The organism is Paenibacillus sp. M2, assembly GCF_046713495.1.
Classification (GTDB): domain Bacteria; phylum Bacillota; class Bacilli; order Paenibacillales; family Paenibacillaceae; genus Paenibacillus; species Paenibacillus amylolyticus_B.
Window position 1 is genome coordinate 5872522 of the sequence record NZ_CP169648.1, and the last position, 230686, is coordinate 6103207.

The following is a 230686-nucleotide window of genomic DNA, read 5'->3' on the forward strand; positions in this document are numbered from 1 at the left end:
CCGTATTCCCTCTAAAATAAATGCTCCCATCCCGTGTCATCCACAGGACGTCATGCCGATCGTAATGTCGGTTTAACCAGCCCACGGCTTCGGCACTTCCCAGAATGCATACCGTCTTGGCAATGATCTCGCATTGCGAAGCATGCTGTCCCATAACGGTACACTGCAATACGTCCGTATCTGCCGACTCCATCGTCCGGGGGTCAATGAGGTGGTGTGCAAAGCTTCCATCCGTATTCTGCCATTGTCTGCGGGAAATACCCGAAGTGGCAACAGCTCCTCGCTGTAAGCGAACCGTACCTGACGCATCCCCCTGGCCTTGCAAAGGGTCTGCTACTTTAAAGGTCCACTGGGGATAGTCCGGTGTACCCCATACCTGAATATCTCCACCCGCGTTAATTAAACCCGCCGGGATATGCAATGTTCGCTGCAACCAGTCCGCAATGCGCTCCACCGCCCATCCCTTAACGATCCCTCCCAGATCCAACTCAGCTCCAGGGTCCAGATGAACCATCCGGCTACCTTCCCGCTGAATCCATCCCGGACGACTGTGATCATGCCGATCCTCCATCATTCCTGAACTGTCAGTTGTTCTTGTTCGCAAAATGCGTTGAAGCAGCGGACGTTGCAGTTGTCGTTGTTGCACCTTCTCGAAGCTTATATCATATCCCGAAGCCTGAAGAGCCTGCGAGATACCCGGTTGGAAAATTCCTTCAGTCAGACCAATATATCCATAGGCCAGACTCAGCACTTCATCCATCGCAGCGGAGATGGGTATCCATCCGGTTGCATGATTCAGACGATTCAGTTCACTGTCTGCCACAAATCGGCTGAAGCGCTGCTCCTGCGTCTCAAACCAATTCTTGACCACGGTGGTTGCATGTTCAGCTTCTTCCCGCCCAGCGGACAGTTGCACTTCAACATCTGTGTTCATCGCACGGAATTGAAATCGGAGCGGACGAGCGACTTGCTCCGTGCGGCTCATGATGCACCTGTACGTGACTGATAGTTGCCACTGCTGTATCCGGGGTCTGTACCCTGGTTATTTTGCCCGATACGCTGAGAATCTGAATAATTATCCTTGTTACTCACGCTCTGATCTGGCCGAGCTGCTTGTGTGCTATCGGTTGTTCCATTATATTGACTATCATTATTGTCATTGTCCTGCGTGTTCCAGTTGTTGCTGTCCGTTGTACTGCTGATCCATTCGTCCATCACATCATCATGCGTATCCACCTGGCTTGAAGCAGTAACACTTGTATCTGTGCCATTTGCTGCTGCATAGGCCACATCAAAGGCATCCGAAGTTCTTACATATTGAAAGAGTGCAGCCACAGTCAACGTTGCTGCCGCTGAAGCTTGCCATTTTCTCCATTGATTCCGTTTTCTTCTGGTCATCGCTCTTCCCTGCTTTCTTTAGGGTGTGTCTCAAGACACGCCCTAGCGAAGTTCATAGATGTATGATAAGCGCGCTGGCTTAAAAATAGATGAATGAACCGTTAAGAGAGGCTAAAAAGACCCCGAACAGGTGAGTTTCCTGTCCCGAGTCCCTATATAAGATCGCATTATCATTTCATATCGATATCAATTATTCCATTTAGATTTGAAAATAGAACGTGCCATCCGGTTGCTGCTCTTGCTTCACTACTTCGCGCCGAATTAACTCCTGCAAATGAGCCAACGTCTCACTCATGGCAAACCTTAGTTGATGGGTACCAAGCCGATTGCCAAACATGTGTACACAGATGTCATACGCATTCGCTGATGACTCCTGAATTCGCTCTGCCAGCTTCTGAAGTCGTTCTTCATGGTGTACGAGCAGTTGGACGGTCCGTTCGTTAAATGTGGAAAAAGGATTCCGATGTCCCGGATACGCATGCTTGACGTTCAGCTCCCCAAGACGTTCCAATCCTTCCATATAAGACAATAATGGCTGAGGGTCACTGCCGGGTTGCAGACTGATATTCGGTGAAATCTGTGGCAAAACGGCATCTCCGCACAGAATCTCCATCGACTCCGGCGCATAAAAGGATAAATGGCCTGGGGCATGCCCACCCGTCTCCACAGCAACCCAACGTTTCCCGCCCATATCGATCCACTCACCGTCTTCAATGGGAGTCACCTTCGGAAGTGGTGTGATCTGCGAAGTAAATGCCTTCATATGTTCATGTATCTGCTCAGTCTTGTCTTCCGGCATACCGTGACAACCATAATAATCAGGTAAGATTGTATTAATGCGCGAATCAGATCCCCACATATAATCAGCCTCTTGGCGAGAACGTGTGGACATGCGAACGGGTGCACCCGTCATCTGTTGTATCCATCCCGACAACCCAAGGTGGTCCGGGTGATGGTGGGTCAGCACAATTTGATGAATATCGCTAAAGGTCAGGCCGAGATCTGCCAGCGCTTCTTCCCACTCCTGTTCCGTCTGCGAATTACGCGGTCCCGGATCTATGATAGTGATCGTTCCATCCGGTTCAGACAACACATAACTGTTCACCCATCTTAAGGGAAACGACATGCTGATCTTGACCCGGTGTATGCCCTCTGTCATGGGCATCTCTTCTGTGCGCTTCATGTTATCCCCCTTCCAGACTGTCCCTGTTCACTCCACAGGACGACGACCCACAAAAATCATGCGTGGAGAAGTCTGCTCGTCATATTTCTCTTCATCATAGCCGCCATGTACCTGGTCTACCCGGAGTCCGGCGGCACTTAACATCTGACTCAGTTGATCCCGTGTGTACAACTTCACACGCTCCTGATATACCCGCGGTTCATGTCCGGATGCGGTATCCGTAATACGAATTTCCTTTTGCACAAACCCATCCTCAATCTTGCGGAACTCCTCAATCCGCTGTCCTTCATCCTCTCGGACGGAGTGCGGCACCAGATGACGAGTCACATAAGCCGTATTCATAAAATCAATAATATAGCTGCCACCCGGGCGAAGCATGCGATGAATGGCACGTAATACTTTCAGTTGTTCTCCGTCCTCCAGGAAATAACCAAACGATGTAAACAGATTGACTACGGCATCAAAGCCACCTTTCAGTGGGAGTTCACGCATGTCCGCAAGACACCACGATACTCGGTGTTCAGTGTCCATTAGACGCGCTTCGCGTAAAAGCACATCGGACAGATCAACTCCGGTCACTCGCAATCCTGCATCAGCAAGTGCCATGGAGTGCCGTCCCATACCGCAGCATAGATCTAATACTTCAGCATTAGGCTCAAGCTTCAACCAATTGATCATTTTATGTACTTCCTGATGGGCACCCTGCACATCCCGGTGCTTGTATACGAGAAGGTAATCTTCTCCAAAACTCTTTTCATACCATTCCGTCATCCAATCTCGCCCTCCACTTGGTCACTGGCTCTCTATCTGTAGTACGCTATGTACAAGCCTGATCATTTCCCCTAGCTTTAATGTATTGTACCGTCTTTATTCTGCAAACTCAAAAAATCCCAGTGATTTTCCGACATTGAACAGCCAAAATGCACACGATATAATGTTAGACATATGCCTGCAAATCGGTTAATTATAAGCAACAGGAGGTGTTCTTATGATTCACATCGGACTTACCGGATGGGGGGATCAGGAAGATCTCTATCCAAACCGTACCAAAGCCAAAGACAAGCTCAGTCTATACGGACAATACTTCTCCACCGTGGAGGTGGATAGTTCCTTCTACGCCGTTCAACCCCGGGATCGAATGGCACGGTGGGCTGCAGAGACGCCCGAATCCTTTGCTTTTATCATCAAAGCCTATCAGGGAATGACCGGACATCTGCGAGGCAAACCCTACTTCACCAGCACGTCGGAGATGTATAAGGCTTTTCGGGAATCACTGGAACCCGTCATTGAAGCTGGCAAGATGCAGGCAGCCTTGTTTCAATATCCACCTTGGTTTGAGTGCAATAAGGACAACGTCAAAGAGCTTCGTGAAGTGAAACTCAGAATGGAAGGTATTCCATGTGCACTCGAATTCCGTCATCGCAGCTGGTATGAAGATGGCATGCGCGAGCGGACGCTTTCGTTCATGAAGGAGCAAGGCTGGATTCATAGTGTCTGTGACGAACCTCAGGCGGGTTTAGGTTCCATTCCTATCGTGCCAGAGGCCACGGATTCGGAGATGACACTGGTTCGCATGCACGGACGCAACGTGTCAGGCTGGCATCAGAATGGTGCGCCCAATTGGCGCGAGACCCGTTACCTGTACCGTTACAACAAGGAAGAGTTGTTGGAGTGGAGAGATTATCTGGAGCAATTGCAGGAGCAGAGCAAGGATGTCTATGTTATTTTCAACAACAACTCCGGTGGCGATGCAGCGGCGAATGCCCAGATGATGATGGACCTGCTGGACCAGCCGGTGAAGCCTTTTCCTGACCGTACTGAACCAGAACAGGAAGAAGGACCGGAGCAGCTGGAGTTATTTTAATGTATGCTAAAAACAGAGTTATTCATATTATTAGGTGAAGGTAAGTGTATTTATCATTGTTATCATGCTATCAAATTCGGGATTGGAATAACACTAAAAAGCGGCAAGCCTGAGGGCATTGCCGCTTTCTTTAGCTGGTAATCTACCTAATAGAAGGCTATCCACATACATTCGTTTCGTTGCGTCAATTATCAACGCTGCGCGGCTGTAACCGAAGAATCGATATGCGCCTCACGGAGCTGCTGATTCATTTTATGCACTTCAATGCCAGCCAAGAGCACAATGCCAATTCCATGGGTATCGTTCAGATTCCACCCCAGATCATCGCGATAATACAAGGCTGTAAACGAGTACCCGGAACCGCGACATACCCCGTATATATTACCTTTATAGTCAATCGACAAACGTGTCATGCCTTCCCATCCTTTGCGTACTGCCTCCAGATAAGGCTCCGGTTGTTCTAACCAACCTTCCCGAATTCCACGGGCATAGGCGTAGATGAACATTGAAGTACAGGAGGTTTCTTCATACGAATCCGGCCGGTTTAGCACCTGATGCCAAAGTCCATTTTCCCCTTGCAGCGCCAGATAACCTTGACTTAGATCACGATAGAAACGTAACAGTTCCGGCCGTTTCACATGATCATGTGGCAGGATGGATAACAATTCGGTTAATGAAAAGAGCACCCAGCCGTTCCCGCGTCCCCACGGAATGCCTGTCGCCCGACCACGCACAAAATCATACACATGGGACATGATCTGTTGTTCGGGAAGGTAGAGATACTTACGGAACATCAGGAACTGATTGATCGCATCATCCCAGTACGCCCTATCTCCTGTCAACTGACCATAACGCATCAGAAAAGGTGTACTCATGTACAAGTCATCACACCACATCGTCTCTTGACGCATCTCCCCACTGCCGCGAACCCGGTAAAAGGCGCCATCCTCCAGACGTTCCTGCTCATCCGTAATGTAGCCCGCAATCCGATCCGCGGTATCTCTTCCCCCACGAATATCGCCCAACTCCATCGCAGCAAGCAGTGTAGAGCCAAACGAACCACAATCATCCAGACTGTCTATCGCAGACAGTTGATTATTGATTCCTGCCGCACCATACCCTTCCCGATCCCATAAGCCGTAGCGATCAAATGAAGTGCTCAGTTCAATATGTTGCCGCACATACTGAATGTAATCATCCCGCCCCAATTCCTGTCCCATCTGGAGAAGTCCAAGCAGGGTAACGCCAAGCGGATAATTCCACTTTCCGTAATGTGTATTCTCCAGATAGGGACGAACATGCGTATCGGGAAGATCTGCACGCCAATACACACCTTGTGCGCCATCATCAAATACGGTATCTGTTCGCACGATGTCGGCGTGCGATGGTTCAGCACCGGGAGCAAACACACCTGTGTACAGCCAGGGATCAGAGCACCCCGCAACCGGATGAGGAGGTTTCAATCTCCAGCCTGTGGAACCCGAACGCTCGGCATCTTCCAACTGGAATCCCCATGAACCGCCAACTGCCTGAATTTCACCTTTCGCGACCAAATCAGATGAACCGTAACGGCGCGGGAGTTCAACGTGAAAATTACCACTACCTCCAGCAGAGTATACTTCCGTGCCATCCACATACAGAGTCAAAGCTCCATCATGACGGCCTTGTAAAATAACTGACGTTGATCCTGGCAAGGTTACATTCAGTTTGGACCACGCATAGGCAACAGCCCGTTGTTCGGTACCAAAGATGCGGGCAAAAGAACCCATGCTCTGCTCCTCAACTGTCCAGTCCCTTCGCGGATACCAGGAAAGGCCAGTTTCTTCTTCTGTCATGCCGTCACGAGGAAGAGATAATACAGGTTCATCGACGGGTTCCGAATATAACCAGCCCTCCTGTCCTTGACGATCTGCCCCAGGAGTGAGGAAGTGCAGCGGGAAATTTTTGAAAGAGGCTGTTCCGTAGATACCGCCGAATCCCACTTCTGTTTTGACAAAACATAGCAACACATCATTCCAGCCATAGTTAACGGAAATTGGAATCTGGGTTCTTCGCTCAGGAAATAACTCCTGCAACAACTCGGACTTGAATACCTCTTCGCCGTTCACGTAGATCGTCACCGGACTATAACAGTTCAGGCCTGTATTTAACGTTGTATTCTGCTCGCTCCATAACTTGCCCCATACATACACGTACTGCCCTGCATGCGCCTCTGCACATTTCTCATTCAGATTCAGGTCGTAGCGATAGTCCCCAAGTCTACGAAAACCACCCTGATGATAAGCTCTGAACAAAAAGGAATGTTTCGGATGATCACCAATATAACGCTGAGCCACCGTTGTCAATATATCCGGAATTGAATCGTACACCTTGCCTGCAATCGCCTCGTTCTCATGAAAATAACGAATGATCGTCAGCTCCCTTCCTTATACCTTGATTCGTTCGCTTAACCGCAATGTCTCTCCGCCCTGCACTTCAACAACCTGTTGATCTGCCGTGAACCAAACCGGGATGGCAGACGGATTATGGATGATGGATCGATCGGCTGAACACTCCAATCGTTGCACCGCTTTCCAATAGGCAATCACTTCGATGTTCGTCGCGTACCAGATATCGTCCCTGCCGCCAATCTGCTCACCAAACTGTTCGATGATCTCCCAGTTGTCGTTGTCATTGAACTCATAACTGTGGCCCCAGACGTAGAGTAACAGTGGCGTACCTGTTTTGGAATGTTGGATAAAACGTTCAGCATGCCCCGCCAGATCATGGTTATGATGACACGTCGGATGCCATTCAAGCGGCCGATCTGGCAATGTGTATCTGCCGTGTGATTCAACGGTACGGGCATAATCAATGCCAAGCCACTCCAGCTTTGTACTTAACGCACGGTCGTACCCTCCGTTGGGATAAGCCATGCCTCGTACCGGATAACCGACGAGCTGCTCCAATGCTTTTCGGTCTTCGATAATCTCTTCGGTCAATAGTTCATTCGGAACATAAGGCAGCGTAGGGTGAGTAACCGTATGAACGGCCACTTCATGACCCGCATACAGTTCAGCAACTTCCCCCGCCTCAATGCGGCCTGGATTACCCAGGGTACCGGAGTTCAGATTAAAGGTTCCCCGTAGACCATACCGATTACAGATCTCCACCAGTCTGCGATCATGCACCACTCCGTCGTCATAACTGAGCGTTAACGCTTTCATCACACCACCTGGATAGCGGTCAAACTGAATACGATGTCCCATCCCTTACTTCCACTCCTTTATCCTAATTCTTCAACAGGTACATGACCTGCATCCTGTAATCGATGATGTTCCGAATCAAAATACGTACCTTCCAGCAGACCGATCAATGTGTTGGTAATCCGCACTTCAATGTCGTTGTCTCCCGGACGCAACCAGGAGGCCTCTCCCTTCCAGCGATACGGAGACCAGCATCTCACACCCAGACTATGTCCGTTCACCCGCACTTCTACCACATCCTGCACACGCCAATCGCTAAATTCCAGTTCAAACGAGGTAATATCTTCCCCTGGCTCATCCAGCCAGAACGTGCGTTTATAACTCATTTCCCCGGCAAAATAGGGATACAGCGGCTGCGGTTCAGGTCCGATACGAAGGGCCGTGTCCGACTCCCGTACAAGCGAAGTCATGCCTTCATGATGGAACTCCACGCCGAATCTTCCCTGTAGATACAGGGGATCCACGATGCCATCCTCATCTTTCGTTACCTGCACACTCACCGTCATTTCGTTAAGACCGCTGTGCAGCAGCTCTGTAATATCACAAGCGATATTATTGTGGTCGGTTATTTCAATTGGATCGAATTGTTCCTTTTCAAGCAGATGCCCATTAATCTCCATCGACCAAGTGCCCGAGATCGCCGCTCTGTCCATGAATAAAAGGCATGCAAGCAATGCCGTTCTCAGCTCAAATGTGGTCGTATAACGGCACTCGATCGGGTAAGCGACGGATGCCTTTTTCGGTGTGCCAAACACCTGATTAAACTGGACTGGCAGATGCTGCTGCTCCGATAATTCTGCCGCCTGATCAATAAACGGTTTTACAGCTACATGCTGGCTTTCCAGAATCACACCATTAGCATTGGAAGCCTGAAGATGGAATTGTCCCATTCGCAAAATGTTAGGCTGCACCGTTTCCAGTCGCCATGGCCCTTCCGAAGGGACCATGATCTTACGGGCCTGATTAGCTCCTGCCGATACAGCCGTTACGAACCCCGAACCGGTTTTGTCTGTTACATCCACCTTCGTTGTTAATGCCTCTTCCTTCGCAGGTTGTAAAGTAAGACGAACAGCATGTGCTTCATAAGGCGCCAGCGTAAGTGAAATACAACATTCCCCGCCACTGCTCGTATACGGTAATGTCTGAAGCTGTCCTGTCTCCAGATCAAGTCGTTCTGCCACCAGACAAGCACCCTCTGTCTGCTCCGTTCCATCCCACAGCTGTCTGGCGACCAGCTTCAATTGACCCTTCAGGTCCTGACCCTCCTGATTGGTCAAAAAAACCATGTGCTCTCCAGCCGACAATTGACGGGTGTGCATCAACAGGGAGGCGCTCTCCTCCTCCATAATCCAGCAGATGGGTTCGGGCAACACCTGATCGAGCAGGAGAGAGATCAGCTCCAGCGAAAAGTCATCTCCCTGCCCCGTTCCTGCGGGTAGAAAATAAGCATTCCCCTCACCTTGATGCCACATGGTTTCACGGTTATCGTGACCCGTGTCCCCTCCACGGCCCCAGTACACCTCTTGCGGCTGCTCGCCCGCACCAAAGAACTGGGTAGCTTCATCTCCCTCCGGACTTCCCGGCTGAATCGCAATATGTGGAGGCATCCCAACAGAAATGACGGTCCCTCCCTGATGAACGAATCGCTTCACCTGTTCCCAGGCCGCGGCCTCCAGATTCAGCATCGGTGGCAGAATCAGTACGTCATAACGGGCAACGCCGATCTGAATGATGCCATCCGTTAAGTCAGCTTCCGCCAACAACTCGGGATCAAGGTGATCATAGTCACGTCTGTTTTCGAGCAGATGGGTAGTAATCCGCATCCAGTCCTTCGTTAGACGATTCAGTTGCACCCGTTCTGCTTCGTCTTCGCCGCTATACTCAAATCCATGCAGCGGATTACCCATCAGACTCCAGAATGTCGTCGTTGGGTCAAGCACGGCAATACGAATATCTGCTGCTCCGGTGCTCATGAGATAGCTCAAACGTCCGGTATAATCCCCCAACTGCCGGAAATGCTTCCAGTAGGGATTCTGTAAAAATTGAGATGGCGGTGCATCATGCTTTGCCAGCCCACCAATCGTATAGAAAAAGGCGTGAAAGTTATAAAAATTGGTGCCCATGGCGGCCATGCGATCAATCATCCACTTGGCATCCTGTAGCGTCATGGACCAGCCTACACTGTGAAAACATTCAATCAGATTGCGGCTTCGGCCCAATTGCCGGGCAAGCGAACTGACCATCTTGGGATTGTCACGCATCTTTTGGCCATATCGTTCCAGAATCCACGATAAGGATCGTCCAATTTTCTCATGGGCCGAATCACCACCTGGCATATGGCTGAACAACTGGGTGGTCATCCGTACGCCAGGCACCTCAGCCGCATACTGGATTCCTGCTTCCTCACACCAGTCATGCACCTGTTTGTGATAGGACTCCCTGAGAAGCAGGTGCAGTGACTGGTAATAGTCATACCGAATCCGATGCGCGTCCGGAACATCACCATATAACAGCGCCGGTAGCGAATCGATCAGACTATAACCACAACGCTCGCTGAAATAACGGGGAAGCTGTGGTGACCAGGGGATACGACCCAGCGGTGCAATCTCATCCGAGAACATGCCTTTGATTACGCTTTCAAATTGATTTCCAACCGCTGACTTATAACGCTCATGTGTCAGTTCAATAAAACGGCTCATCGCTTCCTTGTGACAAGGATCAACAAAGTTGCCGTAATATTTGAAATCGTCGATCTCCATTTCTTGAAATATAATCAACTCCCAATCACCCGGGGGAACATCCCACAACAAGCGGAACGCTGTTTGGTAGGTGAAGAACCGCTTGCGGTTATACGATGTGAGTCCTGTCTCCTGATACACCTGGTCCGTCTGGATATTGCCGATTTTGCTGCGCAAGTCAATGGATTCATGCCACAACCGTTTGCCCTGTGCATCCTTGGGAATCGCCTTGGCAACCAAGACTCGTCCCCATGGCAACTCCAGTTCCACAGCTTCTCCGCCCTGAACCACCAGCTGGTGATGTATGAGCTGTCGCTGCTTCGCTTCAGGGAAATCAAGGGTCACTTCCCCGCCAGCCATCCCGCTTGGATATGGATATTCGTCATATAACCATACCTGCATGCCGTGAGCGGCCGCCGCTTCCACTGCAATCCGCACCTTATCAAACCATGCTTCGGAGAGATAGGGAATCTGTAGTCCTTGACGTGGACAGATAAAGAATCCACCTACTCCTTGCACGGCCATCTCAGCCACCTGCCGCTTAATCTGTTCTTCTTCCATATCCCCGTTCCAGAACCAAAAGGGATGGACCCTGTACTGCGCCTCGGGATTTTCAAATGCATCCCCGTTCCACATGTTGCCTTCCTCCCTGCATGTTCAAGAGTGGTCGTTAAACTTTACTAATAACGTTCATTTAAGTTCAAATAGGTTTGTTTCGCTTTGATTATACATCAAAAACCATATTCAGGAAGTCATAATTTCCAGAAAGTTGGATGATTTTTTTGTTCACGGATCAAGCCATTACAGCGATAAAAAAAGCCCGACTGTCCCCGTTACCCTGAAAGCACGGCTGCCGGGCTTTTGCTTATAAGACTACTTCAGTGCAGCGTACAGTTCATTGACTTCTTTCACATAATCGTCTCCGCCGTTGTTCTTCCACAGGGTAACAGCATCTTCGAATCCTTTCTCATCAATCTGACCTACGATATATTTGATCCGTGCATCGTTAATGATATTGTCCAGCTGCGGTCCTTTCTGAGCATAAACATCAGAGATCAGCGGTTCACCAGGATTGGCGATGACAATCTCTTCGTTGGCCTTCTGCACCTGTGCAACCTTTTCACGGACAGGTGTCTGTTGTACGCGAAGCGTTTTGTCCTCGGGAACAAACATCAAAATCTGATTCAAGCCCTGCAGATCGCGGAGAGCAAGCTTGTCAGTGGATGGAATGATATAGTTTTCTTTTTTCTCATACTGCTTGCCTTCCAGTCCATTCCCAAGCAGCGCCTGCAATTCTGGCTCATTGAGTTGATCCAGAAAGCTTAGCACCTTCTTCAGTTCCTCTTCCGTTTTGACACTGCCTTTGGAGATGGCAATCATTCCGGAATATCCGGACGTTGGCATATCCCGCAGCCCCTTCGGACCTTCCATGGCTTGCAGCACATCCACACGTCCTGTCGCATTCGGGTCTTTATCCAGTATTTTCTGGTCCATGCGCTGGGCATTATCTGCCACATCGACCATGACACCCGCTTGCCCATTCACAAATGGGTCAGGCAGTTTCGTTGCATCCATCACGGCAAAGTCTTTGTTCACCAGACCCTCGCTGTAGATCTGACGGAAAAATTTCAGTGCTTCCATGTATTCTGGTGTCTCATGCGCCGGAATCAGACCTCCGCTGCCATCATCTCCCCATTTGTTGGGGGCACCGAACCATACCTGCATGTTATCCCACGGGCCCGTGAATTTGCTGGCTACCAGACCGTACGTATCATCCTTTCCGTTACCGTCCGGGTCATCCTTCGTGAACGCTTTCAATACATTGTAAAATTCATCAATCGTCTTTGGCTCTTCCAGCCCCAGACTCTCCAGCCAGTCCTTACGGATAGTCACCCCATTACGTCCCAGAGGGCGAGCCCGATAAATCCCATACGTTTTGCCATCGATAGAGGCATTATTGGTGATGATTTCATTCATTTGGCTCAGGTTCGGATAGTCCTTCAGATAAGGACCCAGTTCCCAGAACGCTCCGGTTCGTGCCGCATTAATGAAACTTGGAGACTTCCCTAACACCACCATAATCTGAGGCAGCTTTCCCGAGGCCAGTGTAATGTTGAATTTGTCTTCATACGAGCTGCTTGGCACCCACTGCAAGTTCACGTCCACCTTGGTCAGTTCTTCAAGCTTCTGTATGACCGGGCTATTGTCCGGCGGATTCTCCGCTTCAAAGTTCGGTAGCATAATCGTGAGCTGATCGGTGCCACCCGCAGCGGTTCCTGAATCTGCTTTGTCCGTGGAGCATGCGCCCAGAATTGTACTAAGTACCAGTGACGCAGAAAGTAGCAGTGCCCCTTTTTTGAATCCGGTTTTTTGTCCCATACGTTCTCCCCCTTGGCTTTAGCCTTTGATTGAACCTAACATGACACCTTTGGCAAAATGCTTCTGCAAAAACGGATACACCAGCAAAATTGGAATGGTACCTACAACGATCACCGCCATTTTGATCGACTGCTCTGGTGGCTGAACAAAATTGGGGTCCATGTTTGCCATATCTCCGACACTGGCTTGTGAGAGTAACACGATCTGTCTCAGCATGACTTGCAGTGGCCATTTGTCACTGTCGGAAATGTACAGCAGTGCCGAGAAAAAGTTGTTCCAGTGGCCTACGGCGTAGAACAAGGCAAACGTGGCAATGACCGGCTTCGATAAAGGCAGAACGATTCGCCACAGCACCCCGAGATCCGAACAGCCGTCGATGCGGGCCGCTTCCTCCAGCCCGGGCGGCATTTGCTGAAAAAAGTTTTTGACAACTATTAAGTTAAAAGCGCTGATCGCGCCAGGAAGCATAAGGGCCCAGTAGGAATCAAGCAGTCCCAGTCCACGAATGACGAGATACGTTGGAATCATGCCACCGCCAAATAACATCGAGAAAATTACCATGTTCATCATGGCGTTGCGACCCCAAAAGTCACTTCTGGATAGTGGATAAGCCATCGTTAGTGTGAAAAACAGATTGACCAGTGTACCTGCCACCGTGATGAAAATGGAAACACCAATGCTGCGAAAGATCGTGGACGATGAAAAAATATACTCATACGCGCTGAAGGAAAACACCTTCGGAATGAGGAAAAAACTGCGTTCGGTAATCTCGGCTTCCGTTGCGAAAGAATTCCCTATAATATACAGGAACGGAAGGACGGTTAATATGCCCAGAATCCCCAGCATGACGTAATTGAAGATATCAAATACCTTGCCGGCAGGGCTGTTGTATAGACGGCTGTTCATGGGCGCTCCTCCTTAATAAATTCCGGGATGGCCGAATTTTTTCGCAAGTTTATTACTGCCAAGCACCAGGATAATCCCCACCACAGACTTGAATAGCCCAACAGCGGTACTGTAACTGAATGCACCTTGCGTAATCCCTACCGTGTACACATACGTATCAAATACGTCCGCTACATCCCGGTTGAGGGAGTTGGTCATCAGATAGATCTGCTCAAATCCGGTATCGAGGAAGTTCCCCAGTCTGAGAATGAGTAAAATCACTATGGTCGTACGAATGGCTGGAAGCGTGATATGCCACATCCGCCGTAATCGTCCGGCGCCATCCACAATGGAGGCTTCATATTGTTCCGTATCGACACCTGCGAGGGCTGCCAAGAAAATGATTGTGCCCCAACCCATCTCCTTCCACATCATCTGAACAATAATCAGCGGACGGAACGAACCCGGACTGGAGAGTACATCGATAGGCTTGCCTGTAATCCAGGCGATCAGGTCGTATAACACCCCGCCCTGCGGGGTCAGAAACACGTACGTGATACTGGCGATAATCACCATGGATACAAAATGGGGTACATAGACCAGCGTTTGAATCGTTCTTTTGAAGAAAGCGACCCGAATTTCATTTAATAATAAAGCTATAATGATCGGTGCCGGGAAAAAGAAGATAAGATCATACAGAGCAAGAACCAGCGTATTGCGTAATAGTCGAAAGAAGTCTGGATTGGAGAAAAAGTTCGTAAAGTTCTCCAGCCCCACCCAGTTGCTCTCCCGAATGCCAAGGAAAGGCTGGTAATCCTGAAAGGCAATGATGATCCCCCACATGGGCAAGTATTTAAAGATGACAAAGTACAAAAAGCCGGGAAGCACAAGTACATATAACCATTTGTTTCGTTTAATCTGCCTTTTCCAATTGGACTCCTGTTTTAATGGCCTTGTGGCCATATCCGCTTGAGCAGTTGCAGCGCCGTTGGTATTCCAGTCCGTCTTCCCGTTCATCATGTCTCCCCTCCCTCAACGATGTAAGCGTTATCAATTAACCTGATACTCAGACTATACAGCCGATCTTTTTCCAGCAACCTTCATTTTTTGCATACCTCCGGCACACTGGCTGGAAAGCCCGCTATAACGCCATTTTCACAAGAAACTGAACATAACGTAGCAGGTAGAATTGCACATTTTTGCGGGTTTATCTTTCTTTGTATCAGGGTGAAAAAACAAAAAAACGACATCCGCTAAAGCCGGATGCCGGTCAGAAATGACAGACGATAAACGGTTATTGTCCAAACCATTGATCGCGATATTGACTCGGCGTAACTCCCTCCTGTTTCTTGAAAATCCGATTAAAATAACTATGCTGATATCCCACAGCCGCCGCAACATCATTGATTTTCATCGTTGTCTCCCGTAACAATTGCTTCGCCGCCTCCATTCTCACACGTGTCAGATAATCAATAAAATTGATGCCCGATACCTGTTTGAATGCCTTGCTCAGTGCATAGGGTGTCATCTGCTCCGCGTCAGCACAGTTTTCCAGCGAAATGTCGCTGCGGTAATGTGTATCGATGTACAACATCGTTCGTTCCACCACCAGTTTCAGCGGTTCCTGCGATCGTACCTCAACCTCTTGTATATAAGGTATGAATACCTCATTTATCATCCACTGTCTCATTTGTACAGGTTCACGAATACCTGATAAACGTTCATACATGTTGCAACCACCAAACAGCTTATAAGGTGTGACCCCCGTTTGCAACATCATGTGCTGAATACTGCCGAGTAATTGCAGCATCATCTGCTGCACCTGAAATTCGGTACTCCCCGTCCGCGTAATCTCACTCATGAATTGTTCCAGCACACGTTCAGCTTCGTCCTGCTTGCCCAGCCTAATCGCCTGTAGCAACTCACGTTCCAGTCCAAGCGGATAGGAAGCTGCTTCGTTTCTGCGGAAATACGCCTCATCCTCCAGATCGAGTATCTGACTTCCTTCCTCCACACTGCGATATGCCACGGCCTGTTCCATCTCCACGAATCGTCCAGGCAATTCCTGAAGTGAAGCTGCCGGGCGGCTGACCATCAAGGTCACCTTCATTTTGAGTGTTCGTCCAATGACCTCCACTAGCTCCTGTCCCCATAACATCGCTTGTGACTTCACAGGTTCGTCCTGAGGAGCAATCACAAGCATGGCGGAAGACAGGTCATGAAAGTTCATGACACTGATCTGCCTGAAATAATTTTTCGCCACTTCCTGAGTAATATTCACTGCTGCAAAGGTAACTAATCCCGTGTCCTGGCTTCCAAATCTGCCTTGCAGCTGCTCGTACCCCGTAAAATACATCTGCACCAGCAAATACTGCTGGCCCTCCAGCTCAAATCCGAGATGACGCATGCGCTGCTGGAGATCCTGCTCGTTATAGGCATATAGATGTCCCTGCACAAGTTGTAAGACAAAGCTGTCGCGCAGATGAGGAAGTTGCTCCTGCAACTGGCGATGTGCCGTTACACTGCGGGAGGTCAGTTCGTTCCACTGTTGCTCCAGCAGCTCAAACTCGTCCAGCTTCTCATCCGTTGGTGTAGTTTCGTTTCTACCAGGCGTAAGCAGGTGCAGCATCCGTGCTACAGGCGAATAGATGCGGCGGGAAGCAAACCAGGATAACAACAATCCCAGGATGAGACTGCCTGCACTCGCAATGACGATGATCTTGGATACCAGCTTGACGGGCGAAGTGACTGAGGTCAAAGGTGCTGCGGAGACGTACGTCCAGTCCGAATCAATCCGACTCAACGAGCCATACGAGACAGAATAGGTCTGATCCTCATATCGGAACAAGAATGAGCGGCTATCGGCATGCAGGGCCACTTCTTTTTTTAGCTGCTGTTCAAAAGCAGAAGTCTCCCCCGCCGTTCCCGGATTCCCGGTAACCAGTGTGTTGCCTTCCTGATCCATAAGGAACGTTAAACCTTCATCATATGGAGTAAGCGTTTTCAATAAACTGGCGACTTTCTCGTTATCCAACGTAATAATCAGTGCACCAAACGGATTCATGCTCTCCCCCGGAATCTTATGTACAAGAACCAGTGCATTACCTGCATCCATATGCAGTAGACTGTCGTTGGTCGAAGGTTCGGTATCTCTGTTGAGGCTGGAAACCCAGTCTGTCCAGTACACGTGGTTCCCCATGAAAAGGTATCGATCATATGCTTGTACTTTGGCTTCATCGTTCAATTCGGTATAATCCCGATTAAACAAGATTGGCTTCGGCTCCTGCAAATACAGCTGAGCTGACTTGATCAGCGGATGGGAACCTTGTAATACGTATAAGGTAGTCACAATCTCCTGCGTTTCATTGAAATAATACACAAAATCCAGTGTACGTAGTGCATTGCCAAACCTCGGTTCAAAAGCCCAATGGGATAAGTTCATCTCCAGATAAGCCAGCTGGTCGTCCACATTGCGTGCCCGGTTCTCGATCTGGTTCTGATGCATCTGATTGAACTCGGTTTCCATCCGGCCAACAACCTGTTGATACATGACGATACCTGTGATTAGTCCGGGAATGCTGGCAATGAGTAAAATAAGCATCAGGCTGTTTCGATAAAATCGTCCTTTATGCCTTCCTGCCTTCAAATCGGATAAACGCTTGAATCTGCCAAATATTCGATCGCTCCTAGTCGGTTCCATCGCTGCTCACCTGCCTGCTTGCATCGGGTCTGACTGTCATGGAAATTTCCTCAACTCCCCTGAGAATATATGGATGAAATCCTTTTCTTGTATTATACGCACAATCTTCAGGTGAATGAAACGATCTGTAACCGATCATTTTTTTAACCAATGTTTTATTAACATGACAAAATGGATTACAATGAGATAAAGCAAACATGAAGGAGGCCTTTTTAATGAAAGAACAGACTTATTTTGAACAAAATAGAGAAAAACACCTGGCAGAACTGAATGAATGGTTGTCCATTCCGAGTATTTCCGCCATTTCAGCGCATAAAGAGGATGTTAATCGTGCAGCACAATGGGCAGCAGATGCTCTCACACGTGCAGGTATGGAGAACGTAGAGGTCATTCAAACGGCTGGACATCCGATTGTCTATGCAGATCACCTGCATGCACCCGGCAAACCGACGGCTCTGATCTATGGACACTATGATGTACAACCTGTAGACCCCCTTAACCTGTGGGACACGCCACCTTTCGAACCTACCATTCGTGATGGCAAGCTGTATGCCCGTGGTGCAACGGATGACAAAGGACAGATCTTCCTACATATCAAGGCAGTTGAAGCCATTCTCGCCGAAAACAAAGAACTTCCAGTTAACATCAAGTTTTGCATCGAAGGCGAAGAGGAAATCTCCAGCCCGAACCTGCCCATCTATCTGAATGACAATACGGACAAGCTACGTGCAGACATGGTACTGATCTCGGATACGTCCCTGCTTGAAAAAGGAAAACCTGCGATCTCCACTGGCCTGCGTGGCCTATGTTCGCTTCACGTGGATCTGAACACAGCCAATACCGACTTGCACTCCGGTTCATTTGGTGGTGGAGTACCCAACGCACTGCACGCACTCGTATCCTTGCTCGCTTCGTTGCATGATGAGCAAGGCCGCGTGAGTGTAGATGGTTTCTACGACGGCGTACTGCCACTGTCTCCTGAGATGAGAGAAGAATTTGTGAAACAGGGCTTCAATGAAGAACAACTTCGTCAAGACCTTGGACTGGAGCAATTGTACGGCGAAGAAGGTTACTCGTTCGTGGAACGTGTAGGCGCTCGTCCAACATTGGAACTGAACGGCGTATGGGGCGGTTTCCAAGGCGAAGGTAGCAAAACGGTTATTCCGAAGGAAGCTCATGCCAAAATCACCTGCCGCCTCGTGGCGGATCAAGATCCACAACATGTATTGGATCGTATCGAAGCACATCTGCGCGCTCACGTTCAACCGGGTGCAACGCTGCATGTGAAACAGATCGAGAAAGCTTTTGCTTTCAACACCGATCCTTCCAATCCAATCCTGCAAAAAGCGGCAGATGCGTATGAGCACGTGTATGGCGTTCGTGCCCTCTTTACCAAAGATGGCGGCTCCATTCCGATTGTTGAGAAGCTCTCACGTGTACTCGAAATCCCTGCTGTCATGATGGGCTTTGGCTTGCCGGATGAGAATCTGCATGCTCCGAACGAGCACTTCAACCTGGAGAACTTTGATAAAGGGTTGTTGACGATTGTTCAGTTTTTGAAGAGTTTATAATAGTTGGGGCTCATCGTTCTAAAATAACTGCTGGGGCAAGGTGCTGAGTGGACGTTCCGGTGCCGAATCGTTCTTTAGATCGCTGTTATCCCTGGATTTCCTTGATTCCCTTTCTAAAGGGAGAAATCCGGGGATAAAGGCGAACGCTCCGCTTCTCCAGAATCGATTTCGTCCCCTTCACTACGTTGCAGCTTTCGCAGACTGATTTTAGGATTGATCCTAACTTTTTATATGGGTTAGTGTAATAGGGATAATAAAAGGACGGCTTTCGGGTCGTTCTTTTTTGATTTGATTTCGTTTTTTTATTTGTTTTCTTGTGTTTTTGTTGCTTTGCTACTTTGGGGCTTTGGGGCTTTGGGGCTTTGGGGCTTTGGGGCTTTGGGGCTTTGGCGAAGATGTAGTTTTTTTTTCAATGGCTACTTTTTATGAATGGAGACGATGGAGACTTAATTTAAATGGTTTAGTGGTTTAGTGTATTAGTGATAACAATATGGTGACTTATAGGCCGTTTCTTTGAATTTTTTTTGTATCGATCATTCGTACAACTTGCTTTATTATGGCTTCTTTAAAGGTATGGGTTTAACTTTGAAGGTTAGTGATCACAAAACAATGGGCTACTGAACAGTTATTCGATTTTTTCTTTTTTTTCTCGATAACTTCGTTATCGTTGTTACTATGACTGATTTTATAGACGCAGTCTCGGTTTTAATGGTTTAGTGTATGGGAGATAACTTACGCGACGGCTTATCGGCCGTTTTTTTTAATTGATTTGGTCTCCTTCACTGGGTTTCAGGCTTTTACCGTGGCTGCTTTATTGTGACTGGTTTTAGACGACTGCTAACTTTTAAGGGGTTGTGATAGAGAAACACAAGTGGCCTTTTGGGATGTTGGTTTGGAACGATTGATATCTAGAATATACCCTTCTGGAGCATGTTGCGGATGGTGTAACGAAGATGTTGATAGCTCAGGGGGATATCTGATAGTAGGATCTTTCGGGATTCCTGCGTTATGACTTGCTTATGTTCCGCGAATTTGGCGTGGGGCTATAGCTATGAAGTGTTACCTACTGTTACTCCCAAGCAAGCTAATCCAAAATGATGAGGTGATTATTGTGTCTGCTTCTCACCTAACCAAACATGCGCTGGCTCACTCGCTTAAATCACTGATGGAGCATACTCCACTGAACAAGATTACGGTCAAACATCTGGTGGATCATTGCGGCGTGAACCGGCAAACCTTTTATTATCATTTTCAGGATATTTATGCGCTGCTTGGGTGGATCTATCAGACTGAAGCGGTGGAGAGTCTTATGGAGTACCGAAGCTACAGCACATGGACGGACGGATTCTATAAAATCTTTTGCTACATCGAGAACAACAAAACGTTCTGCTGCAACACACTCAACTCGCTCGGGCGTACCCACTTGGATTCATACCTCTATGAAGTAACCCATGATCTGATCATGGGTGTTATTGATGAACTAGCCTGCGGGATTAAAGTCCGTGGTGAAGACAAAGAGTTTGTCGCCAACTTCTATACCTTGGCTTTCACTGGGCTGATCATTCAATGGATGAGGGGCAACATGCAAGAACCGCCAAAACAGATTATTGAAAAGCTCAGTGAGCTGATCGAAGGCAATGTCCTGAGGGCACTGCACAGGTATGAGAATAAGCTGCCATCCAATTAAGGATGGGCGGCTTTTTTCGCATGTGGTCTAAGCCTGATTTTTAGACACTTTTCCAAAAGTGACCAAAAATCAGACACTCCCGTTCTTTTGATCATACCTTACGGAACCTGCAAGCTTTACATTAGGGATGTGATTACAGTAACTTTTGGAGGCGAATGATCGTGAAGAAAGAACATGGTAATAAACAGGTCTATTTTGTAGGCGGCGGCATTGCATCTTTGGCGGGTGCAGCTTATCTGGTCAGAGATTGTGGCTTTCCTGGAGAACACATTCACATTATCGAAGAAATGCCGATTCTCGGTGGCAGCAATGACGGCGCTGGTAATCCCGATCAAGGATATATCATCCGTGGTGGACGGATGCTCAATGATGAGGCCTATGAGAATCTCTGGGAGTTGCTGGCTTCCATCCCTTCCATCGACCGTCCGGGCATATCTGTGCGACAGGAGATTACTGAATTTGACGATGCCAATCCCACACATTCCAATGCGCGGCTCATCAACCGTGACGGCAAGGTCGAAGATGTGCTCTCCATGGGGTTTGATATGGCCGATCGTCTGGCAATGGGCAAGCTGATTATTACTCCTGAAGACACGCTGGGGAAATTGCGAATCAACGACTGGTTTGGCCCTCACTTTTTCAAAACAAACTTCTGGTATATGTGGGCGACCACCTTTGCCTTCCAACCTTGGCACAGCGCCGTGGAATTCAAAAGATACATGCTTCGCTTTTTTCACGAATTCCCAAGAATTCAAACGCTGGAAGGTGTCACCCGCACACCGTTCAACCAATATGACTCGATAATCCTGCCATTGCATAACTACCTGGAGCCGTTTGGCGTAGATTTCACGCTGAAATGTACGGTTACCGATCTGGATTTCAAAGACGGTGACGGCATTACGGTAAGTCGGATGCATGTGCTCAGGGGAGGTGAAGAGGAAGTCATTGACATCCTCGAAGGTGATCTCGTCATTGTCACAAACGGTTCAATGACCGAAGGGGCTGATATCGGCTCCAAGACTTCCGCACCGAAACTGAATGGCAAGGGCAGCTCATGGAAGCTGTGGGAGAACATTGCCGCCAAGAAACCGTTGCTGGGCAACCCTTCTTCTTTTAATGATCATGTGGATGAGTCCAAATGGGAATCGTTTACGGTTACCTTCCAGGATTCGGTTTTCTTTGACTTGATGGAGAAATTCACACGCAACAGGGCAGGTACCGGTGCTCTGGTTACGTTCAAGGATTCCAGCTGGTTCATGTCTGTCGTTCTGGCCTTCCAACCACATTTCCGCGGTCAGCCCGAGCATGTCAACGTGTTCTGGGGTTACGGATTGTATCCGGATAACGTAGGTGACTATGTGAAGAAAAAAATGAGCGATTGTACCGGGGAAGAAATTATGCAGGAGTTGATCGGCCATCTTCATTTTCAGGAACATCAAGAGGCGATCATGGCTACCGCCAACTGTATTCCTTGCATGATGCCTTACATCACTGCCCAATTCATGCCTAGACTGAACAGCGACAGACCGAAAGTTGTGCCTAAAGGCTCCACCAACCTGGCCTTTATTAGCCAATTCTGCGAGATTCCCGATGACGTTGTATTCACGGAAGAATATTCGGTCCGGGCAGCACGGATCGCCGTCTACACTCTGCTTGGAGAGAACCGTCCGATTGAGCCGATCAACCAGTATCAGTATGATGTTCGGACGCTGTTCAGCAGTTTTGTGACTTCGTTTAGATAATTGCTTATATAGTGGATTCGGATATAGTATGAAGGAATGGTTGGATTGATCGGTGGATGGGAATAGATCTTTGGAGATATCTGTAGGATTCGGTGAGTAACTTTGTGCTCTTTAGGAAGCTTAGTTATCTTAATTGTATTGATGTGCCAAGTTAGTATGTTATGAGTTACTACATGCGTTAGCTTCAGAAGCTTGCATCCCCGTTGAACGAGTCAATGAGTGAGTATGGTTGTTGCTGAACTGAGGAGTCGTTGTATAAAAAATAGAGAGAGTTCCGTCAGCGATGACAGGACTCTCTTTCGTTTAATCGTTTACTATCTAAGCCCGACACATAGCCTTCATCGGATTGCCAACTGTCGTCTAAAGAACCTCACAAGCCTTAGTACTCGAAATTTCGCTAAATTGCATTAAATAGCGTGTCTGAGATTCGTTACATTTTCTATGACTGCAAAATCATTGGAATAAGGCTTCACAGATTCGTTAGCGCTACGCGACCTACATAGAAAATACTTATGAGAATGGAATCGCAGTGATATGTTATTGTCGATATCCTAGTCCATTCTTTCTTGAAACTTAACTTATAACTCTCCCTAGTTACTCATGTATACTCTTGTGGTTGTTCTTGGTGTTTATTTTCATTTTTTCGTCGTCACTCATCGCTTATGAGAGCCACATATTATACTCTTCCTACTCACGCCGCTTATCACAGCCTAAATATCACACTTCGCTTATGTGCGGAAAGTCGTAAATTTCAGTATGTGCACAAGCTTGGATAAATGTGCTATTTCCTTCTGGACTCCAGAGGTGTCCGTGCCTGCCATTGCCTGATTCGCTCGCAAGGTTCTGCGGGTGTTCAGCATACCTTCGATCAGTTTCATGACGGTGTTACGACCACGATGGTCGACAATCATATACTTTTTGCGTGCATCGAGCTCTACCCATACGATGTTGCTGAATGATGTGAACAGATGCTTGCGGTACTGCTCCATATCGGTTTCATTGTAATGCTCGCCATAAAAGGCATAGTATCCGTGTATGTGCAACTTCTCCGCCAACACTGTGATGAACGGATCATGTTCGAGCATAGCGTTACGTTCCATGTTTCACGCCTCCGTTATGCGTGATCCGCAGATCCCGTCTTTTTGAGATCTATTTTAACATATTGCGCAAGGTGTTGCTTCTCTTGCCTCTCCGCAAACATGTCCAAGTTACAACTTACTCGCCGACCCGTCTGCCCTTCACCCACACACCCTCAATATCCAGCTCCGCATTTAGCAAAACGATATCTGCCTGTTTTCCCTGAGCCAGGGAACCTGTCCGGTGATCAATGCCCAGCAGGCGTGCCGGGGTCAGACTTGCTGCACGTGATGCAGCGTTCAGACTCAAGCCCACTTCCTGTACCAGGTATCGGAAACCGCGAATCATTGTCAGTGTGCTTCCGGCCAGTGCGCCGCCATCCTTCAGTCTGGCCTCACCGTGCTTCACGATGACGGGCAGGTCGCCGATCTTGTATTCGCCGTCATCCAATCCCGCAGCAGACATGGCATCTGTGATCAACACAAGCTGATGGTCATGTTGCTTCAGCTGAGCGAGGATGGAGATCGCCGCAGGGTGTACGTGAATACCATCGGCAATGACCTCGGCACTGATGCGCGGATCACTTAGCACGGCTCCGGCAGCTCCCGGTAGCCGATGATGCAGCGGTGTCATGGCATTAAACGTATGCACCGCATGATGAAGTCCGGCTTCCACTGCACGTTCGACCTCTTCATAGGTCGCATCCGTGTGGCCGAGTGCCGCTGTAATCCGCTGTTCACGCAGCCATGAGATGACTTCCAGTGCGCCTTCACGTTCCGGTGCCAACGTAACTTGACGGATTAGACCGGGATATTGCTTCTCCCATGCTTCAAGCCAGGATACATCAGGCAGAATGATATGTTCCGGATTTTGCGCACCAGGCCATTTCGGACTGAAAAACGGACCTTCCAGATGTACGCCCTCAAGCTGTGCATACGGCATCTCACCGGAACGATAACGAGCTACTTCAGCAAGTACGCTGTCCAGCCGCTTTTTCGGAGCGGTCATGGAAGTCGCAAGCATCGCTGTTGTTCCCTGCGTACTATGAAAAGAAGTGATCTTGTCCAATACCTCCGGGCTTGCGTCCATAAAGTCTTCTCCGTTCCCACCATGCACATGGATATCAATGAATCCAGGCACAATGAGGCCGCGTTCCGGTACAGGCATGGACACTGCCTCTCTCCGAATCTGTTCGGGCAGACCTTCTGGTACTCCAGCATAGAGGATTTTCCCATCCCTCCAGGCTAATACACCGTCTTCCAACATCTCATTGGAAAGGAGTAACCTGCCCCGAAGAAGAGACACATGTTGTTCACGCTGGCTCCCAGGTTTATGGCTATTTGCTCCGGTCATCTCACCAGCCTCCCTGCTGCACGGTCCAGCAATACCACCACATTTGGATGACATTGCAAAAGCGATGCAGGACAGGCCGTTGTGATTGGGCCCATGAACGCTTCGCGAATAATCTCGGCTTTTTCCTCGCCACGGGCAATGAGCAGAATCTGTTTGGCTTTCAAAATGGTACCAACACCCATTGTAATCGCCTGAGCCGGAACTTCATCGATGCTGTCAAAGAAGCGCGCGTTTGCCTTTCGCGTTTCGTCTTTCAGATCCACAACATGTGTCCGCCCAGTCAGCTCCGTTCCCGGTTCATTGAAGCCAATATGACCATTATGTCCGATGCCCAGCAGTTGAAGGTCTACCGGTCCACGATCGTCCAGCCGTTGTTCATAGGAATTACATTCCTGTTCCAGATCTGCAGCCTGACCATCAGGCACTTGCGTTCTAGCAATATCTATATCGATATGATTGAATAATTGTTCGTTCATAAAACTGCGGTAACTTTCACGATGTTCTGTTGGAAGTCCGACATATTCATCGAGATTAAATGAAGAAGCCTGTGAGAAGCTAACCAGCCCCTTCTGGTATAACGTGATAAGCTGTTTATATATGCCTACAGGAGAACTTCCTGTCGCAAGCCCCAATACAGCCCGTGGTTTCGTCTGCAACAAGCTGGCAATGAGGCCAGCACCTGTGGCGTTCAAATCTTCTTCATTTTCAAAAATGCGTATATTCATCTTCATCTGTCAGGCACCTCCGTTGTGTTGTACGCGATAGGACTGCACGTTGTGATAGGATTGTTCCAGTCTCGGGATAAAACGGTCGAAGTCGGCACTTACCATGCCTGTGAACAAAATATCGACCACATGCAGCAGTGCAATACGTGAAGCCATATCTCCACGCCTCATGCCTTCTTCCAGAGAGGACGTAAACAGTGGGATATTGGATACAGTTGCAAGCGTGTTACTACCATAGGAAGTCAGTGAAATCGTAGAAGCTCCGGCCTGTTTGGCACAATGCAGGGCATCGATGGTTTCTGGTGTTTCTCCTGAATAGGATACGGCCATCGCCACATCTCCCTCTGCGAGCGAAGATGCGGATGTAATCTGCATGTGTGAGTCGGAGAAAGCCGTACAGCTTTTGCCGATCCGCACCAGTTTCTGATAGAAATCCTGTGTAACAATCGACGAGGTTGCCACACCATACAGATCGATGCGGCGAGCCTGGCACAATAATTGCACTGCTTGCTCCAATCTGCCCAAATCCAGCAAACGGGTGGTATCTGCAATCGACGCGAGGTGGTTGGCTTCGATAGCTTCAACAATTTTGGATAGGGAATTGCCCGCTACAATATCCTGATACGCCGTTTCATCAGATGCATGGGACAATTCTGCGGCGAGTTTCATTTTGAAGTCGGGAAAACCTTTGAAATGAAACGACTTGCAAAAGCGGGTTACCGTCGCCGCACTTGTGCCACTCTGCTCTGCCAGATGACTAATCGTCCAGCCGGGAATGTCCGATGGAGATTGCATAATGACTTCGGCGATACGTCGCTCCTGAGACGGAAGGTTATTCAGTTCTTGCTGCAACGCACGTAATATGGCTGCCATGAGGACCTCGCTTTATGAAAATTATTTTTATTTATTTTTAATAAATTAAGAAAATCATTTTTATAACTTTATTCTAATCAAGTCGATCCTGCAAATCAAGAGCAATTTCTCACGACTTTCGCAATGATACTGAACGTGTATAGACACTCACCTGCTTGATACACATAGTGAGTAACCTTTATATTGAGAATTGAGATATGATCATATTAAAAAGGAGCCATTCAATGAATCGAAGACAACGGAAAAAATTTATTCCTTCCATCTGGATTATTGCTACCAAACAAACAGAAGGACATGCCTATTATGCCCTCTATGCCATCGACTGGAAACGCGGAGGTAGGCTCAGTTGGGAAGGCTGGAATCACTTTGAAGACCTGCTGCAATTTCATATTCCGATCAAACGAAAAGCTGGAGGACGGAAATCTTCTTCTCAATCTGCGGCCAAAATAGCAAAAAGAGCGCTCCATCTTCAACTAAACGAAGCAGAGTTCGAGGAACTGGAGCAGCTCTTTTATCAGCCATTTTCGAAGAAAAGATGGAGGATGTTCATTCAAACGAATAGGAATCTATAAGTGATAAAGTGATATGAAATCGATTATTTCATTTTTTCACGCTAAAACAAAAAAGCCTCTTCCCTTCTTTAGATAAAGAAATAGGAAAGACTTTCGCGGTATTAAAATTCAATTCGTTTTCATTCAATTTCCATTTAACTCAAATCTCAAGTTAAGTTAACTCGTTCTAATTCATGTCATCATATCGTTTTAGGAACTTGCTGACTAAGCCGGGTACAGTCATTTGATGAACCGATTGATTCTCAATCTCCTCCGCCAGATCGTCATCTGTGAGAGAAACGAAGAACGTAATGTCTGCTTTGGTTTGTCCATATCGAGCAAAAACGTCATCCGCTGTCTCATTCACAACTTTGGCGATGATTCGAATGATCTCATCCTTATACGCCTGAACTTCCTCAGTTGCATACAACAATCGGCTGATATGGTTAAAGTGCGTATCCTCGCCATACTGATATTCGGAGCAGCCCCATCGGTAATAGATCTCGTCCTCCTCACTGTCGCACAGCCCTTGCTCTTTCATTCTCGAAATGTGCGCTGCCAGGGATTCCTCGGTATTCACCGCCATAAACAGCGTTACCCAATCACTGTCCGTTCCAAATGCACAAGCATATACTTTCTCATGTTGCACCTTAGCCAGCGTCTGTTCCAGATCGGGTAGAAAACCCGCTCTAAATTGTTTTGCAAATTCACTTAAGAAACGGTCCATTTAGCTCGTCCTTTCATTGTTAAAGTAAGTTAAGATTCATTTGGTTGGTACTATAAAGTCTCTCAATAACTACAAGGTACCACATAATTACAATTAACGCGCTTACTTCCTACATCCTTAAATAACTATGCTATAATAAAAACACGACTATCCAAGCGAGGTGATGCTGATGAAATGGGAAGAGATCACTGAATTACACCCAGATCGTTTTGTACTTGTGGAAGCAATCAAGGCAAGCTCCAGCAACCATGTACGTCAACTAGAGGATATCGCTGTTATTCAAAACTATGATAATCCTCAAGAAGCTTGGAGCGGTTATAAAGAACTTCACAAGCTCCATCCGACACGCGAGTTATACGTATTTCATACGAGCAGAAACGATGTTGAGGTAGTAGAGGAATTTTTCTCAGGAGTGCGGCAACGAACATGAAATTACAACTACAGCAAGGCTTACCTATCGTATCCTTGACCATAAGACATAATGAACAATCTATCATTTTGCATAATATTTTATTTGATACCGGCTGTGCAGCAACTGTATTTGATACCGAAGCATTAGCTGCAGTAGGTATACAGCTTGATTTTATTAATGGACGAGCTAAGCGAATGTATGGGGTAGGTGGAACGAGCGAAATTTGCTATGAACAACATATTCCCAATCTTTATATTGAACATATTGCTTTAACTGATTTTCCAATTCAACTTGGTTCAATTCAGGAGCCTTATGGCTTTGACGGAATTATTGGCATTGATTTTATGATGAGAGCCTCATGCAAAGTCGACTTTGAATTAATGAATGTTCAGTTTTCAGAATAAGCTATGTAATGATAACCTTTCGGATGGTTGTCATTACATGGCTTATTTTTGTATTAGATGAATGACTTCATGCCGTAACAACGAATGATCTGATTTTAATAAACTGTAAAATTAGCAGCAAAAAGCCTTGCCCCATTCTTCATCACAAAGAATAGAGAAAGGCTTTCATGCTGCTACTTCATCCTAACTGCAATTCGCAACTAAATCTTCAGCTCTCCAAGCTTAATCAGCTCGACAACTGCCTGCCAACGACCCTTAACATTGAGTTTCTGCATCACATTGGAGATGTGGTTTGAAGTACGTCGGGATGCATCACTTTTAAATACTTCATAACTCAAAATAGTCCAAATAAAACTGTTTGATCTTAGTTTCAAGTTCATCTTCCACAAGTGATTTTACGAATTTTTTTCTTAAAATTTCTTTGTTAATTGAGTTGCTGAGTAGTTTCTTAATCTCATTTTCATTAAGGTATGGAAACCACTCTAAGTTAAACTTTTGATTATAAAAATTTTCTTCTTGAAATAATAAATCATAAAAATCATTAAATCCGATAAATTCGGAGAAGAGTCCTTTATTAATTAACTCAACTTTCGCAGCTCAAATTTCCAAACAAACCCTTGATATAACTGGGTAAACCAGAGATCCATTCTTGTAGTTGACAAAAAACAGATGCCTTGGTCTTTTTGGTTTTCGCCTGAGACATTTCGAGAAAGAAACTCATGAGTTGCTGAAGCGCAGACTGGTAGTCCAGATCGCGAACCTCATTGGCAAAGAGAAAAAAGAGTCCTCCCAGTGTACGGTCATCACTGGTTTCACGCCGTTCATAATCCATCGCCAAATAACGGCTAAATACAACCGTCGTATGGCTAATTAGCCCGTCAAAGGAACGTCCTTGAAATTCGGTTCCCAGTTTCAAATAGCTCTTTGTGACTTTAAAAAAGGTCTCAATACTCCAACGCATGCCGTAGATTCGTACTATTTCAGCCGAATCCAGCGTGACGTCTGTGCTTAAAATGGCAAGCCATTCCCGTCTTTTATTTCGGTTCCGCACAAATACAAGTTTCACGGGCAGATTGAATGAAGTATGCACAACCACAGAACCTTTGATGTCATTTGTACTCGACTTGGGCAGGCTTTGAAACACGTCACTCAGCGTCATTCGCTGTCCCTGTACGAGATATCGTTGCTTCATTTCCTTGATCATTCCGATCACAGGCAGACCTCGATCTGTAAGCTCCCGAAGTAATGGAGCTTGCGTAAACCAGCTGTCCATGAGCACGTAATCCGCCGTGAAGCCAGCTTTTAAAGTCCGATTAAGCAAGTCTACAACCGCATTCAGGCTTACGTGAAAAAGACTCCATTCGGCGTTTGTATCCATGGCTACGCTTCGAGAGTTGGGAAGTCATTTCGCAAAGAAGATTCGACAGTTTGGCGGAAGACAGCATCACAAAATCGAGCGGTGCAAAGCTAAAACCATCCGACCAACCGAGCGTGAGCATGCCCATGGTTTCACTCCATCTCGGAGTAACTAAACCTATACAAATTATCACTGGGCAGACTATTGCTAATGCAGAGAACAAGCATAGGGTAATAAGGGTTACCATGTTCTTAAATCTTTCGCGTAGACTGTAAGCTAAAACAACCATTGATAATATAAGCGAATATATACTGGCAAACGATAAAAAAGAATTGTTTTCGATTTTTAAAATTACACTCATTATTCCCCACATAATCATTGCGCCTGCAAGAACTGAGAGAAATACTCTGCTAAAAAACCTCATCTAGTCGTCCCTCCTAAAAGATGCTCAACTTTCTTATTAAAGTACCACAGTCCTTATGAAAGGCCGACTTATTCGTCCTAGTACACTATAGGTTCGCATTTATATTGTTATTAGTTTTTACTTCTACTTCCTCCTCAGAAAGAATTTCTCCTTCTACACATGCTATCGTTGTTCCAATGAATTTACCGTTCTCATCAATCGCCTCACCATAATAGGCAGCGGCAAGTATTTTATTTACCTTTATTATCTCGTCAGAAACTGTATAGTAAATTTCGTCAATCGTAATGTCTAAATCAACTACAACATAACATGGATTATCACTTATATATTTCCAGAAAATTTTCCACTTGACGTTCATGCATCTCTAAAGTTGATTTCTCATCAAAATAATCTGGAAGGTAATGCTCAAGGTCATACAAATACGCTCGCTCATCTAGAGATGTCACCTGGCGCAGTGTTAGATTCAGATTTGATCGTATTATGTACTTATATGTTCCATTCTTTACTTGATCCTTATATCGTTTCAAAATTTGACCAACTAAAATTCTACATCTAGCTGGTTCAAACTCTTCCCACTCCTTGAAAGCTGCTAAAGATATTCTCTTGTGCATATTTTTAATTGACTTCAACTTTGATAAACCAAAAGACAAATCATCTATAACATCTATTAACACTGATTCTAAGGTATCAATTTTGGATACCCCATCCCTCATTTCTTTTGCAATTATTTCAATTAAGTCAAATTCTTTAATAGCTGTGTTTTTATCCATTGCTTCGTCAATCAATTTTCTCATTCTTTTGATAACATAAATATCAGGTGTCAAATAAACCATTTTAAACATTTCCTCTCTTAAGAAATTCTTTATTTCTTATATTGTCATTTCAAACTCATATAATAAGCAATTTATTTAAGTAAGTACCCTGTTTAATTCATGCGCTATTCATGCAACTGGAAATTTATGTAGTCCGCAGACTTAAGAAAGTTATATAATACAATAAGCAATCTATTTCACATAACAGAGGAGAATTACGATGAAGGACAAGTTAAAGGGTTTGGTCATTGGTATTCTAATTGGATCAACAATTACAGGAGCAACAGCTTTTGCAGCAAGCGGAACACCAATTAAAGCAGTAATCCAGAAAGTCAGTCTTTATGTAGATGGAAGTAAGAAGTCCACAACGGATGCAATAACGTACAAAAACACTACATATGTACCAGTTAGAGCTATGAGTAATGCTATTGGTGAGAAGGTTTCGTTAAAAGAGGGCAATCTTTATATTGGAGAACAAGGAGTTGCAATGGTTAGCTTAGAGAAAGCTATCACATTGCTCTACGAAAAGGCAAAGGAAGAAGCTGATGAATATGACCTTAAGTTCATGAATGATGGTATTATGGAGGGCAAGTTTTATTTATTTCGAGCGTTTCAGGAGACTCCAAACAATATAATTCCATATGGTGATTTTCTTGTAGATATATATACGGGAGATGTCTATGCGTGGGATGAGTTCGATAACACTATGGTAGAACTTTAGGGTGGATCTCTCCACCCTGTCTCTTTAAAACTTGTCTTTTATATGATGCCGCATTGGTGTTATAATTTGGAAGATAAACATTTGGAGGTGTGGTTTACATGGACGAGAAAGAATTTATCAGTTACATGACAGGAAAAACATTCATAAAGATATTCACTAAAAACGAAAATGAACTCATAATTGAGTATTATTCTGATTTTAATGATTATAAAGAACACAACCCCGAATCAAATGTAAGTGAAGCCGATTATAATGACTTCTTTACCAAGAATACTATACAAAAAATAATGATTAGCAATAGCGCATTTGCACTACGGTTTTTGCCATCTACAAAATTAGTTTCAATCTCATTAAACTTTAAGGGTACTTCATACTCAGTTGAACTTGATGAGGGAAGATTGTCTGAATTTCTAAGTCTCAGTCTAAGTTCACTTAACACTAAAGAATTATGGTTTGAAAAATTTTCGAATGTATACATTTATAATATGAAAAATAGGGAATTACTGTTCAATCATTTTGTTAAAGTAGAACAACAGACGGCATAATGCCGTCTAATTTTCTATAGTGATAAATGAGTTGTTCAATTATTCGAGATTTAGCCTCTCCCTTTAAAATCTTCATAGTACACCTGTCTCATCTTCTCGGCATATCTTCCCGCCTCGTGAACATCATCGAATGCGCCCAATATCTTGTTCTTTCCTTCTATTTGTAACTGAACAACCCACATCTTGTAGGATTTATTCCAACAAACATTCCTGTATCCTGATTTATTATTTGAGTTTCTACCACTTCTATTTTTTGAATTTTCTTCGCTGCTAGTTTTTCTTAAATTTGATTTAATATTGTTCAGAGTATTATTGTCTATGTGATCAATAATATCTTTACTAATCTCACTGTCGTGCACTAATTTATGTAAATAAAGCAATTTACATGATATCGCTTTTCATCTCGTCTTCCTAAATACAGTGAGGCTCTTGCATAATGTTGTTCTTGTGCCAAGCAACATACCACTTAACATCATACGAATTTACCTTTTGGAAATCATCTAACGATATGTATGTTTCGAATTTCTCACCTTTTCTTGTTTCCATAAATATAACCACTCTATCATCTGCTAAGATTTCATACTTGTTTTTGATTAAAAATCTTCCTTCCAATTTTCTAAGTGAATTATGTATTTGATTCATCTTCTTAAAGTATAGACTAGTAGCCCGTCTTTGCTCCTTACTGACTACACGTTCTTTTCCAGATTTCAATGAATCCTAGTCAAACTTTAAATACATATAGTAATGTGCTCCATTTGGTTCTCTTTTGTATGACTTTGCGCCTGCCTTTCGGAGTTTAGTGATAATGTTCTGTTGCTATTTGAATACAACAAAAAACCCGCCATTTAATTGGTGGGTTTTATTGTTGTCTATATTTGAAATCTACATTTTATCAAAAATTGTCTTTTGCGCTAAATATTATATTCGATGTTTAATTCTGCGTCATTATCTTCTGGCATCAATATAAAATCCAAAGATATAAATTCACAATCCTTGTGTAAATATTCTGATAATTTTTCTTGTAGTTTTATCGATCCAGAAAGTTGATTGAGTGCAACATTTATCAATTCTTTAAATTTATATTCATTATTTTCTTTCAGAAATTCATTTGCTATTGCAAGGATTATGGTTACTTCAATCGAATTCGGCAACGATATTTTTTTGATTTTGTAACTCAGCTTTTTATACTGCTTAAAAGTAAGTTCTCTTGTGTTTGCGTCCCAATTTCCACTCAAATCCTCAAAGAAAAGTTCTAGTAGCATTGCCTCAATAGAACATTTAGCTAATAAATCCTTATACTTGTCAATCGTTGCTAAGTAATTGGGAAGCTTCAAATCCTCGGCAACCAATTCATGATAGAATACATAAAGAGCATACATGTTTAGCTTGTCAAATTCTTTCGAATTCGGAAGCAAATTTTCATATAGTTCCAGTAGTGGACGCAAATCGAACTTCAAAACTTTTTCCTTGTTTTGTAGCATGGATGTAAAAGCAATGACGAATCCTTCTAGCTTTTTTGTGGCATGTTCAGGCTTAAAGTTCGTAGTTTTGCCTAGCCAATACTGGGGAGATAAGTTCATTTTCACCACACCTGGTAATTCATCATGCCAATTATATTCCTCTTTTTCTAAAAGTGGCTGAGCATTAACAACGTTAGTCAAAACGTGTAAAGTCAATCTCATTAGGCCCCTGTATGTTAAAAATGGATTTGAATCTTCAAGAAAAACCTCGCCTGATGTCACTGTTGGCATTTTGGCTTCTTTTTTCATAGACTTTAACGCATGAACAAAACTAGAACGCTGACCATAGGTATTACCTAGAGCGACTTTTAAATCAAGTTTTTTGATAGCGTATTTTGATTCGGAAGCTTCTGACTGAAAAAAACTGTCATTTGTATTCTGAAGAATAAAATTGATAAACCTCGCCTGACTCTTTAAGTTTGCCGATTTAACCAAAATATTTCGAATTTCTTCAGATAATTCTTCGTTACCAACTGATGTAAGTAAAACATCTAATTTTAATCTAATATTTTGATCATAATCATCCCAAGTTGGGACAAAACCATCGAAATTTTGTGATAAGGATTCTAGACAGTATACTAGTTGTGAATATGCAAGATCTACATTTGTATTTAAATGCAACAATGAATGGTATATATTTCGATAACATGCCATTACACCAGAATAGATTTCACGAGGTAAACCAATCAATTTCTCAGTCGACAAAATAAAATCTTCAACTGACACCACACTTATATTATTTTCTGTATTGAAAAAATGAGAAATCAATGAAAGAGGACTGTTGCTTAAGGAGTCGTCCTTTGGAGAGTTATTGCAGTATTTCTTTATTACATCTGGGTCTCTTGTGAAAATAGATTTAAATTTAATGCTGCAGTAGAAGATAAATTGATCAACTATTTCCTCATCACCGACAGCAACCAAGACTCCGCCCTTTGGTATTCTGTTTTCATAGGTAAACAAATATACTTGTACTTGATCGTTAGCACCTGTAAAAGCAGGCTCCAGTCTACCAACTTTAGTTTCAATGATTGAATGGTGTCTTAAATTAGAGTAAAGCACAACAGTTCTCTTCGTAATATGTAGTTCACTGTCATTAAAAAACTTTCCTGAGCTGATTTGAAGCAATTTATTTCACTCCCATTCCTTATAATAATAGGCAAAGCACGAAAACGCCTTGGCTTCCTCTGATTGTTTATGGAGTAATGGCATACAACTTCGACATTGTTTCTTTAATGTTCTTCCTCCATATGGCCCTCTCTTCGGTTATGTACTTTAATGACACGTTCTTGTTGTTAATTCTATTATTTACATATCCAGTAGCAACGGCAGCAAGGAAAGATGAAGATAAAATTGCTAATATAAAGGCTCCAATGCTCACTCCAACACCTCCATAGATTTTATGAAACTACTCTTTCATAGAAACCATTTAATTAATAGCATGTCTTTTGTGAATTCTTTTAATTTTGTTGTTTGATGTATTTGCCTGCGGCATGGTCAAATACTCGTGCCAATAGCTCTGCTTTTTTACTCCGGTTTCGACTAAGCACCGAATCGTCAACGATAAATACACTATACGCACGCGTTGCGACCAAGTGAGCGATTCGAAATAGCGTACAATCTGAAGACTTAATGTCTGCAAAAATCGGCGCCAGGCAAAGGAAGATTAATTCAAGAATCGATAGACAACATCTTTTCCTGGCAGGTCGGATCCGCGGTCACTTTCCAGAAGGCGAAACCAGTACTTTCCTTGGAAAACCAAAAAAACACGATTTGAAAAATGGCTAAGCTGGAAAGAGCAAATGATTTGGAAATGCCTGCATTCCGCAAGGCTTTTCCGATGTGAAGTGTAGCAAAAAGTTTAGAAAAACGAGACTGTTCAGACTGGGAATGTTGTTGTAATATAGGGTTACACACTTTTCTTTTTGGCATGGGTGGTCGTACTTCCATGATACCAAACAAGCAAGGTGTTTTTGTCAATACGAGTGAATTTTATTGAATTCTTCTTACGCACTCAATGGTTTAAGCCATTTTTCTAGGTGCGAAAGTTGAGTTATTTACTATCAAAATAATTCATTAAGTTCTTTTAGTTCACTTTGCGTCAACTTATCAACGTTAACAATCGTGTTCACTTTCACTCCAAAATCGATGAATTTTAATCCAAGTTGTTCAGTGTAATCGTAAGTGACATATTCAATCCTTCTCTTATAATGCTCAATAAACGGGTTTTCCTCTAAAAAGTTTATTAACTGCTTGGAGTTTGGAACCCCTTCATAAAATTCTTTAAAAACCTGAGTTGAATGTACAGCTTCTTTATGCATTAAATGTTTGCGTGGAGGTCTTCTTAACATATATCCTGAAAATCCTATATCATCAATCGCATAAACTCCATTAATTTTTAATTTTTCACCTTGTGCTGTATTTGTAACGACTATTCTAAAAACATTGTTTACAGAATTAATACCAAGTTTATTCTTTATTGCCTCCAAATTTTCTTCTAATTCATAATAATCTACAATTCTATTCAATTGATTTACTGCATCGTGTATTTCGTCTAAGTTTCTTATATACTCCCGATATGAAGTCGGATCGTTCAAGTGCTTGGCTTCAACAAAAAAAAGATCATTATCCAAGGTGAATACAACATCGCATTCATAATCTTTTTTTTCTAAGTGGATAAATTGTATACCAGCTCTTTGAATAGTTGTTCTAACTTGCTCTTCAAATAGCTCTCCCTTTACATTTATCTCAACTTTTTTGCTTTTTAAATTGGATAGCAACGCACGAGAGGGATCTGTAACTGAAGCTATGGAAGGAAGAACAATATATTCTTCTCCAACCTTTATTAGAGGGCAGTCAAACAAATCCTTTGAATTATTGTCAAATATCAATACATCAAAAATTTTCTCAGCATTCTTGTGTGACAGTCCCCATTCGACGAATAAATAAATCCATTTTCTCTTTGTTTTCGATACGCAAACATCACTTATGGAAATGTCGGTATACCTTGATTTTAATTTTCGCTTTTTTAAATATCTTTCGCATTCAACAGCAACAATGCTATAGGCTCTAACAAATTCAGCAATGGATATATCTAGGAACTTCAATGATAAATTTCTCGTAGAGAAATATTCTTCTATAAAATCACAAGTCATTCGTTCATTATAAGAAATAAATCCATTTGGCGGGAGTTTTCGCGTTTTTGAAATTGTTGAATTATTTCCGAACATTTGCATCTGTGTATAACCATGTCTAGCCTGCTTAGCATTACGCACATCTAAAAATTTCATATGAGAAATTTGCTTTCCCATTGTCTTGTCACTCTTCGAAGTTGCTTCGATAATATCTTCCTGTTTAATATCTACCTCAAAGTAACTCCAAGCTTCACGTAACATATCAAGAATTTCTCTATTGCCAGAACTTCTTACATGAGAGAATGCGAGCTTCGTCATTTCAAAATCAATTTTTAATTCAGAATTTTCCAATGAAAATTTTTTATACTTCAAAAGATACTGTAAAACGTTCCCTGCAGATTCAGCTACATTCTCAAAATAATCAGCTCTATTATTATTTAGTTCCGATTTATACTTTAATAGATTAATATCATTAGATAAAAATAACTCTAGTCCAATCAAATATGCAGCTACATGTATATCATTAGGAATTTGCTGTTCAATTGGAATGACATATTCATCATTCAACTTTTTGTATAAACTGTTTAGGATCGTGACTTCTGACTGAAACGCTCTAAGCTTTTTGACATCATCAATATCCAATATTAAACTATCTAATGTTTTTATTGCTTTATCATACAGTTTTTCATTTTTTGGTTTCCCCGAACCAAAATAGTCTACACAAAATCCTGTCATTTTTATAATCTTCAACACTTCATCCAAATTATAATTCTGGTATGTATCAAGAATTAGGTTATTGAGGATCTCTGCAGATTTAAGTTCTTCTGCTTCATACATAAACATAATTATTTTCCTCCACTATCTTAGTTTTATAATTCTCACTATCTAAGTTGTGCAATATAAGAAATTTCATCTTTCTTTAAATTTCTTTATTATTCTCTATAAAAGTGTACCACTTTTTGAGTATAAGCAGATTCGTAATTTTATGTTTATTTTAAGAATATTGTTATCGTTAATCAATCCAAGAGATTAAATACATCCAACATTGTAAACTTGGTCTGAAACTTTACAATGCAGGCACGATTATAGATATTGTTTTTTACAGAGAATTAAAAACCAAATTAATTCAATATTAGTAGAATATAAAAAACGTTCATCGTGCTATGTGTCATTCGTATTCTGATTTTGGATGGTTATCACTGTAGCATTACAGGTTCAAAATTGTTTGTGCCGATTGAGAGAGTATGGCATATGTATATAAGTCACACTTACTCGTGAATTGTATAAAAAATAAAAGTAAGATAGCTATGGCAAAAGAATTTTCTCAAGAAATAAGATAGAAACATAAGATTACGACTCCCATTTTTTTTATTACTGTATATCCAAGGGTTACTGGAGATGCTCTACTATACAGAAGAGATACAAATCTGGCTGGTTATTTAAACTCAAGAGTAATTTTATTTTCCCCCTGAATCTGACTATGAAGGATTTCAAAAATACAACTTTTGAAAATGAACAACCACATAAAAGCCTTTCCCCATTCTTCATGACAAAGAATAGAGAAAGGCTTTCATGCTGCTACTTAATCCTAACTGTAATTCGCAACTAAATCTTCAGTTCTCCAAGCTTGATCAGCTCGACAACTGCCTGCGAACGACCCTTAACATTGAGTTTCTGCATCACATTCGAAATATGGTTACGCACCGTTTTCTCGCTGATGAATAACTGCCCTGCGATGTCACGCGTTGTTTTGTCTTGAACCAGTAATTCGAATACTTCGCGTTCACGGTGGGTCAACAAAAATTTGCTTTTATGATCGATACCCTTCAATGTTCACCCCTCCTTGCTCGGGTTGTGTTGGTGTAACAAGGTTAAGGGGATACAGTCAACTCATCTTATGTCAGGTCAAGGGCGTTGGTTCAGTTTTATAAGAAAAATGGGCAGTAAACATGTGATTCATTGTCCAAAGAGAACGTATGCAATTGTCTATGTATTCGATCATGTAAAACAAACATGCCTCTGCAGCGGATGTTACCATCTGCGCAAAGGCACACTTGTTCATGTCTTAAAAAACTACCGATTCATTCGGTTCATCATGCCGCCATCATTGTGATTACGGTTCATCAGGCCATCGTCAAGGATACCATCGCGGTGATTCATACCTGTACCGTTCGTTGGGAAAATGCGCTCCACCATCGATTGGAACGTATCGATCATGCCACTGACTGGCTTACCATTACGAATATCTGTGGCATAGTTCTCGACATGCTCCACAAATTCCGGATTGGCTGATACATATACATTCTCGATGTTTGGTGCAAACTGTTTGATTTTGGCTGAAATCTTACCCTTAATCTCAGCTGATGTGTTATCGTCCGTGCTATCTACACGTTGTCCTTCACTTTTCATACCATAATGCCCATCGTCCGTCCCACGTGCTTTGCCGCTGTTTGTCAGACCACGCATCATACCAACGGCGCCTGTGCCCATGGTTCCATAGATGCTGCGGTCATTCCCCATATGGCTGCGATCCGTTGCTGAATTCGTGTTCAGTCCTGGAGCAATTCCGCTAGTGCTGTACGGAGACATTGTGCCCGTACCACCATTCACACGCATACCACCCATATCGTGATTCATGTTGCCCCCACGCATGGTATCACTGGCATGATTACGCATTGTTCCAGACAGCATGCTCGTACGACCATTGGACTTGCTTTCCAACTTGCCTGCATGACCATCTGCCAAACGAACCGCCACATAAGCATTACGATCCGTTAACATGACACGGGCGGATTTAACTTCCTTCATCTCCGTGATACGTTTTGCCAGCTCTTCACTGGATTTCAGGTCAGTCACATTATGCATGCGATAACTTTTCGCACGGATGCCATCCATTCCATTTGTTTCCACACCATAACGGTTAATGCCGTTGGCTTGCTGACGAACACTTTGCGTATGCATATTGTTGGTGTCCCGATTCGTGCCACAACCTGTCAAACCGGCCATTACAAAGATTGCAGTAGATAATGATAACGTAATAGCTGTTGCCTTTTTGACTGCTGGCATGTACTCATCCTCCAATGTATGTTGGTTTTGGTCACAAAGATAGGATGCGCTTCTGTACGTACCGATATGCTGAAAGGATATGGTACCTTTCCCTGTAGATTCAGGTGTTTCTTCGCTATATAAAATAAAAAACAGTGCTGCGTTCACAGCACTGCCTCCAAATAATACTTGCATCTCGACACAATAATATCACTTATCTTCCGCCCCGCTCATTTCCCGTCTGTTGATGAGGAAGTTGTTGCGTCATGTGCAGAACTCGACGACTCTTTCGAAGAAGTTGTGGATGCTTTAATTGTATCCGGGAATTTCTCTGCTTCCGTTAGACTTGTCGCATCCATGCCATATGCCCATCGACCATCCGGCGTAATGACCCAAATCTGATCCGGTTTGGATGGTACCGTAAGCCCCCGATACACATCTCGAACTTGTTGGCCATTTACCGTCTGTTCAACAGACAGGGTGAATCGTGGAACAGTACCTTTCAGCTCGGAAGCTTTGCGCACATCATCTGCTGTTGACAGGTTTTTGATTTTACCGATAAGGGATATGGCGTCTGTGGAATCAATCGTTTTTCCATTCAGTGTCCAGGCCTGCTCTGCCGCATCGTTCTCCGATGTTGATGTTAACATCCAGGTAGCTGCTTCACCTTCCCACTCCAGAGATCCAACATTTGTCTCATCCATGTTGAATGGTGTAGTATCCAACAAATCACGACGAGACAAAGCTATGTTGGTAATCGCCTCTGTCTGTACGGCAACCACGGGACCCTCATCTACGCGCACATATCGTGCGTCATCTGCTGGAAGCTGGCCACCAATAGTCAATTTGATCTCCCGATTATCTTTGAGTTTGATATCCATACGTGTAGCATCTGTTCCTAATCCATACTTATTCAGATCCGTTGGCGCTTCTTCCACCACTAGTTCCTGATTCGCACCACTCAGAGCATCTAACCAACTGTTAACACTGTAACCGTTCAGAGGATAGGCTTTTGGCTCAACCATCTGCCATACACCATTTTCAAGCGTCAGGGTCGAAGTTGCTGCTGTACCGGCTGTCTCCTCCGTTGTGTCATGTATTGTAATAGATTGGATATCCCCGGATTGAATACCGAGCAACTTGGCTTGCGCCGCTTCTTCTTCTCGAAAATAATTTTGACTGGCCGCGTACACCCATCCTACAATCAGTACGATGACCACCAGAATTGTTGGAACCCATTTTCTCATACTCGTCTGCGCCTCCACCATAAGAGTACACCAATGATAACAAAGAGGAGTGGGAATGCTACAATAGCCACGAAGAAAATCGTTCTGGCCTGTTCGCCATTCAGGTATGCCATCTCATACCCGGCTTGTACCCTTGGGCGAATCGTCAATCCATTTTCTTTCTCACTCAAATAGTTTACCGTATTCAAAATAAAGTCACGATTGCCACCATTCGCAATTTCCGAATCCTGCATGAAAATGGACGAGCCCATAATAACCGCCTTCGGTTTGCCATCCGTCGTATCGGCTGCATATCCTAATTCAACGGGTCCCTGAATGTCCTCTTCGGCATCATTGGTTGTTTCATTCTGCAATAAGCCGCCGATATTTGTCTCCCCATAACTTTCATTCGAAGAATGCATTAACGGTGAAAGGGTATATTTATCCTGTTCTTTGCTGGTCAACGCAATCGACAACGACAACATCGGATACAATTGGCTCTCAGCGAGTTTGTCCGTAATTGCATGTGTACCGTACTCCGGCACCACCCAGAGTGGGCCCATCGTACTGGCTTGCTGATTATCCACCATGACCGCATGCTCATCAACGACGCCATAGTCAGCCATGAGGGCATCGATGTTTTTCCAACTGGATTTCATATCTTCCACAAATCCGAGGGATAATAACAGCTTGCCTCCATTACTCAGATATGTGCGAATGGCTTTCATTTCGGTATCACTGAGATCACGTTGTGGGCCAATAATGGCGAGTACATCTGCATCTTCCGGAACCTTCCCTGCTTGATTCAGCTGCAACTCTTCCGTCTGCACATTATTTTGTTCCAAGGAGGATTGCAGCGTAGTCATCTGAGCGAGACTCAGCTCTTCATGTCCAGTCAAAAAGACCATTTTGTGCATCTCCGTGGATGACATATTCATGAGCGCCTGCGTAAGTTTTTCCTCACCTGTGAACTGATATGATCCGTCATTTCCGTCACCTGTCGCGGTGAACAAACTGGCGATATCAATCACTTTGTGTTGATCTCCCTGCTCCAGCACAATGGAGCTGCCTGTTATGCCATATTTGGATGCAAGCGCAGGTTCCTGCGTCAGATTATATTGTTTTATTTTCAACTTGCTGTTACGTTTCGTGTATTCCTCGACCATATCCGTGACCTCACGGTTCAGGACGGTGTTATTGGCATTTTCGACGGTTAACACCAGAATGTTGACGTCATCCTTCACATTTTTGATCGCAGTAAGGGACTGGTCAGATAACGTGTATTGTTTGTTCGAGGTCAGATCCAGCTGGAAGCCGCCAAGTGAATTCAGGAACAGTGTTAGCAAAATAAAGATGCCAATCACCGCTACGGACAACACGGTACTGTTGGTATGACTTAACCATTTTTTCATCTTCTCACCTCCACCGCTTCCGTTCCACAATTTGAATGCTTAACAGCAGAAACACACCCGAAAGGGTGACATAATACAAGATATCCGGCCCACTAAGTACACCTTTCATGAAGCTGTCGAACCGGTTAGTCAGGGCAAACGGGTCCAGCCACTGTTGCAAAGCAGAACCTGTATTACCTGCGAATGAATCAAGCATCCACAAAACGAGCAAAATAATAAAACCCGCCACCGCAGACACCATCTGATGTTGGGATAATGTAGATGCGAACAGTCCAATCGCCATCATGCTTCCGCCCAGGAAAAATAACCCCAGCGCAGACATCCATACCGTCGTCATATCCAATGTCCCATAGAACGACATGATGAATGGGTATACCAGACTACACAGGATGAGCACAACCAGAATGGCCAGAGAAGCAAGATATTTGCCAAAAATAATTTCTGTTACACGTGCAGGAGAAGTCAGCAACAATTCATCTGTTCCCTGTCTGAATTCCTCTGCAACCAGTCGCATCGTTAACAATGGCACAACAAACAGCAGCATGGACAACGTATCGCCCAACACGAGACGGTAATCGACAATACTCGGCTGGTAATATACAAAGCTTGAATAGAACAGCAGACTGGTCATCAGTACATATACGGCAAAAGCAAAATAGGACGTTGGTGACAGAAAATAAGCTTGCAGCTCTTTGTTGCATACCGCCATCATTCGTCTCATTTGGAGTCCTCCCTTTTGCTGGAATGGGACGAAGCATCCGTTGATGTACTCGTTGATGTTCCCGATATACTCGACAGGTCGTTGTCCGAAGTTACGTCCTCCTGATCTATCTCTGCCCCAGTAACCTTATCCACATCTGCCGAATTTGCGTCTGTGTCTGTTGCCTCGGTTGTGGTCAGCTTCAGGAAGATTTGCTCCAGACTCAGGTTCTCCTTCTTCATCTCCAGTATCGGTAATCCTGCACCTGACAAAAGGTAGAACAGCTCCTCCCGGAAATCTTCCGAGTTTTCTCCAGTAAGCAGCATTTTAACCGTTTCTGCTGAATCTGAATTAAGTGCAGTATCTTTGGCGGTATTCGCATCCGACGCTTGAATGACTTCACTCCGCACCTTCTCCCATGGTGTCAGCACATTATGTAATTGCTCCGCAGTGGCCTTCACTTCAATCGACACCTTGAATTGATCCCCCATTGCTGATCCGAAATGCTGAGGTGAACCATCCAGCACGAGCTGCCCCTGATTGATGATCAACATTCGATTACAGAGTGTGCTCACTTCAGGCAAAATATGCGTACTGAGCAGCACCGTATGGTTCTCCCCCAGTTCTCGTATTAAATCCCGGATCTCGATAATCTGATTTGGATCAAGCCCCGATGTTGGCTCATCCAGAACCAGCAGATCTGGCTTGTGAATAATGGCTCCTGCCAGCCCAAGGCGTTGTTTGTATCCTTTGGATAACCCACGTACCATTTGTCTTTCCCGACCCTGAAGTCCCAGTCTGCTAACCATCTCACTGACCCGCAGCTTAACCTCACGTGCCGGGACATCTCGCAAATTGGCTACGAATTTAAGATAGGACTGCACCGTCATATCCGGATACAGTGGCGGCGTTTCAGGCAGATACCCAATCTTGGAACGAACACGCTGGCCCTGTTCATGCACCGATACCCCATCCACCATAATGGAACCCGCGGTTGGATGCACATAGCCTGTAATCATACGCATCGTTGTTGTTTTTCCGGCACCATTGGGTCCGAGAAAGCCAACAATCTCACCACGTTCCATGGTGAAATCCAGTTGATGTACGCCGCGTTGCCCTTCGTAAACTTTGCTGACCTGTTTCACTTCGAGCACATCATTCATCCTTTCCCGTTAAAATACCCGTGCACCATCGTTCGTTATATAAATTCAACTGAAAATATTTACACTTGCACTCCGATGGCAGAATAACCTTCCGATCACTGTTATCCCCAGATTTTTTTGATTCCTTCATTTCAGAAGGAAAAATCCGCTGATAAAGGTGAACGCTTCGCTTCTTCAAGTTATTTCTGCCCTCTCCGTTATCGTGTAAATGTTACGTTGAACTTATGTAATAGATGATAGACACGGGAAGTTCCTTGTATCTTACGTGAGGTATCCTAGCCTCAGCTTAATGACACTTAAAAGACAGCTTAAAAATATTTGTCCAAAATGTGAACATTCTGGTCAACACCCACACCCTGCGCTTAAAGCCAACGTAACATAGAGTACAGGAGAATGTGCTCCTGACCAAAAGTCAGAGGGTGAATCGTGTGAAAGTATTATTCACGTTTTATGTTCCGAGCGGTGGCGTGGATACGTTAAATCGACTGCGCACCGCTGTTCTGAAACGCCATGGCATTGAAGCGCACCTATTGTATCTCAACACAGGCTCGGGATTGCAGAACAACAGTGATACGCCCATTTTCACCGCGTCCAGTGACGAGGATATCCATCATATCATTCATACTCATCATTATGATGCCATCATTGCCACTTCAGACATCGCTATGCCCGGCCGCTTGAGAGGACTTGGTTTTACCGGACGAATTATTTTTGAAGCGCAGGGACTTGGAACACGCGATCAGGCTCTGGAAACGATACAGATGGGTGTCCCTTACCTTCAAGCCCATTGTGATGCTGCCGTTATACCTCCCACAGACCACCTGCTAGATATGTTCATTCATATCTGTCCTTGGCTTCATCGGTTTGTTATTCCCAATATGCTGGATACCGACACCTTCGCACCAATCTTGGTGGATACCCCACCCTATCCGGTGCTGGCTTGGGTAGGAAGACTTGAACACAATAAAAACTGGCGTGAATATTTAATCATATCGAGTGAAATCGTCAAAAAAAATCCGGAAGCCAGACTATGGTTATTCCACGATCCAACTTTGGCTAATCCAGAAGATGAGGTCATGTTCCGGCACATGCTGGCAGAATACGGGCTTGAGGATCGGATTGGGATCTTCATCAATGTTCCTCATTCTCAGATGCCTGCATATTATTCCATGATTGCCGCTTCAGGGGGCATCATGTTATCCACTTCCCTGCTTGAAGGATTCGGTTATGCCGTCGCTGAAGCCATTAGCTGTGGCTGCCCTGTGCTCAGCACAGATTCAGATGGAGTGCGCTCATTTATCACACATAATAAGACTGGAAAGTTTTATCCAATTGGAGATGTAAAGGCGGCCGTAGCCGAAGCAAGAGACCTCATGAAGAACAAGAAACTGCGGGAATATATTCGCATTCAGGGCAGACAGCATATGAGCTTGTCTTTCTCACCCGATCGATATGCCATTTCTTTCCGTGAAATGATGACAGCACTGCGAATTTTCCATTGAGCATAACAAAAAGGCAGTTCAGCAAGATTCTCTGAACTGCCTTACTCTGTTTTTATTAAAAGTCTTAGTGTCCCATCATCATCGCGGGATCAGGCTTGTCGCCATTTTGAAGTTCTTCTTCCGGCATCGGCTTAGGTTTGCGCAGAATCAGACTGAGCAAACATCCGAACAATGCAATGCAAGCGGCCAGGAAGAACGTATCATTGAAACCAGCCACCAAACCATGAACGATAGCGGTCGGCTCTGTACTCGTTGTATTGTCTGCGATTCTTGAAGTAAGGAAGCCTGTAAGCCCTGCAACCGCAAAGGACACGACCACTTGCTGTGCAGCAGCCGTGAGCGGTGTCACCCGTCCAACCAACTTACGCGGTGCAGCATTTAATACATGCGTATTGAGCGGCATCATGGACAGGCCCATACCCAGACCCATCATGACCAGAGCTGTTATAATCAGGCCAAGACCTGTCTCTGCCGTAATGGAGGACAGAATAAACAATGCTCCCGAGATAATACCCAGACCCACGAAGGCCAAAGGTCTAGCACCGATTTTATCAAACAACCGACCACCAAGCGGCATACCTACTCCGGAAGCCAACGCCTGTGGCAGTAGAATCAATCCTGTTTCCAGTGCAGTGTATCCTTTGATCTGCTGCAAATAAAGCGGGATCAGGATCATCGCACCGAACAGCGCCACTTGTGACACCCATGCAAGAATAATTCCCCGTGAGAAATCAGATGATTTGAATACCCGGAGTTCAAGCAAAGGATTTTGATGACGAAGCTCCACAATAATGAACAAAATGAGCGCTACACCACCCACAATGACACCCGTCAAAGTTGTTGCAGACGTCCAGCTCGTTCCGCCCTCACTCACACCGTAAGCGAGCATCGAGAACGCAATTGGCGCCAGAATCATGCCGAGCAGATCCAGTGCAGGTGTGCGTCCACGATCTGTATCAGGCAAAAATTTGATACATAGAATGAAAGCTGCAATACCTATTGGCAAGTTAATCAGGAAGATCCAGTGCCAGCTCAGTGATTCAATAAACCACCCGGACAACACCGGACCCAATGCAGGGGCAAGCAGCATCGGAATTCCCAGCATCCCCATGATGGAACCTCTTCGCTCAGGAGGAGCCAGACGAAAGACCATGGCCATACCAATAGGAGCAACCATGCCTCCACCAAGGCCTTGAATGATACGGTAAATGATCAATTGCTCAGGTGATTGAGCGATCGAGCATAATACAGAACCCAAGGTAAACATGGCAATCGTGAACAGAAATACTCTTTTGGCACCAAAACGGTCCGTTAACCAGCCTGCCAGTGGAATAACTGCAGACAAAGCCAAGGTGTAACCCGTAACCGTCCATTGAATGGTCTTCAGGTCGGTCTCGAAATATTGAACCAGATTCGGAATGGCCACGTTCACCACCGTGCTGTCCAATATAACCATGATCATACCGACGATAATAGCCAGGAGTGGCAGTATAATCGTTTTGATTGAAAACTCTGCGGGCTCCTGGGATACTGCTGTTTGTTCTTTCACGTTCTCCACACTCTTTTCCAGCCAGGAGATCGCAGGTTTAGCGATGCGTCTCACTCGGCCTATATTGACGACCAATTTCAAACTATTGTTTTAAATCGTCGTTTTAAACTTTCGTTTAATACTGATCTAATTCTAATGAAAATACCTTTGCTGTCAAGCTATTTTTTCAGATAATTCTCTATGGATGCACCACAAAAAAATGGAACAGGCACCTTCCCTGCTCCACACGTTGGTTAATCATGATTATGCAATGATGTCCATATCAATCTGCAAGCTTCATCATCTGATATTCTGACAGTATGCCCAATGTCTGACCGTGAATACTTCTGCAATATATTCGAATAACCAGATGATTTGGTGAAGAACTGTTGCTGATGATCCTCAGTTCATAAGGCTCGGATGACACATCCAGATTATGAATGACCTGATTACCGCCCGCTCCCCCCGAATTTGACGTTAGGTGAAAAAGGTGTCGGTACAGTTCTCCGTGCATGCTGGCTCCACCAACAAATACATCCGTCCCTTCCTCGCCGCCCACATAGGCCAACTCCACATCCATGTACTTGACGGGAACAAATGTCTGTAACAGATTCTCATGAATCTCAAGTAAATATACCGCCACTGTAGATCCCTCCTTCGGAGCACATGAACCTTCCTGTACATAGGATATGCTTCCTCTCGTCCATTGCCATTTGCATTCACCCATTTTCGACCAATTGCACGGAAATGCCCGACCTTCCGGTCCTCTTTTTTCATAGAATAAAAGGATAGAAGCTCGGCCGGTGCAGGCCGTGACAAGGAGGTAGCTATGAAAGTTCTGCTCGTTACGTATTGGGAGCTTACACATATGGGAGGCATATGGACATATGTTAAACAACTGGCCGACAGGCTGATCGCACTTGGTGTAGAGGTTGATATCATGGGCACAAATGGCGCCAATAACGAAGTATATGTTCGTAATCTGAACCGCGCTTTCTCCAAGGATAAGGTGTGGCCCATGCTGCAAGCCAAACTCAATCCGACTGATCTACCACAATTCACTGCCGATCCTCTTCTCGCTTATTATGAACTGAATAGATATGCCTTCGAGATGGCAGCCGCTTATCTGGGTGTGGACCACTACGACGTTATTCATGCGCAAGATCCAGTAGCTGCCGTAGCCATAAAACGCATCTTGAACCGCAATATCCCACTGGTTACAAGCTATCATGGCGCTCTTGCACGCGAAGCCTTTTACGATGCACAAAATTCCAACCCACAGCTTACTCTCCCTTCATATTTGCAATCCAAGCGTGGACGTTATTTTCTCTCATTGGAAGAGCGAAGTGCAACACAGTCCGAGCTCATTCTCGTGTCAAGCCACTGGATCAAGAGTACGCTTACAGAACTTGCCGTTCCTGAATCAAAGTTCAGACAGATTCCCTATGCTGTAGATCTCCCAGCCTACCGTGCCTCAGCAGCTGTGAAGTTCCGCCAGCGACCACCTGCGGGCAAGAAAGTCATTGCCTTTACCGGACGACTTGAATACATCAAGGGCGTTCATGTGTTAATCAAGGCCTTAGCCAGTCTGAAAAATAAACGTTCCGATTGGGTCTGCTGGATCGCAGGAGAAGGCAATCTAACCGATGAATTGCGGTCACAGGCCTCTTCAACGGGGATTGGAACCGATGTTGTGTTCTGGGGCAAGCTGGACAATATTCCTTCCTTCCTGCGCCATGCAGATATCTATGTCCAGCCCAGTCTACAGGACACCCAGCCGTTCTCCGTTACCGAAGCGCAACTGGCGGGTGTACCTGTTATCGTCAGTGGTACAGCCGGCATGCCTGAAATGGTTGAACCTGGACGTACGGGATGGGTTGTTCCTCCGCAGGATGTCGACTCACTCCGTGAACTGTTGGATGCACTACTTGAGGATAATCTTACCCGGAGAACAGTGGGTGCGGCGGCGAAAGCCTGGGCTGAACAACATCGTTCACTGGAAGTGATGGGATTGCGTACATTTCAAGTCTACCAAGAAGCCATCTACAGAGGAGGACATACGATATGACGTTACTTGTACCGAGTGATCTGTACAATCGCTGGTTTTCGACTCCAGTTTCCACACCTCACATCGACGTGGATTACGCTGTAATGAACGAATTGATGAAGAAGCTGCCTAAAGGATATGTATTTCCCGATCCTGCATCCATGGCGATCATGAATTCAAAAGATTGAGTTGTCCAATGATATGCCGTCTTTATATAACATGCCGAAATATCAAACAAGGGGTGTCCCATCTGTCATATGAATGACTGAGGACACCCCTTGTTCGCTTCAAATGTGTTCTAACGGACCGAGAACACGCTATTACAGATCTCTCTAATCTGTCGCCAACTTGGAATACATATTCAGATCACTGAACGTTTCGCCTACCCTCTCGTATGCTCTGAGGGTGCCTTCGCATGTGAAATTGAGCTTTTGTAATAGCTTGATCGAATTCACATTACCGGGATCAACCTTTGCTTCGATTCGATTCAGCTTCATAGTCGAGAATGCATGAGCTAATAAAGAAGAGATCGCTTCCGCAGCATATCCTTTCCCCCAGTGTGATCTGGCAATGTCATACCCGATTTCTGCTTTAAGATTGTCAAAATCCAGTGAATTATAACCACATGAACCTATGATTTCGTTGGACTCTTGCGCAAGGATAGAGAACCGAATGGCCTTATTTTCCTGAGAAAGATCATCCAGAAGATTAATCATGGCTATAGCTTGATTTTCATCCGTAAAATGAGTGATATTCATAAATCTAGTTACATCTGGATCAGACCAAATCTTAAACAAACTGGCCGAATCCGCTACGTCCATTTTTCGCAAATATAACCGTTCTGTGTGTAACTCTGTAATCAATACTCTTACCTCCATTAGTTTATTAATAGTTGGGTTTAAGATATTGATATCTGCGCATAGTCCAGTCCCTTCCGTGTATGAATCATTTCATTATACAGAGACTTCAGCAATCGTTCACCCTTTCTGTCCACGAATCTGTCCATAGAGCAAAAAAAGAGCTTACCACTTATAACACTTAAAAAGTGTTTCATAAGGGTGCTCTCCTGTCCATTTAACATCTATTCCAATCAGCCATTTTTACCAAAAACATTTACTTCCAGTACCCGCCAACCTGAAGCAAATTGAGCAAAATAGGTCTATGCTTCTCTTGAACTTTTTCCATCTCGGCAACCAGTGCCTTGAAATGGCGTTTGGTCCCCATTGACTCATGCAATCGGTAACACATCAGAGGTTCATTGTAGTAGAACAGCTCATACATCGGAAACAGCCTCATCCACATTTCATAGTCATGGGTGTAGCGAAAATCAGTGTCGAACAGTCCAAACCGCTCAAATGCTTCCATCTCTAACATGACAGTACAGCCGTTGATCGGACAACCTTCCAGTAGTACCTGCAACATCTCCAGACGACTTCCCACTTCCGGCTGTACCGTATCCAACCATTCACTCTTCTCATTCACATAATGGTAGGCACCATGGCAGAATGAAGCCTTGACCTCACGCATAAACTTCAGTTGTTTCTCCACCCGATCCAGCAGCATCACATCATCTGAGCTGAGCCAGACAAAGTAATCCCCTGTTGCATGTTTGATGCCCTCATTTAATGCGGTCGCGGTTCCACCGTTTTCTTTGTGAATATAGCGGATAGAATCCATGAATGGCTCTAGCCGCTCCACATGCTCGGTTGACCCATCATCCACTACGATGACCTCGATATGCGGATACGTCTGGTGAATGGCACTGTGAACAGCCTGCTCGATATAAGCACAATTATAAAAAGGAATGACGATCGATACTTTTGGCTCCATTCGGGCCTTCCCCTCCTCTTACTGTCTTAGGTAAAATGCTGCGCAAAGAGGGCGTTAATCAGCCATCTTTTGGCTTTCATAACTGCCCTCCCTACGCTACCCGCCAAGCGTCGCTATTCGCTGCAACAGCGGTTCCCGATATCTGGACCATACCATGGATGCCTCTTTGCCAATGACATCCGCATGACGTACCGATCCCATTCCCCCATGCCACCGATAGGCAGTAAGCGGTTCGTTCAGGTATGGGAACCGATGACCGTTCAGTACAATACGCATCCAGAGATCCAGATCATGCGTGTAGGGCAGAAGTTCATCGAACAGCCCTACTCCGCTAAAGAGATCCTTGCGAATCATGACCGTGCAGCCATTCACCGGATTGCCGTTAACAAACCGTCGTAGTATATCCATATCCGACATCGGTTCAGGCCCACCATGCATTCTGGTAACGGCCGAATGCTCGTTGATATAGTGAAAATTTGTATGTGAGACCAGCACATTCTCACGCTGCATAAACTCCAGCTGATAACGAATTTTATCCGGATACAGATAATCATCCGAACTGAGCCAAGCTACATAATCACCTGAGGCATGGCGGATGCCGTGATTAAGTGCCGAAGCCGTCCCGCCATTGCTTTTGCCAAGCACATGAATATAAGGAAGATAGGGTTGAAGCAACTCTGCATGCCGGGTTGAACCGTCATTCACAACAACGATTTCCACATCGGGATACGTCTGGTTCAGCGCACTCTGAATCGCCTGAGGCACATAAGGACAGTTATAGAATGGAATGACAATGGATACTCTCGGATTCAACTTGTCGTCCTCCCTTGCTGGGCACGAACATCACTCAGGATATCCTGAAGTGATGTGGCGAATGGAATCATCGGCTGCCAGCCAAGCTTGCGCAGCAGTGATAATTCCTCCTGTTTCCCCGAACCGTCCGGACCAGATGATGCCCCATCCCAGCGAACAGGGACTTCCGCTTCTGTCATGGACAAGAGCAGATCTGCAATTTCACCTAGACTGCGCTCGACGCCAGACACCACCGGGTATACTGTACCGCTGGACCCCTGTATCAGGAGGGTTGCATACGCTCTGACTGCATCCCGCACATCGAGAAAGTCACGGGTATTGTCCCGTCCGGACAGACGGAATGCCTCCGTTTTGCCCGCCTGCTCACAGGCAACAACATGGCGCGCAAGCAGGGAACAGATGCCTGTAGAAGGACCCGCACCAATCAGATTGCCCGGCTCCGCCAGCATGATCTGTTGTCCGAAGAGCGACATCCACGACAAGGACACCATCTCTTCCAGCGCTTTACTGAGACTGTATGGATGCGGAGGCTGGGGAATCCGGCCAGGTTCCGGCGTATATTTTAACCTTGATCCTACAATAACGGTTCGTGCTGTCGGACAACTGCGAAGCGCATCCAGCAGATACAGCACGGCCATCACATTGGTCTCCAGGACCAGTAGCGGATCAGACCACGAATCAGGCACTGAATTTTTGCCAGCGAGATGCAGCACATAGTCGGGCTGCACCTCGCCGATCAGATGACGCACTTGCTGTTTATCGTTCAGATCACAGACATGGACTTGTGCACCTTTACCAAATGAATACACATCCGGCCTCCGGACTACCGCCGCAACCACTGCACCAACTTCCCGAAAATAAGATACGGCATGTCGCCCGGTAAAACCGGAGGCGCCTGTAATTAGCACTTTCTTGCCTCTCAGCTCTGCTCCATCCATAATGCCAACTCCTTCAGCATTGTAGAATAATCCGGCAGGTCTGTCTTCACATCCTCGCGAGTGGACACCAGCGTACGGTCTTGCACTACACTGTCATCACGCACAATCGTCACATCCTGCTTATCCCAGGTCTGCTTGAACAATACAAGCAGATCATGCTTGCTGACAGGTGCCGGATGAGCTAGGTGGATCAGACCACTAACCGAGGAGGCCAGGTAATGGTCTACCCATTTGGCCAGCTCAAGTGTGGTCACACCGTTCCAGAATACGCGGGTATACCCCCCGACTTCACCTGTGCTGGACATAAACCATTGCATCAGACCAATGCCGCCCTGCCGAATCTCGGGTCCAATGATGGATGTACGGATCGTCAGATGACCTTCATCCTGAACTTCGCCAAGTGCTTTGGTGATGGCGTAAGCTGAAGTCCCATCCGTAACATCATCTTCCCGGTATGCTCCCCGTTCCCCGCTGAACACACAGTCCGTGCTGATATGAATCAGGCGTGCACCAATCGTATCAGCAACCCGCCGCAGACGATGTGGCAGGAATCCGTTAATATGATATGCAGTAATTTTGTCCTCATCTGCGAAGTTGTTCAACACACCTACAGCATTAATAATCACATCCGGGTGCACAGCTTCTACCAATCGATCAACCATGAAGCTGTCGTTCACATCCAGGAGCAGACCATTGGGGTCCGTTACATCCCGAGATGTGTAGAAGACGCTGTGTACACCTTGACGGCGGAAATAGTCGACCAAAATATGGCCGGCCATTCCGTTTCCACCAAGTATCAGCAGTTTCATGACAAGAATCCTCCGCGTTTCAGAATTTCACGAATCTCCTCTTTGGTCATGAGTTGGTGTTCAGAACTGAAACTGTTAAAGGAGACCGGGGGACAATTGGTATAATGTTCACGCAGACCCGGTATACCCAGGGTAGGCAGAATAACCAGGTACTGCTCATCGTAGACAACGGTGGTCATGCTCTCGAATTCACTCATCAATATTTCATGGATTTTCTCCCCTGGACGAATGCCTCGTTCCACAATGCTCACATTCTCCACACCGGAATCCTCAATCAGCACTTCCGCGAGATCAACGATTTTGCAGGTAGGCATCGTCATGACAAAGATCTCTCCGCCGACACTTTCCACCGAGGCTTTGAACAGCAGGGTAATTGCATCCTTTAGCGTGAGAAAGAACCGAGTCATGCTCATATCCGTGATGGAGACCTGGCCTTTCTGACGAATCTGATTCTTGAACAGATGTACCACACTGCCGTTTGTTCCCAGTACATTCCCACCCCGTACCGTAACAAACTTGGTATCGCTGTGTAACAAGTTTGCATATACAATTAATTTCTCGCCGATCGCTTTTGTCATGCCATAGAAGTTGGACGGATTGGCAGCCTTGTCTGTCGAGATATAGATCACTTTTTCCACCTTGTTCTCAATAGCAGCCTCAATTACGTTTTGTGTACCAATTACATTGGTTTTGAGTGCTTCGTATGGTTGGTCTTCACACACCGGAACATGCTTGAGCGCAGCCAGATGAAATACATAGTCCACATGCTGGCAAGCCGCCGTCAAGGCGTCCTTGTCACGAATATCTCCAATCCGGAAATGAAGACGTGGGTCTTCAAATTCACGACTCATGGCCACTTGGCTGGACTCGTTCCGGGAATATACAATAATTTCTTTGGGCTGCTGGGGCAGTAGTTGAGCCACAAGTTCATAACCCCATGATCCCGTACCGCCAGTCACGAGTATACGCTTATTTTCAAACATGCATTTTCCCTCCAAGCAGAAATTTAACCACTTTACTGGATACATCTGTGGCTTTGTAACCTTGCGGGCAATCCCAGTCGCTAGACATCTTTGTCATGACTCTCACGCAATCAGCGATGCGCGCGGCATCCAGACCGGAGACTACATTGCTGCCGCAATCGACCGTTTCCGGCCGCTCGGTAGTTCGACGCATCGTTACGGTCGGCACGCCCATAATGCAACACTCCTCCTGCACGGTACCGCTATCCGTAAGTGCACAGCGTGCATGACGTTCAAGCATTACAAAGTCGAAGAATCCAAACGGCTCGTGAAACTCCACCAGCGGGTTCATCTCCAGTTTCAGATGCTCCGCAATCCGGATCGCGGTACGCGGATGAATACTGCAGATCACACGCAACCCGTGTTCCTCTGCGACCTGGTTCAGTCCTTTCATAATCTCCAGCAAATGAGGGGCATGATCCACATTCTCGGCTCGATGCGCAGTAACCAGGAAGTATTGCCCGGACTTCAGCTTGAGCTTTTTGAGTATTTTGCTGGAACTTACTTGCGCGTCGTAGTGCTGCATTACTTCATAGATGGGATTGCCCGTGAGCACGATGCGCCTGCTTGGTACCCCTTCACTGACCAAATGTTTCTTGCTCTGTTCCGTGTAAGGCATATTAACGGTGGAAATGGCATCAATAACCTTACGATTTTTCTCCTCAGGCACATCCAGGTCGAAGCAACGATTACCTGCTTCCATATGAATAACAGGAACACCCATGCGCTCAGCCAATATTGCACATAATGCGCTATTGGTATCACCAAGCAACAGCAATTTATCGGGTTTCTCCTGCAATATCAGATCTTCCATCTGCGTAAACATCGAGGATAACTGTCGTCCCAGAGTGGCCGCTTCATCCTGAAGAACGTAATCCGGTGCGCGCAGGCCCATTTCCTTGAAAAAGAGACCGCTGAGACTTTCCGTGAAGTTCTGTCCCGTATGCACCAGAATATGTTTGGACGCGTACTGGTCCAGCTTGGAGATGATCAGGCTGAGCCGTATGATCTCAGGTCTCGTACCCAGCACCGTCATGATCTTCATCGTAATCCCTGCCTTCATCTTGTATTGGAACCCTTGCGCCCTGCTCGGCTACGTCCCGCTTTGGCAGATTTGCGTCTGCGACTAGCCGATTTCCCCATATGCGGACGTGGTCCCTTCGTTGTACGAGTTTTCCTCTTACGTCTGCCAGTTCCGGAAGCACGCTTCAGCCCCTCACGGTCTCGGCGAGAATGAGGTGCAAGTGGCTTGCGACGACGTTTCCGCGTTTTGCCCCTCTGTTGAACCGGCTTTGCAGCCGGGCCAGTACCTGAGGCAACAGGAGCATCGTGCCCCAATGCGATTGGAGGTAATGAGGAATGTGGTAACGCCTGTATGACGGTCAGTGGGAATAATAGTGCTCGAACCGTAGTCGGCTCCAGGACCAGTACAGTGCGTAGTCCTCCCTCCCCATGGGTATACACAGGTCCATTCGGAGGTTGGATATAAGCAAACCATCCGGGAAAACGCAATAACCACTGTGTCACCATCGTATGCAGTTTCGTTCGGTAGGTTTCAACGCCGTAGAGCCTTTCCGCTTCTGTCCGATTACGCCACCCCGTATTTGAGGCCAGCTCTGCATCATTCAGCAAGGTTGTTGCCAAAGTGACAAGCGCTTCGGTATCACCCGGCGGGGCCAAAAATGCATCACTGCCTACGGATTCCATTAATTCCTTCAGTCCACCCTGAGCGAAAGCGATGACCGGTTTGGCAAAATAGAGCCCCTCCAGTGCGGTCATGCCAAATCCTTCTTTGACCATGCTTGGGATGACCAGGATATCCATCGCGGTATATGCCAGAGATACGTTCTCTTCAAATGTGGTGAAGGTAAACCGGCGTGAATACCCGGATTTTTTCACCCGTGATACACACTCGTCGTAATACTTTTTATCCGATGCTGCCCCGATGATCCAGAAGCGACAGCGCGAATGTGTTTCACAGATTCTCAAAGCCATATCCACAAAAGGTTTCAACCCTTTGGCATCATATATAAATGAAGAAATATAACCGATACAGGTCTGCGATGATTTGAAACCGAGCTCTTTACGCTTGCGTTCGCGCAGATGAACCCAGCGGTCCGGTGCTGGTAGCGCGGGTTCCCAAGTTGGGGATATGATGGTCACTTTGTCACCCATGCCGGCTTCTTGGAATGGGGCTACCGCTGTCTCGGATATACCGATAATCCAATCCGCGTAACGGCCAATCATCTGGATTGCCTCGGTTGTATGTTCATTCGTATGAATGATCTCGGTAATCTTCCAGATAATCGGAATCTGAAGCGACTTCGCCGCTACTGCCGGCATCACATTGACACAGGTATTCGTTAACACGAGATCGGGAGCAGTCTCTCGTATTAGAGAGACCACTTCCTGATATGCTGGTGTATGGCGAAGCTGCTCTGCATCATCTGCAATGCCCAGGTAAGGTGTGTACACACCGTGAAGCATCGGCAGAGTGCATATTTTGACCTGAATGCCGAATCTCCGCGCAAGCCCCGCAAGCTTCCCCTCCTGAGGGACTACGAGCACACATTCAAAGATCGCACCGATCTCTCTCATAAAATGAAGCAGCAGCTTCTCGGCGCCTGTAATGCTGCGAGTATTGCACACATGTGAAAATAACATCATCTTTGGTTTCGTTGCCATGGCCGCACGGACCCTGTAAACGGGTATCGGATACAGGGTACTGTGCACACCTCCTCCCGGCCAGAATTAAGGGAATATGATGGTTAACATTTCATTAATTCTTTTGCCATACGTGTGGTCTTTCAGTGTACGTTCAAGTCCACGAAGTGCAATCTCACGGCGTTCCTTTTCATGAGTAAGATAATATTCCACTTTGTCGAGTAACTCCTGCGGCGAGGAATATGTCTCAATCTCCACACCCGGTTTGTAGAAACGCGCAATGTCATCCCGGGCGTCGGTCAGCTGTAGCGTCGTGGACGCGGCAATTTCAAACGTTCTCGGGTTCGGTGAAGCTGGCGGGATTTTGAGGTGATTATTATTGACGGAATCATCTTCGTGGGATCGATGCAGGTTGATGACAATTTTGGTGCCATTGTACACATCATTGGTCTCCGGCGGACTCATCCAGCGCCCGAGCTCAATCTTCTCTCCATAGGCAGTATAGTCAGGCAGACGGTCCCACCAGATTCCGTTAAATACCGTATTGTGTGACATCAACTGAGGCATGATTGGATTGAAGAAGTATACCCGGTTCCAATAGGCCGAGCCGATAAAGCTGACATCCCGTTTTAACGGGGAAGGTGTTGTAATCGGAAAGTAATGATTAGTGAATGCGGCAAAAGGGAGGTAGTGAACTGACGCGCAGCCGATTTGTCGATATAGATCAATACAGTTCAGTTCTAACGTGAAGACATGGTCAAAATGTGTCACAATATCCAGCGTCATATCTGTATAATACGGGTCATCCGTGAGCCAGATCGCCGTCTGAATGCCTGCTTGGCGAATCGCATCGATATGCTCGATGGGGATATCCATTCCATCCAGCACAAGCACAAGATCAGGACGCGTCTGCAGCGCAATTTCAGAAACCGGTTGACGCGGATCAGAGAGGGTTACTTGAGCTACCATACCCTGTAGCGTGGCCATAATGGCCTCATCCAACGGGGAGTAAGGGAAGCCTTTACCCGAGGATACATACAGCACGTGAAGCTGTCGGAAAGGCAACGGTTCCTGTGCACAATTCACAATATAGTTGGCGCGACCGCGCAGATATCCTTCTTCCTTACCTGCGTCATATCCGGCATGTTGCCCATTTTTGCGTGCTTGATCAGCCAGGCTCAGTACGGGTGCATGAACCTTTTTGGTTTTACGGTGTTTGAGAGACATACCGCCACTCCTTTATTTTTTGGGATAGGGTTCTTGTTAATGCTGCACTTCAGACTGGGATTACAAATGTTCCAGCAACTGACCGATCCGGCGAGTGAATGTATGCTGGTTCATCGTGGTGAGAAGTCCACGCCACGCCATCGCCTGTCGTTCTTCTTCATGCTTCAGATAATAGTGGATCTTGCGCTGAAGTTCTGCTGCGTTGGTGAACGTCTCGATGTCATATCCCGGCTTATAATAACGGGGTAAATCTGCACGTGCATCCGTAATCTGCATTGTGCCACATGCGCTAATCTCATACGTGCGTGGATTAATCGAGTGACCTTCAAGATGATGTGTGTTGCGATTGTCTTCCCCATTCTCGCAAGTCCGGTGAATGTTAATGACAATCTTGGCGCCATTGTAATAATCCACTGTCTCTCCAGGAGCAATCCATCCTTCGTGGATGAAACGGCCTAGTACATCAAAGCGTGCCAACCGATTCCACTGGCTACCCGCAATGAATACCTTTTTGTCCGCAAGAAAAGGGGCCAGCTCATCAAACAAGGCAATCCGGTTCCAGAATCCGGTACCGATAAAACAAATGTCGTGCTGATGCTGCGGTGCCGCGCGCCGCGGTTGAAACATGCCTGGATTCACCGCGAGTGGCATATAGATGACCTGGTTCGCTCCATGTGCCAGATAGAAGGGCACCGCGGCCTCTTCATGCGTGAACACGACATCATAGTGCTGGCAAAGGGACGTTGTATCTTCGGTGAAATACGGATCATCCACAAACCACACGGCAGTTCGGATACCGAGTGCACGTATGCCATTCACCTGCTCCACATGATCTGCGGGAAATACATGCAGACCATTCATGACGAGCACAACATCGGGCCGATGCTGACTGGCTTCCTGCAACATCGCTGCTGGCGATCCAACAACGCATTCACGTACAGATTGCTGCAGAGCCAAGGTGACACCTTCATCGATGGCATCGAATCCTTGCGGGATATATAACACTTTCATGTCCCGCAGGGTCGGTTCAAACATCTGCACCCGCTCCATCATGGCCTGACAGCCGCCGAATCTGCGGCCTTCTGCATATCCGCCGCGGTAAGCCGTTTCCGCTTCGGTCAGCGGACGGTGCTTTCGTTTTGCCACATTCTTCACCCTGTCTTCCTTCAGGAGATCTCACTTCCAGACTCTCCCCGAGATTGGTCTTCCCTCTAAAGGATATGCCTCGGGGTCAGATGCATCATGGACGGGTGTCCTGCAAGGCGCAAAATTGGCGCTTGCCCTCCACATCCGCCTGTACGGGCATGTCCGCTTTTGCGGCGATGCAAATAGCCCGGAGGGATCTGCCCCCCTGGCTATTTGTTAGAGGATGTTCAAAAAGTCCGCTTTTGATTACGAAGGATGCCTATCGGCATCACCAGCATCGAATATGAAATTCAGCCGAAATGTCCGTTGCTCACGTAGTCTTCTCTACGCTCCGCTACTCCATTTCAGCTTCATCCCATCTTCTCGGTACTGAAAACCGGTCTTTTTGAACCGGCACTATAAGACAGATATCATTCCATGCAGAAATAATCCTGTCTACTCGGTTACTGTGCTTTGTACGCCAGCTGATGTCCGTCCTCGAATCCCTTGGCGAAACCCGCGTTGAATCCCTCGTTGTACGCCTCGTTGTATCCCTGGCTGTAAGCACCGTCCGGGTTCGGATCGGTAGGGGTAGCCGGGACGACTGGTTGTACGGCCTTTGGACTCCGGTGCCGCCGTACCGCACGTTTCTTTTTTTTGAGCCACGCACTGCGTCCTTTAAGTGGACGTTTGTGAAGAACACGTTTGGCTCTGAGCGCACGCAGCTTGCGAATTTTGCGCAGACGGGCTCCACGGATTAACAAAGCTCTTTTGGTTCTCAGTCTTATTTTCTTCTTCTTTAACATGTCAACATTCCTCCTGTATGTCCCGAACGATACGAATTGCACACCCGGGGTCTTTGAGCCACGGCAAGCCAGGCTCCCCATGCTGGATTCGGGCCAGCCTGATTCCCGTAACCATACGAGACATTTCTGCCTGATAGCGACTCAGCAAACGAATGTTCTCGGCCAGACTGCGGGCGGATACTTCCGAATGAGCGGTTACACTGGCTACACTGTCCAGAATGCGTGCCAGCGCCTGCTGACTGTGTGCAATGGATTCAATGAGCGCCAGTTTGGCTTCCTGCTCACGCCGCATCAGACTCATTTTCCCATGTCTCCCAGATCCATGCCGCCAAACATGCCACCGTCCATACCGCCGCCATCTTCGCTATCGTTCTGCACCATCACCGCTTTGAGATTGTTGCACAGTCCGGTCTCCATCCGGGTTAATCCTTCCAGCAATTCCACCAGCTGATCATGCATTTTGAGCGGCTCGCCTACCTGATCCCCATGCGTCAGAAAGGTATCCCCATTCAAATGATTCAGCGTCCAGTTCCGTACCTTCTCGGCCTCAATCGCTTTTGCCTCCAGGATCAGGGCAATATTCCACTGCATTTTGGCTGCTGCGTCCAGCATCAGAATGAGACTCTGTTCTCTACTCATGTTCCTTCACCCGCCTTCCGGGCTTATTCTTCTTCTTGAACCGCGATCTCCCGCATGACTTGGGTCAGCGTTTCGGCTACAGCCTCTTCCAGATCTGCAAGGCCCCCCAAGTAAGAGATAATGCTTTTGTTGATTTGCCCAGAGCTATCCAGCAGACCGTCAACGCCATCCAACTCCGGTTCGATATCTGGCAAATGATTGATGATTTCAGACATGCGTACAGCGACTTGGCGTTTGGCATCCAGCACACGTGCGATCTGCTGGTGAGAGTGTGCAATATGTGTGATAATTTCATCGATTTTGCTCTGCATGATCCTCCTCCTTACCGTCACGGCCTGCTTCACCCATAGAAAAACCCGGCCTATCAGCATTTGCCTGTTACAGCATATGCCGGGCCGGGATCGTCAGTTACTACAGCTTGCGCCTATATCGTCAGATGACATAACTCCAGTCGGAAGAATATCGACTGAGGAATTGGCGAGTACGTTCCTGCTTTGGACGTACAAACACCTCTTCCGGGGTTCCTTCCTCCACAACGGAACCTCCATCCATGAAAACAACCCGATTGGCCACCTCACGGGCAAACCCCATTTCATGGGTGACTACAATCATGGTGATCCCCTCCTGAGCAATGGAGCGGATGACAGACAACACCTCACCCACAAGCTCGGGGTCCAGCGCTGATGTCGGTTCATCAAACAAAATCACTTCGGGATTCAGTGCCAGTGCTCTGGCGATGCCCACTCGTTGCTGTTGCCCACCAGACAACATACTTGGATACTCATTGATTTTGGCAGACAGTCCGACTTGTTCAAGCACACGCAAGGCACGAGTACGGGCATCAGCTTTGGACATTTTCTGGGCAATAATTAAACCTTCCGTGACGTTATCCAGCACAGTCTTGTGTTTGAACAGATTATAATGCTGGAACACCATCGCCGTTTTTCGTCTCAACTGCACAATGTCATGTTTGCGTGCATGCTTGCAATCGACGCTTAATCCACTGATCTGAACCTCGCCCTCATCGGCACGTTCCAGAAAATTGACGCAGCGCAGCAGCGTTGTTTTACCTGATCCGCTCGGTCCAAGGATCGCAACGACATCGCCCTGTTCAACAGTCAGATCAATTCCCTTCAATACTTCCTGCTTGCCAAATGTTTTGTGTATGTTCGTTAATGTAATCATGACACGCCTCCTTTGCTGTACACGGCAACCCGACGCTCAAGCAAAGCGGTGATCCGCTCGGCAATGATGGTCAGCCCCCAGTAGATAAACGCGGCGGCGATAAAGGCCTCCAAAAATTTCAGACTGACGGATGCCACCACATCCGCTTTACCGAGGATGTCCATCTGAGATACGGTAAAAGCGAGTGTTGATCCATGCAGGAACCCGACAAACATGCTGCACAAATTAGGCAAGACCGCCCCGATCGCTTGAGGGATGATGATGCGCCTCAAAGCCTGGAATGTGCTCATACCCACAGCGTGAGCGGCTTCCATCTGGCCGATATCCACAGCTAGAATGCCAGAACGGATAATCTCGGACATATAGGCACCCGCGGTGAGCGAGAAGGCAATCAGTACAAATACGAGAATTGGGATCGATGAGGATTGGAAAGCCCAAGCGTAACGTTCCGCCAGCTTATCGATAATCATCGGAATGCCGTAATAGATGAGGAACAGATGCATCAGCATCGGTGTTCCACGCAGGAATGAAACGTAGAAGTCAGCAATGCGGTGAATCCACCGCACACGATAGATACGAATCAGAGCCGTAGCCAGACCGATTCCGAAGCCTGCAATCAACGGCACAATCGTAATGACGAGTGTCAGTGGCAATGCCTTCAGGATTTGAAAAAAAGAGGTATAGATAAACTGGAGATCAATCGACATATGCTCACCCCGCTATTCGTTTCAGTGAGAGTTCAAAAAGTCTGGTTTTCATCTTCGATGCTGATGATGCCGCCAGGCATGATTCGTAATCAAAAGCGGACTTTTTGAACAACCTCTTTCAGGCGTTTGGCTCGAATTGCCGGTTTGTGTAGAACCCTCTTGCGTTCATGACGCTGGAGTCTGCGTTCTGCATAGGCAAATCCTTTTTCAAGCACAATAACAATGACATAATAGACCACAGACAGACTGATATACACTTCAAGTGCATGCGATGTAGCCGAAATTAACGTCTGCCCTCTGCCCACCATATCCATGACACCAATGGAGAAGGCCAAAGAAGTATCCTTTAATGAACCGATTAACGTATTGGCCATGTTCGGAAAAGCAACAATCAGTGCCTGCGGAACAACAATCCGCCGAAAAGACTGGAATGTGGTCATGCCCGCAGCATAGGCAGCTTCCGTCTGACCTTTATCCACACTGCGCACCGCTCCGCGAAAGATCTCGGCAAAGGATGCCGCGTCACTAAGTGCATAGGTCACAATGACAAATAACAACGGGTCGGTTCTCGACAGGTCGATGCCAATGGGTTTGAGCAGCTCGGGAAGTCCGTAATATACCAGGAACAATTTGATCAGGATCGGTGTGCCCCGCATGAATGAGACGTACAGGGTAGCCAACTGGCTTAGTACCGGAATCCGATACAGCCGGGGAACGGTCAGAAGCACGCCGCCCACCAGTCCGAGCACGATGGAGCCACCCAGTACAATCAGTGTTATATGCAAATATCGTAGCAGTTCCGGGATGAAATCCAGAACCAATGACAGATCAAATGATTTTCCCATTACCGCTGCACACCTTTCTCAGACTACTCTTCAACCGTATAGTCAGCTCCAAGCCACTCTGTGCTCAGTTTGCCTAATGTTCCATCTTCTTTGACCGCTTTGAGGGCTTCGTCCACTTTGGTTTTGAGCTCCTGCTCATCTTTGTTCAGAATGAAGTACACTTTGGAATTGGAGAGGGCATCTCCTACCGTTTTCAGCTGAGCATCAATCGCCTTATTCTGATAATCAATGGCAAACTGCGTGCTGATGGTGGCATCCACCCGGCCTGTTTTGATCTGGGTAATGGTATCCTCACCTGCTCCGGAATAAACGATATCAATCCCGTTGCCGTTCGCTGCATTCCATTTCTCAGCAAGTACAGCCGCATTACTTGTAGCACCAACAATCAGTTTTTTCCCTTTGAGATCCTCAATCGATTTTACTTCCTCATTTTTCTGACTTACGACAATTTTATTTGGAAAAATATTATAGGCTTCATCATTAAACAGGAACTTGGCCTGTCTCTCATCATTCACTTCCATCTGGTGAGCGATCAGGTCAATTTTTTTCGTTTCCAGACTCAGCAGCAGGTTTTTGAAATCCATGGTGCTGAATTCGAATTCGTACTCAGGCAAACGTTTGTCGATCTCCCGGATCAGTTCCACATCATAACCTGTTAACTTGCCATTCTCATCAATGAAGCAGACATTCGGGAACTGTGTACCTGTTCCTACAATGATCTTTTTCACTTTGGTGTCGCCTGCTGCCGAAGCAGATTCTGAATCATTGCTTGCAGTTCCTGTGCTGCATCCAGCCAGTACCGCCAGCATTGTAATGAACAGCAGTGCTGTCCGGAATTTTTGAATCCCCCGTTTTTTAACCATTCTCAATCTCCTCCACAGGCTGTTATCACAGCGAATATGATGTGCACTCCCATTCCTCTTCCCATTACCAAACCATTCTTACTTGTATAGTCGGAATTAGGTTGAACAAAGAATATCATTACAAGTCATCTTGGGGCAATAACTAAACTAATAGGACATCCTGATATGGTTATAGGACTTCTCTATAGTACAAGAAAAAGCCATCCCCCATATCCATTGGCGGATGGCTTCTTCCTGTATGTCTCTCACTGATTATACCATTTTGGCGGTGCATCACTTGGTGTGTACACTACTCATCTATCTGCGACTCGCCCATTTAATTTTACGTGCAACTTCCACTCGCTGTAATTGTAAGAGACCGATCCGTTCCTCGAACTTCTTGCGTTCGTCCATGGAATGAGCGGCATGAATCTGGTGGCACAGACCTGTCAGTTTGCTGTTGATGTAATCAAACCGTGTCCATAGTTCCTCTTCAGGTGTGCGTTGCTGCTCCGTCGCCGTCTGAAATATTTTGAGTTGGCGGATAAGGGATTGTTGCCATTCCTGATCCTGAATTTGGATGGCAAAATGCAAAAGATCCAGATAGTCATCAATTTGCAACGAAACGCCGTAATCAGATTTAGTGTTCATCGTCGTCTCTCCTTATTTCAGTACTTGGCTGGAATCCATTACTTCTATCTTACAGGAACAAGCCCACTGAAAGCGAGTACTGAACGATTAAATTTCGGGAAAATTTTTATTTTTTTATGTTAAAACAGCTTTACATTTCCATTAAGACCAATTTGGCAGGATATTGATATTGGTACATATGAAATTGGTAATAAAAAACCCGCGTTAAGAAATAAAGTTGTTTCCTCAAAACGGGTTTTTCATCATTTTATATATAATATAAACACATATCAAATTAGTCATTTTTCCCATCTCGCTGCTGTCTGGTCATCAGTAACATGAGAAATGAGATGATGATAATGGAAACAGTCCACGCCCAGGCCATGGTCTGATTGCCCGAATCCACAGCGACATAGATTGCCGTAGGTACCGTTTGTGTTTTGCCCGGAATATTGCCTGCAATCATCAGTGTGGCTCCGAATTCCCCGAGTGCCCGGGCAAAGCCCAGGATGAAGGCGGTCATCAAGGCTCTGCCTGCGAGCGGCAAGGAAATGTAACGAAAAACCTGCCACTCATTCGCCCCAATCGAACGTCCCGCATCTTCCAGATCCCGATCCACACCGCTGAATCCTGATTTCATGGTCTGATACACGAGTGGAAAAGCAACCACCACCGAAGCAATCACCGCAGCCCACCAGGTGAAAATAACCGGTGCGGAGAATATGGCTTCAATCCATTGTCCAAACAGACTTTTACGTCCCAGTATGACAAGCAACAGAAATCCAACCACCGTCGGAGGCAGTACTAGCGGTAGCATAAATGCCGTTTCCAGCAACGTCTTCCCCCGAAATAAAGTACGCGACATCTTCCAGGCTATCGCGATTCCCAGCACAGTGGCCACCACGCTGGATAACAGCGCAACCTGAAGCGACAGGCGCACCGGTGACCAGAATACGGACCAGTCTATGGCGTTCACATTCATTCGGGAATCGTGAAGCCGTATTTCGCGAAGATATCCAGTACTTCAGGAGTTTGCAAATACGCATAGAATTGTTCGGCCTCTGTACGGTGTTTTGTTCCTTCAATAATGCCTATCGGATAATTGGCGGGTGTGTAGCTGTTCTTGTCCACCTCAAACGCAATGTTCACCTGATCCGAAGTAAGAGCATCCGTTTTATATACAAATCCTGCATCTGCATTGCCTGTCTCTACATATTGGAGAACCTGTCTAACATCTTTCCCCTGCACAAGTTTGCTCTCCAGTTGATCCCACAGTTTGGCATTCGTCAAAGCTTCCTTCGCATAGGTTCCCGCAGGCACACTTTCCGGAATGCCAATAGCTACCGTCTTAATGGAGTCATTTGTGAGATCCTTTTCGCTGGTTACGGTATGGGTCCCATCTGCTGGCACAATTGCCACCAGTGAATTCTGTAGCAAATTCTTTTGGTCGTCCGAGGCAATCAGGTTTTCATCTACTAACGCATTCATATTTTTTGTTGCCGCCGATACAAAGACATCAGCCGGGGCACCCTGTTCAATCTGCTGTTGCAAGGCACCCGAGGCGCCAAAGTTAAAGTTAAGTTCTATATAAGGATTAGCTAGCTCATAATTGCTTTCAATCTCTTTCATCGCATCGGTCAGACTGGCCGCCGCAGAGATCGTCAGATCTACCGTTTCCTGCGGATCGGTATTTCCTGCTGATGAACTTTCACCTGATGCCGCTGGCGTTGAGGTCGTTTGTTCTGCACCTGTGGATGTATCCGTAGTGCCCGTGCTTGTGCCGCAACCAGCCAATACAAGAGACAGTCCCAGTGACATACTTCCCAACACATATCCGATTCTCTTTCTCATTCATTTCTCCCCCAACGTTATATTTAGATATAACTAGTTATAATTGATTATATCTAATTATACACAAGACAAAAAAAATGGGAAGGTGATTAAGATCACATTTGATTTTTGTTATCTGTCCTATGCGTTTATTACGTGTTCTCAAGTTTATGGCATCCCTCAATTAATGGTATAGTACAAGAAACATTCCATTACGATGAATGATCGGATCATTACCTTTGAAGGAGGATCTTCACTTATGACGGAGGAGCAATCCTACACAACCGAAGAAATATCCAAGCTGCTCAAAATATCGAAACTAACGGTCTATGACCTGATCAAAAAAGGAGACCTCGTCGCATACCGTGTGGGTAAACAAATGCGAATTGATGCAACCGATCTGGAGGCATATAAACGTCGCTCCAAGCAACTTCAGTCCTCAGGTCAACGTATCCCGACCTCTGCATCAGGGACCCAGCCAGGTCATGGTGATTCTCAGGGAACTTCCTTACAATCAACTACTCCGGTTGGGTCTGCGCATGCGAATACTCCAGCGAGTTCTGCTCATGCAATGCCTGCTGTACCACGGCATCTGGTCATAACAGGTCAGGATGTCAGTCTGGATATTCTAATGCGCCATATGGAAAAACAAACTCGGGACATTCGTCCGCTACGCTCGTTCATGGGTAGTCTGGATGGGCTTATCTCGATGTATCACGGTGAGTCCGATCTGGTCAGCACCCATCTGCTCGACGGAGATACCGGTGAGTATAATCTGCCGTATATTCGCAAAATTCTGACGGGGCGGTCCTATGTTGTGGTAAACCTGCTGTCACGTCCTGCCGGATTGTATGTACAGCGTGGCAATCCACAGAACATACAGAATTGGACCGATCTGAGCAAGCCTGATCTTCGACTCGCTAACCGGGAGATAGGTTCTGGCGCGCGAGTATTGCTGGATGAGCAACTTCGGCTGCATGGAATTCCTGCCGCAGGTCTGATCGGATATCAAGTCGAAGAAACCAGTCACATGGGCGTGGCTGCCAAAGTCAGTTCAGGTGAAGCTGATGTCGGAGTTGGCATTGAAAAGGCTGCACGACTTGTGGGTCAGGTTGATTTTGTCCCGCTCACTCAGGAGCGCTATGATCTGGTCATGCTGAGGAAGCAAGGTAATGAAGCTTGGACAGAATCTGTACTGCGAATTCTCCAATCGCCGGAGTTCAGGCAGGAACTGCAATCATTCGAGGGATATGATGTATCCAGGACAGGTGAGATTTTGTACGAAGCATAGGTATACGAAATGTAGACAATAACAGCCTATACTCAACGTGTATTCAACATCACATCATGCATATATAAAACGCCTTGCATTCGCTGCAAGGCGTTTTTGGTGTTTCTTTCTATATAACGCATGATATGGATGAATGAATTTCTTAATGTGGCAAATCAATCTCCAGGATGAATACACCGTACGCGGGCATGTTGATCTCATTCTGAAGTGTTGTACCCGACAGTAACTCTGTGGCCTCCTTCTTAAGCTGGATGGCCACTTGGTGATCCGAGTAGTTGAGTAAAAATACATAAGCTTTATCCTTACCGGAACGGATACCAAGCTCAACTTCGGACGGTACCTCTACCAGGTCACCCACAGGTGAAGTTAGCCCTATTTCATCTAGTAGAGCATCAACGACCCGTTCATTGTAAGCCGCTCCATAATACCATACTTGCCCCTGACCTACCGTACGTTTGGTCAAAGCAGGACTACCTGCATAATATTCGGATGTATACTCAGCCATGACCTGCACGTCAGCATGCTCCACATGAAGAACTTCGTTAAATCCGGCCGTTGACGTTCCCTCCTGAAGCCGCTCACTCGCCCCATTCCAATGCAGTTTGGCTGCTGGTATGGTTCCTTTGATTAAGGTAAAGTCCTCTACGGTTACACCACACAACTCAGCGACAGCCCCAGGGAACGGTCTCATATAACAATGCCCCTTGAGATCCTTATATCCGGTGCGCGCACCGAAAAACAGAGTGCCTCCTTGACTGACATAGGCTTGGAGAAGTTCTGCTGTCTCGTCTGTCATAATGGCCGGGTGAGCATAGATGATCACCTTATATTCGGATAAATCCTCCAGTGTTGTCGTTGGTTGCAGTGTAACCATATCAGTCGGAATATGACGATACTGGAGCTGCTTATACCAGGAGCGTACACTCTGTTGCTGAAGCGGACCGTGCCACTCGTCCAACTCCCCGTCCCAGATGTTATCGTAATCCTGTAGGATCGCAACATCGGCTTGATATGTAGTGCCCGCAATAACACGCCCGATCTTGGCAAACTCTTCCCCTACTTGTGCAACCTCGCGTACCCTTCTGTTGGGCTGATTATGGTAATCATTGATGCCATGCCAGTACATCTCGGTGCCAAATGTTGCCGTCCGCCAGCGGAAGTAGACGAGCAGATCCGTACCATGCAGAACGGATTGATACGACCATAATCGGATCTGTCCCGGTCTTGGCGTACCCATGCCTATACTGTCAACCCAGCCTCCTGGCCCAGACTGTTGTTCCATGACGCAGAAGTTCGGTGACATGTTGCGTACGTTCGACAGTTTCATGCTCCAGGCCCGATCTTGTAATGAGTTATCGTCTGTCCCTGGGAAGATCGTGGCAAACTGCGGATACGAATCATAAGAGAAGAAATCCAATAAATCCTCTGTCATTTCATGATTATCCAAGTGTCCAAACGTACCGTTTGTTGTGATCCAATGCTTCGGATCCAGTTCCCGAATGATGTCCACCTGAAGCTTGGCAAATGAAATGGTATTAGCTGAGATGAATCTCTTTTCATCTAGTGCCAAATGAGGATTTGGCGATTGGCTGACCATATTTCGGGTAAGGTGAACTTGCTCCCAGTCGGTATAGGTCTGACTCCAGAAAACGGTTCCCCAAGCCTGGTTCAGATTCTCCAACGATTCATAACGATTCTTAAGCCATTCACGGAAGGCGACATGGTCCGCCTCAGCATAGAAAACATCCATATGACAATTGAATTCGTTATCGATCTGCCATCCAATAAGAGCCGGATGTTCTTTATAGGCAATCACCATATTGCGCACGATTTTTTCACATTGCTGTCTGTAGATTGGGCTGCTGTAATTGGTATGACGCCGCATACCGTGTTGATACAATACGCCGTCCTTATTCGCGTTTAATACTTCAGGATATTTTGAGGTTAACCACGCTGGTGGAGTTGCTGTCGGTGTTCCCAAAATAACGCTCAAGCCGAATTGATGTGCCAGATCCAGTGCCTTCTGGAAAAAACTAAAATCAAACTGGTCCTCTTCCGGTTCAAAGATGGCCCATGCGAATTCAGCCATCCGAATAACTGTGATATTCATCTCTTGCATTCTGCGGAAATCGTCCTCCCACAACTGTTCCGACCAATGCTCAGGGTAATAACAGACCCCCAGTTTCAATTCATCCATTTGGATTGATTTTGCCACCTTTAATTGCCCCCTTAACCTGCCATATTGCCTCCATTCTATTGGAACCTTCACATATAATAAATGACAAGATTATGCGACTTATAATAAAATATTGTCATTGTCCGAGATTCAAATAACACTAGACTGAATTGATTTCAGTTCACTACATAAAAATATTGCGTTCAAATGGAGGATGCACGTGAAAGAACACATCTTTCTCCCCAAGCCGGTTTTCCCCAGACATGTATGTTTTCCCGATTTTATTGGAGGGTACAGTGACTTTCCGAAACATTATGTGAATCGGGAATATCGAACCAAAGAAATTAATTTGGATCAATGCTACAATTTGCACATTGTCCTGGACGGTAAAGGATTCCTGGATACGGGAACCACTCGTTATGAGTTAACACAAGGGCAAGGATTCCTCTACGGTCCCGGTCTCAGACAAACCTACTACTCCGATTTGGATGATCCTTGGAGTATTCGTTGGATTCACTTCTACGGCGTTCGTCTCGAAGAACTGTTAAATGGAAAAGGCGTTGACGAGCCATGGCTGTTTCAATGTTCCAACTTCCCGGTGGTTACCGCGCTCATGGATCGAATACTGGAGCTCGGAAGAGGCTATCAAGTGGAGGACGAGCACAGTGTGGCAGCTACTCTATATGAGCTTCTGACCCGATTGCAATCCGCAGCGAGCCAAATCAATGTTTCGTTAAATCACACTTCAGAGCGAATTCGTGAAGCAGGGAATTATATTCGCTCCCATAGTAACGAGCACATTACACTAGACCACGCCGCCGGGATTGCCGGATACAGTACAACATACTTTAGCCGCAAGTTCAGTCAGACGTTTGGAATCTCTTTCCCGGAATTCCTTTTGGAATCCAGGTTACTACATGCTAAACAGCTGCTCGCAACAACCAACCTTTCCATTAAACAAATTACGCTGGAAACGGGATTCTCTCAGTCAAGCTACTTCATCCGATGTTTTAAAACCCAGGAAAACGTAACACCTATGCAATTTCGAATGATGCACAATCATTCGTTATAGGCACAACGTTACTTCCTCATGCTGACGCAAAAGAAGACTCTGCATACAACATGCAGAGTCTTCTTCGGTCATTTTTCACAAATGTTCATTTGTATCTTCGTCCTCGTCAGCCTTATATTCCAAAATATCTCCAGGCTGACAATCCAGTGCTTTACAGATGGCATCCAGAGTGGATAAACGGATCGCTTTTGCTTTTCCCGTTTTTAATATGGAAATATTGGCGAGCGTGATTTCAACTCTCTCGGCAAGCTCGGTAACTGACATTTTCCTCTTTGCCAACATCACATCAATATTAATTATAATGGCCATATATTCACCTCAGACCACTAGGTCATTTTCTGATTTGATATCAATCGCTTCCTGTAACAATCTTTGGAGTACAGCAGAAAACACTGCGATGACCAATGAAGCAAAAACAGGAACCATTCCCATTAGAATGAGGCCTGGGGCATCATCTTTCTCTGCTACAACATAAACGAATGGCAACATCACAAAATAGAGACTACTGATTACAATAGCACAATATTTTATTGTTTTTAAGGATTTCACTGATATTAGAGAGAACGCTTCATTTTTGTCGATGTAGCTCAGCAGACGGAATGCCTGGTACAGTGCTACGATAAACGGAATAACCGACACATACATAATAATTACTATAGGGTATAGTGCACCTGCATAATTCGGATTCACCGGATTGTTCGCTAACCAGGGTATCCCGAATATACATAAGGCAAGAATGGGAACACCAATAAGCAACACGGCCAATTTTAAAAAGATGGTTGTACCTCGCTTCACAAAAAGCACCTCACTTGTTTTAAGTGATATGAATTTATCATAATATTTATCGTTTTACAATAAATTTTTATTGTAAAACAGACTTCATTCATTCTTTTCCCCACTAAGGAAGAAAGATTAAAAGATCGTCCCCCTCTTTGCTTCAGTGATTCTTGGACACAAAAAAAGTCCAAAGATAGCCACTGAATGTGGTTATCTTTGAACTCACTCACGTCCGCCAGAACAGCCCAGCCTCATCCCGTTCCACCTGCTCGAACACATTCTCAAAATCGGAACAAGGTGTAATAACATCTACCGGATTCCAGCTGCTCTGTTCATCTCTGGCAAACACCTTCCACTGATTTTCTTCCCAGTAAAATCGGGCAATATGCATCTTCTCCCATTGATACCGTTCCTCGGCGGGTCTTTCTTCGGTCAGGATCAATTCATTATCATTCATCTCATATGTCAACTTCACCATCGTTCGCAGTGGCGCAGGAACCTTCTCGTGAATATAGCCATTCATCACCGACTGAATTCTTCGTAACGTAAACGAGTCCAACATGAAGATGCACACCCTTTCAGCAAAGTACACCCCTTGATCATGTTACCAGCTGGATTTTGTTACACCAGGAATCTGTCCTTGATGTGCCAATTCACGGAACTTAATCCGAGATACCTTGAACTTGCGTAGATAACCCCGCGGGCGGCCTGTCACTTCACAACGGTTCTTCAAACGAGTCGGAGATGCATTCCGCGGCAATTTCTGCAATGCCTCGTAATCCCCTTTTTCCTTCAATTCCCGGCGCAGGTCCGCATATTTTGCCACGATCGCCTGACGTTGCTTCTCACGGACCACTTTTGATTTTTTAGCCATGAAATCCAGCTCCTTTATCCCTTGAATTTATATTTATAAATTGAACTAAAGAATATTTACACTGCACACTCCGATAACAGAACAACCTTCCGATCGCTGTTATCCCCAGATTTTTTAATTCCTTTTATAAAGGGGAAATCCGGGGATAGCGTATGCTTCCGATGTAGCTTTCTTGCAGAAAGCTTGTAGGCGAACGCTCCGCTTCTTCAGGTCCTTTCTGTCCTCTCTGACTTATACAGCTTCCACAGGCCATGGCAGTGGATTTTCGAAATGGCCCCAGTCGCCCAGCATTTCTTCATCACTAAGCAGGCACTGGTCCAGCTCATCTTCAATGCTCGCACGTTCCATGTCGATTCCGATCATGACAAGCTCCGTCTGGCGATCTCCCCACTGGGCATCCCATTTCTCCAGAACATCCGGTTCGTTACGTAAAATCTCTTCTTTGTCCGCTTCTGGCAACGCCGCGACCCAATGTCCTGCAGGACCAAATTGAATGGATGGTCCTGCCTGACTCAGGCTTGCAGCAACATCCCCTTCAGCCGCAAGCCATACTAAACCTTTGGCACGTACCACTTCTTCCGGCCAGTAACTCATGAATTCAGCCAGACGGGAAGGATGGAACGGCTTTCTCCGGCGATAGACAAAGGAAGCAATGCCATATTCCTCCGTTTCCGGTGTATGCGACTCTTTCTCCAGCTCCTGAATCCATCCAGCGGACATGCTCACCTTTTCAAAATCAAAGCGGCCTGTATTCAGAATCTCAGACGAATTCACCTGTCCATTCTCAGTCCGAATAATTTTGGCATTAGGCTGTAGCTTCCGGATGATACCTTCGAGCTTGTTCAGCTCGGTGTCATCGACCAGATCACATTTGTTCAGCAGTAGCACATCACAGGTTTCGATCTGATCAATCAACAAGTCTACGACGTCACGGGTGTCCTCATCTCCGGTCGCCTGATTACGATCCAGAAGACTCTGTCCTGATCCAAAATCATGCCAGAATCGATTGGCATCCACCACCGTTACCAGACAATCCAATCGGGCCAGGCGAGTTAGATCAATACCCGACTCCTCATCGGCGTATGTAAAGGTCTGTGCAACTGGAACAGGTTCACTGATGCCAGTGGATTCGATCAAAATATAGTCATACTTGCCTTCGTTCACCAGCTTCTCAATCTCCTGCATCAGATCATCCCGCAAGGTGCAGCAGATACAGCCATTCGATAACTCCACCAACTTCTCTTCGGTTCGAGACAAGGTTGCCTCCCCCTTGACCAGCGCTGCATCAATATTGACCTCACTCATGTCGTTGACGATTACGGCAACCTTAAGCCCTTGTCTGTTGTTCAATACGTGATTTAAAACGGTTGTTTTCCCTGAACCGAGGTAACCACTTAGTACGGTTACCGGAATTTGCTTTTGTGTCATAGATCTCGACTCCTTATATGTGCAGTCTGCGTAACCCAGACTTTAATAGTAATTATTACGATTAACAACATTGACTATAATCCTGTTGCACGGTCGTTGTCAAACTATTTTTACGAAATAGTCCAGAAAAATGGATAAGAAAAACATCTATCGACGTACTTTCACAGAAGGCAGACCGCGTTCAATTGTAGTTTTTCTTGCGATAATCGAATTGTCCTGCTCCGCTGAAAACTTATAAATGCTAGATATAAAAAAGACTTATGATCCGTCTCCTTCAGCTTCGTATCCTGACGATACGTCCCGGAAAATTCAGTTCATGAGCCTTTACTTTACTATTCAGCTTGCTACCACAGATCTGGCCTTATTTCCCGCTTCCATCCGTTGCCTGAATACCAACACCAGAACCATCGCTGCAATAGAGAGCAACGTGCAGATCATAAACATGGTCGAATACGAACTCACCTGTACAATAAGCCCCATCGCCAGTCCGCCCATAGAGAATCCAAGGTCATACGAGGACATGAAGATTCCCATGAGTACATATCTGGAATCCGCAGGCAGCACAAAAGACAGGTATGTGGTTAATGTCGGGTACAACAGTGCCAGGGCAAAGCCGCTGAACACCGCGGAGAGATACACCAATGGCCCGATGATCTCCATTAAGCTAAGCAACTGGGTCCCCAGTGCAGCACACAGCATTAACCCTGCCATCAGCCAGGTATTCCAGCTACCGTCGGACGGAATTTTTTTACGTAAAATAAACCTGCACAGGATCACAACCAATCCCTGTATCGTCAGAAATACCCCTGCACTCGCCAGTCCAGTGGATACCATATACAGAGGAAGAAAGGTCGCTGTCGCCCCAAAGACGCAGGACGCAAACAACATCACCACACTGCTGATCAGCAGTGGCGTACTGCGCCAGATGCCGCCAAATGAACGAAACATGTCTCCCAAGGTGTACGATTTATTCTGCACGGTACTCCGTGGCAGATCCACATTATATCCAATCAGAAGTGGCAGCGCCGCCAGTCCGATCATCAGCAGCGTAAACGCCAGATCACTGGCATTTTCCCAGATTTGTATGGCGATGATCGGAATGACCAGAGAAGGAACCATCGTAAACAGGGTGTACATGGACAGCCCTTGTGCCCGGTCTTTGTCCTCCAGCTTTTCCACAATGCCTGCCTGCATCGTCATGGAGAAAAAGGCCGTAGCCACCCCTTGCAGAGCTCGCAACCACAGATACGTCTCCACACCAAAAACAACAAACAGCAGCAACGTCCCGGCGTGTAAAAGCAATAGCCATTGCATCACACGAAGCGGCCCATGCTTACCCAGCAGCTGTGCTGCAAAAGGTCTCAAGAGCATACAGGTGAACATATATGCCCCCATCATCAGACCAATCTCAGCCTGATTCAATCCCGCGGCTTCGCTTCTCAAAGGCAGAATAATCGTCAAAGCTGAATTTGCCGCAAAAAATAAAAAGGCCAGCATATAAAACCGGATAAACGAAAAGGATACCGGATTTAATTTTCCATTGGATGTTGCCGTCATTGAAGACTTCAAACGTTCGTCACCACTTTCTCTTCTGGCAGTCAATTCATAGATGTACCTGTCACGGGTCTACGCCGTTCATAGGCAAAAACGATCATTACCGCTCCTAGGATAGCACAGATCATGTACATAAATGAATAGGAAGAGAAGTCAGCGACGGGTCCCATAATCACACCACCCAGAGAAATACCCAGATCCGCCATCGCAATAAATAGGCCGATCAGAACGTTCCGGTTCAGCTTAGGCAACACAAAAGATAAATAGGTCGTGAGTGTCGGATACAGGATCGCCTGACCGATTCCCATGAATACAGCCCCCACATAGAAAAAGACCACGCCTCCTGTCACAGCATAACTGACACATAGCGCAGCTACGGCGAGCAGACACATGGTGCCCATCATGAAAGGAGAATGCCAACTGCCATCAGACGGAATCCTTTTCCTAAGCATGATTCGAGCCAGCACCACCGTCCCGGCCTGAAGCATCAGATACACACCCGCATTCCCATTTGGTACTTGACTCGCATACAGCGGGATAAAGGTGGTAATCGCACCAAATACAACGGAAGCGGCGAGCATTAACACACTGCATCGAAACAGAAACGGATTCTTCACCAACTGACCAAAGGATTCCCACATACTCACGTTCTGCTTCGAAAGATTCTCAGCAGGTTGCTCCTTGCTTGGTTCCATTTTGGCGGTATATCCGAAGACGCCGGTACAGACGGCAATGCCGATCAGAACAATTGTAAAATAATCCATACCACCCGTCTGCCAGATTCCTAACGCAATAACAGGCCCCACGATCCCCGGTATATAACTGAATAGCGAATAATACGAGATCCCCTGTGACCGATCTTTCTCCGGAAGTGCATCAATAATGCCAATCTGCAAAGCCATAGAAAAGAACGCTGTCGATACACCCTGCAAAATACGAGCAACCAAATAACCTCCGAGTCCCGTAAAGGTATATAAAATCAGCGCAAATCCATTGATGATCAGAATCAGACGCAATATTTTGATCGGACCATGCTTTTGAATAATCCGACCTGCCCATGGTCTGAAAAACATCGTTGTGAACATATAAGCGCCCATGATCAGTCCAATCGTTGTACCACTCGCACCCAAGGACTCCCCTTGTAATGGGATGATCACGTTAAGAATGGCATTGGCACTGAAATACAGAAGAACCAGTATGTACAAGCGCAGAAAAGGCCAAGACATCGCTCCACTCACAATGGGTGTTCCCCCTAAAATGGTATTAAATGCTTCAATAATAGCTTCGCATAGTCTGACTGAACATCCTTTAGCTGCTCAATAGGAACGGTCTCTTCAATCTGACCCTCTCTGAAAATGATCACCCTGTCACAGATATAGGCTGCCGCCTGTATATCATGTGTGATAAAGACATAGCTCAGCTTGTAGATTTCCTTAAGCTCTTTCAACAATTGCAGTACCTGAATCTGAACAGACACGTCCAGTGAGCTGATCGCTTCATCAAACACAATGCATTTGGGAGCGGTGGAGATGGCCCTGGCTATGCACACTCTCTGAGCCTCCCCGCCGGATAGTTCATGCGGATATTTGGATTTATAGGAAGGGTCCAGTCCAACTTGATTCAGCAACAGATCCACCTTCTCTGAGTTACCCTGATCCTTTCGCAGCTTTTGCTGCGCTTGCATCGGTTCCATAATGGCAGCTTCCACATTAAGAAATGGATTGATCGAAGACGTATAATTTTGAAAAACGGCGCTAAGGTTACCTATTCGTACACGTCGATCCTGTACGTCTTTACCATCGAGCGAGATCGTTCCACGATCCGGCCGTTCAATGCCGAGAATCAGACGGCCCAATGTGGATTTACCGCTTCCGCTTTCACCGATGATGCCCAGACATTCGCCATACTGGCATTCAAAGGTAACCTGTTTCAATACTTGTTTTTTGTGCTTGGAGAACAGTCCGCCCTGGTTATATGATTTTTCGATACCTTCCACCTTTAGCATCTATGCGTCCCCCTGCATCAACGCCTTGAAATGATTGCTCAGCTCCAATCGGGTAGAGACCAGATACTGCGTATAGGCATGCTTCGGCTCTGTCAAAACAGAATGCATGCTACCGCGCTCGACGATCTTGCCGTCTTTCATGACCATCACGTCATCGGCAATCTTCTGCACGACGCCGAGATCATGGGAGATGAACATCATGGAACAGCCCATGCGTTCGCGTAATTGAATCAATTGCTCCACTACTTCATATTGGGAGATCGTATCCAGCGCCGTTGTTGGCTCATCCGCAATAATCAGATCGGGCTCAAGCACCAATGCCAGTGCAATCATGATTCGCTGCAGCATCCCACCGGACAGTTGATGTGGGTATTGATTCAGAATCTCGCGCGGATGTCTGAGCATGACACTTTCCATGGCATTGATGATTTTCCGCTCAATCTCGCGGGTGTTCCAGCCAAAATGCTGCTGAAGCGTCTCCCGAATATGGACACCAATGACACAGGAGGGATCAAATGCACTCATGCCATTCTGCAAAATCATACATAGATGCTTGCCCCGCTTACGCCGCATCTCCGGTTCCGAAAGCTGGTTAAGGTCTTCTCCCTGAAATAACATCGTGCCCGTTTGGCGAATCCATGGCTTGTTCAGTCGCATGATAGCCCTGCACGTGACGGACTTGCCGCTACCACTTTCCCCCACGATGGCCATACAGCTTCCCTTTTTGACTTTAAATGAACTGTTATGAATGATCACTTTGTCTGTATTGGTGTCCCATACTTTCAAATGTTCAACCTCGACTATATTCATAAGCGGCCTTTCTCACCTCACTTTCGTAAGACATGTCAGACTTACCTTGAGAGGTCATCAATTTGGGGTCCAAAGCCACTTGAAGGGCATCCGATAGAAAATTAAAAGCAGACACGACCACCACAATGGCCAGGCCCGGTGCCAACATCAATTCAGGTCTGGAGAACATGACTTCCCTCGCCTCATTGAGCATCATCCCCCACTCCGCATGCGGAGCCTGAATACCAAGCCCCAGGAAGGAAAGACCGGAGATCTGCAACATCATCGAACACATGGAACCACTCGCAATGACGGCAATATCGGCAAAGGTAACCGGAACAATATGTTTGGTTATAATTCTCAGATTAGGTGTGCCGGAGGCTTTGGCGAATTTTACATAATCCATATCGGAGAATTGCATCACAGATGTTCGAATAACGCGGGCAAACCAGGCCCATTTCATCCACACAAAGGCAATCAAAATGTTCTCCAGTCCTGCACCCAAAATGCCAACCACCGCCAGTGTCATCACGTATCCGGGAAAAGACAGCATAATATCACAGACTCTCATGATCCATGCATCCACTTTCCCCTTGAAGTAACCCGCGATGAATCCAACAATAGCCCCGATCAGAACAGATAGACTGAGCGCAACCAGAACCCATAACACACTTGGACGGATGCCATAGATAAGCCGGGATAATACACATCTGCCCAGATGATCATTGCCTAATAGATACTCCCAGGAAGAGGAGGCATAACGAAGCTTCATATTCACTTGTCCAGGATCATGCGGCGCAATAAGCGGAGCCAATATGCCCGCCATAAGCGTGACAATAATCACCACCAAAGAGGTGATAGCAAGTTTGTCTTTACTCCAATTTTTCAGTATACGCATCAGAATTCCTTTCTCAAACGGGGATTCATCGCCGCATTAATGATGTCGGATAACGTATTAAACAAGACAAAGGTGACAGCCAACATCAGAACATACGCCTGAATAATCGGAAAATCCCTGCTTAAAATGGATTTCACGCTGAGTCTCCCTAACCCCGGCCAGGCAAACACATTTTCGATGACTACCGTACTGCCCAGCACGATCGGGATCGCCATACAAAAGATGGAAACGGCCACCTGTAATGAATTTCTCAGAATATGCAGGGTTACTTTCTTCTCGCTCAGACCACTGGCCCGTGCATATAACACATAGTCCTCATTCATATTACTCAACATGGAACTTCGAACCGTTCGGAAGTAAATGCCCGTATAACTCACCGTGATTACGATCACCGGTAGAATGTAGCTTCGAAACGAGTCCATGCCACTGGTAGGTAACAGGTCCAGCTTGACGGAAAAATACCAGATCATCATGCCTGCAAGCCAGTAGGATGGCATGGCGGTGAGGAAAAATGATACGCCTCTGACCGATCGATCCAGCAACTTGCCTTCTCTCATGGCACAGATCACACCGAGCAGAATGGACAGCGCAATAATGAATACTGATGAGACAAGTGTTAACTTCAATGTGTTCATAAAAGCAGGCCCCATCAATGACCACACGGGTTCACCAGATACATAAGAGTTGCCAAAGTCCAACTGCACAACAGCCATGATCCAGTTCACATACTGGATCATAAACGGCTGATCGAACCCCAAAGCCTGGTTGGTCTGGGCAATTAATTCCTCTGTAATCTGCGGAACTTCCTGTGCCTGTAACACAACAACCGCCGGGTCCAAGGGAGATAGATTAATCAGGACAAACGTTATAAATGAAATGATAATCAGTAAAGGGATGGTTAACAGAATCCTTTTGACGATATAAATTCCCATATCCATCTCCGCTCTATTTAAATTGAACTAAACAATATTTACACTACACTCCGATGACAGAACAACCTTCCGATCGCTGTTATCCCCAGATTTTTTTGATTCCTTTATATAGGGAAAATCCGGGGATAAAGGCGAACGCTCCGCTTCTTCAGGTTCTTTCTGTCCTCTCCGTTTTGTGTAAATGTTTAGTTCAATTTATATATTTAAAATTCATTTTTTCAAAAGGTAGTTCATATTGGGTCTGTTTGAATGAGATTCCATCAAGATTCTCAGGAGCGACAACGGTGACACGCCCGTTGGTAATCGGAATGAACACAGCTTCATCATGGACGATCTTCATAATGTCGGCATACAGGGATTGGCGTGAAGCCTCATCCGTGGAAACCATGACCGCATCAATTTTCTGATATAGTTCATCTGCTTCGGCAATTCCGCTTGTCGTATGCTTGTATGCTGAATCTGACGTAAAGGCAGCAATGGTACTCTGTGGATCATAGGCCAGTCCCCAGGTTTGATTGAACAGCAAATCATATTCCCCGGTTGCTCTCCGATTCGCGATGGAAGTAGACTCTTCGCCCACGATATCAAGCTGAACACCCAATTCTTTCATCGAATACTGAATCAATTCGGCCTGTATTTTCTGTGAAGACGAATTGCTGTCATAGTATAATTTCATGGCTAAAGGCTGACCGTTCTTCTTTCTCACCACTTCACCATCTGTCAATGTCCAGCCAGCTTGGTCCAGAAGCTTTTTAGCCATTTCCGGATCATACTCCCGTTTCTTCAGGTCCACCTTGGCGTAATTGACATTGGCTGAAAATAGCGTGTCCGCTACCGTCTGCGTTCCGTTGAAAATATCTTTACTGATCGTTTCACGATCAATGCCAACCCATAGCGCTTCCCGCACTGCCGTTTCCTGAACCGGACTATCCTCGCGACTGCTATTGGCTACGATCATACTCGTATTCATCGCTTCACTTCGGACCACTTGATAATCCCCGGATTCAGCCAGTTGGTCCATGGCCTCGACATCGATACTATCTGCTCCCCGGTCATCGGTGAACACAAAGTTGATCTCTCCCTTTTGCAATGCCAGGAATGTTGTTTCACCTGCCGGAAGAACCTTGGATGTGATCTTCTTGATAGCAGGTGCACCACCCCAATAGTCTTCATTGGCTTCAAATGTGGCATTCTCTTCGACTTTATGAGCAGTAAGCTTGTAGGGTCCTGTACCGTGGAAACCGCTTACCCCGTCTTTGGTTCCGTCATCTTTGAAATCCTTGGGGGATATGAAGACGTAAGGTCTTGTCATGGACAGTTCCACCAGTGCCGGATAATAGGCTTCCGACAGCGTCAGCTCCATCGTGTGCTCATCGATAACTTTTACACTCGTGATTTTGGTAGAAAGCTTGATCCAAGCATGTTTTTCGGCATTCGCCTGTACTGCATCGATATTTTGTTTAACCGCCTCTGCGTTGAACGGCTCTCCATCATGGAATTTCACATCTTGTCGCAGATGAAAGGTATAGGTCTTGCCATCCTCGGAGATATCCCATGATTCAGCCAGCAATGGCTTGATTCCGTCAGGTGTGTTTTCCACCAGCGACTCATATACCATTCCTTGCGCAGGCATGGAACCTGTATACAGATGTGGGTTCATATCATTAATATCTTTAGAAGAAGCATAGATAAGTTCTGTTTGTACCTGGCTATTGGCAGGCTCCGTTTGGGCGCTCTCTTTCTCTTTTGGGCTCTGTCCGCATCCGGCGAGCAGCGCAATGGCAGACACCAGCAATAGTATGGATGTAAAAGTAAGAGCCTTTTTCACAACATTTCCTCCTGATTAGTAAGCAAAACTAAAAATTTACACTTGCCACTTCGATGACAGAACAACCTTCCGATCGCTGTTATCCCCGAATTTCTTAAATCTATCTCCTAAAGGTAGTATTTCGGTGATAAAGGCGAGCGCTTCGCTTCTTCAGGTTTTTTCTGTCCTCTCCGTTATTGTGTAAAACTAAATTCAACTTACTTAAATTAATATAACTAGACCCAACTACTCGAAAGTCCGGTGCAGATCATGCGGATATCCTCTTCAAAGGATTGGATGACAAAGGCTTCGGACAAGCGCTGATTCGGGTGTGCGTCAGCTACTTCCTGAATCTTCGCCTCATACCTGGCGATAAAATGATCCATGGTTGGACAGCTTACATCCAGATGTCTTGCTATGCCCTGAATGATTTTGATGCGGTAGTAATCTTCCTTGGGCATACGGGGGATGTCCAGTTCCCCTTCGCGGTTCATGAACGTTTTACGGAATGGGACTGCTGAAAAATCAAAATATTTGCCTTTCGAATCGGGTTCCGAGAATGGATCAATCAATAATGAGGTGTATCGTATGTATAATAAATACTCTTGATGAATGACCTGCAGCTGATTGAAATTCTCGATATCCTGGCGTGATATACTCTCTAATCGAACCGGATAGTTGTCATCCGTCATGAATTGAAGCAGGTTGACTCCCTGAATATCAAGTCGTTCCGTAATATTCATAATCTCCTGCCACTGTGCCCGCATCTCCCGAATCAAAACTTGTGTTATCGGACCTTCGGGATACATCTTGTATACATATTTCTGAATATCCGATGCTCCAAAGATGGCTTCTAATGAGAAGTCATTCATGAACAAGGGTGGATGCACGTACAACGAAATATTTCTCGTTTCCGCCTCCAGTGGGGATCGCATCACTTCCAGCGCAATACCCAAACGCTCATACACTTGGCATAGCTTACTGACCTGTTCAGATGGGTAACGAGTGGAACCGATATAGACCTTTTTCTTAACCCCTGTAGTAATCACATGATTCGACGGCTGTTCGTGCATCCAACGGGTATCTCCAAGGTAGGTAGAGAAACTGATCACTTCCGGCTCTGATTTCCGCTCTCTCATATAATGGGTCACAAGTCGATTCGACCCAAACGTTGGAGAAACCAAAATGATACATTTCAGTTGTTTGATGAATTCATTTTTCATTTGTTCCAATACATCGATATAAGCATCCGTTGTTACAGCCAAAATGAGTGTTCCCCACTCACCATCAATGGTGTCATATCCCTTGAACACATGATCAACGAAACATTCACCTGCGAGCGATTGATGTTTCTCATTTTGAATGCTGACCTGAATACGTTGATTGCTCTCTTCAAAGGCTGAAAAAATCGATGCTGAACGAACCGATTGTCTCCCCGCAATGCCTATACAGCAGTTGAGATGATCTTTGAGTGTTACCGCAAGCTGAATGGATGCAGGCCCGGTTCCGAGTATCAGAATTCGCTGAAGATTGCTCATATAAGCCTCCTTTATTTAAAGTTCACCTGGACTCCACCTGAATTGACTTGGATGGCTATGCTTTCTGGTACAACGCAATATCGAACACATCATCCGGGCGCAGGATCTGGTCTACCAGCTTCCACTTGTTACTGTCCGTCGCTCTCATCGGATAATTAAATAAGGACTTTAACTGGTCACCATATCTCATGGCTACAACCACCTGTGCATTTGTCAGGGCATGCAGTTGATCAAGCAGTTCATATTTAGGGGCCACGGTAGAGCTGAAAATGATATGTGTTGCTTCCTTGGTAAACTCCAGATTTTCCAGCAATGTTGACTCCAAACGAATCTTCAAACCCGTGCCCAGTGTCTCCACCACTTTTCGCCCGAGTGTAATGGATTCTTCATCAATATCGATCCCGACGACTTCTGCACCTGATCGCTTGGCGATGAGTAATGGTGTCATGGGGAAGGAACCGGAGCCTACCAGCAATACTTTGGAATCAGAGGTAACATGGAAGCTGCCGAATTCTTTATCGATACACTCTTCAATGTTTTTGAAATAATCGGCAATCTGCACATCCCCGTTGTCTAGGGCGTGTCTGGAAGCTCCGAAGGAAGCAGATTTTGCCGAATTTTCGTTCCAAGCAAGGAAGTTTTCCGCAGGCGTGCCGGGGCACGTCAAGGGAAAGTGACGCAGCAGGGGGCGAAAAGGCGGTAAAAGATGCACTTCAGCGAGTTTCGAGACACGCCCTAACTTCAATGCACGATATTTCTCCATGATCGCCACACACTGGGCGGATTTATTTCTTAACTGCCATACAAGCGAATCCAGTTCTTCCAGCTCCGAATGCTCCAACTGTTCCCAGGCTGCCTTATTCTCCTGATTGGTCACAAAGCGGGAGTAGTCATTGATCACAGCTTCCAGCTCCGAACTATGCTGAATCGTATGATCATACTTGCTCGCGAGCTTATCGAATTTCTCTTCAAATTCACTCAAACATGTCTGAAAATGAACCAATGTGATCATTTCTTTTCCCCCAATACGTTGTCTCGATCATGTCATGTACCTCATGCGTTTATAAAGCTCCATTCTGCTGGAGCATCTATGAAGGCTTTGCCTTGAGCCACGATGCCAACCGATCCCTCAATCGTAATACTCCCAAGTTCTGCGCCATCCCACTGGGCTACCACTTTGATCGCACCACCAGGCTGCTTGATGTACTGCGTAATCTGCCTTTGCTGGCTCCATGCGAGATACGCTCCTACGGAGGCTGTACCCGAACCACACCCTCTCTCCCAGATCAGACTATCCAGCTCCGGAACATAGATGAGTGGGGCCATTTCTTCCAAGTGTGATTGATATAACAAGATACCGATCAGCTTATCTCCCAGAGTTAATCCCAGTAATCTTGCAAGGGTCTGTGCCCTCTTCTTCATCGTATCGTCGAAGTCATCGACTTCAATCACGATATGGATGAACTCAGCGTACCGGATGATCACCATATCGAGTTCGATGCCTTCGTACCGGATTGTTCGCTGCTCAATCTGCTTCGGAACCGGCATGGTTACCTGGCAGTTGTATTCATGCTGCTGCTTCTTCACATAGCACATGATCAATTGATCGGTTCCGGAAACCTCCAGCATGATATCCATAGACTCCTGTTGAGCCAGTCCTGCTTCAGATGCGTGGTGTGCTGCAAGTGCCATACAGGCATTGCCACAGAACTCTCCTCCGGCCATTTCCAGACGGGCCACAGCTTCCGGTCTCCTCGTTGGTTCAATGAATCCCACTTGTTCAGCGTAAACGTTATCATATGACATTAGGCGCGTAGCAATATGGTTGTAGTTCTCGGCTGCATGATCCGTTTTAACCAGAATCGTCATGTTTTGAGTGGGACTGAACTTGATAAAATCGATCTCCTGTTTCATCGCAGCGACTACTCCTGTTCTTCTTTTTTATCTAATAGTAATTATTACGATTAAAGGTCGAGAAAAATATAGCACATCCTTTTAGGGAGCGTCAACAAATATTTCCATTAAAAAAATAAAAATTTCAAAATACCTTTAGCTGCCCTCCATATAAGAAAACCCAAACAGAGCTGACGCTTCTGCGCCAGCTCTAGCCATAACTATACCGTCTGATAAGATTCAGCGAATCGTCGTTCCTACCCGCTCTCACTTAAAAAAGGGAATACGAAAAACGGCTGCCGTCGAACGGAACCGTTTCGATCTGGATATGATCCAGTGATTCACTATACTCATCACTCTTGATGTGCTTGCACATTGTGCAGTGCTTGCACATTGTGCAGTGCTTTCTCAGCCAGTGCAGCCAGAAGATGTGCTCCCAGCGGCAGAGCCTGTTCATCCACATCAAAGCCAGGGTGATGCCATTCATGTGGGCCAGAGGTGCCCAGGAAGAGGAACAGGCCGGGAACTTCTTTTTGATAAAAAGAGAAGTCCTCACCTGCTGGAGAAGGTAGCGGTCTAACACTATTCAATCCAATCTCACTTGCAACTTGCTCCGCCGCAGATGCGAGAGACTCATCGTTGACCACGGCAGGTGGTCCCTGAATCCAGCGAACCGTAGCCCGTGTGCCATAGGCTGCGGCCACACCGGCGACTACCTGATTGAAACGTTCGCGAATCCGTGCACGCACTTTCTCATCAAAGGTACGCACTGTGCCATCAAGGATCGCTTCATCGGGAATAACGTTCCAGGCTGTGCCGCTATGAAGCTTGGTGACGCTGATTACAGCACTCTCCTGTGCTCCCACATTGCGGCTTACGATGGCCTGTAATGCCGTAACAATATGTGCGGCAACCACGATTGGATCAATGCCGGCTTCAGGCACGGCTGCATGGGTGCCTACACCTTCCACTTTGACAACAAAACCGTCTGCTGCTGCCATCAATGCGCCTTCCCGAATACCCACCGTACCTACCTGGAGATCAGGCTTGTTATGCAAACCAAATACCGCCCGAACATCGGACAATGCACCACTCTGGATCACTTGGCGTGCACCCGTTGCTTTTTCCTCCGACGGCTGGAATATCAACCGTACTTTTCCCGGCAAACTGGACTCGCGCTGTTTCAGTAATCGTGCAGCACCGATCAGAATTGCCGTGTGTGCGTCATGTCCGCAAGCGTGCATCTTTCCATCTACCTGGGAGGCAAATTCCAGCTTTGTCTCTTCCTGAATGGGCAGCGCATCAATATCTGCTCTTAGGGCAACAACAGGTCCGTCCCCTTGGCCTACTTCAGCGACAAGCCCTGTCCGCAGCACATATTCGTCTGCAATACGGACACCTTCCTCTTCCAGCCAGCTGCGAATGGCAGCTGTTGTCTCCTTTTCCTCGCCGGACAATTCCGGGTTACGATGCATGTGTCGCCGAATGGTGATTAAACGTTCCGCGAATTCTTCCGCCCGTTCACCATGAAGTTCATGCTCGGGGCCCTGTACTTGTTGCTCAGCCTGCTGTTTAGGCTGTTCCAGATCACTTTTCATCACACGGCCTCCCATTCGTATATATTCACTGCTATATTCACTGTCTACTTCCGATTGCTGCTTCTTCCTTGGATTCCAGTGCAAATTCGCTTAGTCCCTGCTCTGCCAGAATCTCACGCAATAATTCAAATGAACGAATGCGCTTGGTAAAATCCCGTGTAGCTGTAGTCACAATGAACTCTTCCACAGCAAACTCCTGCTGGAACTTCAGCAGTGCCTGACCTACGCTTTCCTTCGTCCCCCGGGTCACACTTGGCTCCAAAATTTCGATCCGATAGGTTTCGTTTGATTGACGACCGAATTCTTCCGCCTGTTCCACAGAACCGACAGTGAGTACTTTCCCACTCTCCAGATGGATCTTCACCAGCATATGCTCGCTCGCAAGTCCTTCCGCTTCCTCCTCACTCTCGGCCACAATTAACGATATGGCTAGTGCAGCGTAGGGCTCCCGTCCCTGGGAACGATCAAATTGTTCACGATACACACGGATCGATTGAAGCGCTACCTCTATATTACTGTTAATGAACAGTGAAAAGACATATGGAAGTCCCAGTTCCGCAGCCATGCCTGCACTATCAACACTGGCTCCAAGTACGTACAGTTCTGCTGGAATATCGGACAGAGGCGAAGCGCTGAGACCTGCAAGTGGATGTGATGAATCTTCAAGCGGCTCATTGTGGATGTATCGTTTCACCTGAACAATTTTCTCTTGAAGAGATGCTGATTCCTGAATACCTTCCTGCAACGCTTGTGTCGAACGGGGTAAACCACCTGGCGCACGACCGATTCCCAGGTCAACTCTTCCTGGTCCGAGCGCTGCAAGGATATTGAAATTCTCGGCGACTTTGTATGGGCTGTAATGCTGGAGCATTACTCCGCCGGACCCCAGCCGAATCCGCTTTGTATGCGCAAGCAAGTGGGAGATGAGTACCTCCGGGGAGGAACCCGCAACATGCCCTGAATCATGGTGCTCCGACACCCAGAATCGATGGAATCCCAGCTGCTCTGCTCGCTGTGCCAGCTCAATCGTATGCCGAAAAGCATCCACCGCCGTCTCCCCTTCATAGATGGGAGTCTGATCCAAAATGCCAACACGAATACTCATATCCTTCTCCTCCTTGATTGTGCTGAACCGCTATTCTTGAATCACTATTAAGTTGAACTAGAGATGTTACACTTTATCACTCCGATTGCAGTACCATCTTCCGATCACTCTTATCCCCAGATTTTCTTTACTCCCTTGGTTCAAGGGAAAAATCTGTTGATAAATGCGCACGCTTCGCTTCTTCAGATTGGTTCTGCACTCTCCGTTTTGGTGTAAAAATCAGATTCAACGTTAGATGCTCTATAACTGCCGCAACAGTTCCCCGAAGGGCTCTGCCAATGGCGAATATTCTTCCTTTAACGTGACAACGCTGATCTGCAGTGATACACCTGCCACCTCATGTACCTGAATGGGGAACAGTTCCTGATTCTGCACTTCCTTCTTCACCGTGAGTCCCGGGAGAAAAGCAATGCCTGCCCCTTGCATAACCAGTTTCTTCGCCGTCTCCGAATTATCGACATGGTATGTAATATTCGGCGGATGTTCCAGCGAGTCGAAAGCCCGGTGAATGCGAAGCCAGTCCAATGAACCACATTCAAAAAAGACCAGTTGCTCATTCCGAATGGCTTCCATGCTGACATGCCCGCTCTCAATGAATGGATGCCCTTTATACACATAGAGCTGGATTGGATCTTCATAAAAAGCAACCGTACGGATCGCAGGATGCATGACCTTGCGCACAAAAGCAAGATCAATCTCCTGACCCAGCAGTTTGGCAATCAGCTGATCCGTCGTTGCTGTCGTCAATTTGATGTTAATCTCGGGGTAAGCATCCTTGATCTTGGGTAGAAAATCGGGAATGACATAATTGGATACCGATACTGTACTCCCCAGTCGAAGCGCATCCGGTGTTGTCCGGCGTTGCTGAATCTTCTGCTTGCCCTTCTGAATCACTTGCAGCACTTGCTGCGCATATGGCAGGAATTTCCGACCTTCTTCTGTTAGCACGATTTGCTTGCCAAGCCGATCAAACAACTTGCAGCCCAGCTCCCTTTCCAGTGACTGAATGCGAGCTGTGACCGAAGGTTGGGACAAGAAGAGTACTTCGGCAGCCTTATTGAAGCTTCCATAATGATTGATATATACAAATGCTTCAATATTCTCGATATTCATGAGTGCCTCCGTATCCACGTCCGCAGACGTTTGATCTTATATTGATTTATCCAATATACTTACTTGGTTTTACGATATCGTAATCCCATCCTTTTCCAGTGTCAATAACAATTCATCCAGTGAGCGATCCAGACGTGTAGTAATATCTGCCGAGAGTACGAATTGTCCATCATCCAGTCGTTCAATTCCCTGATCCACAGCATACACACCACCCAGGATATGTCTTCCACCAAGGGCCGCCAGTACAGGCTTCAATGCATAATCAATGGCCAGCAGATGAGCAACAGAGCCACCGATAACGAGTGGGAGTATCAACTTGCCCCGTAACCCTTCTTGCGGAATCAGATCCAGGAACAGTTTAAGCACTCCCGAGTACGATGCCTTGTATACGGGTGTAGCTACAATGACTGCATCCGCGGCTTCAACGACAGCAAGTGCATCCCGAATGAATGAGCTGTCGAACCGGGCTTGCACCAGATCCTCAGCGGGCAGATCCACAACGTGAATAACTTCGACGGTGATGCCTGCCTCCGTTAATTTTTGGCTGCTGTAATCCGTCAGACCTGTCAAACGCGAACGCTTGGAGGGTGATCCGGCAATAATGACAACATGTGACATGAATATCTCCTCCTCAAGCGTAAACGGCTGTCGCCGTCCTCTGGTGGCACAGCTACCGTTTCGCAGTGAAATATAAAAATGGATAGGGTGAAACTTATAAATTCTTATATTTTGGAATAGCGGTCAAGCCGCTCCTTTTACTTTGGGGTCCAGCCGATCGCGAATATCGTCTCCAATCAGATTAACCGCCAGTACAAACAAAGTGATCGCCAGACCCGGGAACGTACAGATCCACCAGGCAACCGTCAGATAACCTCTCCCTTGGGAGAGCAATGCACCCCAATCCGGTATTTCCTTCAACACCCCAAGTCCCAGAAAACTGAGTCCGGAGCCCGTTAGAATTGATGTCCCTACGCCCAGCGTAGCCATGACCAGCAACGGTGACAACGAATGCGGCAGTACATGTTTCCAGAAAATACGCGTATTGGAACCGCCCAATGAACGTGCCGCTGTAATGAAAGGCAGTCCTTTAACTGATATGACCTGCCCACGCATCACCCGTGCGTAGCCCGGAATGGAGGAAACCGCAACAGCCAGTGCAATGTTTATCAGTCCTGGCCCGAGAGCAGCTGCAACAGACAATGCCAGGAGCACGCCGGGTACAGCCATCAGAATATCGACAGCTCGCATCGTGATGGTATCAACAACGCCTCCGGCATAACCGGAGATAATACCAAGCGCACTGCCAACAATGCCTCCCACAAGCACCGAGGCAAATCCAATGAGCAGCGAATCCCTGCTTCCATGCACAACCACACTGAAGATATCCCTGCCAAAATAGTCCGTCCCGAACAGATGCGCAGCAGAAGGAGCCTGCAGGATAACATCCGTCATCATCTGAGTTGGATCATAGGGCGCAATCCAGCCCGGTACAATCGCACATGCCACGGTAAACACCACCACCAGCAATGCTGCATAAAAGAATAATCGGGATACCGCGAATGAGACGCGATAGCGCCAAGGGCGGCGATTCCACAGACGGATACGTCCTACACTGCCCGCCCATGCTTTTTTGTCACCAGCCAAAGGTTTCATGCTCATGAGCAACAACTCCTCCTTTTATACTCTGCGTCAGGACACTTCTGACTGTTCCATCCATGATTATGTGCGGACTGCACGCCGAACCCGTGGATCAATGTACGAATACGAGATATCCACCAGCAGGTTCAAGACAACGTAGATGATAGATGTAAAGAAAACCACACCTTGCACCACGGGAAGATCCTTGGCCATTAGCGCATCGGCAATAATTCGACCGATTCCTTGTCTGGAGAAGACAGTTTCCACCACAACGGTTCCCGCAAGCAGATCACCGATCAGCATGCCGATTACCGTTACTGCAGGAATAAGTGCATTACGCAGTGCATGACCATACATGATCGCACGTTCCGAAAGTCCTTTGGCCCGTAACGCCACGATAAACGGTTCATTGATCACTTCCAGCATGCTGTTCCGTACCATCCGTACGATAAATCCTGCACCCACGAGACCCAGTGTGGCAGCCGGAAGAACCAGTGAGCTGAATCCGTCGGAACCCATCGCCGGGAACCAGCCAAGCTGTACCGAGAATAACAGGATGAGCAGAATCCCCGTCCAGAAGGTTGGCATGGAAATGCCGAACAGTCCAACGAGCCGGGCGACGAAATCAATCACGCCATTGCGATGAATCGCAGACAGTACACCAAGTGTTATTCCAATCGTGATGGCAATGAGTGAACTGAGTGCGGTCAGTGCCAGTGTCGCTGGAAAATGTTCTAGTATTTTTGGCAATACCGGATCCGAATTGATCATGGATTTACCGAAATCCCCACGCAGCATATCACCGAAATAGTTCGCAAACTGGATATAAAACGGTTGATCCAGTCCTAGCTGAACCCGCAGATTCTCGATCATCTCCGGGGTAGCCGAGGATGGGTCCAACATGAGCAGCACCGGATCACCCGGCAGAAGATACATGATGCAGTACACCAGCACCGAAGCTCCGAATATAACCAGAAGCGATGTTGCGAGTCGTGACAGTATCGTTTGAACCATACCGGGATATCTCCTTCCTGAATCTGGATTGGCCGTTCCTATAGTGCGTGTTCAAAAAGACCAGTTTTCAGTACCGAGAAGATGGAATGAAGCTAGAAATGGAGTAGCGGAGCGTAGGAAACAACGTAAGCAACTAAAATGTTTCCAAAGGAAACATACTTCGTAAGCCTCCCGCTTATTTCGGCTGAATTTCATATTCGATGCTGATTATGCCATTAGGCATGACTCGTAATCAAAAGTGGACTTTTGAACAACCTCTGTTAGGGCTGAATGCGGACGTCGTTAAAGAGTGGATACCCCAATGAATCAAACTTGATACCTTCGACCTTTTTGGATGCTGCGACGGTATACGGGAATACATAGATCGGCAGAATTACCGCTTGCTCAATCAGGTAATGCTGGATTTGATTGTAGATCTGAACACGTTTATCGGGATCTGTCTCAACCGCTCCCTGCTCTAACAGTTCATCGATCTTTGGATCAGACAAACCGGACAATGTCGGACGCTCGCCCTCTGCACTCGTATGATAGAAAGCGTACAAGGCATTAGGATCAGAATTGACCTGACTGTTACCATAGAGATCATAATCCCAGTTCTGATAGATGACTGTTGCGATATCTTTTGTAATCTCGACTTCAACGGCAATGCCAACCTGTTTCAACTGTTGTTGGATAATGGCAGCAATGTCATTGCGTTTCTCCCGATTGGGCGAACCATCGACATAACGCAGGGTCATTTTCTGGCCGTCTTTGGCACGAATACCGTCAGCGCCTTTCACCCAGCCTTGTTCATCAAGCAGCTGATTGGCTTTGTTGATGTCCGGGTTAATGCTACCTTCCAGCGATGCATCATAACCCAGGATTCCAGGAGACAGTGCGGACCACGCACGTTCGTAGTTGCCCAGATATAATGTTTTGACAATCGATTCCACATCTACAGCGGATTGTACTGCCTGCCTTACTTTCACATCATCCCAAGGCGCTTTGCGTAGATTGAAAAAGAGTGTGTACGGCAGTCCAACTGTGTTGGCCTGTAACAATTGCTGGTTCGGATCGTTTTTTAACACAGCGATATTCTGCGGTGGAACCGTCTCGGCAGCGAGTACCTGACTACTCTGTACACTTCCGATGCGCGTTGCTTCTTCCGGTACAATCTTGAATGTGATCGTGTCCACATGTGGCGCAGCTTTATTTTCAACCGTCTCAGGTCCCCAGTTGTAATCCTTGTTCTTGGCAACGACGATGTCCGCATTTTCATCCCATTTTACAAAGGTGTACGGACCTGTGCCCACCGGATTTTTACCCAACTGGTCGCCATATTTTTTGGCAGCTGTAGGGGATACGATCCCCAGAAGTGCCTGGCTCAAATTGCCGAGAAAGGCTTGCGATGGTGATTCCAGATTTACCTTGATCGTATATTCATCAATAACCTCGGAGGAGCTGTAGGGTCTAATCAGGGCAAGGGAATTGGCAGCTTTGGTGGCCGGATCAATCACCCGGTCCAGATTGTATTTCACGGCTTCCGCATTAAACGGTGTGCCATCGTGGAACTTCACGCCTTCACGCAACTTGAACGTATAACTCTTGCCGTCCTCGGATACGCTCCATTCCGTGGCAAGCCAAGGTTTGATGGAACCATCAGGCAGCTGCACGACCAGATTGTCGTAGATCGTCCGGATGGCACGCACCGTTACGGCAAGCCCACTGCGATGAGGGTCCAGCGTATCCGGTGAAGTTGCAAGTGCAAAACTCAGGTTGCCTCCTTCGACTTGCCCGGTCTGCCCCCCGCCTGATGCCTGTGCCGTACTGTTCGTGCTGCCTCCCGCTGCTCCGCAACCGGATAATACCATTACCAATACTGCTGCCAATGCCATATATTTCATCCATGAGATAGACCTGTTCATATCGCTTCCCCCTCTGTGTATACAGGTGTCATTAAATTGATGTTTATACCAATACTTGATATATCCTATGAGTTAAGTCGGTTTTAAATTAGTACGAAACGTAGTGTACATTGAATAGGGTTCATCTCAGTTATGCCAAATCAGATACAACCTGCTTCTTCGCAGCCGTATAACGGTTAACCGGAATTTTCACCCCAAGGTTACCTCGCAATGTATCGTGTTCATAGTCCGTACGATACAGGCCGCGCTCTTGCAGAATCGGAACAACCAGTTCTACAAAATCAGACAATCCACTTGGCAGTTCGGAAGCAATAATGAAGCCATCTGCCGCTTCCGTCTCGAACCATTCCTGAATTTTGTCAGCGACCTGCTCTGGTGTGCCCAGAAATTTGCTGCGTGGTGTTGCTGCCCGCAGAGCCACTTCACGCAAAGTCAATCCTTGCTCCTTGGCATCCTTCTTAATCTTGTCCGTGCCACTTCGGAAACTGTTGCTTCCAATTCCGTTCAGCTCCGGGAACGGTTCATCCAGCGGATATTGGGAGAAATCATGATGTTCGAAGAAACGGCCCAGGTAATCCAATGCTTTGTCAATCGTGACCAGGCTTGCGATTTCCTGATATTTCTGTTCAGCTTCCTCTTCTGTCCGTCCAACAATAGGATTGATACCTGGCAGAATGACAATATCCTGTGAAGAACGTCCATAGGAAGCGGCCCGTGTTTTGACATCCTTATAGAATGCCTGAGCATCTTCAATCGTATCGTGTCCGGTAAAGACAGCATCCGCTTCTTGCGCAGCCAGGTTTTTGCCATCTTCCGAAGAACCCGCCTGGAATATCACCGGCTGTCCTTGCCGTGAACGCGCAATGTTGAGCGGACCTTGTACGGAGAAGAATTCTCCTTCATGATTAAGGGTGTGCAGCTTGGATGGGTCGAAGAATACACCGCTCTCTTTGTCTCTTACAAAGGCATCATCTTCCCACGAGTCCCATAACCCTTTGGTTACCTGCAGATATTCTGTAGCAATGCGGTAACGTTCCGGATGCGTAGGGTGGTTGCTCTTACTGTAGTTTTTCGCTGTACCTTCCAGCGGAGAGGTCACGACGTTCCAGCCTGCACGGCCATCACTGATCTGATCCAGGGAACCGAACTGTCTGGCTACGGTGAACGGATCACTATAGGATGTCGAGAGGGTACCCACCAGTCCAATGCGTGAAGTAACGGCAGCCAAAGCGGAGAGGATACTGATTGGTTCGAAGCGATTCAGGAAATGCGGAATGGATTTCTCGGTAATATACAGACCGTCTGCGATAAAAACAAGATCGAACTTGCCTTCCTCCGCTTTCAGTGCCTGACGTTTGTAGAATCCAAAGTTAACGCTGGCATCCGAAAGAACCTCCGGGTGTCTCCATGTGGTGTTGCTTCCTCCAACCCCATGAATAATGGCTCCAAATTTCAAACTGCGTTTCGCTGTCATATGCACTCCGCCTTCCTTGGATTAGAATCTTTAAAAGAATGATCAAGGGCCAACTGAACTGATTACGTATGCGAAATAACTTAAAAGTTAACTATTCCTATGAGTTTGGTTTGTTTTAATTTCACAAATCTTATCACTGCCCCGTAAAAGGGTCAACAGCGTGACTAATAGATTTTTTCTATATGAACATTGGAGATGTAAATAAGACCATTTACATCCCAAGTGAGCCTTAACTTATGAACGTTCCAGCTGCTGTACAAATGCGATCTTGCATCATGCAGCAGCCGGAACGGCTTGCTTCAAAGGTATATATCAACTCCCGTTAGACTGCTGCCGCTTCGTCCGCTCGTGCCAGAAGTTCAGCCAGCTTCTCCAGATCAGGTTCCAACAAGGCTTCAAACTTGCCGTCCCCTCCCACTTCAATAACGGGTACATGCCGAATGCCATATTTTGCTTCAAGCACATCACGCAGCACGTCATTACCCTGCACTTCAATGTTCTCAAAAGGCTGGTTTCGCTCTGTCAAAAATGCTTTCACTTCCCCGCAGAAATGACAGCCTGTTTTGCTCCACAGCACGACTTTTTTGGTTGATGATGACATCGACATACCTCCTGATTGTTTTTAAGATCAAGATCTGGACGATTGAATATGAACGCCCTAGACCTTCAATTCCCATCTGTTAAATAAGAATTATGGCTCTAAATGTACTCCCGTGCCCTTCCTGCGTCAATGGATCTGCTAATAGAATAAACCTATAACCAAATAGAAAGATTAAATTATAAATTTGAAAGATGGCTCATTTTACAGGAATGAATCGCTATTGGCCCCTCCTAACCTGGTTAAAAGCTTGTTTTGCTAAATCAGTGTAGAACTCGATCTGATCCGGACTTCGATCTATGGCCCACCTCAGGGTATCAAAAGCTTTCAATAACAACACATACCTGGCTTGATTCAGTACACGCTCTTGCTCTTGTGTACTTGTCCCATATCCTTCTAAAAACGCTTTCAATTCTTCCTTGTCAGGACCCTCACCCCTTAGCTGGCATTGCATGAGTTGAGTGATATCGCCATACGGCGTGACGGTGACCTCCGCATTTCCCCAGTCCAGAAGGGTAATTTCTCCTGTCAAACTTACGATTGTATTCTTCAAAGAGAGATCGCCGTGGCATAAGCCAAAGCGGAAATTTTGCATGTTCAGTTGTTCGAATAATTGCCTTACGACCTGTGATTCCTTCATCGTCATCACACCAAGCTCGATCAGCGGGTCCTGCTCCGTCAGACTATTGATATTGTATTGCACATATCCTTGCCAACTTCCATCTGATCCTGCATGAGGGGGAGAGTAAAATTTGTTTTGTACGGGATCGTGCATTTCCCTTCCGAAACCTGCCACCGGGATGGATTGCATACGTTGTGTGTATTCACCGAGTTTCCTCCAAATCACGGACGGGGGCACTGTCGTATCCAATCCGTTATCCCCTTCCTCAACCGTTTGAATCATATAGGCATGTTCAGCGTTGACCCCAACGGATAATGTCTGTGGCCCAGGAATACCGGCACTTGTTGCTCGTTCGATGCACCATTTTTCTTTCAAAAAGGTGGGATATGTATCTGGATTATTCATCCGTACAATCACTTTATGACTTGCCGTTTCCACCAGGCAGACCTGATTAACAAAACCTTTACCCACGATATGATGTGAGCATGTTACTTTTTCCAGCAAAAAATCACTGGCAATCTGTTCGGCTTGGTTAACTATAGAATTCTTCACCGTGCATCCTCCCTCAATCGCTATACTTTAAGTGGTCTATATAAGTTGAACTAATCATTTATAAGATAACGGAGAGGACAGAAAAAACCTGAAAAAGCGAAGCCACAAGCTTTCTGCAAGAAAGCTGCCTCGGAAGCATACGCTACCCCCGGATTTCCCCTTGAGAACGGGGAATCGAAAAAATCTGGGGATAACAGCGATTGGAAGGTTATTCTGTCATCGTAGTGTCAGTATAAATAATCTTTAGTTCAACTTATATAGCTACCAACTCATATGTAATATTCGGATGCGGAATGAATCAGAGCGATTACACAGGGTACCGCCACATTTTCCATTCCGCATCATGCTGCTGATTCGTATAACTAGATCGCCTGACATTACAGATCTGGGTTCAAGAGCTGAGGTGGGGCGATAATGGGCCAGCCTTCTTCCATCGAATTCAGTTGGTCCGCAGACACGCTGATAATATGCCCGGAATGTACACCCCAACGTTCTGCCGCATAGACCGAAACAAATCGTCTTCGCTTGTCTCCGCTGATCTGATATCGAATCTCGGGTGCATCCACTGCGGCAACAATACTTCCTTCTGCCCAGCCATTGTGAGAACCATGAACCGCTGTCGTATGCACCTGTTGTGATTCCCTCGGCCATCCATGCACGTCCCCCGCTGATATCAGTGCTTCTCCGGCAGGAATGGCGAGCAGATCCGGCTTGGCAACCTGAACAGGAGATATTCCACGCGGTACAGGGATGTTCAGCTTACGCCGCCGACCGCCAGTTAAAGTATAGACATCTCCTTTGGCATCGGACAGGAACGAACCTTCCGGGTAGAAGTCATAACTGTGTCTGAACTGTAATGCTGGATCTTGGCTGCCCTGCGTTGAGATTCGCTGACGCGGATCCATTGGGGTTGTGTCACCATCCTCTTGTTGACCGGATGGGGTACCAGAGGTTTGTTGTCTAGCCAAGCGGGAGGTTTCGGCAACCAGCGCATGGGGATCTCCCCACTTTTGACTATAAAACTGCTCGTTATCCTTATTCACTACAGCAAAGTCTTGCTCACCCAAGGCTTTCATACTGACACTTCCGAAGTGGTGGATAAAGGCATCCCCGGCTACCGCAAGCTGGTATCCTGCCAGCTTCACCCGGATGATCCAATCGTCATCTTCGAAATTGCCCACCGCGTATCCTTCGTCCAGATAACCTACCCGTTCCAGCAGCTCCCGTGAGAACAGCCAGCAGAACCCGACCAGGCGATTGGTTATTCGATGTTTGTCTGCATCCGGACGATTATGTGTGGCGGCAAAAGACCACATCTCTTCTACCTCACGGTACGGAACCTCAATCTGCTGATCCCCGCCAATATAGTTGGTCACCGGACCCACCACACCAATCTTCGGATCACTGGCAAGACAAGTCATCATGTTATCCAGCCAGCCCGGAGTAACGAGCGTATCGTTGTTCAGTACAATGATATGTCGTCCTCTCGCCATCATCAGCCCATGATTGACACCTCCGGCAAACCCCCTGTTCTGATCCAGGGCAGCAACCCTCACCATACCGCCTTTGCGGAGCATGGCCTCAGCAGTACCATCCTTGGAGGCATTATCCACAACAATGATTTCGTAGGGGGCAGGGGTATGCTTTTCGATACTGGACACACATTGCAGCACATACTCCCGCTGATTGTACGTGGGAATAATGATGCTAACTCCTTCAAAAACAAGACCAAATGAACTCTGTCCCTGGTGGACACCTTCGTCATATCCTCTACGATAACCCTGTTTGTAAAGCCTGGCTCTGGCTGTGCGACTGCTTTTACCATTACGTCTGGATCTCCGCCGCGTTGAGCGACGACCTGCTGCATGCAGGACGGCCTTGGCAGATCGCGAGGCATCGCGCTGTGTGGCAGGGCGGGCCGCTTTTTTTCCGCTGCTTATGCTGCCATTCCGGTTATTTTCACTGTGGCTGTTGTCACTACGAGTGCTGATATTTGGTGTGATGTTGTGATGACTGTGACCCTTTCGACGGACGTTTCGAGCCTTAACCTTGTCGCTGCGGCTATGACGTTCTTCCCCGCGCTGTTGATCGGGTGTGCTCATGTTGCTCCCTCCATTTCCACTTGTCCGTGAGGCCAACACGCACATGTCCAGCCCCCGGACGGTCCACTAGAGTTGAAGCTCTCCTGTTACCAGTTTGTCAGCCAAATGTCCAAAATCCAGAGCGACCTTGCCGAGTTCACCTGCAATTCGCCGACACAGAATGACCGCCGGAATTCCCGCTGCCACCAATGCGATATCAAAAGCATGTTCTGCGGTTTGCTGCATCACCCTCTGAATATCCATAACTCCCGCCACAGAACCAATGATACCTGTGACATGAATTCCCCGGTTATGCAGCAATGCCGCAAGCTCTGGTGCCTGGCTGCCTATGAGCAGAACCCGCCGTCCTTGCAGCAAGGGCAACACCAGGCCGGACTGATGCAGACTGTAATTGATCGTGGAACTGGTCAATTTCAGCTGGGACCAGTCGATCCCGAAGTGGCGCAATACCGGAAATAACAGCCCCTGGAATGTCGGCGCCCGCGAGATCGGCACGCCAACCCAGTCGGCGGCCTGTATGGCTTCCGCAAGCATCGCGCGGATGTCTGGCGTTGAGCATGGCACCCCCGCATAGGGCAGAAACGGTGCCAGCTCCTGCACTTCCTGGCCTGGCAGCACCGTATCGGCTGCCAGCGTGAGCAGTTCGCCATCTCCGAGGCGAACGACAGACAAGGGGCGCTGTGCATCCAGCGCCGCCGTGATGTGTCCAGCCATCTCATGAGGGCTGGACAGCCGGGCCAGGCTGGGCGCATATTGGCGGAATCCCGCCGCGATCAGATCTGCCGCAGCCACGGCTGGCAGAATGTGATCCGGCGGGATGTGCTGCGCCACCAGCGCCTCCCCGCCGGCGAATACGCCGTCGCGGTAGCCCTCGGCGTAGCCGCCGGGCACGGCCTCCGCCTGCACTGCGTGCTCCGCGGGCGGAGGCGGCAAGCCCTTGGCGCTGCCCGCATTCGCGCCGGCAGCGCCTCCCCGCCCCGCGGGGGCGACACCCTTCGGGTGTGTCGCCTGGCGCGGGGCGGGGCCAGCACCGCTGGCAGGCATCGCCCGTGGCGTGCTGGCTTGCGGTGCTGGCATGGGCGCACGGCGCATCGCCGTGCGCTGCTTGGCGCGGGCAGCGGCACGCCGGCCCCGCGCTGTTGCAGGCCTGCGCCCAGCAGTGGCCTGGCGCAGGCCGGCTTTGCCTTTGCGGGTGCGGCTGGCTCTTGCCGCTCTGCTCGCACTCGCAGAGCCAGCTTTGCCTGCTCTGCCAACAACACTGCCTGTGCTGCTCGCTTTCCTTGCAGCAGCCTTATGCGCTGCGCCTGCAGATGTACCCGCTTTGGTCAGGGTACTGCGTTTCCCTGACTTCACACCTCTGACTCCAGCAGACCCTGTACCTGCTGCTACCGAAGTGCCACTGCCCATAAATACGGCCGGGTGGATGCCCCGGGGCTTACCCGACACGGAGGCCCTAGCGGCCCCGGTGCGTGTCACTACTCTCACGCCATTCCCTCCTTTGGCATGCACGAGGATTGTCGCTGCGCAAAGCGCCGGAGCATCCTTCCAGCTCCGGCGCAGAGTGTTCTGCTCCCATGGGGCACCGCACAGCGGCAGCATCAGTCGCATATATTTTAGGGCAATTGTCCTTTCATGCGGACAGCTGCTTCCTGGAGCGATTCAAATGTACCTGCATCACTCCAGTATTTCTGCAAAATGTCGTATTCCAGCCCGCCAGCAGACGCATAGTGATTATTCACATCCGTAATTTCAAGTTCTCCACGCGCAGACGGCGCAATGTTGCGAATCAGGTTAAATACATGATCGTCATACATGTATATGCCCGTCACACAATAAGAGGTTTTCGGCTGGCTTGGCTTCTCCTCAATGTACGAGATTCGCTCTGGATGCTTTGGATCAAAAACAGGCACCCCGTAACGTCGTGCATCATCCACCTCTTTGAGCAGAACTCGCGCTGTACCCGCAGGTTGCTGCATGTAACGGTCCACATAAGGCTTCAGATCATCGCTGAAGAGATTATCTCCGAGAAGCACAACGAATTTTTCGCCAGGAAGAATAAAAGTGGTCGCCAGATCCAACGCTTCCGCAATCCCGCCTGCCTTTTCCTGAATGCGATACGTCAACTTCACCCCATGATCCGCTCCGCCACCAAGATACTCTGTATATAACCCGGCGGAATGTTTGTTGATCACAATCAATAGTTCATCAATGCCTGCCTGGCGGAGTCTGTCGATGCCATACATAATCATCGGATGTTTACCGACTGGAAGCAGATGTTTGTTAATGAGCCGGGTCAGCGGATACAGTCTAGTTCCTGTTCCGCCGGCAAGAATTACACCTTTCATTCCACGTTCCCTCCTTCATCGGATATGTCCATATATTCAAGCGGATCGACATGCCATTTGTTCATAAAAATCGAACGATTACGCTCAAGCAGCTGTTTCCACGCTACCGGATCTGTCTTCTGGAAGCTGGCACTTCCCTGATGATGCACAAGAACATCTCCACATACCAGCAGGCGATATCCCTGCAATCTTGCTCTATAACAATAATCGTCATCCTCATAGTGTCCCGGAGAATATGCCTCGTCAAGCAGTCCAACCGATTCCACGACATCTCGTTTCATCAGCATGCACAGACCGACGATCCGGCGTACTTCCCTCCACCTTGAAGAATCCGCAACATTATTGGAATTGGCCAACTCCTGAAAATGTTCCATATCCCGAAACTGCAGTTTAATCTGCTGGATGCCGCTTGCATAATTCGTAACAGGACCCGTGATTCCAATACTTGCGTCACTGTACAGAGCCGTTCGCAGGTTCTCCAGCCAACGGGGCGTGACCGTAACATCATTGTTCAACAGCAGCAGCTCATCCCCGCAAGCGGCACGAAGTCCAGCGTTACACGCTGCCGGAAACCCCCGATTGTCCGGGAACCTGACAAATCGAATTCGCTCCAGCGCACAATATTCAGCCGTTCCATCGGTCGAACCGTTATCTACCACGATAATTTCATATGACGCAGGATCGCCCGAGTATTGACGTATGGCATCAATGCAGGGCCTGATCAGATCCAGACCATTGTAAGTTGGGATAATCATACTCGTCAGTGTCATTAGGCGTTCCTCCTGTAAGCCACTTCTACACGGGAGAGTGTATGTGCCTGGGCTGGATTCCAACCTGTACCCAGCAATGTAGCCAGTGCCTCCAGATGATCTCCGATGATCAATTTGGCGACATCATTCCCACTTCCCGTGTTACCAGGACGCAACCGATTGGAACGAATAACATCCACCTGACTTGGTGCAGAGACGTTCATTCCATGCTGAATAGCTAGACTTTGTGCCTTAGGTGGAACGGCCAGTGATGCTGGCTTCACGGTCTCAATCATACGACGAGATAATGCATGAGGCACGGCTGTCATGGAGTTGGAACCAAGATCTGCCCTGCCTAATGTTCGGTTCAGATATGCTTTGATCCGGCTTACCTCATCCTGCCCTGCAAACGCAGGGAGCAAAGACGTCAGATTATTCAACGCTACATCCTGTCCGCGATCAACTGCATACAGAAATGGTGCAAGCTCTTCAGCCGAGACGACCATATCTCCATCCACAAAGAGTACCGACTCCGCGTCCGTCATCTTGGCTCCAAGTGCACGCCCAACATCATGTCCTGCCCGATCCGGTTCGTAGACTACTGTAAGTCCAGGCTGCTTCAGTACCTGTTTCAAACTGTCATCTGTCGTTCCATTCAGTACTACAATAATATCCGTCAGAGGCAATCGCTTTAGTTGCACTAGCACCTGCCCCAGTGTGTGTTCCTCATTACAGGCACAGACAACGGCAGCAGCCGAATGACGAAGAGGTAGCGGCACGATCTGGAATGAATGTCCCGAGGCCTGAGCATAACCTTGCATAAATGCCTTACCTGCTTTCAGGACTAGCTCGAAGTTGCTTAGCTCCGCAACGTTCGCCGCGTGTGCATTCCATACGAGACGTGCGTGTTTTTCTGATACTGTGTTGTTCGTCTTTGCCTCGCTTCCTGCAACTTGCCCCGCTTTCCACATCAAGTGCAGATCTACTTGGCCAGACTTTGATCGGCTTCTTCTTGTTTTTTTAATATCTACATGTTTTTTGTTCCTAAGACGCTTGTTCGTTCCTGTTCTTCCTGCTGTCGTTTGTCTATTTGTTGACCGCCTGCGGCGGACAACCCCTGAACGTCCCTTCATTTCCTCACCTCCAGCATGCTGCATCATCCGATGCGACATGCTTACCTCGCCAGGTTGCGAACACGTTGCAGATCGGTATAACCTCCCCGGGGACCGAGCGTATCCGTTATCCACTTGATCGCTGCCATATGATCATTGAGTACCACTTGACTTAGCAGATCAGGTCCGCTTCGCTTTTTGATTCGTACTGCATTCATTCTACCCACAGGTACGTGATGAACAGCGCGTACCTGAAGTCCGCCGATCACTGCCTTCGCTTGTGCGAGTGGCGGAACTTCCAGTGAGGATATCCCCATGACCTCAAGTCCTGCTCGGCTTATTGCATGTGGAATAGCTGTCATGGATGCTCCCCGGAGATCGGATCTTTCGAGTATGCTGTTCAACATGTGTTTGGCCTCCACTACCGGATGAACGGGATGATGAGTGACTGGCCCATGGTAGTCGTTAAGCGCTACATCCGTTCCCTTCAGCACAGCCTTCACGTAAGGTGCAAGGTGCTCTGCGGGAATTGCGATATCTGCATCAGTAAATAACAATACCTGACCGCGCGCCTCCGCTGCACCTACTTTTCGTCCTCCATCATGCCCCAGCGCTTCGGCATACGTGAGCACGCGTGCTCCAGCCCGTTTGGCTGCATTAGCCGTACCGTCTGTTGAACCATTCACAACGACAAGCACTTCAGCATCACGGCATATCCGCAGCGCTTCACGTACAACTGCACCAATCCTTTTCTCCTCATTCATGGCAGGGATAATGACCGAGAGCATCGGTCGCTGAGAAACATCTCTGTGTAAAGGAGCATCACTCATGCCATTTTCCGTTCCATTCTCTACTCCATCCTTGGCCTGTGACATCAGCTGTTTGGATGGAATAACGAACGTATAGGCCTTTGTACCCTTTTTTTGTCCAGACTTCCATCTTCGTTTCTTCAGCACTGTTTTTCTTCGTGTCACATTGGATCGGGTTGCATAACGTGCTTTGGTACGGTTTTTGCGCAACAGTTTCACCTCCCGCATTCGATCATCGGCATGCCAAGGGAGTACACGTTATTCTATGTATTCGTGGAGCAGTGGAAACGGCGTTTGTCCTTGCACGAAGCAGGTTCTCCCTGTGAACACGAGGGTACAGGCCTTGCTTTTAGACAAAATACGTCAAATTATGTGAAAAACGCTACCTCTCCCCTACTTCAGACACAATTTTAACAAAAATCTAAATTTGTATCTTTTCCAAAGTTTTACATTGTGATAATATACGTTCCAAGCAGTTTTATTTACAAAAATAACCTTGTGGTGAACATAAGTTCCCCTACTTTTTTTAAATCAATTTATTGACCTTAGGTTGATTAGATGATGACCTCATTCACAGAACCTGTTAAGCAGATACATTTTACTCTTGAGAGGAGTGATGCCGTTCAGAACACACTGCCTTTGTCATTTACGCAAACCCGGATTGAACACCCCAGTTTTCCGTACGTATCTTCTACCTGCGCAATTGGACAACCCCCGGCTTTCTGAAAGAGGAACACAATAGACGATTAAACCTTCGGGCTGAACTGAATAAACGGTTATCCTTTTTGTTTGGTGTCGTGCTTAACACTTCCCGAGCTAAGGCCAAGCCGATTTTGTTCCAATCGTTTCTTGTCTTATTCCACGCTTCAGGTTCAGCCCCACGCTCCGCGCTGCCCAAGTTGCAGACGGAATTCCAACCGAGACTGGCATAAACATTTTCCAACCAAAAAAATAAGTTTAAGAATGGGAGAGTTTACTATGAAATTCGCCAAAGTTATGCCAACAATTCTTGGAGGAGCTCTTTTGCTCGCTTCCGTATCCTCTGCTGCTGCAGCTCCAGTGTCTGATCAATCCATTCCACTTCAGGCCCCTTATGCCTCTGAGGAGGGTATTCCATTGAACAGTGGAACAGATGACACCATCTTTAATTACCTTGGACAGCAGGAACAATTCCTGAATTCCGATGTGAAATCCCAGCTCAAAATTGTCAAAAGAAACACAGATACATCTGGCGTAAGACACTTCCGCCTGAAACAGTATATTAAAGGTATCCCGGTTTATGGTGCAGAACAGACGGTCCACCTGGACAAAACCGGAGCCGTGAGCTCCGCACTTGGCGATCTTCCACCGATTGAAGAGCAGGCCATTCCGAATGATGGTGTAGCCGAGATCAGCGGAGAAGACGCGATCCGTATTGCAACCGAAGAAGCAACCTCCCGGATTGGAGAGCTTGGCGCCGCGGAAATCACGCCTCAAGCTGAATTGAACATCTACCATCATGAAGAAGATGGTCAGACGTATCTGGTTTACATTACGGAAGTAAACGTACTGGAACCTGCCCCTCTACGGACCAAATATTTCATTAACGCAGTGGATGGCAGTATCGTATCCCAGTTTGACCTCATTAACTTTGCCACTGGAACAGGTACAGGTGTGCTTGGAGATACCAAAACCCTGACAACCACCCAATCCGGCAGCACCTTCCAACTGAAAGACACCACTCGCGGCAATGGCATCCAAACGTACACGGCAAACAATGGCTCCTCACTGCCTGGTAGCTTGCTCACAGATTCGGATAATGTATGGACTGATCGTGCAGGTGTAGATGCTCACGCTCATGCGGCTGCTACGTATGATTTCTACAAAAACAAATTCAACCGTAACGGTATTAATGGTAACGGATTGTTGATCAGATCAACCGTTCACTACGGCTCCAACTACAATAACGCCTTCTGGAACGGGGCACAGATTGTCTTTGGTGACGGAGACGGAACGACGTTCCGATCCCTGTCTGGTGACCTCGATGTTGTGGGTCATGAATTGACGCATGGTGTCATTGAGTACACAGCCAATCTGGAATATCGTAATGAACCAGGTGCACTCAACGAAGCCTTTGCCGATATTTTTGGTAATACGATCCAAAGCAAAAACTGGCTGCTCGGGGATGATATCTACACACCTAACATTCCAGGAGATGCGCTGCGCTCCCTCTCCAACCCCACATTGTATGGTCAACCTGACAAATACAGCGATCGCTACACAGGCACACAGGACAACGGCGGTGTCCATACCAACAGTGGTATCATCAACAAAGCTTACTACCTTGCTGCTCAAGGCGGAACACATAATGGTGTGACTGTCACCGGAATCGGCCGGGATAAAGCGATCCAGATTTTCTACAGCACACTGGTGAACTACCTGACACCAACGTCCAAATTTGCCGCTGCCAAAACAGCTACCATTCAAGCAGCCAAAGATCTGTACGGAGCAACTTCCGCTGAAGCTACTGCTATTACCAAAGCGTATCAAGCTGTAGGCCTGTAAAATCTAATTTTAATGTGGTTGAACTTATAATGTACTCATCATAATGGTAACAAAACGTTCAGACACCCCTCACCGTCCGAACGGATTAAGCTTAGATCAACCAAAAGCGGTGTCCCGGACAACTCTGGACACCGCTTTTATCATTTATTTATTACGGATTCAATCCTGCACTATCCTTGCGAAGGTCCCGCAGCAATCCATGATAACAACCCGTACGTATGCTTGCAATCTGCTGTACGTGACACTTCAAGTACCGCTTCATCCTCACTCTGCGAGAGCAAGGAAATCTGGAATCCCCGATCATTGCTCATGCCCACAATCACATAATGTTCTGAAGCAAATGATTCTTCAAAAACAACGGTTACCTCTGTGCATACTTCACTCTCCGGCAGTACAAAAGCTTCCATCCCGAATTGTTGTACAACTGGTTGTTTGCTTACGCTGCGAACGGGCTGGAAGGCCAGATGTTTGGCTTGAACTGCCCCTGATTGCAACTGGCTGCTGCCCACGGCATCATCACAGAGATGCTCCTGTTTAATCGATTGTTCACTTAACATAAACTCCGTAGTTCCAGCGAACTCCTGTGACTGTTCAAGCTGTGGTTGCTGAGCCTGTTCTGCCGGCTCTGTCGTGAACAAAGCTGCCGGTAGTTCGCCAAGCTGATCTGTTTGGGATACCAGCTCTTGTTGTTGCTCCAGACCAGTACTCGGTAATGCCTCGACGATTACCTGCTGTGATTGCTGTACACCTTCATTTTCTGGTTGAAGCAATCCCTCTTGTCTTTTGATCGCTGCCAGTTGCTCCAACGTTTCTCCACTGAACTGACGAATCGCATTCCATATCTCTTCGCTCAAATGTGCTGGACCTACAATCCCCGCATTCAAGTGATTAGAGGTAATACTCTGCTCACTAAGTTTGCTGCCGTTCACGCTGCCATCGGCCAATTTGGCACTGGTGACGGACCCATTTTGCAGATGAACCCCGCTTACTGATTCCTCTTCCAGATGAGTTGTGCGAATACTGCGTTCTTGAATATGATCAGCAAGAATGGTTCCCTCCTGAATATGACGAGTTTGCACACTTTTGTCTGCTATGTGGATAGCCGATACCGCACCTTCAAGCAATTTATTACCATTTACACTGCCGTCAGCCATTTTGGCACTTGTTATGGAACCATTGTGCAGGTGAATCGAACTTACCGATTCCGCTTTGAGGTGGGAGATCCCAATGCTTCGCTCTTGAATATGGTCAGCATGTATGGCTCTCTCTTGGATATGACGGGATTGCACACTTCCATTGGCAATATGGACATCCAACACCGCATCGTCAAGCAGTTTGTCGCTGCTCACACTGCCATCCGCCAGTTTGGCACTCGTTACGGATTCACTTTGCAGATGAACCGCACTTATTGCTTCCTCCTCCAGATGGGACGTACCAATGCTATGCTCCTGAATATGATCAGCAAGGATCGCTCCTGACTGGATATGGCGAGTTTGCACACTTTCCGACGCGATATGGCTCCCCAATACAGTATCTTCGAGCAATTTGCTGCCGCTAATGCTACTGTCAGCCAATTTGGCACTTGTTACGGACCCATTTTGCAGATGAACCGCACTTACCGCTTCCTCTTCCAGATGGGCTGTGCCTATGCTTCGCTCCTGAATATGACCAGCATGAATAGCTCCTGCCTGAATATGCCCGGATTGCACACTTTCCGATGCGATATGAATCCCGGATACCGTACCTTCGAGTAACTTGCTGCCAGTTATACTGCCATCCGCCAGTTTGGCACTCGTTACAGCTCCATTTTGCAAATGAATGGCACTTACAGACTCCTCTTCCAAATGTGCTGTGCCGATGCTCCGCTCTTGAATATGATCAGCATGAATGGCTCCTGCTTGAATCTTACTGGATTGCACACTATCGTCTGCAATGTGGATATCTGATACTGCTCCTTCAAGCAACTTGCTGCCGTTTACACTGCCGTCGGCCAACTTGGTACTTGTTACAGACCCATTTTGCAGATGGATGGCACTTACTGCTTCCTGTTCCAAGTGAAGCATGCCGATGCTGTGCTCCTGAATATGGTCAGCAAGGATTACTCCTGACTGGATATGGCGGGATTGCACACTTTCAGAAGCGATATGGATTCCCGACACCGCATCTTCGATCAACTTGCTGCCGGTTACACTGCCGTCAGCCAGTTTGGCACTGATGACAGACCCATTTTGCAGGTGAATCGCACTTACGGCTTCCTCCTCCAGATGGGTTGTGCCGATGCTCCGCTCCTGAATATGGTCAGCATGAATGGCCCCAGCCTGGATATGCCCGGGTTGCACACTTTCTGACGCAATATGAATCCCCGATACGGTTCCTTCAAGCAATTTGCTGCCGTTTATACTGCCATCCGCCAGTTTGGCACTTGTTACAGATCCATTTTGCAAATGAACTGCACTTACAGACTCCTCATCCAGATGAACTGCGCCAATACTACACTCTTGAATATGATCAGCAAGGATTGCGCCTTCTTGGATATGACGGGTTTGCACACTTTCATTGGCAAGGTGAGTAGCCGATACGGTTCCTGCAGCTAATTTGCTGCCATCCACACTACCCGTTGCTAGTTTGGAGCGTGTTACAGATTCATCCTGCAAAATAATCGTACTTACCGCTTCTTCTTCCAGATGAGATGTTCCGATGCTGCGTTCATGGATATGATGAGGAAGAATTTCACCATCTTGAATATGACGGGAATGCACAGCTCCTTGCTGCAGGTGAACAGCACTTGTCGACTCTGCCTGAAGATGCAAACCACTGATCAAACCTGGCTGAAGGTGAGCCGCTGTAATGGATAAAGGTGCCAGATGGTCTGTTTCGACAGATCCGGGTGCCAAGTGATGCGATGTGACCACCTGTTCAGCAATATGCTCCTCATGAATGATGTCTGCCTTCAGATGCTGTGAGCTCACTACTTGAGTCCCCAAATGGTCAGATTTCACGCTGCCTTCAGCCAGATGGACGGATTGTACAACGGATGGCTGCAAGTGCTCGCTACCTACAGCAGCCTGTTGCAGTTCTGTCCCGGATACCGAGTCTGCTGTCAAATGGTCCGCACTTATGGAGCCATGCCGAAGTTTGTTGCCGGTAATACTGCCATCAGCAAATAATTCCGGTGAGCGTATTTCTTCCGACAAATGTTCCAGTGAAACGGAATGCTGCTTCAGGTGATACCCACGAATGGTTCCTGCTGGAATATGTTTGGCGTTAATGCTCTCTGCCATAATCTTGGAAGAAGTCACGCTGCCGTCTGCCAGTTTAGCTGACGTGACAGCAAAATCCGCCAGTTTATCTGTTGCAACACTCTCTGGCGAGAGCTTGGGGGAGGTAACCGCATGATCTGTTAGATGAGGCGGAAAAATGGACCCGCCCGCCAGCTGGGCTGAAGTTACACTATCAAGAGCCAATTTGTCAGTTGTGACCGCAGCCCGTGCAATCGCAGCCGTTTCAACACTGCCCGGCTGGAGATGAGGTACACCTACCGCATGTTCTGTCAGGTGTTCCGATTTCACTGCATAAGGTCTCAGCGCCTCGGAACCCACGCTGCCTGGAGCCAGATGTGTACCCGTGACTCCACCACTCGCAAGATGCGAGGATATAACACTTCCCGGGGCAAGCGCTCTGCTACTTACCGATGCCGTTCCAAGCTTTTCTGTTGTCACACTTCCATCCGCGAGTTTAACGTCTGTAACGGCCGCATCCTGTAATTCATACGTACCCACGGCCGACTCTGCAAGATGCCGCTCACACACCACATCGTCTGCAAGAGCGTCTCCGGACACACTTCCGGCAGATAGATGAGTTGCCTCGATGCTTCCACTTGCAATGTGAATGGAGTGAATTGCGGAATTGTCCACATGTACCGGTGTGATTCCCCGATTCGCAATGTGTTCCGCACGAATGGACCCTTTGGCAAGATGTTTACCCTGTACGGCTTCATCCGCAATTTTGGAAGAAATGACGCTCTGATCAGAAATCTTGGATGCCGTAATGGATTGCTCCAGCAATTTTGCTGTTCCCACAGACTGGTCTGCCAGTTTGCTGCTGGTTACTGCACCTTCCATCAAATGCTCACTGCCCACTTCTCCATTGCCTATCTGCTCCTTGCCAACGGAATGAGCGCGAATCTGATTTGATCCGATTGAACCGTCCAGGAGATGTCTTCCACTTAGTGAACCCTCAGCTAAATGTCTTGTTTGTATGGATCCATCCTCTATCTGGTCACTTCCAATACTGCCACTTAATAGTTGTGAACGACCGATAGACCCTTCAGCCAGATGTGTCTGTTTAACAGCACCTGCCTGAATATGGTGAGACTCGATGGATAGTTCGTCGATTTTGCTGCCTGTGACAGCGGCTTCCCGAATTTTGGATGTAGTCACTGCATCGTCAGCCAGTTTGGAGGTATTCACAGCTCCACCCGTGAGATGTCTTGTATCCACCCCGCTAATCGCAATCTTGTCTCCAGTTACGGCATGATTCTTGATTAATTCTTCCGTTACCAGCATGCGGCTGAGATGTCTTGTGCCGATGGAGCCGTCGGCAATTTTGGCCGAATCGATGACCTGGTTGCCAAGCTTCTGAGAAGTAATACTGCCATCTCTGATTTTCTCACCGGCAATAGAAGCATTTCGTATTTTATGACCAGACACAGAGCCGTCAATCAGGTGCTCCTCAGATACAGAGGCTTCCGCAAGTTTCGCCGAAACAATGGCCCCGTCAGCAATGTGAATGCTGGTCACCGCATAATCCTGCAATGCTTCACTGCCAACCGCATCCGGTTTCAGCTTGGAGGCATCCACAGAGAAAGGAGCCAACTTGCTCTCCGTAACAGCAAATTCACTCAAGTCGTCCGTGTAGATGTAGTGTCCGGTATGACCCGGCATCTGGTTTTGGTTCAGGATCTGCAGCCGGTCCTTGCTTGTTATCTCCTGTTTGTTGATGTCCTGCTCTTCTTCCAGAGCAAGCGGAGCCAAGCTGCTAACCTGAATCTGCTTTTCCGAGCTATCTTGTGTCTCAACTTCCTTGCTATCAGACTCTACGGGTTCCGTCTTGATTTTGGCTTCGATCTCTAGCTCTTCCAGCTCGTTTGTTGAAGAAGGTAACTCCGTTGATTCAAATAGGAATTCTTCCGACTCCTGAACAGCCCTCGAATCCCTTTTATTCGTATTCAAGCGTTCTTCCCTATTCACAGTGAAACCTGAGTTCATCTTGTCTGCCCGGCGATCAGTCAGTTCCAATTCCTTGAATTTCGGGCTCACATGCCGCAGTTTCGGCGTTGGAACCTTCTTTTTGCCATTTTTACTCATGCAGCTTGCTCCTTCCTCTAACGTTCGTCTCCGGCATCATATGCTTCCATATGGGCATCTGCCACTTCATTTATGACTTTTGCGGATTCCAAAGCACGAATGTACAGGCGTCAAGACAGGAAGGTTCGATGATCTTCGTGGAAATAGGCGTGTCAGGGCAGCAGAGGAAAGGCGGCTGTCCACGCCCCCGTCCCAGTCATGTCATAGGATATTATGTTTAGGTCGTGTCTGAAAACTCGCTGAAGTGCATCTTTCACCGTCTTTTCGCCCCCTGCTGTGTCATTTTCCCTTGACGTGCCCCGGCACGCCTGCGGAAAACTTCCTTGCCTGGAACAAAGATTTGGCAAACCTGCTTCCTTCGGAGTTTTAGACACGCCCTGAGCAAGCACTAGTGCTTGGCGATGCATCTTACACACCGGTCTGCGTTATCGCGATGTCTGAGCCATGCGGTGACAGGCCGGCATTCCATGAATGGACGATCCATGGTCGCGATAACATCGAAGGAGGAACGGTCATGCTCCAAGAAACGATCGGCATTATGTTCGATTCACGCATGTACCGGGGGATACCGGCCGGAAGGACCGGTCAGGAATCACTCGCGAATTATGAACAGGCAGCGGCCAGTTATGGATTAACTCCCTGCTTTTTGAGGCTGGAAGATATCGATTCGGATCAAAAAACATGTCTTGCCTATGTAAAAAAAGAAGGCAGATATGTTCGCGAGCGCATGCCACTGCCCTCCGTCATTCATAACCGCTCACTCCAGCTTCGCCGGACGGAACAGCATCAGATTACCAAGCTGATGTTGCAGGGTATTCAGGTATTCAACGTTCGCAACCGGTACCGTAAAGATCACATTCATGACATGCTTCATCAGGACCTCGCCTTGCGAGAACACCTGCCCCATGCAGTTAAAGCTACGCCAGAGTCTCTGGCCTATATGATGGAACAATATGATGACCTCGTCATCAAACCATGCAGCGGCAGCATCGGTCATGGTATTATGCGAGTCTTTGAGCGAGATGGACAGTGGAAACTAACCTGTGAGACGAAGGCTGCACGCAAAGGGTGGGCTACCTTCCGATTGAGCAAAGGACAGCTTCCTTCCGCTACCCTAAGGCGGATCTTTCGCCATGCCTACCTCATTGAAGAGCGTATCCCGCTGGTACGTTATGAGGGCAGACCGGTAGATTTACGGGTATCTGTACAACGTGGCGGCGATGGTCTTTGGGGAATAACAGGCATGTTTGCCAAAGCGGCTCCTGCCCATACGTTTGTCAGCAATATCGCCCAGGGCGGTAAAGTCATGAAGCTCGCAGAGGCCCTTGGATTAGGAGAATCTGGCTTTGACTTGGCTCGACTGGAATACAGAATCGGACTCGTTGCACTTCGAATTGCCCAGAATCTGGCGGCCAGTCTGCCACATCTGGCTGATCTGGGTCTTGATCTCGGGATAACGCGCAGCGGCCAGATCTACTTTATTGAATGCAATGGACGGGATCAGCGTTACGGTTTCCGCAAGGCGGGAATGTCGGAACACTGGAAGGCAACGTACAGCAAACCAATGGCTTATGGGCGTCTGCTGCTGGAACAGAATTCGAGGATTCCGAGACAACCGCAGACATACGATAGGAGACTATATTGATTTCGTGTGCATTCTGTGTCAATATTATGCAGAACGGCCGGTCTTGCCGGCCTTGAAGTTCGCATTAACCCTAAGGGGGATATTCATGGCAAAAACGCTGTTGCGATTAATGACCGAGCTTTCTTCGCGCAAATGGATCTCCCGGACCGTGGGAGCCTTCTCCAAAAGCCGGGGAAGTAAGGCATTTATCCCTTATTTTGTCCGGACCTACGACATCCCTGTTCAAGAGGCCGAGAAAGATTGGAAAGAATACCGTTCACTGAACGATTTCTTTACCCGCAAATTAAAGCCGGGCATGCGCCCGTTGGAACTTTCAGAGCATGCACTGATCAGCCCGGTAGATGCCAAGATTACGGCAGCCGGTCCAATATCTGCAGGGACACTCCTGAATGTTAAGGGACAAAATTATACACTTGCTGAATTATTAAACCATTCTCCCCATCTGGAGAAGTACAAGCATGGGTACGGGTTCGTCCTCTATCTCAGCCCTCGCGACTATCACCGCATTCATGCACCTGTCAGCGGCCGCAAAATAGAGAGCGAACACATCAAGGGCAAAGTTTATCCCGTGAATGACTTTGGCCTGACCCATATGAGATCCGTGCTTAGTCGAAACGAACGGCTCATTACGTATATCGCACACGATTACGGTGAAGTGGCGGTTGTCAAAGTAGGTGCAATGAACGTGAGTAGCATACAGTATGCTGATACGGACACAAGTACCTGGGCACAAGGCGATGATCTGGCCTATTTTGAATTCGGTTCCACGGTTGTTCTGCTGACGCAGAGTGGTACATTCGAACCAAACCCCGGCTTACAGCCAGGCGATTCGGTCAAAATGGGCGCATTGCTTGGTCGTTTGAAACCGAAGAACTAATGAGTCCATACGCAAATAAAGAGGATGGCGCAGCACCTGTAACCAGGTATTGCGCCATCCTCTTTATGAATTCATATTCATCCATATATACATGCAATACGAAGCTTCGCTCCGTCGTTATTGGTCTGCTGAGTTCTCCTCAAAACCACACATCTTGCAAGTCCTCTGCCGGTTTGAAGCGACGCAGACGGTTCCGGAAAATATTGCATCCCTTCGTAGAGCATCCCCGGTTGCGGACCCGACGTTTTCCGTTCATCACAAGTTCCCCCTTTTGGTCATCTGGAATGCTAGATAATTACCCTTGCGTTCCAGACTTGAAACGGTTTCCTGTTCTTCTCATCAGAATTTCAACGAATCTCGGACGGGCTTTTGCCTGTATACTGCTTGAACTGACGACTGAAGAAGAAAATATCCCGGTATCCCAGAGCATCTGCCACTTCGGTCACATTCATGCCGGTATGCACCAGCAGATGTTCCGCCCGTTCAATACGCATGCGGATAATATAAGATTGCACCGATGATCCAACCAATTCCTTGAACTTGATTGAGAAGTATCGGGGCGATAAGCCAGCCCGCGCAGCCAGATCTTCCACCCGATGTGTAATCCCCGGATGCTGACGCACATAATTGGCGACCTCCTGGATGACATCAGACAACTGGTTGCTTACCTTTTTCTCCACAGGTTCTTCCGTATCAGCCCGCAGCAAATGAATCATCAATTGCTTCAGAATCAATCGGCTCTCTTCATCACGTCCGTACACATCCGATAAGAACAGTCTTACATAACGTGCCAGCAAGTGCTCAAACTCCACCGTTTCCTGTACCTCGCGATAGGACTGAGGCACATCAGTCACAGGTCCGTCCACATCAAAGTGAATATACGTAAGTACCAACGGTTTTTGTTTATTATGTGTTGCAGTAGGATGATCTCCTGGCCTGAACAAAAAACAACTACCCTTGCCAACTTCATACGACTGGTCATCCAGTACAAGCGTTCCTTCACCACTCCATACATAAAATAAATCATAGTTTTGCATCGGTTTTTCCCGCTTCTGCCACTTCCAGCCCGGTTCACAGACAATTTTGGCGACAGCGGGCAAAATAACAAATGATGACGGCGATGCCTGCAGCATGTCGCCACTCCCCCTTGATAGTTAATCTCTCTGCATATGGCATCATTCTGATCTGAATCTCACTTCTTCAATCCAGCCATATGTATTTAAGCATCTAACATCATTCAATACAACTTGCTCATATATGATCTCTGCTCTTACAGGAGCGAAATGTCTTATCCTATTATACAGCGGAATTCACCGAAACGAAAATGTGCACTTCTCCCAGGCTAACCGCATTCGCCGGATTCCCTCTGTCATCTCTTCTTTCTCCAGATGTGCAAAAGCAAAACAGGCCGCAGGATGACCTGAAGTCAGCCGATATCGCTCTGCATCACGAAACAGTATGCCATCCTCCTCAGCAAGCTTTTTAAACCGCTGATAACTGTCCACATCGCCATTCCAGGTAGCGTAGATATGCAGTCCTGCATCATCAAGCTGCATTTTGAATGCTTCCGGTAACTGTAGTTCCATCTCTCGGACAAAAAAATCATGCCGTTCCCCATATAACCGGGTTAACCGTCGTAAGTGCCTCAGATAACCTCCTCTGGTCATAAATTTTGCCAGTGCGCGCTGCTCTAACAGCGCCGGAGGTACCGGTTCATACAGCGCCTTGGCGGCAAGGAGAGGTTCTACCAGACCAGGTGGCAGTACGGCATAACCAAGTCGGAACGAAGCCACCATCGTTTGTGAGAATGAACCGACATAGATGACGCGCTGTTCACGATCAAGCACTTTGAGGGGTTCAATCGGTCTTCCGCCCCATCGGAATTCGCTGTCGTAATCATCTTCAATAATGACCGCATTCCGCTTTGAGGCCCACGCAAGCAAGGCACGTCTTCTGTCCAATCCCAATACGGCCCCTGTTGGAAACTGCCGGGTAGGAGTGACAAATAACGTCTGTGCCTCCCAAGGCAGAGGTATAATGCCTGCGGTATCCACCTCTGCCGGGATGATATGCCCACCACAGGACTTGACGGCATGCGCGATGCCCGGATACCCCGGATTCTCCAATACAACTGCTGTATTCTCCGTAATCAGCAATTGAGATAGCAAGGTGATACCTTGCATTGAACCACTGAACAATACAATCTGAGAGGGTTCAGCCTGGATACCACGTGTCCATCTGAGATGGGAGGCGATGGCCTCACGCAGTTCCGGATCACCGGCTACACCGCTTGATTCTCGCCAACCGCTGCGATGAACTGCAGCGAGTGCACTTTTCCACTCCCCTAACGGGAAATGTTCGGCAGGCATGCGCTGCATTTGAAAATTAATGACGGACGGCTTTGGTGAAGACATCTGAGTCCGCAGGACATCATGTTGTGTGTTCAACCTCTGTACTCGTTTGCCCCAGGCAGACAGCTCGAGAACGGCTTCCTGTTTCTCATTTTCCTGAGTGGATAATGTTTCGGTGACAAATGTACCTCTTCCCCGATGTGCATGGACATAACCATCCGCAAGCAGCATGTCGTATACCTGAGCTACCGAACCACGTGACATCTCATATTGCCTTGCCAACTCACGGGTGGAAGGAAGCCGCGTGCCTCCCACCAATGTACCTGCATGAATGGCATCACGTAACGCATGGTACAATGCCTCATACTTGTATCGATGCTGAAGTTCATAGGTATCCATCTGCAGCCACAATTCCATCATGCACCTCTCTTCATTTGTCTTCATCTGTTATCCCTGACTAATTGGCCTACTAAAGTGAATGTAAATTGGATCTATTTCATTGTCAATGTATGAACTATGGTTATGCATAAGAGATGGCGTTCTATTATACATTCAATGATGGGGGAATACACATGAGACGGAAAGAATTCACAGTAGATGAAGAACAGGAAATTACGGCATTTCTGGATCAGTGCTCCTTCGGGTTTCTGGGAACGGTCAGTCCGGATGGACAACCACGGGTTACACCGCTGAATTTCGTTTATATGGACGGTTGCTTTTATTTCCACGGCAGTCTGGCTGGCGAGAAGATGAAACAGATCAAACAGGATTCCTCAGTCAGTTTCACGGTGGCTGAAGAATTCTCCCTGATTCCATCCTATTTCAGTGATCCTGAGCTTGCTTGTCCGGCGACTTCATTCTTCAAAAGTGTCATGGCCTTCGGTCAGGCAGAACCGGTTAAGGATCTGGACATCAAAGGTAAGGTGCTGCAACGATTCATGGAGAAACTCCAGCCGCAAGGCGGATATGTACCCATTGACGCTACTGACTCGCGTTACACAGGTAACCTCAAAGCTGTAGCCGTAGTCCGTATTATTCCAGAACGGATCAGCGCCAAGTTTAAATTTGGACAAAACCTCTCCAGTGAACGATTCGATCATATCAGTGGTCAGTTGGAACAGCGCAATGAAGGAAGGGATACCGAAACTGCTGAAATGATGCGGAAATATTGTCCATTTCATCAGCAATAAATTTCATTTTATAAGTATTCCTCCAAGGTTGAATTCAACGATAACCTACCCGAAAACCCTCTGCAACAACGCGGTAAAGCGATATAACTGTCATATTGCGTAATTTCCGTGACGGGGGCATGTCAAGGTGATATAATGTTAGGCAGTTGAATCACAAAGACTTGGAAGGATGAAAAGAATGAATCCACTGGCTGAACAGTTGAACGAAAGTATTCAGACAGGCAGCAGTCACGTCTACTCCATGCTGTCACAGCTTGGCAAAGAAATTTATTTTCCTAAAGAGGGGATTTTGAGTCAATCTGCTGAAGCAGCAAGCTTGGCCAAGACCCATAATGCCACGATTGGTATCGCCCTGGAGGGTGGTGTGCCGATGCATCTTCAGGTTATTCAGGAGAAGCTGTCTGCATTCCAGCCAAAGGATCTGTATCCTTACGCTCCACCTGCAGGCAAACCTGAATTGCGGACCGTCTGGAGAGACAAGATGCTGAAGGAAACGCCTTCTCTGGAAGGCAAAACGTTTGGCAATCCGATTGTAACCAATGCTTTAACCCATGGACTAAGTATCGTAGCCGACCTGTTCGCCGATGAAGGGGACGCTGTCATATATCCGGATAAAAACTGGGAAAATTACGAGCTGACCTTCGGAATTCGTCGTCATGGCCAGTTAGTTCATTATCCCCTGTTCGATGATCAGTTGAACTTCAACAGTGATGGTCTGCTTCAGGCTTTGCTTGATCAAAAGGACAAAGGTAAAGCGATCGTTCTGCTCAACTTCCCGAATAACCCTACAGGTTATACGCCTGGAGCGGAAGAAGCAGATGCCATTGTAAACACGATTCTTCAGGCAGCTGAAGCCGGCGTTAACGTGGTTGCTGTAACAGATGATGCGTACTTTGGACTGTTCTTCGAAGATTCCATTCATGAATCCCTGTTTGGCAAACTTGCCAACATTCATCCACGTGTGTTGACTGTAAAAGTGGATGGTGCAACCAAAGAAGAATTCGTATGGGGCTTCCGCGTTGGATTCATTACGTATGCCCATGAAGATGCAGCCGTTCTGCATGCATTGGAACAAAAAACACTCGGTATTATCCGAGCAACGATCTCCAGTGGCCCGCATCCTTCCCAGACTTTTGTATTGGATGCTCTCAAAGCACCGGAGTTTGAAGCACAGAAACAGGAGAAGTTCGAGATTATGAAAGGCCGCGCCAATAAGGTAAAAGCCATTCTCGATAGTGGCAAGTATGGAGATGCATGGGATTATTATCCGTTCAACTCCGGTTACTTCATGTGTCTGAAGCTGAAAGAAGTTGGCGCTGAAGAACTTCGAAGCCACTTACTTCACAAATACGGTGTGGGTACAATCGCCCTGGGTGAATCGGATCTTCGAATCGCCTTCTCCTGTATTGAAGAATCCGGATTGGAAGATCTGTATGAAACCATCTATCGTGGAGTTCAGGATCTGCGGACGACTTAGTTAAAACAGACAGTAACGAATTAACGCAATCTCAATAGCTCAGGGGAAAGAGGATCATGTCTGAACCCTGAATGATATAAGAACCCTCTGTATGCGGGGACGACGTTACATGTCTCCGAATATACAGCGGGTTCTTTTGGTGTTTTACAACTCACCAGATATCACTTACCACACCGGGACAGCTGCCCAAAAACTCGAATTTCCAACTTTTCCGGGCATCGGCCCAATCAGCCTAACCCCAAGGCACATAATATACGATGTACGCAAGGGCGTGCCAAACAACCACTTGAAAGGGGAATGACCATGTCTGGAGTTGAAGATACAAGAGGCGGTTATGGATGCGGCGGTTACGGAGGATTTACTAACACAGGTGCCATTCTCGTTCTGTTCATCTTGCTCGTAATTATCACTAAATCGTTCCTCTGTTAGTACCAATACACACTTGCGCGAGAACCAAGTGATCTGATTGCATGATTCCATTACAGCACAAAGAAGGGTATACCGGGATACAGCCCGGCATACCCTTCTTTTGTTATCTTTTGTACCTCTCACTGATGAACCCAATGTAATAATCCAAGTTGGTCAGGTGTCCGATCGATTGTTTACTCGTCCTCTTCTTCCTTCAACCACTTGTTACCTTGTGAACGCCGCATGATCACAATCACCAGTATACCCAAAATAAGGGCTACTCCGGTGACAGTCAGTCCGGTTGCTCCGGCAGCCAGCATAGGCAACCACATGAGTAACGCAGCCAGTGCATGTAGATGGAATATGAATCCCAACACCTGAGAACGACGACTTTCTCCCGAGATCGGATAGATCATAATCCAGAACGATTCACTATGACTGCGACGCAGCGCACCCAACTGAACACCTGCAAGCAACAGGAAGAACAGATACACCCCGACACCAAAGTAGCTGCCTGCTGTCCACCAGGATAGTAACATACCCAGTACAACCAGACGTAATACAATGGAAAACACTTCGGTTCGAATAAACGTTTTGGTAATCAGATATCGGTAAGCTTTCCCTGCATTCCAGGGAAGACCGCTCCCCAATTTGCTAAGCCAGCGACGCGAACTTACTTTCTGTCCGGATGAAGGCACATCCACGAACCAGCCGAGCGTCCGCATAACCCTGCCAGCCTGCCCCTGCTCCACCTGTATCAGACGTTCCCACGCCACCCGATGTTTTACCGGGATACGCAAGGCAACGATATAAACGACAGCCAGTAACAGCAGGAACCATACGCTGCGCTGAGGTGGTTGCCATAACCATGCGCCAACTGCCAGAACTGCCGAAGCCCAACGCAAGAGACGGTATCCTCTTGCCGCGCCAACCTGAACCATTCTTAGCTCTTGCCATGCTCCATAACTGGACAGCCCTTTCCACAGCAGCAGGAATACGATGAACCAGCCAAATGGCCGTGCATCCAGATCTGCTCTGACATAGAGAGGCCACAGTGTAACAAATACAAGCAGTAGGCCCAGACTTTTATAGATGATGCCCCTGGCAAAGCTGTTCTTCAAATATTCCTGCATCCGGTATTCCTGTGGCCGCAGGAATACAATATCTGCTGGAAGCAGATATGTACGATAACTGCTAAACAGCACCAGTGGCGCCAGCAGCAGCAATGCAATCCAGCGAATCGGGAATTCTGCGGGAATGTTCTGGACAAACGATGTATACCAGGCGGAGAACGCAATGACGAGAAATAAAAAGACCATAGCTACACCGCTCTGGATCACATAACCCAGATAAGGAAGAATTCCGTTCCAGAATCCTGTGCGTCTTTGCTTCCATAGCAGCTTGAGATCCATGCTCAATCCCTGCCTTGTACGAGGGAATAGAACATGTGCTCCAGCGTGGCATCCGATTCCCCGAATTGGGAGCGCAGTTCATTCAGCGTCCCTTGAGCAATAACCTGTCCACGATGCAGTACGATAAACCGGTCACAGTAATTTTCAATCGTGGACAGAATGTGTGAACTGAGCAGGATGGATGATCCCGAAGCTTTCATCTCCAGCATAAAATCAAGCAAGGAGCGAATACCCAGCGGGTCCAGCCCCAGAAAAGGCTCATCAATAATGTACAGTGGCGGTCCGGCCACAAAAGCACACATAATCATGACCTTTTGCCGCATGCCCTTGGACAGGTGAGTCGACAGACTTGTACTTTTTTCATTCATACGGAATAATTGCAGCAATTTCTCCGTACGTTGTTTGAAGTCAGCCTCCGACACATTGTACGCTCTTGCTGTAAACTCCAAATGCTCCATCACCGTCATCTCATCATACAATTCGGGTGATTCCGGTACGAATGCCATGGCCGATTGGTAGATCTGCGCATCCTCGTCCCGCTTCTTGCCCATCACTCGCACTTCGCCCTGTTGAGGGGTCATCAAGCCGAGGATATGTTTCATGGTTGTACTTTTGCCAGCACCGTTTAAGCCGATTAGTCCAACCATCTCTCCACGTCCGACTTCCAGATCGATGCCGTGAAGGACCGGCCGTTTGGCACTATAACCTCCGCTTAACCCGCTGATTTGCAGAACAGGCGATTGAACATTTTCCATCTATCCCTGCACCCCTTTCGTCAGATTCTATTCTTCGGAGCGTGGCGTTTTATCTTTACTCCACTTGGGTGCTCCCTTGTTTTTACGATCCTGGTCGCGCTCCGTGCGGCCTGTATTGCCCGTTGGTTTGCTACCTGCTGGACGCGAATTGGAGATTGTAGCTCGGGTTCCCCCATTACGATTACCCTGACCTGGTTTGCGATCTCTGGATTGCCCTGGTTTTCTGGAGAAGGAATGTCCCTCAGGCCGCGTGTCCGGACGCGGATCAGCCTCCAGTACTTTACCGCCAAAGAGTACACGTTCTGACAGTTCGATTCCGAGTTCGCGTGCGAATTTACGCATAATAAAGATCTGTGTTTCATCCACAATGGATAGCACAATACCCGAACGTCCCATTCGGCCTGTACGACCTGCACGGTGAACATAATGCTCCGAGTCAAAGGCAGGGTCATAGTTAATGACCATTGGCAATCCTTCGATATCCAGTCCTCTGGCAGCTACTTCGCTGGCGATCAGCAACTGAAGTTTGCCATTACGGAAGGCAGACAATACGTTACTGCGGGTCACTTTGTCAGCATCCCCATACAGCGCAGCAGCAGACAAACCCAGATGATTCATTTTTGCTTCAACTTCACCAATATCTTCGGTTGCATTCACAAATACGATTGCCCGATCCGGATTGTACTGTCTAACCAGACGACGCAGCATGTCAATTTTGTTCCGGTTTTCTTCTACAAAATAATAATGCTCAAGGCCCGCAGCCGTAGCTCGATCCGGTTCAATTCCGATCTGAACAGGCTCTTTCATCTCACGCTTTGCGAGTCCAGCTGTATGCTCATCAATGGTTGCTGACAGGAAGATCAGCTGACGGTCCCGCAATGCGCTCTTGAGTACAAAGTTCACGTCACTTACGCCGCCAAGTTGGAACACTTGATCCGCTTCATCGATAACAATCGTAGAGACGTTGTGCATTTTCAGTTTTTTGAGTGTAATCAATTCCTTCAGTCGTCCTGGTGTACCCACAACCAATTGTGGATGCTCACGCAGCTTCTCGATCTGACGTTTAGCCGCTGCGCCACCAATCAGACCCAATACGCCAATCTTACGTTCTTCCGCATAACGCTGCGCTTCACGTACAATTTGCATCGCCAGCTCTTGTGTAGGTGCAATAATGAGTTTCTGCGTGCCTTTGATATCCATTTTGATGGATTGTAACAGTGGCAACAGATATGCCAGCGTTTTTCCTGTTCCCGTCTGGGATTTGGATACGACATCTCGGCCTTCCAAAATAACCGGGATCGTCTGAGCCTGTACAGGTGAAGGTTCGTTAATGCCATGTTTCGCCAAAACGGCCTCCAGATCCTGTTCCACGCCAATTGAAGCAAATGTTTGATTCGTCATGTATGTCCATCCTTTTAATTTATTCATTTTGATGTTATATAAGTTCAACTAATGATTATTTACACTGACACTTCGAGGACAGAACAACCTTCCGATCACTGTTATCCCCAGATTTTTTTGATTCCTTTTTTTCTAAAGGAAAAAATCCGGAGATAAAGGTGCACGCTTCGCTTCTTCAGGTTATTTCAGTCCTCTCCGTTATTGTGTAAAAGTTTAGTGGAACGTATAAATTGCTTGTATAGAACCGAAGCCTGTCATCACATTACCTTTCATTATATGCGAAAAAAGCCCGTGCACCAAATCTTATTCCAGAATTGTATGTATACACGCCAAAAAAAAGAAAAGCCCCTCGGCGGAGCCTTTCTTTCATTCCGTATATGATGCCTCGTATCACATTTACTTCTGATTCATTACACCGTGCGACAATCGATCTGCAAGACGAGGAAATAGCTGGTACAGCCATATGCCAGCAGAAGCAAGTCTTGGCAGATTCACTTCTTCCTTGCGCTTTTTCATTGCCCGAATCATATGACCCGCAACATCTTCCGGTTTCAACATCATCCAACGTACATTATTCACATAATTGCCAGATGGGTCAGCCCGATGGAAAAATGGTGTATCAATCGGACCTGGATTAATCGTTGTCACCATGACGCCAGTCTTGCGAAGCTCTTGACGCAGCGCATTACTAAATCCAAGTACAGCATGTTTCGTAGCTGTATAGGAAGCGGATTTGGCTGTACCAATTTTGCCAGCCATGGAGGCCACGTTCACAATCTGACCTTTGCCACGTTCCAGCATTTGTGGAAGCACTGCTTTGGTGCAGCGGACAATGCCCATATAATTAACGTCCATCATCTCATCGAATTCCTGTACAGACATCTCTGTCATCGCTGCGAATTTCCCGTAACCTGCGTTATTCAGCAAAATGTCGATTCGTCCGTATTTATGCAATATCGCATCCACAGCTGCCTGAACCTGCTCACTATCCGTAACATCAAGTGTGAGTAATTCATGCTGCCCTTTCAGCGTGGCACCAATCTCTTCCAGCTTGTCCCGCGAACGGGCAGCCAGAATCGGGATGGCTCCTTCTTCTATCAGCATCTGCGCACACAGCGCACCGATACCACTCGATGCACCTGTAATAAACACTACCTGATCTTTCAGCATACCCGATGTCCTCCCGTATTGAAACACATATTGCCTCTTGAGGCATATGGCTCTATTCTACGAGATCATGACCTGAATATCCATCTCACCAATGCCATCCATCAGCAAAGGAATGCTCAGTGCTTTCGTTGCACTAAATGTAGTCAGATGTTCGGACTTCATCACTTGTGGAGGTGTAATATCAACCACAACACCTTGGTTCGACAGGATGGTGCTGGCATTACCACTGATCATATTACCCAGTTCCGAAATAGCACTTTTACTCATTTCATCCATTTCTGTAATGACAAAACCGCCCATCATCGCAGATACAATTTTCAATGCAACTTGTTCATTGATTCCAAATACAATGTTTCCGCTAAGTTGCCCGGTCATTCCGATCACGATCCAGACATGGTCTGCAATGTACTCTACATTTTTCACGCCAAGACTCCCGGTGGAAGGCGAAACCTGGATGAGCTGTTCGAATACGTTCCGTGCCGATTCCAGGAAAGGATTAATCACTTCCGCTTTCACTGTCTATGTCCCCCTCGCACTGGGTTATTGGTCACACACCAAAAGTCCCATATTCATTAAATTTATTATACTTTATCACGTACAAGAATTCATTAAGAATTCGTTAAACCATGTGTACTATAATTTATCGTCATCCGTGGGGCAAATGTTTATAGCTGATTCTAGCGAATAAACAGCCCTTTTCACTTCTTTTGAAGAAAGATTTTCGTTCATTGTGCGTGGCAAAAGGCATTTAGGACTTTATTACTGCTTCTCACAACTGTTAAAAAAATCAAATTCTTGTATTCGCGTTTTTTTCACAGTCTCTTGAACTACTTTTGATCCTGATAATTACCTTCATTGCTCTGCTGTTCTGAATCACCTATAATTTAAGATAACGGAACAATAACCAGTTACGGGATTACATCACACCAAACACTACATAATCAAGATACTTTGCCTGCAAGGAGGTCACCTATGAACATAAGCCAACTGGAGACACTAATTACCATTTCCAAAACGATGAGCTTCCGCAAAGCGGGAGAACTTCTGAACCTGACCCAACCTGCCGTCTCGGCCCAGATCAAAAGTCTGGAGGACGAATTCAGCACCGTTCTTGTGGATCGTAACCAACCCGTTACCCTGACAGACCGTGGACAGGTATTTCTGGAGCACGCTGAACGGATGCTAGACATCGTCGATGAGTTGAAACAAAAATTGTCCGATCTCGATGAAACGCCCCAGGGACGTATCGTGTTAGGCACAACAACTTCCATTGCTATTCAGATCTTGCCAAGGGTGTTATCCTATTTCCAAGATCAATTCCCGCTGATCAAAACCAGTATCCAATCCCTTCCTTCATCACAGATCTATACCCAGGTCGAAAATGGTCTGGTTGATATTGGTATCGGTTATCTCACGGAGCGTAATCCCAACCTGAATACATCTGTGCTGTACTATGACACATTTGAACTCGTGGTATCTCCTTCCCATCCGCTGGCGAAGAAAAAACATGCTGCAGTAGATGTGCTCCGGAGTACACCATTGATTCTGCTGTCCCCTGATACAGTAGGACGAAGGTTTACGGAAACCATCTTCAAGAAACATAATATTGAACCTAATATTGTAATGGAGTTATCCAGCAGCGAAGAAGTGAAACGGATGGTCGAGATTGATCTCGGAGCAGCTGTCATCTCCAAACAATCTGTTGCGCATGAGTTGCGTCAAGGTACATTGCGAATGATACCCTTAAGTGAGCTGGAGGTCAGTCACCCTGTAGGTGTCATCTATAAGTCCAGTCGTTACCTTAACTCAGCGATGCAGCAATTTATAAGTGACCTCAAAGGCATGCCGGAAACCCAATTCATCAGTTCAGAATGACAATGAGCCATGAGAAAGGAAGGATTCCATATGAAATTTGATCTTCATACACATCATTTTCGTTGTGGTCACGCAGACGGCAACATCCGCGATTATATAGAGGCAGGTATTAAGGCAGGACTTCAGGCCATCGGTATCTCGGATCATACGCCATACTTTGGCAGTGAGCTTGAGCAAGCATTTCCCCGGATCGCAATGGGTAAGTCTGAATTGCAGCATTATGTGGAAGAAGTCCTTGCTTTGAAAGAAGAGTACGCGGGTAAAATCGATGTACTGCTCGGCATTGAATCCGATTATTTCCCTGCTTATGCAGAATTGTACCGTACCACACTGGGACAGTATCCTTTTGACTATATTATTGGTTCAGTTCATCATACTGAGGATGTAAGTATCTTCAACAAAACCCGATGGAACGGACTGAGCAATGCTCGCAAAGTTGAAGTGAAAGAAAGCTATTATTCACTAATCCGGGAATCGGCTCGCAGCGGTATGTTCCAGATCCTTGGACACATTGATGCGATGAAAGGAAACTATCCACCTTTCTCCGAAATTATCGCTGATCAGGCCATTGATGAAACGTTGCAGGTCATTGCAGAATCCAACGTAGCGATCGAAATTAACACATCTGGCAAAACCAAACTCAGCGGTGGCTGGTATCCTTCGGATGCCATTCTGGAACGCGCCCATCATTATGGAGTGAAGGTGACATTTGGATCGGACGCTCATAAACCACAGCGCGTTGCAGACGAGCTGGATGACGTTCGTACACGTCTCAAGGAGATCGGATTCACCGACTGGGTATACTTCAAGCAGAAACAGATGCAGGTTGTACCACTGTAAAATAGAGCAAACACAAAGGCCCCCACAGCGCGCTTGTAAACGCCGTGGGGCCTTTTATTGCCCTATATTAGGAAATATAATTAAATTTCACACGATAACGGAGGGGACAGAAATAACGTGAAGAAACGAAGTGTTCGCCTAAAAGCTTTCTGAAAGAAATCTGCATCGGAAGCATACGCTATCCCCGGATTTTCCCTTTTCAAAAAGGGAATCAAAAAATCTGGGGATAACAGCGATCGGAAGGTTATTCTGTCATCGGAGTGGCCAGTGTAAATACTCCACAGTTAACATATCGGCAAAAAAAATGAACCCGCTCGCGCGGGTCCCAACAGCATTATCTATTATCAAAAAGGGGGTCATGAGATAAGTTTACCCCCTGTCTGTTAGAGTTCAATTGCAGCTATATTTCAATTGTGTAACAAATGATTGAAGTTCGATTCATTTACGTTTGACTACTCTTACTCTATGTCATTGCGGCTTGTCAGATACCAGGGTTTGCAGGTCTTTTTCCTGAAGCGGTCTGACGTATTGTTCCCGGTACATACTGTACACTTTAACATCCATCAGGGATTCTGATCCCTCGTCATCCTCATCATGCAGTCCGAACGAGGGAAGACTCCGCTCATAGGACATCCCTATTTTGTTTAGCACCCGTTGTGAAGAAACATTGGCCTCATAACAACGTGCTTCCACCCTCCCCAGATGAAGATCGTCAAATCCAAACTGCAGCAGCCTCTGTACCGCCTCGGTAGCCACACCCCTGCCCCAACAGGACCTGTTCAGGATATAACCGATCTGTGCGGTACCATTCTGATCATTCCAGTGTTGGAATGAGGTGATCCCAATCACCTGTTCCTTGCCTCTCCAGCAGATCCCATAATGTAACGAATCCAGCTTGGTGCTGCTGCTCCGTATCTGGTTCAATAACCGTCTCGCCCTGATTGGCGTGGGCTGGCTTCCCCTATTCACATATCTTATGACTTGAGGATCGGAAAATAGTTCCGATAATGTGCTGTAATCACTTTGACGTAATGATCGCAGGACAAGACGCTCTGTCCACAAAGCCGGCAGACCTTGAACCAGCATTTTTCGGGTAAGCATGACAATCGCTCCTTTTGCCTAAACGGGCTCTAGTCCGGTAAGACAAGCATGCTCTGATGATGATCCGGCGTAATACCATATAAACTGATCCACGAACTTTAGTATTCGCATTTTAGTATTAATATATTGCATCATTCAATTCCCCACGCTAAAAGGCCCAGATGCTGACTACTCCTGCAGCCCGCGATAGATACCCGTGCGAATCTCACGAATATAGAAATCCAATGCAGGAACATTCGCCGACTGTGCAACCTGTACTTCTTGCTCAATATCATAAGGCACCCGCACAAATTGAACATTGAATGAGGTATTGTTATCGTTGCTGTCTTCACCCTCCAGAATGCAGTAGGAAGCCTGTGGAAGATCGAGTGGATTACCAACACTGCCTGCATTAAACAGTAACTTGCCGTTCATATACTGCAAGTATGCATTATGCACATCCCCATAACCTACAACATCTGCAACACCTTGCTCAGGCTCATCAGCCGGAGGATCAAACATTGCCAACCTCTTTTCCATCGCGTCCCACGGCTGTACACGATGGTATACACTTTGAGGTGAAGCATGGACCAAACGGATGGTGCGACCGCTCAGTTGAAATTGATGACTGAAGGGTAGGCCCGCCAAGTACGCCAATCGTTCCTCACCCAACCGTTCTGCTTGCCACGTAAAGTTCTCGTTGTCTTGGTTAACCGCAACCAGTTCATCCCAATTGCCACGGATGACAAGTTCGCACGTTGCTCTCACCTGATCCACAACCTGTACCGGTTCTGGCCCCTTTCCCACGAGGTCACCAAGACAAAAGATTCGCTCCACGCCACGACTTCGGATATCTTTTAACACTGCTTCCCAGGCAGTCATGTTGCCATGAATGTCGGATACAATCGCAATTCTTTCCATCTGGATAACCTCCATTCATGTTGAATCCTTTATGTTGTATATTCATCTTATATTCTTTTATGTGGTTGATCCTTTAAGCTCAAAAACCGTTAATTCTGGTCTGCACAGAAAACGAATCGGCAGTTGAGTCATGCCAAAACCACGATTCACATACACAGGCATCTGTGTCTGGGTGCTGTAATATACCCCCTGGACATCCGTGTAATACAATCCTTGAACATACTTGTGTGAACCTCGCGGAGTTGTCAGTGCCCCGATCCAGGGAAAACGTACCTGTCCACCATGGCTATGACCGGAAAGTTGTAATCCGAAACCATAGGGAGTGGCAATATCGGCGTAATCCGGTTCATGCATAAGTAACAATTTCCACACATCATGATCCAATCCCTTGATAGCTTGGGCAGGATCAGGCCTGCCTGTAAGTCCGTCATCCAGGCCAGCTATGGCCAGACGTTCGCCTCCTTGTTCAATCACCACATGTTCGTTCCGTAACAAAGTGAATCCGGCTTCACGGAACATGGTTGTCACTTCATTCTGCTGCCCGCCCCGATAATCATGATTCCCCAAAACTGCAAATTTGCCATACTTCGCTTGCATGGAGGCGAGTACCGGAATACATTCACTCATCGGCTCTGCTTCCCTCTCGACGATGTCTCCGGTAAAACAAATCAAGTCCGGTTGCTGCTCCTCAATCGTTGCTGCCAGCTTCTTCAGCTCTTTCACCCCGGTATGAAAACCAAGATGGGCATCGCTGAACTGAACTATACGCAAACCGTCAAATGCCTTTGGAAACTTCGGAAGTTTCAGCTCCACTTGCTTGATCTCCAGACGACGCGGTTCCCATAGCCAGGCATAACCTCCTGTAAGCAAACTGGCACCCGCTGTCATCAAAACCATGCGCAATAAGAAACTTCGGCGAGAGGGATCATGATCCTTTTCTTCTCCAGGAAACACAGACTCTTCTGCCCCTGGTGCTTTGTGCGAGCGCTGGGACGGCGAGTTGTTACTGCCCTGACGCGGTGTCTCTGCCATATCTCCCCCTCCTTCTACGCTCTTAATCCATCCCCTTAGTATATCATATTCTGCATGTGTAGCCCGGTTCCTCTGCTTCATTACAAAAAGAAGCCGGGATCTCCGGCATGTTGCTGCACGGGATCACGACTTCTTCTAAGTTGCAGATTACACTTCTGCACATGTTATGACGAGATTATACACCCAACCAGCGTTTGAACATATGCTTGGTCGTTTGTTTGTTCATTTCGGCAATGGAGGTAGTCAGTGGAATGCCTTTTGGACAGGATTGCACACAGTTCTGTGAGTTACCACAGCCCTCGATGCCTCCGTCTTCCATCAACGCTTCCAGACGATCGTCGGCGTTCATCTCCCCTGTTGGGTGAGCGTTGAACAGACGCACTTGGGACAGTGCTGCTGGACCGATAAAGTCAGTTTTCTCATTGACGTTCGGGCATGCTTCCAGACATACACCACATGTCATGCATTTGGACAGCTCATATGCCCACTGACGCTTCTTCTCAGGCATCCGTGGACCTGGACCGAGGTCATAGGTACCATCAATCGGAATCCATGCTTTTACGCGTTTCAGGGCGCTAAACATCCGGCTACGGTCGATGACCAAGTCACGAACCACTGGGAATGTCTTCATCGGTTCGATACGAACAGGCTGTTCGAGCTTGTCGATCAGGGCTGCACATGCTTGACGTGGCTTGCCGTTGATGACCATGGAGCAGGCACCGCAGACTTCTTCGAGACAGTTGGAATCCCAGCACACGGGTGCAATGGATTTGCCATCTGTATTGACGGGGTTCCGCTGAATCTCCATCAGGGCGCTGATCACATTCATGTTGGGACGGTACGGAAGCTCAAATTCTTCGTTGTACGAAGATGACTCCGGGCTGTCCTGACGGGTGATGATAAACTTGACGGTTTTGTTGGATGTAGCTTGTTCCGCCATATCGTAGTCCCCTCCTCTGGTGACGATGATTGTATTGCTGATGCGCAAAGTTACTGGTTTGGTGCACGGGAGACGCTTCGTCAGCGGAATGCCCCTCTGATCGCTGTTATCCCCGGATTTTTTTGATCAACCCTTTCCAGGGTTAAAATCCGGTGATAAAGGCGAGCGCTTCGCTTCTTCTGGGCATTTCCGCTTCCTCCGCTACGTCGTGCACTGGGTCACTTTGCTGGAAACTGCATTCCATTCATTCTGGATTGCCGTAATTTTAGATAAGCAAGCTTTGCCCATGCGTTGCTTGCTTATGAACAGGTATTTTGGCTTCCTCTGCTGCGATGTGCACACAAAGTATCTTTGCTGAGAACCTTCACTCCATCACTCTGATGGCAGTAACTTTGAAGAAGCTCTGCTTCTCCAAAGTTCTCCTGCCTCTTCGTTCAGGTGCTTGATATTTAACCTTATAAATAAATCCCTGATATTTAATCCTTGGAGTAATCCCGGATACGTGGTGGGATCAAGGATACGTCTACTGGCTCGTACGAGATTTTCGGGCCTTCCTTCGACCAGCTTGCGATAGTCGTTTTCAGGAACTCTTCGTCATTACGTTCCGTGAATTCCGGTTTGTAATGCGCGCCGCGGCTTTCGTTACGGAGCAGAGCGCCGAGAGTCATCGCTTCTGCCAGTTCAATCATGTTCCACAGTTGGCGAGTGAATGCTGCGCTCGGGTTATTCCAACCGGAGCTGTCATACATGTTGATTTTTCCATAACGCTCTTTCAATTCCTTGATCTTGCCAATCGTGGCTTCAAGCTTGTCGTTGTAGCGCACAACCGTCATGTTGGCTGTCATCCACTCGCCAAGCTCTTTATGAATAACATAGGCATTTTCCGTGCCCTGCATTTTCAAGATGCCTTCATATTTGTCGCTTTGTTGTTTGGTGTGTTTCTCAAATACGGAAGATGGGATATCAGCGGACGATTTTTTAAGTCCTTTGATATATTCAGCCGCTTTTGGTCCAGCCACCATACCACCATAGATCGCAGATACCAATGAGTTTGCACCCAGACGGTTCGCACCATGGTATTGATATTCACATTCACCAGCTGCGAACAGCCCCGGAATGTTAGTCATTTGATTGTAATCTACCCACATGCCGCCCATGGAATAATGGACTGCCGGGAAGATTTTCATTGGGATTTTACGCGGGTCATCGCCCATGAACTTCTCATAGATCTCAATGATTCCGCCGAGTTTAACATCCAGTTCCTTTGGATCTTTATGAGAAAGGTCGAGATAAACCATGTTCTCACCGTTCACACCCAGACCCATATCTACGCAGACGCTGAAGATTTCACGAGTCGCGATATCACGTGGAACCAGGTTACCGTAGGATGGATATTTTTCTTCAAGGAAGTACCAAGGTTTTCCATCTTTGTACGTCCAGATCCGTCCACCTTCACCACGCGCGGATTCAGACATCAGACGCAACTTGTCATCCCCCGGAATCGCTGTCGGGTGAATCTGAATGAACTCGCCGTTGGCGTAATTTACACCTTGTTGATACACCGCACTTGCCGCTGTACCTGTGTTAATTACAGAGTTGGTCGTTTTACCGAAGATGATCCCCGGACCACCACTCGCCAGAATAACCGCTTCTGCCGGGAAGGTCTGTACCTTCATCGTTTTCAGATCCTGAGCCACGATCCCGCGACATACGCCTTCATCATCCAAAACCGCCTGCAGGAACTCCCAGTTCTCATATTTCGTAACCAGGCCAGCTGCTTCCCAGCGACGTACCTGCTCGTCTAATGCATAGAGCAATTGTTGTCCTGTTGTCGCTCCGGCAAACGCTGTACGGTGATGCTTCGTTCCCCCGAAACGACGGAAATCAAGCAAACCTTCCGGTGTCCGGTTGAACATTACGCCCATACGGTCCATCAAGTGAATGATGCCAGGTGCTGCTTCGCACATCGCTTTAACAGGAGGTTGGTTCGCAAGGAAGTCACCGCCGTATACCGTATCGTCAAAGTGTACCCATGGGGAGTCACCCTCACCCTTGGTATTTACCGCTCCGTTAATGCCGCCTTGTGCGCATACAGAGTGGGATCGTTTAACAGGAACCAGTGAAAATAAATGAACATGGACTCCGGCTTCAGCCGATTTGATCGCCGCCATCAATCCCGCGAGACCGCCGCCCACAATAATTACATTCGTTGATGCCATTGCTGTTCACTCCCTTATAAGTCAGCATTTATACGCTAAATGCTTAAATTAGAACTGTTTTTACTGCGTCAATCATCGAAGTAGCTGTCTGGAAATCAATGCTCCGGAAAGCAAATAGTGAAGCAATAAACATGATGGAAACAATAGCGAACAAGCTCATACATACGTAAGAGGATACACGTTGCGCACGCGGACCAACCGTAATTCCCCAGCTAACGAGGAACGACCACAGACCATTGGCAAAGTGATATGACGCCGCAACCACACTGATCATATATATCGCAAAGGTTATCGGATTCGTCACCGCATCATGTATGACGCCGCCAATCTCTTCATGGGATACATTCCCCAGCGCAATCTGTACTCGCGTCTCCCATACGTGCCAGATGACGAATACAAACGTAATAATACCGCTTACCCTCTGTAACGTGTAGCGCCAGTTGCGCTCATTGCCAAAACGGCCCACGTTAGGCTTGGCCTGATAGGCAATATAAAGACCGTATACACCGTGATAGAACAACGGCAGCCAGATAAGTAACGCCTCGATCACAATAACAAGAGGCAAACCGTTCAGAAATGCAACGGCACCGTAAAAAGCTTCTTTGCCGCCTTCAACTGCTGTGAAGTTTGTCACCAAATGCTCAGCAAAGAACAGACTGAGCGGAATGACGCCAAGCAAGGAGTGCAGCTTTCTGGAGTAAAACCCTTTCATAAAATGTCGATCCCCTTTCGCTAAATACAACGTTTTCATAAATGATTTCACTTATCATGACACGAATCCTTTTCCATGAAAAGGTTCGACAAATTGTTCCGTTTTCCCCAGGTGTGAACAACTTGTGTCACGAACCATGTTACTCCTTTTTTTCTTATAAGGGAATTGCAATATAATTATTAAATGTTATAACCTATAGGTATAAGCAGTGAAACATTGGGTTTACAGGCTATACAACATGGAAAACGATTAAGCAAGGGCAAGAATCACATTCATGGAAAAGAGGTTATTGTTCATGTTTGAGGAGTTAAATGCATTTGCGGCGGTCGTGGAGCAATCCAGCCTAAACCGCGCATCCAAGTTACTGAACTTGTCCCAACCCGCACTCTCACGCAAAATTGCCAAATTGGAGGATGAACTCGGGGTTGCCCTGTTCCACCGCCGTGGCAAACGGCTGGAGTTAACCAGTGTGGGCCAGTTCACCTATACCTACGCTGTAGAACAGAAGCAGCAGCAACAGAAGTTCCTCACCATGCTGGCCCAGTATAAAGACGAAGAACAGAGCACCATTACACTCGGAGCCAGTTTGACGACGCTTCAAACTACGTTACCACCTCTCGTCAATGCCTTTATGGAGAAACATCCAAATGCCGAACTGAAACTGTTGACGGGAAAAACACATGAAATTGTGTCGTTTGTGCGTGACAAAAAAGCCGATGTGGGCATTGTCGCCTCCTCCATCAGCGAAGTGGGGCTTAACTGTGTGCCGCTCTTTGACGATCACCTGGAACTGGTTGTGCCGCTTACACACCCCTTGTCCGGTAAGGAAGCCGGGATGGAGCATTTGCAGGATCTGCCGATGATCACGTTCTCCAAAGGCACCTGGTACCGCAAATTAACGGACGATCTTTTCCAGCGCTGTGCCGTGATGCCGGATATTCGTATGGAGATTGATTCCTTCGAAGCGATCATACGACTTCTGCCTTCCGCCAAAGCTGCTGCTCTATTGCCCAAGTCATATCTTCGTCCACAATTACTCGCGGACAATGATCTTGTTTCTGTTCATTTGCCTCAATTACAGCAGACCCGCAGAACAACCTGTATGATCTATGGAGAAAAAGAAGACCTCAGCGAGACTTCCAGACAATGGGTCAAGGAGACGGCTGCACTCTTTACAGCAAAGGCGCCATTACCCTCAAGGAGGACTACGACGCCTTTGCCTTGATCTGAATCAGCCAGGTTCTAACGCCTGGCTTCCATATTTAACTCCTCTTAATTATCAGCTCTCTTGGCTGATAACCTCTTCTTCAAATCGGTCGATATCTGCATTATTACCAATAATGACCATGATATCCCCCATTTGAAGCGAATCCAGTGCCGTCGGAGCAATAATGACCCCCGCTTCTTTCTGTAACGCTACAATGCTGCAACCAAAACGTACACGTGCATTCAGGGTCGAAAGGGTCTTGTTGTGCAGACAGGCGGGAACCTTCATCTCGACAATACTGTAATCATTGGATAATTCAATATAATCCAGCAAATTCGGGGTAACCAGCTGATGGGCAACCCGAATGCCCATATCCCGCTCAGGATAAACGACACGATCAATCCCCAGTTTATCCAATGCTCGTCCGTGAAGGACGGATATGGCCTTGGCCACGACCGTCTTGACGCCCAGCTCTTTTAACAGAATCGCGGTGAGAATGCTCGTCTGAATATCATCTCCGATGGCTACGATACCACAATCAAAATTACGAATACCCAGAGAGCGCAACACTTCCTCATCTGTGGCATCGGCTACAACGGCATGGGTGACCAATTCACTCATGTCTTCGACGACTTCTTCATTTTTATCGATTCCGAGCACCTCGTAGCCGAGTTCCATTAATTCCTGTGCCAGACTGGAGCCAAACCGCCCAAGCCCAATCACCGCAAACTGCTGTGTTTTCATTGTTCTTCACGAACCCCTTATCCAAATCATTTTCAATCACTAAAAATAGATTTATCCAATAATCATTTTGCCTTCCGGATACCTGTATAACTCTTTACCCTTTTTCTGCCCAAGTGCATACGCTAATGTGATCGGTCCAAGCCTTCCTGCAAACATCGTAAAACAGATCAGGAGTTTGCCCAATGTAGTCAACTTCAGCGTCAGTCCCAGCGATAATCCGACAGTACCAAAGGCCGATGTTGTTTCAAATAATATCATCATAAAACTGGCGTCTTCTGTGGTACTCAGTGCCATCGTTACAGCTATGATGAACAAAAGCGCCAGCAATGTAATGGTAAGCGCCTTGAAAATCCGTTCCTGTACGAGCCGATAGCGGAAAAACACGATATCTTCACGTCCACGCATCATGGCGATGACCGCGCCAGCCATAATCATAAATGTCGTTGTTTTGATCCCGCCTCCGGTAGAACCCGGCGAAGCACCAATGAACATCAGAATGATCATAAAGAACTGTGTTGCCTGTCTGAGTCCGGCAATATCTACCGTATTGGCTCCTGCTGTTCGCGGCGTAACGGACTGGAAGAATGAACCGAGAATTTTGCCACCCCAGTTCAGGCCACCCAGTGTCCGTGGATTGCTAAATTCAAATACGAAAATGACAAGTGCACCAAACACAATCAACAATCCAGTCATTAACAGTACAACTTTGGAGTGCAGAGACAGCTTCCGCGTTTTGCGGTAATCCACCAGGTCTGACAGCACTACAAAACCGATACCACCAGAGACAATCAGGAACATCGCTGTAAAATTAACCAACGGGTCATACACATAACCGGTCAGACTGCGGAAATCCCCAAACATATCAAAGCCCGCATTGTTGAACATGGAGATCGCATGCCAATAGCCATAATAGATCGCCTGTCCGACTGGCATGTCGAATGACCAGCGGATGGCAAACAGTGTGCCACATATGCCTTCGATAATGAGTGAGTAAATCACAACTTTACGAATGAGCCGGACGATGCCCTCCATCGTGCTCTGGTTCATCGCTTCCTGTAGAATCAACCTTTCTCTGAGCGAGATCCGCCGTTTGAACGCAATGGCAACCAACGTGGACATTGTCATGAAGCCCAGTCCGCCAATCTGAATCAGAAACGCGATCACAACCTGACCCAGCACCGAGAAGTGAGTCCCTGTATCGACCACTACCAAACCAGTGACACAAACAGCCGAAGTTGCTGTAAAGAGCGCATCAATAAATGCAAGACTGTCACCGTTACGGCTGGATGCCGGAAGCATTAACAGCAATGTGCCTACCAATATGATGCCAGCAAACCCTAACACAAGAATACGGGGCGGCGATAATCGCATCCATTGAACATTCAGTTTCACTTGAGTATCTTCCACCTCTTCTACAATGAAAATAACTCCACACCCGTGGAGCCTTCTTCATTTGTAATGCTGTTGTCAAACGTTAAACATGTATGAATCAGATTAAAACGACATATATAATGAAGTTGGAATATATTCTATTCGTTCCCTTGTTGTGCGAAAGACATGCGAATCGTTGCACATTTGCTTCAAAATTATAAGCGTTGCGACGTTTGTAGACAAAACGTTTTTTGTGTAAATAGCATCGAATTCAGCCAAAAAGGGAAAAACTCAGATATGGCGACGGATGGATCAGATTCTTTCGGTCCTTTTCATTCATTTTCAAGGATTTACACCAGTTTTCGTTACATCATTGGCATTCGGTGCTTGGCCTGTGCTATGTTAACTTTAATATCCATATTAGTGCGTGTTCAAAAAAGGGCGGTTTTCAGTACCAAGAAGATGGGATGAAGCCAGAGACTTTTTGAACAACCTCTATTAAATAAGGAGGAACAACATTACATGAATCCCTTAGGGCAGCCTTTGCAACTTAAGGCTAACTTCAAGCGGCTGGGGTTGCTTGCGGCGATTGGCCTGATTCTATTTTTTGTATTTCAGATCTTTCCTGCCACCTCATCGCAAACAACAGAAATTTCGTCTACGTCCTTCATAACCAAGGAGCAGGCGACGCAATCCGCACGATCATTCGCAGCTTCTGTGAATGACTATACACTGCCAAATGATGATGAAAAAACCCTGGTAACCTACCAGACACATTCGGATATCTACGGGTATATGGCCAAAACCAAACAACTTGATACCTATAACCAGAAATGGGAAACAAGCTATCCTTACGATGTATTCCGCGTTCGTTTGCCTGATCAGGACAAAGGCGGTTATCTTCATGTTGACGTACATATGAAAACAGGAAAAGTGGTCGGCTTCAAACGGGAACTGCCTTCTTCCCTCTACACCGCCATTGAGGCGGAGCAAAGCACCGGGAAAGTGACCACATCGCAAGTACTTGCTGAAGGCAATATATCTTTGGACGAGAAACAACAGCTTGCGGCTGGCGTTCTGACCGAATTCGGTTATGAAGTGCCAGCACTTCAACTGGAGACTCGCGATGGTGAAGCGGGACTGAAGTATACAGATTCTGAAAAAGCCATTGGAGACTCCAAGCTTGAACTGAATTTTACGTTTGAAGAGGGTGCGGTACGATCGTTCGATCCTGGCTTCTCGGTCCCTGAATCCCATACCGATTATGTGAAAGCTCAGACGCGACAAGCCAACTGGATGACCTATGGCGGCTATGCGTTCCTGACCCTTGTTCTGGGCGTGCTGGCCATTATCTATAGCATTCTGACCCGAACACATACGTCTTTCAAACGCGGGATCATTCTCTCGCTGGTGTATTTCGCAGCTTCGGTAATTGGCACGCTGAACATGATTCCTCTGCTTCAGGCACAGGGATTCTCCAACTTCATGTTAGCGTTCCTGATGTTATTTCAGATAGGTATTACACTGGTCATGAGTGCAACCATCTATCTATCCCTTGTTGCCGGTGACGGCATGTGGCGTAAAATAGGTCTGAACCCATGGCCTCGTGCCAAAGAACCGGGATATGGGAAATATGTACTTCACAGCATGGTTGCTGGTTACCTGTGGGCATTCATTCTACTGGGTGTGCAATCCATCCTGTTCTTCATTCTGGAGCGAAGCATCGGCACATGGTCAACAACGTCAGCAGATCAATCTACTTTTAATATGACCTATGCCTGGCTCTTCCCGATCATGGCCTGGATGGCCGGTATTGGTGAAGAAGCCGTCTATCGACTGTTCGGCATTCGTATGATGCAAAAGATTGTGCGTAACACGTTTATTGCCTGTCTGATTCCAACCATCATTTGGGCACTTGGACATACATTGTATCCAATCTATCCAGTAATCACCCGTCCCATTGAGCTGTTAGTGATTGGATTGCTGTTCAGTCTGATCATGCTGCGTCACGGCTTCATTGCCGTTGTATTCGCCCATGTGATCTTCGACAGCTTGCTGATGGGGCTCAGTTTGGTCTTTATGGGTGATGCCCTGAATATGGCTGCCGGACTCTTCTGGATTGTACTGCCGGCCATCGTTGGATATGTGGTCTACAAATTCAATCCAAAACAAAAAGAGAAGCCGTATGTTACGACTCCTCATCACGAAGTGCTGCAATAATCTGATTTGCCAGTTTGTCACCAATAGATAGAGGCCGGAAGTCTTCGACGCTGGCCTCTTTTATTTTGCGCAAAGAGCCAAAATGTTTCAACAGCAACTTACGCCGCTTTTCTCCAATACCCGGAATGGCATCCAAACGTGATGTCACCATCGATTTGCCACGCTGTTCCCGGTGGAACGAGATCGCAAAACGGTGGACCTCTTCCTGTATCCGTTGCAACAGGTAGAATTCCTGACTATCCCGTGGCAGGGAGATGACTTCCGGTGGATTACCGATCATCAACTGCGAAGTTTTATGCTTCGCATCCTTCACCAGTCCACATACCGGAATAAACAGCCCCAGCTCATTTTCCAAAATATCAACCGCAGCCGAGATCTGTCCTTTACCACCATCGACCACAATCAGGTCAGGCTGGGTCAGGTTTTCTTTTAATACCCGCTCGTAACGGCGACGGATAACTTCTCTCATGGTTTCATAATCATCCGGTCCTTCAACCGAACGGACCTTATATTTCCGATATTCCTTCTTATCCGGTTTACCATCCGTAAATACGATCATGGCGGATACCGGGTTCGTACCCTGGATGTTCGAGTTATCAAACGCTTCAATACGGTGAAGCTGATCCAGTCCAATATATCGGCCTAGCCCTTCAGCAGCTTTGGATGTCCGTTCTTCATTTCGCTCAATTAGGCGGAACTTCTCTTCCAGTGCTACACGTGCGTTATCTACAGCCATGGTGATCATCTGGCGTTTCAATCCACGTTGTGGGATGAGCACTTTGATCTCCAACCACTCCTGTAAAGCAGCAGCAACCTGAGTGGGGTCTTCCAGTCCTGATGGGAGCTTTTCAGTTGAAGTAGTTGTATCCGTTATTGGAGCATCCTCTTGCATACTATCAGGCTGTTCAACTTCTGACTCAGCGGCACTTCCATAAGGTGCCCGTGTCTCAGCAACCAGTGGCTGGTTAGCGGTACTTTGCTCCACTTGTTGCGTCTGTTCGAACTCTATCGTAACTGCGGCAGGCACCGATCCATCAGCATCAGATAACGTATCCAAACTGTCGTTATCCGTTGCAAGATCCTTGGGCATTTCCGGCAACAAAATTTCTTGTGGCAATGCCGGATTATCACTGTAATACTGTGTTACATAGGACATGAAATCACTGTACGCCTCACCGTAAAACGGGAAGGTGGAGACATGGCGTTCGATCATTTTACCCTGACGCATATATAGAATCTGGACACACATCCAGCCTTTATCAATGGCAAAACCAAAAACATCACGGTCTCTGGCATCGGCCATCGTAATTTTCTGTTTTTCCATCATCGCATCAATGGCTATTACTTGGTCGCGCAGTTCCTTGGCACGTTCAAAATAAAGATCCTCCGCAGCCTCTTGCATCTTACGCTGCAAATCCTTCTTGATCTCTTCGTGACCACCGCTCAGAAATGAACCAATCTCCTGGGAAATCTGGTCGTACTGCTCCTTCTCCACTTCCTTCACACAAGGGGCAAGACACTGTCCCATGTGATAGTACAGGCACACTTCTTTGGGCATTACACCACATTTGCGCAGAGGATACATGCGGTCGAGCAATTTTTTCGTTTGGTGTGCCGCATATGAGTTCGGATAAGGTCCGAAATATTTGGCTTTATCTTTCAGCACACGCCGGGTTACTTCCAACCGGGGGTGCTTTTCATTTGTAATTTTAAGATACGGGAATGTCTTGTCATCCTTAAGCAATACGTTATAACGCGGCATATGTTTCTTGATCAGGTTACACTCTAGAATGAGTGCTTCCATATTACTGCCCGTCACGATATATTCAAAATCACGGATTTCGGAGACCAGTCGCTGAGTCTTTCCGTTATGACTACCGATAAAATAAGAGCGTACGCGGTTCTTCAGAACTTTGGCTTTACCTACATAGATAATCGTGCCTTCACTATTCTTCATCAGGTAACATCCAGACATATCTGGCAGCAAAGCGAGCTTGTGACGAATCTGCTCCAATGCCTTCTCCTGATCCTGCAAATCATTCATGAATTGGTCCATAATTCGGTGAATCCTCCTTCCCGAAAAAAGTATAAATAAAAGGTTACACTAAGCCATTCTGATTACAGTACCGTCTTCCAATCCGTTATTGGATTGTCTCTGAGTCACATTTTTTTATAAGAAGAAACTAAAGATAATTCACACTGACACTACGATGACAGAACAACCTTCCAATCCCTGTTATCCCCAGATTTTTTTCATTCCCTTTTCTCAAGGGAAAAATCTGTTGATAAAGGGGAACGCTTCGCTTTTTCAGGTTTTTTCTGTCCTCTCCGTTACTGTGTAAATAATTAGTTCCAACTATATATCAGAGATGAATCCGGGATAAACGGGAGCACTTCGCTTCTCCAGATCGGTTCTGTACTCTACAATCAAGTGTGAAAAATATTTTTACTTTATATTGTCCTATATAAAGGTATTCGACGCAAAACGCCCCCGGCATGTAAACCGGAGGCGTATGTGTAAGCCTGTAAATTATTGGTGTTTTGCGATAATTCCTTTGAGCGCATCTTTCGAGTTCAGACCAACCACTTTATCAACCGGTTGACCGTCTTTGAAGAAGATCAAAGTTGGAATGCTCATTACGCCGAAGCGGGAAGCAGATTCCGGATTTTCATCCACGTTAACTTTAGCAATTTTCACTGCATCGCCAACTTCTGTGGACAGCTCTTCCAGGATTGGAGCGAGCATTTTACAAGGACCACACCAAGGCGCCCAGAAATCAACAAGAACCGTTCCTTCGCCTTCTACTTCAGCGTTGAAGGATTGATCGGATACGTTAACAATAGCCATGAAATTGTCCTCCTTATATATACTTACGGTTTTATTTTAACCTGTAACGTCGTGAACGACACTTCCAGTATAACACAGGTACGTCAAACTTGTGAATTGAACGCTGCAATGTTCATCTTCCCAACATCAAATCTTCACAATTACAGGATGTGGCATACCAACTTCAAAATCTTTACAAACGCTTTCTTTTCCAAGTATACTAAAATTACTCCGGGTTTCAGCCCCAATACGGGCAAGCTGTTTCCCCATAAGGAGGCAATAACATGGATGCAAATGTGCGGATCAGCGACCCGCGTGAACATGTGAACGAGGAACCCCGCAACGATCTATTTGATCTGATCGCGGGTGTTGCCGGCATGGCCGGCCTGATGACAGTGATCTTTTTCGGTATGGTTATCTTCAAATTCCTCACCGAATAGGACACTCACAGGTCTCACGCAGGACCAGAAAAGCCCGGTTTTCGCGACAATGCGAAAGCCAGGCTTTTTTTGGGACTACTTTAACTTTTGATTGCAATCAGCTCAGCTTCTAAATCGTAAGCTCCACCGATAAGAACCATTTCGTTCAATTAGCTCGGTTCAACGTTTGCCGCGCTGATTCTCACCCCGAACGGAGATGACATCCACAAATGGACGAATCCGGTCCATGAGACGCTGCCCTTTATTCATTTCCTCGCCGTCCCGATTGGTGAAACTAAGATGTTTCTCCAGCCCATCCAGATTGTAATTGGACGTATAGAACGTTGGTTTGCGATTCATCCGATAGTTCAGAATGGACCCCATCACATGATCTCGAACCCAAGGGTTCAGATTCTCTGCCCCGATATCATCAAAGATGAGCAGATCACAACTTTTCAAAATATCCGTCATTTCCTTCAGCTTCTGCCCTTCACTGATCATGGATTTCAGATCCTCTACAAAGTCAGGCATATAGATAATGACACCCGTGTGACCTGCAACCGCCAGTTCATGCAGCAAATAACACATCAGAAACGTCTTGCCTGTCCCGAATGTTCCTTCCAGAAACAGTCCTTGCGGAGATAATCCATTCTCCTTGGTCTCCCTAATATAACGAAGCACCTGATTCACTGCCGGAGCACGCATCCGATCCTTGCCCATAATCTCCACGTCGTTGTATCCGGCACTGAGCGCACGCTCGTCCACATAGAAACTGCGAATGCGTTGCTTAATGATATGTTCATTTTGCCGGGCGATATGTTTGGAACAAGGCGCTTTTATATCTATGATTTCGGGTTTACCGTTAAAATGTTCTACTTCCAGTTTGCAAAAGTGGCCCTGAAAATCGTTAGGACAGTTGTCGAGTCCCGGACAATTCGCACAGTTCTTAGAGTCTTTGGCGTACTGAAACAGCTTGCTCAGATCGGTCATGAGCTGTGCATCTTGCAGTTCAGGATGACCTGCGCGGAATTCGCGTACGTACGGATTTTCCATCAATTCCGCCGCAATCCGCCGCGATTGCTCACGAAAGGCAGGGTTCAGCTGCTGAAGCAGTCCTCCCAAGGATTCCATGGCTTCAAGCCCCCTTAATGTTTCAATATAGAATGAACAATTGAAGTGTACCCCTGACCATCTTGATGGCATAGGAACTTTCGATCATTTGCAATTCTACTGTTCATTCTATAGAAAAACAACCAATAACTCAACAGATACATCTGGTAAATAGCGTAACCCTTCCACCACCGTACGTAATGCCTAGTTTAGAGCACACTTGCAGTCCTGTACCTTTTAGTGTGTGTTCAAAAGTCTGTTTTTCGACTCTTTAAACAACTTTTATCAGCGGCGCAAGCCGACAGTAACGATCTCGCATGAACCTGTCTGTATGTTCCATTCCTTGCTTGCAAATGATAATGTCGACGCCTCTTCTATGTTGTGGGAATGAAGCATTTCGCCCTCTTCCTCCAGGATGTTGCTTTTGTATGCCGTTTCGAATGGCTGCGGAATCACTTGTGATGTTGCAAGCTTCAACGTGGCAGAGTTGGTGGTCATATTGAACCAGCGGAGCATCACATCACCGGAATCCTCATTTACCTTGAGCGAAGAAAATGCTAAACCGTCTCCTTGCCATGCAAACGGTGTGTTGCTAGGTGTCAGATAACCCGGGTGTACTTCAGTCTGTGCCAGCGTCCAAGGAACCTGGAACTGATACGCCTCAATATATGCACCTGACGCTGCACCATTGCCATCATGCGGAATGATCTCGATTTTAAACGTATGTTCACCAAGACATTGTGCTTCAGGTGTCGGGAACAAGCCCCAGTCTCCAAGTTCACCCACAGCACGAAGGAGCGTAACCGCAATAGTATTGCGCCCATCCTGAAGGACTTCATATTCATTCAGACCCAGATTGGCAACGACCAATCCGGCGTCCTTTTCACTCACATCCACAAAATTCTGTTGATGTTGTGTATTGCTTGGATTTTGCCACTCTGGTGCAGGCTTGTTATCACGTGTTGCAATTTCGAACATGGAATCCACATGATGAACAGCAGATACAAGATCCGTTGGGAAAAGAGCACGTACCCGATGATCCTTCGCCTGATTGTTGAAGGTTGTCTCCAATTGTACTCCTTTTCCACTACGACTAAGTGATATAACCGTACGGATCTGAAGTGGAATCATTTTAGTTGAACGCTGGGCTTTACGATGTGGATAATAAATCAGTTCCCGCTGTTCCTGATCCAGCATCTCATCCGCTGACTCCGGTATTTCCCATTGATGAATCACCTCGAACGAGGCCCAGTATGATGTATCCTCAAGGACCCGAATTTCGGCCTGAAGTGCTTGTGTTGTCAAAGCAACTTCATTCTCTGGCTGTTTGAACATGTATTCATTACCGATATCACCCACATTTTCGTACACGCCAAGGTCCTTATAAATCCGGCCTGTTCGTTTGTCTGTAATTGTGAATGAACCGTTGTCTGCAATCGTGACAATCATATGTTGATTTTCCATGCCACGTTCACCACGCAACAGCGTAGTCGTTTTCGACGGAGTACCACTCTTGGCATCATCCACAAAGTTGACCAATGCATAGGTTTTCAGGCCAAATGCAGCTACATTCTCTGTTTCAAAAAGAATACGAACGCGCCGACAGCTATACGGCTGGCGGAAGCGATCATCCGGCAAATCATAGCCAAATTGCAGACCCAGATCTTCCACCGTACATGGAATCTGCGTACCTTCTTCATCTACAAGGATACGACCTGACAGATCAACGGCGTTCATCTGCGCCGCCATCTCTTCCAATGTATATCCATCACGGAAATACAACCGAGCCGCGTCCAGTTCCATCTGAACCACACCGCTTCGTTCCCACCCTGTTGTATTAAACACCACAACAGGTCGAGCCTGCTCGCCATAACGTGCAAATATGGAGGTATCCACGGCTGTGGCAATCTGGCTGGTGCTCTCCTCAATCAATGCCTCTGCTACATGACGGCTCTTATCAAACCGTGTCACCATCTCGCGGTGCACCTCATCCACACTGCATCCACAGATGCTGTCATGCGGATGATTTTGCATCAGCGTTTTCCAGGCATACGTCAGTTGATCATGTGGATAGGCATGTCCAAGCAGATAGGCAGAGGATGCCAGGGGTTCGGCCACTTTTTCCAGCATGGTCTGGCCCAGTTGGTTCATCTGTTTCAAATACACACGAGCCGAGGCGGTGTTCACCAGAGTTCCCCAGCCATCGGTACGCTGACTGCGCAGTTCGCCTTTGACCGTGGACAGCTCATGTTCAGCCGATGCTCTCAGGGCGGTCAGATAATCTGGAAAATTCGAGTGAACAAACTCGATATCGGGATATAATTGTTCAGCCATGCGAATCGCTTCTGGCAGGTCTCGTTGAATCGGTTGGTGATCACATCCGTTCATGTACAACAACTCATTAGTCGATGCATATTTCTCGGCATCTGCAAGCTTGGTTTCCCAGAACTTGCGAGCCGAAGCCTCGTCTACTGGAACTTCATTTCCGTTGGAGTACCAGTTGGCAAACAATACGCCGAGCACTTTCGATCCGTCTGGTCCTTCCCACATCAGCTCCGAGAAGCTTGATTCATATCCGGCATCCGAAACCGTATTATTAAATCCCGTAGGCTTCACACCACGTCCAAAGAACACATTATCAATGCCCGATTGCTGCATCAGCTGCGGAGTCTGCCCGACCAATCCGAATGTATCGGGAAAGTAACCAATTTTCGAAGGTGTGCCGTAACGTTTGGCATCCTTATGTCCAACCTGCATGTTGCGCACATTGGCTTCTCCACTCGTCAGAAACGCATCCTGCAAAATGTACCATGGTCCAATCACAATTCGCCCATTGCGAATATGTTTCTCCAGTCGTTCCTTCTGCTCCGGTCGAACCTGAAGATAATCCTCGATGATAATCGTTTGTCCATCCAAATAAAAGCTTTTATAGTCCGATCCCTCATCAAGCTGATCCAATAGTGAATCAACGAGCTGAATGAGCCGCATATGATGCTTCTCATACGGCAAGTACCATTCCCGATCCCAGTGGGTATGCGAAATAATGTGTGCTCTTTTCGACTTGTTTGTCTGTTTGGTCATCGTGTTACGCCACCTCTTTCCTCTTGTTGTATAATCTCAACCTCATCCGGGCGATATATGGCATTCAGCTTTCCAGAAGCATCTGTCGCAAATAACACCGAACGATTTTTCTCCAAACGGAACGAGTACGATATACCCGTACGTTGATCCCTCACATGAACTTCATGGTTCAAGGCAAACTCCGATACAAATACATACAGATTCCCTTTTGGAAAACTCAGCTTCCGGCCGTAGATCCCTGCGATATCTCCACCAGATATCCATTCCAACTCCTGTTCGATGCCCGAAACCTCGGTTGCATAACGATACAATTCAGCAAGTGGCTCATCCCGTCCATTTAACTCGAGTGGCAGTGGAGTCCAGATTAATTTCCCTTTGCCCAAAGGCAGAACGTGTACTTCATCTGGTGTAACATTATCCCTGTGAAGCAAAGTCTCCTTTGCCACCTCGGCGATACGACGCCGTCCATAGGTCACCCGGTGATTCACGCCATTAATATTCAGCAGCTCTTCCCGCTGTACGTTACCCAGACTGCGTTTGCCGACGATATGATCTACCCGGTCAGTTGCCTTCCAGTATGCGTCCAGTCCCAGTGGTCCTGTAATGAGCAGGCTCGTGCCTTCCTTCTCCGCAAACGTGAGCAATTGATGCAGTGCATCGCTGTCCATATTGTGCGGACTCGGTACGATAATCAGTTTCGGTGGTTGCTGCTCCAACGCTTCCAAATGATATTCGGATAACGCACGGAATGGCAATTTCAGATCATAGGACATCACACGAGTCAGCTTTGTTGTGGCATCATAGGCGAGGGCACGGTTGGAAAAGTCATTGGAATAAGGGAACACCACTGCAATATCTTCCAGCTCACGGTCTTCAAAGAGATCACGAATGCCATGCATGAATCGGCCAAAATCATAAGACACATCCGCCTCTGGTTTCTCCGTACCATCTGCACGAAGGGCTCCGATATGGGACTCATTGGCATTATCCATATAAAAGTTGGTGTTCCAGATCCATTGCACAGCGCCTGCGCCGCCTGTCGAGAAAGCATAAGCGTACTTTCGTTCGAGAATACCACGAAGCTCTTCTTCCGTACGTTTGGCTCGCCCATCCGGGGTTTCCACATACATGATGCCTGTCTCCTGAATGAGATTTGGTTTATGTGGCGTTTTGGCGAAAATACCGTCCCAGATCAGATCATCGTTTAACCACCAGGAATGCACCGTTGTATAGTCCACTTCACGTTCATAGAAGAAAGGTGAAGGACGCTGTGCACCAAGGGCTTCGTCCTGTCCCACAGTGACCAGATGATTCGGTACCAGATCCTTGATCGTACCTACAAGCTCTCTTGCCCAAACATTGTGCATCTCCATAGAGAAGAGACAGTAATCGAGCCAGCGTGTTCCTTTTTTGGCCTTGTGCATGTCTTGTACATCAAAATTAATCTCTTCCGCCTCCGGGATCATCGCAGCTGCAAAATTGGGGAGCTGCTTCGGTGACATGTTCCATGCCTCCTGCAACGCTTCAATCGTCTGATGCCGCTGCTGAAGCCACTCGACAAAGGCTTGCTGTTCATATGAATCCCTCGCCGAGCGTGGACCAGCTGAGAAGATGCGCACCGGATCAAACATGGATGGCTCATTAATCAGATCCCAGTCCACATGGGTTGTATGCGTGTGACGACTGACGATGCTGCGGATGAAACGTTTCTGAGCCTCGACACTCTGCGGGTCCAAATACGGATTCGTGCCTTCCCATGTCTCCGGTGTAAAGGAGAAGAAGGTAAACGTGACCTGTAAGCCATGCCGTTTCGCCGTTAAAATAAATGCATCAATGGCACGAAGCACATCCTCTGCCATATGTCCGTCCACCTGCATCATGTTGCGATAGGCGGTCCAGATTCCCGTCCGAATCCAGTTAATGCCGGCTTTTGCCATCTGAGCCATGTCTCGATCCCAGACATCCGCATTGGGCAGAAATAAAAATTTCCGTGCCACATCGGAGGTCATGTAGGTCATGCCTACAACAGGGAGAGGACGTCCGTCTTTTACAAAATAGTCCCTGCTGCGGGTAATCACTTCCCCTTCTGCCAGCAATGCTGCATCTTGTCCCCAGAAGCCTTGACGCAAGGTCCGAACTTCCCCGTCAGGTGCTTGCGCGTGGCATACGATCCGATACAGCCCACTTTCAATGGAAACCGGGAGCAGTATACGTTCGAAACGCTGCTCACCGGAAAGTTCCATCTCCAGTTGATGGCTCCATACCTTCTCCGTCGTTCCACTTATGCGATCCTCATGCTCGACCGTTATGTCAAACGTCCACAGCTCGGACTCGGTAAGTCTATTGCCTGCACGCTGTAAAATCTGGCCTTGAAGTGTGAGTACGGCCCGTTCATCTGGCTCATAAGAAGCATAATTGGTTTTCAGGGATAACTCAGTTACACCTTGCGCACAGAATTGCGCCCACTTCACCATCTCGTCAGCGCCATCCTGCGTCCAGAATGAGGTGGTCAGCGGCAGATGCACAAATATCCATCGTGAACCAACGAAAGTCCCGCGGGAGTTTTCCCACAGAACGACCGGAGCGGCGATGCTACGTCCATCCTTGCTCATGCCACGAAGTAATGGATAAATCTGCGTACTCATGGGACCAGATGAACCCATCTGGTGGGGCAGATCACTTGTTTTGGTTGTATGTGGAACCAGATTCCATGTATCTGCCTTCTCAAACAGTTCTTCTTTCCCAGTGAGAAGCGGGATCTGTTCGGATGACGTGTACGATTGCACATTGGCAGAAGATACGTTCAACGCTTCATGAATATAGAGTTCCTGGTGATACGCGGTCTGCTCGGTTTCTACGACCCATGCCCCATTCTCATATCGAACCGGGTGTTTAAATGGTGCGCCCCCCACACTGATCAGGCTTCCGCCCTGATGCAGATAAGCTGCAATCTCCATCCAAGCCGATTTTGGGAAATACGGGGCGTGCAGATTGACGAAACATCCTTCACCAGCCGTCGCTTTCAACGCCTCTGCAAGTTCATCAGCGTTTACAACGGTGATCTCTTTGACTGCTTTCCATGTATTCAGAGCCTGCTCGGTTGGAAAAGCACCTTCCATTGGAAACGCAGGATCAGCGAAGATAATCAGCTTTTTATCATTAGGTTGGATACTCATAACAGGCCATCCTTCATGGATTTATAGACCAACTGGGAGAACAGGCTGTTGGACCATGCAAACCATTTTCGTGTAAAAATCGTTGGATCATCAGCGTGGAAGCCTTCATGCATATAACCTGTATCCGCATCTGTCGCTTCGAGCATGCGAATAATCTCCAGTTTCTCCTCGGCAGACTGCGCAGTCAGACCTTGCATGGACAATCCCATATGCCAGATGTAATCTGGTGGTGTGTGCGGGCTACCGATTCCTTTGGCAACCTTGCCCTCATAATAGAACGGGTTCTCTTTGCTCAGAGCGAAGCGGCGGGTATTCTGGTAGATCGGATCATCCGCTGTGACGTAACCCAGATATGGAATGGACATGAGTCCCGGTGTACCCGCATCGTCCATAAGACAGTGGTTGCCATAACCGTCCGTCTCGTACGCATAGATCGGTCCAAATTCCGGATGACGATAAATACCGTACAACTGAATGCCGTGATCTACGTCCTGCTCCAGATCCTTCAATTCCTGCAAAAGTTCCATATCCCGGAACACCCACTCGGCAAACTCCTGCATTTGGCGCAGAGCTACCACCGCGAACATGTTGCCAGGGATATTGTAGTGGAAATCACACGCATCATCACTGGAACGGAAACCGGACCAGATCATACCCGTGTAGTTGACTGGCATACCCTTTCCGTGATTGCGCAGGGAATCTGTTGGGATACCGTTATTGCGAGTGAAGCGATATGGAGATTGTTCCATGTGATGCTGTTCGACTTTGAACAGGTCCACGATTTTACGCATCGCTGCTTTGAAGCTTGAATCGAAAATGTCAGTCAGTTCGGTTTCCTTCCAATATAAATACGCCAAACGTACAACAAAACATAATGAGTCAATCTCAAATTTGCGTTCCCACACCCAAGGTGACATCTCGGTCTCGTCCGTAGTGTTCCAATGCCAGTCGTTAGCAGTCTCATTGAAGGCATTGGCATATGGATCGATGTGAACATATTGGATATGACGTTTGATCAGCCCGCCAATAATGCGTTGCAGGTCCTCATCTTCTTTTGCAAACGGAATGTAATGTACAACCTGCTCCACGGAATCACGCAACCAGGAAGCCGGAATATCTCCTGTGATAACAAAAGTCGTACCGTCCTCCATCAACTTCGTTGTTGTTTCAATAGTGTTGGGGAAGCAGTTTTTGAATAATTGAAGCAGTTTCGGTCGGTGAGCCAGTTTCTGTTCTGCTTCTTCGAGCACGGCCTGAATGGATTGTGGCAAATCAACAGGTGGCATAGGTATTTTGGGTAATCTGAACTGTTCCATGGATGAGTGCAACTCCTTAAACAAATTGAATGGTGTAGCTGTACAGGATGAAACAAAAAATTTACACGGGACCACTGCGCGGTCAGAAATATCCTCCGATCGCTGTTATCCCCAGATTTTTTTGATTCCCTTTTTTAAAGGGTGAAATCTGGGGATAAAGGCGAACGCTTCGCTTCTTCGAATTCTTTCTGTCCTCTCCGTTTATCGTGTAAATTTTTAGTTGAACATGTATAGCTCAAAAATATTTCAAAAAGGTTTACCGCAGTAGCACGGTTTGTATTTGGTAGGGTTTAAAAGATAGTGTAATCTGGCCGTTCGTGTGGGCCAGTGGTTTGATCGGTTCTTCCAGTGCATTAGAGTGATATGCTTGCTCGAACGCATGTGGCCATTGTAATGTAATATTTTCGCGTTTACCTGACGATTCATAAAAACGCAGCACGGTGCCGTGTCCATCCTCTGCCAGTTTGACGGTATCCAGAATGACATGCTGGCTTTCGAAGTTAATCCATGAGCCAGTTGCTGGACGTGGGTGTGCAACATTTACTGTTGCATCTGCGGTTGCTTCAGACTCTGCGCTTTGTTGTGATTGATCCCTCTGCTGCATCTGTTCCATCGATTGCTCTTGTTGTGCCTGTTGTTTTTGCTCTACTTGTTGCACGACCACTTCCGTGTTCAGTTCAGCTGCCTGGCGTACGGTGTGTGCGTTTCTCCAGTCTCCGTCGTGCGGGTACAGGGAATATGTGAATTCATGTTCTCCCAGATCAGCCGTACGGTCAGGCCATTTTGGTGCTCGCAGCAAGGACAAACGAATGGTACTTCCGTGCACGTCATACCCGTACTTGCAGTCGTTGAGCAAACTCACGCCGTATCCATATTCGGATACATCCGCGAAGCGATGTCCACAGACCTCATACTGGGCTTGTTCCCAGCTTGTGTTACGATGCGTTGGACGTTCCAGTGTGCCAAACGGAATCTCGAATGTGGCCTTGGAAGTCACCACATCCATCGGGAAACCAACTTTCAGAAGTTTGTGATTCTCGTTCCAGTTCACCTGTGTTTGGAAGTCAATTCGCCGTAAGTCATGATAAAAGACGATATCTTGTGTGATTTCCGATTGATGTAGCTTCCACCGGAAGCGCAGGACATCTTTCGTTGTACCCGCCAGCACCAGCTTTTTCTCCAACAGTTCCACTTCGCCAGCAATCTGTTCCTCATAACGACTGTCGATATCCCATGCATCCCAGAGCGTTGGGCGATCGTGGAAGAAGTGAAGTTGATTGCCACGTTCACCCGGCTTCAACATCTCACGCTCTGCGGTTTTATCCCACAGACGGGTGATCTCCCCACGTTCATTGAACTGCACATGATAAAAGGCAGTATCCCATGTATCATTAAAGGTTGGTTGTGCGGCAAGGGTGGTCATTTCCCGTACATTCGTTTCCCTTGTGTTTTCCGGTACCAGCCAAATCGTCTTATATCCAAACGCCGGAATGTCTGTCACGAGAATAGACATGCTTCCATCCTCCCGATCCATCCGCAAGCGCTGGCCTTCTTCATCGATGCCGTAGCGATCCAAGCTATCCTGCACAGCCAATTGAACAACTGCACTGCGTTTCCAGCCCAGGCTGTTGAATACAACATAGGCTAATGAACCTTCCGGTCCCTCTGTGTTGATACCCGTTGTCAATGCTGTAACACCCTGGGTCAATCCGTTCTTACCTAATTCAAATACCTGTACATATTCCTCATTCGAAGTGACGTAGGATTCCGTAATCGCCGATCCCGGTATAATATCGTGGAATTGATTCAGCAAAATCAATTTCCAGCCGTCATGCAGTGCTGAACGCACTTCAGCTTCGGTATTCGCCTCCATATCTGGCAGAGCGAGTGTATTCCACAATTCAGCTTCACGATATAGAACTTCCGCTTTCCGGTTGTTGCGCTTATTACGCGCATGGGTCGTGTAGGTTCCCCGATGTAACTCCAGATACAGATCGCCATGCCACTTCGGAAGTACAGGTTGCTCCTTTTCAATTCCGGCAAAGAAAGCTCCAGCTGTGCTATAACGGCTCGCAGGCTGACCTACCATCAGGTCTGCGCGATCCACATACTCCAGCATCTCGCGTGTTACGCCACCGCCGCCATCTCCGTGTCCGTATAGAAGCATATGCTCCGGATGCGCTGCTTTCTCACGGTAGGACTGCCAGTGATCATGAATGTCCTTCGGCAACGTATGCTCGTTAACACCATGATTGAGGTAAGACAGAATGGGTGTTCCATCAATGCCCACCCAGTGGAAGAGATCATATGGAAACACATTTGTGTCATTCCATCCGAGCTTTGTTGTCATGAAATATTCCACATTGCCATGCTTCAAAATCTGCGGCAGGGAAGCACAGTACCCGAATGTATCCGGCAGCCATTCAATCTGTGATGTCTTGCCAAACTCCTCCATATAGAAACGCTGACCATATAACATCTGGCGAATCAGGGACTCCCCGCTCGGGATGTTCAGATCCGGCTCAACCCACATGCCGCCCACCAGCTCCCAGCGACCTTCTACAATCCGCTGCTTCACCCGCGCGTACAGTTCAGGGTCATGCTCTTTCAAAAATGTATATAACAAGGGTTGGCTCTGCGAATACACATAGTCAGGATATTCATTCATAAGTGCATCCACGGTGGAGAAGGTACGGCTAGTCTTACGTACGGTCTCGCGCACAGGCCACAGCCAGGCAATATCAATATGGGATTGTCCTACCATATGCTCCAGACCTTCCGCGTTTCCGCCAATCTCACGCACATGATGCTTCAGATTATTCTCAATCTGACGAATACGCTCTCCCTGCTCAATCTCTTCTGCTGACATGCCTACAAATTGATCCATCGCACGATACACCAGTTCTAACAGGCGAACCCGCCGAAAGTCACTTTCCGGTAGCAACACAGCCGAATCACGCACAATAATGACGGTATACATCAGACTACGAACCGCTTCATTTGGTCTCACCAGCAGGCTCGTAATGGATGTGATCGGCGGCTGAATAACCGCCTGTTGATTCAAGGGGTCCACAGGTTCAGGTACCGGATCAAACATCTCAATCTCAAGTTCCGGAGCGTTTCCGACTTTGGATGGATCAAGCGTGACGTAGGTATGATTGCGGTCAATGCCCTGATAAGAGTGCCCATTTACCCGTAGCAAACCTTCTCCGCCTGTCTCAAATACAAGCCCATAAGGTGCTTGCTGCCATGTAGCAGGGATCTCCAAACGTGTTCTAAAAAAATAAGTCGTTCCCTGTTTGCTCGGAAAACGCTCAAAATCTTGCCCTTCGGGGTACTCACCATGATCCTCATACTGTCCTGGCACATTATAATAAGCGCGGGTAATGTCCCAGCTACGCAGCTGTAATTGCTCCAGCCACTGATGTTCGGACAACTCGCGAATAAATCGTCTGATACGTTCCAACGTCTTACGCCTCCCTTACGGTCAGTTCGGCCATTTGCGTATCGTTAACGCAGCTGCCGATATGGATATGGAATTGTCCCGGTTCAACGACAGGTTTCAAATCACGACCAATATACTGCAGTTGCTCGGCTCCGATTCGGAATTCCACGGTCTGTGTCTCTCCAGGCTCCAAGTTAACTTTTGCAAACCCCTTCAGTTCCTTGGCGGGACGAGTCAGTGAGCTGACCACGTCAGAGATATACATCTGTACAACTTCTGCACCTGCATAACGGCCGGTGTTGGTCACATTCACCGATACCTTAACTGAATCATCAGTTGTCATGGACGAAGAACTCAGCTTCGGTTCGCTGTACTCATATGTGGTATAACTCAGTCCGTATCCAAATGCATAACGTGGCTCCAAATCCTCTTCGAGGTAACGCTTGCCTCGGGAACGTTTGCCGTTATAATAGATCGGTAATTGTCCGACATGCTTTGGAATGGAGATCGTCAATTTGCCTGACGGATTCACATCACCGAATAGAATATCTGCAATGGCACGACCGCCCTCTTGACCCGGATACCACGCCTCCAGAATTGCATCGGCATGTTCATCGACCCAAGGTTCAGTGATCGGACGACCATTAATGTAAACAACGACAAGTTTCTTGCCGAGCTTGTGAATTTCCTGAATAAGTTCCAACTGTACTCCGGCAAGACCCAACGTCATCCGGTCGATGCCTTCGCCACACTCCATATCGTTCCATGAGTTATCCGAGACATTGGAAGCGCCCGTTTTCAGATCGATCGTTCCTTCTCCAAAGTCACGTGCACTGGAGCCGCCAACCACCATAATGACCGTATCCGCCTGGCTGGCAATTTCGATGGCACACTCAAATCCTTCTTTTGAATCACCTTTAATCCGACAGCCCGGTGCATAAAGAATCTGATCTGTACTGCTGTCACCAGTCAAAGGACCAACAGAACTCTTCTCCGTTTGCCCATTCACATGATTAGCCAGCTTACTGCGAATCCCATCCAGTACCGTTGCCACTTTGGACTTCGGTTGCGGAGATGTGTAATCGCCCAGTTGATTGTAAGCTTGGTCTGCATTAGGACCAATAACGGCAATCTGTCCCACATCTGCTATCGATAGAGGTAACGTGTCAGCCTCATTTTTGAGAAGTACAACCCCTTCCGCCGCCAACTGCCGTGCCAGTTGAACATGCGCTTCACTGCCAATCACTTCCGCTGCCCGATCGGCATCCACATAAGGCTGTTCGAATAAACCCAGTCTGAACTTCAACGCCAGCACGCGAGAGACAGCCTGATCCAGAACCTGCACATCAAGCTTGCCTTCTGCCACCGCCTGCACCAGATATTGCCCAAACATCTCACCGGACATTTCCATATCGATGCCTGCCTCAATCGCCTGTACGGAAGCTTCCATTCCATCTGCCGCGACATCATGCCCACTTGCCAGCATGTTGATCGCACCACAATCTGTAATGACCAGACCGTCAAAGCCCCAATCCTTACGCAAAACATCTTCCAGCAATTCTGTATTCACGGTGCAAGGCGTGCCATCAATTTCGTTGTACGCTGGCATGATCGACGCAGCGCCAGCTTCCACCGCTTTACGGAATGGATAGAGATCCACTTCCAGCAGTTCACGCCAGCCCATATGTACAGGCCCTGCATTACGTCCACCTTCCGAGCTGCCATAACCAACAAAGTGTTTCAGTGTTGCCGCTACTGTATCTCTACCGTCAAGACTTCCACCCTGAAGTCCTTCTACGGAAGCAACTGCCAGCTCTCCAATGAGAAACGGATCTTCACCAAAACATTCCTCGGTACGTCCCCAGCGCGGATCACGCACAACGTCCAGTACCGGAGAGTAGGTGACCGCACCGCCTTGAGCACGTGTCTCCCGCGCTACTGCCTGACACATCTCCCGATACAGATCCACATTCCAGGTGCTCCCCAACAAGAGGGGAACGGGATAGACCGTTCCGTCAATGGCCATATGACCATGCGAGCACTCCTCCCCAATCAGGATGGGAATCCCCAGTCTGGAATGTTCTATCACATAACGTTGAATCAGATTGACCGCCTCAGCGCCTTCTCTGGCGGATAATCCATTCTCCAGCGTAACGCCAGTCCAAGGGTCTGCCCGAAGTGCACCATAGAGGGAGCCAATGCCGCCATTCTCCACTTGCTGCTTAAAGGATTCATTTAACGTGATGTTCCCTTGATCATTCGTATATGTCTGCCAGCCAAATGGCTGCGTAAGTTGACCTACCTTTTCTTCCGTAGTCATCAGGCTCAGCAGGTGTTGCACCCGTTCCTCCACGGATTTGCTTTGATCCTTATAAGTCATCAATCTGCATCTCTCCAATCCTATAACGTGATCCGGTTATTCTTTGACCGCACCCACCGTCAGACCCTGTACGAAATAACGCTGGAAGAACGGATAAGCGAATATAATTGGCAACGTAGCAAGCACAACCATCGCCATTCGGGACGTATCCTGCGGAATGGACTGCATGGCTGCCAGACTCATCGAACTGTTAGCAGAGTTCTGCTGGATAAACTGGATGCTCGACTCAATCCGCATTAACATGGATTGCAGCGGTACCAGATTCGGATTATCGATGTATAATAGCGCATTGAACCAATCATTCCAGTAACCGAGTGTACTGAACAACCCGATGGTTGCCAGTCCCGGCAAGGAGAGTGGAATCACGATTTTCATAAAGGTATAGAACTCACCGGCACCATCGATCTTCGCCGATTCAATGACTGCATCCGGCACACTGGTGGAGTAGAATGTGCGCAGGATCATAATATAGAAGGCATTCATCGCCAGCGGCAGAATCAGTGCCCATAACGTATCTTTCAATCCAAGCAGCTGGGATACAACCATATAGGTTGGAATCATCCCGCCGTTAAACAACATGGTCAGAATCGCAAAGATGGAGAAAAATCTCCGATATCTGAAGCTCTTGCGAGAAATCGCATACGCATACAGCGACATGAGAATCAAACTGATAATGGTACCGAGTACCGTCACCAGAATGGTAACTCCATACGCACGCAGCAGCGTGTCCCCACTCTGCCAGACAAACTGATATGCCGCGAGACTCCATTCTGCCGGAATCAGACGATACCCATCACGGGCCAGTGCTTTCTCGTCTGTAAACGAGATAATAACTACAAATATAAAAGGAAATACACAGATCAGAGCGAATAGACCGGCGATGATGTTCATGATCACGTTCCATCCGCTGGATACGTGGTGGAAGTCGCGTTTTTTAACAAGCCCTGCTTGAGCCATGGTGGTTCACTCCTTTCCCTGTTCTAGAATAGGCTACTGTCTTTATCTACTTTGCGCACAACATAGTTGGAGATGATAACGAGAACAAAGCCTACGACGGATTGATACAATCCCGCAGCTGTACTCATGCCAATCTCACCACTCGTTTTCAAACCACGATATACATACGTATCAATAACATTCGTAACGGAATAGAGCGTACCTGAGTCCCTTGGCACCTGATAAAAGAGTCCAAAGTCGGCATAGAAAATGCGGCCTACGGCCAGCAAAGTCATAATCGTGATGATGGGCGACAGTAACGGAATCGTAATGTTACGAATCTGCTGCCATTTGCTTGCTCCATCAATCATGGCTGCTTCATACAGCGATTTATCAATCCCCAGAATGGAAGCCAGATAGACAACGCTGCTATAACCGATGGTTTTCCATAACGCTACGAATACCAGAATATACGGCCAATATTTTGCCTCGGAGTACCATTGAATCGGTTCCACCCCGAACCAGCCAATAATCTGATTCAACATCCCGCGGTCCATGCTCAAGAAGCTGAATGCGAAGTAACCAACGATAACCCAGGATAGAAAATACGGCAGAAACATACCGGTTTGATACAGTTTGGCGAGTCGTTTATTCACTAGTTCCGAGAGCAGGATTGCCAATGCTACAGCAAATACCAGTCCCAGGAAGATAATCGCGATGTTATAAAAGAGGGTGTTGCGTGTAATGAGCCATGCGTCACTTGTGCTGAACAGGAATTTGAAATTGTCCCAGCCAACCCATTCACTCTTCATCAGACTTGCCCAGAACCCTTCACGGCTGAAGCGATATTCCTTAAAGGCAGCCACTGTACCCACAAGAGGCAAGTAGGAGAAGAAGAAGAACCAGATGGCGCCTGGCAGCACCATGAGCAGCATGACCCGGTTTCTAAGCAGGTTTTTCAAAAATGTAGTCATTGTGGAGTTCCTCCTTCAGGCTTGAATGAAAAAGGACCGGACGCGATAAGCAGCCGCCCGATCCTTACGATGTACTGTTACTTGTTCTCTGCTCTCCAGGCATCCAGCTGGCTTTGGGCTTCAGCCATTACTTTCTCCAGTCCGGCTTGATTGAACTTCTCAATCACTTGATCCAGATTGGCTGCCGGGTCCAGTGTACCTGTCATCAGTGCTGCCCAGTATTGCTCTTTCACGTTCTGTACCGCTGTCAGTTCGGACGATACATTGCTTGCATCAAAGTTAAAGCTGAGGATCGGGGAATTGACACCTTCAGCGTTAAACTTCTTGAACTCATCCCATTTGTTATCCGGGTCATTGCTGTTCAGATAGAGCAGCATGTTGTTCCCAAGGGAGTATGAAGGCATATCGTAGTTTTTCGATTCAGGCAAATTTTCCATATGTGTGTCATCCACTTTTTTGTAGTGTGTGCCCTCAATGCCGGAGTCCACCATATTACGCAGCACAGGATCTGTATTCAGCAGGTTCAGGAATTCCATTGCTTTCTCCGGATATTCCGAGTTGGCCGAGATGGCCATGATGGAACCTTGTACAGATGTATTCGTTATAATTGCTTCACTTGCAGGTGTTGAAACGACTTGATAACCGTAACTTGCAGACCATTGATTGTCCGCGAGCGGCTGAGTCTGTGCACGGTCCAGGAACCAGTTGCCCGATGTTGTCAGGTCGTTCGTTGAACCTGTTGTTGCCGCTTCTGCTGATACATAACCAGCCTTGTAGTATTTGTGCATCGTGGTAAGTGCTTCTTTCATTTCAGGTGTTTCCAGTATGTTTACAAGCTTATAGTCTGTTGTATCCAGCTTGATTGCCATTGGCAGATTCTGAATGACATAGTCATAAGGCACGTAAGGAACATAGTTTTTATCCATGGCGAATGGTGTTACACTCGCCTCGTTTTCCTTAATTGTTTTGAGCAGAGGCTCCAGACTATCTAACGTACGAACGCCAGAGATGTCCAACTTGTATTTATCAACCAGCATTTGGTTAAAGCGCCATACCTCTTGTTGTGGCAACTCTTTGTTGGCTGGAATTCCGTAATTGTGTCCATCTACCTTCGAACCGCTGAGGAATGCAGGATCAATGGTCTTGGTAAGATCCTGACCGTATTCATTAAGCAGGTCATCCAGTTCAAGGAATGCACCTTTTCTGGCATTTTGTACATAATCGAATCCACCGGAAGAGGTGAACAGAATGTCCATTGGCTCACCGGATGCTACGTTAACCTGCATCTTCTGCGGGTAGTCACCCCAGTCAACCATCTTCATCGTTACCGTGGCATTAATTTTCTCTTTGGTATACTTGCTCACTTCTTCCATCACTTTGTTGACGTCTTTCTGAGGGGTACCGATGGTATACCAGATCAACTCTACCGCGTCATCTCCAGCTCCCCCGGATTCTGAAGCATCTTTGCTTCCTCCACAGGCACTAAGAACAAGTGTAACGGCCATTAACAATGCAAGAACGAGTGAGAAGCGTTTTCTTTGTTTACTCATTTCTTTGATCCTCCCTTTTCGTGTTCCCTTAGGCTCTACTTACTAACTGCTTTAACCTTATCGAATGAAAGCATTTACAAAAAGAAGATAAACTTAAGTTTTCGAGGTACAAATTAAAGAGAAATCGTCCTTGGGCATCTATTTTGTACCTATTTAAATAAATCGCTTACATGAAAGAGACATGCCGGGTAACGTATGCCATGATTTTCATCCATGCCATTCCTGTTCCCGATATGTCTCTTGGCTCTCTGTCCGCATGGTTGGATCTACCCGTCACCGAATTAACCAAACACCTTGTAATCAGTCGGTGAAATCCCCACATATTTGCGGAACTGTTTATAGAAATATCCCGTCTCCCAATACCCCACATTTCGGGCGATCTCATGTACCTTCAGATTGGAATTGCGCAGTTGCTCCTTCGCACGTTCAATCCGGTATTTGTTGATATATTCGGCAAACGTCTCTCCGGTCTCCTTATGGAACAATTGTCCCAAATACACCGGATGCAGATGATAGTGGGCACCCAGCAGTTTCAGAGAAAGCTCTTCTGCGTAGTGTTTATCGATATGCTGAAGCACCTGGTTTACAATCGGATTTTTCAAATCCTGCAATAGGGATTGGATCGTCTGAGACCCAACCTGCTGAAGTGCCAGCACGAGTTCATCAAAAGTGCCACTGTCCAGGACAAGTTGAAGCCCTTGTTGGTATATCGCAGACTCATCCGAGTGTTTGATGCTCTCCAGTTCCATCTTGAAGCGAATCACCACTTCCAGTGCGGTATTCTGTAACTCCCCAGGTGTAAGCCCATCGCGATGCTTTTCAAAATCCATACGAATCCGGTCGGCAAGTTGTTCTGTATTGCGGGACAGAATGAGTTTGGCATACTCCCTCCATTCAATGAAAAAGGTCGCGTTTGAATTTCCGCACTTTTCCAGCATGGCATGGTCGATGACTTTAAGGTCGGGATAAATCATCACATACTGGAGTGCTTTTTTGGCCTCCGAATAACTGGTCGGCGCATGGTACAGTCCCTTCATCAATCTGCCTGCTCCAATGCGTGCCCCCGGATGGGTTACGGTTATCTCATCAGATAATGCCTGCAAGCCATCCATCAACTTCTGTTCCTCGTCACTCGTACCCTGAATATTGGCAATAATGACGATGTCTCCATCGATATCATGAAATACGTTCAGATGTCGTCTGTCTCTGAGCATCTCATCTACGCGTTCAAACATGCCGGATACTTGCCCTTTGTCACGCAGAATGGCCACAGCAACGTCTGGTGCATCCAACGAAAGGTCCATAAACTGGGCACGTTCTTCAAATTCGGTAGCTGCAATCTGTCCTGTAAGCCATCGATGAAGAATGTTATCTTTCAGAATCTGAATGCCATAAGCATCATCGGCTTGAGGTGATACCGTATGATCCAGCTTGGAAGCGGTGTTGCTCAGCGTAGATTCCAATTCCTCCACATTAATCGGTTTAAGCAGATAATTTTCGATCCCCAGCTGCATGCCTTCCTTCAGATATTCGAACTCATTGAAACCACTGAGGATAATGACCTTAAGCTCAGGTTGTACTCGCCTTGCTTCCCGAATCAGATCGAGACCATTCATGAGTGGCATGGATATATCCGTAATCAGGATGTCCACAGGCTGAGAAGAGAGCGCTTGTAACGCTGCTTGCCCATTGCCCGCATGACTCACAATTTCCATTCCAAACGAAGACCAGTCCACAATATCGTATAACCCTTCAATGATGAATGGCTCATCGTCCACAATAAACACCTTGTACATATTACACACCTGTCCCTTCTGTATGTGGATAACGCACCCTGATCCGTGTTCCTTCTCCGAGGGTGCTATCTATGGTGATACCGAACTCTGGCCCATACAGGAAGCGCAATCGACTATGGACACTGCGCAGCCCAAACATCTGACCAGATTCTTCAGGACGTTCCAGTTCTTCAAGGATTTCCGTCAGGCGTGCCGGTTCAATGCCTTTGCCATTATCTTTAACTTCCACTTGCACCACATCATCTGTCTCTTCTACAACAATCGATAATCGGTTATCCGAACGTTCTGTCTGAATGCCGTGTACGACATAATTCTCAATGATGGGTTGCAGCGAAAGTTTGACCACAGGATGTTGATAATATGCAGCATCGATCTGGATCGTATATATGAAAATATCCTTATAGCGGATTCGGAATAACTCCAGATACAAGCGACAAGCTTCCATCTCGTCCTTCAACGTATAATTTTTCTTCTGCTGTACCAGGCTCTTGAACAATACGGATAGACTATAGATCATCTCGCCAACATCTCTCGCCCCTTGGGATATCGCCCTCATCCGAATCACTTCAAGCGTATTGTAGAGAAAATGAGGGTTGATGCGCGCCTGTAATGCGACCAGCTCGGTCTCCTTCTGTTTGATCTCGGCTTTGTAGACTCGTTCAATATAGAGATTTAGCTCGTCCAACATATCGTTGAAGCTATGTGAAATCTGCCCCAGTTCATCATCACGCGGATCGTCGATGCGAGCCGTGAAGTTGCCGTATTTCACTTTTTGGGTGAAGCGAATAATTCGACGGGTTCGTTTGGCAAAGTTAATAATGAAAAATGCCGGAACCAGCACGGCAAATAAAATACAGACGATACTGATCGAGATGATGGTATTGCGAATGCCCGCATAGGTTTCAGCCATCTCTTCTACCGGAACGGTACCCATGACCACATAACCCTGATCCGCGGAGACAAACTTGTTCACATACATGTTCTGCTCCTTTTTCATCGAATCCATATCCGTCTGATCAAACAGGGAATCGGCCACATTCACGTAAGGGTACTTTTTCCCGTAATACTGATTGTTGGAGTCGAACAAGACTGTTCCTTTGGCCGATAACACCACGATTTCTCCCTTGAGATTACTCTCGTAGTTGTCCAGCGCGTTACCGATTCCTTCTGAGTCAAAGAAGACAAGAAATTGGCCCAGATTCCGTAGAGTCTGTGTATTGTTAATCGGTACGCGGATGGAGTAGAGCGCAGGGTCCCATTGATTAATCTCTTTGCGTATCCAGTAGTTGGGTGCACTGATATTGGGCGTTTCCATCGCCATCACGTCCGGAATATAGGAATGAGCTACATTGGCGTCCAGCTTGCGGAACTGCTTGTGTTGATTAAAGGTAGACAGATCCTGCTGTTCGGCGCTATACAACATGAGTTGGTTAATCTGCGAATTGCGATCCATAATGTTCTGAAAATGTTTCAACACATCGGCCGAATAGTCATCCTGATTGGCGTAATATCCATTTGTCATATGCTGAACATATTCAGCGTACGAATGATTCATCAGGTAAGTAATGTTGGCGGACAGCGCCTCATTCTGATGCATATCCCTCACCATGTTTTGCACCGATTCATACTGCTGATGAATGTACCGATCCACATGTTCCATCGCCGCTTTCTGGATCGCCAGTTCCCGGCGAATCGTGGAGTCGGACACCGACAGGAAGATGATATAAGACAATGTAATGATCGTGACAATCGATATCATCGAGAAGATCAGGAGCATTTTCATAAACATATTATTTTTGAAGAAATTATTGTAAACGCTAACAATTTTCAAATTGCATGTTCCCTCCGATGCTGTTTTCCTAACTTGAATTATATCATTAGGCTTCTGACATTAACTTGTCACCTGCAACTTTTCTTTAGTTTATATCTGTGTTTCTTTAATTTCACCCTATTTAAAAACGCTTTCATCCACTATCGTTAACCATAAGTTTAGCTTTGTGTAAAAGAATACCTTACATTCATTCCACTTCAAGGAGGAACAGCATGACACGCAAACTCAAACCAAAAGGCATCATTCCCAAGGTCACTGCCATGGTCCTGACTACGGCTCTGCTTGGACAAGTTGTTGCATCATCCGTTTATGCCGGAGACACGCTCCCTTACACCGGTGAAAGTGCCAAAGGGGTGAATCAGCCCTATCAACATGGATACACCTCGGCCCAGATTCTGAACTGGACACCGGAAAGTGATATCCATGGCGATTTACTTCGTGCCCATGTTCCCTTGCAGCCCCGTAATGAAGCGTTCGCTGCCACACAGGCTTATCCTGAGCTTAGTCCGGATACCCAGCTATTCACGATGAGCGGCGATTACGGCAATGCATTCTTTGATAGCACACCTTATACCAATGAATTCAGCCAGTATCTGTTTAATTATTGGCAATATACAGACTACTACAGTTATTGGCACGGCATGGCTTCTGCGGGAGTACCTGAGGAGCTGTACGATCCGAGTAAAGAATGGACGGAGAAATACTTCGAGTTTGGCATTTTGAACATTCCGAATCCGGCCTATACCAACGCAGCCCACAAAAATGGCGTCAAATCCATTGCCAACATTTTTTTCTCAGACAATGACCGTGGACCACAGACGTACAAACAAATGCTGATCCAGGATGAAAACGGTAATTTCCCTGTGGCCGAGAAACTGGCCGAGATGGCGGAATACTACAACTACGATGGATATTTCTTCAATCAGGAAGAGGTTGCCCGGGGTGTAGCCCCTGAGGATATCGCTTCCTACAAGAAATTCATGAAGTATCTAAGAGATAAGGGACTGTACGTTCAATGGTATGACTCCACCATCAATACAACAGGCAAAATTCAATACCAGAACCAATTCAATGGGCTCAACAGCCCCTTTGTACAAGATTCCGTTCTCGGCAGAGTCTCCGATTCCATCTTCCTGAATTATGTATGGAACCACAAGATGCTCCGCGATTCCCGTGATCATGCCCTTAGCCTGGGACTGGATCCACTGGAAACCGTATTTGCTGGTGTCGAAGGTGGACATGACAAATTCGGCCGCTGGAAGCAATCCTATGACCTGCGCCATAACCTGGATGAGAACGGTCAACCGATGAACAGCATCGCGACACTGGGTGCCGACTTCACCCACAACGCCCTGGATGAAGAGATGGGCGATGGCAGTACCAATCACCGAGCTGAGGATAAGTACCAGTGGATGACCTTTGTACGTGATCGTGCCTGGTGGTCTGGTCCAAATCAAGACCCGACAGATGCACGTCGTAGTGCGTCTGCCGATCTGTCGGATGTGTATGCTTCCGGTGCGAATTGGGATGGGATTGCCGCTTATCTCACCGAGCGATCCGTCATCAACGGCTCTAATTTTGCGACCAGCTTCAATACAGGTCACGGTCTGAAATATTATGAAGATGGCGCTGTCTCGAACGACAAGGAATGGTCCAATATCAACATTCAGGATATCCCTGTCACTTGGCAATGGTGGATGGATAGTGAAGGTGAAGGTGACAAGCTCAGTGTTGATTTTGACTACGGTCCATCTTATGAGAAAGGCGCAAGGTACAACTATAATTCCATCGGTGCGTTTAATGGCGGCAGCTCTCTCGTGGTGAACGGTACATTGAACACGGACAACTTCCTTCGCCTGTACAAGACCGACCTGTCCGTCAACGTACAATCCAAACTGGAGCTGACGTATAACAAACCGTCCACTAGCGATGCTTCTTCCCTGTATGTTGGGTTAATCTTCGAAGACGATCCATCCAACGTGGTCAATGTGGAAGTGCCTCAGTCAGGCCAGCATACTACAGGTTGGAAGACAACTTCGCTGGATTTGAGCGCCTATCAAGGCAAAACCATTGCCGCTATGGGATTGTCCTTTGACCCGAATGGCAAAGCGATTGAGAATTACCAGATGAATATTGGCGAGATCCGCATTTCCGACGGTTCAGCGGCTGTACCGGATGCACCTACCGGATTCCATATTGCCAAAGCACTGACCAACACCGACGAACTGGTTGTTGCATGGAACATGAAGGACTATTCAGAGGTCAAGCAATACAATTTATATGAAAATGGCGCCTATGTTGGCGGCGTGTATGATTCTACTTTTTATATCAAATCGTTAAAACAGCCTTCTGGTGAACTGTCCATTCGTGCTGTTGGTGCAGATGGTACCGAGAGTGAAGCAGCGGTCCTGCCTTATGATCTGAATGCAGCCGTTCAGAATATCGATGTGAAATTCAAAAAGAATGGCGATGCTATTGTAAGCTGGAAAAACCCGAAAAAAGTAAACGATTCGGGCAAAGACAAAGATAAGCATACGGATAAGGACAAGGATAAAGATAAAGGTAAAGGCAATGAGTCTATTCAACTCACACTACAAACCGAATACACGAAAGAACCTTTCACTAAGTCCATTCAAGTCAAAAAAGGAAAACAGTCTGCCGTTCTGACCGGGCTTCCGACCAATGGTGAGCATTACGTGCTGAACATTGCTATTGGCGGGCAGAACCCGGTAACCCATACCGGACAGCTGGCAGATCTTCAGATTACACCATACGCCAAGGAAAAGGTCACGGTAAAAGATGGAAAGTATACATTAGCCCTCCCGGATCTGGAGGATTGGTACAAGATCTATGTATATGAAAATGGGGTGGCACGCGAGTTCGGAGTCACTTACGTTTCGCAGAAATTCCCGTATATCATTCGGGGAAGAACAAAGCTAAGTGAACTGACCTTCACACCAGCGTCCAGCAACAGCTCTTTGAAGCTGGTCATTGAGGATTACGCAGGTAACCAGGCTACTACGATTCTGAGGTAATACTGCAAAGTATTTTTTGTATACATCAGGATAACAGTAATGAAAACAAACAGCCCTTCACTTCCGAAAGGAAGTTGAAGGGCTGTTCTTGTTGATCTAACAATAAATATTCTACCCAACAGCCTATTAAACAGCATTTCCCGTTAGCATAGTCCTTCGGATAAAATTGAAGATAGATGCTTGCGCAACTGCTTTTTGTCTATTTTATCCACGGCTGTTCTCGGCAAAGTATCCACAATGAACAGTTGAGTCGGCCATTTGTATGGAGCAAGGTGTAGCTCACAAAACGCCCGCACCCGCGTCAGATCCAAACTGTCACCGTCCCGTAATACTATGAAAGCAACGAGTTCCTCGCCTTCGTCAGGAAGAGGAAGTCCGATTACGGCCGCCTCGCTTACCGCCTCATGGCTCACAATAACATGCTCAACTTCGGCACAAAACACATTGGAACCGTCCACAATAACCATATCCTTCAAGCGATCAAACACATAAAGATAACCTTCGACATCCAGACAACCGACATCCCCAGTTCGAATCCAGCCATCGGACATGGTCTCGGCAGTAACCTCCAACTGGCGCCAATACCCCTGCATGGTCTGTGCACCTCGAACAACGATTTCTCCAGCCTCGCCCGTAACTGTCTCACTTCCGTCCGTATCTAATATCCGAACTTCGAAGGCCTGCTCACCTTGGGCAGCCAAGTCAGCAGGACGACCTACGGATCGAAGGCGATGAGGATCGCCTATATGCTGAGCAGGAAAAAGGCGGCTTATAGACATTCCACATTCCGCTTGTGAGTAGTTGTTCACAATGATAACTTCAGGAAATTGCGATACGACTTCCTGTAGTGTATCCGGGGAAATAATGGACCCTCCGCAGCCAATAAGCGATAGACTCTTCAAGTTTCTACCTCCTACGGATGCCTCGCGGGTAAGATCACGAAGCAGTTGGCCTACTGTGCTGAGTTGTGTAATCTGATCACGTTCAACAGCTTCCATTATGCGGTGTACATCCGCCGGATATTTATCCAGAAATACAAGACAGCCTCCGGCAGCCATGGTCGCCCACAATTGGAACTGACCCACGAGATGGGATAGGTTGAGCACTAACACACGACGCTTGAGATCATGACCGAAGCCTGCAGAAGGCGTAAGTTGATTCCAAGCAGCCATACCACGATGCGAATGCATGACCCCTTTTGGCCGACCAGTTGTCCCGCCCGTATAAATCAGAACTGCCGTATCGTCTACACTTCGTTTGACATGGTCTTTTGGAGAGAACGCGGGTTCCTGCTGTAAAAGAGCAGCGAGCGAACTGCTATTCGTCCCTTCTTCTTCAGTCGTGAACAGTTTTGGACAATAACCAAGAAGCTTTACTGTGGCGATAGCGGCTTCAGCATGTTGGTCATCATGAATAACCATATGTGGTTCTGCGTCCTGAAATATGGCAGCGAGTTCAGGTACTGTTAGCAAAGGAGACGGCACGAGTGGTATAGCACCGATCCCAACTGCTGCATAAAACGCAACAACGAGCTGGGGATCTGGATCACCTAAAAGGGCCAAGCGATCACCGGCCCGGAGTCCTTTGACATACAGAGCATGACTCAGTCTTTCAACTAGACCGTTAAGCTCCCCATAACTCATCGTTTGCCCATATCGCATTAACGCAGGTTCCTCAGGGTACAGACTTGCTGCAATTGGCAATCGTTCGGATAGAAGCAAGCAATTACCCCCAACATTTAAATTTCCATTTTTCCGTTAAGAAAACTATGGAATAAAAAGAGAGTAGCATATATCTGGAATAATAAGTAATCATTATCCCCTATTAAAATCATAAATTCTCCTGATATTACAGTTCTGCCAACAGACGATTCTTGCCATTTACCTAATTGCTAACTTATTTAGGCAGGTCAAATTGGACTGCTTTTTAAACTGAAATACAACATTTCTTTTATCATTACGTTTATTTAGGTAACGAGTACCAAGGAGGGGATTGTCATAAAAGTAAAGACAATGTATTTTATTCTCAGTGTTGTAGCGTTATTTTTACTATCAGCTTGCGCAGGTGGTGTTACTGGCTCTAGTCAGCAGAATGAACTAGGTGAACCTTATCGTATGGCGTTGGAGGAGTTAATTTCAACAGATACGGCTCTTAATGAAAATATGGAGTATATCTCATTAGATTTTGATAAAGGAATTCCATTAAAGAATTCTGATAAGAAAAGCATTGAGGATTACCTTCACAGCAAATATAACGTAAAAGTTTATAACTTAACCTATGAAGAATTGATTGAAGAAGGACTGTCTGAACAGTCTGAAAACACGCTAAAAGGGATTTTACTGAAAATTGAAAAGCAGGAGAAGCAATCAGATCATAACATTGCCATAGAGGTCAGTAAGTATCGTGCCAATGAGGGGTCGCTCTCTGCAAAAATAACATTAACCTATGAGGAAGGTAAATGGAAAGTTGCTACTCAAGCTCCTACAAGGGAGAGTTAAAGTAAAAAATTCCTTTTACCAATGAGAGTGCTAGGAAAAGTTTATTATGAGAATTACGGAATAGCCCTTTAGGGCTTTTTTTGTCCGTATTTTCTGGATTATATACCACTCCTGGTTAACTACGGAACGAAGGAGTACCCCAAGTACCCGAAGAAGAACTTCGGCTCGTGCTCCTAGTTTGTATCCTCCCATAGTTGAAGAAAAAAAGTATCTTTATATACTAAAAGTGAGAACTTTACATCTAAAGTAATCTTCAACTTGTTTAACTCTTTTCCAATATACTTAACAAAAAGTTCATAACGTCTCTTTAACCATTTAAATGGCCTAATCCTGATGTTTGTAATTATACGTGTATGAGTGATCCGGTAGGACGTCCAAATTTTAAAAAAATAATCCCAACCTTTATTTCGCCTGGCACACTATATAATTGTCAGGAATTACAGATGCAACTATGGAGGCGTAAAATGGATTCAAATAGAAATAATGGAAAAGAAGCGGCGGAAGCGATTCGGAGCTATGTCAAACCGATTTTCGGTTTTGCCTTAAACCGGGTCAAGCAGCGGGCCGAGGCGGAGGATCTGGCTCAGGAGATTATGCTGCAGTTGTTGAAATCCTTCTCCGGGGTGCGGGACATTAGAAGCCTTGACGCTTACGTCTGGACGGTTGCCCGATACACTTGGGTGAATTGGTTGAAAAAGCGTGCGCACGCTCCCCAAGCGTTCGAAATCAACGGCATGTCCGAACTGTCGGCCGCCCCTTCCCGGGAGACGCTTGACCGGTTGCTGGTAACCGAAGCTTACCGCGAGCTGCGCCGAGAAGTCGCGTTTCTGTCCGACATCCATCGCCGGATCGTGGTCATGCATTACTACGACGAGCTGAAAATCAGCGATATCGCGATTGCTCTGAACATTCCTGTAGGCACGGTGAAATGGCATTTGAGCGAGGCCAAAAAGAAGTTACGGAAAGGGATGAAACGTATGCGTCCAACAGGAACTTTAAGTGTCAATCCGGTCAGCATGGGGGAAATGGGCCATTCCGGTTCGGCCGGCAGCCTGGGCGAAACCAACGATTTTCTTGGACGCGCCTTGGCGCAAAATATCGTTTACGCGGCTTATCATAAGGCGCGTACCGTACATCAAATCGCGGAGGAGCTTGGAATGCCGCCGTCTTTGCTGGAAGGCGAAGTCCGGCACCTGGCCGATTACAATTTTCTCATCCAAACCTCTCCCGGCAAATATCAAAGCAATACCATCGTCTGGGACCTCTTCGACTTAGCCGTAGCTGGTCATCAACTCTGGCAAGATTGCGCCGCCGAAGTGGCCGATGTTCATTTCGACGCGTTAATGGAAGTTCGCCGGCAAGTAGAGGACAGCGGAGTGTACATTCCAGACGGTGACTATAACTTCCTGCTCTGGACCTTGCTGCCCAAGAACATCGAGGAGCAATCTTGGCGGAGCATGCCGGCGGGCGACAACTTCGATGCGGTCGCACCAATGCGAAAGGACGGAGGTCAATATATTGCCTATGCGGCGTTAAATCGGAGCCACTATGCCGATCCGGGTTTTGATATGAGTAGTTACATCACCTTCGGTCCGTCGCTCCGCTACGTCGAAGACACTCCCTTATACTTGTGGCAATTCAATACGCACTGGAGCGACCGCCAGGTGGATTGGCGTTTCCTGGAATACCGGAATGTCGAGATTTGTCATGCTTTCCAACAAGGAGAACTGCCCGACAACGAAGAGAACGCTGAGCAATATTCGTTCCTGCTGGAGAAGGGATACATCCGCAAGACGGAGGAGGGGTACAAGTTCAATGCGGTCTGGATGGACTCTCCGCAAACGTTGGAACGGTTGAACAAGGCAATGCCGGATTTGTCCGCTCTTTATGCGCCTGCTGTCGGCAAGCTCTACGACAAAATGCTCAACCTGTTCCTGCAAAATCAGCCGAAGCATTTGGAGCCGCAGCTTGCTTACATGGTGAGAGGCAACACCGGAGGAGGTCGGCTGGTCGCTTATATTTTGAAACATTTGATCGATAACGGGAAGTTGAAACCGCCGTTGCCGCACCAGCAGAAGACGATTTCTACCTGGATGGGGCCGGTCAAGTAAGGCGGTTCGGAAATGTATACGAAGAATAGTCGTTCCCGGGCGGTGGCCATTTTTACACAAAACTCTGTCTGTCCAACGAAGTGATTAGGACATCGCTATTTCACAAGGCCCCTCCTGAACGTATGGAAATGATTAAAAACTACCCATGACGCATGTGCGTCATGGGTAGTTTTTATTCGCAATCATATCTGCCAGACTTCTCCTTTACCTTACGATTTTTATCTTTCTTGTCCGCAATCAACCGTTAGAGGCCAGATGCTCCACATACTCAGCAGATCTATTCAGCAAAACTGCCCGTTAGTTGAGTAAAAGCAGCCAATCACAATGATCAGCTGCTTTCTTGTTGTTATTGAGCTAACGTTTCCCGTTAGCTTAATACATCAGGCGCAAAGTTTCATTTATTATTGAACAATTTCATTTACTAATTCATCATTCCAATGATTATCGGTATACCCACGGCTGTTGTTCCATTCTGCAACTGAACCATCTGCATCAACAATAATTGCACCGATAGGAAAAGTCCCCTCATCTCTAGCCTTTTCTGCTTCTTCAAAAGCTAACAGAAGGTTTTGGTAATGCTTGTCCATCTTATACACATCCCATCTCAGTAATTCCCAATAATAATATATTCCAGAAATATACTGCTACTCCTTCTCCCATAATGCTAATTTTTTCTTGTATTGCTAAACTATCCTGCACGATAGCTTAATGAGGAGCTCATCATCCAAATATAACTTTCGTGTTCTCTACTTTCTGTAAAGGTATACCAAAAAGGATCGTTAGCATTTTTTTTACAACGATCCCTGTTGTTAGTCCGCTAGTTGAAATAAGTAACTGATCACTCTGATACCCTGCCGACTTTAGGTCCTAGGGATATTAAGATTACATCTGTTTATAAACGCATTCCAATCATAGAAAGGAGACCTGAGATGATTCACCTGTTAGCCTAGATTTTATACATCAAAAGGAATCACTTATGTAACTCACAGCCACTCACCCTAATTAGAGTGTCTCAACCAACTTTTGAATCTTTGAGTGGGAAATTAAATATACAGGTCCCGTTGTTTCTATTTTGCCGTTCTTTACACGTATAGCGCTCTCCTGTTCTGCCGCATAAACATCAATCTCTTCAGACAAAGGGAACAGGTAGCCTTGAACAAACGTGGCGTAGTCGCGTTGAGAATGAGATTCGTAGGCAAAATGATCAAAGCCAATACCATCATAAATTGTACTTGTTTCAACTTCATCCGTCTTATTCAAGCTTAACCATTTTACAGCCATGTTTAAGGCACCGGCGCTGGCACCCATGATAACGGCATTGCTATTCTTAATAACATCTGATAATTCATATTCCGCCAAAAATTCGTTCTGCAGAACAGGATATCCACCGCATAAAAAAATGACAGAAGCGTTCTGAATGGATCGCTGGGCATCTTCCTTCTGCATGCGGTAATCAATGAAATGATATTCATCAAAAATAATGTTAGCCTGATTCAACCAGGTCCATTCAGAAATATCATCCATGTTAATTGGCTCATCTTTATAACCAGACGGATCAGCACTAATCATGACAAGTGATTTTCTATCTTGTATATCCTCCTGCAAACAATGGACCAGCTTCTCTGGGAAAAAATGATTAAACCAACTGAAATAGTAGTGAGTACTCAAACTTAATTACCTCCATATGTATTATTTACATTCATCCATAGGAATCATAGACAACCTCTTTTTACATGCATTATACAAAATAATCCAATTTATTGATAGTACATGTACCATAACTCTAACCACGTTAAAAAAAGCCCGGTTCTTCCCCCCGGGCAACATACATTTTTGTATGGGTTACTTACTTATAAATTCTACCATCTTCTGATGTAATTCCTTCTCGGAACATTGAAAGATACCATTAAAATCCTGGGGGTTACGGATCAATTTGTTTAACTGGTCTATTCCATATTGTTGAACAACAAACTCTACAAATAGGAACGAAAACTGAAAACCCTTCATCGTTTCGAAATCCCAGGTATCATTATCTAATTGTTCGAACGTTGGGATCTCTAAATTGTGGATAGCCTCTTCTGTTGTACCTTCAATATATTCCTGAGTCATCAGCTTGGCTTCATATCCACCAATTCCTTGCCTTATCCATTTCGGAGCCTTCGGATTGATTTCACTTATTAGCCACATGGCGAACAAGTGAACCGTACCTTTAAGAATCGATTGATAGGTATGCTCCGGTCCTGGATTTAATGGAGATACAATTTTGAGAATACTCCCTTCATAGGTACCCATGAACCAATTCGGAGCATCTGCTTCTCCGACCGCTTGGTGAAACGATGGCATATCAGGATATACTTCAATCGTCACTTTTCGCGATGGATGATAATTGTACTTTAGCGAAATTCGTTCAATATGATCACTTAGTTCATTGAACAAATCATGGTGTACTTTATCGGGATGATTGTTCAATCCCTCACTTTCACCTTTATTAACAATTGAAATCAGATCTTGAATAGACATGATCGTAACGCCTCCCCATTCTTTCAGTTCCTTTTTAAGTTTTTCCAAAGCTCTGTAGAGTCTGTTCTTTACTGCACTTTCACGCATCCCTACGATCTTAGATATTTCAAGCAGTGTGCAGTCCACAAAAAAGCGTAATGCAATGATTTCCTGGTCGGTTTCATTTAACTTTTTCAGCGCAACTCCGATATCAATTCGAAAATCAACATATTTCGTAAATTCAAGGGAGATCGATTGTGATTCATATCCTGTAAAATCAAACGGCGTTTCTTTTTTTCGCGATAACCTTCGATATTCGTTTTTCACTGTATTCTGAGCAATCTTGAATATCCACGTAAATAAATTTGATTTCCCTTGGAATCGGTGAAGATTCTCGACTGCTTTTAAAAACACCTGTTGAGTCAAATCATCTGCAACCATCGGATTCAATTTCAGCGAAAAGTACGTGCAAATCCTTTGACGATACAGCTCATAGGTACTTTCAAAGTTAGTGATACTTTCCTGTTTATCCGGGTAAACATTTTTTGTGTCATGAGCTCCTGACATGGTGAGAACCTCCTCTTGATTAACAATGAATTAGACACCAGTGAGAGTCAGAAGGCCACATAAATATAAAATAAATATGTATTCAACCTTTAAGGTTTGTTACTTACAGAACTAATTACCTTTTTGAAATCTCACTTCATATCATCTCTATGATTTCATATCTTTACAAATTTATAATGATAAGCAAAGATTGGAGTAGTCTACAAGCCACTGCTTTCTGCAACAACTATAAGTTAACTAGTTCTCTGAAATGTCACAACGATCTGGAGGGAATAACATCACGTAACCGCCTCCCAACTGAAGGAGAGATAATAATGAAATACACCAATGTTTTATTATCAAGCGTAATTGTCTTAGGAAGCATGGGCACGTTATCATCTGCATCTGCATCGGCTTCGTTTCATACTTCTGATAAAATAGCACACATTGCTGCTGGCTCAACATCTGTGAACGCTTCGACATACCAGAATATATCTAAGTTTGAAAAAACAATAAGCTCAAACAAAATTGTCTGGAGAGGTGACAACATCACGATAACCGCGAACACCTTAAAGCTAGATGCTGCTGCCGATTTTGAACAAAACATCATTGACACCATTGTAGTTACTCATGGTAAAGAAAAGCACACCCTACAAACGGGAGATTTTGAAGTTAAATTATTGGATATCACTAGTATTGCTCAATCTCCATCAAATGAATGGATTGCTATCCAAGTCGAAAAAAGTGCTGGCAGCAACCTCATTCTCATGAACCTTAAAACAGGAAAGTACACCATTCTAAACGAACGTCTTGAAAAAGCAGGTAAACAAGATGTCGAAACCATTTCATCATATAATTGGTCACCAAAAGAAGACATCATTGCGTTTTCTTATGGAAATACGGAGAAAAGCACGTTAGCAATATACGACACTAAGAAAGACAGTGTTGTTTATCTCCCTCGGGCAACCAACTATATTAGCACAGGTCTAATATTATGGCATAAGAACGGAAAAAGTATTGATTATATTAGTGAGTATCCTTCAGATCAATGGATTCTTTTCAGATACGATACAGGAAGCAAAAAAGTTAAGCCTGTAAAAAAAATCACAAAAAAAGAATTTCAGCAGTGGTTTAAATTAGATAAATATCCTGCAAAATAATAAAAAAAATGATTGGACGGAAAATACGTTTTTCTTCAGTTCAACTTATATAGAAAAAAGGCGAGTCTCCATTAATCGGAGGACTCGTCTTTTTGGCTTTATTAAAATATTTAAGATGTTCCTTTTTGCTTACTCGCTTGCATCTGCTGGGCAAATCTCATCATCTCTTCAAACTCTTCCTCAGATACGGCATCCCCATCGGTGCTTATGTCTTGTACAATCGGAATTTCGGGCTTGGCTTTGGTTCCTTTGCCGTATGTACGGGTACGGGTTCCAGCTGCACCAGCAGCCTGTTTGCCTTTGACCTTGGCCTGATCACGAATATATTGGACGGCTTTCTCGTAGGAGTTCACCTGCTTGAGCAACATGTTGGAGGCGATCGCCTCAACGAAGTTACGGTTAATCCGCTGCTCGCCGCCGGATACAAGCAATGCCATCAAATAATGAATCAATACATTGATAACTTCACCCGGCAATTTGTAACTCAGATCAATTTTCTCAAATATATCGATCAGATTGTCCGGTACTGCACCTGGGAAGAACGTCTGCAGCAGACGTGTGTATGGCTCATTGCGCAACATCATATTGTATTGATGAATATCACACTTGGTCATAAATTGTGGAGGTACTTCGACGTAATATTCCATCTGTACCCCATGCTCAACAGGTGGTTCACCGGAGTCTTCTTTCCGCTCTGGCTCCTCCATATGCTGTCTCAGCGCCACAACCTTGGCCGCCTGTACGGTCTGTTGCTCATGACGCTTCTTCGTCTGTCTGAACTGCATGCTCGCCTTATGCTGAAGATCATCCAGAATCAGTTGGCCCTGTGGACTAAAGATATCATCTTCATCCAGCAGACGGCATACATCCTGCACACTGAGGTTAAACTTGTTTACTACATAATTTACAATGCCCAGTTGTTCATGATCGAAACGCAACTGTTCTACATGACGACGATTGACGGACTCCCGCGGGAAACGCAAAATAATGTCGGCATAGTTCAAACTGTTTTCTTCCGCTGCATCATTCGTGCCTGTCCGCTGGGCCGTAGTTGATACTTCCGACAAAGCCTGCTCCAACTCGTAATCAATTACGTGGGTATTCAATTCAAATATATCGTAAAAGGGAACGGAAATATTCTCTTTATTGGCTGCCGGATAAGGCGCGTCCCCATTTTCCACTGCCGAGAAACCGGAACGCAGGGAAAGGACTGCGAATTTACCAATCTTGTCACGAAGCAACAGTGTCAAATGCTGTGTCCGGAAAAACTCTGCCGGAGAGAGCGGCGGTTGCAGCTCATATTCGTAGATGTAATCATCATTTTCCGGTATATATAGGCGTGAAGTCTGAAGTAGCCCCACTGCCTCAAGCTTGGATGTCTGCTCTAACAAATATTTGCGCCCTTTCTCACTTGGCTCCAAGCCAAGCGTCATGAACAGCCTCCGTTGCTGTTCAAGCGGCGAATAACCGACCTGTTCACCGGGAAGATGCTGAAACAACAGCCGATACAAGCCAACCGCAAAAGCACCTACCATGGGCTGATATGCTCCTGTAAGCATACGGTCATCCAGGGCACTAAGTCCAAACTCCCTGTATACGCAGTAGCGATGATGTTCAGTATAATGGTGCAGATTCTTCATGCGCATAGCCTGATCTCCTTCTCCCCAAAAGTATGTTTATCTATTCTATCATAAATGTCCGATCCTCAAATGTTCAAAAACAGGTAAAAAGATGGCCTGTTCTCGCTCCGTTTCGTCCTAGGTCGACATCATTCACGTTTTCGCCGAATTCAGCAAATTTCTAAAATAAAATGTCGAGAGTCGCTAGAATACTATAAAAGCTATAGCAGCAGAATACAAGTGAAGATCTGAAGAGAATTTTCTCCAGATATATATGAATACAAGTGTACAATAATCCTTCTAAATATAAATGAATAGCAAAAAAAGCCTTCCCTTTGTACTCGTAAGCGTTTACGACAAAGACAAGACTTTCACGCGATCACAGTGGCAAGTGTTACCTCTTTCCAACAATCTAAAACATTCTGTACCCACCCAAACGCAACTTCTGGATCGTCCAGCCACTGATTATCGCACCAGCCAGTCCAGCGATGCCCGTCATATAGTCTACAAGCTGGAAAGAACCCAGATGTGACATCAGAGATGACGACTGATCCCATAGAGAGTATACAACAACAGGCAGAATTACAATAATGAACAGATAGGAAGGAAACCAGGTTGTCTTCATCAGCATGTTCAGAATGAAACCGATACCAAACATCATAACGAAAAATAATACCATTAATACCAACACAGGTATAAATTGCATCGGGCCCATTCACCTCTTCTTTCACACATTCAGGTTTCACTTCTGGATAGTAGTTAGTGTACCGCAAAAAATGTGGCGAAGCAACGAACTTTCTGGACAAATTTCCCTATAATTATACTCTGTTCATTTGCCCTTCTGCTTCATGTTGGGATACAATGTAAACGATAAAGCACTCACCCGTCCCTTATAGTGCGTATTCAAAAAGACCGGTTTTCAGTGCGGACTTTTTGAACGACCTCTTATAGGGATTTGGAAATATACCTTGCAGGAGGAACACAACCAATGAACGAAGCCGCATCAACACTGGAGGGCTGGTATGCCCTGCATGATTTTCGCTCGATTAACTGGGCCGCCTGGAAAGCAGCAGATGATGAGGAACGTGCTGTAGCGCTGGACGAGCTGGAGGAATTCTGGAAGGAATGGAAAGAAGTCGAGAATTCATCCCAGGGAAGCACGGTCGTTTATACCGTAGTGGGACAAAAGGCTGACCTTTGCATGATGCACCTGCGTGAAACGCTGGAAGATCTGAAGGCTGTTGAAAACGCATTTAACAAAACGATGTTTGCCCAATACACAACGAAGTCGTATTCCTACGTCAGTGTAGTGGAACTGAGCAACTATCTTGGCAAAGAAGGCGAAGACCCGATGCAGAATCCGGAGATTATCGCCCGTCTGAAACCCGTTCTGCCACAACGACAATACATCTGCTTCTATCCGATGAACAAAAAACGTGAGCTGAATGACAACTGGTACATGTTGTCCATGGACGAGCGTCGCACCATGATGCGCAGTCACGGCATGATTGGTCGCAGCTATGCGGGTAAAGTGAAACAGATCATTACCGGCTCTGTCGGTTTCGACGATTGGGAATGGGGCGTTACGCTATTTGCGGATGATGCACTTCAGTTCAAAAAACTTGTCTATGAGATGCGTTTTGATGAAGTGAGTGCCCGTTATGGCGAATTCGGTTCGTTCTATGTGGGAAGCCTCTTGAACGAAGAAACATTGGAAGACATGCTTAAGCTGTAAACATAATGCAAAGCACAATAAAGCACCGCGACATCTCCTGTAAAGGATATTGTCAGCGGTGCTTTTTCTCATTCATGTACGTGTGGACAACCAAGTCGGACGATGATCCATTTGCAGTTGTTCACTCTATTTTATAAGCCTCTGTTAATTCTTAATCATCGTCCTCTTCATCTACCGCTTTTAGCGATTCGAGGAACTCGGCTGTGGCCCGATCACGGTCACGCCCCTTCTCTTTAAGCCGCTCAATCGCAGGCATAATGAGAATATCCACTTCTTTCTGCACGATGTAGGCCAGATCATACTGATCCTGTTCCTCGAGATAACCACCGACCTGCATCAGGGCGTTGTATCGATCCAGCTCTTCACGTGTTAATAGTCCCCGGACCTGAACACTGCAATGTCTCATCCAAAAAACCGCCCTTTCTTCAGGACTAGCGGAATACCACCAATGATGAACAGATAACGCAGATCAACCAGCTTCTTCAACTGAGCCGCTTTCCAGCCCTTGTATTTCTTGCCGCCTACAACAGCAATGGCTTCACCTTTACCCAATGAAGCAACCGTGCCTTTGCTCGTAAATACAAAAGGTTGTGGCTGTTTCTTGCGAATGGATGCCACGACGTTCTTGGCGCAGTTTACACCCTGCTGCATCGCAATCTGGGCTGTTGGCGGATAAGGCCGTCCTTCCGCGTTGAAGACCAGTGAATTATCACCGATCACATAGACATGCTCATGTCCCGGGGCACGCAGATAATCATCTACTTTCACACGTCCTCGCATCACTTCAAGACCTGCCTGTTCAAGCAATGAGTTACCGCGAATACCGCCGGTCCATACGACTGTAGCCGCATCGAGCTTTTCACCCTCACCCACAATAACCCCGTCCGGGAGACATTGCTTGATTGGAACACCAATTTTGAAAGTAACGCCCTTCTTCTTGAGCACATTCATCGCATGCTCTACCAGTTCCGGATCAAATCCAGGCAAAGCTGAAGGCGCTGCCTCTACATTGTAGATGTGCACATGTTTCGGATTCACGTCGAACTCCTTGCACAGCTGTGGAATACGATCTGCAAGTTCAGCTACGAATTCAACACCACTGAAACCCGCTCCACCTACGACAAACCGAATACGATTTCGTTTGTTATCGTTTTTGTACATCGCAAATTGATATTCGATGTGTTCTCGAATCAGTCTGACCGAGTTAATGCTGCGGATTGTCATGGCGTGATCGAGCATCCCCGGAATACCGAAGGTCTCAGGCTCACCGCCTAGTCCAATAATCAGATAATCATAGGATAACGTGCCATCCTCCAGAATAATCTTCCGATCCTGCAGACGAATCTCCTTCACGGAAGACTTGACCAGATCAATCTTGAACTCATCAATCAGCTTGGAAATGGGTACTCTTGCATGCTCAATGGTATCCGTGCCGGCTGCCGGCATATGTAGATGTGTAGTAATATAATGATAATCATGCCGGTTCACCAATGTGACGTCGGCCTCGTTATAGTTCAATTCCTTCTGCAGCCGCTGGGCTGTCAGAATCCCGCCATAGCCCGCGCCGAGGATGACGATTTTGGGAATACTGCTCATGTCTATACCCCTTCCGGTTTCACTTGCATCAGCCCGATCTTGGGTGAGATGCAAAATGCACATACTTACAAATATTGATGATGTCTTGCCCATTATGACAACAAATGTTAACTTCGCGAATTTATTTAAACGTTTGCATCAATTTCATAACTCACTAAAAATGGATTTTATGAAACTAGATATCGACGTATCGAACCGTTTTGATCTATATCTAGACTTGATTGAAGCAACTAAAGGTTTATGAAATTGATACGTTTGCACGCAAGTTATCGTTTCAAGTTGTGAAATTAACCACAAGATTCTACAAAACACGGGATCTGTCTTCATATTACATATTGACTCTAAATTAGACAAAAAAACACATAGTACAGGTCAAGGATATCTGTATTTCTAGTAAAGATCAAGGTTTTTTTTGTTATTTTTCATAACCTTTCATTTCCAATTTCATCCTATTCTCATCTGATCTTCATCAATTGTTCCCAGTTTCGTGACGCCGCTAACTTTGCAACCCTGAATACACCGTTTATAATAGGAAAGACAGTTCAGCACCCATGCCGGTTACAATACGTAGCCTGCACATTCTTTCTGTTAACTACCTATTAAAATATGAAAGGTGTTGTTGATTCTTGACTGCACAAAATTCCAGTCATGATATGACTGATTTACTTATTATCGGTGGAGGCCCTGCGGGTCTGTTCGCCGCGTTTTATGGTGGGATGCGTCAGGCATCCGTTACACTGGTTGAAAGTATGCCACAGCTTGGCGGACAACTTGCCGCTCTTTATCCGGAGAAATACATCTATGATGTAGCCGGATTCCCGAAAGTAACGGCTCAGGAACTGGTGAATAACCTGGTTGAGCAAATGAGTCATTTTAACCCGAACATCCGCCTTGAAGAAAAGGTTGTATCGGTGGAGAAAAAGGATGAGCAACATTTCGTCGTGAAAACGGATGAGAATGAATATCATGCCAAAGCCGTCATTATTACAGCTGGTGTAGGTGCATTCGAACCACGTCGTCTGGAGCTTGAAGGTGCTGCCAAGTTCGAGAAGAGCAACCTGCACTACTTCATCAGTGATCTGAATGCCTTCGCCGGCAAAAAAGTATTGATCAGTGGCGGCGGTGACTCCGCGGTAGACTGGGCACTCATGCTGGAGCCTATCGCTGAGCAAGTGACGCTGATTCATCGCCGGGACAAGTTCCGTGCACATGAGCACAGTGTCGAAAACCTGATGAATTCCAAGGTGAATGTCGTTACACCGACCGAAATCACGGAACTTCATGGGGATGACACGATTACCAAAGTAACCCTTTCCCATGTGAAAACCAAAGAAACTCAGGAAATCGAAGTAGATGACGTGATCGTTAACTTCGGATTTGTCTCTTCTCTCGGACCAATTGCCGAGTGGGGTATCGAAATTGACAGTAACTCCATCGTTGTTGATTCCCGCATGGAAACATCTATTCCAGGAATCTTCGCTGCCGGAGATATCACAACATACCCAGGTAAACTGAAGCTGATCGCTGTCGGATTCGGCGAAGCTCCAACAGCCGTCAACAATGCAAAGGTATACTTCGATCCGGATGCCAAATTGTCCCCAGGACACAGCAGTAACATGAAACGCTAGTTTTGCTGAAATAACATATATTGATACAAAAAAGGGTATCTTACTCCTGAGTGAATCCATATCAGGAGGGATACCCTTGTCTTATATATGCCCGCTGTGTAACGGTCTGGTTGTACCGGAGCAGGCTTGCCCCCACTGCCTTCAGGGACTGTTAGAATGCGGCAAATTGGATGATTACACCGGACCATACAGCCCCTACGTATTCCAACCTTCCTCTGACACGGCAGACGAAGTCGAAAACGTTTGCAATCATGTGATGTACTGTCACCATTGTCAAACAAGCACGCCATGGCCAGTCTCACTATGGGACTTGTCCGGAAACCTGTAACATTGCCTGCAATGAGGATCTCTAGTGAAGAATGGCAGATACGTCGGTACCCAGTTTGCGCTTATGGATTTCTGCCAACAGCAGTGCGATGAAATCTCGTTCGAGATTCAACTCAATCGCTTTATGGTAGGAATCCAACAACATCTCATCGGATAACATAGCCATTTCCCGCCACAACCTTTCCTTTTTTTTCCTCAAAACTATCATATCAGAGATTCATATAGAGAACAAGCGTTCTTGTTATCCACAACGATATGTGGAAATCCTGTGCATAGTTTGTTGATAAATGGAAAAAATACAGAGTAATCAACGTGTATAGTGTGGACAATATTTATGCACAGGGAGTTTGTACTACTGTCAGAACGTTTATCTGCGTATTTTTTTTGGAATAAATTCATAGTTTCAAGACTTGTTGCGAGTAAATTACCCTGTAATGTAAAATTTCAAACGGTTTTCATATCGTTTTCTTCTATATATTATCGGATTTTCTTGAATTTTCTTGAGTTTTCCCATTCATTTTCTATTGGGGTCTGGTATTCACTTCCAGAATCCAGATCTTGCCTGAATAATCCAGTCCATAATCAAATCCAAGCTGACCTACACCAGGGAAATGTCTTTCCATAATGTACGTACATGTCAGTGTAAGGGAACGCATCTCCCGGCGTTTGTGCCGACCGGATATATGTGGCAGGGATAAACCAAGAGCTCGCCTTCCTGATAACATGGTTCCACCCTTGCTCAGATTCGTCACACAGAGTCCGGGACGAGCGAGTCGTCCTACTAAGGAACGGAATACCCAGCCTCGTTCGGTTTTGACCACTTTGACTCTGTAATCAACAGGTCTCCCTTGAATTGTTGCCAGATGAATGCCTTGCTGGATCAAGTACTTGCGTCTAGCCTTTACACGCACTAGAGAGCGATACATCTGGCTGAAACTGGTGAAAGAACGGGTCGTTTTCATATGGGTGTATCGATAAGCCCCACCGCTCGCCGATACCCGGATGACACCGTAACCTCCACCTCCTACAATAGGTTTGACATACACCATTCCATAATGACTGAGCATTTGCAGCAGATTACCCGAGTTGAATGCCTTGGTCTGTGGGATATGGACAGCAGCTACCGGGTATTTCATCAGAGCCGCTGTCTTCCGCCATTTGCTTGCAAGTTGTCTCGACATGGGTTGATCTCCTTCCTTGAAACAATAGTCCTTCCTTATACATACTCAACAGAAGCCTTGCTTTCTTGGATGTCTGTCCACGGCAAAGGCCCCTTTTCCATGTAACCTGTCCCAGGGGTGATGGCGGAAACGGGAACAAGCGCCCGGTTTGCTTTTCAAACAAGTCAATCTGTCGTATGCTACTAAGGAATGGCTGGAAGGGCTTAAATATGAGGATCTAAGGAGCGTTCTGAACAAATGGAAGCATTTTTCAAATCACTTTATGGCGTAGCCTATTTTGCAATGTCGATCGTTCTGGTAGCTGTTACGGTACTTCTCTTTGTCACAGGTATTCGACTGTTTATGCAAAAGCGTAATCGCGGCTTTGCCGTGAGTTGTCTTATATTTGCCTGTTTCATCGTCTTTATCATTGTTGTTATGTTAACTACGCCCTTCTCTGCCACACCGCCGGGTTCACCGGAAGCCATGGCTGCCCTTCTTCACTTCGGGTAGTTGAACCTCTGTAGAAGGAGATGCTTATGACACGTACTAATGAAACCTTAGGAATTATTGATATCGGCTCGAACTCCATTCGTCTAGTTATATATGAACTGGATCAGGATGCAGCCTATCGCATCATTCATGAAGACAAATACGCTGCTCGTCTGAGCAGCGTTGTTGAGCCGGATGGTACCATCCTTCGCCACTCTTTGGATAAAGCCATCACCATCTTGCGTCAATTCAAAGCGACCTGTGAAGCGTATCAGACCAAACTGATTCGCGCAGCAGCTACCGCAGCTATTCGTAATGCAAGCAATGTCCTGGAGATTATTGAATGGCTGGAGACAGAGACGGGGCTTACCATTGAATGTGTATCGGGAGATCGGGAGGCCTATTATGGGTTCCTTGGTGTCACTCAATCCATTGATCTGGCAGACGGTTACGTCGTGGATATTGGGGGCGGCAGCACAGAGATCACGGTTTTTCAGGATCGGAAGAGGTTACATAGCATCTCCCTCCCTATTGGTGCAGTGAATTCACATGCCCGTTATGGGGGCGAAGATCAGTGGACCGAGGAAAATGCAAATGCATTATGCAACGAAGTCATTGAGGCTCTCCGTGGACAGGATTGGATTCGTGAGCACCCTGGTCTGCCACTCATCGGACTTGGCGGCACAATGCGTACACTTGCCAAAGTGGAACAGAAGCGTACCCAGTATTCTTTGCCTGTGAGCCATCATTATGAGATCAGTGAGGAAGCGATGGAGAATATTGCTCGCACCTTGCCACATCTCACCTCAGCACAGCGTAAAAAGGTACCTGGGCTCGCCAAAGATCGCGCAGACATCATTGTGCCCGGCGTACTGATCCTGCGAACCGTCTTCCAGTTAATACAGGGAGATCGTTATGTGGTTAGTGGTGCGGGTCTACGAGACGGGTTGTTGCGTGATTACATGGCTGGAGGTCAGCCGGTCGTTCCAGACGCGCTGAAAGACAGTATCCGCAACTTTATCCATTTTGGTCCGCCTATTCCAGAGAAACGTCTGCAACGGATTCATCAGGATATGGTTACCCTGTATACGGCATTACAAGGTACCCCTCCTGATCAAGCAGATGCCCGAATCCTGTATGCATCCTCCATGCTGCACATGGCAGGTAAGCAGATTAACTATTTCCGTTATACACAGCACTCGGCCTATTGGATCATGAATTCAAGCATCTATGGACTTTCTCATCGGGAGACCATTCTAAGTGCCAGTGCAGCTGATTATCATCCAAAAAAAAGAACGCCCCAGCTGCTGAATAAGCACCGGGACATTCTGAAAAACTCGGATGAGCGGCATGCTCATCGTATTGGCTCTCTGCTGCGCGTAGCTGAAGCCATCAATCGATCCGAAAGCATCGCTGCGATTGAAGCAACAAAAGAAAACGACTCGCTGCAGGTGCAATTCACCTGTACAGCTGAGCCGTTACTGGAACTTGATGGCCTGGAAGAGGCCGTCAAGGATCTGAAGGAAGCCTGGGGAGTTACGTTAACGCACTCCATTCAGCAGGCTTCCAAGGGATAATACCCATGGCCTCCGTCTGACTTCTCAGCGGGGGCTTTTCATTTTTTACAAATACATAATTGCCACCAGGCATAAGCTCTCTGGCTTTGACATTATCCATAAGGGACAGATTAAGAATATCGACCAGCATCTTCTTCAGCTCTGGATCAAATACGGGACACATCAGTTCAATTCTTCGATTCAGGTTACGTGTCATCCAGTCTGCACTGGAGATGAATACATCCGGGTTGCCGCTATTTTCAAAATAAAACAACCGTGAATGCTCCAGAAAACGATCCACAATGCTAATGACCCGAATATTCTCACTGAGCCCCTCTACCCCCGGACGCAGACAACATACACCACGCACAATCAGATCGATCTGCACGCCGGCTTGAGAAGCCTCGTATAATTCATCAATCATTTCCTGATGGGATAAGGAGTTGATCTTGGCAATGATTCTGGAAGGTTTCCCTTTCAGCGCGTGCTCCGTTTCTCTACGAATCAGTGCAAACAACTCATCCTTCATACCATCCGGAGCTACGCGGAACGCCTGCAATGCCTTCGGACCGGAGTATCCGGTAATCTCATTGAACAATTCGGATGCATCTTCCCCAATAATCGGATTAGAGGTGAACAGTCCCACGTCCGTATACACTTTGGCTGTACTCTCATTATAGTTACCGGTTCCTACATGAACATAACGTCTCAGCCCCTGCTGTTCCCTGCGTACGACAAGAATGATTTTGGCATGGGTCTTGAGTCCAACCAGTCCATAAACCACGTGACAACCGGCTTTCTCCAGCTTACGGGCCCAAGCAATGTTGCGCTCTTCATCAAACCGGGCTTTCAGTTCAACCACCACCGTGACCTGCTTACCACTCTCAGCGGCAAGTGCAAGTGCCGGAATAAGGCGTGAATCGCCATTGACCCGATATAGTGTCATCTTGATGGCCAGAACTCTTGGATCTTCCGAAGCCTCCAATATAAAATCAGTGACTGGTTCAAACGATTCGTACGGATGATGCACCAGCACATCGCGTTTGCGCAGCAGCTCAAAATGACTTTCTCTTGGCAGAAACTCAAGTGGGTAGACTGGCTTCACCGGACTGTATTTCAGATGTGAGAAACTTTCCAGACTGTCCACGAATCCCGCCAGAAAACTCAGATCAAGTGGTCCATCAATTTCATATACCGGGTCCTGAATATCAAATTCATCCTGCAATTCCAATAAAGCATCCGGACGAAAATCCTTACAGACTTCCAGTCGTACAGGAGCCCCGCGGCGTCTGCGGCGCAATTCTTTTTCAATAGCCTCAAGCAGATCTTCCGCTTCTTCTTCATTAATGAACAGATCCGCATTGCGGGTCACTCGGAACTCCTGTGCAGCAAGCGAGATATATCCGCTGAAGAGCGTATGGATATGATGTTTGATAAGATCTTCAATCAATATGAATGTTTTCTTTTTGCTATTCGCCCGAATGGGAGCCTGAACTACCCGCGGCAGATTGGAAGGTACCTGAACAATAGCCATAAACGGCTCGCCCTCTTGCTCCCCTTCCTTCTGTAACATCACGGACAGATAGACAGACTTGTTGTGTACCAGTGGGAACGGACGACTCTGGTCAATCGCCATCGGTGTGAGTACCGGAAAAATAATCTCATGAAAGTATTGGTCCATTGCGCGCTGCTGTGTCACATTAAGATCTGTATATTCCTGAATGTTCACGCCTTTCTTGGCGAGTAGACGAATGAGTTCACGATACGTTTTATACTGTTCGGCGACCATGGTCCCGGTTCGTTTGATCAATCTGCGGTACAATCCCGAAGGCGTGTATCCTGTAAAATCTTTTTGCGTGAATCCGGCCTTGATCTTCTCTTTTGTCTCTGCCACCCTTACACTGACGAACTCGTCCAGATTACTAGCGACAATGCCGAGAAATCTCATGCGTTCCAGCAGAGGCGTTGTTGGATCCTGGGCCTCCTGAAGTACGCGCCGATTAAATTCAACCCAACTCAAATCACGATTAACGTAGTTACCTGTTTTGACGTCTCTATGCATGTATGGCCTCCGAATGTGTTGCATATCTATTCTTGGTTAGAAGTTCTCATATAATTGTACTATTCGTAATCAACATCAAGCGTCAGCGCAGTGTAAACGCTACGTAAAATTTATGTAAATGATACCTCATGGCCGCAACTTTTTCCATCCCTTTACAAAGGTCAATAGACAGAGTAAAGTGAAGTACAGTGTGATTTGGTCCGGTTGCTTGTTCTCATTCCAAATATATTTGATTAAAGGAGTATATAATGAAATCCAACAAACCTAGAACGTTACAAAAAAATATAGAGTTTTTCACGGCTGCACTATCGCAATGTATGGTAAGCGCATGGCAGGAAGACCCGGCTGGCGTCTATTGCGAGGTAGGTTGTGGCATTGTGGAACGAATCAGTGAAGACAGTGTGCGCATCCGAAACAATGACGGAACAAAGAGCCATTATGCACGAGATATCACGATGTTCCAGACTGAAAAATAATTTTGCATAAATACGTAAAAAAGACTAGCTTTGCGAAACAAGGTGTTGTATACTCTTGCCACAAGGAAAGGAGGTGCGTCAACATTTCTAATGTCATGTTGAACGTGTCCCTTACCCGATCCACTAGCTCAAATTAAAAGAGTCTGGTGGAGGCGCGGGATACGGATCAATGTTTTAAAAAGCGCCACGGGTAGAAAAGCCGTCTTCGGACGGCTTTTTGTTTTGTCTTTTTTCTGTAGAGAGGTTGAGAAAACACCCGAAATATTGGAAATAGACCCTTTAGTAGCGCCAACCAAGATGGCTATAATGAAGATGCAACTCAACCAAAATCCGAGGAGGCATCTTGTAATGTTCAAAAATGTAAGGGGTTTCAAGACATCCATCATGTTGGCTTTTGTTTTGTTATTCACCTCCATCCTGTTGCCCGCAGGTCAGCATGCCAGCGCAGCACCAAGTTTCGCCAAAGGAGCCGACATCAGCTGGGTTCCCGGAATGGAAGCCCAAGGCTACAAATGGAAAGATAAAAACGGAGTTCAGCGTGACATCATTGATATTTTGAAAAAAGACTATCAAATCAACTCCGTCCGCATTCGGGTATTCGTTAATCCTTCGAATGATTATGGGAACGGTTACATGAATAAGGATCGAGCGGCTACACTCGCACAGCGTGCCAAGAATGCCGGCATGAGTGTAATGCTTACCCTGCACTACAGCGATTCCTGGGCAGACCCTGGTCAACAAACTAAACCTGCTGCCTGGAAAAACTATACGTTCCAACAGCTCATGGATGCGGTATGGAACCACACTCGTGATGTCATGACGGCGATGCAGAGCAAAGGCGTTACCCCGGACTGGATACAGATCGGGAATGAAACAAGCAACGGCATGTTATGGGAAGATGGCAAAGCATCCACCAACATGAAAAACTATGCGTGGCTGGTGAATACAGGCCATAATGCAGTAAAATCCCTGAGCAGCGGTACCAAAACCATTGTGCATCTTGCAGGTGGAGATGATAACGCCCTCTATGTATGGAATATTGGTGGTTTGATCAATAACGGAGCTAACTTTGACATGATCGCCATGTCCCTCTATCCTTCAGCTTCCGGCTGGAACACCGCTGTGACGAATACGGTAAACAATGCCAAGGATATGATCAACCGTTATGGCAAAGAGATCATCATCTCCGAAATTGGCATGGACAATAACCAGGCTGCAGCTGGAAAAAGTTTTGTTGCCGCGATGAAAAATCAAATCCGCAATTTGCCAAACGGCAAAGGAAAAGGTGTATTCTACTGGGAGCCTCAGGCTACACCAGGATACAATGGCGGCTATGGCAAAGGCGCATGGCAGTCTAATATGATGCCGACGGCGGTCATGGAAGGATTTATTGACTAGGTACGGTGGGTAGAAGTGCGGGCTTTGGGGGGGCAGCGTGGTGGCGTTCCGGGGGCGGATCGTTCTTATGATCGCTGTTATCCCCAGATTTTATGAATTCCCTTATTAGGGGAAAATCCGGAGATAAAGGCGACCGCTTCGCTTCTTCAGAATCGATTCCGCCCCCTCCGCTACGTTGCTGCTTCTGTGTGAGGCACTTCTAAAACCGTGTGTAGTCAAATGGATTAAGTAGTAAGGTAAAACAAGGGCTGAAGGCGCTATTCCGGTGGGAGTGGCGCCTTTTTGTGATGAAGTGCGGGCTTTGGGGTAGCACGATGGTGGGCGTTCCGGTGGCGGATCGTTCTTATGATCGCTGTCATCCCCAGATTTTATGAATTCCCCTTGTAAGGGGAAAATCCGGGGATAAAGGCGAACGCTCCGCTTCTTCAGAATCGATTCCGCCCCCTCCACTACGTTACTGCTCCTTGAGACACTTCTAAAACCGTGTGTAGGCATGTTATTAGGGTAACGAAAGACGGAAGGCTGTTCCCAGTGGGAGTAGCGCCTTTTGGCGATGAAGTGCGTTAAGGGCGCAACGTGCTGGGCGTTCAGGGGCGGATCGTTCTTATGATCGCTGTTATCCCCAGATTTTTATGAATTCCCCTGATTAGGGGAAAATCCGGGGATAAAGGCGAACGCTTCGCTTCTTCAGAATCGATTCCGCCCCCTCCACTACGTTGCTGCTCCTTGAGACACTTCTAAAACCGTGGGTAGTCAAATGGTTTAAGTAGTAAGGTGAAACAAGTGCACGAAGGCGCTATTCCTGTGGGAGTAGCGCCTTTTTGTGATGAAGTGCGTTGAGGTTGCGGCTTGGTGGGCGTTCCTGGATCGGATCGGGCACTTCTCAAGCGTGTCGATCAATCGGGGAGGGGTGCACCACTCGGGCTGGAGACTGATGTTCTTTTGGCTTACATATGAATATAATAAGTTTATTGAGATAACACATAGGATCAACTTCTTATTGGAGCGGGGGAAAATGGATGAGTTTCTTAAAAGGGATAGGTCAATTGGCTGGGGAAGTTACCGGAAAAGTGTTGGGTGGCAGCGTCAGGGTTGTTGGTGAGATCGCAGGTAGCCCCTTTATCAAAGAAATCGGGAACGGTGTAGAGAAAGCTACGATCAATACAGGCAAAACCATTGGACAACTGGCTAGTGGTACATATGATCTTGCCAGTGGTGCAATTCGAAAAGATGATACTACCATAGACGCGGGGCTTGCTGATATTGGAGGTGCCGTAACCACTACTGCAAAAGGTGTAGCGATATCAGCCAAGTATGTATATAACAGCGGTAAAGATGTTGTTGTGGGCATGAAAGAGGAAGATAAGGACAGAGTCAAGCTGGGTGCCAAGAATCTTTTAGCAGCCGCTGCGGTAACAACACTCGCTGTAGGTGTCATTGATGCAGTTGATGGGCCTGAAGGTATGGATACGTAGGAATCCGAATTAGATCACTAATAACACAACAACTGCAGAAATACAGCCTAGCAGGGCAATAAAAATATGGAGACAACTAAATGAGATTTTTTCAAGTAAAATCCGTTGTCTCTTCTGAATAAAACATGAGTAGATGAACACCGTTATCACAACGGGCAGATATAAATGAAAATCCGGACCATCCGTGCTCGGTAATAGTTTATTAATATATCCACCTATCGTCTCGTTGACCATCATGAACCCATATATACTACCGATTATTGCTGAAACTGCAAACTGAAATAGTATCTTAACTACACCCTTCTTTACAAAGAATGGATCACGTTTGCGGTAACCGTTATTAACCATCATATATCTGTCGCCTCCTCGTTTTTCTATTACTCTTTTTGGTTATTACTCCTTTATTTTACCATAACGTTGATCAGCTGCCTTCTTAGTTTTTGTCATTCCATCGTTTCCCCACAAACAAAAAGATGGCCCTGTCCACCTTATTGGCAGACAGGGCAACTATGGTGATACCAGATTAGCTTTATCTTCAGCTTACCTAAGCAAGTCGCGTGGCACGCATCGATGCGGTTGCATATACGATAAGCGCAATCCAGATGAGCGCGAAACCAACGAGCAGAACTGGCGAGACCGTTTCCTTGAATACAAACACACTCAGGATCAGCATGATTGTCGGACCAATATACTGCACAAAACCTAGTGTGGACAATGACATTCGAGCAGCCGCCCGTGCAAAGAACAGCAGTGGCAGCGCCGTCACCACGCCGGAAAGCAGCAGTTCGAAGAACATCGGTGCAGGCAACGTCCATGCCGTTGCTTTTCCCACAATGGCCAAGTAGATCCAGTAGCCGAGTGCGATGGGCAGAACTACAGCTGTTTCCGAAAATAAGCCCACTGAAGCATCTTGCTTGATCTTCTTCTTCGCCAGACCGTACAAGCCAAATGACACGGCCAGCGAGATCGCAACCCATGGGAAACGTCCGTAGTCGATAGCGATGATAAGCACCGCGACACCAGCGATGGCAATCGCGAGCCATTGTCCACGGTTTGGCTTTTCATGAAGGAAGACAACCGCCAGCAGCACATTCAGTAACGGGTTCAAATAATAGCCCAGACTTGTCTCAACCACATGACCGTTGTTAACTGCCCAGATGAAGATCAGCCAATTAATAGCAATTAGCAGTCCACTTGCGGTAAGGGACAGCAGGGTCGAACGACTGGTCAGAATTCGCTTCATGTCACCCCAACGACGTTGGACGGCAACGAAAATTCCCATAAAGACAAATGACCAGACGACCCTGTGCGATAAAATCTCGCCTGCCGGTACATTTTCAAACAACTTCCAATACAGCGGGAGAACCCCCCACATGATATACGCAATGATTGCGTTGATTAATCCACTATTCATAACTGTATCCCCTCTTATTACTCTGATATCTCAACGGATTATACGCCTCGATCCTCGTTTAAGTAAAGGGGGTAATAGGTCATACAGGAATCCATTCCTAGTTCAAATGACTTTTCTTTGAGCAAAATTCCCCGTTTAGCGCTACCAAATTATACTTTGGGGTTTTTCTTTCTTACTATCATAAAGAGGATAAAAATCGCCGCAAATACGACTATACCTACGATATACAAATCGATGTCTTGCTCAAACATAAACCACATTTTGTGTTCTAAGTTTACTTGTTGTTTGGGTGGATATCCTTCCCCGAATAGTTCAGTTGCTTGATTAATATTGTTCATTTCGATGGTCGAACTGCACGGACTACTGCTTAACTCGCCATTTGCTTCACTAAAGTAGATTAAGTATTTGTTACCTTCCTTGAAATCAAATCCCCAAGTATAGTTCGTTGCGATCATTAGTTGAGAGTCAACCTCAGTATTCCAACTCCTCTCAGCTTCCACTAAAATATATCTAATTTTCTCTTTTGTGCCCGTAAACCCCTTTTGCTTTAAATCCACCTTTACTTGCTTTACTTCTCCATAAACAGCTCCATCATATATTTCTAACTGTTCTTGGGGACCTCCCGATTCAACACATGACAAAGCGTTAATATCTTGTGCATTAAAACCAAAAAACACGGTAGAGATTAAAAACATCAACGTGATTATACGTAGCTTCAATTTTTCCACCTTCTTCTCACCATGTTAATTCGTACATCTTTATTGACCTGTTTAACAGGAAAAATGTTGCATTTTTCCTGGCTTTAGGTGGATCAACAAAGAAGCAACCAACCGGACACAGTTGGTTACTCCACTTGGCTTTTTAAGTTTCGTATTTCTTTTTCCATTCTTCACTCCATTTTTGAAAACTTTTTCCCGTTACTTCTTCCAATGTTTTTCCATCCAACGAATATGGTGCTCCATCCATTGCTGCATTTGGGAAGGATGTCCCCCCTATAACTTTGCCTTCACAAAGTATCATTGAAACTTTGGATTTACTATCGTCTAACGTTCCCAGAGGATGGTTTGTTACTGTAAAGCTATACACCGATATTTCCATTCCGAAATACTGTTCGGGTTCTACTTTTTGAACCGCCCATGTCTGTCTATATGGTATCGTTTCCGTTATCCCGTAGAGTAGTTTGTCTTTGCTTAGAGTGTATTTCTGAACTTGACCATCGTACGAAGAAATTTTATAACCTTTTGCCTTAACATATTCTGTCGCAGTCTTTTGATCGCCTGTGATCGTGAGTTCATCTGTACCCAACATCGTGACCTCGTTATTGCACCCAGCAATGATAAAAAAAACTAGCCCCAATACAATACGGATAGGTTTAAAATACATCAAGTTCTCCCCCCGCAACGTGAAGTAGTTTATTCATTTTTTTGACGATTAGTTTATTAAAATGGTTTTACTATTCTGCCGTTACATTAACAAAAAAGCTGCCGACCCTTTTGATCAACTGCCGAAAGGGCATTCATTTCATTAACGTTTCTTGGTAGCGTCACCTTTGATCCTATGTTGGTTACCTTCACTTTCCTCCAACATGAAACACACCAATTACAGTTTCACCATCCTTGTCATACAGTGGAATATCCCACCCGTCTGGTGATCTGCTGTTCTGTATCGCAATAGCTTCTTCAGGTGTTTTTGGTTGCTCGCCATCCATGTCTTTTTTCAGCAGATATCCTTCTGTACCATCCACACCAGTAGCCAGGATTAAATCAGGTTCCGTTTCTGGAGAAGTCGCATATGCGGCAGAACCATATGTCTGTCCATTCTTATTTTTCGGATAAAGAGAAGTGATGTGAATTTGATTCATCGCATTTTTAACGTTTGGATATTGGGATAACCCCGAACCACTCGATACACTAATCATTAAAGCCACAAAGATCAATAGTATAACTCCATTAGAATACATCTTCACAACTGTTCACTCCCTTATACTTTTAGGCTCGCAGAAAATCTGATTAAAAGAAGTAGGCCTTCCATATAATCGCATTTACATCCCATATTTAGAATAATATAACATAGATTCAAAGGAGTATTTGGAAGTTGAACGATAATCATCTAATCTGTCTAACTTTATTGCAGAACATCCCTCTTCGATAACATAAAAAAACGGACACCGATCTGTGGAGATCAGCGTCCGTTTGTATGTTCCATATAATAATATAAAAGTGTTACTTCACTTCGCCGACAACGGTAAAGCGCTCGTTTTTGTGTTGTGGATTCTCGATCTCATCAACCAAAGCAATCGCATAGTCTGCATAGCTGATGTAGCTGTTGCCTTCACTGTTCACGAGAATAACGTCGTTGCCTGCTTGATATTTGCCGGTGCGTACACCTTCTGGATTAAAGAATCCAGCCGGACTCAGGAATGTCCATTGAATACCTGAAGATGCTTGCAGATCCTGCAAGTTTTGGCCTTGGTTCGTTGCAGTTGCTTTGTATGCATCAGGGAATCCTGGGGATTCAAAGAGACGCAATGTCTTGGACTCGTCTGTGAACAGGCTTCCTGCTCCACCCACAACGATCAGACGAGTGTTTGGTGCATCTTTCAGGATGTTGATCAACGCTTGTCCTACTTCCACATGCAGGTTTTCTTTACCCGCCGGTGCACCAAATGCATTTACTACCACATCAAAAATTTTAACATCTTCAGCTGTAAGATCAAATACATCTTTCTCCAGCGTATTCAGGCTTTTATCTTCCATTTTGGATGCATTACGAACGATTGCCGTTACTTTATGCCCTCTGTCTGCCGCTTCTTTCAAAATTACACTTCCTGCTTTGCCTGTTGCACCAATGATTGCAATGTTCATCGTAATCTCTCCTTTAAATTATCAATATTGTTTATGTTGAACTTTATATTGTAACTATAATTGTTACAACTAAACTTGTCAACCGTATTCTCTTCTCTCTTTAAAACCTCGTAAAATGAAAAGATTTGTAGTAGGATTTCTACCTTTTATCGTTCTTCATTCCGAATTAGAAAGGCCCTGTCCATCCATGGATGTACAAGGCCTCCTAACTATAAAATGTATCAGCAATGGGCTAACAATGTAGCCTGACCAGGTGGTTCGTTAACCTTCATATTGCTTAGATTTAATGCATCCATGCATTTTTTTACGTCATGCAATTAGTTGTTCCCTTTTTAAAGACAGTCCATTCGCTTCAACAGATAGGAAAGCTGATGGGTTCCCAATAAGATTCGTACTCGTTGCATTTCCAGGTATTCCTGTAGTTATAACACCTGCGTTGTATGTGCTTACCCCGAGAGGAAAGAGATAGTTCCGTCCCGCATTGTTATCCCATGTACCGCTACCGTTGTTAAATACCGCTTCCAGTCCCGTAGCAGTTCCTACATCAATGGTAATTTTGTTATATCCGGTGAGCTCGGATGCCGGAATGGCAACGCCTGGTGGTGTCGTCCAATTACCTCCTGCAGGGCGGTAATGAATATTGGGCTGGGCAAAACCCTGCTTGTAGTAGATGGTTACACTGTTACTTTTCGGAGCATCATCGGTCGTTACGCTTAACTCAGCACTTGCATCCGATTTGTTCTGTGCTTCATCATAGGCCGTGACTGTATAAACATAACTCGTTGATGCCTTCAGGCTATTATCCGTATATGCAGTTGTTGTACTCGTGCTGATTTTGACACCATCACGAAACACTTCATACCCGGTTACGCCTACATGATCGGTCGACGGATTCCAAGCCAATGTTACACGATCAGCCGCTTTTGCAGTCACGGTCAGACCGGTTGGTACGCTTGGAGGTGTTATATCCACGTGAGGCGCTCCTTGTGTAATGACTCCGGAATTATAGGTACTAACCCCTAATGGAAACTGATAATTTTTTCCTCCATTATTATCCCATGTGCCACTACCATTGTTAAACACAGCCTCCAGCCCCGTCGCTGTACCCACATTGACTGTCATCTTGGTGTATCCGGGCATCTCGGCTGCCATCATTTTCACACCCGGAGCAGTCGTCCATGTCCCCCCTGTTGGACGATAGTGAATATACGGGTTCGGATAGCCCAGTTTATAATATATGGTTACCGCATTACCTTCTTTGGTACGTACCGACAGAGCCACACTAGCAGGTGAAACGTTGCCTGCTGCATCTATCGCTTTAACCGTATATACGTATTCTGTTGCCGGTGCAAGGGACTCATCCGTATAGTTTAGTTTGGTTGATTCCCCTACTTTTGAACCGTCTCGATAGATATCATATTTTGCTACTCCATAATTATCCTGGCTGGCTGACCAGTCAATTGTCACAGCGGATGAGGTAGTATTCTGTACAGCTACATTTGCAGGCGCTGTTGGTGGCTCAGTATCTGCTGCCAACGTTTGGATCTGTACAGTTGAACTGGCGGAAGAGACATTATTCGCCTTGTCTCTCGCCTTTATACTATATGCATATGATTCCTTAGGCTCAAGACCGATATCCGTATATTCCGTTGTCAGCGAACTTCCAACTTTGACCCCATCCCGATAAATATCATAGCCCTCTACACCCACATTATCAGTGGATGCTGCCCATTGCAGTGTAATGCTGCGATCTGTCACACGTTTTGCATTGACTTCTGTTGGCACTGAAGGCGGTGTCCGATCGACCACCAGGAACGGATGTGTACCCTGGATTGTTCCATTCGCATCCTCAACAATTTTGCCCGATGTGTCTTTTTTATATTTCCCCATACCCACATATACCGTCTGTATCTCACTGCGCGTAACATTGCCATTCGCATCGACAGCTTCAATATAATAATCGACCAGTTGATCTTGGAAATCGTTGAAATACGTGTAATACATATCCCCGATCTCCTGAGCAGGCACACGCTTAAACATATCTGTGCTGCTTGGCTGCCAGGCCACACCGTTCATATCCGATTTAAGATCACGTTTCGTCATCGGATATTCTTGCCAGCTACTAACCTTTGTCGGATCGATGTTGGATACCCCTTTGGCCTTGAGCTCAGCAGGATCGTACACACGGAAGGTGTTGTCCTTGGCATCTGCCAGCTTATCCCGATGTGTCCGTACCTTCACCTTAATATCATTCACACCGTTAACATCATAAGCATAGGTATAAATGCCGAACGTATTGTCAAAATAATGAAGTGTCCATCCCTCCGCCTTGCTGACATTGGCGCTTCCAGGATTATATGGATAACGCTGCGGCCACCACATTGATGGTCCGGTACGGTCCTTCGCGAGTTGACTACTAACATAAGGCTTGGAAAAGAAGAGGGACTGATTGAAAGATAACGTCGGCTTTACCCCATCATCCACATTCTCATCATAATAACCAAACCCGGAATCCAGTGCAGGCAGGAGGAAATACCAACTTAACTCTGCCGGGTTCGCACCTCCCTTATAATTATTAGCAGGATCTCCTTTTACCGGGTAAGCCATCATCCAAGGATTAAGCTGATTGCCCTCATAAGTAATCTCACGGTCTAGTGCCGTCGTTGGCTTCCAATGGTTCGGATTGCTGTCCAGCCAAATCTGTTCAGCTGTCTTGGCATAATTCAGTGCAGCTTGCTCAAGCGCAAAATTACGCTCCAGATAATGGTATCCATATTCAAACGATACGGTCATCCCTTCCTGTACACCATCCAGATTTTTCTTCGGCTCCAGATTAAGGCCTGTAGCCTTGTTAAACGCTTCAAACTGCCCCTTCCAGATTCCAAATGGAAGACGCCAGTGATACCATGTCGGATCTGATGAGGAGTCCCGCGTATCGATCCATGAACCGTCTTGAACATGCACTACATCGTCGGCTTTTGGTGTGTTAGTCCGCAAGTATTCATTGATACTCTCTCCCTTCACACCCGGCTGAGCATAAGTCACATTTCCTGCATTGCGCCAAGTATCCTCTGATCCTGCTCGTCCTGAAGAATTATCCCCATCATGGGCAATCACGAAGAACTGCTTCTGATCAACCATTCCTTCAAAAGGCTTCAGCGCATCTGCCTTGACTGAACCCTGATACCCTTCTTCCCACGACTCTGCCTGGGCCACAGGGATACCAACAATCTTTTTCTCAGCACCAGTTTCAGGATTCACATGACGCACCCAATGAGGCGTAGAAGCAAATGGATATTTGTTATGAACCACCTGTTTCTCATTGAACATGGGAGAAGATACCCACGAACCCACATTGCTCGTATTCTGCAAATCCGCTCGGTTTGGCGGTGACACCATAGTATCTTTGCCCGGATCGTTCAGTAGCGGATAGTCCTGGAGAGTTCGCGAAAAATGATTATTTCCAATTACGGACCACTCAATGCCGAGTTGATCCAAGACCGGGATAATCCGTTCCGAGAAACCCAGCTCGGTGGGGAAAAAACCTTTGGACGATTTAAAGCTTTCTCCCAGAAAAAAAGGTTGTGCCAGCACAGCATTCTGGTAGATCAAATCCTTTAGCAAATATTCGTTGCCAGCCAATGGCCCCATGGTATGGTGTCCGGAGAAGTGAATGAGATCCATCGTCCGTTCTCCATTCGTTGTTTTGAGATTATTGTAAGCATTCTTCCATGGCGCACCCCAATCTTTATTGTTGTAACCGTTTACATTATTGGTATACATAAAACTGTTCACATTGTTCAATACCGAACCTGACATGGTTACCTGCATCCCTGCAGCAGGGTGATTGTTCCTCAGGTCACCAGCAACTTGCCATGGCCAGTTCAGATAAGCACCTGTCTTTGCATGGTGACTATAATACGCCACGAGATCATCATGGGGCATAGGCATTCCCCCGGGTAAAAAGTATGGATATCCTGCCGGAGGGTTATTTTTCAGATCGATGACTTGCCCATCATATGTGTAGCGGATTGGGGACCCCACAGGTGCAGAAGCATACTTGGATGTGTCGTAGTAGGCCCAAAAATTGGGCATATGGTTATGATACACATGAGAAGCCGAAATTTCGGCATAAGCCGCTGTATTTTGGGTAGAAATAATAATCGATAATACCAACAGAAATGCGCCGAGCTTGCGCTTAAGATCCATCTTCTTCCTCCCTTATTTTCTCCCCTATGGGAAACAAGAATTCTCGTTATTTACCTAAGCTCTCTAACCCTTTTAACGTTTTAGCATGGTCTGACTCAAGACCCTTTCTAATTTGTATCTATACAACTCCTCCTCCTTCCCTCTCCCTTTTTTGTGCAAACGTTTGTACAAAAGGGGGTATCCTAGAGATATTCTTAGAACACATGGCTTATGAATCCGCTTTTTTAGCAGGCATACTGTGCTCTTAAATCTGCAAACGTTTGCACAAATAATATACTTTCTATTGGAACAAAATGTCAATACTGAAGAAGCGTAATTTTATACCGTATATATATATCTTGGAATCGGTAAATTAGAGAACTCAGCTACCCTGCCATAATGTCAAAAAAAAAACACAATCCCAAGCGAATGTCCTTCGCTGGAACTGTGCCTTATCATTGCAATCAATTATATATTAACAATCTTTATCCGGCACACCCGCATCTTCCTTCGTACGGAAAGAAGATCCACAGCCACAAGTCGCTACCGCGTTCGGATTATGGATGGTGAACCCACCCGTCATACCGGACTCTTCAAAATCAATTTCGAGACCATCCAGATACTTCAGGTTTTCCTTCTCGACTACAACCTTCATGCTCTGAATATCCATATACAGGTCCTCATCGGACTCTTTATCGTCAAAGCCCATGGCGTACGAAAATCCGGTGCAACCGCCTGGTGCTACGCCAAGACGCAGGAACATACCAGGTGTCTCTTGCTGTGCAAGCATCTCTTTCAATCTGTCAGCAGCCGTTTCGCTGATGTTAATCATGCCAGGTCACTCTCCTTTTTCATTAACTCTTCTTTAAATTATACTCCACCCCGTCAAGGGTCTCAAGTCATGTTTGCCTCTTTCCGCGTTCCCCCTGTACTCCTTTTTCTTCCCAGTGTATTGAACCCCCGGGACACGAGGTTTATAATGAATAGGTGGTCGCACTGAAATGTCTTTATTTTGTCATGACTTATTCAGACGATGGTCATAATTGGAGTTGTAATTTTTTTCACATTTCGAGACTGCAACGCAGTCCCCAATGCATATATGAGTCAACAGACTCCATTTTTTGAAAAAATTTAGCTTTCATATGCAGCACGCGCTGCACCGGGTAAATAAGAGTTAGTCCAACTAAGAAGGCGGCAGTTGACCGCATCTTTTCTATGTAGTTCTGTATGCAGATCCTACACACAACTCAAATCCGGTTAAGAACAGGAGGAAATAATATGTCTACATTGGTAACACCGTTCACAGACAAAAGAATGGCTGAAATCGTCGAGAAAGTGCAGAACGGCGTAAGGCTGAGCGTGGAAGACGGCGTATATCTGTATGAAACAGATGATCTGCTGACTTTGGGCCAGCTGGCCAATGAGGCCAACCTGCGGAAGAATGGTAAGAAAGTATATTTCATCGAGAACATGAGTCTTTACTTTACGAACGTATGCGAAGCCCACTGCGCTTTTTGTAATTTCCGCAAAGACCAGGGTGAAGAAGGCTCCTATACATTATCCGGTCAGGAAATGATCGATTATGTGGAACAGCATATTCATCCGGGCGTACGTGAGTTCCATATCGTAGGCGGACATAACAACCATGTTCCTTTTCAATATTATGTCGATTCCCTGCGTGCTTTAAACGAGAAATATCCGGATGTTACACTGAAAGCTTACACGGCAGCCGAGATTGATTTCTTCACCCGGATTAGCGGACTCAGCATCAGAGAAGTTCTGCAAGAGCTACAAAAAGCAGGTCTGAAAACATTGACTGGTGGCGGCGCTGAGATTCTGTCGGATGAATATCGCAAAAAAATGCGTGTAGACAAAGCCAACGTGGACCGTTATCTTGAGGTGCACCGAACAGCTCATGAGCTGGGCATACGTACACATACTACGATGTTGTATGGATCGATCGAATCCTATGAGGATCGCGTTAACCATATGGTGCAGATTCGTGAATTGCAAGACGAGACCAACGGATTTATGGTCTTTATCCCTCTTTCCATGCAGCCAAAAAGTAAAAACGCAAGCATTATGCGTCGTAACTCGGCTTATGAGGATCTCAAAACAATTGCGATCAGCCGTCTGATGCTGGATAACATCGATCATATCAAAGCATACTTCATTAACATCGGTCCACAGCTGACTCAAGTCGCTCTTGGTTTCGGTGCTTCGGATGCACACGGTACGATCGTTCGGGAACGGATTAGTCATGCGGCAGGTGCACTCACACCTGAAGGCCTTACACGTAAAGAGCTTATATGGCTCATTAAGGGTGCAGGACGTATTCCGGTAGAACGTGATACGTTCTACAACGAAATTCAAGTGTACGAATAGGATATAACTCCATCCACAACCAATATTGCACCAGCACCACTCCAGAACGCAGCTTTCATGATAGGGAGACGTTTGAATTCGAGTGGTGCAAACTGCTGAATAATATCTTCAATTTTCAATGTCTACTTTTCAATTATTCAAATCATAACAAAAGGAGCAGCTATGTTATTGCATAGCTGCTCCACAGTTTACAGCCCCATTTCAGTGGGACTGATGCAGAAAGGAAGCCGAGTCATGAAAAATTTCGTCATTCTTGGAGGCGGCTATGGCGGCCTCACCATCATCAAGGAACTTCTGGAAGGTAAAATTCCATCCGATACACAAATTATTTTGGTGGACCGCAGCCCCTTTCAGGGATTAAAGACAGAATATTACGCACTCGCAGCAGGAACCGTATCTGATTATGACCTGCGTATCCAATTTCCAGTGAGCGATAAAGTCACTTACCGTTATGGAGAAGTTACCTCGATTGACCTGGAACAGCGTCAGATTGAATTTGAAGGCCAAGACCCGCTTGAATACGACAAGCTTGTCATCGGACTTGGTTGTACAGACCGTTTCCACAACACACCAGGCGCAGAAGACTACAGCTGTACCATTCAGAGCTTTAGCAAAACACGCGAGACTTACCTGCGACTTAATGAAGTCAAAGCCTATGGCAATGTGCATATCGTAGGCGGTGGATTAAGTGGTGTCGAGATGGCAGCCGAACTTCGTGAGAGCAGACCCGATCTAAACATCAGTATTCTGGATCGTGGTGAACGTGTATTATCAGCCTTCCCGCAACGTCTGTCTGTGTATGTGCATGAATGGTTCAACGAACATCAGGTAGAGACACGCGGGCATATCGCCATTTCACGCGTTGAACCCAATGCCATCTATAACAGGGATGAACAGATTCTAACGGATGCTGTCGTGTGGACTGCAGGCATTCAGCCCGTAAAAGTGGTACAGGATCTGGACGTGACCAAAGACCCTCAAGGACGTGTCGTCCTGAATGAATACTACCAAATCCCGGAATATACCGATGTCTATGTGGTTGGTGACTGTGCCAGTGTACCTTATGCACCTAGCGGTCAGGCTGCGGAAGTACAGGGTGAGCAGATCGCCCATATTCAGCATGCCCTCTGGAAAGGCGAAAAGCCCAATCCACATCCACTCAAGCTTCGTGGCACACTCGGTGCACTCGGCAAGAAGTCTGGGTTTGGGCTGATGGGCAAAACGTCCATGATGGGACGTGTACCTCGTATTTTGAAAAGTGGTGTGCTCTGGATGTCCAAGCGTCATCTCGGTTAGTCGAGATCGAGCTCGTCCCAGACATCGGCTTCGGCAATTTTGGCCAGAATGGCGTTATATAGATCTTCCACTTTGTCCGTGATGACAACTTCGCCATTTACCAGTGCAAATGGAGTCATAGAACATTGGCCGCAGTTGGTGAGGCAGCCATATTCAATCACGTCATAGTCTGGATTTTCTTCCAGTTGATCCATGACTTCATCTGTGCCAAAATGCATATTATTGGCACAAAATTCAATAATCGGTCTCATTTAAGTTCACCTGCTTTGTTTGACCATTTTAATTTGTGGCCATTTGTAATATAATATAGGAAGGAAAGGAGTTGAACAATATGAGCGAAAACGCACAAAGCACCATGTATGATGAGGTATCTGATGTGCTTGATAAACTTCGTCCGTTCCTGCAGCGCGATGGCGGTGACGTGGAACTGGTCGACGTGGAGGACGGCATCATTAAGCTGAAACTGGTCGGTGCCTGCGGCAGTTGCCCAAGCTCCACCATTACCTTAAAAGCCGGGATTGAACGTGCCCTTCTCGAAGAAGTTGAGGGTGTACAAGAAGTCGTACAAGTATTCTAATCAATCCTTCACGAAATAAACCTCAAGAGCCTTTCGCTTCGCATGAAGCGGAGGGCTCTTTTTTTGTGTGCATATGCAGAGAGTCCATGTTCATAGTCACTTTGACCCGCTTCCACGTACAATCCTTCAATTCACCTTTTAAGTATCCTCGCGCTGTATGGTTGGACGAATCGGATCAAGTCCTCCAGATACATCCATAATGTTACCTGTTATAAAATCCGAATGATCAAGGCACAGATACGTAATCACTCGTGCAATATCTTCACCGCTGCCTGGTCGCCCTCTTGGCGTTTCCTCGTCGGTGATGCCTGCCATTTCATCAATCGTTTTCTCTTTGTTCGCACCACGAATGTCACCTGGACATACCATGTTAACCGTAATTCCATACGGAGCTTCTTCAACCGCTAGTGTCTTTGTAAAAGATACCAGACCCACCTTGGCAGCCGCATATACGGCGCGATGAGGCCAGGATCTCGCTTCTCCAGCGTGACTGAAGCCAAAATGGATAATGCGTCCCCATTGCTTGCGTCTCATCTCTGGCAATACACGCTGATCCAGTAACATCGGTCCCAACAGATTACCCTGCACAAGCATCTGGACCTCAGCTTCAGAATAATCCGCAAATAATCGTCGTTCACGGACAAATGGACCCGCGTTATTCACCAAAATATCAATACTGCCCAGGTTGCCTTCCACCTGCTCAACCAATGAAGAGATATCTTCCACCTTGGATATATCAGCCTGGATGGCAATGCACCGCACACCCTTGGCTATAATCTGAGCCTTTAAAGCCTCAGCTTCTATTCTGCTGTGTACATAGTTGAGGGCAATATGACACCCTTGATCTGCCAGACTGAGGGCCGTCATTTTACCAAGACCTTTGGCACTTCCCGTTATGAGGGCAACTTTTCCCTTCACGTTCATCCCCCTCTTCAAAGAGCAGTCACTATCCAGTATAAAAGATTTATCGTCCTCCTACAACTCGCTTATCCACAAGGGATTATCCACCTTTAATTCCAGATATATCTTGATTGAAATCGAGCACCTATGGTACTGTCGAGGATATAACCCGAAAGGACCTTTACATAAATATGATTAACAAAAGATGGATATCATTTCTTACATTTTTAATGTTGAGTTTATTCACAGTCTTTAGTGCCTTACAGGTATCAGCGGCCAGTGAGAGTGAGCAAGCGCCTGATGAGTACGATTGGATTATTGGACCAGCATCTGTCTCTATGGACGGTAAGGCCACCCTGGAGGTCCCTGAAAGCCATTCCTATCTTGATAAGGCCAATACCCAACGCTCGATACTTAACAGTGATGGGAAGCCTAACGGGAATGAAATCGGAAGCCTAACCAGCAATAGTGAATTCGGCTCGTGGTATGTTGTGTTTGAATACGTGAAAACAGGTCATATTCATGATGACGATCAAAATTTGAGTGCCGAAGAACTGTTAAGCAGTTATATCCGAGGCACAGAAGAAGATAACAGAGAACTTGATCCTGAATATAGAACGTACATAACGGGGTGGGAAATCGAACCGGCATATGACAGTACCAAACATCAGTTGGTTTACTCCCTTGGTTTTAAGAATGCTGATCAGCAAGCCATGGTCAATTACAATGTAAAACTCCTGACACGCGAAGGGTACATCACAGCCATTCTGGTTACAGATACGGCCAACTTTCAACAGAGCCGCCAGACATTCGAGGAAACTGTCCTTAATCAACTTCACATCAATGCAGGATATACCTACGAGGAGTACAATGCTTCGACTGACAAAACATCCACCATAGGGCTCAACAGTCTTCTGATGGGCGGGATCGGGTACACGGCTTCCCAGAAATTCAGTGCTCTTCTTTTGCTCAAAAAAGGATGGGCTTTGATCCTCGTTGTCGTCCTTGGCTTAATCGGCTGGATCAGATACAAGATCAAAAGCTCACACGGAGAAGAAGAAACACTCTCTCCCTCCGAGAGAACGTACCTGCAGGAAGCAGATGAGCAGCAGTATGCTGATCAGAATGAATTATCCTACTACCGCCAATCTGGACATCCACCCAACGCGGAGAAACAAGATAAGCCCTAACCCTTCCCTTATTAATCCCCACGTCAGCACAGATTAGGAAACATAAAATAAGCCGTATATCTCTTCAGAAGAGATATACGGCTTATTCTTAATAGCTTCACAACATATCATACATATCGTGATTTATTCAGTTGCAGGTTCAACTGCACCTTTATAACGTTCTTTGATGAATGTTTTCACTTCTTCGGAGTGCAGAGCAGCAGCCAGTTTTTGGATTGCATCTGCATCCTTGTTGTCCTCACGGGAAACGAGGATGTTTGCGTATGGGTTACCTTGCAGATCTTCGATCAGCAAAGCATCATTCGCTGGATTCAGGTTTGCTTCAAGCGCATAGTTAGCGTTGATGAATACCAGATCCGCTTCATCCAATTGACGAGGCATCATGGCTGCATCCAGCTCGATAATATTCAGATTTTTCGGATTGGCTGTGATATCTTGAATCGTAGATGTAATATTTGTGTTGTCTTTCAGCGTAATAATGCCTTCCTTCGCAAGCAACAACAGTGCACGTCCACCATTGGATGGGTCATTTGGAATGGCTACTTTTGCGCCGTCAGCCAATTCATCCAAAGACTTAATCTTCTTGGAGTATCCACCAAAAGGTTCAACATGAACAGGTGTTACAGTAACGAGGTTGAATCCACGTTCTTTATTCTCTGTGTCCAGATAAGGCTGGTGCTGGAAGAAGTTTGCATCCAATTTTTTATCAGCAAGTTGCTGGTTTGGTTGTACATAGTCATTAAACGTAACGACTTGTAAACGAATACCTTGTGCTTCCAGCTCAGGCTTGATGCTTTCCAGAATCTCTGCGTGTGGTGTAGGTGAAGCTCCAACTTTCAATTCAACTGTACGTGGTGCACCTGCTGAATTATCTGCGCCGCTATCGGCGTCCTTATTGTTTCCGCAAGCTGCGAGAACCGCAATCAGCATAAGACTAAGTAGAGCGAATGACCATTTTTTCATGTGTAAAACCCCTTCTCTAATCATTTTTTTCATGTGGCGTCCGCATGAATGCATATCCATCATGTTATCTATGTGTTATTTCCTGGTGAAAAATGTAACCAAGCGATCTCCAGCCATCTGGAGAATTTGCACAAGAATGATCATCGACACTACGGATATAATCATGATTTCATTTTGATAACGATAATACCCATAGTTGATTGCCAGCGTTCCCAGACCTCCACCACCAACCATGCCCGCCATCGCCGTGTAAGAGACAAGGGTAACGATGGTAATGGTTATCCCAGCAACCAAACCAGGTAACGCTTCAGGCAGTAATACCCGTCTTACAATCTGTCCGGTCGATGCACCCATCGACTGTGCCGCTTCAATGACACCCCGATCAACTTCTCGCAACGTCGTCTCCACCAATCGAGCAAAGTAAGGAGCTGCTGAAATAACTAAAGGTGGTATAACACCTAACACTCCTGTAGCTGTACCGACGAGTGAACGAGTGAATGGAATAAGAGCAACAATCAATATGATAAATGGGACTGAGCGCAAAATATTCACAATCAAGGACAATATAATGTACACCGTCCGTGATTTGATCGAAGCAGATCGGGCTGTCATGAACAGCAGAACTCCGAGCGGTAAACCAAAGATTACGGTGAACAAGCCTGATACACCCAAAATTTGCAGCGTCTCAATAGAGGCTTTACCAACCTCTTCCCAACGTACGGTTGAAAAATCCATCTAACGAAGCACCTCCACATCAAGTCCCTCTGCGGTTAATTCTGATATCGTCCGATCAATCGCAATGGAATCACCCTCGAACCGAACGGTCAGCTGTCCATAAGGCACCTGTTTAATCGTAGAGATTGTACCCTGCAGGATGGCAAAATCCACACCCGTCTTACGTACCGTCCTCGACAAAATCGCTTCATACGTTTTGTTACCCAGAAAGGATATCTTCACAAGTTTGGAAGCAGCACCTGCCTGCAATTCAATGCCTGCATTCGCCAGAGCGGTCTCTTCCAGAGCAAGTCCAGCTTCATGGTCACGCATCATGAAGTCCCGCGTAATCGCATGCTGCGGCTTCAGGAACACTTCGGTTACAGGTCCCTGTTCCACAATGCCACCTTGATGAATGACAGCCACCTTGTCACAAATGTTCTGAATGACATGCATCTCATGTGTGATCAGCACAATCGTAAGGTTGTACTTTTCATTAATGTCGAGCAATAACTTCAGGATTGAATTTGTCGTCTGCGGATCAAGTGCCGAAGTAGCTTCATCACAGAGAAGTACATTCGGATCACTTGCAAGTGCTCTCGCAATCCCCACACGTTGTTTCTGTCCACCCGATAATTGAGCTGGATATTTGTTGCTATGGTTCTCCAGGCCAACGAGATTGAGCATTTCCTTCACTTTGCGATCAATGGCATCCTTTGGTGTATTCACAAGCTTTAGCGGAAAAGCCACATTATCATATACCGTTGCCGAAGATAACAGATTAAAGTGTTGAAAAATCATCCCGATCTTGCGTCTCTGTTGCTGCAGTTCGGTTTTGCTCAGTTCAGTCAGGTTGATCCCATCAACCCATACTTCACCCTCCGTAGGCCGTTCTAGCAAATTAATGCAGCGAATCAATGTACTTTTGCCCGCTCCAGAATGCCCAATCACGCCGTAGATTTCGCCCTTTTGGATGTTCAAATTCAGCTCGGATAACGCTGTTGTAGATTTTGCCCCTTTGCCGTACGTTTTCGTTAAACCTTTTAATTCAATCAATCGCACTTGCCCCTTTCCAACCACCTACATGTATCTTTACCCGATCTAAAGGAAAACTCCCCTTAAAGTACAAAAAAAGAGCCCTTTGCAGAAACAAAGAGGGCTCTTCACGTGAAAGAATATACCTTCTCATCTGCCAAAATCGTGCCTTGCACCATTTTGTAGGAATTAGCACCTAACATCTATAACGAATGATACATGTATCATGTCATTACAAATCGGTTGCCGGGCTTCATCGGGCCTGTCCCTCCGCCGCTCTCGATAAGAAATATGTTATTGTAGGATTTTATAAGTTCATGTAGTTTATGCTTTATAATGTGAATGTAACTTTTGAGAAATATCAGTTCATTCTTCGTCATTGTAACACTCTAATTGAAACTCAGTATATTCCAAGTATTCCGATTTGTCAAAGGGAATTATTTCTTTTCCATATTTTGTTGATATAACGATAAGAAGCTGTTAACGTTTCACAGACCATATCGACGCCCTGACGCATTTCCTGCACATGCTGATTCAAATCCTCCAATTTCACTTTACCTTGCAAGGTCTGGTGTAACTGCCACAGGTCATCATGCATTTCTGAGTTCATGTAGTGAATTTCCATATTACGTCGTTTGCGCAGCTTGCTCATCGGCTCACGATAAGAGTCCTTGATCTGTATTAATTGCAACGCAAGATCATGGTGCTCCCTCGCATAATCGAACTGCCTTAACACTGTAAAATAAGAAAAATGCGCTTTGGTATTTGAAGTATTCAACTGGAATATTTCATTTAGTACCGTACCCACTTTATCCAGGATGGCAAAGCAGCGGATAAAGCCATCTTTGTAGAAATACACATACCGTGCATACTCTGCTTTTTCAGTCGCCGTCATATCATCCGTTGAGCCTGCAACGACCTTATTGCGAAAATGAGCAGCAGCGAAACAGCTTTGCTCTAGTTCATCCAGTGAGGAGATAAGTCCCTGAGTCCACACATACAGTTTCCGATAGTCATGCGTGGGATCATGGTCCACATGCATTTGTCGTTGAAATAACTCAAGCGTATGCGCCATTGCGTCCATCGCTGCCTTCAATTTACCTTCGTTTATACGTGGCTTTTCCCCCAACAACGTTCGCAGCATATCTAACCTCCTCTTTTCCAAATCAACAAGAATTCATCACCGTAAACGTAACACATCATCCATTCCGTGTAATTGCTGCTTGCCATAGGTTGCCCTGATCCCCCTGACATCAAACAAAGTCCACCTGTCCAATGATGTACATCACTGGATGGTGGACTTTCATATTTAGCCCAAGTACCTTTGGAAAAAGAATGGATCTATATCTTAGAAACGATTAGCCGGGCGATGCAGCTTGTACACCAGGAAACTCATATACGTTAAAACTCCGAATAATATGGCGATATCCAGCATATGAGCGAGAGCTACAAACATGTATACTTCCGGACGGTTCATTGTCACCATCATGAAAATACCAATGACTACTTGCATCAGGATGAGAACAACGGATACCACGCCAAGGGTCCGCATTTCCTTGTTGTCCGGATGATTACGGTAAGCGAAGTGACCCAGAATTGCGATAACAATCACGAGCGACGCTGCTGCTGCACGGTGAGCAAAAGCAACCGCTACCCCACCCGAAAGCTCAGGAATAATCTGCCCGTTACAGAGCGGAAATCCGGAACATCCGCCAGCAGAATCCGTGTGACTCACAAATGCACCCGTGTATACCACGAGATATGTGTAAATAGTGGAGAACCAGACCAGATTCCTGAATTTTTTGCTAACCCGAGGGTATTTATTCAGGCGTTCCAATCCGCCATCTTTAGCCTCCTGCCTTATGCCCAGTGCCATCATTAGAGAACTGGCAAAAGCAATCAGTGCAAAGCCAAAATGCAGTGCCATGACTGCTGAAGATTGGGAGAAGACGACGGCAAAAGCACCCATGATTCCCTGGACGATAACAAATACCAGAGTTAAGAAAGAAAACAATTGCAGGTCACGGCGTGACTTGCCAAACTGCAGAAAAGCAACAAATGAGGCAATGGACAACAGTCCAGCCAGTGCACTTACAGCGCGGTGGGAATATTCAATGAGTGAAGCCACAGTATGTGCCGGAACGAGTTTTCCGTTACATAAAGGCCATTCTGTTCCGCAGCCAAGGCCTGATTCCGTTTTGGTTACGATGCCTCCACCAAAAGTGGCCAGAAACATGACAAGACAGGTTAATACGGTTAACCATTTAAACAAAGTTAAGTGTTTCAATTTTTTCTCACCCGCTGTTGGTTTAAGATGGCGAAGAATATTCTCCGCTTGTTTCGGTACTTTGACACTTATTTCACAACTAAATTCATTATACCGGATAAAATGTTCATTGACGTCGCGCTTTGTGACAAAATGTTAACGTCTGGTGAAATAATGACCCGCAGGTCATTGGGGTTATGTTATTTGGGGGATAGCCAGTTGAATTGTGTCTTAAACAGAGTTCAGAACACACAAACGCCATTTCCCTATTTCAAGAGAAATGGCGTTTCATCTAGTATACCCTTTAACAACATGAACCTGTCATACATTTATATAAGTTCAATGAAAAATTTACACAATAACGGAGAGGACAGAAATAGCCTGAAGAAGCGAAGCTAAAAGCTTTCTGAAAGAAAGCTGCATCGAAAGCATATGCTTCGCCTTTATCCCCGGATTTCCCCCTAATAAAAGGGATCAAAGAAATCTGGGGATAACAGCGATCAAAAGGTTATTCTGTCATCGGAGTGTCTGTGTGAATATTCATCATTTGAACTTGTATAACATCATTTATGGATCGTGTTGTACACTTCAACTGCGCGATCCAGGAACTGCTCAATCTCTTCTCTTGACTTGCGCAGCTTGTTCACATACCGTACGAGTTCGCGGCCATCTGTATACGCCACAAAGCTTGGAATGCCAAGAATATTATGCTCTTCACTAACGGTTCCAACCTGATCCACGTCGACCTCAATCAAAGTCAGTTCACGTGTATATTTCTCTTCAACCTCAGGCATAAACGGATCGATGTATTTGCAGTCACCGCACCAGTCTGCCTTGAATACGGCAATCGTCAAACGTGGGGATTGGATGGCTACATCAAAAGCCGGTTTGGAAGTAATCTGTTCCATTCAGTTCATCTCCCTTTCTGTACCTTGTCTTACCCTAAGTGAAGCAAATTGGCGAGTGGAAGTCAAATAATCAGCGCATACTTAGAATAAACCACATGGTCTGTGAATTTAAACCCAGAACATCATGAAAGGATGTCACATCATGACTTCCACCAGAACTGATTCTTCCAGCGAACAACATCACGGGTCCCTCCTGCAGATGGTCCGTTCCATTCCGGGTGCTGCCCGGGAAATCTGGCGTGGCAAACAGGCTGCATGGCAAGCGTCAGCACAGCTTCGTCACCCATTGCGTGACATCGAGTGGGATACCGATACGGCAGCTGCCCTACAGTCTGAGGTGGAGCGTCTGTTACCTGCCAGCAACAAATCTTTTGCACGTACGGACCAGGTTCAAAGCGCACTCGTCTGCGAAGAAGATTGCATCATCCTGGAAGAGATTAAGACACTGACCCAGGAGCATAATCGGAGTAATATCACCCGCACGGCAGCTTATCTGGAATGTTATGAGCAATACCCTGAACTCCATTGGGCACTGCTGGCCCATATGGTCTCTCGCAACGGCGGATATCACATGACAGATCTTCAGAGTGACTTAATGCATAATCTACAGAATCAGAGCGATCGCGAGTATATGTATCGGCTGCTGGAGCGGTGCAATGCACTCATTTTCCAGGATGCCTATCCCCAGCTACTGCTGTATATGAACAGTCGCCGGATCGGACGAAGCTGTTTCCATCTCTTATCGCACTTTCACGTATCGGCGTTTATGACGCCGTTTTGGGAACGCTTTTGGCTGGAACGGTGCAGTTCACTGCTTAGTGTGGCATTAATTATTAATGAGCAGAACTATATCGAGAGCCGGGTGGTGCAGCATCCTTATTTTCAAAAAGAAGTACTTTCGAAACCCGCATTCCATCTGCATAATCTGGCGGGTCTGAATCATATCGTCTTTCCTCTTGGACGGGGAACAGGACTCGCAGGACGCGTCATTGAACATTTTGGAAAGTTGGATGAGCGGATCATGTTTGGTAAAGGCCTATATGCCTTGTTGTTTGGCGTGGAGCAAGTACACTCACAAGTGTTGGAGTTCGCACGTTTGGTTCCCCATCGTGGCTCGCGCGCTGAATATTGGCCTGGTCTGTTTACCAATCGTGAAGACGAGGCGGGTGAACATACATTATACGCTCAGGCGTTACTGGATGAGGAATGGCTTCCAGAAGGGCAACGATTATATAGTCCGGAACTGCTCGCCGTATGGGGAGACACGCCTTATGAACCGATCTCCAGACAGGACTGGCTTCAGACTCGGGATAGTCTCGGTTACCTGACGGCACCTCGCCGCCCATGGCTGTTTGAGATGAGTCACGAACACCGGTATGGCATGCTGAAAACAGCACTGGCTCATGATGCTAAAGCCATCACACACTAATGCTAAAGATCATATAGAGCAGGCAAAGACGGATGATGTGAATACCCTTATATACTGCTATCCTTGCTTGCTGGGCTAATGTCGAGTTCAGTCGCTCAGCTCGCCCTAACTATACAAAAAGCCCTGTCCGCTTCAATAGCAGACAGAGCTTGTATCCTATTTTCACAAAAGATTTATGCTTGAATAATGCACTTTGTATTTTCAACCTCTTTGCCCAGCTCCACGTTGAAGACGCATAAGTGGACGAAGAATTTTTTGCAGAATACGAGGGTAACTGCCCAGCTCGTCCTTGCGCAGTACACGCAGCACAACCATGAGAACCAGATACACCACCACCACAAGCACACCAACCACAAGGCAGGTAAACAAGAAGGATACACGCGCTGGCAGGAACAGTCCAAAGATCGTATTCCCAATCCAGTTCGTTGCAAATCCTACACCTGCTGCAAGCAACACTGTAATGATAAACCCTTTCCAACGATCTCCCATGATGGAGAAATCAACGATTTTGCGCAGGACCCGCAGATTCAGGTATGTGATGACCAGGAAACAAAGGGCCGTTGCAATGATAATGCCGTAAATGCCAAAGATCGGCGCCAGAATCAGACTTGCGATTAGTTTGATCACAACACCTGCTGCGACACTGATCATTGTAATCCGCGGTTTCCCTACCCCGAGTAAAATGGAGTTAGTGGTCATCATTGTAATCTGGAAAATGGTACCGAATGTTAACAAGGCAATGATCGGCGTTCCATCCAGATTGGTAAACAGCAATCCGTTGACCGAATATGCTGCCGCACAAAGCGCAATGACAATCGGCATACCTGTCAGAATCGAAATGCGCAACGCAAGTGTCACCTGACTCTTCAGATGCGCTTCATCCTTGCGGGCAAATGCTGCTGAAATGACAGGCACCAACGATTGACTTAAAGCGATAGCCAGAATCGGAGGAATACCCGCAATACTTTGGGCTTTCGCACCCAGAATCGCAAGTACACCAGTCGCTTCTTCGAGTCCAATCTGGCCACTAAGCAGTGGTACCACAAGGGATGAATCGATGAAGTTAATGGCTGGAACCGCAAGTGAGGACAGCACAATGGGAATAGACAGCTTGAAGATATCACTGTAGATACCTCGCATCGGTAACTGCTCTGCACGTTCGTAATTCAATTGGGCCGCACGGTCGCTACGACGCAGCTTCAAGGTGAAGTACAGCATGACACCGAAGGCACCCACACTTCCTAATACCCCGCCAAATGAAGCACCTGCAGCAATCGTCTGGTCATCATAATTCCATTGCAGCATGACATAAGCCACGATAATGGCTGTACCTACACGGGCGAACTGTTCAACAATCTGTGAAATACCACCCGCTGTCATGTTGCCGCGTCCCTGGAAATATCCACGCATCATCGCAATGGCCGGGAACAGCAGCAAGGCTGGAGCCAAGGCGCGAATGGCGCTGACTGACTCCGGTACTTTGGAGACATACGTGGCATAATAAGGTGCAGCGAACCACAATAAAGCAGACATGACTACCCCGGCGACAGCCGCAAAGATCAGGGCTGCACGGTAGATCTGTTGGGCTTCACTCGCGCGTCCGAGCGCATAGCGTTCCGATACCATTTTGCTAAGTGTACTCGGTATGCCCGCCGTTGCTACAGTTAACAGCATTAAATATACCGTATTGGAGATCGTAAACGATGCGTTACCGACATCTCCAAGGATATGCTCCAGCGGCACCCGTTGAACCAATCCGAGTACTCTCGCGATTAGCGCAGCTGCCGCCAGAATAAGCGTACCCCTAATGAATGTTTCTTTCTTAGACAAACGAATTCCCCTTCTTTCCTCCACACCGGACATGCATCCCGTTGAAGCTAATCCTGAACGTTTAGGCGAATCTTACCACCCAGATAATAAAGAGAACAATCATGACGATTTGCAAAATAATTTTCATCACGGTACTCGTAAATAACCCCACGACCGAACCAAATCCAACTTTTGACGCTTTGGAAGGTGAAGACCCTCCGATCAGTTCCCCGATAAAAGCACCGATAAATGGTCCCAATACCAGTCCGAATGCCGGAATGACAAATGGGCCAATGATAACACCAATGGTACTCAGCGTGGTCGATAACTTGGAGCCACCGAACTTTTTCACACCCCATGCGCTGACGACATAATCAGCCACAAACAACACAACAACAATCAGAATCTGAATGATCCAGAACCACACACCAAACGGATCAAAGCTGAAGAACCAGCCGTAGACCAGAAACGCGAAGAAAATCGCTACAGCACCAGGCAGTATGGGATATACCGTTCCAGCCATCCCCACTGCAAACAGCAGCACAATTAAAATCCAGGCAATGGTTGCGAGCAAAGGTTACTCCCCCTTCAAAATATGTTCACGGATCACTTCGACGATGCCGTCTTCATTGTTACTCGCTACGATCAGATCAGCCGCTTCCTTCACCTGCTCTTGCGCATTGCCCATGGCTACACCAAGACCCACGGCCTCAATGACAGCCAGATCATTCAGACTATCTCCGACAGCAACAACTTCGGACATCTCGATGCCCAGCAGCTTGCAGACTTCGGCTACACCACTTGCTTTGGATACGCCAGCAGGGTTGATCTCAATATTAACGGGTGAGGAATTCGTCATTTGCAGACCACCCATTTGTTGCAGTTCCATCATAATCTGGTGACGAACTTCATCCACTTCGGTATTAAAGCCGAATTTCAGCCATTCCAGACCTTCAATATTGTCCGTCCAGCGATCACGGTTGAACAGCTCTTCCACGGAGTATGCCCAGTACCAGCTGTTATATTTCTCACCGATCTCCTGCATTCTGCGAATCAATACCGGGTCCATCAGATGACGCATATGCAGATCATGCGGAGCTTTCCAGACCTCACTACCGTTAACGGTAACCATTGGTGTCTCCAGTCCAAGTTGAACCGCATAAGGCATCGCGTGGAATACGGCTCTTCCCGTTGAAAGGCACACATGTACACCCCGACGAATGGCAATCTGAATCCATTTGGCGGTCTCCTGCGTAATTTCATGATTATCATTAAGCAATGTTCCATCCATATCCAATGCAAGCAATTTGTATTTCAGTTCACTCATACAGTAGTTCCTCCTAGGTTGTCTCTCTCTCTCCAAGTTAAACTCATGGATATCCATTCAGGCACTACGCGGGCAGAAAACCTTTCGAGTCGTAGTATCTTTGTTTTAGAATTACCTTTCATAAACAAATTTCCCTTCTCTAGGTCCTTTCTGCCCTCTCCGTTCCACAGTGGTTCTCCAGTTCAACTTAAAGGTTTTCTTTATCTAATTTTAAACATTCTTTCACAACAAGATCGCCCGGCATCCGTAAAAACGGACGCTCCGGACGTCACAGCTAACGACATTTTACCACAGATCATCTATATGCAACAAAGAACCCACTCACGATTGAACCTTCTTACTATATACAAGTTGTGTCTGTTCCAAGCTATGCACACCATCCCTCCCCTTTTATTCGGAGTTATCCATACTTTTTTTGTATCGTATACATTCTTAAACCAAAAAGGTCCACCCCATTCAGGATGAACCTCTTTTAACCGCTTCTAGTTTAACCTTATTACTCCGCACAGCCATGATGAAATCTAATCATGCTCTGTCTGGCTTGTTTGCTGCAAACAAGTATTGGGACATCAAATCCATTGTTTGTTTGTATATGGTATGGGCTGCTTTTACATCGCCGAGGAAGCCACCCATATACAGATGGATTACACCATGCAGTGATGCCCATATCGTACTTACAAGAGTCCCGGTATCTTCCTGGTCCGAAATCTGTCCTTGCTGCTGGGCGGTGCTGATTAGAATTAGCAAACGGCGTATGGCAGTCATCGTTCCCTGCATACTCTCTGCATCCGGCTTAAACTCGGCAAAAGCTCCTCCAAACATCAGCTTGTAGTAACTGGTATAATCCTGCGCGAACTGCCAGAAGGCTTCGCCCAAATCCAGCAAATGCTCCATGAGATCAGAGGACGGCGGCACTTCTTCAAAACGCTTCGCCAGCAATTTGCAACCCTCCAGATACAACTGCTGGGCAAGACCTTCTTTATTAACAAACAAACTGTAAATGATCTTGGTAGAGCAGCCCATCTTTTGCGATACTCTGCGTACAGTAACAGCCTCCGGCCCTTCTTCCTGCAAAATGGCTGCTGCCGCATCAACCACAAGCTTACGGAGATTTTCTGTGTTTTGCAGGCGAGCTTCCTGATATGTTTTTAATGCCCGCCCCTTGGATGGTGAGAGCTTGTCTTCGTCACTGATAAGGATCACCTTCATTTAGTTATCATGTTTCTGACCGGAAACGAAGTTTCCGACTTCTAACAGGCATTCTAACCATTCGTAGAAAGATTGTCAATGAAGCTATCACGTTGAAAAAAAAGGTTTGACACCAGCACAACTTTTTGGTTACGATGATTCCTGTTAGAAACAGTGTTACCAAAAATGTTTTATGCCAATTTTTAATTGGTATTTTTTTCGGACAATCGGTAACATCGTTTCTTTGAGAAAACATCGTATTCAAAGTGTAGATTGCCCCGCAAACAATATTAGGAGGATTACTAATGTCAACAGAACAAAAACAACGCAAACGATCCACTGGTCAACAAATTCGTAGATGGAGCCTGACCCTGCTAGGGGTAATTGTGCTGGGAGTCATTGTATTCCTGCTAATGCCCGCCCCGGTAGAACCCGCGGTTTGGTCTGCACCTGCTGCTCCTTCTTTTGAGAAGGAGGGTCCCTGGAAAGAGAACAACAAACTTAGCTCCGCTGAATTGGTTACAGACCGCGCGAAATTCCCGGAATTTATCACTTTTGATAAAGAAGGGCGACTGTATGCGGGTGACTCCGACGGCAAAATTTACAGAGTAACCTTTGACGCCGAGGACAAGGCACAGCCAGCAGAGGTATTCGCTGATACCCACGGAACACCTAATGGACTAAAATTTGATGCTGCCGGTAATTTGATTGTGGCGGATATTCAGAAAGGGCTTCTGTCCATTGACCCGATCGGAAATATCGAAGTATTAACCAATGAAGTAGATGGAGGGCCGATCTACCTTGCGAACGAACTGGACATTGCTCAAGACGGATCGATATATTTCTCCGATACCTCTAACTATGGCAAGGTCATGTTCAAAGAAATCGCCGAGAATAAACCGCATGGACGATTGTTGAAATATGATCCGCTGACCAAGCAAACAACTGTACTGCTTAAGGATTTGTATTTTGCTAATGGGGTCGTACTGTCTGCCGAAGAAGATTTCGTGCTTGTAGCCGAATCGTATCATTATCAGTTGACCCGGTACTGGTTGAAGGGGCCCAAACAAGGCACCTCTGATATTTTCGCGGAGAATCTGGCTGGGTTCCCGGACAATATCACCCGTGACGCCCAGGGACACTTTTGGGTAGGGGTATTCACAACCCGTCTGTCTTTTGCCGATTACATGCATAGTCATCCTTGGTTAGCAGCGACGATGTCCAAAGTTCCACAGTCCTTGTTAAATGGAGCCAGCGCGCCGGTGAAACATGGACTTGTCGCAGAATATGGACCAGAAGGAGAGCTTATTAGTAGTTGGCATGATCCGGAAGGAACATTGTATGGCATCACCACGGCCGTAAGCCAAGGGAAATATTTATATCTCGGAACCGCACCGGGAGGAAGCCAAGGGGTTCATCGGGTGCCTTTGAAACCGTAAGGATTGTTATATTCCTCTACCTCATTCCACCTTTAGGCATCTCAATAGCAGCTCACTCCAGCAGGAGGGGCTTCTATTGAATTTTTCTTCGTTTACAATCCAATCAAAAAAACCGCCTGCAAAGCAGGCGGCTAACAATCTCTATGAATTAACGTGCCGCGAATTTGCGACGAGCGTAACGGAATACGATGCCATGTTTCGGTGACAACAGCAGTGCAAGAACAAACAAAATTCCAGCAACAGCTACCATACAGCCCGCGATGGAAGCATCCAGGGCGTATGCCATGATGTAACCTCCAACCGAGGATGCTGCTCCGATCAGGACGGCATACAGAATCATTTTGCCCAGACGATCTGTGAGCAGGTAAGCCGTTGCCGCAGGTACAATCAGCATACCCACCACGAGAATCGAACCAACACTTTCAAATGAAGCTACGGACGTCATCGAAACGAGTCCCATGAGCAGATAGTGGAACAGCACTACTGGAATGCCGCAGGCTGCAGCCAGCGCCGGATCGAAGGCACATAGCTTAAACTGTTTGTAGAACAGCCCAATGACGACAAGGATGACCAGCAAAGTAATACCCAGCATCCAGACCGCCCTCGGCCCGACATCCGTACCTCCAAGGGTTAGTGTATCCCACTGAACATAAGCGATCTCACCGAACAAAACACAGTCCAGATCCAGATCAATATGCTGGGCGTTCAGACTAATCAGAATGACACCTACTGCGAAGAGTGCAGTAAACACAATTCCGATTGAGGCATCAGACGAGAGTCCTCCCGCCTGCAAACTCTGTATGAAGAACACCGTCAGTAGTCCAAACACCGTTGCACCAAGTAGCATCCACAATGAATCCCTGGAACCACTCCACAGGAAAGCAATCGCAATACCGGGGAGAACCGCATGGCTAATCGCATCACCGACCAGAGCCATTCGCCGCAGAATCAAAAAACAACCGAGGATGGCGCAGGCGGAAGATACCAATACGGCCGTCAAGATAATCCAAAACGTTGCCATTACATCTCCCCCCGTTCCTGCTGATTTCGCTGTATGGCGAGAGTCTGAAGTGTAGCCCGCTCTTCACGCATATACGCCGACTTTGCCTGAATACTGCGCAACCGTCGAGCTAATAATCCACGACGCGGAGCCAGCAAGGCTGATCCAGCAAACAATGCCGTAGCCGCAAGAACGGTTACAGGTCCTGTTGGCAGATTAGGTACAAGCGTACTGAAGATGGTGCCTGTTGCACCGCTCAATGCACCAAATATGCCTGCCAACACCACCATCAGTGCAAGTGAGTCGGTCCAGCAACGTGCCGCTGCTGCTGGAGTTACCAGCAAGGCTGCAACAAGCACCACACCAACGGCCTGAATCCCGGCAACCACCGCGATTACCGTTAAGAGCAAAATGAGCTGCTCCAACATCGCAACTGGCAGTCCCATACCACGTGCAAATCCCGGGTCAAAACTCACCAGTTTGAATTCCTTGAACCAGGCAAGACATGCAATCAGTAATACTAGACATACGCCTCCCATAACATACACATCCGTCATGACCATGGATGCCGCCTGCCCAAACAAATATTTATCAAGTCCGCTTTGGCTTCCACTCGCCCCATGCTGGATGCGCGTCAGCATCACTACACCAACCCCGAAAAAGACGGTAAGCACAATTCCCATCGCCGCATCCTGCTTGATTCGGGAGTAGCGTGTAATCCACGAGATTCCGAAGGTAGCGACAATGCCAGCCACCAGAGCACCGAACAGGAATAATCCGACCGACTTCGTTTCCGTCAACATAAATGCAATACAGATCCCAGGCAGAGCAGCATGAGCAAGGGTGTCCCCCATCAGGCTCTGTTTACGAAGAAAGGTGAAGGAGCCAATAATTCCGCTACTGAATCCTAACAACAGACAGCCGAGCAATATCCAACGTGTATTGGGGTCAGATAAGATGGCAACGATCCAGTTCCACATGCACTACACCTGGCCTTTCTCCGTCCGGCTTCCGATCATCGCAATCCGGCCTCCGTACGTCTCTTGCAGTGTATCCGGTACAAATACTTCATTTGTTGGTCCACCTGCCACCAGTCGTCCATTGAGCAGCAGCACATGGTCGAAGTATTCCTCGACTGTCGCCAGATCATGGTGAACAACCAGTACCGTCTTGCCTTGTTTCTTCAACTGTTCCAAAAGCGAAATGATCGCTTTCTCTGTGGTGGCATCCACACCTGCAAATGGCTCATCCATGAAATACAGATCTGCGTCTTGCACGAGTGCCCGCGCCAGAAAGACACGTTGCTGCTGTCCACCGGACAGCTGACTGATCTGGCGGTACATGTAATCGCCCATGCCAACTTGCTCCAGGCAGTGTGCCGCCAGGTCCCGCTCCTTTTTCCCCGGACGACGGAACCAGCCCAGATGACCATACCGTCCCATCATCACCACATCAAGCGCATGCGTAGGGAAATCCCAGTCCACCGATTCCCGTTGTGGCACATAACCGATGCGGCGACGTTGTTCTCGGTACGATTGTCCGAAGATCCGTACCTCCCCATGCATCTTCGGTACTAGTCCCAGAACGGCTTTGATCAGTGTTGATTTCCCTGCGCCATTTGGGCCAAGAATACCGATGAGCTGTCCTTCCGGAATATCGAAGGATACGCTGCTAAGCACCGGCTTTTTGTGATACGCAACAGCCAGATCCCTCACACTAAGAGGAGCCGATGTTGGCTGCGTTCCCTGCAAGTGACTATTGTTCAGTCTCGTAGGAGTTTGTTCCAATAAAGTTGTATCTTCCATAATCCTGTAACTCCTCTCTTCATGTGATTCATTATTTCAGAGCTTCTACAATCGTCTCAACATTGTGGCGAATCATACCGATGTATGTGCCTTCTTCCGTTCCCTCAGCTCCCATGGCATCCGAGAACAGTTCTCCACCAATGTTGACCGTATGTCCTTTTTGAGCTGCTCCGGCAATGATGGCTTCCATCGCTTTTGCAGGCACACTCGATTCAACAAATACGGCTTTGATATGGTTATCTACGAGATAATCCCTCAGTTCGCTAACATCTTTTGCACCGTATTCGGCTGCTGTACTGATGCCCTGAAGCCCCATCACTTTCATGCCATAAGCCTGACCGAAATATCCAAATGCATCATGCGCCGTAACCAATACCCGGCTTGCTTCCGGAATCTCCAGAATCTTCTCGCGCACCTCGGCATCCAGTGCTTCGAGCTTCGCCAGATACGCCTCTGCCTGAGCTTTATATTCTTCCGCATGGTCCGGGTCCGCCTCCACGAGCGTATCGCGTACGGCTTCTGCCGCATGCATCCAGTGGCTGACGTTAAACCATACGTGTGGGTCATATTCGGTGCCGCCTGTATCTTTGCCTGAGTGTAACTCCTCGACTGGAATAGTCTCTGTAACAGCAGTAACCAGCTTGCTTGAGGACATTTTCTCCAAAATGTCTGTCATTTTGCCTTCGAGATGCAGTCCATTATAGAAAATAACTTTTGCTTGTTCCAACTTGCGAATATCACCTTGGGATGCCTTGTACAAGTGAGGGTCAACGCCCGGGCCCATGAGCCCGGTAACATCAACATATGCCCCGCCTACCTCACGTGCTACGTCAGCGATCATTCCCGTTGTAGCGGTTACTTGTAGCTTGCCACCACTGCTCGTCTCTGCATCACTGGAACATGCCGTAAGTATAACAACCAGAACCAGAGCGGCTAGCGTAATGAACCCCCTCTGAATACTCCTCATTTTCACCATTAACAATTCAACCGTCCCCTTTCCCTCTCCTAAAATACTTGTCTACATCTAATTTTGTTGTACAAGGTATTAAGTTTTAATCAAGGCTAATAATGTTTCCCTTGTGCAAATTTTATCCGAAGCCAAAAAAAAAGGCAAGGGATTATTTCCCCTGCCTGTCCAAATATACATTTAATTCACTTCATGAACCTTTTGGTTACGATGTTAAAAGAGCTAATTCACACGATATTCTTTGCGATATTCTTTGCATTACTCTTTGTCTTTCCCTTCGTCTTTCTTACCTTTCGGCGTTCCATCGAGACCATACACTTCATCATATGCATCGAAAATTTTCCGTGCTATTGGTGAAGCACTGACTGACCCGAATCCACCTTCTGGTACAACAACAGCTACAGCAAGCTTCGGATTATCTCGTGGTGCAAAGGCAATAAATACACCATTCTCTTTTTTGTTCGGTCCGGTCCCCTGCTCTGATGTTCCTGTTTTCCGAGCATAATCGTAAGGGAAACCGTCAAATGAACTTACTTTAGTAACCATACCTTTATGAACTTCATTCCAGTGCGCATCGGCAAAATCAACTTCATTGAGTACTTTAGGTTTGATCTCCTTCACCACATTGCCATCCGCATCACGGATTTCCTTCACTAAGTGAGGTTCCATCCGTTTGCCCTTATTGGCAAGCATCGTCGTGTATTGGGCGAGTTGCATCGTCGTATACTTGGCTTGTTGTCCAAAGGAGGCAAAAGCCAAACGTGTTAGAACAGATTCGTCTTTATTAGTATATTCTAGCCTACCCAGAAATTCATTAGGCAGATCTACACCAGTGGACACACCCAAGCCAAATTCCTGCATGTGTTTGTGCCAGACATCGATGCCTTTCTCTGAGCCATATTTACTTAACAAACGTTTCCCCACCATATCGATCATAAACGCATTGGAGGATTTCTCGATCGCTCTTCTCGCCGTGATAGAACCATTATAAGCAGAATGTGAGTTCTTCACTTGTCGTCCGTCTTTCCCCAAAACCGCATATCCCTGATCATGATAGGTCTGTCCTGCTGTAAATAACCCCTCTTTTAATCCAATAAGGACACTTAGCGGCTTGATTACTGATCCAAGGAGTACAACGGATTCCGCACGACTAGGCTTGGCATCATTCGGTGGGAACGACTCGGTGGTTCCGTTTCGAAACACATACTTGATTTTGTCATAATCCCAATCGTTCGGATCATAATCCGGCATACTTGCCATGGCTACCACATTTCCTGTATCCACTTCCATGGCTACTGCGTATCCTGTAATTGCCTTGGGAAGTCTGCGCAATTCGTCCGTTATCGCCTCTTGTGCGGCCATCTGAATTTCCTTGTTAATGGTGGAAACCAGACTGTAGCCTTTCTCCGGTGGAGTCTGTAGCATCGTCCCATCTGGCAGATTACGTGCGTCAATATCAATGGACTGATATCCGCTTCGTCCACGGAGTTCTTCCTGGTATTGAAGCTCCAACCCATCAAACCCAACCTTCTCTTCTTCATGGTACACAAGACCAGGATCACGCTGAGTACTTGCCCCCTCGCGGATGGCCTTATATTTGGCAATGGAATCTGGTGCTCGCTTGAACTCTCTTGTGTAACCCACAACCTGAACGGCTACACCATCCGGGTCATATTTTCTTATGTTTTCTTCCAGCACCATAACCCCTGGATAATCTGCTTTTTTCTCCATGAAAAAGGCAATTTCTTTGGTCGACAGATCCGACTTCACAAGCCTCGGCACATACCCGAACGTTTTCTGGTAATCCAGATCCAATCGTTTGATGATCTCTTCCGCGTCCGGCTGCTCTTTGTCCCCTGGATTAAACTGCTTAAACACAGCCGCCAGATCATGAGCCAGTTCCTCTGCTTCCTGTCTACGTTCATCATTCCGATAATCCTCATACAACAACACATAGAGGGACTGTACAGGTTCGGAATAAGCGAGCGCGACTTCCCCTGTCGCATCATAGATGGGACCACGAACAGGTGCGAGTGGAATGTCTTTGGTATTACGACTCGTTTCCATATACGTCAGTTCAGGACCCTCCACAAATTGCACAAAGGCTAATCTGAAAATAAGGATACTGAATATGACAAATGCCGCGAAAAAAAACAGATTCAGCCTTGCGGTGGAAGGCTTGTTGACGGGTGTATCTTCCTCAGTCATGGGTTTCTTCCTCAATCGGTTAAACATGTTTTAAGCCTCTCCCGTTCCTCTATAAAAATAAAATATTTAATCTGTCTTGTGAACGTGTTCAATTCCCTATTTAATCCTATCTCATACAAGTTTACCAAAGGTTAGCTGTCACGTCTTTCAATATTTGGTTACATTTTCGTAAACAGAACCGTTACACTACCCCATCTACCGATTCCAATGTAAACACTGACATATCAACGTTATCCCGTTCTCCGGATCACGTTACCCTTCCCTTATATAAACGTGGTACAGCTCATATGGTTACATATTAATGCAACTAATTAGTTCACCCTTACGATCCATTTTCCACGTAAAAAAAAAAGAGGACCCACGAAGAGGACCCTCTGTAACCAATGCCTCACATTACTGTGTGCCTGATTCCGAATCTGAATCTTTATTTTTGTCTTTCTTCGGTACACCGTCGAGACCAAATTCCTCGTCATAGGCATCGAAGATCGCACGTGCAACCGGAGCCGCACTGCTCGATCCAAAGCCCCCTTCGGGGATAACCACAGCGACAGCAAGCTTTGGATTATTACGTGGTGCATAGGCGATAAATACACCATTATCCACCAGTTTACCGCCTACTACCTGTGTCGATGTTCCTGTTTTTCTGGCAAAGTCATAAGGGAATCCACTAAATGCAGATACCTCGGTTGCCATGCCTCGTTGTACTTCATTCCAGTAGGCATCGTTAAACTCTACCGTGCTCAGTACTTTCGGTTTCACTTTTTTGACCACATTGCCTTCCGAATCCCGGAACTCTCTAACCAGTTGTGGCTCCATCCGTTTTCCTTTGTTCGCCAGCATTGTCGTGTACTGTGCTAACTGCATGGTTGTGTATTTTCCCTGCTGTCCAAAGGAACCATACACGAGACGAGTCAACGAACTTTCCGTGTCGTTCATGTAATCCCGTATACCCAGGAATTCATTCGGCAGATCAACCCCTGTAGATACTCCAAGGCCGAACTGCTTCATGTATTCATCCCATTTGTCAATTCCGGTCGCACCATATTTTGAGTACATCTTCTTCCCAATCTCATCAATCATGAATACGTTCGAGGAATGACGAATCGCATCACGAGGATACATTGCACCATACACATGCCCGGATGAGTTCTGAACTCTGCGATTGTCCCCACCAAAGGTCGTTGAACCTCTATCCGAATAAACCGTATTGGTAGTGAAGAAACCTTCTTTTAAACCGATCAAGACACTAAGCGGTTTGATGGTGGAACCGAGTAGCACGATCGATTCAGCTCGCTTTTTAGAGTCATCGGGAGGGAATGAACGAATCGTACCATTTTGATACACATATTTGATATCATCATACTGATCATTTGTGATACTGCCTGTTCTCCAGATGTTGGTATCATAATCTGGCATACTGGCAGCAGATACGATTTTCCCGGTATCCACTTCCATCGCAACTGCAAATCCGGTCTTGGCATTCGGATGTAATCGACCGGAGACCTGATTCCGATGAAGCCAACTCAACTGATCCAGAATGGCCTGTTCCGTTTTTACCTGAACGTTCTTGTTAATGCTGGAAATCAGGTCGTACCCTTTCTGCGGCGGGGTAGAACCAGCCACACCTTCAGGCAAGTTACGCAAATCCACATCAACGGATGTATATCCGCTTTTGCCGCGGAGAGCATCCTGATATTGCAGTTCCAGTCCATCAAAGCCTACAAACTCATTTTCCGTATACACCAGGCCCGGATCCGTTTGCGTTTTATTGGCCTCGTCCACCTCTTTGTATTTGTTCAAGGACTTCGAACTTCTGAACTTCTTCAGATAACCGATGGTCTGAACCGCTACCGTATCCGGATCGTAGAATCGCACACTCTCCTCGACGATCTGAATACCTTTGAACTCGTCCTTGTGCTGCAGGAAATAAGCAACTTCTTCCTCGGACAGATCACTCTTGATCAGACGAGGCATAAAACCGTTCGCTTTGCGGGAGTTCAAGTCCATCTCTTCAATAATTTGTTCCACCGTAAGTGACTCTGAATCCTTCAGCTTGTACTGTTCAAACACATCATGCAACCGGGTTGCAATATCCTGCACTTCCCCTATGTTAGGACTCGGTTTCCCCTCAACATCTCCATAGTTTTTATAAAGCGTCAAGTAGAGAGACTGAATGGGCTTGGAGTAAGCCAACTTCACCTCACCTGTGGAATCATAAATCGTGCCTCTCACAGGAGGAAGTGGTACATCCTTGGTAATGTTACTTGCTTCTTCCTGACTAAGCTCAGGCCCTTCGACAAATTGTAAAAAGGCCAAGCGTACAATAATAACGCTAAAAATAACAAAGGAAGCGAAGAAAAATACGTTCATTCGGTAACTGAAGCGCCGTTTGTCCGTAAGTTCATCCTTCTCATTGGAATGCTTTTTCATCCATCCTACCTCTTTCATGACTTGATGCATACCGCTCAATCTGATTCTTCGCGGCATGATAACCTGGCAACGTCGTCATATTCCGGACCCATGTCCGTTGTATTGCTAAGCTGATTGATCCTTTAGATGGGTGTCGGCAAAATTCGGAGGATTAAACCAGTCTCCACTGATCGCCCATGTCGGGTCAAGCGGAACCCAGCTCTCGGAATCACTCAAATACACCTCATTCCACGCATGTGGACCGTACCCTCCTTGGCCGTTATAACCAAGTCCTGTAACCACTTTGACTTCAAGTCCTTGTGAACGGGCCATCACGGCATAAAGACGGGCATAATCAATACATACGCCTTTGCGTGTATCAAATGTATTCTGTGGATTTTGTTCATGCCATATGCCCTTTTGCTCATAGTCATCCACTTTACCATAGTCATACTGAATACGTGAACCTACCCAGTCATATAGCGCTTTTGCTTTGGCTTCATCTGTCGATTGGCCTTTGACAATCTCACTGGCTGCAGATTCAATATCCGTCGGAATATTGTGGTCGATGACTTCATATTTGCGTTGCAGGATGCCGCCCAGTTCCTTCTGCACAGCCTGCGTGAATACGGGTAGCTTGTCCTTAATGAACGTGCCGGACAAAGGTTCGATAACCGATTTGGCCCCTTGCATATAGATCGGAGATGCTTCCACATAACGGCTGAACATGCTCCCAGGGTAAAGGCTGACAATCATGAACAAAACTGCGATGACAATCATTCCACGGACGGAGCCTATGATCGTGCCAATGAATGCACCCGTCAACCGACTAAACATACCTTTGGGCGCACTTTCCTCGGCTGACCTCTGCCTGCTGCTAAAAATAACTGAAGAGAGAAACCCGAGAATCAGTCGGATGAGTCCATAGCTAAGTACAAATAATACAGCGAACCGCATCAGCGGAAAATCTGCAATCGCCGTAACCAACGTATAATACATCTGTTCCCACCGGTTCAACTCACGGTTAGGCATGGCTGAAGCATACTCAGACAGCCACTGCTGTACATATGGCGCAAGCCACAACGTTAAACCGATCGACAACAGAA

Annotated in this window: 194 protein-coding genes, 2 pseudogenes and 1 riboswitch (2 of these 197 running past the window's edge); of the genes and pseudogenes, 43 read left to right on the top strand and 153 right to left on the bottom strand. The window is 46.7% G+C overall.

Annotation, left to right across the window (positions count from 1 at the left end; translation table 11 throughout):
* The 4 genes from ACETMN_RS26920 to ACETMN_RS26935 all read right to left on the bottom strand — a co-directional run.
* Window positions 1-985: the 5' portion of an FAD:protein FMN transferase gene (locus ACETMN_RS26920; RefSeq protein ID WP_411735371.1), read on the bottom strand. The gene continues 59 nt to the left of window position 1, outside the view; the window shows 985 of its 1044 coding nt (coding positions 1-985); it begins with the start codon at window positions 983-985; its stop codon lies beyond the left edge, outside the window.
* Window positions 982-1398 (bottom strand): hypothetical protein, encoded by a 417-nt coding sequence (locus ACETMN_RS26925; protein ID WP_411735372.1) that lies wholly within the window; start codon window positions 1396-1398, stop codon window positions 982-984. Before ACETMN_RS26925 ends, ACETMN_RS26920 begins: the two co-directional genes overlap by 4 nt.
* A gap of 199 nt (window positions 1399-1597) precedes the next feature.
* Window positions 1598-2581, bottom strand: a complete 984-nt coding sequence (locus ACETMN_RS26930; RefSeq protein WP_411735373.1) for an MBL fold metallo-hydrolase — start codon at window positions 2579-2581, stop codon at window positions 1598-1600.
* A 27-nt stretch (window positions 2582-2608) separates the two neighbouring features.
* Complete coding sequence (locus ACETMN_RS26935) at window positions 2609-3352, bottom strand: class I SAM-dependent methyltransferase (protein WP_105601159.1); 744 nt, start codon at window positions 3350-3352, stop codon at window positions 2609-2611.
* A gap of 217 nt (window positions 3353-3569) precedes the next feature.
* On the opposite strand from ACETMN_RS26935, the gene ACETMN_RS26940 reads away from it, so the two are divergent.
* A complete protein-coding gene (locus tag ACETMN_RS26940) occupies window positions 3570-4445 on the top strand; it encodes a DUF72 domain-containing protein (protein ID WP_411735374.1) in 876 nt (291 codons plus the stop codon).
* Window positions 4446-4636: 191 nt separating this feature from the next.
* On the opposite strand, the gene ACETMN_RS26945 is transcribed toward ACETMN_RS26940, so the two are convergent.
* The 7 genes from ACETMN_RS26945 to ACETMN_RS26975 form a co-directional block, all read right to left on the bottom strand.
* On the bottom strand, window positions 4637-6814 hold the full coding sequence (locus ACETMN_RS26945) for a glycoside hydrolase family 105 protein (protein ID WP_411735375.1): 2178 nt from the start codon (window positions 6812-6814) through the stop codon (window positions 4637-4639).
* Window positions 6815-6871: 57 nt separating this feature from the next.
* Window positions 6872-7693, bottom strand: coding sequence for a polysaccharide deacetylase family protein (locus ACETMN_RS26950; RefSeq protein WP_091011828.1), 822 nt, complete (start codon window positions 7691-7693; stop codon window positions 6872-6874).
* Window positions 7694-7710: 17 nt separating this feature from the next.
* Window positions 7711-11064, bottom strand: coding sequence for a glycosyl hydrolase (locus ACETMN_RS26955; protein ID WP_411735376.1), 3354 nt, complete (start codon window positions 11062-11064; stop codon window positions 7711-7713).
* A 237-nt stretch (window positions 11065-11301) separates the two neighbouring features.
* The gene (locus tag ACETMN_RS26960; protein WP_411735377.1) at window positions 11302-12807 is read right to left on the bottom strand and encodes an extracellular solute-binding protein; all 1506 of its coding nucleotides are present in this window, start codon (window positions 12805-12807) and stop codon (window positions 11302-11304) included.
* 18 nt (window positions 12808-12825) lie between these two features.
* Window positions 12826-13713, bottom strand: a complete 888-nt coding sequence (locus ACETMN_RS26965) for a carbohydrate ABC transporter permease (protein WP_210109895.1) — start codon at window positions 13711-13713, stop codon at window positions 12826-12828.
* 12 nt (window positions 13714-13725) lie between these two features.
* Complete coding sequence (locus ACETMN_RS26970; protein WP_026081491.1) at window positions 13726-14655, bottom strand: ABC transporter permease; 930 nt, start codon at window positions 14653-14655, stop codon at window positions 13726-13728.
* Between the two features lie 331 nt (window positions 14656-14986).
* The gene (locus ACETMN_RS26975; RefSeq protein WP_411735378.1) at window positions 14987-17392 is read right to left on the bottom strand and encodes an AraC family transcriptional regulator; all 2406 of its coding nucleotides are present in this window, start codon (window positions 17390-17392) and stop codon (window positions 14987-14989) included.
* Between the two features lie 215 nt (window positions 17393-17607).
* Here ACETMN_RS26975 and ACETMN_RS26980 point away from each other — a divergent pair, with 215 nt between their 5' ends.
* The 3 genes from ACETMN_RS26980 to ACETMN_RS26990 all read left to right on the top strand — a co-directional run bounded on the left by ACETMN_RS26980 (window position 17608) and on the right by ACETMN_RS26990 (window position 22392).
* Window positions 17608-18963 carry a dipeptidase gene (locus ACETMN_RS26980; protein ID WP_091011819.1) on the top strand — a complete coding sequence of 452 codons (1356 nt, stop codon included), beginning with the start codon at window positions 17608-17610 and terminating at the stop codon, window positions 18961-18963.
* A 1111-nt stretch (window positions 18964-20074) separates the two neighbouring features.
* A complete protein-coding gene (locus tag ACETMN_RS26985) occupies window positions 20075-20650 on the top strand; it encodes a TetR/AcrR family transcriptional regulator C-terminal domain-containing protein (RefSeq protein WP_192136308.1) in 576 nt (191 codons plus the stop codon).
* Between the two features lie 155 nt (window positions 20651-20805).
* Window positions 20806-22392 (top strand): oleate hydratase, encoded by a 1587-nt coding sequence (locus tag ACETMN_RS26990; RefSeq protein ID WP_411735379.1) that lies wholly within the window; start codon window positions 20806-20808, stop codon window positions 22390-22392.
* A gap of 728 nt (window positions 22393-23120) precedes the next feature.
* Here ACETMN_RS26990 and ACETMN_RS26995 read toward each other — a convergent pair.
* The 4 genes from ACETMN_RS26995 to ACETMN_RS27010 form a co-directional block, all read right to left on the bottom strand.
* Window positions 23121-23492: a hypothetical protein gene (locus ACETMN_RS26995; RefSeq protein ID WP_411735380.1), complete on the bottom strand. Its 372-nt coding sequence runs from the start codon at window positions 23490-23492 to the stop codon at window positions 23121-23123.
* Between the two features lie 115 nt (window positions 23493-23607).
* Entirely contained in the window at window positions 23608-24822 is a 1215-nt protein-coding gene (nagA, locus tag ACETMN_RS27000) for an N-acetylglucosamine-6-phosphate deacetylase (RefSeq protein ID WP_411735381.1), read from the bottom strand.
* Complete coding sequence (nagB, locus tag ACETMN_RS27005; RefSeq protein ID WP_210109933.1) at window positions 24819-25547, bottom strand: glucosamine-6-phosphate deaminase; 729 nt, start codon at window positions 25545-25547, stop codon at window positions 24819-24821. Before nagB ends, nagA begins: the two co-directional genes overlap by 4 nt.
* A 9-nt stretch (window positions 25548-25556) precedes the next feature.
* The gene (locus ACETMN_RS27010; RefSeq protein WP_210109891.1) at window positions 25557-26420 is read right to left on the bottom strand and encodes a MurR/RpiR family transcriptional regulator; all 864 of its coding nucleotides are present in this window, start codon (window positions 26418-26420) and stop codon (window positions 25557-25559) included.
* 224 nt (window positions 26421-26644) lie between these two features.
* Here ACETMN_RS27010 and ACETMN_RS27015 point away from each other — a divergent pair, with 224 nt between their 5' ends.
* Window positions 26645-26992: a hypothetical protein gene (locus ACETMN_RS27015; protein WP_411735382.1), complete on the top strand. Its 348-nt coding sequence runs from the start codon at window positions 26645-26647 to the stop codon at window positions 26990-26992.
* 166 nt (window positions 26993-27158) lie between these two features.
* Here ACETMN_RS27015 and ACETMN_RS27020 read toward each other — a convergent pair whose 3' ends face one another.
* A complete protein-coding gene (locus ACETMN_RS27020; protein WP_210109889.1) occupies window positions 27159-27698 on the bottom strand; it encodes a DUF4303 domain-containing protein in 540 nt (179 codons plus the stop codon).
* A 169-nt stretch (window positions 27699-27867) separates the two neighbouring features.
* Between ACETMN_RS27020 and ACETMN_RS27025 the strand changes: the two genes are divergently transcribed.
* Window positions 27868-28128, top strand: coding sequence for a hypothetical protein (locus tag ACETMN_RS27025; RefSeq protein WP_047841220.1), 261 nt, complete (start codon window positions 27868-27870; stop codon window positions 28126-28128).
* Window positions 28125-28514 carry an aspartyl protease family protein gene (locus tag ACETMN_RS27030; RefSeq protein ID WP_210109888.1) on the top strand — a complete coding sequence of 130 codons (390 nt, stop codon included), beginning with the start codon at window positions 28125-28127 and terminating at the stop codon, window positions 28512-28514. The genes ACETMN_RS27025 and ACETMN_RS27030 overlap by 4 nt, the downstream gene beginning before the upstream one ends.
* A gap of 200 nt (window positions 28515-28714) precedes the next feature.
* On the opposite strand, the pseudogene ACETMN_RS27035 reads toward ACETMN_RS27030, so the two are convergent.
* From ACETMN_RS27035 to ACETMN_RS27050, 4 genes and pseudogenes are all read right to left on the bottom strand, one after another.
* Window positions 28715-28807: pseudogene (locus ACETMN_RS27035) on the bottom strand (DNA-binding response regulator); the annotation flags it as partial.
* Window positions 28808-29097: 290 nt separating this feature from the next.
* Window positions 29098-30043, bottom strand: a pseudogene (locus ACETMN_RS27040) (transposase); the annotation flags it as partial.
* Window positions 30044-30380: 337 nt separating this feature from the next.
* The gene (locus ACETMN_RS27045) at window positions 30381-30653 is read right to left on the bottom strand and encodes a hypothetical protein (RefSeq protein WP_411735383.1); all 273 of its coding nucleotides are present in this window, start codon (window positions 30651-30653) and stop codon (window positions 30381-30383) included.
* Entirely contained in the window at window positions 30613-31128 is a 516-nt protein-coding gene (locus ACETMN_RS27050; RefSeq protein ID WP_411735384.1) for a hypothetical protein, read from the bottom strand. Before ACETMN_RS27050 ends, ACETMN_RS27045 begins: the two co-directional genes overlap by 41 nt.
* A gap of 199 nt (window positions 31129-31327) precedes the next feature.
* Between ACETMN_RS27050 and ACETMN_RS27055 the strand changes: the two genes are divergently transcribed.
* Both ACETMN_RS27055 and ACETMN_RS27060 read left to right on the top strand, forming a co-directional pair.
* Window positions 31328-31828, top strand: a complete 501-nt coding sequence (locus tag ACETMN_RS27055) for a stalk domain-containing protein (protein WP_411735385.1) — start codon at window positions 31328-31330, stop codon at window positions 31826-31828.
* A gap of 98 nt (window positions 31829-31926) precedes the next feature.
* Window positions 31927-32373, top strand: coding sequence for a hypothetical protein (locus tag ACETMN_RS27060; RefSeq protein ID WP_210109885.1), 447 nt, complete (start codon window positions 31927-31929; stop codon window positions 32371-32373).
* 50 nt (window positions 32374-32423) lie between these two features.
* Here the strand turns inward: ACETMN_RS27060 and ACETMN_RS27065 are convergent, their stop codons facing one another.
* The 11 genes from ACETMN_RS27065 to ACETMN_RS27115 all read right to left on the bottom strand — a co-directional run bounded on the left by ACETMN_RS27065 (window position 32424) and on the right by ACETMN_RS27115 (window position 44561).
* Entirely contained in the window at window positions 32424-32732 is a 309-nt protein-coding gene (locus tag ACETMN_RS27065) for a hypothetical protein (protein ID WP_411735386.1), read from the bottom strand.
* A gap of 552 nt (window positions 32733-33284) precedes the next feature.
* Window positions 33285-35018 (bottom strand): hypothetical protein, encoded by a 1734-nt coding sequence (locus ACETMN_RS27070; protein ID WP_411735387.1) that lies wholly within the window; start codon window positions 35016-35018, stop codon window positions 33285-33287.
* A gap of 67 nt (window positions 35019-35085) precedes the next feature.
* Window positions 35086-35271 (bottom strand): hypothetical protein, encoded by a 186-nt coding sequence (locus ACETMN_RS27075; protein ID WP_210109883.1) that lies wholly within the window; start codon window positions 35269-35271, stop codon window positions 35086-35088.
* Between the two features lie 290 nt (window positions 35272-35561).
* Window positions 35562-35822 carry a hypothetical protein gene (locus tag ACETMN_RS27080; RefSeq protein ID WP_210109882.1) on the bottom strand — a complete coding sequence of 87 codons (261 nt, stop codon included), beginning with the start codon at window positions 35820-35822 and terminating at the stop codon, window positions 35562-35564.
* A gap of 131 nt (window positions 35823-35953) precedes the next feature.
* A complete protein-coding gene (locus ACETMN_RS27085; RefSeq protein WP_411735388.1) occupies window positions 35954-37867 on the bottom strand; it encodes a hypothetical protein in 1914 nt (637 codons plus the stop codon).
* Window positions 37868-38629: 762 nt separating this feature from the next.
* Window positions 38630-38854, bottom strand: a complete 225-nt coding sequence (locus ACETMN_RS27090; protein ID WP_017692532.1) for a helix-turn-helix domain-containing protein — start codon at window positions 38852-38854, stop codon at window positions 38630-38632.
* A gap of 243 nt (window positions 38855-39097) precedes the next feature.
* A complete protein-coding gene (locus tag ACETMN_RS27095; RefSeq protein WP_105601181.1) occupies window positions 39098-40264 on the bottom strand; it encodes a YhcN/YlaJ family sporulation lipoprotein in 1167 nt (388 codons plus the stop codon).
* 35 nt (window positions 40265-40299) lie between these two features.
* A complete protein-coding gene (locus ACETMN_RS27100) occupies window positions 40300-41316 on the bottom strand; it encodes a DUF4340 domain-containing protein (RefSeq protein ID WP_411735389.1) in 1017 nt (338 codons plus the stop codon).
* Window positions 41313-42707 carry a GldG family protein gene (locus tag ACETMN_RS27105; protein WP_411735390.1) on the bottom strand — a complete coding sequence of 465 codons (1395 nt, stop codon included), beginning with the start codon at window positions 42705-42707 and terminating at the stop codon, window positions 41313-41315. Before ACETMN_RS27105 ends, ACETMN_RS27100 begins: the two co-directional genes overlap by 4 nt.
* A gap of 4 nt (window positions 42708-42711) precedes the next feature.
* On the bottom strand, window positions 42712-43428 hold the full coding sequence (locus ACETMN_RS27110; protein ID WP_017692528.1) for an ABC transporter permease subunit: 717 nt from the start codon (window positions 43426-43428) through the stop codon (window positions 42712-42714).
* On the bottom strand, window positions 43425-44561 hold the full coding sequence (locus ACETMN_RS27115) for an ABC transporter ATP-binding protein (protein WP_411736442.1): 1137 nt from the start codon (window positions 44559-44561) through the stop codon (window positions 43425-43427). Before ACETMN_RS27115 ends, ACETMN_RS27110 begins: the two co-directional genes overlap by 4 nt.
* Before the next feature lie 428 nt (window positions 44562-44989).
* Here ACETMN_RS27115 and ACETMN_RS27120 point away from each other — a divergent pair, with 428 nt between their 5' ends.
* Complete coding sequence (locus ACETMN_RS27120) at window positions 44990-46072, top strand: glycosyltransferase family 4 protein (RefSeq protein ID WP_308737367.1); 1083 nt, start codon at window positions 44990-44992, stop codon at window positions 46070-46072.
* A gap of 64 nt (window positions 46073-46136) precedes the next feature.
* On the opposite strand, the gene ACETMN_RS27125 is transcribed toward ACETMN_RS27120, so the two are convergent.
* Together ACETMN_RS27125 and ACETMN_RS27130 are read right to left on the bottom strand one after the other, a co-directional pair.
* Window positions 46137-47621 carry a DHA2 family efflux MFS transporter permease subunit gene (locus ACETMN_RS27125; protein ID WP_074097021.1) on the bottom strand — a complete coding sequence of 495 codons (1485 nt, stop codon included), beginning with the start codon at window positions 47619-47621 and terminating at the stop codon, window positions 46137-46139.
* Window positions 47622-47883: 262 nt separating this feature from the next.
* Entirely contained in the window at window positions 47884-48243 is a 360-nt protein-coding gene (locus tag ACETMN_RS27130) for a hypothetical protein (RefSeq protein ID WP_105601188.1), read from the bottom strand.
* A gap of 186 nt (window positions 48244-48429) precedes the next feature.
* On the opposite strand from ACETMN_RS27130, the gene ACETMN_RS27135 reads away from it, so the two are divergent.
* Both ACETMN_RS27135 and ACETMN_RS27140 read left to right on the top strand, forming a co-directional pair.
* On the top strand, window positions 48430-49668 hold the full coding sequence (locus ACETMN_RS27135; RefSeq protein ID WP_105601189.1) for a glycosyltransferase family 4 protein: 1239 nt from the start codon (window positions 48430-48432) through the stop codon (window positions 49666-49668).
* Window positions 49665-49835: a hypothetical protein gene (locus tag ACETMN_RS27140; RefSeq protein WP_167483784.1), complete on the top strand. Its 171-nt coding sequence runs from the start codon at window positions 49665-49667 to the stop codon at window positions 49833-49835. Before ACETMN_RS27135 ends, ACETMN_RS27140 begins: the two co-directional genes overlap by 4 nt.
* A gap of 144 nt (window positions 49836-49979) precedes the next feature.
* On the opposite strand, the gene ACETMN_RS27145 is transcribed toward ACETMN_RS27140, so the two are convergent.
* From ACETMN_RS27145 to modA, 21 genes are all read right to left on the bottom strand, one after another.
* On the bottom strand, window positions 49980-50510 hold the full coding sequence (locus ACETMN_RS27145) for a GNAT family N-acetyltransferase (RefSeq protein WP_105601191.1): 531 nt from the start codon (window positions 50508-50510) through the stop codon (window positions 49980-49982).
* 250 nt (window positions 50511-50760) lie between these two features.
* The gene (locus ACETMN_RS27150; protein WP_091020904.1) at window positions 50761-51477 is read right to left on the bottom strand and encodes a glycosyltransferase; all 717 of its coding nucleotides are present in this window, start codon (window positions 51475-51477) and stop codon (window positions 50761-50763) included.
* A gap of 96 nt (window positions 51478-51573) precedes the next feature.
* The gene (locus tag ACETMN_RS27155) at window positions 51574-52290 is read right to left on the bottom strand and encodes a glycosyltransferase (RefSeq protein ID WP_091020903.1); all 717 of its coding nucleotides are present in this window, start codon (window positions 52288-52290) and stop codon (window positions 51574-51576) included.
* Window positions 52287-53228, bottom strand: a complete 942-nt coding sequence (locus ACETMN_RS27160) for an NAD-dependent epimerase/dehydratase family protein (RefSeq protein ID WP_411735391.1) — start codon at window positions 53226-53228, stop codon at window positions 52287-52289. Before ACETMN_RS27160 ends, ACETMN_RS27155 begins: the two co-directional genes overlap by 4 nt.
* Window positions 53210-54037, bottom strand: a complete 828-nt coding sequence (locus ACETMN_RS27165) for a dTDP-4-dehydrorhamnose reductase family protein (protein ID WP_036605842.1) — start codon at window positions 54035-54037, stop codon at window positions 53210-53212. Before ACETMN_RS27165 ends, ACETMN_RS27160 begins: the two co-directional genes overlap by 19 nt.
* Window positions 54034-55020, bottom strand: coding sequence for a polysaccharide biosynthesis protein (locus ACETMN_RS27170; protein ID WP_017692517.1), 987 nt, complete (start codon window positions 55018-55020; stop codon window positions 54034-54036). Before ACETMN_RS27170 ends, ACETMN_RS27165 begins: the two co-directional genes overlap by 4 nt.
* The gene (gene wecB / locus ACETMN_RS27175) at window positions 55013-56104 is read right to left on the bottom strand and encodes a non-hydrolyzing UDP-N-acetylglucosamine 2-epimerase (RefSeq protein WP_091020928.1); all 1092 of its coding nucleotides are present in this window, start codon (window positions 56102-56104) and stop codon (window positions 55013-55015) included. The genes ACETMN_RS27170 and wecB overlap by 8 nt, the downstream gene beginning before the upstream one ends.
* 14 nt (window positions 56105-56118) lie before the next feature.
* The gene (locus ACETMN_RS27180) at window positions 56119-57744 is read right to left on the bottom strand and encodes a glycosyltransferase (RefSeq protein WP_143786602.1); all 1626 of its coding nucleotides are present in this window, start codon (window positions 57742-57744) and stop codon (window positions 56119-56121) included.
* A 66-nt stretch (window positions 57745-57810) separates the two neighbouring features.
* Entirely contained in the window at window positions 57811-58950 is a 1140-nt protein-coding gene (locus ACETMN_RS27185) for a glycosyltransferase (protein ID WP_091020900.1), read from the bottom strand.
* A 60-nt stretch (window positions 58951-59010) separates the two neighbouring features.
* Window positions 59011-60105 (bottom strand): glycosyltransferase, encoded by a 1095-nt coding sequence (locus ACETMN_RS27190; protein WP_091020899.1) that lies wholly within the window; start codon window positions 60103-60105, stop codon window positions 59011-59013.
* A 434-nt stretch (window positions 60106-60539) separates the two neighbouring features.
* Window positions 60540-60881, bottom strand: a complete 342-nt coding sequence (locus ACETMN_RS27195; RefSeq protein ID WP_091020898.1) for a hypothetical protein — start codon at window positions 60879-60881, stop codon at window positions 60540-60542.
* A gap of 1 nt (window position 60882) precedes the next feature.
* On the bottom strand, window positions 60883-61182 hold the full coding sequence (locus ACETMN_RS27200) for a hypothetical protein (RefSeq protein WP_017692511.1): 300 nt from the start codon (window positions 61180-61182) through the stop codon (window positions 60883-60885).
* Window positions 61179-61520, bottom strand: a complete 342-nt coding sequence (locus ACETMN_RS27205; RefSeq protein ID WP_017692510.1) for a hypothetical protein — start codon at window positions 61518-61520, stop codon at window positions 61179-61181. The genes ACETMN_RS27200 and ACETMN_RS27205 overlap by 4 nt, the downstream gene beginning before the upstream one ends.
* A gap of 23 nt (window positions 61521-61543) precedes the next feature.
* A complete protein-coding gene (locus tag ACETMN_RS27210) occupies window positions 61544-61831 on the bottom strand; it encodes a hypothetical protein (RefSeq protein ID WP_017692509.1) in 288 nt (95 codons plus the stop codon).
* Between the two features lie 121 nt (window positions 61832-61952).
* The gene (locus ACETMN_RS27215; RefSeq protein ID WP_091020897.1) at window positions 61953-62705 is read right to left on the bottom strand and encodes an amino acid ABC transporter ATP-binding protein; all 753 of its coding nucleotides are present in this window, start codon (window positions 62703-62705) and stop codon (window positions 61953-61955) included.
* Window positions 62702-63412 (bottom strand): amino acid ABC transporter permease, encoded by a 711-nt coding sequence (locus ACETMN_RS27220; RefSeq protein WP_091020896.1) that lies wholly within the window; start codon window positions 63410-63412, stop codon window positions 62702-62704. The genes ACETMN_RS27215 and ACETMN_RS27220 overlap by 4 nt, the downstream gene beginning before the upstream one ends.
* 89 nt (window positions 63413-63501) lie before the next feature.
* On the bottom strand, window positions 63502-64257 hold the full coding sequence (locus ACETMN_RS27225) for an amino acid ABC transporter permease (RefSeq protein ID WP_411735392.1): 756 nt from the start codon (window positions 64255-64257) through the stop codon (window positions 63502-63504).
* A gap of 23 nt (window positions 64258-64280) precedes the next feature.
* On the bottom strand, window positions 64281-65102 hold the full coding sequence (locus ACETMN_RS27230) for a transporter substrate-binding domain-containing protein (protein WP_411736443.1): 822 nt from the start codon (window positions 65100-65102) through the stop codon (window positions 64281-64283).
* Window positions 65103-65417: 315 nt separating this feature from the next.
* The gene (locus tag ACETMN_RS27235; RefSeq protein WP_091020893.1) at window positions 65418-65750 is read right to left on the bottom strand and encodes a hypothetical protein; all 333 of its coding nucleotides are present in this window, start codon (window positions 65748-65750) and stop codon (window positions 65418-65420) included.
* Between the two features lie 274 nt (window positions 65751-66024).
* The gene (modB, locus tag ACETMN_RS27240; RefSeq protein ID WP_091020892.1) at window positions 66025-66711 is read right to left on the bottom strand and encodes a molybdate ABC transporter permease subunit; all 687 of its coding nucleotides are present in this window, start codon (window positions 66709-66711) and stop codon (window positions 66025-66027) included.
* Complete coding sequence (gene modA, locus ACETMN_RS27245; RefSeq protein ID WP_091020891.1) at window positions 66708-67580, bottom strand: molybdate ABC transporter substrate-binding protein; 873 nt, start codon at window positions 67578-67580, stop codon at window positions 66708-66710. Before modA ends, modB begins: the two co-directional genes overlap by 4 nt.
* Window positions 67581-67818: 238 nt before the next feature.
* Here modA and ACETMN_RS27250 point away from each other — a divergent pair, with 238 nt between their 5' ends.
* Window positions 67819-68850 carry a substrate-binding domain-containing protein gene (locus ACETMN_RS27250; RefSeq protein ID WP_091020890.1) on the top strand — a complete coding sequence of 344 codons (1032 nt, stop codon included), beginning with the start codon at window positions 67819-67821 and terminating at the stop codon, window positions 68848-68850.
* A 142-nt stretch (window positions 68851-68992) separates the two neighbouring features.
* On the opposite strand, the gene ACETMN_RS27255 is transcribed toward ACETMN_RS27250, so the two are convergent.
* Entirely contained in the window at window positions 68993-71065 is a 2073-nt protein-coding gene (locus ACETMN_RS27255; RefSeq protein WP_411735393.1) for a beta-galactosidase, read from the bottom strand.
* A gap of 175 nt (window positions 71066-71240) precedes the next feature.
* On the opposite strand from ACETMN_RS27255, the gene ACETMN_RS27260 reads away from it, so the two are divergent.
* Window positions 71241-72098 (top strand): AraC family transcriptional regulator, encoded by an 858-nt coding sequence (locus tag ACETMN_RS27260; RefSeq protein WP_411735394.1) that lies wholly within the window; start codon window positions 71241-71243, stop codon window positions 72096-72098.
* Between the two features lie 75 nt (window positions 72099-72173).
* On the opposite strand, the gene ACETMN_RS27265 is transcribed toward ACETMN_RS27260, so the two are convergent.
* The 31 genes from ACETMN_RS27265 to ACETMN_RS27415 all read right to left on the bottom strand — a co-directional run bounded on the left by ACETMN_RS27265 (window position 72174) and on the right by ACETMN_RS27415 (window position 105538).
* On the bottom strand, window positions 72174-72407 hold the full coding sequence (locus ACETMN_RS27265) for a helix-turn-helix domain-containing protein (protein WP_105601205.1): 234 nt from the start codon (window positions 72405-72407) through the stop codon (window positions 72174-72176).
* 9 nt (window positions 72408-72416) lie between these two features.
* On the bottom strand, window positions 72417-72893 hold the full coding sequence (locus tag ACETMN_RS27270) for a DUF2975 domain-containing protein (RefSeq protein WP_192136289.1): 477 nt from the start codon (window positions 72891-72893) through the stop codon (window positions 72417-72419).
* 208 nt (window positions 72894-73101) lie between these two features.
* On the bottom strand, window positions 73102-73437 hold the full coding sequence (locus tag ACETMN_RS27275; RefSeq protein WP_411735395.1) for a DUF3024 domain-containing protein: 336 nt from the start codon (window positions 73435-73437) through the stop codon (window positions 73102-73104).
* A 42-nt stretch (window positions 73438-73479) separates the two neighbouring features.
* Window positions 73480-73749, bottom strand: coding sequence for a 30S ribosomal protein S14 (rpsN, locus tag ACETMN_RS27280; RefSeq protein ID WP_036605831.1), 270 nt, complete (start codon window positions 73747-73749; stop codon window positions 73480-73482).
* A gap of 231 nt (window positions 73750-73980) precedes the next feature.
* Entirely contained in the window at window positions 73981-75177 is a 1197-nt protein-coding gene (locus tag ACETMN_RS27285; RefSeq protein ID WP_411735396.1) for a GTP-binding protein, read from the bottom strand.
* A gap of 336 nt (window positions 75178-75513) precedes the next feature.
* Window positions 75514-76779 carry a staphylopine family metallophore export MFS transporter CntE gene (cntE, locus tag ACETMN_RS27290; RefSeq protein WP_411735397.1) on the bottom strand — a complete coding sequence of 422 codons (1266 nt, stop codon included), beginning with the start codon at window positions 76777-76779 and terminating at the stop codon, window positions 75514-75516.
* Window positions 76776-77969, bottom strand: a complete 1194-nt coding sequence (cntE, locus tag ACETMN_RS27295) for a staphylopine family metallophore export MFS transporter CntE (protein WP_091020882.1) — start codon at window positions 77967-77969, stop codon at window positions 76776-76778. Before cntE (ACETMN_RS27295) ends, cntE (ACETMN_RS27290) begins: the two co-directional genes overlap by 4 nt.
* Window positions 77970-77983: 14 nt before the next feature.
* Entirely contained in the window at window positions 77984-78736 is a 753-nt protein-coding gene (locus ACETMN_RS27300; RefSeq protein ID WP_411735398.1) for an ABC transporter ATP-binding protein, read from the bottom strand.
* Window positions 78737-79546, bottom strand: a complete 810-nt coding sequence (cntD, locus tag ACETMN_RS27305; protein WP_411735399.1) for a staphylopine uptake ABC transporter ATP-binding protein CntD — start codon at window positions 79544-79546, stop codon at window positions 78737-78739. It abuts the gene before it with no gap.
* Window positions 79527-80423: a staphylopine uptake ABC transporter permease subunit CntC gene (gene cntC / locus ACETMN_RS27310; RefSeq protein ID WP_091020879.1), complete on the bottom strand. Its 897-nt coding sequence runs from the start codon at window positions 80421-80423 to the stop codon at window positions 79527-79529. Before cntC ends, cntD begins: the two co-directional genes overlap by 20 nt.
* Window positions 80423-81355, bottom strand: coding sequence for a nickel/cobalt ABC transporter permease (gene opp1B / locus ACETMN_RS27315; protein WP_091020878.1), 933 nt, complete (start codon window positions 81353-81355; stop codon window positions 80423-80425). The genes cntC and opp1B overlap by 1 nt, the downstream gene beginning before the upstream one ends.
* 190 nt (window positions 81356-81545) lie before the next feature.
* Complete coding sequence (gene cntA, locus ACETMN_RS27320; RefSeq protein WP_143786601.1) at window positions 81546-83183, bottom strand: staphylopine-dependent metal ABC transporter substrate-binding lipoprotein; 1638 nt, start codon at window positions 83181-83183, stop codon at window positions 81546-81548.
* Window positions 83184-83398: 215 nt separating this feature from the next.
* Window positions 83399-84700, bottom strand: coding sequence for an opine metallophore biosynthesis dehydrogenase (locus tag ACETMN_RS27325; protein ID WP_411735400.1), 1302 nt, complete (start codon window positions 84698-84700; stop codon window positions 83399-83401).
* A gap of 55 nt (window positions 84701-84755) precedes the next feature.
* Window positions 84756-85712, bottom strand: a complete 957-nt coding sequence (locus tag ACETMN_RS27330) for an SAM-dependent methyltransferase (RefSeq protein WP_411735401.1) — start codon at window positions 85710-85712, stop codon at window positions 84756-84758.
* 41 nt (window positions 85713-85753) lie between these two features.
* Window positions 85754-86614 carry a diaminopimelate epimerase gene (locus ACETMN_RS27335; protein ID WP_411735402.1) on the bottom strand — a complete coding sequence of 287 codons (861 nt, stop codon included), beginning with the start codon at window positions 86612-86614 and terminating at the stop codon, window positions 85754-85756.
* A 332-nt stretch (window positions 86615-86946) separates the two neighbouring features.
* Complete coding sequence (locus ACETMN_RS27340) at window positions 86947-88191, bottom strand: amidohydrolase (protein ID WP_256975427.1); 1245 nt, start codon at window positions 88189-88191, stop codon at window positions 86947-86949.
* A gap of 37 nt (window positions 88192-88228) precedes the next feature.
* A complete protein-coding gene (locus ACETMN_RS27345; protein ID WP_091020875.1) occupies window positions 88229-89296 on the bottom strand; it encodes an LLM class flavin-dependent oxidoreductase in 1068 nt (355 codons plus the stop codon).
* A gap of 240 nt (window positions 89297-89536) precedes the next feature.
* Window positions 89537-90409, bottom strand: coding sequence for a LysR family transcriptional regulator (locus ACETMN_RS27350; RefSeq protein WP_091020874.1), 873 nt, complete (start codon window positions 90407-90409; stop codon window positions 89537-89539).
* Window positions 90410-90478: 69 nt separating this feature from the next.
* Window positions 90479-91027 carry an NADPH-dependent FMN reductase gene (gene ssuE, locus ACETMN_RS27355; RefSeq protein WP_091020873.1) on the bottom strand — a complete coding sequence of 183 codons (549 nt, stop codon included), beginning with the start codon at window positions 91025-91027 and terminating at the stop codon, window positions 90479-90481.
* Between the two features lie 123 nt (window positions 91028-91150).
* Window positions 91151-92068: an ABC transporter permease gene (locus ACETMN_RS27360; protein WP_091020872.1), complete on the bottom strand. Its 918-nt coding sequence runs from the start codon at window positions 92066-92068 to the stop codon at window positions 91151-91153.
* A gap of 60 nt (window positions 92069-92128) precedes the next feature.
* Window positions 92129-93061, bottom strand: a complete 933-nt coding sequence (locus ACETMN_RS27365) for an ABC transporter permease (RefSeq protein WP_091020871.1) — start codon at window positions 93059-93061, stop codon at window positions 92129-92131.
* 260 nt (window positions 93062-93321) lie between these two features.
* A complete protein-coding gene (locus tag ACETMN_RS27370) occupies window positions 93322-94965 on the bottom strand; it encodes an ABC transporter substrate-binding protein (protein ID WP_411735403.1) in 1644 nt (547 codons plus the stop codon).
* 130 nt (window positions 94966-95095) lie between these two features.
* Complete coding sequence (locus ACETMN_RS27375; protein WP_091020869.1) at window positions 95096-96439, bottom strand: LLM class flavin-dependent oxidoreductase; 1344 nt, start codon at window positions 96437-96439, stop codon at window positions 95096-95098.
* A gap of 322 nt (window positions 96440-96761) precedes the next feature.
* Window positions 96762-97040: a glutaredoxin family protein gene (locus ACETMN_RS27380; RefSeq protein WP_036605813.1), complete on the bottom strand. Its 279-nt coding sequence runs from the start codon at window positions 97038-97040 to the stop codon at window positions 96762-96764.
* A 217-nt stretch (window positions 97041-97257) separates the two neighbouring features.
* The gene (locus tag ACETMN_RS27385) at window positions 97258-98211 is read right to left on the bottom strand and encodes an aminoglycoside phosphotransferase family protein (RefSeq protein WP_091020868.1); all 954 of its coding nucleotides are present in this window, start codon (window positions 98209-98211) and stop codon (window positions 97258-97260) included.
* A gap of 377 nt (window positions 98212-98588) precedes the next feature.
* Window positions 98589-100313 (bottom strand): glycosyltransferase family 2 protein, encoded by a 1725-nt coding sequence (locus tag ACETMN_RS27390; protein ID WP_091020867.1) that lies wholly within the window; start codon window positions 100311-100313, stop codon window positions 98589-98591.
* Window positions 100314-100379: 66 nt separating this feature from the next.
* Window positions 100380-101027, bottom strand: coding sequence for a GT-D fold domain-containing glycosyltransferase (locus ACETMN_RS27395; protein WP_256975426.1), 648 nt, complete (start codon window positions 101025-101027; stop codon window positions 100380-100382).
* Window positions 101028-101926: 899 nt separating this feature from the next.
* A complete protein-coding gene (locus ACETMN_RS27400; protein WP_074096322.1) occupies window positions 101927-102658 on the bottom strand; it encodes a sugar phosphate nucleotidyltransferase in 732 nt (243 codons plus the stop codon).
* Window positions 102655-103428, bottom strand: a complete 774-nt coding sequence (locus ACETMN_RS27405) for a glycosyltransferase family 2 protein (RefSeq protein ID WP_047841258.1) — start codon at window positions 103426-103428, stop codon at window positions 102655-102657. Before ACETMN_RS27405 ends, ACETMN_RS27400 begins: the two co-directional genes overlap by 4 nt.
* The gene (locus ACETMN_RS27410) at window positions 103428-104579 is read right to left on the bottom strand and encodes a glycosyltransferase family A protein (RefSeq protein ID WP_411735404.1); all 1152 of its coding nucleotides are present in this window, start codon (window positions 104577-104579) and stop codon (window positions 103428-103430) included. The genes ACETMN_RS27405 and ACETMN_RS27410 overlap by 1 nt, the downstream gene beginning before the upstream one ends.
* Before the next feature lie 2 nt (window positions 104580-104581).
* Window positions 104582-105538 carry a glycosyltransferase family 2 protein gene (locus tag ACETMN_RS27415; protein WP_091020866.1) on the bottom strand — a complete coding sequence of 319 codons (957 nt, stop codon included), beginning with the start codon at window positions 105536-105538 and terminating at the stop codon, window positions 104582-104584.
* A gap of 768 nt (window positions 105539-106306) precedes the next feature.
* Between ACETMN_RS27415 and ACETMN_RS27420 the strand changes: the two genes are divergently transcribed.
* On the top strand, window positions 106307-107872 hold the full coding sequence (locus ACETMN_RS27420) for a M4 family metallopeptidase (RefSeq protein ID WP_091020865.1): 1566 nt from the start codon (window positions 106307-106309) through the stop codon (window positions 107870-107872).
* Between the two features lie 170 nt (window positions 107873-108042).
* Here ACETMN_RS27420 and ACETMN_RS27425 read toward each other — a convergent pair whose 3' ends face one another.
* A complete protein-coding gene (locus tag ACETMN_RS27425) occupies window positions 108043-113238 on the bottom strand; it encodes a WIAG-tail domain (protein ID WP_091020864.1) in 5196 nt (1731 codons plus the stop codon).
* A gap of 514 nt (window positions 113239-113752) precedes the next feature.
* Here ACETMN_RS27425 and ACETMN_RS27430 point away from each other — a divergent pair.
* Window positions 113753-114883, top strand: coding sequence for a YheC/YheD family protein (locus tag ACETMN_RS27430; protein ID WP_091020862.1), 1131 nt, complete (start codon window positions 113753-113755; stop codon window positions 114881-114883).
* Between the two features lie 85 nt (window positions 114884-114968).
* The gene (asd, locus tag ACETMN_RS27435) at window positions 114969-115760 is read left to right on the top strand and encodes an archaetidylserine decarboxylase (RefSeq protein WP_047841263.1); all 792 of its coding nucleotides are present in this window, start codon (window positions 114969-114971) and stop codon (window positions 115758-115760) included.
* Between the two features lie 347 nt (window positions 115761-116107).
* Here the strand turns inward: asd and ACETMN_RS27440 are convergent, their stop codons facing one another.
* Together ACETMN_RS27440 and ACETMN_RS27445 are read right to left on the bottom strand one after the other, a co-directional pair.
* On the bottom strand, window positions 116108-116893 hold the full coding sequence (locus tag ACETMN_RS27440; protein ID WP_091020861.1) for an AraC family transcriptional regulator: 786 nt from the start codon (window positions 116891-116893) through the stop codon (window positions 116108-116110).
* A gap of 177 nt (window positions 116894-117070) precedes the next feature.
* Window positions 117071-118528, bottom strand: a complete 1458-nt coding sequence (locus ACETMN_RS27445; RefSeq protein ID WP_411735405.1) for a PLP-dependent aminotransferase family protein — start codon at window positions 118526-118528, stop codon at window positions 117071-117073.
* Window positions 118529-118683: 155 nt separating this feature from the next.
* Here ACETMN_RS27445 and ACETMN_RS27450 point away from each other — a divergent pair, with 155 nt between their 5' ends.
* The 3 genes from ACETMN_RS27450 (at window position 118684) to ACETMN_RS27460 (ending at window position 121207) form a co-directional block, all read left to right on the top strand.
* On the top strand, window positions 118684-119301 hold the full coding sequence (locus ACETMN_RS27450) for a pyridoxamine 5'-phosphate oxidase family protein (RefSeq protein WP_036673405.1): 618 nt from the start codon (window positions 118684-118686) through the stop codon (window positions 119299-119301).
* A gap of 178 nt (window positions 119302-119479) precedes the next feature.
* On the top strand, window positions 119480-120778 hold the full coding sequence (locus ACETMN_RS27455; protein WP_091020859.1) for an aminotransferase class I/II-fold pyridoxal phosphate-dependent enzyme: 1299 nt from the start codon (window positions 119480-119482) through the stop codon (window positions 120776-120778).
* Between the two features lie 303 nt (window positions 120779-121081).
* Complete coding sequence (locus ACETMN_RS27460) at window positions 121082-121207, top strand: YjcZ family sporulation protein (protein ID WP_206759599.1); 126 nt, start codon at window positions 121082-121084, stop codon at window positions 121205-121207.
* A gap of 173 nt (window positions 121208-121380) precedes the next feature.
* On the opposite strand, the gene ACETMN_RS27465 is transcribed toward ACETMN_RS27460, so the two are convergent.
* The 5 genes from ACETMN_RS27465 to ACETMN_RS27485 all read right to left on the bottom strand — a co-directional run bounded on the left by ACETMN_RS27465 (window position 121381) and on the right by ACETMN_RS27485 (window position 126440).
* A complete protein-coding gene (locus tag ACETMN_RS27465; RefSeq protein ID WP_091020858.1) occupies window positions 121381-122598 on the bottom strand; it encodes an ABC transporter permease in 1218 nt (405 codons plus the stop codon).
* Window positions 122599-122600: 2 nt separating this feature from the next.
* Entirely contained in the window at window positions 122601-123353 is a 753-nt protein-coding gene (locus tag ACETMN_RS27470) for an ABC transporter ATP-binding protein (RefSeq protein ID WP_091020857.1), read from the bottom strand.
* A gap of 27 nt (window positions 123354-123380) precedes the next feature.
* Window positions 123381-124754 carry a DEAD/DEAH box helicase gene (locus ACETMN_RS27475; RefSeq protein WP_047841268.1) on the bottom strand — a complete coding sequence of 458 codons (1374 nt, stop codon included), beginning with the start codon at window positions 124752-124754 and terminating at the stop codon, window positions 123381-123383.
* Between the two features lie 396 nt (window positions 124755-125150).
* Window positions 125151-125924 carry an SDR family NAD(P)-dependent oxidoreductase gene (locus ACETMN_RS27480; protein WP_091020856.1) on the bottom strand — a complete coding sequence of 258 codons (774 nt, stop codon included), beginning with the start codon at window positions 125922-125924 and terminating at the stop codon, window positions 125151-125153.
* A 57-nt stretch (window positions 125925-125981) separates the two neighbouring features.
* A complete protein-coding gene (locus ACETMN_RS27485) occupies window positions 125982-126440 on the bottom strand; it encodes a chemotaxis protein CheX (RefSeq protein WP_036605799.1) in 459 nt (152 codons plus the stop codon).
* A gap of 456 nt (window positions 126441-126896) precedes the next feature.
* On the opposite strand from ACETMN_RS27485, the gene ACETMN_RS27490 reads away from it, so the two are divergent.
* Both ACETMN_RS27490 and ACETMN_RS27495 read left to right on the top strand, forming a co-directional pair.
* On the top strand, window positions 126897-127799 hold the full coding sequence (locus ACETMN_RS27490; RefSeq protein ID WP_036605798.1) for a LysR family transcriptional regulator: 903 nt from the start codon (window positions 126897-126899) through the stop codon (window positions 127797-127799).
* Window positions 127800-127829: 30 nt separating this feature from the next.
* Window positions 127830-128639 (top strand): histidinol-phosphatase, encoded by an 810-nt coding sequence (locus tag ACETMN_RS27495; RefSeq protein WP_091020855.1) that lies wholly within the window; start codon window positions 127830-127832, stop codon window positions 128637-128639.
* A gap of 468 nt (window positions 128640-129107) precedes the next feature.
* On the opposite strand, the gene ACETMN_RS27500 is transcribed toward ACETMN_RS27495, so the two are convergent.
* The 6 genes from ACETMN_RS27500 to ACETMN_RS27525 all read right to left on the bottom strand — a co-directional run bounded on the left by ACETMN_RS27500 (window position 129108) and on the right by ACETMN_RS27525 (window position 135543).
* The gene (locus ACETMN_RS27500) at window positions 129108-129740 is read right to left on the bottom strand and encodes a GNAT family N-acetyltransferase (protein WP_091020854.1); all 633 of its coding nucleotides are present in this window, start codon (window positions 129738-129740) and stop codon (window positions 129108-129110) included.
* 168 nt (window positions 129741-129908) lie between these two features.
* Window positions 129909-130640 (bottom strand): metallophosphoesterase family protein, encoded by a 732-nt coding sequence (locus ACETMN_RS27505; RefSeq protein WP_091020853.1) that lies wholly within the window; start codon window positions 130638-130640, stop codon window positions 129909-129911.
* Between the two features lie 57 nt (window positions 130641-130697).
* The gene (locus ACETMN_RS27510) at window positions 130698-131672 is read right to left on the bottom strand and encodes a metallophosphoesterase (protein WP_091020852.1); all 975 of its coding nucleotides are present in this window, start codon (window positions 131670-131672) and stop codon (window positions 130698-130700) included.
* A gap of 175 nt (window positions 131673-131847) precedes the next feature.
* Complete coding sequence (gene sdhB / locus ACETMN_RS27515) at window positions 131848-132612, bottom strand: succinate dehydrogenase iron-sulfur subunit (RefSeq protein ID WP_091020851.1); 765 nt, start codon at window positions 132610-132612, stop codon at window positions 131848-131850.
* Window positions 132613-133088: 476 nt separating this feature from the next.
* The gene (gene sdhA / locus ACETMN_RS27520; RefSeq protein WP_036673387.1) at window positions 133089-134831 is read right to left on the bottom strand and encodes a succinate dehydrogenase flavoprotein subunit; all 1743 of its coding nucleotides are present in this window, start codon (window positions 134829-134831) and stop codon (window positions 133089-133091) included.
* Between the two features lie 43 nt (window positions 134832-134874).
* Window positions 134875-135543 carry a succinate dehydrogenase cytochrome b558 subunit gene (locus ACETMN_RS27525; RefSeq protein WP_091020850.1) on the bottom strand — a complete coding sequence of 223 codons (669 nt, stop codon included), beginning with the start codon at window positions 135541-135543 and terminating at the stop codon, window positions 134875-134877.
* Window positions 135544-135838: 295 nt separating this feature from the next.
* Here ACETMN_RS27525 and ACETMN_RS27530 point away from each other — a divergent pair, with 295 nt between their 5' ends.
* Window positions 135839-136768, top strand: coding sequence for a LysR family transcriptional regulator (locus ACETMN_RS27530; protein ID WP_091020849.1), 930 nt, complete (start codon window positions 135839-135841; stop codon window positions 136766-136768).
* A 54-nt stretch (window positions 136769-136822) separates the two neighbouring features.
* On the opposite strand, the gene ACETMN_RS27535 is transcribed toward ACETMN_RS27530, so the two are convergent.
* Together ACETMN_RS27535 and ACETMN_RS27540 are read right to left on the bottom strand one after the other, a co-directional pair.
* On the bottom strand, window positions 136823-137494 hold the full coding sequence (locus ACETMN_RS27535) for a potassium channel family protein (protein WP_091020848.1): 672 nt from the start codon (window positions 137492-137494) through the stop codon (window positions 136823-136825).
* Window positions 137495-137545: 51 nt separating this feature from the next.
* Window positions 137546-138865, bottom strand: coding sequence for a TrkH family potassium uptake protein (locus ACETMN_RS27540; RefSeq protein ID WP_197997941.1), 1320 nt, complete (start codon window positions 138863-138865; stop codon window positions 137546-137548).
* 522 nt (window positions 138866-139387) lie between these two features.
* Here ACETMN_RS27540 and ACETMN_RS27545 point away from each other — a divergent pair.
* Complete coding sequence (locus ACETMN_RS27545) at window positions 139388-141085, top strand: CPBP family intramembrane glutamic endopeptidase (protein WP_091020846.1); 1698 nt, start codon at window positions 139388-139390, stop codon at window positions 141083-141085.
* Here ACETMN_RS27545 and uvrC read toward each other — a convergent pair.
* Both uvrC and trxA read right to left on the bottom strand, forming a co-directional pair.
* On the bottom strand, window positions 141054-143141 hold the full coding sequence (gene uvrC, locus ACETMN_RS27550; protein WP_210109839.1) for an excinuclease ABC subunit UvrC: 2088 nt from the start codon (window positions 143139-143141) through the stop codon (window positions 141054-141056). The two genes, ACETMN_RS27545 and uvrC, sit on opposite strands and share 32 nt — an antisense overlap.
* A 474-nt stretch (window positions 143142-143615) precedes the next feature.
* On the bottom strand, window positions 143616-143933 hold the full coding sequence (gene trxA, locus ACETMN_RS27555) for a thioredoxin (protein ID WP_017692451.1): 318 nt from the start codon (window positions 143931-143933) through the stop codon (window positions 143616-143618).
* A 263-nt stretch (window positions 143934-144196) separates the two neighbouring features.
* Here trxA and ACETMN_RS27560 point away from each other — a divergent pair, with 263 nt between their 5' ends.
* The gene (locus tag ACETMN_RS27560; protein WP_017692450.1) at window positions 144197-144352 is read left to right on the top strand and encodes a hypothetical protein; all 156 of its coding nucleotides are present in this window, start codon (window positions 144197-144199) and stop codon (window positions 144350-144352) included.
* A 159-nt stretch (window positions 144353-144511) separates the two neighbouring features.
* On the opposite strand, the gene dnaI is transcribed toward ACETMN_RS27560, so the two are convergent.
* The 11 genes from dnaI to ACETMN_RS27615 form a co-directional block, all read right to left on the bottom strand.
* Window positions 144512-145462, bottom strand: a complete 951-nt coding sequence (dnaI, locus tag ACETMN_RS27565) for a primosomal protein DnaI (protein ID WP_076319793.1) — start codon at window positions 145460-145462, stop codon at window positions 144512-144514.
* Window positions 145463-145726: 264 nt separating this feature from the next.
* Window positions 145727-148522: an alpha-mannosidase gene (locus tag ACETMN_RS27570; protein ID WP_411735406.1), complete on the bottom strand. Its 2796-nt coding sequence runs from the start codon at window positions 148520-148522 to the stop codon at window positions 145727-145729.
* Complete coding sequence (locus ACETMN_RS27575; protein WP_411735407.1) at window positions 148519-151698, bottom strand: beta-galactosidase; 3180 nt, start codon at window positions 151696-151698, stop codon at window positions 148519-148521. Before ACETMN_RS27575 ends, ACETMN_RS27570 begins: the two co-directional genes overlap by 4 nt.
* Window positions 151695-153014, bottom strand: coding sequence for a glycoside hydrolase family 125 protein (locus ACETMN_RS27580; protein WP_411735408.1), 1320 nt, complete (start codon window positions 153012-153014; stop codon window positions 151695-151697). The genes ACETMN_RS27575 and ACETMN_RS27580 overlap by 4 nt, the downstream gene beginning before the upstream one ends.
* A 256-nt stretch (window positions 153015-153270) precedes the next feature.
* The gene (locus ACETMN_RS27585) at window positions 153271-156480 is read right to left on the bottom strand and encodes an alpha-mannosidase (RefSeq protein WP_411735409.1); all 3210 of its coding nucleotides are present in this window, start codon (window positions 156478-156480) and stop codon (window positions 153271-153273) included.
* A gap of 4 nt (window positions 156481-156484) precedes the next feature.
* Window positions 156485-158839 carry a glycoside hydrolase family 3 N-terminal domain-containing protein gene (locus ACETMN_RS27590; protein ID WP_411736444.1) on the bottom strand — a complete coding sequence of 785 codons (2355 nt, stop codon included), beginning with the start codon at window positions 158837-158839 and terminating at the stop codon, window positions 156485-156487.
* A gap of 36 nt (window positions 158840-158875) precedes the next feature.
* Complete coding sequence (locus tag ACETMN_RS27595; RefSeq protein WP_062837930.1) at window positions 158876-159796, bottom strand: carbohydrate ABC transporter permease; 921 nt, start codon at window positions 159794-159796, stop codon at window positions 158876-158878.
* A 23-nt stretch (window positions 159797-159819) separates the two neighbouring features.
* Window positions 159820-160749 (bottom strand): ABC transporter permease, encoded by a 930-nt coding sequence (locus ACETMN_RS27600; protein ID WP_411735410.1) that lies wholly within the window; start codon window positions 160747-160749, stop codon window positions 159820-159822.
* Window positions 160750-160826: 77 nt separating this feature from the next.
* Complete coding sequence (locus ACETMN_RS27605; protein WP_091020839.1) at window positions 160827-162299, bottom strand: ABC transporter substrate-binding protein; 1473 nt, start codon at window positions 162297-162299, stop codon at window positions 160827-160829.
* Between the two features lie 281 nt (window positions 162300-162580).
* Window positions 162581-164095 (bottom strand): response regulator, encoded by a 1515-nt coding sequence (locus ACETMN_RS27610; RefSeq protein ID WP_411735411.1) that lies wholly within the window; start codon window positions 164093-164095, stop codon window positions 162581-162583.
* A 1-nt stretch (window position 164096) separates the two neighbouring features.
* Entirely contained in the window at window positions 164097-165926 is a 1830-nt protein-coding gene (locus ACETMN_RS27615; protein ID WP_091020837.1) for a sensor histidine kinase, read from the bottom strand.
* 212 nt (window positions 165927-166138) lie between these two features.
* On the opposite strand from ACETMN_RS27615, the gene ACETMN_RS27620 reads away from it, so the two are divergent.
* On the top strand, window positions 166139-168961 hold the full coding sequence (locus ACETMN_RS27620; protein ID WP_411735412.1) for an endo-beta-N-acetylglucosaminidase: 2823 nt from the start codon (window positions 166139-166141) through the stop codon (window positions 168959-168961).
* Window positions 168962-169104: 143 nt separating this feature from the next.
* Here the strand turns inward: ACETMN_RS27620 and ACETMN_RS27625 are convergent, their stop codons facing one another.
* The gene (locus ACETMN_RS27625) at window positions 169105-170682 is read right to left on the bottom strand and encodes a class I adenylate-forming enzyme family protein (protein ID WP_411735413.1); all 1578 of its coding nucleotides are present in this window, start codon (window positions 170680-170682) and stop codon (window positions 169105-169107) included.
* 291 nt (window positions 170683-170973) lie between these two features.
* Here ACETMN_RS27625 and ACETMN_RS27630 point away from each other — a divergent pair, with 291 nt between their 5' ends.
* Window positions 170974-171459: a hypothetical protein gene (locus ACETMN_RS27630; RefSeq protein WP_091020834.1), complete on the top strand. Its 486-nt coding sequence runs from the start codon at window positions 170974-170976 to the stop codon at window positions 171457-171459.
* Between the two features lie 464 nt (window positions 171460-171923).
* On the top strand, window positions 171924-173570 hold the full coding sequence (locus ACETMN_RS27635) for an RNA polymerase sigma factor (protein WP_411735414.1): 1647 nt from the start codon (window positions 171924-171926) through the stop codon (window positions 173568-173570).
* A 401-nt stretch (window positions 173571-173971) separates the two neighbouring features.
* Here ACETMN_RS27635 and ACETMN_RS27640 read toward each other — a convergent pair whose 3' ends face one another.
* The 3 genes from ACETMN_RS27640 to ACETMN_RS27650 form a co-directional block, all read right to left on the bottom strand.
* Window positions 173972-174157 (bottom strand): hypothetical protein, encoded by a 186-nt coding sequence (locus ACETMN_RS27640; protein WP_411735415.1) that lies wholly within the window; start codon window positions 174155-174157, stop codon window positions 173972-173974.
* Window positions 174158-174572: 415 nt separating this feature from the next.
* Complete coding sequence (locus ACETMN_RS27645) at window positions 174573-175238, bottom strand: Type 1 glutamine amidotransferase-like domain-containing protein (RefSeq protein ID WP_105601284.1); 666 nt, start codon at window positions 175236-175238, stop codon at window positions 174573-174575.
* A gap of 174 nt (window positions 175239-175412) precedes the next feature.
* Window positions 175413-176636: an RNA polymerase sigma factor gene (locus ACETMN_RS27650; protein ID WP_411735416.1), complete on the bottom strand. Its 1224-nt coding sequence runs from the start codon at window positions 176634-176636 to the stop codon at window positions 175413-175415.
* A gap of 314 nt (window positions 176637-176950) precedes the next feature.
* Here ACETMN_RS27650 and ACETMN_RS27655 point away from each other — a divergent pair, with 314 nt between their 5' ends.
* Window positions 176951-177775 carry a hypothetical protein gene (locus tag ACETMN_RS27655; protein WP_411735417.1) on the top strand — a complete coding sequence of 275 codons (825 nt, stop codon included), beginning with the start codon at window positions 176951-176953 and terminating at the stop codon, window positions 177773-177775.
* A gap of 110 nt (window positions 177776-177885) precedes the next feature.
* Here the strand turns inward: ACETMN_RS27655 and ACETMN_RS27660 are convergent, their stop codons facing one another.
* Both ACETMN_RS27660 and ACETMN_RS27665 read right to left on the bottom strand, forming a co-directional pair.
* Window positions 177886-179421: a helicase DnaB gene (locus tag ACETMN_RS27660; protein ID WP_036605770.1), complete on the bottom strand. Its 1536-nt coding sequence runs from the start codon at window positions 179419-179421 to the stop codon at window positions 177886-177888.
* 385 nt (window positions 179422-179806) lie between these two features.
* The gene (locus tag ACETMN_RS27665) at window positions 179807-180100 is read right to left on the bottom strand and encodes a YuiB family protein (protein ID WP_091020829.1); all 294 of its coding nucleotides are present in this window, start codon (window positions 180098-180100) and stop codon (window positions 179807-179809) included.
* 282 nt (window positions 180101-180382) lie between these two features.
* Between ACETMN_RS27665 and hemQ the strand changes: the two genes are divergently transcribed.
* Window positions 180383-181129 carry a hydrogen peroxide-dependent heme synthase gene (gene hemQ / locus ACETMN_RS27670; protein WP_149846789.1) on the top strand — a complete coding sequence of 249 codons (747 nt, stop codon included), beginning with the start codon at window positions 180383-180385 and terminating at the stop codon, window positions 181127-181129.
* A 151-nt stretch (window positions 181130-181280) separates the two neighbouring features.
* On the opposite strand, the gene ACETMN_RS27675 is transcribed toward hemQ, so the two are convergent.
* Window positions 181281-181535 carry a hypothetical protein gene (locus tag ACETMN_RS27675; protein WP_091020827.1) on the bottom strand — a complete coding sequence of 85 codons (255 nt, stop codon included), beginning with the start codon at window positions 181533-181535 and terminating at the stop codon, window positions 181281-181283.
* Window positions 181532-182725, bottom strand: coding sequence for an NAD(P)/FAD-dependent oxidoreductase (locus ACETMN_RS27680; RefSeq protein ID WP_036605766.1), 1194 nt, complete (start codon window positions 182723-182725; stop codon window positions 181532-181534). Before ACETMN_RS27680 ends, ACETMN_RS27675 begins: the two co-directional genes overlap by 4 nt.
* A gap of 653 nt (window positions 182726-183378) precedes the next feature.
* Here ACETMN_RS27680 and ACETMN_RS27685 point away from each other — a divergent pair.
* Together ACETMN_RS27685 and ACETMN_RS27690 are read left to right on the top strand one after the other, a co-directional pair.
* Window positions 183379-184353: an NAD(P)/FAD-dependent oxidoreductase gene (locus ACETMN_RS27685; protein WP_210437008.1), complete on the top strand. Its 975-nt coding sequence runs from the start codon at window positions 183379-183381 to the stop codon at window positions 184351-184353.
* 76 nt (window positions 184354-184429) lie between these two features.
* Window positions 184430-184681 (top strand): hypothetical protein, encoded by a 252-nt coding sequence (locus ACETMN_RS27690; protein ID WP_074096361.1) that lies wholly within the window; start codon window positions 184430-184432, stop codon window positions 184679-184681.
* Between the two features lie 21 nt (window positions 184682-184702).
* Here the strand turns inward: ACETMN_RS27690 and ACETMN_RS27695 are convergent, their stop codons facing one another.
* Together ACETMN_RS27695 and ACETMN_RS27700 are read right to left on the bottom strand one after the other, a co-directional pair.
* Entirely contained in the window at window positions 184703-184846 is a 144-nt protein-coding gene (locus ACETMN_RS27695) for a sporulation histidine kinase inhibitor Sda (RefSeq protein WP_017692430.1), read from the bottom strand.
* Window positions 184847-185201: 355 nt separating this feature from the next.
* A complete protein-coding gene (locus ACETMN_RS27700) occupies window positions 185202-185861 on the bottom strand; it encodes a YheC/YheD family protein (RefSeq protein ID WP_091020825.1) in 660 nt (219 codons plus the stop codon).
* Between the two features lie 237 nt (window positions 185862-186098).
* Between ACETMN_RS27700 and ACETMN_RS27705 the strand changes: the two genes are divergently transcribed.
* Both ACETMN_RS27705 and ACETMN_RS27710 read left to right on the top strand, forming a co-directional pair.
* Window positions 186099-186353 (top strand): hypothetical protein, encoded by a 255-nt coding sequence (locus tag ACETMN_RS27705; RefSeq protein WP_017692428.1) that lies wholly within the window; start codon window positions 186099-186101, stop codon window positions 186351-186353.
* 26 nt (window positions 186354-186379) lie between these two features.
* A complete protein-coding gene (locus tag ACETMN_RS27710) occupies window positions 186380-187909 on the top strand; it encodes a Ppx/GppA family phosphatase (protein WP_411735418.1) in 1530 nt (509 codons plus the stop codon).
* On the opposite strand, the gene ppk1 is transcribed toward ACETMN_RS27710, so the two are convergent.
* On the bottom strand, window positions 187869-189950 hold the full coding sequence (gene ppk1, locus ACETMN_RS27715) for a polyphosphate kinase 1 (RefSeq protein ID WP_091020823.1): 2082 nt from the start codon (window positions 189948-189950) through the stop codon (window positions 187869-187871). The two genes, ACETMN_RS27710 and ppk1, sit on opposite strands and share 41 nt — an antisense overlap.
* A gap of 248 nt (window positions 189951-190198) precedes the next feature.
* Between ppk1 and ACETMN_RS27720 the strand changes: the two genes are divergently transcribed.
* From ACETMN_RS27720 to ACETMN_RS27730, 3 genes are all read left to right on the top strand, one after another.
* A complete protein-coding gene (locus ACETMN_RS27720) occupies window positions 190199-190426 on the top strand; it encodes a hypothetical protein (protein ID WP_017692425.1) in 228 nt (75 codons plus the stop codon).
* A gap of 348 nt (window positions 190427-190774) precedes the next feature.
* Window positions 190775-191824 (top strand): arabinogalactan endo-beta-1,4-galactanase, encoded by a 1050-nt coding sequence (locus ACETMN_RS27725; RefSeq protein ID WP_411735419.1) that lies wholly within the window; start codon window positions 190775-190777, stop codon window positions 191822-191824.
* Window positions 191825-192843: 1019 nt separating this feature from the next.
* Window positions 192844-193299 (top strand): hypothetical protein, encoded by a 456-nt coding sequence (locus ACETMN_RS27730; RefSeq protein WP_149846792.1) that lies wholly within the window; start codon window positions 192844-192846, stop codon window positions 193297-193299.
* A 9-nt stretch (window positions 193300-193308) separates the two neighbouring features.
* On the opposite strand, the gene ACETMN_RS27735 is transcribed toward ACETMN_RS27730, so the two are convergent.
* The 8 genes from ACETMN_RS27735 to ACETMN_RS27770 form a co-directional block, all read right to left on the bottom strand.
* Window positions 193309-193650 carry a hypothetical protein gene (locus ACETMN_RS27735; RefSeq protein WP_091020820.1) on the bottom strand — a complete coding sequence of 114 codons (342 nt, stop codon included), beginning with the start codon at window positions 193648-193650 and terminating at the stop codon, window positions 193309-193311.
* Between the two features lie 193 nt (window positions 193651-193843).
* Entirely contained in the window at window positions 193844-194713 is an 870-nt protein-coding gene (gene rarD / locus ACETMN_RS27740; RefSeq protein WP_091020819.1) for an EamA family transporter RarD, read from the bottom strand.
* Window positions 194714-194862: 149 nt separating this feature from the next.
* Entirely contained in the window at window positions 194863-195441 is a 579-nt protein-coding gene (locus tag ACETMN_RS27745) for a hypothetical protein (protein ID WP_143786600.1), read from the bottom strand.
* Between the two features lie 133 nt (window positions 195442-195574).
* Window positions 195575-196096: a hypothetical protein gene (locus ACETMN_RS27750; protein WP_091020817.1), complete on the bottom strand. Its 522-nt coding sequence runs from the start codon at window positions 196094-196096 to the stop codon at window positions 195575-195577.
* 187 nt (window positions 196097-196283) lie between these two features.
* Window positions 196284-196679 (bottom strand): hypothetical protein, encoded by a 396-nt coding sequence (locus ACETMN_RS27755; protein ID WP_143786599.1) that lies wholly within the window; start codon window positions 196677-196679, stop codon window positions 196284-196286.
* Between the two features lie 256 nt (window positions 196680-196935).
* Window positions 196936-197577 carry an NAD(P)-dependent oxidoreductase gene (locus tag ACETMN_RS27760; RefSeq protein ID WP_091020815.1) on the bottom strand — a complete coding sequence of 214 codons (642 nt, stop codon included), beginning with the start codon at window positions 197575-197577 and terminating at the stop codon, window positions 196936-196938.
* Between the two features lie 309 nt (window positions 197578-197886).
* Complete coding sequence (locus ACETMN_RS27765) at window positions 197887-201786, bottom strand: carbohydrate binding domain-containing protein (RefSeq protein ID WP_091020814.1); 3900 nt, start codon at window positions 201784-201786, stop codon at window positions 197887-197889.
* A 454-nt stretch (window positions 201787-202240) separates the two neighbouring features.
* Entirely contained in the window at window positions 202241-202597 is a 357-nt protein-coding gene (locus ACETMN_RS27770) for a HesB/IscA family protein (RefSeq protein ID WP_036605753.1), read from the bottom strand.
* Between the two features lie 446 nt (window positions 202598-203043).
* Between ACETMN_RS27770 and mqnE the strand changes: the two genes are divergently transcribed.
* Window positions 203044-204150, top strand: a complete 1107-nt coding sequence (gene mqnE / locus ACETMN_RS27775; protein ID WP_411735420.1) for an aminofutalosine synthase MqnE — start codon at window positions 203044-203046, stop codon at window positions 204148-204150.
* Between the two features lie 234 nt (window positions 204151-204384).
* Window positions 204385-205446, top strand: coding sequence for an NAD(P)/FAD-dependent oxidoreductase (locus ACETMN_RS27780; RefSeq protein WP_091020812.1), 1062 nt, complete (start codon window positions 204385-204387; stop codon window positions 205444-205446).
* Here ACETMN_RS27780 and ACETMN_RS27785 read toward each other — a convergent pair.
* Complete coding sequence (locus ACETMN_RS27785; RefSeq protein WP_036605750.1) at window positions 205443-205697, bottom strand: YuzB family protein; 255 nt, start codon at window positions 205695-205697, stop codon at window positions 205443-205445. The two genes, ACETMN_RS27780 and ACETMN_RS27785, sit on opposite strands and share 4 nt — an antisense overlap.
* Window positions 205698-205777: 80 nt before the next feature.
* Between ACETMN_RS27785 and ACETMN_RS27790 the strand changes: the two genes are divergently transcribed.
* Window positions 205778-206023, top strand: a complete 246-nt coding sequence (locus ACETMN_RS27790; RefSeq protein WP_053783253.1) for a NifU family protein — start codon at window positions 205778-205780, stop codon at window positions 206021-206023.
* A gap of 138 nt (window positions 206024-206161) precedes the next feature.
* On the opposite strand, the gene ACETMN_RS27795 is transcribed toward ACETMN_RS27790, so the two are convergent.
* Complete coding sequence (locus tag ACETMN_RS27795; protein ID WP_091020811.1) at window positions 206162-206941, bottom strand: SDR family oxidoreductase; 780 nt, start codon at window positions 206939-206941, stop codon at window positions 206162-206164.
* Between the two features lie 215 nt (window positions 206942-207156).
* Between ACETMN_RS27795 and ACETMN_RS27800 the strand changes: the two genes are divergently transcribed.
* Window positions 207157-208113 carry a DUF2167 domain-containing protein gene (locus ACETMN_RS27800; RefSeq protein WP_411735421.1) on the top strand — a complete coding sequence of 319 codons (957 nt, stop codon included), beginning with the start codon at window positions 207157-207159 and terminating at the stop codon, window positions 208111-208113.
* A 123-nt stretch (window positions 208114-208236) separates the two neighbouring features.
* Here the strand turns inward: ACETMN_RS27800 and ACETMN_RS27805 are convergent, their stop codons facing one another.
* The 6 genes from ACETMN_RS27805 to ACETMN_RS27830 form a co-directional block, all read right to left on the bottom strand.
* Window positions 208237-209076: a MetQ/NlpA family ABC transporter substrate-binding protein gene (locus tag ACETMN_RS27805; protein WP_091020809.1), complete on the bottom strand. Its 840-nt coding sequence runs from the start codon at window positions 209074-209076 to the stop codon at window positions 208237-208239.
* A 75-nt stretch (window positions 209077-209151) separates the two neighbouring features.
* Complete coding sequence (locus ACETMN_RS27810) at window positions 209152-209811, bottom strand: methionine ABC transporter permease (protein ID WP_047841298.1); 660 nt, start codon at window positions 209809-209811, stop codon at window positions 209152-209154.
* A complete protein-coding gene (locus ACETMN_RS27815) occupies window positions 209812-210846 on the bottom strand; it encodes a methionine ABC transporter ATP-binding protein (protein ID WP_091020808.1) in 1035 nt (344 codons plus the stop codon).
* 126 nt (window positions 210847-210972) lie between these two features.
* Window positions 210973-211114: riboswitch (SAM riboswitch) on the bottom strand.
* 138 nt (window positions 211115-211252) lie between these two features.
* The gene (locus ACETMN_RS27820) at window positions 211253-211969 is read right to left on the bottom strand and encodes a Cthe_2314 family HEPN domain-containing protein (RefSeq protein ID WP_091020807.1); all 717 of its coding nucleotides are present in this window, start codon (window positions 211967-211969) and stop codon (window positions 211253-211255) included.
* A gap of 204 nt (window positions 211970-212173) precedes the next feature.
* Window positions 212174-213112 carry a COX15/CtaA family protein gene (locus tag ACETMN_RS27825; RefSeq protein ID WP_091020806.1) on the bottom strand — a complete coding sequence of 313 codons (939 nt, stop codon included), beginning with the start codon at window positions 213110-213112 and terminating at the stop codon, window positions 212174-212176.
* 542 nt (window positions 213113-213654) lie between these two features.
* The gene (locus tag ACETMN_RS27830; protein WP_091020805.1) at window positions 213655-213999 is read right to left on the bottom strand and encodes a thioredoxin family protein; all 345 of its coding nucleotides are present in this window, start codon (window positions 213997-213999) and stop codon (window positions 213655-213657) included.
* A 142-nt stretch (window positions 214000-214141) separates the two neighbouring features.
* Between ACETMN_RS27830 and ACETMN_RS27835 the strand changes: the two genes are divergently transcribed.
* Entirely contained in the window at window positions 214142-215428 is a 1287-nt protein-coding gene (locus ACETMN_RS27835) for a DUF2515 family protein (RefSeq protein WP_091020804.1), read from the top strand.
* A 201-nt stretch (window positions 215429-215629) separates the two neighbouring features.
* Here ACETMN_RS27835 and ACETMN_RS27840 read toward each other — a convergent pair whose 3' ends face one another.
* The 4 genes from ACETMN_RS27840 to ACETMN_RS27855 all read right to left on the bottom strand — a co-directional run bounded on the left by ACETMN_RS27840 (window position 215630) and on the right by ACETMN_RS27855 (window position 219773).
* Window positions 215630-217258, bottom strand: a complete 1629-nt coding sequence (locus tag ACETMN_RS27840; RefSeq protein WP_091020803.1) for a polysaccharide biosynthesis protein — start codon at window positions 217256-217258, stop codon at window positions 215630-215632.
* Between the two features lie 61 nt (window positions 217259-217319).
* Entirely contained in the window at window positions 217320-217760 is a 441-nt protein-coding gene (locus ACETMN_RS27845; protein WP_047841365.1) for a DUF456 domain-containing protein, read from the bottom strand.
* Between the two features lie 54 nt (window positions 217761-217814).
* Window positions 217815-218564, bottom strand: a complete 750-nt coding sequence (locus ACETMN_RS27850; protein ID WP_091020802.1) for a Cof-type HAD-IIB family hydrolase — start codon at window positions 218562-218564, stop codon at window positions 217815-217817.
* Window positions 218565-219089: 525 nt separating this feature from the next.
* A complete protein-coding gene (locus tag ACETMN_RS27855; RefSeq protein WP_411735422.1) occupies window positions 219090-219773 on the bottom strand; it encodes a TetR/AcrR family transcriptional regulator in 684 nt (227 codons plus the stop codon).
* 284 nt (window positions 219774-220057) lie between these two features.
* Between ACETMN_RS27855 and ACETMN_RS27860 the strand changes: the two genes are divergently transcribed.
* A complete protein-coding gene (locus ACETMN_RS27860) occupies window positions 220058-221191 on the top strand; it encodes an SMP-30/gluconolactonase/LRE family protein (RefSeq protein WP_411735423.1) in 1134 nt (377 codons plus the stop codon).
* 148 nt (window positions 221192-221339) lie between these two features.
* Here the strand turns inward: ACETMN_RS27860 and ACETMN_RS27865 are convergent, their stop codons facing one another.
* The 7 genes from ACETMN_RS27865 to ACETMN_RS27895 all read right to left on the bottom strand — a co-directional run.
* Window positions 221340-222212, bottom strand: a complete 873-nt coding sequence (locus ACETMN_RS27865) for a metal ABC transporter permease (RefSeq protein WP_047841304.1) — start codon at window positions 222210-222212, stop codon at window positions 221340-221342.
* Window positions 222212-223171, bottom strand: coding sequence for a metal ABC transporter permease (locus ACETMN_RS27870; protein ID WP_091020798.1), 960 nt, complete (start codon window positions 223169-223171; stop codon window positions 222212-222214). The genes ACETMN_RS27865 and ACETMN_RS27870 overlap by 1 nt, the downstream gene beginning before the upstream one ends.
* A 3-nt stretch (window positions 223172-223174) precedes the next feature.
* Window positions 223175-223996, bottom strand: a complete 822-nt coding sequence (locus ACETMN_RS27875; RefSeq protein ID WP_411735424.1) for a metal ABC transporter ATP-binding protein — start codon at window positions 223994-223996, stop codon at window positions 223175-223177.
* Between the two features lie 31 nt (window positions 223997-224027).
* Window positions 224028-224972 (bottom strand): metal ABC transporter solute-binding protein, Zn/Mn family, encoded by a 945-nt coding sequence (locus ACETMN_RS27880; RefSeq protein WP_411735425.1) that lies wholly within the window; start codon window positions 224970-224972, stop codon window positions 224028-224030.
* 249 nt (window positions 224973-225221) lie between these two features.
* The gene (locus ACETMN_RS27885) at window positions 225222-227171 is read right to left on the bottom strand and encodes a peptidoglycan D,D-transpeptidase FtsI family protein (protein WP_411735426.1); all 1950 of its coding nucleotides are present in this window, start codon (window positions 227169-227171) and stop codon (window positions 225222-225224) included.
* 393 nt (window positions 227172-227564) lie between these two features.
* Window positions 227565-229601 (bottom strand): peptidoglycan D,D-transpeptidase FtsI family protein, encoded by a 2037-nt coding sequence (locus ACETMN_RS27890; RefSeq protein WP_091020795.1) that lies wholly within the window; start codon window positions 229599-229601, stop codon window positions 227565-227567.
* Window positions 229602-229706: 105 nt separating this feature from the next.
* A protein-coding gene (locus ACETMN_RS27895) for a transglutaminase domain-containing protein (RefSeq protein ID WP_091020794.1) crosses the window boundary here: on the bottom strand, window positions 229707-230686 show its 3' portion. The gene runs 166 nt beyond the window's last position; 980 of the gene's 1146 nt are visible here — the last part of the coding sequence; the start codon falls outside the window, past its right edge — the gene reads right to left on this strand; it ends in the stop codon at window positions 229707-229709.

Excerpts from the sequence above, each read along its gene's own strand:
- modB (WP_091020892.1), bottom strand. The coding sequence starts at position 66,711 with ATGAATGTGAACGCCATAGACTGGTCCGTATTCTGGTCACCGGTGCGC.
- ACETMN_RS27200 (WP_017692511.1), bottom strand. The coding sequence starts at position 61,182 with ATGAGTCTGATGCGGCGTGAGCAGGAAGCCAAACTGGCGCTCATTGAA.
- ACETMN_RS27505 (WP_091020853.1), bottom strand. The coding sequence starts at position 130,640 with ATGGAAAGAATTGCGATTGTATCCGACATTCATGGCAACATGACTGCC.
- ACETMN_RS27810 (WP_047841298.1), bottom strand. The coding sequence starts at position 209,811 with ATGGATTTTTCAACCGTACGTTGGGAAGAGGTTGGTAAAGCCTCTATT.
- ACETMN_RS27875 (WP_411735424.1), bottom strand. The coding sequence starts at position 223,996 with ATGGAAGATACAACTTTATTGGAACAAACTCCTACGAGACTGAACAAT.
- ACETMN_RS27735 (WP_091020820.1), bottom strand. The coding sequence starts at position 193,650 with ATGATGGTTAATAACGGTTACCGCAAACGTGATCCATTCTTTGTAAAG.
- ACETMN_RS27425 (WP_091020864.1), bottom strand. The coding sequence starts at position 113,238 with ATGAGTAAAAATGGCAAAAAGAAGGTTCCAACGCCGAAACTGCGGCAT.
- ACETMN_RS26950 (WP_091011828.1), bottom strand. The coding sequence starts at position 7,693 with ATGGGACATCGTATTCAGTTTGACCGCTATCCAGGTGGTGTGATGAAA.
- ACETMN_RS27100 (WP_411735389.1), bottom strand. The coding sequence starts at position 41,316 with ATGAGAAAATGGGTTCCAACAATTCTGGTGGTCATCGTACTGATTGTA.
- ACETMN_RS27045 (WP_411735383.1), bottom strand. The coding sequence starts at position 30,653 with ATGAACGTCAAGTGGAAAATTTTCTGGAAATATATAAGTGATAATCCA.
- ACETMN_RS27720 (WP_017692425.1), top strand. The coding sequence starts at position 190,199 with ATGAAATCCAACAAACCTAGAACGTTACAAAAAAATATAGAGTTTTTC.
- ACETMN_RS27140 (WP_167483784.1), top strand. The coding sequence starts at position 49,665 with ATGACGTTACTTGTACCGAGTGATCTGTACAATCGCTGGTTTTCGACT.
- ACETMN_RS27765 (WP_091020814.1), bottom strand. The coding sequence starts at position 201,786 with ATGGATCTTAAGCGCAAGCTCGGCGCATTTCTGTTGGTATTATCGATT.
- sdhB (WP_091020851.1), bottom strand. The coding sequence starts at position 132,612 with ATGGCGGAACAAGCTACATCCAACAAAACCGTCAAGTTTATCATCACC.
- ACETMN_RS27265 (WP_105601205.1), bottom strand. The coding sequence starts at position 72,407 with ATGGCCATTATAATTAATATTGATGTGATGTTGGCAAAGAGGAAAATG.
- rarD (WP_091020819.1), bottom strand. The coding sequence starts at position 194,713 with ATGAATAGTGGATTAATCAACGCAATCATTGCGTATATCATGTGGGGG.
- ACETMN_RS27785 (WP_036605750.1), bottom strand. The coding sequence starts at position 205,697 with ATGAGACCGATTATTGAATTTTGTGCCAATAATATGCATTTTGGCACA.
- opp1B (WP_091020878.1), bottom strand. The coding sequence starts at position 81,355 with ATGGGAATTTATATCGTCAAAAGGATTCTGTTAACCATCCCTTTACTG.
- ACETMN_RS27275 (WP_411735395.1), bottom strand. The coding sequence starts at position 73,437 with ATGTTGGACTCGTTTACGTTACGAAGAATTCAGTCGGTGATGAATGGC.
- ACETMN_RS26995 (WP_411735380.1), bottom strand. The coding sequence starts at position 23,492 with ATGGAACGTAACGCTATGCTCGAACATGATCCGTTCATCACAGTGTTG.
- ACETMN_RS27700 (WP_091020825.1), bottom strand. The coding sequence starts at position 185,861 with ATGTCGAGACAACTTGCAAGCAAATGGCGGAAGACAGCGGCTCTGATG.
- ACETMN_RS27380 (WP_036605813.1), bottom strand. The coding sequence starts at position 97,040 with ATGTCATCATCAACCAAAAAAGTCGTGCTGTGGAGCAAAACAGGCTGT.
- ACETMN_RS27630 (WP_091020834.1), top strand. The coding sequence starts at position 170,974 with ATGTATTTTATTCTCAGTGTTGTAGCGTTATTTTTACTATCAGCTTGC.
- wecB (WP_091020928.1), bottom strand. The coding sequence starts at position 56,104 with ATGAAGATCATGACGGTGCTGGGTACGAGACCTGAGATCATACGGCTC.
- ACETMN_RS27325 (WP_411735400.1), bottom strand. The coding sequence starts at position 84,700 with ATGAGCAATCTTCAGCGAATTCTGATACTCGGAACCGGGCCTGCATCC.
- ACETMN_RS27530 (WP_091020849.1), top strand. The coding sequence starts at position 135,839 with ATGTTTGAGGAGTTAAATGCATTTGCGGCGGTCGTGGAGCAATCCAGC.
- ACETMN_RS26990 (WP_411735379.1), top strand. The coding sequence starts at position 20,806 with ATGATCGTGAAGAAAGAACATGGTAATAAACAGGTCTATTTTGTAGGC.
- ACETMN_RS27865 (WP_047841304.1), bottom strand. The coding sequence starts at position 222,212 with ATGGCAACGTTTTGGATTATCTTGACGGCCGTATTGGTATCTTCCGCC.
- ACETMN_RS27375 (WP_091020869.1), bottom strand. The coding sequence starts at position 96,439 with ATGACAGCGAAACGCAGTTTGAAATTTGGAGCCATTATTCATGGGGTT.
- ACETMN_RS27605 (WP_091020839.1), bottom strand. The coding sequence starts at position 162,299 with ATGAGTAAACAAAGAAAACGCTTCTCACTCGTTCTTGCATTGTTAATG.
- ACETMN_RS27085 (WP_411735388.1), bottom strand. The coding sequence starts at position 37,867 with ATGTTTATGTATGAAGCAGAAGAACTTAAATCTGCAGAGATCCTCAAT.
- ACETMN_RS27675 (WP_091020827.1), bottom strand. The coding sequence starts at position 181,535 with ATGAGACATTGCAGTGTTCAGGTCCGGGGACTATTAACACGTGAAGAG.
- ACETMN_RS27185 (WP_091020900.1), bottom strand. The coding sequence starts at position 58,950 with ATGTCTCTCAAACACCGTAAAACCAAAAAGGTTCATGCACCCGTACTG.
- ACETMN_RS26940 (WP_411735374.1), top strand. The coding sequence starts at position 3,570 with ATGATTCACATCGGACTTACCGGATGGGGGGATCAGGAAGATCTCTAT.
- ACETMN_RS27455 (WP_091020859.1), top strand. The coding sequence starts at position 119,480 with ATGAATCCACTGGCTGAACAGTTGAACGAAAGTATTCAGACAGGCAGC.
- ACETMN_RS27855 (WP_411735422.1), bottom strand. The coding sequence starts at position 219,773 with ATGAAGGTGATCCTTATCAGTGACGAAGACAAGCTCTCACCATCCAAG.
- ACETMN_RS27350 (WP_091020874.1), bottom strand. The coding sequence starts at position 90,409 with ATGAATATCGAGAATATTGAAGCATTTGTATATATCAATCATTATGGA.
- ACETMN_RS27300 (WP_411735398.1), bottom strand. The coding sequence starts at position 78,736 with ATGCTAAAGGTGGAAGGTATCGAAAAATCATATAACCAGGGCGGACTG.
- hemQ (WP_149846789.1), top strand. The coding sequence starts at position 180,383 with ATGAACGAAGCCGCATCAACACTGGAGGGCTGGTATGCCCTGCATGAT.
- ACETMN_RS27235 (WP_091020893.1), bottom strand. The coding sequence starts at position 65,750 with ATGAACACTAAATCTGATTACGGCGTTTCGTTGCAAATTGATGACTAT.
- ACETMN_RS27110 (WP_017692528.1), bottom strand. The coding sequence starts at position 43,428 with ATGAGACGAATGATGGCGGTATGCAACAAAGAGCTGCAAGCTTATTTT.
- ACETMN_RS27850 (WP_091020802.1), bottom strand. The coding sequence starts at position 218,564 with ATGAGTGAACTGAAATACAAATTGCTTGCATTGGATATGGATGGAACA.
- ACETMN_RS27490 (WP_036605798.1), top strand. The coding sequence starts at position 126,897 with ATGAACATAAGCCAACTGGAGACACTAATTACCATTTCCAAAACGATG.
- ACETMN_RS27335 (WP_411735402.1), bottom strand. The coding sequence starts at position 86,614 with ATGAAACAGGAGATCGATTTTATCAAGTTCAGTCCCACTCAAAACATG.
- ACETMN_RS27440 (WP_091020861.1), bottom strand. The coding sequence starts at position 116,893 with ATGCTGCAGGCATCGCCGTCATCATTTGTTATTTTGCCCGCTGTCGCC.
- ACETMN_RS27665 (WP_091020829.1), bottom strand. The coding sequence starts at position 180,100 with ATGCAATTTATACCTGTGTTGGTATTAATGGTATTATTTTTCGTTATG.
- ACETMN_RS27410 (WP_411735404.1), bottom strand. The coding sequence starts at position 104,579 with ATGTCGCATCGGATGATGCAGCATGCTGGAGGTGAGGAAATGAAGGGA.
- nagA (WP_411735381.1), bottom strand. The coding sequence starts at position 24,822 with ATGACCGGAGCAAATAGCCATAAACCTGGGAGCCAGCGTGAACAACAT.
- ACETMN_RS27655 (WP_411735417.1), top strand. The coding sequence starts at position 176,951 with ATGAAATACACCAATGTTTTATTATCAAGCGTAATTGTCTTAGGAAGC.
- ACETMN_RS27695 (WP_017692430.1), bottom strand. The coding sequence starts at position 184,846 with ATGGCTATGTTATCCGATGAGATGTTGTTGGATTCCTACCATAAAGCG.
- ACETMN_RS27390 (WP_091020867.1), bottom strand. The coding sequence starts at position 100,313 with ATGAGCACACCCGATCAACAGCGCGGGGAAGAACGTCATAGCCGCAGC.
- ACETMN_RS27095 (WP_105601181.1), bottom strand. The coding sequence starts at position 40,264 with ATGCAAGTATTATTTGGAGGCAGTGCTGTGAACGCAGCACTGTTTTTT.
- ACETMN_RS27635 (WP_411735414.1), top strand. The coding sequence starts at position 171,924 with ATGGATTCAAATAGAAATAATGGAAAAGAAGCGGCGGAAGCGATTCGG.
- ACETMN_RS27030 (WP_210109888.1), top strand. The coding sequence starts at position 28,125 with ATGAAATTACAACTACAGCAAGGCTTACCTATCGTATCCTTGACCATA.
- ACETMN_RS27725 (WP_411735419.1), top strand. The coding sequence starts at position 190,775 with ATGTTCAAAAATGTAAGGGGTTTCAAGACATCCATCATGTTGGCTTTT.
- sdhA (WP_036673387.1), bottom strand. The coding sequence starts at position 134,831 with ATGGCATCAACGAATGTAATTATTGTGGGCGGCGGTCTCGCGGGATTG.
- ACETMN_RS27465 (WP_091020858.1), bottom strand. The coding sequence starts at position 122,598 with ATGGATCTCAAGCTGCTATGGAAGCAAAGACGCACAGGATTCTGGAAC.
- uvrC (WP_210109839.1), bottom strand. The coding sequence starts at position 143,141 with ATGGACCAATTCATGAATGATTTGCAGGATCAGGAGAAGGCATTGGAG.
- ACETMN_RS27180 (WP_143786602.1), bottom strand. The coding sequence starts at position 57,744 with ATGGCAACGAAACCAAAGATGATGTTATTTTCACATGTGTGCAATACT.
- ACETMN_RS27835 (WP_091020804.1), top strand. The coding sequence starts at position 214,142 with ATGACTTCCACCAGAACTGATTCTTCCAGCGAACAACATCACGGGTCC.
- ACETMN_RS27730 (WP_149846792.1), top strand. The coding sequence starts at position 192,844 with ATGAGTTTCTTAAAAGGGATAGGTCAATTGGCTGGGGAAGTTACCGGA.
- ACETMN_RS27020 (WP_210109889.1), bottom strand. The coding sequence starts at position 27,698 with ATGGACCGTTTCTTAAGTGAATTTGCAAAACAATTTAGAGCGGGTTTT.
- ACETMN_RS27540 (WP_197997941.1), bottom strand. The coding sequence starts at position 138,865 with ATGCGATTATCGCCGCCCCGTATTCTTGTGTTAGGGTTTGCTGGCATC.
- ACETMN_RS27535 (WP_091020848.1), bottom strand. The coding sequence starts at position 137,494 with ATGAAAACACAGCAGTTTGCGGTGATTGGGCTTGGGCGGTTTGGCTCC.
- ACETMN_RS27705 (WP_017692428.1), top strand. The coding sequence starts at position 186,099 with ATGGAAGCATTTTTCAAATCACTTTATGGCGTAGCCTATTTTGCAATG.
- ACETMN_RS26955 (WP_411735376.1), bottom strand. The coding sequence starts at position 11,064 with ATGTGGAACGGGGATGCATTTGAAAATCCCGAGGCGCAGTACAGGGTC.
- nagB (WP_210109933.1), bottom strand. The coding sequence starts at position 25,547 with ATGAATATACGCATTTTTGAAAATGAAGAAGATTTGAACGCCACAGGT.
- ACETMN_RS27495 (WP_091020855.1), top strand. The coding sequence starts at position 127,830 with ATGAAATTTGATCTTCATACACATCATTTTCGTTGTGGTCACGCAGAC.
- ACETMN_RS27880 (WP_411735425.1), bottom strand. The coding sequence starts at position 224,972 with ATGGTGAAAATGAGGAGTATTCAGAGGGGGTTCATTACGCTAGCCGCT.
- cntC (WP_091020879.1), bottom strand. The coding sequence starts at position 80,423 with ATGCGTATACTGAAAAATTGGAGTAAAGACAAACTTGCTATCACCTCT.
- ACETMN_RS27750 (WP_091020817.1), bottom strand. The coding sequence starts at position 196,096 with ATGTATTTTAAACCTATCCGTATTGTATTGGGGCTAGTTTTTTTTATC.
- ACETMN_RS27450 (WP_036673405.1), top strand. The coding sequence starts at position 118,684 with ATGAGACGGAAAGAATTCACAGTAGATGAAGAACAGGAAATTACGGCA.
- ACETMN_RS27460 (WP_206759599.1), top strand. The coding sequence starts at position 121,082 with ATGTCTGGAGTTGAAGATACAAGAGGCGGTTATGGATGCGGCGGTTAC.
- ACETMN_RS27560 (WP_017692450.1), top strand. The coding sequence starts at position 144,197 with ATGGATGCAAATGTGCGGATCAGCGACCCGCGTGAACATGTGAACGAG.
- ACETMN_RS27685 (WP_210437008.1), top strand. The coding sequence starts at position 183,379 with ATGACTGATTTACTTATTATCGGTGGAGGCCCTGCGGGTCTGTTCGCC.
- ACETMN_RS27430 (WP_091020862.1), top strand. The coding sequence starts at position 113,753 with ATGCTCCAAGAAACGATCGGCATTATGTTCGATTCACGCATGTACCGG.
- ACETMN_RS27595 (WP_062837930.1), bottom strand. The coding sequence starts at position 159,796 with ATGGCTCAAGCAGGGCTTGTTAAAAAACGCGACTTCCACCACGTATCC.
- rpsN (WP_036605831.1), bottom strand. The coding sequence starts at position 73,749 with ATGGCTAAAAAATCAAAAGTGGTCCGTGAGAAGCAACGTCAGGCGATC.
- ACETMN_RS27525 (WP_091020850.1), bottom strand. The coding sequence starts at position 135,543 with ATGAAAGGGTTTTACTCCAGAAAGCTGCACTCCTTGCTTGGCGTCATT.
- ACETMN_RS27470 (WP_091020857.1), bottom strand. The coding sequence starts at position 123,353 with ATGGAAAATGTTCAATCGCCTGTTCTGCAAATCAGCGGGTTAAGCGGA.
- ACETMN_RS27860 (WP_411735423.1), top strand. The coding sequence starts at position 220,058 with ATGTCAACAGAACAAAAACAACGCAAACGATCCACTGGTCAACAAATT.
- ACETMN_RS27400 (WP_074096322.1), bottom strand. The coding sequence starts at position 102,658 with ATGAAAGGTGTAATTCTTGCCGGCGGAACAGGAACTAGACTGTATCCG.
- ACETMN_RS27010 (WP_210109891.1), bottom strand. The coding sequence starts at position 26,420 with ATGGCAGCCATATTACGTGCGTTGCAGCAAGAACTGAATAACCTTCCG.
- ACETMN_RS27170 (WP_017692517.1), bottom strand. The coding sequence starts at position 55,020 with ATGTTTGAAAATAAGCGTATACTCGTGACTGGCGGTACGGGATCATGG.
- ACETMN_RS27250 (WP_091020890.1), top strand. The coding sequence starts at position 67,819 with ATGACGGAGGAGCAATCCTACACAACCGAAGAAATATCCAAGCTGCTC.
- ACETMN_RS27345 (WP_091020875.1), bottom strand. The coding sequence starts at position 89,296 with ATGAGTATTCGTGTTGGCATTTTGGATCAGACTCCCATCTATGAAGGG.
- ACETMN_RS27770 (WP_036605753.1), bottom strand. The coding sequence starts at position 202,597 with ATGATTAACATCAGCGAAACGGCTGCTGACAGATTGAAAGAGATGCTT.
- ACETMN_RS27160 (WP_411735391.1), bottom strand. The coding sequence starts at position 53,228 with ATGGATGGAGCAGAGCTGAGAGGCAAGAAAGTGCTAATTACAGGCGCC.
- ACETMN_RS26935 (WP_105601159.1), bottom strand. The coding sequence starts at position 3,352 with ATGACGGAATGGTATGAAAAGAGTTTTGGAGAAGATTACCTTCTCGTA.
- ACETMN_RS27370 (WP_411735403.1), bottom strand. The coding sequence starts at position 94,965 with ATGAACAGGTCTATCTCATGGATGAAATATATGGCATTGGCAGCAGTA.
- modA (WP_091020891.1), bottom strand. The coding sequence starts at position 67,580 with ATGAGAAAGAGAATCGGATATGTGTTGGGAAGTATGTCACTGGGACTG.
- ACETMN_RS26930 (WP_411735373.1), bottom strand. The coding sequence starts at position 2,581 with ATGAAGCGCACAGAAGAGATGCCCATGACAGAGGGCATACACCGGGTC.
- ACETMN_RS26925 (WP_411735372.1), bottom strand. The coding sequence starts at position 1,398 with ATGACCAGAAGAAAACGGAATCAATGGAGAAAATGGCAAGCTTCAGCG.
- ACETMN_RS27760 (WP_091020815.1), bottom strand. The coding sequence starts at position 197,577 with ATGAACATTGCAATCATTGGTGCAACAGGCAAAGCAGGAAGTGTAATT.
- ACETMN_RS27165 (WP_036605842.1), bottom strand. The coding sequence starts at position 54,037 with ATGAAACTGCTGATACTTGGTGGAAACGGAATGGCCGGCCATATTTTG.
- ACETMN_RS27420 (WP_091020865.1), top strand. The coding sequence starts at position 106,307 with ATGAAATTCGCCAAAGTTATGCCAACAATTCTTGGAGGAGCTCTTTTG.
- ACETMN_RS27135 (WP_105601189.1), top strand. The coding sequence starts at position 48,430 with ATGAAAGTTCTGCTCGTTACGTATTGGGAGCTTACACATATGGGAGGC.
- ACETMN_RS27870 (WP_091020798.1), bottom strand. The coding sequence starts at position 223,171 with ATGTGGAACTGGATCGTTGCCATCTTATCTGACCCCAATACACGTTGG.
- ACETMN_RS27055 (WP_411735385.1), top strand. The coding sequence starts at position 31,328 with ATGAAGGACAAGTTAAAGGGTTTGGTCATTGGTATTCTAATTGGATCA.
- ACETMN_RS26970 (WP_026081491.1), bottom strand. The coding sequence starts at position 14,655 with ATGGCCACAAGGCCATTAAAACAGGAGTCCAATTGGAAAAGGCAGATT.
- ACETMN_RS27885 (WP_411735426.1), bottom strand. The coding sequence starts at position 227,171 with ATGACTGAGGAAGATACACCCGTCAACAAGCCTTCCACCGCAAGGCTG.
- ACETMN_RS27025 (WP_047841220.1), top strand. The coding sequence starts at position 27,868 with ATGAAATGGGAAGAGATCACTGAATTACACCCAGATCGTTTTGTACTT.
- cntD (WP_411735399.1), bottom strand. The coding sequence starts at position 79,546 with ATGAATATAGTCGAGGTTGAACATTTGAAAGTATGGGACACCAATACA.
- asd (WP_047841263.1), top strand. The coding sequence starts at position 114,969 with ATGGCAAAAACGCTGTTGCGATTAATGACCGAGCTTTCTTCGCGCAAA.
- ACETMN_RS27610 (WP_411735411.1), bottom strand. The coding sequence starts at position 164,095 with ATGTACAAGGTGTTTATTGTGGACGATGAGCCATTCATCATTGAAGGG.
- ssuE (WP_091020873.1), bottom strand. The coding sequence starts at position 91,027 with ATGTCACATGTTGTCATTATTGCCGGATCACCCTCCAAGCGTTCGCGT.
- ACETMN_RS27405 (WP_047841258.1), bottom strand. The coding sequence starts at position 103,428 with ATGACACTGACGAGTATGATTATCCCAACTTACAATGGTCTGGATCTG.
- dnaI (WP_076319793.1), bottom strand. The coding sequence starts at position 145,462 with ATGGAATCCTTGGGAGGACTGCTTCAGCAGCTGAACCCTGCCTTTCGT.
- ACETMN_RS27365 (WP_091020871.1), bottom strand. The coding sequence starts at position 93,061 with ATGGTTCAAACGATACTGTCACGACTCGCAACATCGCTTCTGGTTATA.
- ACETMN_RS27590 (WP_411736444.1), bottom strand. The coding sequence starts at position 158,839 with ATGACTTATAAGGATCAAAGCAAATCCGTGGAGGAACGGGTGCAACAC.
- ACETMN_RS27500 (WP_091020854.1), bottom strand. The coding sequence starts at position 129,740 with ATGCTTACCCGAAAAATGCTGGTTCAAGGTCTGCCGGCTTTGTGGACA.
- ppk1 (WP_091020823.1), bottom strand. The coding sequence starts at position 189,950 with ATGCATAGAGACGTCAAAACAGGTAACTACGTTAATCGTGATTTGAGT.
- ACETMN_RS26960 (WP_411735377.1), bottom strand. The coding sequence starts at position 12,807 with ATGGGACAAAAAACCGGATTCAAAAAAGGGGCACTGCTACTTTCTGCG.
- ACETMN_RS27225 (WP_411735392.1), bottom strand. The coding sequence starts at position 64,257 with ATGGGAAAATCATTTGATCTGTCATTGGTTCTGGATTTCATCCCGGAA.
- ACETMN_RS27575 (WP_411735407.1), bottom strand. The coding sequence starts at position 151,698 with ATGAGTATCCAACCTAATGATAAAAAGCTGATTATCTTCGCTGATCCT.
- ACETMN_RS27820 (WP_091020807.1), bottom strand. The coding sequence starts at position 211,969 with ATGCTGCGAACGTTGTTGGGGGAAAAGCCACGTATAAACGAAGGTAAA.
- ACETMN_RS27580 (WP_411735408.1), bottom strand. The coding sequence starts at position 153,014 with ATGGAACAGTTCAGATTACCCAAAATACCTATGCCACCTGTTGATTTG.
- ACETMN_RS27080 (WP_210109882.1), bottom strand. The coding sequence starts at position 35,822 with ATGCCAAAAAGAAAAGTGTGTAACCCTATATTACAACAACATTCCCAG.
- ACETMN_RS26965 (WP_210109895.1), bottom strand. The coding sequence starts at position 13,713 with ATGAACAGCCGTCTATACAACAGCCCTGCCGGCAAGGTATTTGATATC.
- ACETMN_RS27805 (WP_091020809.1), bottom strand. The coding sequence starts at position 209,076 with ATGAAAAAATGGTCATTCGCTCTACTTAGTCTTATGCTGATTGCGGTT.
- mqnE (WP_411735420.1), top strand. The coding sequence starts at position 203,044 with ATGTCTACATTGGTAACACCGTTCACAGACAAAAGAATGGCTGAAATC.
- ACETMN_RS27150 (WP_091020904.1), bottom strand. The coding sequence starts at position 51,477 with ATGGAGCCAAAAGTATCGATCGTCATTCCTTTTTATAATTGTGCTTAT.
- ACETMN_RS27395 (WP_256975426.1), bottom strand. The coding sequence starts at position 101,027 with ATGGCTGGACACATCACGGCGGCGCTGGATGCACAGCGCCCCTTGTCT.
- ACETMN_RS27660 (WP_036605770.1), bottom strand. The coding sequence starts at position 179,421 with ATGCGCATGAAGAATCTGCACCATTATACTGAACATCATCGCTACTGC.
- ACETMN_RS26975 (WP_411735378.1), bottom strand. The coding sequence starts at position 17,392 with ATGGAACCGACTAGGAGCGATCGAATATTTGGCAGATTCAAGCGTTTA.
- ACETMN_RS27220 (WP_091020896.1), bottom strand. The coding sequence starts at position 63,412 with ATGTCGATTGATCTCCAGTTTATCTATACCTCTTTTTTTCAAATCCTG.
- ACETMN_RS27780 (WP_091020812.1), top strand. The coding sequence starts at position 204,385 with ATGAAAAATTTCGTCATTCTTGGAGGCGGCTATGGCGGCCTCACCATC.
- ACETMN_RS27600 (WP_411735410.1), bottom strand. The coding sequence starts at position 160,749 with ATGACTACATTTTTGAAAAACCTGCTTAGAAACCGGGTCATGCTGCTC.
- ACETMN_RS27215 (WP_091020897.1), bottom strand. The coding sequence starts at position 62,705 with ATGATTACATTAACGAACATACACAAAACATTTGGCAAGCAGGAAGTA.
- ACETMN_RS27790 (WP_053783253.1), top strand. The coding sequence starts at position 205,778 with ATGAGCGAAAACGCACAAAGCACCATGTATGATGAGGTATCTGATGTG.
- ACETMN_RS27475 (WP_047841268.1), bottom strand. The coding sequence starts at position 124,754 with ATGACGAATCAAACATTTGCTTCAATTGGCGTGGAACAGGATCTGGAG.
- ACETMN_RS27480 (WP_091020856.1), bottom strand. The coding sequence starts at position 125,924 with ATGCTGAAAGATCAGGTAGTGTTTATTACAGGTGCATCGAGTGGTATC.
- ACETMN_RS27360 (WP_091020872.1), bottom strand. The coding sequence starts at position 92,068 with ATGAGCATGAAACCTTTGGCTGGTGACAAAAAAGCATGGGCGGGCAGT.
- trxA (WP_017692451.1), bottom strand. The coding sequence starts at position 143,933 with ATGGCTATTGTTAACGTATCCGATCAATCCTTCAACGCTGAAGTAGAA.
- ACETMN_RS27830 (WP_091020805.1), bottom strand. The coding sequence starts at position 213,999 with ATGGAACAGATTACTTCCAAACCGGCTTTTGATGTAGCCATCCAATCC.
- ACETMN_RS27285 (WP_411735396.1), bottom strand. The coding sequence starts at position 75,177 with ATGACACAAAAGCAAATTCCGGTAACCGTACTAAGTGGTTACCTCGGT.
- ACETMN_RS27195 (WP_091020898.1), bottom strand. The coding sequence starts at position 60,881 with ATGTTAAAGAAGAAGAAAATAAGACTGAGAACCAAAAGAGCTTTGTTA.
- ACETMN_RS27060 (WP_210109885.1), top strand. The coding sequence starts at position 31,927 with ATGGACGAGAAAGAATTTATCAGTTACATGACAGGAAAAACATTCATA.
- ACETMN_RS27845 (WP_047841365.1), bottom strand. The coding sequence starts at position 217,760 with ATGGCTGGAACGGTATATCCCATACTGCCTGGTGCTGTAGCGATTTTC.
- ACETMN_RS27205 (WP_017692510.1), bottom strand. The coding sequence starts at position 61,520 with ATGAGTAGAGAACAGAGTCTCATTCTGATGCTGGACGCAGCAGCCAAA.
- ACETMN_RS27680 (WP_036605766.1), bottom strand. The coding sequence starts at position 182,725 with ATGAGCAGTATTCCCAAAATCGTCATCCTCGGCGCGGGCTATGGCGGG.
- ACETMN_RS27640 (WP_411735415.1), bottom strand. The coding sequence starts at position 174,157 with ATGGACAAGCATTACCAAAACCTTCTGTTAGCTTTTGAAGAAGCAGAA.
- ACETMN_RS26980 (WP_091011819.1), top strand. The coding sequence starts at position 17,608 with ATGAAAGAACAGACTTATTTTGAACAAAATAGAGAAAAACACCTGGCA.
- ACETMN_RS27620 (WP_411735412.1), top strand. The coding sequence starts at position 166,139 with ATGACACGCAAACTCAAACCAAAAGGCATCATTCCCAAGGTCACTGCC.
- ACETMN_RS27210 (WP_017692509.1), bottom strand. The coding sequence starts at position 61,831 with ATGCAGAGCAAAATCGATGAAATTATCACACATATTGCACACTCTCAC.
- ACETMN_RS27445 (WP_411735405.1), bottom strand. The coding sequence starts at position 118,528 with ATGGAATTGTGGCTGCAGATGGATACCTATGAACTTCAGCATCGATAC.
- ACETMN_RS27570 (WP_411735406.1), bottom strand. The coding sequence starts at position 148,522 with ATGACCAAACAGACAAACAAGTCGAAAAGAGCACACATTATTTCGCAT.
- ACETMN_RS27050 (WP_411735384.1), bottom strand. The coding sequence starts at position 31,128 with ATGGTTTATTTGACACCTGATATTTATGTTATCAAAAGAATGAGAAAA.
- ACETMN_RS27105 (WP_411735390.1), bottom strand. The coding sequence starts at position 42,707 with ATGAAAAAATGGTTAAGTCATACCAACAGTACCGTGTTGTCCGTAGCG.
- ACETMN_RS27545 (WP_091020846.1), top strand. The coding sequence starts at position 139,388 with ATGAATCCCTTAGGGCAGCCTTTGCAACTTAAGGCTAACTTCAAGCGG.
- ACETMN_RS27340 (WP_256975427.1), bottom strand. The coding sequence starts at position 88,191 with ATGAAAAGTGATCTGGAACAGCCTAAACAGCAGGCTGAGCAACAAGTA.
- ACETMN_RS27015 (WP_411735382.1), top strand. The coding sequence starts at position 26,645 with ATGAATCGAAGACAACGGAAAAAATTTATTCCTTCCATCTGGATTATT.
- ACETMN_RS27510 (WP_091020852.1), bottom strand. The coding sequence starts at position 131,672 with ATGGCAGAGACACCGCGTCAGGGCAGTAACAACTCGCCGTCCCAGCGC.
- ACETMN_RS27330 (WP_411735401.1), bottom strand. The coding sequence starts at position 85,712 with ATGATCACATTGGTTCATTTTCAGACATGTTTGAGTGAATTTGAAGAG.
- ACETMN_RS27890 (WP_091020795.1), bottom strand. The coding sequence starts at position 229,601 with ATGAAAAAGCATTCCAATGAGAAGGATGAACTTACGGACAAACGGCGC.
- ACETMN_RS27710 (WP_411735418.1), top strand. The coding sequence starts at position 186,380 with ATGACACGTACTAATGAAACCTTAGGAATTATTGATATCGGCTCGAAC.
- ACETMN_RS27260 (WP_411735394.1), top strand. The coding sequence starts at position 71,241 with ATGCACGTGAAAGAACACATCTTTCTCCCCAAGCCGGTTTTCCCCAGA.
- ACETMN_RS27650 (WP_411735416.1), bottom strand. The coding sequence starts at position 176,636 with ATGTCAGGAGCTCATGACACAAAAAATGTTTACCCGGATAAACAGGAA.